Origin of the sequence: Pengzhenrongella phosphoraccumulans, from assembly GCF_045689905.1 — a bacterium.
Classification (GTDB): domain Bacteria; phylum Actinomycetota; class Actinomycetes; order Actinomycetales; family Cellulomonadaceae; genus Pengzhenrongella; species Pengzhenrongella phosphoraccumulans.
This window is the reverse complement of the sequence record NZ_CP144210.1, coordinates 2053516-2284201: the sequence shown is the minus strand read 5'-3', so window position 1 is coordinate 2284201 and position 230686 is coordinate 2053516. Positions and strand designations below refer to the sequence as shown.

The window sequence follows — 230686 nt, the reverse complement described above, 5'->3', positions numbered from 1 at the left end:
GAGAACTAGAGCCATGGTTCGCCAGTCTGCCGCAGCGGGGCGACGATCTTGACCAGACTTTGACCCCTTATCTCCCGAATCGTACGATAGGAGGACTCCCGGGCTCACCGGCGTGAACCCGCCAGTGGACCAGGCTCAGTGGATCGAGCGTGACGTCCGGACGTAAGTGAGCACCGATGCGCAGTTCCTTCGGCAGGTTGAGAGCACGGATCCGGAATCTGCCTCCCCGGGCGGCGTTCCTCGCCCGGATGTCCGCCACGCTGCTGGGGACCTTCGTGCTCCTCGGGGTCCTCGTCATCGTCGCGTTCTCGCTGGACTCGCGCGTTCTCACGCTCGGGGGCGACCAGGAGCCCCACAGCACGATCCTGCTGTGGGGCCTCGCCACCGGTCTGCTGCTCGCCCTCCCCGTGCACTATGTGCTGGGGGGGCGAAAGATGGCCGACCAGTTCGCCCGAGCGCGCGACCAGGCCACGCTGGACGGCCTCACGGGCCTGCGCAACCACTGGGCGTTCCAGGAGTCCCTGGACCACGAGGTCGCGACCTCCCAGCGATTCGGCGGGTCGTTCACCCTGATGCTCGCGGACGTCGACGACTTCAAGTTCGTCAACGACAGCCTCGGCCACCAGCGGGGCGACGAGCTCCTGGTCGAGCTCGCGGGCGCGCTGCGCACCGGCCGGATCGTCGACCGGGCCTACCGCATCGGCGGTGACGAGTTCGCGGTGATCATGACCCATACCGACCTGGTCGGCGCGATGCACGCCGTCGAACGGCTGCAGGCGACGGCCGTGCGCTGCATGGAGGGGACCACGATCAGCATCGGCCTGGCGGAGTTCGACCCGGCGAGCATCGACACCGACACCCGGACCGACGCCGCGGTGCTGCGCGACCGCGCCGACCTCGCGCTGTACGAGGCGAAGCGCCGCGGCCGCAACGAGATCGTGACCTTCCACGAGATCGCCCAGTCCGCCCGGATGCGCACCTCGGCCGCCACGATCACCGCGGTCCGTCACCTGCTCGCGACCCGCCAGATGGGCGCGGCATTCCAGCCGATCTGGAACCTCGACACGCATCGCGTGATCGGGTACGAGGGACTCGCCCGGCCGGCCGTCGAGTACGGCCTGGAGGGTCCCGAGGACGCTTTCTTGGGTGCGGCCCGACTCGGTCGCATCGACGAGCTCGACGCGCTGTGCCGAGAGTCGGTCCTCGCCGGCGTCGACGACTTCCCCGACGACACGCTGCTGTTCCTCAACCTCTCCCCGGAGGTCCTCGACCACGGCCTCGAGGCGGGTCACCGGCTCAGGAGCGAGGTCGAGGCCGCCGGGCTCGAGCCCCACCAGGTCGTCATCGAGCTGACGGAGAACGCCAGCGAGCGCATGGACCTCGTGTTCACACCCATCCAGCTCCTGCGCGACGCCGGTTTCCACCTCGCCCTGGACGACATGGGCTCCGGCGACACCGGGCTCGCGCTCCTCGGCCGTCTCCGGCCGGAGTACGTCAAGGTCGACCGGTCCGTGGTGTGCAGCGCGCGCGACGGCGGTCCCGGGCGGGCCGTGCTCGCGGCCATCGTCGCGTACGCCGCCGAGAGCGGCGCCGTCGTGATCGCGGAGGGCATCGAGACCGAGGAGATCCTCCATCACCTCGTGCGGTCGGCCAAGACGATCAGCCGGCGGGCGCGGTTCATCGGGGGTCAGGGCTACCTCCTCGGACGGCCCGCGGCGCAGCCGTGGCGCCGCGACGCCGACCTCGCGTGGCCGCTCCCCAGCCTGGTGTGACTGTCGCGCGGCTCGCCGTCCGGACGCCGTGCGGACGCCGTGCGCACGACCCCGCCGCGCCCTAGGCTGCGAGCACCAGATCCGTACGACAAACGGGGGCAAAACGTGAGCACCAACAAGGCTCCTGAGTCATCCCGCATCTCCGGACGCGCGATCGGCGGCCTCGTCATCGCCGCGGCCCTCGTGGTCTGGATCCTGTCGAACCGGGACCAGGTCGAGGTGTCCTTCATCGTCACCACGGCCGTCGTCCCGCTGTGGGTCGTCATGGCGATCGCGGCCGCGCTCGGGGTCGTGGCCGGGTTCCTCATCGGTCGCAGCCGGTACCGTTCGCGCTGAGTCCCGGCACCGGGCGCCCTACCCGGTGACCACCTGTTCGTCCCGTACCGAGAGGTCGTCATGGGTCTGCCCACCAGCCAGCTGGGACCGCAGGAGCGGATCGTCATCGAGACCCGCGAGCACGTCAAGCACCTGCTCGTGGCGGGCCTGATCTGCATCGCCGCCGTGATCGGCCTCGTGCTGGTGCTGCAGTACGCGCCGGACGACGGCTTCTTCCAGTGGCTGGACACGCTGGGTTGGGTGGCGTTCGCCGGCGTCGTGCTGATCTTCGGGGTATGGCCGTGGGCGAAGTGGTCCAAGCGCACGAGCACCCTGACGAACGAGCGGCTCGTGACCCGCGAGGGCGTGTTCCGGCGGACCGGACGAGACATCCCGCTCGAGCGGATCAACGACGTCAAGTTCGACCAGGGCATCCTCGACCGGTTGGCGCACTGCGGCACGCTGCGGGTGTCGGCCGCGAGCGAGCAGGGCACCGCGGTGCTGCGCGACATCCCGGACGTGCACGAGTTCTCCAAGACGATGAACGAGCTCGTCCGGGTGGCCCGCGGCGAGGGCACCCGGCGGGACTAGCCTCACCCCGCCAGCAGGCGCTGGCCGAGGTACTCCCCCTGGCGGCACCCGCCGGGCACGGCGAAGACCGCCGAGCCGATCGGCGTCGTCCACGTGTTGAGCAGGTCGACCTCGTCGAGGCGACGCGCGATGGGCACGAACTGCGTGATCACGTCCCGCTGAAAGGTGACGAACAGGAGCCCCGAGTTCGACAGCTTCCCGGCGGGCGGCGGGTCGTCGTAGTTGTAGCCGCGCCGCAGGAAGCGCTCCGAGGTGTTCGCCGAACGGGCCCGGCGGATGTGCGCGACCGTGTCGATCACCCCGAACCCGAGGTCGTTGACGGCGTCCAGGTCCGGCTGGTCGAGCTCGGCGGTCCCGGTCAGCGGCGAACCGTCGGACAGCCGCCGGCCGATGGTCGCCTCGCGGCCGGAGCGGTCCAGCACGTCCCAGGTGTCGAGGTCCATCGCGATGCGCCGCACGACCATCGACGTGCCGCCGACCAGCCATGCCGGGGCGGCGTCGTCGTGCCAGATCAGCGCGTCGTCGGTGCCCACCACAAGGTTGCGGGAGCCGTCGACCTGACCCATGAGGTTGCGCATCGACGTGCCCGGCGCGGTCGTGCCCGGGCTGCGGCGGAACCCGCGCTGGACCCAGCGCACCGTGGTGAACGTCCGGGCCTGCCGGGCGAGCACGCGAGCGGCGTGGGCCACGGTCAGGTCATCGTCGGCGCAGATCTGCACGAGCAGGTCGCCCCCCGTCCACGCCGGTTCGAGGCGGTCGATCCCGAGCGCGGGCAGGGGCGCGAGCCAGGACGGCCGCTCGGCCTCCAGGCCCGCCGCGGTGAACACGCCCGGCCCGTAGCCGACGGTCACCGTCAGGCTGGCGGGGACCATCGCCAGCTCGGGCTCGGTGTCGCCGAGACCGGGACGACCCGCCGTGAGCCGACTGAGGTCGTCGGTCCAGATCCGCATGAGGCGCACGAGCGCGTCCCGGTCCGTCCCGGCGATGAGGTCGAACGCGATGAAGGACGCGAACGCGGGCGGCGGGGTGCCCACGCCCGCCTGGCGGTCGCCGTACAGGGGCACCACCGCCCGGCCGACGGCGTCCGCCGCGACCGGCACCGTGGTCGACCCGGGCGACCCGGGCTCAGCCGAACCGGAACCGGAGCGTGCGGGCCCGGCCGGGGAGGCGTCCCACGCGGCGCGCCCGCCGAGCGCGAGAGCGGCGCCCCCCAGGACGGCGGCGCCGCCGCGCAGGAACGTCCGGCGATCCGGGCGTTCGGCGCTCACGAGCTGGCGGGGGTGGACATCGGCGTGGGCGACATCGGCGTGGGCGACATCGCGCCGGGCGCGTAGTTCTCCTTGGCTCCCGTGTACGTGCGGGCCGGAGCGGTGAACGTGACCTCGGTGCCGTCGTCGGCGGTGAGGGTCACGCTGACCTCGTCACCGGGCTTCACCGGGGCCGCGAGCTCCATGATCATCAGGTGGTCGCCCCCGGGCGCGAGCTCGTGCGTGCCGCCCGCGGCGAGCACGAAGCCGCCCTCCTTCGGGCGCATGACCATCTCGCCGGCGTCGTTCTTGGCCAACTCGTGCAGCTCGATCTTCGGGGACGCCGACGTGGCGGCTGAGACCAGCCGGACCTCGGAGTCCGACCCGTTCGTGAGCGTGGCGAACACCGCGGTCATCCCCGAATCGGCGGCCTTGATCCAGGGGTCGGTCACGGTGATGGCGGCGGCGCCCTTGGTCGAGCCGGTCGCCGCGCCGGTGGCGCTGGTCGCGTTGGCCTCCCCGACGGCGGGGCTCTCGGCCGCGCACGCCGTGAGGGAGAACGCCAGCGTGAGGCCGAGCGCACTCGCGCCCAGCAGTCGCGCGGCAGCCGCCGCCCGGCCGGTCGGTCGCTGCGTCGGGTGGACGGCGGGGCAGGACGAGCGGGTCAGGGAGGTCATGGCAGAACCTTTCGCGAGCAGGAGTGGACAGGCTGGAATGGCACGCTGGAATGGCAAGCCGGGGCCGGCGAGCCGGAGGTCGGTCAGGAAGCCGCGGTCGTCGGACGTCGACGCCGCAGCAGCACGGCGGTCACGGCCACGAGGGCGGCCAGGCCGCCCCCGACCGAGAGGGCGAGGGTGCCGCCCGACGCGCCGCCGCCGTCGTCGGACACTGCGACCGCGGCCGCCGAGGGCGAGTCGGTCGGCGAGGACTCGGAGGGGACGACCGCCGCCGGGAGCGGCCCGCTCGCGGCGCCGATCGAGAACTCGAAAGCGCCTTGGAGCGGGTGCCCGTCGCCCGCGACCACGCGCCAGGCGACCTGGTACGTCCCGTCGGCGAGGTCGGGCGGCAACGGCGCGCTGAGCGTCGTGGCCTCGACGACCCCGGGGACGTCGAGGACCACGTCCCCGGCGGGACCGCGCACGATCAGCTGGGACGAGAGGTTCAGGACGTCGTCGCGGAACCGCAGGCTGACGGTCGCGGGCGCGGTCGCGACGACCGACCCGGTCGCGGGCGTCGTCTCGATCAGCTGGTCGTGCGCGGACGCCGGCAGGGCACCGGCGAGAGTGAGCACCAGGGTCAGCAGCACAGTGAGCAGCAGGGCGAGCAACGGGGCGGTGAGCTGGGGGGCCAGGACGCGGGCGCGTCCGGGATCAACGGGTCGGGCAGCGGGCATGGACGTCGTCCTCGGCTTCGGCCCACGCGCCCCTCGGGACGGCGTGGGCGGGTCGGATGGCGCGCGGCCACCGAACCCGAGCGGGACGCAGCGCAGCGACGCCGACGACGCGGCGTGCAACGGAACAAGGCTCAGGCGGTGGCGAGGCCGAGCGGTGGGCCGCGACGGGGCCGGGAGGCCACCAGTCCGCGGGCGATCAGGACGAATCCGGGGGCCTGGGCCGCCACGGCGCGCGCGACGGCGGCGATCGGGGCGACCGATGGCGACACGATCAACGGCAGGACAGCCCGCAACCAGCAGACGGTACGCCGGGCAGCGTCGTCGGCCCCGACCAGGACGAGCGCGGTGACCACGGTCGCCGCGGCGTGCGCGAGCAGCATCGCGGGCATGGCGGCACTCATCACGGGCATGGCGGCCATCTCGTGACCGGGCAGCATCGGGCTGGACGAGACGAGCGCGAACGGGGCCTGGGCTGCGCCGTGCGCGTGCGTCCACGCCGGGTTCACCACAGCCGACGCCGTGCCCGGTGCGAGGAACGACAGCGCGCCGTGGAGCGCCGCCTGGAGACCGGCCAGCACGGGCAGCAGGGTCCACAGGCGCAGCTGCCAGCGCGCGAGCACCGTGACCGTGAGGAGCACGAGCGCCCCGAGGGCGGCGAGCACGGGCACGGACGGGAGCTGGCCTCCCCCGGCGGTGTGCGCGGCGGCGGCCAGGGCGGCGACGACGGCGGACGTCACGACGGCTCGCGCAGCGCGCATCGCCCTCGCCCCCTCGTGCATGGGCGTCAGGCTAGCCGGTCACCCCGGACATTGGTCCCGGTTCGACGCCCGCAGGGTGTGCAACCTCGCGGCACGTTCGGTCGACGCGGTCTCACCTCCCGGCGCGGTGCGCTGGCATCCCGGTGGTCCTTAGACGGCCACCAGCCTGACGGCCGCCAGGGCTACCAGGTCAGGAGGGTCCGGTTCTCCTTGTCCTTGAAGCTGCCGACCAGGATCAGGATGAAGTCGACCAGCACCCACACGCCGAGGCCGCCCGCGGTGAGCAGCTGCAGCACGCCGGTGCCGACCTTGCCCACGTAGAACCGGTGCACGCCGAGCACACCGAGGAAGAACGCGAGCACGGCGGCGATCGTGCGGCTCCGGGGGCTGATCGGGGTGCCGAAGGCGTCGTGGGTGGGCGGGCCGTAGTTGACGGTCATAGGTTTCTGCCTTGCTCTGGGTGTGGATAGGTGACGCCCCGCAACCTAGGGCAACGAGCCGTCAGAACGGACGAGAATCGACGGCGCACTCCCCGTGTCGTCCGCCGTTCCCCCGTGCGGCCGCCGCCAGGGGCCCAAGGTCGGAGCAACCGACGCGCTGCGGGCCCTACGGTGATCCCTGGGAAAACCGCGAGAAGGAGCCCTGTGACCATCACACCGATCGACGCCACGACCACCCCCGCCTGGACGGACCTGCTCGCCCACCAGACGACCCTCACCCCGGACCTGCGGTCCTGGTTCGCCGCCGACCCGCAGCGCGCCACGCGCCTCACGCGCACCGTCGGCGACCTGCACGTCGACCTGTCCAAGAACCTCGTGACCGACGAGACCCTCGCCCTGCTGGTGCGGCTCGCCGACGAGGTCGGCCTGTCCGGCCGGATCGAGGCGATGTTCACCGGCGAGCACATCAACGTCACCGAGGACCGCGCGGTGCTGCACACCGCCCTGCGTCGCCCGGCGGGGGCCAGCCCGGCGCTCGTCGTCGACGGCCAGGACGTCGACGCGGACGTGCAGGCCGTGCTCGCCCAGGTCGCAGCCTTTGCCGACAAGGTCCGCAGCGGCTCGTGGACCGGCGTGACCGGCGCCCGCGTCGCCACGGTCGTCAACATCGGCATCGGCGGCTCCGACCTCGGGCCCGTCATGGCCTACGAGGCGCTCAAGCCGTACGTCCAGGACGGTCTCACCGTCCGGTTCGTCTCCAACATCGACCCGGCCGACGTCGCCGAGACCGTCAAGGACCTCGACCCGACGACGACGCTGTTCATCGTCGCGTCCAAGACCTTCGGCACGCTCGAGACCCTGACGAACGCCCGCCTGGCGCGCGCGTGGCTCTGGGAGCGGCTCATCGCGACCGGCGCGATCGAGGACACCGAGGCCGCGCGCACGCACGCCGTCGCCCGGCACTTCGTCGCGGTGTCGACCGCGCTCGACAAGGTCGCGGAGTTCGGCATCGACCCCGCCAACGCGTTCGGCTTCTGGGACTGGGTCGGCGGACGCTACTCGGTCGACTCGGCCATCGGGACGTCACTGGCGATCGCCGTCGGCCCGGAGAACTTCCGCGCGTTCCTCGGCGGGTTCCACACCGTCGACGAGCACTTCCGCACGGCGCCGTTCGAGCAGAACGTGCCCGTGCTGATGGGCCTGCTCAACGTCTGGTACGTCAACTTCCTCGGGGCGCACACGCACGCGGTGCTCCCGTACGCGCAGTACCTGCACCGCTTCGCGGCGTACCTGCAGCAGCTGACGATGGAGTCCAACGGCAAGTCGGTCCGCTGGGACGGCACCCCGGTCACGACCCAGACCGGCGAGATCTTCTGGGGCGAGCCCGGCACCAATGGCCAGCACGCGTTCTACCAGCTGATCCACCAGGGCACGCGCCTGATCCCGGCGGACTTCATCGCCGTCGCCACCCCCGCGCACCCCCTGCGCGACGCCGGTTCGCCCGGCGGCGAGGCGGACGTCCACGAGCTGTTCCTCGCGAACTTCTTCGCCCAGACGAAGGCGCTCGCGTTCGGGATGACGGCCGACGAGGTGCGCGCCAGCGGCGCACCCGAGGAGATCGTCTCGGCGCGCGTGTTCGGCGGCAACCGGCCGACGACGTCGATCATGGCCCCGGCCCTGACCCCCGCCGTGCTCGGCCAGCTCATCGCGCTGTACGAGCACATCACGTTCGTGCAGGGCATCGTGTGGGGCCTGGACAGCTTCGACCAGTGGGGCGTCCAGCTCGGCAAGCTGCTCGCCGTGGAGATCGCCCCGGCCGTCGCCGGCGACGAGGTCGTGCTCGCGTCGCAGGACCCGTCCACGCGCAGCCTGATCGAGTACTACCGCGCGAACCGCGCGTAGCGCCTGATCGCGGGCCCGGTCACTCGGCCGGGCCCGCGAGCCATCGGCGGGAAGGCGCACGGCCGACGGCGCCTACGCTGGCGGACATGAGCACCACCGGCACTCCCGCCACGACCCGCGTCGACCGCTGGGTCTGGGTGGTCCGGCTGACCCGGACGCGCGCGGCGGCCGCGGCGGCGTGCCGCGCCGGGCACGTACGCATCAACGGCGACCACGCCAAACCCGCCAGCGCCGTGCACGTCGGGGACGAGATCCGGGTCCGGTTCGAGGGCGACGAGCGCATCGTCGAGGTCGCGCAGATCATCGAGAAACGGGTCGGGGCCCCGGCCGCGGCGCTGTGCTACATCGACCGCACCCCGCCCCCGGTCCCGCGCGAGCACGTGGCGATCGCCGCCCAGCGCGACCGCGGCGCAGGCCGCCCCACCAAACGCGAACGCCGCGAGATCGACAAGCTCCGCGGCAGAAGCCCGGACCCAACCCCACACGACTAACCCACCCGCGGCGTCGTCGTCCATCGAACCGCGAGTTGTGGTCGATCGATCGACACAGCGACGACCACAGCTCGGGGTTCGCGGCGCGATCGTGCGCCCGGGACGGGTCAGGCGGCCTGGGACGCCAGGAACGACTGCAGGAGCGGGCCCGCGGTGGTCGAGCCGAAGTCGCCGTCGGCCACGAAGACGGCGACCGCGAGGTCGTCCTGGATCGCGATCATCCACACGTGGTTGCGCAAGGCGCCCGTCTCGCCGTACTGGGCGGTGCCGGTCTTGGCGAACACCTCGCCGCCGGGCACGTCGCGCAGGAAGGTCGCCCCGCCCTCGGTGACCACGGCCCGCATCATCGTGCGCAGGGCCTCGGCCTCGGGCGCCGCCAGCGGGACCGCCGCCGCGGGGGCCGTGGGCGCGACCGGCCCTACGAGCCACGGCACCACGGTGGCGCCCTTCGCGACCGACGCCGCCACGGTGGCCATCCCGAGCGGTGAGACCTGGATCCGGCCCTGACCGATCATCGACGCGGCGTGGTCGGTCCCGTCCGAGTCGGTCGGCACGGACCCCATGAACTCGGGGTAGCCGATGTCGGTGTCGAGCCCCAGCCCGAGCGCCGCGGCCGCCTCGGCCAGCCCCGCCTGCCCGACGGCGTCCCGGGCGCCGATGAACGCGGTGTTGCACGAGTTCGCGACCGCCGTGGTGAGGCTGATCGAACCGTTCGCGGCCGCGGGGTACCCGGGGTAGTTCTCGAACGTCCGGCCGTCGACGTCGACGCTCGTCGGGCAGGTCACGGGACTGTCCGGCGTGAGCCCGGTGCGCAGCAGCGCAAGCGAGCTGACCACCTTGAACACCGAGCCCGGGGGGTACTTGCCCACGGTCGCGGTCGACTGCCCCTCGCTGCCCGAGCCGTTCGCGACCGCGAGCACCTCGCCGGTCGAGGGGCGGATCGCGACGATCGCGCTCGCCGGCACGACGTCGGCCAGAACCGTCTCGGCGGCCTCCTGCACCGCGGGGTCCAGCGTCGTGGCGAGGTCCTCACCGGGGGTGCCCGGCAGGCTGAAGACGTCCCGCCCGGTCGCGCCGTCGGCCGAGGTCACCACGACGGTCTGGCCCGGGAGCCCCGCGAGCTGCGCGTCGTACTGGCGCTGCAGGCCGGAGAGCCCGACGACGTCGCCGGCCACCACCCTGCCCTCGGAGGCATCCACGATCTCGGCCGTCGCCGGCCCGGCCGTGCCGAGGATCGCGCGGGCGAACAGCCTCGTGGGCGCGAGTGGCAGCGTGTCGGGCACGGCCAGCGCGCCCACCACGGCCTTGACGGCCGCCACGTCGACACCCGGGTTGTCCGTGCGGACGACGAGCCCCTCGACGAATGCCTTCGCGCCGGCCCCGGCCACGCGCACCGCGTACGCCTCCGGGTCGATGCCCAGCAGCGCGGCGACCTGACGGGCGGCGGCGTCCTGGCCGGCCGCGTCGGTCCTCGTCTTGTCGATCCCCAGGCGCAGCACCGCGCGGTCCTGGACCAGCGGCACGCCACCGGCGCCGAGCACACCGGCCCGCACCGCGGCGACGCGACGCACGCTCACCGTCTCGCCCGTCACGAGGTCCGGCACGAGCAGGAAGCTGGTCCACTGCGCCTGCCAGGCCTCCTCGACCAGGTCGAGCTTGGCGGTCGTCGTGTAGGTCCAGTCGGTGTCCCCGGCATCGAGGTCCCAGGTGAACCCGAGCGCGGCGGTCGCCGTCGCGCCGTCCTTCGCCAGGGTGACCTTGCCGACCTTGACCGCCGGGTGCAGCGGGTCCAGCCCGGCGAGTGCCGCGGTGAGCTGCGCAGTCGCCTCGATCGGGGTCGCACCCGAGAGCGCGACGTCGCTCAGGTCACCCGCCGCTATCCCGGCCGCGAGCGCCTGCGCGACGACGCCGGGCTTCGGCGGCTCGGGAGAGCACGCGGTCACCCCCGTGAGCACGAGTGCGCCGACCGCGAGCGCGGCCCCCGCTCCGGACCAGGTGGTTTCGTGCTTGCGCATGCTCTGTGCCCCCAGGGTGCCGGCCGCGCCACCGCGCGGATTCCCTCGTGGGAGACGGCGCGGGCCCGGCCGATCCCGAGACTATCGGCTCCCGCGCAGCCCAGGCCGCACGCGCGCACCGTCGAGCCACTACCGTCAATCCATGCCCAGCCCCGGTCCGGCTGCCACGGGCGCACGGTAGACCGCCGTGCTCGACCTGCTGGCCTCCTCCGCGCTCCTGACCGTGCTCGTCGTGCTCGCGCTCGGCACCCTGCTCGGTGCCGTGCCCTTCGGGCCCGTGCGCTTCGGCGCCGCGGGCGCGCTGTTCGTGGGCCTGGCCGTCGGCGCGCTCGACCCGCGGCTCGGGGTGGGCCTCGGCCTCGTGCAGAGCCTGGGGCTCGCGCTGTTCGTCTACACGGTGGGGCTGGCCGCGGGGAACGGGTTCTTCCGCGACCTGCACCGCCAGGTGCCGCTGATGGGCGCGGCGGTCGCCAGCCTCCTCGCCGCCGCGGCGATCACGGTCGGTCTCGGGCGGCTGCTGGGGATCTCGTCGGAGCTCACCGCCGGCGTCTTCGCCGGCGCGCTGACCAGCACCCCGGCCCTGGCCGCGGCGACGACGGCGTCCGGCGGGAGCCAGGAGCCGGCCGTCGGCTACGCGCTGACCTACCCGGTCGCCGTGACCGTCGCGATCCTCGTCGTCGCCCGCACGCTCAGCCGGACCTGGCCGGCGCGCCGCGACCCGCAGTCCGCCGCAGGCACCGGGCTCATCGACGTCAGCGTCGAGGTCGAGCGCGCCGGGCCGCTGCGCGACGTGCCCGGCTTCCGCGACGGCTCCGTGCGCTTCTCCTACCTGGCCCGCGACGGTCACACGCGCGTCGCGAGCGCCGACGAGGAGCTGCGGGTCGGCGACCGGGTCGTCGTCGTCGGCCCCCGCGAGGCGGTGCAGGCCGCGACGACGCACCTCGGCCACCGCGTGAGCGAGCACCTCGCGCACGACCGCAGCGCCGTGGACTACCGGCGCTTCCTCGTCTCCGACCCGCGCGTGGCCGGTCGCTCGGTCGGCGAGCTCGACATCCCGGGGCGCTTCGGCGGCGTCGTCACCCGCATCCGGCGCGGCGACCTCGACCTGCTCGCGGCCGACGACGTCGTCCTCGTGCTCGGCGACCGCGTCCGGGTCGTGGTGCCGCGCGGGCACATCCCGGACGTGTCGGCGGTGTTCGGCGACTCCGAGCGCAAGGTGAGCGAGGTCGACGCGCTCTCGCTCGGGGTCGGGATGGTGCTCGGCCTGCTGCTCGGGATGCTGCCGATCCCGCTGCCCGGCGGGATGAAGTTCGCGCTCGGTGCGGCGGCCGGACCGCTCGTCGTGGGCATGGTGCTCGGCAGGCTCGAGCGCACCGGTCCGCTGGTGTGGGGGCTGCCGCTGTCGGCGAACCTGACGATCCGCCAGCTCGGCCTGCTGCTCTTCCTCGCGGCGACCGGGCTCGCCTCCGGGCAGGCGTTCGCCGCGGAGGCGTTCACGCTGCTCGGCCTGCAGATCGCGAGCACGACAGCGCTCGTCGTCGCGGCCACGGCGGTCGGGTTCGTGCTGCTCGTGCGCCTGGCGGGGGTCAGCACCGCGCGGGGCGCGGGGGCGCTGTCCGGGCTGTTCGGTCAGCCCGCGATCCTCGCGTACGCGAACGCCCGCACCACCGACGAGCGCGTGGATGCCGGGTATGCTGCGCTGTTCGCGCTGGGGATCATCGTGAAGATCGTGCTGGTGCAGGTCGTCGTCGCGCTCTGACTCGTCGCGCTCTGACTAGTCCGGGAGCTCGACCAGCTCGCCCTCCCAGGCCTCGAGCCCCTCCTTGATCGCGAAGCCCGCGATGACGAACCCCGCGAGCGGGTCCAGCCACGCGGCCCCCGTGAGCGCGAACAGGCCGAGCCCGGCGAGCGTCGTGATGCTCAACGCCATGCAGAGCTGCGTCTCGGCGGCGTCGGCGAGGATCAGCCGGTCGCCGCCCAACGCGCGCCCGACGCGACGCTTGGCCCACGCGAGCAGCGGCATCGTGACCGCCGAGACGACGAGCAGGACGAGCCCGACCGCCGACGTCGTCGGCTTCTCGCCGCCGATGAGGTTGCGGGTGCCCTCGACGATCACGTAGGTCGCCAGGAGGAAGAACGTCACCGCCACGGCCTTGAGGGTCCACCGCTCCTTGGCCTCGTCCGGCTGGCCGTCTCGCAGCCGCGCGGCCAGCCGCAGGCCCACGAGCACGGCCGACGCCGACTCGATCGCGCTGTCCAGCCCGAACCCCACGAGCGAGACGAGACCGGCCGCGAGCCCGGCGGAGATGGCGATCGCGCCTTCGACGAGGTTGTAGCCCACGGTGAGCTGCGTCATCCGCAGCCCGCGCCGGGTCAACCGGTCGGTCGCCGCGACCTCGCCCGGGGTGCGGGCGTCAGGCATCGCGACCCGGGAACGCGGCCTCCATCGCCTGCTGCGCCTCGTCGACGATGGCGCGCATCGCGCGCTCGGCCCCGGCGGAGTCGCCGGCCGCGACAGCCTCCGCGATGTCGCCGTGCAGGCGGATGGCCGCCGGCTCGGGGTGCGCGGGCATGAGGTCGTGGTGGGTGCGCCCGGTCAGGACCTCACCCACGACCGACGCCAGCGCGGCGAACATGTCGTTCCCGGACGCCTCCAGCAGCGCGCAGTGGAAGGACCGGTCGTGCTCCAGGTAGGTCTCGAGATCGCCCTGCCGCCCGGTGATCGACATGCCGATGACGGCCGCCGTCAGCCGCCCGCACTGCTCGGGGTTGGCGTGTATTGCCGCGAGAGCGGCGGCGATCGGTTCGACGCCCGCGCGCAGCTCGCTCAGCGAGCGCAGCTGGCGCGCGCGATCGGGACCGGCCAGCTGCCAGCGGATCAGCCGGGGGTCGAACGCGTTCCACTCGGCACGCGGCCGGACGGTGACCCCGACCCGGCGACGCGTGGTGACGAGCTGCAGCGACTCGAGCACCTTGACGACGTCGCGCGCGACGGTCCGCGACACGCCGTGCTGGCGCGCGAGCTCGTCGATGGTCAGGACGGTCCCGGCCGGGAGCTCGCCGGACACCAGGGCGGGCCCGAGCCGGGACAGCACCTGCTCGTGCAGACCGCTCGTCGCGTCGGGCGCGTCCTCGTTGCTCACCGCCCCATTCTGGCCCACTCCGTGGGGGGATGAGCAGGGCTTCGGGCTGTTAAATCACACGATTGCTCGTCGCAACTTGCTTTCGTAGCATGAATGGCTCAAGGTGAGCCACGGCCACCGACGGCCGAATCCCCCTTTCGGGACCTCACTGCCGAGGAGCAGCGCGCATGAGCGAACACCCGACGACCACCCACCCGCTCGTGGTGGTGATGGGCGTCTCCGGATCGGGCAAGACCACGGTCGGCCAGGCGCTCGCCGACCGCCTCCGGCTCGAGTACGCCGACGCCGACGAGTTCCACAGCGCGGCCTCGGTCGCCAAGATGGCCTCGGGCCACCCCCTGGACGACGACGATCGCGCGCCCTGGCTGGTCGCGATCGGTGCCTGGCTCGCCGAGCGCGAGGCCGACGGCGCCGTCGTCGGCTGCTCCGCCCTGCGTCGCCGCTACCGCGACGTGCTGCGCGCGGCCGCTCCGGGGGTCGTGTTCCTGCACCTGACCGGCGACCCCGCCGTGCTGACCGAGCGGGTCGCGAACCGGCCCGGGCACTTCATGCCCGCCTCGCTCATCACCTCTCAGCTCGAGACCCTCGAGCCGCTCGAGGCCGACGAGCGCGGCGACGCGCTCGACCTCACCCACCCCGTCGACAGCATCGTCGACGAGTTCACCACCGCTCTGCAGCTCAACGAACTGCATCTCAACGCTCTGCACAACACCGCTCTGCATGACACCGCTCAGAACCTCAATGGAGACCGCTCATGAGCATGACCCTTCTCGCAGCCGGTGAGGCGTTGACCGACGCCGGCAGCACCCAGCTGGTGCTGGCGGCCCTGGCCGGCATCGCCGCCATCGTCCTGCTGATCACCGTTCTCAAGCTGCACCCGTTCCTGTCCCTGACGATCGGCTCGATCACGGTCGGCGTGCTCGCCGGGGTCCCGGTCAAGGACGCCCTGACCAGCTTCAGCACCGGCCTCGGCGCCACCGTGGGCGGCGTCGGCATCCTCATCGCCCTGGGCGCGATGTTCGGCCGGCTGCTCGCCGACTCGGGCGGCGCCGACCAGATCGTCGACACGATCCTGCGCAAGGCCACCACCCGGAGCCTGCCGTGGGCGATGGCCCTGGTGGGCGCGCTCATCGGCCTGCCGATGTTCTTCGAAATCGGCCTGGTGCTGCTCATCCCGGTGATCCTACTGGTCTCGCGCCGCTCGGGCCTGCCGCTGATGCGGATCGGGATCCCGGCGCTCGCCGGGCTCTCGGTCATGCACGGCCTGGTCCCCCCGCACCCCGGTCCGCTGGTCGCCGTCTCCGCGCTGAACGCCAACCTCGGCCTCACCCTGGTGCTCGGCCTGCTCGTCGCGATCCCGACCGTGGCGCTGGCCGGCCCGATGTTCGCCAAGTACGCGGCGCGCTGGGTGCCGAAGTCCGCCCCGATCCTGCCCGCCGCCGGCGGCACGTCGGCCGGCTCGCCCACCGCCCGCACGGGCACGGGAACCGCGACCGCCACGAGCACCGCGACCGCGATCCTCGACCCGGCCGCCCCGGTGGACGTCCGCCGCCCGACCTTCCGGGTGACGCTGTTCACCGTCCTGCTCCCGGTCGTGCTGATGATGGGCAAGGCAGTCGTCGACATCTTCGCGGCCGAGGGCACCACGGTCCGCGTCACGCTCGACCTCCTCGGCACCCCGCTCGTGGCCCTGCTGCTCGCGGTCTTCGTCGCGATGTGGACCTTCGGCCGCGGCTCGGGCATGAACCGCTCCCAGCTCGCCAGCTCGCTCGAGAAGTCGCTCCCCCCGATCGCGGGCATCCTGCTCATCGTCGGCGCCGGCGGCGGGTTCAAGCAGACCCTCGTCGACACCGGCATCGGCAACGTGCTCGCCGACGCCATCGCCGGCAGCAGCCTCTCGCCGCTCCTGCTCGCCTGGCTCGTGGCCGTGGCGATCCGCCTGGCCACGGGCTCCGCGACCGTCGCCACCGTGACGGCGTCGGGCATCCTCGCGCCGCTCGCCCTGACCATGTCGAGCGGCGAGACGTCGCTCCTCGTGCTCGCCATCGGCGCCGGCTCGCTGTTCTTCAGCCACGTGAACGACGCCGGGTTCTGGCTGGTCAAGGAGTACTTCGGCCTGACGGTCGGGGAGACCATCCGCACCTGGTCGCTGATGGAGACCGCCATCTCGGTCTCGGGGCTCGTGCTCGTGCTGCTGCTCGGCATCGTCATCTAGCCGTTCGTGCCCGACGGCGGCCGGAGTCAGTCTCCCGGCGCCGCGCGGCACGACAGCCATCAGCACCGCCTCGGCGTGGAGTCATCTTCACCGGGGCGGTGCTGCGTGGAGGGCCGGTTTGCGTCGTGGGTGGATGTCGGTGGCTCGTTCTAGAGTCATACACATGTTCGAACGACGTGGATCTCAGGGCATCGCGGCAGGTCAGCGGCCTGTGTGCGCCCCGGACGGGGACCCCTCCGCGCAGACGCTCGCGCGCGGCGGCGAACCCACTCCGTGGGACGCACCCGCGTCGTGGGTGGAGCCGTCGGCGGACATCGCAAGCCTGTGGGCGGCGATGGACGCCGCTCTCGGGGAGCCGGTCGATCCGCGGGACTACGCGCAGGTCGCCGCCCAGCGGTTGGACGACTTCCACCTCGTGGAGCTGATCGCCCGGCTGGAACGCGACGCGTCCACCGCGCGGGCCCACCAGCTCGCGGCGATCGAGGTGCTGTCGCGCCGGGAGTCGATGAACCCGTACTGGCCCGTGAAGGTCTCCCAGCCGAACGTGGCCGGGGAAGAGGTCGCCGCCGCCCTGGGGACCTCCCGGCAGGCCGGACGGAACCTGGTGGACACCGCCCGGCTGCTCACCGGCCCGCTGACCCTGACCGGGGTCGCGTTGGAGGCCGGTCACATCGACTGGGGCAAAGCGAAGATCTTCGCCGCCGTCCTGGGTGACGTCGCGGTCCAGGTCGCGGTGGACGTGCAGGCCCGGGTGCTGCCCGGCGCGGGCCGACGCACCCACGCCCAGCTACGCCGCGACCTGGCCAAAGCCCTGATCGTGGTGGACCCCACCGACGCCTAACAACGCACCATCCGCGCGGTCAAGGACCGCCGGGTGTGCCACCCCAAGGTCCTGCCCGACGGCATGGCCGGCATCTGGGCCGTCCTGCCCGGCGCCACCGCCGCCGCGATCGACACCGCCCTGTCCACCGCCGCCCGCACCACCAAGACCACCGGCGACCCCCGCACCCCCGACCAGCTCCGCGCCGACGCGTTCACCAACACCCTGCTCGGCCACCCGGGCACGCAGGCCGCGGGCCCCCCCACGCGACCTGGCGCCACGACCTGCCCGGCCGGTGCCGCGTTCCCGCCCGGTGCGGCGTTCGGGCTGCCCCGGGGCTCCGCACCCGTGCCGGCCGAATCCTCACCGACCGCGGCGAACCCGCCCGGGCTGGGGGTCGGGGGTTTCGGTGGGGTGCGGGTGGACGTGACCGTGTCCCTGGCGACCCTGCTCGGCCTGGACGACAACCCCGGGGAGCTGGCCGGGTACGGGCCCATCACCGCACAGACCGCCCGCCGACTCGCCACCGCCGGGACGTGGCGGCGGCTGGTGACCGACCCGGTCACCGGCACCGTCCTGGACGTCGGTCGGACCCGCTACCACCCACCGGCCGACCTCGCCCGGATCGTGCGCGCCCGCGACCGGCAATGCCTGTCCCCGATCTGCTCCATCCCCGCCCACCGCTGCGAGCTCGACCACCGCGAACCGTTCCACCCCGACGGCACCGGCGGAGCCACCTCCGCCGCCAACCTCGGCAACCTGTGCAAACGCGACCACCTGATCAAAACCCACGCCAACTGGCGCCTGACCACCCGACCCGACCAGCCCGGCACCGTCACCTGGACCACCCCCACCGGGCACACCTACACCCACCAACCCGAACCACCCCCCGGCCACGAACCACCACTCGACTGGGACCCCGAACCACCGTTCTGACCTCTACGTGTGACGTCCGGGTCAAGTGACCCAAAGGTCAAGTGACGCGATGGTCAGGTCACGCGGCAGCTCAGTGACGCAGCAGCTCAGTGACGCAGCAGCTCAGTGACGCAGCAGCCGGTCAGGCGGTCGGGACGGCGTCGTCCTCGTCCACCACGAGATCCGCGTACTCCTCGTGCTTCGCGATCCACCCCGCCACGAAGGTGCACTCCGGGATCACGCGCGCACCGCGGGCACGAAGGTCGTCGAGCGCGCCGCGGGCCAGGACCGACCCGACACCCTTGCCCCCGAACGCAGGGTCCACCTCGGTGTGGAACAGCACGACCTGCACGCCGGCGCCGCCGTGCTCGAAGCCGCGGTACTCGATGAACCCGGCCAGGTCGCCGTCGATCCGGGCCTCGTAGCGGTGCTGGTCGGGGACGTCCTGGACGTCGATCGTTGTCATGCGGGCCACTCAAGCACAGTCAGCCGGAACGCATCCCCGCGTCCGCCGGGGCTAGGGCGGCAACAGCCCCTGCTGCCGGGCGGTGGCGGTCGCCTCGGTGCGTGACTGCACCCCGAGCTTGTCGTAGGTGTGTGCGAGGTGTGACTTGACGGTGGCGCGAGAGAGGAACAGTTCGCGCGCAATGGCGTCGTTGGACCGCCCGAGCGCGACCAGGCTCAGCACCTCGAGCTCACGGCGCGTCAGCGAGACCGAAGGGTGGCGCAAACGGTTCAGGAGCCGGGCCTGGATCGCCGGACCGAGGGCGGTCGCCCCGGAGGCGGACGCCCTGATGGCGGCGGTGAGCTCGTCGGTGGGCGCGTCCTTGAGCAAGTACCCGGCCGCGCCGGCTTCGATCGCGGAGAGGATGTCGGAGTCGGAGCCGTACGTGGTGAGGATGAGCACGGGTGGGCCCCCGGCGGCCACGATCTGGCGGGTTGCGTCGGCGCCACCCAGCCGGCCGGGACCGAACTGCAGGTCCACGAGGAGCACGTCCGCGGTCTCCCCGCGTCGGACCCGAGCGACGAGCTCCTCGGCGGTTGCGAGCTCGGCGATGACGCGCATGTCCGGCTCGTTCTCGATCACGGCGCGCAGGCCGGCCCGCACGACGGGGTGGTCGTCGGTGAGCACGACGTCGATCACCGTGCCTCCTGGAGCTCGTCGTCGGTGGGGTGCACGGTGGGGTGCACGGTCGGCTCGATCCCGGCGGGGTCGCCCGTGGGTAGGCGGACCGCCACGGCGGTGCCGTCCCCGGGTGCGGTCTCCACCACCAGGGTCCCGCCGAGCTCGAGCGCGCGGGAGCTCATCGCGACAAGCCCGAAGCCGCCAGGACGCGTCCGGTCGGGCTGCCGGTCACCATCGAAGCCGCACCCGTCGTCGACGACGTCCAGAATCACCTCGCCCTCGAGAAACGTCAGCGTGACGGCCACGCTCCCGGCGCCGGAGTGCTGCACGACGTTGGCCAGCGCCGACTGGGCAACCCGAACCAGCGCCGCCTCCACGGCGATCGGCAGGGCGCGCCGTGGTCCCGAGGTCTCCACACTGATGACGAGCGCTTCGGGTGCGCCCTCGCTCGCCGCGGTGTCCTGCGCGCGTTGGGCGACCCGTTGGAGGGCCGCGACGAGGGTGGCACCGTCGAGGTCTGCGGGTGCCAGGGCCCGGACGAACCGGCGGGCCTCGCCGAGGTTGTCCAGCGCGGTCCTGCGCGCTTGGTCGACGTAGCCGCGTACACGCGCGTCGTCGACACCGATACCCGCGTCGGCGGCGCGCAGGAGCAGCTCGATCGCCGAGAAGCCCTGGGCGAGAGTGTCGTGGATCTCCCGGGCGAGCCGTTCCCGTTCACCGGCGATGGCGGCGTCCCGTTCGGCCGCGGCCAGGTGCTCGCGAGCCTCCGTGAGCTCCACCACGGTGCGCTGACGCTCCTCGGACTCGCGCGCCAGGGCCTCGAACCCGAGCATCACCGCGACCGCGACGGCGGCGCCCACCACCGGTCCGAGGATGAAACCGATCGACGCGTCGGTGCCGAGACGTTCGAGGGGGCCGGCACCCACGGCCAGAAAGGTGGTCACGCCGACGGCCAGGACGCCGCGATGAGGTCCGAGGACGTGCATCTGGAGCAGCATCATCGGGAACGCGATCCAGAGGGCGGCGGTGCTCGTGAGCAGCAGCGCCACCCAGAGCACGAGGAGGCCGAGCACCCAGGCCCCCGCCGGCCACCAGGCCCCGCGCGGCGCCGCGATCGGGGCCTCGTGGACGCGAATCGTCGAGCGGCCCCAGCCGTACCAGCCGCCGAACCCCAGCCCTGCGACGACAGTCACCCACGGGGCCACATCGGGGTCGACCTGCAGCACCGCGACGGTGACGAGTCCGGCCATGAGGATGTCCAGGCCGATCAGCAGCCCGCGGGTGACCGGGAACAGGGAATGTGCACGCACCCCGCAACGGTAGCCACTGCTCACGGCACTGCATCAGCCAAAGGATGGAGCTTGCGCGCCACCCTTCGACCCGTGCCGACCATCCGGCGGCCCGATGGGAACGGGCGCCCGCGCCGCGAGGCTGAGGAGGTCACCACCGACCCGGAGGTCCACCATGTTCGTCGCCTTGCGCGACCTGCGCCACGCCCGTGGCCGCTTCAGCCTCATGCTCGTCGTGATCGCGCTGATCACGTTCCTCGTCACCTTTCTCGCCGCCCTGACCGCCGGCCTCTCCCGCGAGTCGACGTCCGCCATCACCGATCTCTCGGCGGACCACCTCGCGTTCGCGATGTCCGACCCGGCCGACACGCCCGAGTTCACCGCCTCCAGCGTGACGGCCGAGCAGTGGCGGGCCTGGGCCGCGGTGCCGGGGGTGGTCAGCGCCGATCCGCTCGGGGTGGCGATGACCCGCGCGGAGTCGACTTCCACCACGGCGTCGGTCACCGCCCTCGGCGTTGCGCCCGCCTCAGCCCTGGTGCCGCGTGGTTCCGAGAACCTTGCCGAGGGCACGGTCGTCCTCTCCGCCGGCGCCGCCGAGGCGCTGTCCGTCGGCACGGGCGACACGGTCACCATCGCCGGCGAGGACCTCCGCGTCGGCGCCGTGCGGGCGGAGGAGCTGTCCTTCGCGCACACGCCGGTCATCTGGACCACCTTGGACGACTGGCAGGCCATCGGTGCCCGGGGCGCCGGTAAGACGGGCGACGTGGCGACCGTCATCGCCCTGACGTTCGACTCCCCGGACGCCAGCGTGATCACGACCGCCGACGCCGCCACGGGGACCACCACCGTCACGACGGCGCAGGCACGCAGCGCGATCGGCTCGTTCTCGGCCGAGAACGGATCCCTGACCACCATGCAGGTCTTCCTCATGGCGATCTCGGCGCTGGTCGTGGGCGCGTTCTTCACCGTGTGGACCATCGGGCGAGCCGGTGATGTCGCGGTGCTCAAGGCCCTGGGTGCGTCGACCGCGTACCTGCTGCGCGACGCCATCGGACAGGCCGTCGTCGTGCTCGTGCTGGGGGTGGGTGCCGGCACGGTGCTCGCGATCGCCAGCGCGGCGCTCCTGTCGGGCACCGTCCCGGTGGTGGTCAGCTCGGCCACCACTGCGCTGCCTGCGGTCGCCCTGGTCGTCATGGGCCTGGTCGGTGCCGCCCTCGCCATCATCCGGATCACCCGCGTGGATCCCCACGCCGCGCTCGCCGCCCACTGACCCGATCCCCCACCGATCTGATCCCCCGCCGATCTGATCCCCCACCGACCCGCCCACCAAGGAGCAAACCCGATGGACCTGCACCTGGACCACCTGACCCTCGTCTACCCCGACGGCGGCTCGACCCTCACGGCGGTCGACGACGTCAGCTTGACCATCCCGTCCGGCACCACCACGGCGTTGCTCGGCCCCTCCGGATCGGGCAAGTCCAGCCTCCTTGCGGTCGCCGGGGGCCTGACCCGGCCGACGTCCGGTGTCGTGCGCATCGGCGCAGACGTCGTGTTCACGCAGGTCAGCACGCTGGCGGTGGCAACCCGCACTCGGCTCGACCAGATCGGCATCGTGTTCCAGGCCCCGCAGCTCCTGGCATCGCTCACCGCGCTGGAGCAGCTCGAGCTGCACGCCCACCTCCGCGGCCGGCGGCCCGCCACCGTCCGCGCGCAGGCCATGGCGTTGCTCGCCGAAGTCGGGCTGACCGACCACGCCGGCAAACGCCCGGCACAGCTCTCCGGCGGCCAGCGCCAGCGGGTCGCCATCGCCCGCGCACTGATCGGCTCCCCGCGAGTGCTCCTCGTCGACGAGCCGACCTCCGCCCTGGACCACGCGCGCGGCACCCAGATCATCGACCTGATCACGCGACTCGCCCGCGAGCTCGACGCGGCGACCCTGATCGTGTCCCACGACGCGTCCACGCTGAGCTCGGTCGACCGCACCGTCCGGATGCTCGACGGGCGCCTCGAGACTGTCCCCGCGCTCGCGGTTGCTGCCGCGCGCTGACCGCCGGACGGTCGAAACACCCTGGAACGGCACGACGGCCCCCGTGGACGTGATCCACGGGGGCCGTCGTGCCGTTCTGTCGTGCTACCTGTCGTGCTACTTGTGGCCGTTCACCGTGCCGTTCACCGTGCCGGTCACACCGGCGGCCGCGTCCACAGCGGTGCCGACCGCAGCGTCCACGGCAGCGTCCGCGCCAGCCTCGTGGCCGACGGCGGCGTCGAGCCCGGCCTTCGCGCGGGCCTGGGCGGAGATCTCCGCACCGTCGACACCGTCGACGCGGGCGTCCGCGGCGACGCTCTGGCCGAAGGCGGCGGCGTCAGGCAGGTCGGCCGCGCCGGCACCGGTCACGCCGGCACCGACCTCGCCAGCACCGACCTCGGCACCCACGGTCGCGTCAGCGTCAGCGGCCTCGTTCTCGGTCGCGTCGGCGTCCGCGTCGGCGGAGACCTTCGCCTGGGCGGCGGCCGCGCGGTCGCCGTCGGTCGTCTCGAGCGTGGCGTCGGACTGCTCGACGACGGCGACGTGCGCGGTCTCGGGGGCCTCGAAGGCGTGGTCGGCCACGGCGGACGCGCCGCCGACACCGCCGACGGCACCAGCCGCCACGGCGAGGCCGGCGACGGCCTTGCCTGCGACGTTGAGGCTGGCGAACTTGGCCAGAACGGCCGCGAGTGCAGTGGTGCTCATGGTGACTCCTCCAACTTTGGCGCCCCGCCGATCAGGCGAAGCACCTCGGGGTGCGGCACGAGTGCCGCTCTCGAGAGGGTGATCGCCAGCCCTGTCCCTAGGGGTACGGGCCGTCCCGGACCAATCTCCGCGTCAGGGGACGGGCAGCACGTCGGGGTCGGATACCGGGGGGCCGACCCGAGCCGGCGGCACGACGGCGCTCGGCGGAGGGACCGGAGCCCGGAGGCCCCCGGACCGCAGGAGGCCGACGGCGTCGGGAACGACGGTCGGCAGGTCCGTCGGCCGGCCCGACCCGGGCAGTGGCGGCACGGTGATCTCGGGCCCGGTGATCTCGGGCAGAGGGACGGCGGGCAGGGGAACGGCAGGCACGGAGTTCCCCTCGCCCGGCGCGCCGTCGACGGCGTCGTCCGGGTCGGCGCCGGGGGGCACGGCGGTCGGGCTCGGGGTGGTCGAGGTCGTCCCGACCGGCGCAGGCGCGCCCGGGTCGCGGACCGCGGGGTCGGTCGAGAACAGGCCGGCGACACCGGTGACGACCGCGCGCGCGGGGCGCTGGACGGCGTCGGGCACCGCGTCGATCGTCGCTGCGCCACCCACGGACGCGACCGCGACTCCCGCGCCGAGCACGATCTTGGCCGCCAGCCCGAGGCCGGCGACGGACCGCCACGGGTGCCGCCAGGCCGAGGCGCGGATCGACCGTGCGCCGGCCGCGGACCGAGCCGCAGACCGAGCCGCAACGCGCGACGGCGGCAGACCGTCCCGCAGCAGCGCACCGAGCGCGGCGCTCGGCCGGGGCGCGGGCTCCTGCGCCGTCGCCCGCAGCTCGGCGACGAACCCGGCGAGTCCGTCGGATACGTCACGACCGGCAAGACCGGCCTCCGCCGGCGGCACGTCCTGACCGGTGAGCAGCAGCTCGTCGGTGTCGTCGAGGGCCCTCATGTCGTGGTCATCGTCGAAGGGGCTCATAGGGGTACTCCCTCGACGGACAGGTTTCGGCGCAGCGTGGCCAGCCCACGGCGCTGGAGGGCCTTGACCGCACCCGGCTTCTTGCCGACGACCTCGCCGACCTGCTCGACGGTCAGGTCGCCGACGATGCGCAGCACGAGCACGTCCCGCTGATCCGGCGACAGGTCGCCGAGCAGCTCCTGAACCCGCTCTTCACCGAGGGAGTCGAGCGCGTCGCTCTCGGCGCTTGACGCCGTGCGGGGGTCGTCCTGCGGCTCGTACGGCACCTGGGCGGGACGCCTGCCCGTACGCCGCCACCCGTCCACCACGCGCCGGTGCGCGATGGTGAACACCCACGACCGGAAGTGCGCCTGGTCGCCGTCGAACCCGCTCACCCCGGTGAGGACCGCCACGAAGACCTCGCTCGTCACGTCCTCGACGTCGCCCACCCCACGGCCGCGGAGGTACGCCGCGACTGGCCGCACCAGGTCCTCGTAGAGCAACGTGAACGCCTCCGCCGAGCCGACCCGGGCGCGCACGAGCACCTCGTCGAAGTCGTCAAGCATCGCCACAGCATGCACGCCCGTGACGATCGGGCCCGCCACGGGGCCGGATCACGCGGGTGCGTACCATCGGGCCACATGCCCGAGAACCCGCCCTCCCCCGCGCGCCCCTCACGTTGCATCTGGTGCGGCACGGGCGTACCGAGTACAACGTCGCCGGACGGCTGCAGGGCTGGTGCGACTCGCCGCTGACCGCCGAAGGCCTGGTCGGCGTGCAGACCACGGCCGAGCACCTGCGGACGCTGGACCTCGCCGGGGCGTACGCCAGCCCGGCCGGGCGCACGGTGGCCACGGCGTCGGCCATCCTGGCGCACCACCCCACGACCGCCCTCATGTGCGACCCCGGCCTGCGGGAGTTCAACTTCGGCGAGTTCGAGGCCCGCCCCGAGGCCGAGCTCTTCGGCCAGGTCGACCCCACCGTCCTGTTCCGCGGGATCCTCGACGGGACGTTCCCCGGGCTGCCCGGCGGCGAGCCCGTCGGGGTGTACCTCGCCCGGGTCGCCGGTGCGTTCGACGCGATCGTGCGGGCCCACCCGGACGGCGGGTCGGTGCTCGTCGTCAGCCACGGGGTGACCCTGCTGGCGTACCTCGCGATGGTGGCCCCCGAGCCCTTCGAACCCCTGGCCAACGCCAGCGTGACGACCGTGCAGATCGACCCGGACGGGACCCGCTCGGTGCGCTCCCGGGGCGTGGTCCCGTCCGGGGTGGTGCCCGCCCGGTAGCGTGAGCCGCGGCACGCGCCACGACGCGGTTTCGACGCGGTTTCGACTCCCGGGAATGGAAAGGGGGATGGTGTGGCGGGTCCCTTGATTGCCACGAAGCTGCACGTCCCGCAGCTGCGACGCGGCCTGGTGGCACGGCCCCGGCTCCTGGACCGGATGCGGCTCGGCGCGGGCTCGAGGCTCACGCTGGTGTCCGCCCCGGCGGGATTCGGCAAGACGACGCTCCTCGCGGACTGGCTGCACGAGTCCGCCGGCGTGGAACGTGCCGTGGCGTGGCTCTCGCTGGACCCGGCGGACAACGAGCCCGCGACCTTCTGGACCTACGTCGTGACCGCGCTCCAGGGCGCCGTGCCCGGCGTCGGCTCGACGGCGCTGGAGCTCCTGCTCACCACCCCCCTGCCGACCGAGCTCGTGCTCACCGCGCTGGTCAACGACCTGGCCGCCGCGCCGAACGAGGTGTGGCTGGTCCTCGACGACTACCACCTGGTGGACGACCACGACGTCGGCCAGGGCGTGGCCTTCCTGCTGCAGCACCTCCCGCCCCAGGTCCACGTCGTGCTCAGCACCCGCGCGGACCCGGACCTGCCCCTGGCTCGCTGGCGGGGGCGCGGCGAGCTGGTCGAGATCCGGGCGGCCGACCTGCGGTTCACCTCCGACGAGGCGGCGGCGTACCTCAACGAGGCCACCGAGCTGCACCTCACGGCCGGTGACGTGGAGGTGCTCGAGGAGCGCACCGAGGGGTGGATCGCCGCGCTGCAGCTCGCCGCTCTCTCGCTGCAGGGACGTGAGGACGTCAGCGGGTTCATCGCCCGGTTCGCCGGGAACGACCGCTACCTCGTCGACTACCTCGTCGAGGAGGTGCTCACGCACCAGAGCGAGCCCGTGCGCGAGTTCCTGCTGCGCTCCGCCGTGCTCGACCGGCTCACGGGGCCGCTCTGCGACGCCGTCGTCGGCCGCGACGACAGCACCCAGATGCTCCTGTCCCTGGAGCGGGCCAACCTCTTCCTCGTCACGCTGGACGACCAGCGGACCTGGTTCCGGTACCACCACCTGTTCGCCGACGTGCTCCGGGCGCGCCTGCTCGCGGAGCAGCCGGAGCTCGTGCCGCAGCTCCACCAGCGCGCGAGCCGCTGGTACGAGGAGCACGACTCGGTCGAGGAGGCGGTCCGGCACGCCCTGGCCGCGCGGGATGTCGACCGCGCGGTCTACCTCATGGAGCTGGCGGTGCCGGCGATCCGCCGCCACCGCCAGGAGGCGATGCTGCTTGCCTGGCTCAGGCTCCTGCCCGACGACGCCGTCCGTCGCAGCCCCGTGCTGAGCGTCTTCTACGGCTGGATGCTCCTGGTCTCCGGCGACGTCGACGCACTCGAGCCCCGGCTCGACGACGCCGAGCGCGCCCTGGCCGCCGCGCCGGACGGTTCGGCTCCCTGGGCGGACACCGACGAGCTGCGCAGGCTGCCGGCGACGATCGCCGTCTACCGTGCCTCGCTCGCGCAGGCCCAGGGCGATCTCGTTTCCACGGCGGAGCACGCCCGGAGAGCGCTCGGCCTGTCCGGCCCCGACGACCATCTCTCGCGCGGCAGCGCGGCCGGGTTCCTCGGCATGGTCGCGTGGGCGCAGGGCGACGTGTCGGGCGCCGTGGGGACCTTCAGCCAGGCGGTGACCAGCCTGCACGCGGCCGGCAACCTCGTCGACGAGCTGAGCAGCACCGTGGTGCTCGCGGACATGTGGCTCGCGGCGGGCCGCCCGAGCACGGCGCGCCGCCTCTATGAGCGCGTCCTGCGGACCGCGACGGAGCTGGGTGAGCGCGCCGCCAAGGCGACCCCCGACCTGCTCGTGGGCCTCAGCGAGCTGGACTACGAGATCGACGACCTCGAGGCCGCCACGCGACACCTCGACAGCGCCGCCGCGCTCGGTGAGGCCGCGGGGATGACCGAGAGCCGCTACCGGTGGTTCGTCGCCCGGGGCCGGGTCGCCTCCGCCGAGGGTGACCTGCCGGCGGCCATCGCCCACCTGGACACGGCGGAGGAGCTCTACCTGCCCGGGTTCTTCCCCGCGGTGCGCCCCATCGCGGCGATCAGGGCCCGCGTCTGGATCTCCCACGGTCACCTGGCCCAGGCGGCGCGCTGGGCCCGCGAACGCGGCGTGGCCGCCACCGACGAGGCCGAGTACCTGAGCGAGTTCGACCACCTCACGCTGATCCGGCTGATCCTCGCGCAGCACCGGGTCCACGCCGACCCCGCCACGCTCGACCAGGCGGCGGACCTGCTGGCGCGCCTGCACGCCGCCGCCGAGACCTCCGGGCGCGGCGGGAGCCTCGTCGAGATCCAGCTGCTCCTCGCCCTGGTGCAGGACGCGCAGGGTCATCGGGCGCAGGCCCGGCAGACCCTCGCGGACGCCCGGGCCCAGACGCCCGAGCCCGACGGCTACGTGCGCCTGTTCCTGGACGAGGGCGCACCGCTGGGCGAGCTGACGGGGCAGCCGACGTCGTCGTCGGCGGGGCGGTCGATCGAGCTGGCGAGCGAGCCGAGCGAGCCGTTGAACGAGCCGTTGAGCGAGCGGGAGCTGCAGGTGCTGAGGCTGCTCGACAGCGAGCTGACCGGGCCGGAGATCGCCCGCGAGCTGTTCGTCACGCTCAACACGCTGCGCAGCCACACCAAGCGGATCTTCACCAAGCTCGAGGTCACCAGCCGCCGGGCCGCGGTCGCCCGTGCCCGCGAGCGCGGGCTGCTGTAGCCGGACCGACGTCGGCTCTCACCGCGCTGCTCTCACCACACGGTTCTCACCACGGTTCTCACCAGACGGTTCACATCATGTGGTGATGTCTGGTCACCACCCCCGTCCTTACCGTCAAGGCATCCCGCGGCGCAGGCCGCACACCACCCAGACACCACGGAGCCGGACATGACCATCACGACCACCACCCTCACCCGGGCGGCCGGCGTTGCCGCCGTCGTCGGGGGCCTGCTGTACATCGGCGTCCAGATCAACCACCCCCACCTGGACCTCGACTTCATCTCCACGACCGAGTGGAAGGTCCGCCAGACGATGAAGATGTTCTTCGCGGTCTTCTCCCTCGCCGGGATCACCGGCATGTACCTGCGTCAGGTGACGCGGAGCGGCATCCTCGGCCTGATCGGGTACCTCGTGCTCGCCACCGGGTTCCTGGTCATGCTCAGCACCGAGATCATCGGTGCGGTCGTCATCCCCTCCATCGCCGCCACGTCCCCCGGCTACGTCACCGACGTCTTGGCGGTGGCCGTTCCGGGAGGCAAGGCCGTCGGCGACCTCGGCCTGTTCCAGCAGCTCAGCATGATCCAGGGCGTCTGCTACCTGGCCGGTGGCTTCCTCTTCGGCATCGCGATGTTCCGTGCCCGCGTCCTCGCCCGGTGGGCCGCCGCGCTCCTCTCGCTCGGTGCCGTCGCCACCGTCGCGATCTCCCTGCTGCCCGACGTCAACTTCCGGCTCTTCGCCATCCCCACCGGCGTCGCCCTGGTCGGCCTCGGCTACTCGTTGTGGCGCGACCAGCGCACCTCCGTCGCCGGCTCCCCGGTCGCCGGATCCCTGCCGGCCGCTGCGGGCTCGCGACTCAACCCGGCTGGCGCCAAGTGACCGTCCACCCGGCGGCTCGCCCCACCCGGTCGACTCGGTCGATCGGGTGGGTGCCGTTCGCGCTGGTCGCCCTCGTCCTGATCCCCTCCATCGCCGGCTCGCTGCGCCTGGTCGAGCTGTCCGGCGGCCCGCTCCTCCTGCCCGCCAACCTGCGCATGACGGAGTCACCCGTGCCCGTGTTCTTCCACGTCATCGGCGCCATCGGGTACGCCGTCCTCGGCGCCTTCCAGTTCTCCGCCGGGTTCCGACGTCGTCGGCCCGGCTGGCACCGGATGACCGGACGCGTCGTGGTGGTGCTGGGCCTGGCGGTCGCGCTCTCGGGGCTGTGGATGACCCTGTTCTACGACCGACAGCCCGGCACCGGCGAGCTGGCCTTCGTGTTCCGCCTCGCGTTCGGGTCCGCGATGGCGTCCTGCATCGTCCTCGGCTTCGCCGCGATCCGGCAGGGCGACGTCGCCCGCCACCAGGCGTGGATGATCCGCGCCTACGCCCTCGCCCTCGGCGCCGGAACCCAGACGTTCACCCTGGGCTTCGCGCACGCGCTCTTCGGCACGAGCGCGCTCAGCACCGACCTGGGCCTGGGCGCGGGCTGGATCATCAACCTCGCCGTCGCCGAGTACGTCATCCGGCGGCGCCGCAGCCCCCGAAGCCGAGGCGCCCGCACCGCCGGCGCCCGAGCCAGCAGCCGCACCGCCAGGGCGAGCGCGAAAGTCAGGTCCTCATGACCCGATCCCCCCATCGACCGGCACCCGCCGGCTACCGGCTGCAGGTCGCCGGGCACCTCGACCAGCACTGGTCGGCCTGGTTCGGCGACCTGACGCTCACCCATGACGACGACGGGACCACCAGCCTGTCCGGGCTCGTCGCCGACCAGGCCGAGCTGCACGGGCTGCTCACCAAGATCCGCGACCTGGGGGTCACCCTGATCTCGGTGGCGATCATCGACGCGGCACACGCCTCTGCGGCCGACGCCGACCACCAGACCGACCATCAGCCGGCCCGGTAGGACGGGGCGTCGTCGAACCGATTCGATCGTTCCTGGGTCCAACCAGGCTTGCGTGCGCGCCTGAGACAGGCGTAGCCTTCGAACCGGTTCGACGATGAACAGGAGCGGTGATGGCAACGATCGGTGATGTAGCCCGGGTCGCAGGCGTGTCGCGAAGCACGGCCTCGTACGCCCTGTCCGGCAAGCGCGCGATCTCGCTCGAGGTGCGCGCACGGGTGGACGAGGCGGTCCGCGAGCTCGGCTACACCCCCAACGCCGGGGCCCGCGCGCTCGCGACCTCGCAGACCCACGTCCTCGGTCTGCTCGTGCAGTTCCTCGAGGACGAGTTCGCCCCCGCGATGCTGCAGTACATGCTCGGCATCTCCAACGTCGCCCGCGAGCTCGGCTACGACATCCTCATGGTCACCGACCCGGACGGCGCCCGGGCTCTGGAGCGGATCACCGACTCCCGGATGGTCGACGGCGTCGTCCTGCTGAACGTCGCGGACAACGACCTCCGGCTCCCCGTCCTGCGCACCGCCGCCCAGCCGAGCGCGCTGGTGGGCCTGCCCGGGGACTGCACCGATCTCGACGTGTTCGACCTCGACTTCGCCGAGGCCGGGCGGGTGATGGTGGACCGCCTCGCCGATCTGGGGCATCGCGAGCTCGTCCTCGTCTCGCAGCCCGAGCACGTGGTCACGCGTGGCGGCGCGTACGTCTGGCGCCTGCGTGACGCGGCGCTCGCCCAGGCAGCGGTCCGCGGAGTCGCGCTGCACGCCGTGTACGGCGAGGCCCAGCAGCCCGCGGTCGGCCGATCGCTCAACGAGGTGCTCGACACCTTCCCCACGGCTACCGGGCTGCTCGTGCACAACGAGGCCGCCGCGGTCGCCCTGCCCGCCGTCCTGCAGGCCCGCGGGCTCTCGGTTCCGACCGACCTGTCGGTCATCGGCAGGTACTCCGACGAGTTCGCGCGCACGTTCTCGCTGCCGTACTCCTCGATCGACAGCGCACCGGATCGCCTGGGCCAGATGGCCGTGCGCCAGGTCGTGCGACGGATCGAGAACCCGAACCTGCGCGAACCGCATGTCGTGCGCTTCATCCCACCCGAGCTCGTCGAGCGCGGAAGCACCGCACCGGCCCGCTCGGCCTGACCCGCCCGCTCGCCGGCCGCGCCGCGCGAGAACCCCGCTCCACACCACAGGTCTGTCCTCATTCCTGTGCCGTTTCACCCACCGTATTCAAGGAGGAATTACGTGATGAACAAGTCGACGACCTTTCGTGCCATCGGCCTCTTCGGGGTGCTCTCCGTGGCGGCCGCTGGCCTGACCGGCTGCTCCTCGGAATCGTCCGGGACGACGGGGGGCGACGCGACCGCAGGGGGCGGGACCTACACCTGGTGGGACCCGTACCCCCAGCACGACGAGACCTCCGACTGGGGCAAGCGCGTCGCGGCCTGCGGCACCGACGCCGGCGTGACGGTCGAGCGCACCGCGTACGACACCACCGCCCTGACCAACCAGGCGCTGCTGTCCGCGCAGGAGGGGACCTCGCCGGACATCATCCTGCTGGACAACCCCGCGGTCTCGACCTTGTCGGACACCGGGATGCTGACCACGACCGACGAGCTCGGCCTCGACGTGTCGGGCATCGACGCCAACCTCATCGCTGCCGGTCAGCTCGACGGCAAGACGTACGGGGTCCCCATCGGCGCCAACACGCTCGCCATCTACTACAACAAGGACGTGCTCGACGCCGCCGGCGTCGACCCGGCCTCGATCTCCAACTGGGCCGACCTCACCGCCGCCCTGCAGAAGGTCACCGCGGCGGGCAAGAAGGGCATCACCTTCGCGGGCATCGGGACCGAGGAGGGCTCGTTCCAGTTCCTGCCCTGGTTCTGGGGCGCGGGCGCCGACCTGACCCAGCTCGACTCCCCCGAGGCCGTCTCCGCGCTGCAGCTGTGGACCGACTGGGTCAAGGCAGGCCTCGCGCCGAACTCGGTGATCAGCAACTCCCAGAACACCACCTGGGAGGAGTTCCTCACCGGCGACTTCGGCTTCGGAGTCAACGGCACGTGGCAGATCAACTCCGCCGCGAAGGCGGGCTTCGCCACCGGCGTCATCACGATCCCCGCCAAGGACGGCGGCGCGGCCCCCGCCCCGACCGGGGGCGAGTTCATCACCACGCCGGTCCAGAAGGACGACAGCCGGTACGCGACCACCACGAAGATCGTCGAGTGCATGACCACGACCGAGGGGTTCGTGGAGACGGGCAATACCTTCGCGTACTACATCCCGCCGACGGCGGCCGGTCAGGCACAGATCCTCGCCGAGCACCCCGAGCTCGCGACCTGGGTCGACGCCGTCGCGGCAGCGAAGGGTCGCACCTCCGACGACCTCGGCACGGACTACCCGAAGATCTCCGAGCAGCTCTGGACCGCGGTCCAGGAGGCCCTGAGCGGTTCGTCCTCCCCGGCCGACGCGCTGACGAAGGCCCAGAAGGCGGCCAAGAGCGCGCTCAGCTGACCCCAGCTCGACCCGCCTAAGACGAGGACATGCACTCATGAACACGACCCAGACCATGACGGTCGGGGACGCCTCGCACCTCGGGGGAGCGGCGGCCACGCCGTCCGCTCCCCCGAAGCGCGGCCTGCGCGCCGGGACCAGCTCCCGTCAGACGCGCAGGACGCGCTGGGCGGCCGTCGGCTTCGCCGCGCCGCTCCTGGCGTACCTCGTGGCCTTCTACGCCCTCCCGCTGTACCGCAACATCGAGCTCAGCCTGCACGACTACACCACGCGCGCGTTCGTCCAGGGCAACGCGGAGTTCGTGGGCCTCGCCAACTACGTGGACGTCGTGCATTCCGACACGTTCACCAAGGCGCTGGTCAACACGGCGCTGTTCGTGGCCGTCTCCATCGTGTTCCAGTACTCCATCGGCCTCGCGCTGGCGGTCTTCTTCCGGCAGAACTTCCGGCTCAACGGGCTGCTGCGCGGGATGTTCCTCGTGCCGTGGCTGCTGCCCATGATCGTGTCCGCCTCGACGTGGTCCTGGATGCTCAACAGCGACAGCGGCATCGTCAACTCGGTGCTGGGCGCCTTCCACATCGGGCAGATCAACTGGCTGACCTCGCCCGACACCGCACTGATGTCCGTGATCCTCGCCAACATCTGGCTCGGGATCCCGTTCAACCTCGTGATCCTCTACTCCGGGCTGCAGAACATCCCCGTGGACGTCTACGAGGCGGCCGCGCTGGACGGTGCGTCGGGGTGGCAGAAGTTCCGCCTCATCACCTTCCCGTTGCTCCGGCCCGTCTCGGGGATCACGATCCTGCTCGGCCTGATCTACACGCTGAAGGTCGTCGACGTCATCTGGATCATGACCACCGGTGGCCCCGGCGATGCCTCGACCACGTTGGCGATCTGGTCCTACCGCGAGGCCTTCGGCACCGGCCAACCCGACTTCTCGCCCGCCGCCGCGGTCGGCAACCTGCTGATCCTCATCGCCCTGGTGTTCGGATTCGTGTACCTGCGCATGCAGCGTCAGATGGAGGAGTCATGACCGGCCGCCGCGAGTGGTGGAAGACCGCGCTCGGCGTGCTGTTCACCGCGCTGATGCTGTTCCCCGTGTACTGGATGATCAACGTCTCGCTGACCAAGACGTCCGACATGCGCGCCGATCCCCCGCACTGGTTCCCGTGGGACGCCACGCTCGACGGCTACAGCGCCGTGTTCAGCCAGCAGCTCCCCAACCTCGCGACCAGCCTGCTGATCGCGCTGGGCACGGTCGCGCTGACCCTGGTCATCGCGGCCCCGGCGGCCTACGCGCTGTCCCAGCTGCACCTGCGCGGCGCCGGCACGTTGAACTTCATCCTGCTCGTCGCCCAGATGATCCCCGGCGTGATCATGGCCATGGGCTTCTACTCCATGTACATCAAGCTCGGCTGGCTCAACAGCATCGGTGGCCTGATCATCGCCGACTCGACGGTCGCGGTCCCGTTCGGCGTCCTGCTGCTCACGACCTTCATGGCGGGCATCCAGCGCGAGCTGCTGCAGGCCGCGACGATCGACGGCGCCGGACCGTGGCGCACCTTCCGGTCGATCGTGCTCCCCATCAGCCGCAACTCGCTCCTGACCGTCTCGCTTTTCGCGTTCCTGTGGGCGTGGTCGGACTTCATCTTCGCCTCGACGCTGAACCGGAACGGCGACCTGATCCCGATCACCCTGGGGATCTACAAGTACATCGGCAACAACACCACCGAGTGGAACTCGATCATGGCGACGGCGACGGTCGCGTCCGTCCCCGCCGCGGTCCTGCTCGTGATCGCGCAGCGCTACGTCGCCGCCGGGGTCACCGCCGGAGCCGTCAAGGACTGAGACAGCCCGACCGGCCATGTCGACCCGTCCGTCTTCTGGAGCAAGGAACGCCCATGACGATCACCCACACCGCCGCCGCCGCATCGCAGGCTCCCCCTGCTGCGGGCAGCGACCTGACCGGCGGGCGGCCCGTCGTCCCCACCCAGGGCCACCGCCGCGGCCTCGGCATCGCGGAGATCTCCCTGACGGGCGGCTTCTGGGCCCAGCGGCAGGAGACCAACACCGCCGCCACGCTCGCCCACTGCGAGCGCTGGATGGACGAGCTCGGCTGGTTGGCCAACTTCGATCGGGTCGCGGAGGGCACCACCGGATCCGGCCGGCCCGGCTGGCAGTTCTCCGACTCCGAGGTCTACAAGCTCATGGAGGCGCTGGCCTGGGACGTCGGCCGCACCCGCGACCCACGCACCGAGCAGCGGCTGCTCGCGCTCACCGCTCGCATCGCGCGCGCGCAGGACGCCGACGGGTACCTCAACACCTTCTTCGGTCACGTCGGCCAGAAGGGGCGGTACTCCGACCTCGAGATGGGGCACGAGCTCTACTGCGTGGGGCACCTGCTCCAGGCGGCGGTCGCTCGCCTGCGGACGACCGGGGTCGACGACCTGGTCGACGTCGCACGTCGCGCCGCGGACCACGTCTGCCGCGAGTTCGGGCCGTCCGGGCGGGTCGCGATCTGCGGGCATCCCGAGATCGAGCTCGGCCTGGCGGAGCTGGGCCGCGCCCTGGACGAGCCGCGGTACGGCGCCCAGGCCCGCCTGTTCGTCGAGCGCCGGGGCCGGGGTCTGCTCGACGCGCTCCCGCTCCTGTCCGCGTCCTACTTCCAGGACGACCTCCCCGTCCGGGAGGCCACGGTGTGGCGCGGCCACGCGGTGCGCGCGCTCTACCTGACTGCCGCCGCGGTCGACGTCGCGGTCGACGCCGACGACCGCGAACTCCTGGAGGTCCTCGAGAAACAGTGGACGGCGTCGGTGACGCGACGCACATACATCACCGGGGGCATGGGCTCGCGGCACCAGGACGAGGGGTTCGGCGAGGACTGGGAGCTGCCGCCCGACCGTGCCTACTGCGAGACCTGCGCCGGGATCGCGTCGAACATGGTGTCCTGGCGCCTGTATCTCGCCACCGGCGACGTGCGCTACGCGGACCTGATGGAGCGCACGTTCTTCAACGTCATCGCGACGTCGCCGAGCCCCGACGGGCAGGCCTTCTTCTACGCGAACCCGCTGCAGCAGCGCGTCGCCGGCGAGCCCACCGCCCAGGACGTCGTCAACCCCCGCGCCGAGGGCGCGGCGAGGGCTCCCTGGTTCGACGTCTCGTGCTGCCCGACGAACATCGCCCGCACCCTGGCGACCTGGCAGCTGTATGCCGGCGCCGTAGACGACGACGGCACGGTCAGCCTGCTGCAGTACGCCCCCAGCAGGCTGCGGCTGACCCTGCCCGACGGCGACCTGCTCGCCCTCGAGCTCGACACGGACTACCCGACGTCGGGCGTCGTCGTCGTCCGCGTCGTGGCGGCACCGAGCCGCCCCGTGCGACTGCGACTGCGCGTGCCGTCCTGGGCGACGGGGGCCGTGCTCGTCGAGAGCGGGCACCGCACGCCGGCCGCCCCCGGCTTCGTGGAGGTGCACCGTTCGCTCCGGCCCGGCGAGATGCTGCGGCTCGAGCTGCGGGTCGCGGCGCGGTTCACCTGGCCGGACGGGCGCATCGATGCGGTCCGCGGCTGCGTCGCCGTCGAACGCGGCCCGGTCGTGCTGTGCCTGGAGTCGACCGACCTGCCGGCTGACGTCTCCCTGGCGGACCTCCGCCTGGATCCCTCGATCCTCCCGACCGACGCCGACCCAGGCGCCGTCGTGCATGCGATCATCGTCCCGGGCGACGCCGAGGGCTCACCTGGCGCGCCCTACCGGACCGCCCCCTCCCCGGCCACGGGGACCGCCGCGATCGACGTGCGGCTCGTGCCGTACCACTCGTGGGCGGAGCGAGGACCCTCGACCATGCGTGTGTTTCTCCCGTGCACCCCCACCAACGGACAGGCAGCGGAATGACGACCGACATCTTCGAGATCGACGGCTCCCGGCTCCTCTGGCGCGGCGACGGCGAGACGGTGGTCGTCGAGCCGTGGGGCGCCCACAGCGTGCGCGTGCGGTCCGCCGTGATGGCTGACGTGCTGGGAACCGACTACGCCCTGCTGCCGCAGCCCGCCTGCCCGGTCACGATCGACGTCGACGGCGAGGTCGCCCGCCTGACCAACGGCCGGCTCACGGTCGTGCTGACCGCCCGGTCGTTCCACTCGGACCCGCTGGGATTCCAGGTCAACCGGTGCGCGCTGAGCTTCTTCGACCGCCACGGCACCCTGCTGCTCAAGGAGCTCGACGCCGGCGGCTCGCTCCACCTCAAGGCGCGCGACCTGCAGCCGCACCTCGGCGGCGACTTCCGGATCACCGCGGCGTTCGAATCCGACGCCACCGAGAAGCTCTACGGGATGGGCCAGTACCAGCAGCACATCCTCGACATCAAGGGCAGCACGTTCGAGCTCGCGCACCGCAACTCCCAGGCCAGCATCCCGTTCGTGATGTCCAGCGCGGGGTACGGGTTCCTGTGGCACAACCCGGCGATCGGGCGGGCCACCTTCTCGCTCAACCGCACCGAGTGGTTCGCCGAGTCGTCCAAGCAGCTCGACTACTGGGTGACCGCGGGCGACACCCCGGCCGAGATCGCGTCGTCGTACGCCGACGCGACCGGCCACGCGCCGATGATGCCGGAGCACGGCCTCGGCTTCTGGCAGTGCAAGCTGCGCTACTGGAACCAGGAGCAGCTGCTCGAGGTGGCCCGTGAGCACAAGCGCCGCGGCCTGCCGCTGGACGTGATCGTGGCGGACTTCTTCCACTGGCCCCAGATGGGCGACTTCCGCTTCGACTCCGAGTTCTGGCCCGACCCGCAGGCGATGACCGACGAGCTCCACGACCTCGGCGTCGAGCTCATGGTCTCGGTCTGGCCGCAGATCTCGACGAGGTCCGAGAACTTCGACGCCATGAAGAAGAACAACCTGCTCGTGCACTCCGAGCGCGGCATCGATGTGCAGATGCAGTTCGAGGGACCGAGCGTGTTCCTCGACCCGACCAACCCCGCCACCCGGGCGTTCGTCTGGGACCTGTGCCGCAAGAACTACCTCGCCTACGGGATCAAGACCTTCTGGCTCGACGAGGCCGAGCCCGAGTACGGCGTCTACGACTTCGACAACTTCCGCTACCACCTGGGCACCAACGCGCAGATCGGCAACCTCTACCCCCAGCTGTTCGCGCGCGCGTTCTACGACGGGCTGCGCGCGGCCGGCCAGGAGGAGATCGTCAACCTGGTCCGGTGCGCGTGGGCCGGGAGCCAGCGGTACGGCGCGCTCGTGTGGTCCGGCGACATCCACTCGACCTTCGAGGACTACCGCCGCCAGATCACCGCCGGCATCCACATGGGCGTGGCCGGGATCCCCTGGTTCACCACCGACATCGGCGGCTTCCACGACGGCGACCTCCGCGACCCGGCGTTCCACGAGCTGCTGGTGCGGTGGTTCCAGTTCGGCACGTTCTGCCCGGTGATGCGGCTGCACGGTGATCGCAAGCCGACCGAGCCCGTCAGCGCCCAGGACGGTTCGCCCCGGCTGGCGAGCGGCGGCGGCAACGAGCTGTGGAGCTTCGGCGAGGACGTCTACGAGATCCTGGCCGCGTACGTGCACCTGCGCGAGGCCATGCGCCCGTACACCCGCGAGCTGATGGTGCAGGCCCACGAGTCGGGACAGCCGATCATGCGCGGCATGTTCCACGAGTTCCCGGCGCAGGCCGCCTGCTGGGACCTCGCCGACCAGTACATGTATGGGCCCGACCTCCTCGTCGCCCCCGTCGTCGTCGCCGGGGCCACCTCGCGCGAGGTGTACCTGCCTGCCGGCGCCACCTGGACGCTCCTGCACACCGGGGAGGTCCTGGAGGGCGGGCGCGTCGTCGTCGTCGAGGCACCGCTCGCTGTGATCCCGGTGCTCGCCCGCGACGGGTCGCACGGCGAACTGGTCGGCCGGATCTGACCGATGCCCGGATCCGGGCGCGAGGGAGGATCGTCGGGGAGATGAGCGGATCGTCGTCGACTCGAACTCCGCAGGGACCGGGCACCACCGCGTGGGAGATCGCGCCGGACGTGTTCTGCCTCGGGCCGTGGGGCCGGGCGCAGACCTGCGTCTACCTCGTGCGCTCGGGCGCATCCTGGGTCCTGGTCGACACCGGCTGGGCGGCCGACGGCGCGCGGATCGAGCGTGCGGTCGACGTCCTGCTCGGCGCCGGGGCGAGCCCAGCCGCCATCGTGCTGACCCACTGCCATCCCGACCACGCCGGAGCGGCCCTGCACCTCGCGCGCGCCTGGGGCTGCGCGGTCTACCTGCACCCGGCCGAGCTGCCGATCGCCACCGGCGACTTCGCCGCGATGCAGGCCTGTGCCGGCCCGCTCGATCGGTTCGTCGTCCTGCCGCTGCTGCGCGCGCTGGGTGCACGACGGCGCGCGGCCGTGCTCGCCCGGGCCAGCCTGGGCGAGGTCGCGCGCACCTTCGACCCGGCCGACGGCGTCCCGGGTCTGCCGGACTGGGACTGCGTCCCCACCCCGGGCCACACCCCGGGGCACATCTCCGTCCTGCGGCGCCGAGATCGCGTCCTGATCACGGGTGACGCCCTGCTGACCTTGCGGGTCAACTCCTGGTCGGGCCTCCTGCTGCAGCGACCGGGCCTGTCCGGCCCGCCCTGGTACACGACGTGGAGCCGGCGCGCAGCCCGGGAGTCGATCGACGCCCTCGCCCGGCTCGAGCCGACCGTGCTGGCCGGCGGCCACGGGCGTCCGCTGACCGGGACGGCGGCTCACGTTCGAGCCTTCGCCGGCCTCTCCCGGGGGTAGGCGTTCCCGCGGGAACGTCCCTCGCTCGCCGGGCGAGCCCGCCGTCGACCACGAGTGCCGGCGCGTGCCATGGCGGCGACCTGCGGTCGAGGCCACGATGAGGGGCATGGAAACCTGGGACGCGCTGCGGGCGCGACGCAACGTACGGCAGTTCACGGACCAGCCGGTCCCGGCGGAGGCGCTCGACCGGATCCTCGAGGCGGGGCGCCGCGCGCCGTCGGCGAGCAACTGGCAGCCGTGGGACTTCGTCCTGGTGACCGACCGGGCCCAGCTGGTCGAGCTGGCGAAGGTGTGGCAGGGCGCCGGCCACGTCGCGCGGGCCGCGGCGGCGATCGCCGTCGTCGCGCCGCTACCCCAGGACGACCGGCAGTCGGCCCTGCTGCAGTTCGATCTGGGCCAGGCGACGTACGCGATGATGGTCGCCGCCGCCGACCTGGGGATCGGGACCGGGCACGCGGCGGCCGCCGATCAGGACCAGGCCAGGGCCGTCCTGGGTCTGCCCGAGGGACGGTTCCTCGCATACGTCCTGTCCGTCGGCTATCCGGCAGACAAGCCCTTGGCGGTCATCGATCGGCTGAACCGACGCCCGTTCGACGAGGTCGTGCACCGCGGCCACTGGTGACCCGGACCAGAGTCCCGCATTCACGGGACCTCGGTCCCTCGCCGCACCCGCCGGACCGTCCTACGTTTCAATCATGGTCGAAGCAATTGAGATTGAAGTGGGAAGCGATCGCGACGCCGACCGGGCGTTCCAACGGTCCGCGGCGAGCATCGCGCTGCTCCAGGCCGTGGCCGACCCGATCCGGTGGGGCGTGCTGGCGCGCCTCGCGGACGGCACGCACTGCGTCTGCGACCTGCAGTCCCACGTCCCGATCGCCGCGAACCTGCTGAGCTACCACCTGCGCGTGCTGCGCGAGGCCGGGCTCGTCGTGACCTCGCGCCGCGGGCGCTGGGTGGACTACGCGCTGGCCCCCGACGCGCGCGCCCGGATCTGCGCGGCCCTGCCCGTGCCCCTGCTCCTCCCCGTGCCCGACGGCGATCCCGCCCCCCGGCCATGAGCCTCGCCGAACGCCTCCGCCCGGCCACGCCGACGCGTCGCTGGGTGGCTCTCGGCGCCGCGGGCGCCGCCTGGTTCGCGCTCTACGCGGTCAACCTGCCGTTCTGGGACTGGGTGGTGTTCGACGTCGTCGGGCTGGATCCCGCCAGCCGGCTCGGCTCGGGTGTGCACTTCTTCGCCTACGACTCCGTCAAGATCCTGCTGCTCCTGGCCGGGATCATCTTCCTCGTCACCGTGCTCCGCTCGTTCATGAGCGTCGAGCGCACCCGCGCGCTGCTGGGCGGTCGGCGCGAGGGTGTCGGCAACCTCATGGCCGCCGGCCTCGGCGTCATCACCCCGTTCTGCTCGTGCAGCGCCGTGCCGGCGTTCATCGGGTTCGTCGCGGCCGGCGTGCCGGTCGGGGTGACGCTGAGCTTCCTCATCGCCAGCCCGCTGGTCAACGAGGTCGCGATCGCGCTGCTGTTCGGGCTGTTCGGGATCGGCCCGACGCTGCTGTACGTCGGGGCCGGGCTCGTCATCGCCGTGGTCGCCGGGTTCGTGCTGGGCAAGCTCAAGGTCGAGCGGTGGATCGAGCCGTTCGTGTTCGAGACCCGCCTGGGCGGTCAGGTGATCGACTCCACGGCCGGGCTCACCTGGGACGACCGGATCCAGGTGGGCATCGAGGAGGTGGGCGAGATCGTGCGCAAGATCTGGCCGTACCTCCTGGTCGGCATCGGCCTGGGCGCGGCCATCCACGGCTGGGCGCCCGAGGACTTCTTCACGCGGTACGCCGGGGCGGGCAACCCGTTCGCTGTGGTGATCGCGGTGCTCATCGGCATCCCGCTGTACTCCAACGCCGCCGGCATCCTGCCGCTCGTCGAGGCCCTGCACGACAAGGGCTTGCCGATGGGCACGCTGCTCGCGTTCATGATGGCCGTCGTCGCGCTGTCGTTGCCCGAGCTCATCCTGTTGCGGCGGGTGCTCAAGCCGCCGCTCATCGCGGCCTTCGTGGCCGTCACCGGGACCGGCATCATCGCCGTCGGCTACCTGTTCAACGCCGTCCTGGCCTGAGCCGGCCCCTTCCCCCGAACTGCCCGTCCACCCACCCGCACCGAACAGAGAGACGACCATGATCATCAAGATCCTCGGCCCCGGCTGCACCAACTGCGTCAACCTCGAACGCGTCACCCGCCAGGCCGTGGCCGACCTGGGCATCGACGCCAAGATCGAGAAGGTCACGGACTACGCCGCGATCCTGGGCTACGGCGTGATGTCCACGCCCGGACTCGTGGTGGACGACAAGGTGGTGCTGTCCGGTCGTGTCCCGACGGCCACCCAGGTGCGCGAGCTCCTCGCACCGCTCGCGCCGTGACGGACACCGCGCCGCCCGCGGCGGCTCCGGCTGCCCCCGCCCCGGCCCCCGCACCGGCCCCGGCCCCGGCCCCTTCCCGCAATCGGGTGCGTGACCTGCACCCGGGCTGGTTCGCGTCCGTGATGGGCACGGCCATCCTCGCGGTCGCCACGTACGACAACCCCGGGGACTGGGGCGCGCTGCGTAGCCTCGCGCACGGGCTCGGGTCGGCGCTCGCCGTGCTCGCCTACGCGCTCGGCGCCGTCCTGGCGGTCGCCTACGCGGCGCGCTGGCTGCGCTACCGCGACGCGGCGCTGGCCGACCTGCGCCACCCGGTGCTCGGCGCGATGCTCGCGACCGTCCCCGGTGGGCTGCTCGTGCTCGCCGTGATGACGGCCGTCGTCGGCCCCACGCTGCTGCCGGCCGGCGCGATCACCCCCGTCATCGCCGTCCTGGCGATCGTGGGCAGCGCCCTCGCGCTGGTCATCAGCGCGGCCTTCGCGATGACGCAGTTCGTCGGCACCTTGCCGGCCGCGTCGGTCAACGGCGGCTGGTTCATCCCGCCCGTCGTCACGATCATCGTCCCGATGGCCCTGGCGCCCCTGGTGCCCGACGTCGGTTCCGGTACCGCCCGCCTGCTCCTCGCCGTCGGCTACGCGGCCTACGGCCTGGGTCTGCTGCTGTTCCTGCTCGTCCTCGGGCTGCTGTACGACCGCCTCGTGCTGCACCCCCTGCCGCCCGCTCCCCTGGTGCCCACGCTCTGGATCGCACTGGGGCCGGTCGCCGTCGCGGCGCTCGCCCCTCTCGCCCTGGCCCGCGTCGGCCAGGCGACCTTCGGGGACACCGCGCCCACCGTGATGATGATCGCGCTGCTGCTCGGCACCGCACTGTGGGGCTTCGGCCTGTGGTGGCTGGCGATCGCGATCACCCTGCTCGTGCGCTACCTGCGCGCCGGGCCGGTGCCGTTCCACCTGGGCTGGTGGGCCTTCACCTTCCCGCTCGGTGCGTTCACCGTGGCCACGCTGACGATCGGCCGCACCTGGCAGCTGCCCGCGATCGAAGGCCTGGCGGTCGCGCTCTACCTGCTGCTGCTCGCGTTCTGGGGCGTCGTGGCGGCCCGGACCGTGGCCGCGACCCGCACCGGGCGCATCTGGCAGCGCTGAGGCTCACGCCCCGAGGGTCCCCCGCACGATCGAGTCCCCGGAGTGGGCCGGGACGCCGTCGAACGGCTCCTGGGACACGTCGACGATGGGGAAGTCGGTCAGGTCGAGCCCCGCGGGGACGGTGAACCGGCCGGCCGAACCCTCGAGGACCCCGAGGCTCACGAGGCGCTTGACGTCCCGGTCGATCAGCCAGACCTCACGGAAGTCACCGGCCTCGGCCCCGCCGTCGAGCGTGACGACGAGGACGCGGGCACCGTCGGGCTGCTTCTCCACGAGCGCTGTGCCGCTCGCGTCCCACCCGGGCAGCGGCTTGAGCGCGGCCTCGGCGACGACGGCGGGCGCCGTCGATCCCGTGCGCTCCCCGGCCCACCACGCGCCGCCGACCCCGCCGACGACCAGACCGGCGGCGGCCGCCGCGGCGAGCCAGGGCGCCCGCCGGCGGCGCAGCGGGACCACGGGGGCGGACGCCGTCGGCCCGGCCGGGGCGGACGCCGTCGGCCCGGCCGGGGCGAGCGACGTGGCGGCCGCTGCCGGCGCGGGGAGCGCCAGCTCGGCGCGAATGCGGTCCCAGACGGCCGGCGCCGGGGCGACGAGCGCGTCGCTCTCGGTCACGGACCGCCCGGTCGCGACGACGGCCGCGAGCGAGGACACCTCCGCCACGCACTCGGCGCACCCGTCGAGGTGCCGACGGTCGGCGTCGTCACCTGCGGTCTCGCCCAGCGCGATCAGCGCCAGGACCTCCGGGTCAACGTGCTCCACCATCCACCTCCAAGCGGTCGCGCAGTCGCAGCAGGCTACGTCTGATGTGGCTCTTCACCGTGCCGAGCGGCAGGTCGAGCCGCCGCGAGATCTGGTCATGCGTCAGGTCGTCGAAGAACGCGAGCGACAGGATCGTGCGCTGCGGCTCCCCCAGCCGGTTCAGCTCGTCGGCCACCGTGATCCGCTCGGCCAGCGCCGTCGTCTCGGGCTCCGGCGGCGGGCCGGTCGTGCGCACGACGGCGGCCTCGTTGCGCCGGTCCCGCGCCCGGCGGGCGTGCACGTCCGCGATCGCGTGCCGGGTGATCCCGGTGAGCCAGGCGGGCAGGGGCGACTGCCCGGGCTTGAACCCGGACCGCCCGCGCCAGGCGTTGACGAAGACCTGCTGCGTGACGTCCTCCGCGTCGGTGACGTCCCGCAGCGCCCGCAGCGCGAGCGTGTGCACGAACGCCGACCACCGGTGGTAGGCCTCGGCGAGCGCCAGCTCGTCGCCGGCAGCGAAGGCCGCGCCGAGGTCGTCGACGGTCCAGGTGGCATGCGTCCGCAGTGCGGTGACGCGGCCCGGGGTGGTCAGGGCGGTCCTCCTTCGGAGCGTCAGGACGGTCGACCCGCCGTGTGCCGCCATCATGACGCACCGACCGGGTCCGCGGTCACGATCACGTTATCCGCGTAGTGACCCACCGCGCGATGAAACACCCCTCCGCACGTGATGAGCACGAGGCGCGGGGCGCCGTCACGGACGAAGATGTCGCGCCACGGGACGTCCGGTTTGGCGACCTGGGACACCGTCGTGACGGTGTAGTCCTGGCGGCGGCCGTCCGCGAGCGTGACCTCGACGGCGTCGCCCGGCGCTAGGTCCTTCAGCCGGGCGAACGGACCGCTCCCGGCCGAGGCGACCGAGTCGACGTGCGCGGCGATGACGGCAGTGCCTGTGACCTGACCAGGTGCCGCGCCGAACCGGTACCACCCGCCGCGCTCCGCGAGCGGGGGGATCTCCATCTGCCCGTCGGCCTGCACCCCGACGGGGTCGACGGGCACCTCGATGTCGTGCGCCGGGATGCGAACGTTGACCGGGGGGACCACCGCCTCCGCCGTCTGATCGGCCAGGTCCGCGCTGCGCACGGGCACGCTCGGCACCGCCTCAGCGGGCGACGGGGAGGGCGACGACGGGGACGACGACGGAACGGGCGACGCTCTGAACGCCGTCGGCCCCTGCGCCGGTCCGCAGCCGGACACGATGCCCGACGCGACGCCGAGCGCGAGGACCGCGAGCGCGATCCGGGCGGCGCGGCGACGCGAGCTGGGCGTCATGGGGACTCCGGTCGAAGGCAGAAGGGACAGCAGGAACAAGCGCGGGAAAGGGGTGCGGCGCCTGCGCGGGAGGTGAAGGCGCCGCACCCCGGTCGAGCCGAGCTACCTAGTCGCGCGAGACGCGGACCGGCGTGCGCCGGGCCAGGAGCAGGGCGCCACCGGCCGCGACCAGGAGGGCCGCTCCGATCAGCCACGGGGCCGACGAGGACGACGAGTCGCTGGCGAGCCCGAGCTCACCGGACGGAACCCCGGCGGGCGCGGAGTCCATGCCGCCGATCGTCTGGACGGCGAGCTTGAGGTTGTTCGCCTCGAGGCTGCCCCACGCGTAGACGATGGTGCTCGTGCCCTCCGCCACCTTCACGTCGGCCGGACCGATGAGCGGCGCGGTGGTTCCGGTCGCGGCCACCGAGGCGGACACGGTGCCGGCCGGGAGGTTCAGGATCGACTCCTTCGGGTTCACCAGGCCGGTGATCACCGCGGTGCCGCCCGCGAGGACGTCGACCGCGGGTGCGGCCGCGACGTGCCGGACCGTCAGGCGACCCTGACCGGCAGCCATCGTCGACAGGTCGTTCGTGAACAGCGTCGCGGTCGGCGCGCCCGCGGCGTCGAGGTGCGCGACGGCGGTGTAGTTCGTGTCGGCCTTGAGCGGCAGGTCGATCGGACCGATGACGGGAGCGCTGGCGTCCGCGGCGTCCGCGGCCGTGATCGCCACGGTGTAGGTCCCCGGCGCGAGGTCGAGCGGGCCGGCCATGTCGCCCGGGGCGAAGTTGTCGAGGGTCAGCTTGTTGTTGACATACACGTCGACCGTGAGGTCGGGCACACCGTGCAGCACGGACAGCTGGGCGTTGCCGGGGGTCGCGGCGCCCGCAGGCAACGCTCCGACGAGGGCGAGCGACAGGCCGGCGACGGCGCCGGCGAGGAGTCTGGTACGCATGTGGACCTCCTGAGAGACCCCGCAGTGCGGGGGATGATCTGACACCCCCACTACGGCGCGGGACGGCTCCACGGATGCAGCGACTTCACCGCGAGGATGCGCGCGGGTTCGCGGGCGGGCCCACGCGTGACCTGGGCGACCGCCGCGCTCCAGTAATCTGGGGACCTATGAGCCATAACCAGTCCGACCTGAAAGCGCCGCCGCCGCTACCGAAGGGCGGCCTACGCATCGTCCCGCTCGGCGGCCTCGGTGAGATCGGCCGGAACATGACCGTGTTCGAGCACGAGGGACGCCTCCTCGTCATCGACTGCGGCGTGCTCTTCCCCGAGGAGCACCAGCCCGGGGTCGACGTGATCCTCCCCGACTTCACCTGGATCCGGGACCGCCTGGACAAGATCGAGGCGATCGTCCTCACGCACGGCCACGAGGACCACATCGGTGGCGTGCCGTACCTCCTGCGCGAGCGCGGTGACATCCCCGTCGTCGGCTCCGAGCTGACCCTGGCGTTCATCGAGGCCAAGCTCAAGGAGCACCGGATCCGCCCCTCGACCGTCCAGGTCAAGGAAGGCGACCGGCGCAAGTTCGGCCCGTTCGACCTCGAGTTCGTCGCCGTCAACCACTCCATCCCCGACGGCCTGGCGATCGCGGTCCGGACCAAGGCCGGCCTCGTGCTCAACACCGGCGACTTCAAGATGGACCAGTTCCCGCTCGACGGGCGCATCACCGACCTGCGCGCTTTCGCCCGCCTCGGCGAGGAGGGCGTCGACCTGTTCATGGCCGACTCCACCAACGCCGAGGTCCCCGGGTTCGTCGCCTCCGAGATGGACCTCGGCCCCGCGATCGAGGCCGTCTTCCGCACCGCCCCGCGCCGGATCATCGTGTCCAGCTTCGCGAGCCACGTGCACCGCATCCAGCAGGTCCTCGACGCGGCGCACGCCAGCGGCCGCAAGGTCGCCTTCGTCGGCCGCTCGATGGTCCGCAACATGGGCATCGCCCGCGACCTCGGCTACCTCAAGGTGCCGCGCGGCCTGGTCGTCGACTTCAAGGCGCTCGAGGGCATGCCCGACAAGAAGGTCACGCTCATCGCGACCGGTTCGCAGGGCGAGCCGATGGCCGCCCTGTCGCGCATGGCCACCGGTGACCACGTCATCCGCATCGGCGAGGGCGACACCGTCCTGCTGGCGAGCTCGCTCATCCCCGGCAACGAGAACGCGATCTACCGCGTGATCAACGGCCTCACGCGCCTCGGCGCGAACGTCGTGCACAAGGGCAACGCCAAGGTGCACGTCTCCGGGCACGCCGCCGCGGGCGAGCTCGTGTACTGCTACAACATCGTCAAGCCGCGCAACGTCATGCCGATCCACGGCGAGTGGCGCCACCTGCGGGCCAACGCCGACCTGGCGATCCAGACGGGCGTCGCGCCGGAGAACGCGGTGCTCGCCGAGGACGGCTTCGTCATCGACCTGGTCAACGGCAAGGTGTCCGTCACCGGACGCGTCCCGGCCGGCCTGATCTACGTCGACGGCATGACCGTCGGCACGGTCACCGAGGACTCGCTCAGCGACCGGCGCGCGCTCGCCGAGGACGGCGTGGTCACGATCATCGTGCTCATCGACCCCGACACCGGGGCCCTGAGCGAGGAGCCGGACTTCCTCACGCGCGGGTTCGTCCACGACGCCAAGTCGTTCGACGCGCTCGCTCCCGTCATCAAGGAGACGCTCGCCAAGGCGGCCAAGGACGGCGTGCGCGACTTCGGTGAGCTCGAGCGCCTGATCGACCGCTCGGTCAGCCGCTGGTTCCAGCGGACCAGCCGGCGCGGACCGGTCATCATCCCCGTCGTGATCGAGGCCTGACCGGCACTCCCCCGCACCACCATCACCGCCGACGGCTGGCGTCAGGTCCCTCCGAGGGCCCGACGCCAGCCGTTGCCGCATCTGCGGTGCTAAGTTCCCTGCTATGCCGCAATATCGGATCAATGAGGCTGCCCGGCTGCTGGGGGTCAGCGATGACACCGTCCGGCGCTGGGTCGAGCAGGGCGTCCTGACGACCCACCGGGACGACGCCGACCGCCTCGTCGTCGCCGGCGCCGACCTGGCCGCACGCGCCAAGGAGGTCGCCCACGTCCCGGACGACCCGTCGGGCGTCGGACGCAGCGCCCGCAACCGGTTCGTCGGCCTCGTCACCGCCATCACCGCCGACACCGTCATGGCCCAGGTCGAGATCCAGGCCGGGCCGCACCGGGTCGTGTCGCTGATGTCGAGCGAGGCCGTGCGCGAGCTCGGGCTCGAGATCGGCTCGCTCGCGGTCGCCGTGGTCAAGGCGACCACCGTGATCATCGAGACGCCGAACGGCTCGTCGTGACGACTCCGGCGAGCACGGCCCGCACCCGCCGCGCGCGGCTCGGCGTCGGCCTGGTGCTCGCGACCGCCGTGCTGGCGGGGTGCACGAGCGGGTCGAGCACCACGACCCCCAGCGCCACCGGCGCGACGTCCGGGCTCTCCGGCGAGCTGACGATCCTCGCCGCAGCCTCGCTTCAGCCCGCGTTCGACGAGCTCGCGGCCCGGTTCGCCGAGCTCCAGCCCGGCGTCGACCTTCGACCGATCACCTACGACGGCTCGTCGACCCTCGTGACCCAGCTGGTCGAGGGTGCCCCCGCGGATGTCTTCGCGGCGGCGGACGAGCGGACCATGACCACCGTGTCCGACGCCGACCTCGTCGCGGCGGGGACGCTCGCCGTCTTCACCACCAACACCCTGCGCATCGCGGTCGCACCAGGCAACCCGCTCGACGTCCGGACGCTGGCCGACCTGACGCGTCCCGGCCTGCAGGTCGTGCTCTGCGCGGTCGAGGTCCCGTGCGGCGCGGCGGCGCGGGCCGCGCTCGACGCGGCGGGCGTCTCGGTCAGCCCGGCGAGCGAGGAGCAGAACGTCACGGCCGTGGTCACGAAGGTCGCCGCCGGCGAGGCCGACGCCGGGCTCGTCTATGCCAGCAGCATCGCTGACTCCGCCGGCGCGCTCGACGGCGTGGACTTCGCGGGCTCCGACCAGGTGGTGAGCTCCTACCCGATCGCCGTCCTCGCGGGCGCCGCCAACCCGGCCGCCGCCCGCGCGTTCGTGGACCTGGTGCGCTCACCCGCCGGGCAGGACGTGCTCGCGGCCCACGGCTTCGGCGCAACCCCCGGCACACCGTGAGCGACCGGCGCCCCCGGCCCGCGGGCACTGCCGGGCGTCCCCGGCCCGCGGGTACCGTCCCGCGCGCGCTCGTCGTCCCCGCCGTGCTCGGGCTCGGGCTGCTCGTGCTCCCGCTAGTGGCGCTGCTCGTCCGCGCCGACTGGGCCACCGTGCCCGCGGCGATCACCTCCCCGGCGGCGCTCGACGCGCTCGCGCTGTCGCTGCGCACGGGACTCGCCGCCGTGGCGCTGTGCCTCGTCCTCGGCGTCCCGCTCGCGCTCGTGATGGCGCGCGCCCGCCCCCGCGTCGCGGACCTGCTCCGCGCGATCGTCACCCTGCCGCTGGTGCTGCCGCCGATGGTGGGCGGGGTCGCCCTGCTCTACCTGCTCGGCCGGAACGGGCTGATCGGGCGGTACCTCGACCTTGCGTTCGGCGTGCGGATCCCGTTCACGACGACGGCGGTCGTGCTCGCCCAGGCCTTCGTCGCCATGCCGTTCCTCATCATCTCGGTCGAAGGCGCGCTGCGGACCGCCGGGACCCGGTACGAGACCGTCGCCGCCACCCTCGGGGCGGGCCGCGCGCTGACGTTCCGCACGATCACGCTCCCCCTCGTGCTGCCGGGCCTGATCGCCGGCACCGTGCTGTGCTTCGCGCGGGCGCTCGGCGAGTTCGGCGCCACCGCGCTGTTCGCCGGCAACGCCGCCGGGGTCACCCGCACCATGCCGCTGGCGATCTACACCGCGTTCAACGGCGCCGGCGTCACGCAGGAGTCCGCCGTCGCGCTCTCGCTGCTGCTGGTCGTCGTCGCCGTCGTCATCCTGGTGCTGGTGCGCGGCTGGCGCCCCGAGGTCCCCCGATGACGGCGCACCTCGAGGCGCACGCCGTCGTGTCCCGGGGGACGTTCACGCTCGACGTCGAGATCGCCGTCGAGCCCGGCGAGGTGCTCGCCGTCCTCGGCCCGAACGGGTCGGGCAAGTCCACGCTGCTGGCCGTCCTGGCGGGGCTCCTCGTGCCCGACGGCGGCTTCGTGCGCGTCGGCGGTCGCACGCTGACGTCGGTCGGCGAGCCCGCTCCGGCGACGGGCGTCCTCGTCCCGCCGGCCGAACGCGCCGTCGGCCTGCTCGGCCAGGAACCGCTCCTCTTCCCGCACCTGACCGCCGCCGACAACATCGCGTTCGGGCCCGTCGCCGCCGGGGTCGGGCGCCGCGCCGCGCGCGCACAGGCGGCGCGCTGGCTCGCCGCCGTCGGCCTGGCGGACCTCGCCGACCGACGGCCCGCTTCCCTGTCCGGTGGCCAGCAGCAGCGCGTCGCGCTCGCGCGCGCGCTCGCGGCCCGACCTGACCTCCTGCTGCTCGACGAGCCGATGGCGTCGCTCGACGTGCGCACGGCCCCCGAGATGCGAGACCTGCTGCGGGACCAGCTCAGCGCGCACGGCACGACGGCGATCGTCGTCACGCACGACGTGCTCGACGCCGTCGTCCTCGCCGACCGGGTCGCGGTGCTCGTGGACGGCCGGCTGGTCGACGCGGGCCCGACGGCGGGCGTGCTCGCCGCACCGCGCAACCCGTTCACCGCGGACCTGGCGGGGGTGAACCTCGTGATGGGCGCGGCCGACGCCGGGGCGGTCCGCGCGCCGGACGGCCGCTCGTTCGTCGGCTCGCCCGACCTCGGGCCCGGCCTCACCGACGGGACGCCGCTCGCGGCCGTCTTTCGACCGTCCGCCGTCGTCGTGCACACGGACGAACCCCGCGGGGTGAGCGCCCGCAACGTCTGGCCGGCCCGGGTGCTCTCGTTGGAGGCCTCCCCGGCCGGGGTCCGTCTGCGCACGTCAGGGCGGCCCGAGGTGCTCGCCGACCTGACGCCGGCCTCTGTCGCCGCGCTCGGGATCGTCCCGGGCGCGGCCGTGTGGCTGTCCGTCAAGGCGACCGAGGTCGGCCTCCACCGACGGTGAGCGCCCACTACGCCGAACGGGTCTCTTTCGCTGGACGACTCCCGCGGGACACACCGGGTAACGCCGGACACTCCGGGCGGTTCGCGTGCGGTCACACCACCCAGTGACGACTGTCTCGCCTAGACTGACTTCGTGATCTTCAAGGCCGTGGGCGACGGGCGCCCCTACCCCGACCATGGGTTCGTGACGCCCAAGCAGTGGGCCGACGTCCCGCCGAGACAGGTGCGGCTCGACGAGCTGGTGACCACCAAGAAGACCCTCAGCCTCGACAACCTGCTCTCCGACGACTCGACCTTCTTCGGTGACCTCTTCGCCCACGTGGTGCAGTACCAGGGCGTGATGTACCTGGAGGACGGCCTGCATCGGGCGGTCCGTGCCGCGCTGCACCAGCGGCCGATCCTGCACGCGCGCGTACTAGTCCTGGCGTGACCACCAGAATGCCCTCACGGATCGGCTAGGTTCGGCAAGTGAACGCACCGCAGGGGCCAGAACGCGCACGGCAGCTTCGCCGTCGCCATCGCCACGAGCGCCAGGCCGCGCTCTTCGGCGTCCTGATCGCCGCCCTCGCCGTGGCCGCACTCGGTGCGTTCGCCGTGTTCACCGACGCGATCCCCGCGCCGTTCGCGCGTGACTTCACCACGGCGAGCCCTGAGCCCGGGTCCGTGAGCGCGCCGGCGCCCTGCCCGCCCGAGGGCACGCTGCCGGTCGCGTACCCGAGCGTGTCGGTGAACGTCCTCAACGCGACCCGACGGGGCGGTCTTGCCACCGAGACCGCCAACGCGCTCGCGACCCGCGGCTTCACGATCCTGTCGACCGGGAACGCGACCACGTCGATGACGGGCGTCGCCCGGATCGGCTTCGGCGCGGCCGGGGTCGGGGCGGCGTACACGCTGGCCGCGCAGATCGAGGGCGCCACACTGGTCCTCGACGCCCGCGCCGACGCCACGGTCGACCTTGTCGTGGGAACCAAGTTCGGCGCGCTGCTCGACGTGAGCGCGATCACGCTGGACCCCGCCGCCCCGCTGACCGGTTCGAAGGGGTGCGTGGCCCTCGCCGACGCCGAGGTGCAGGCGCTGCCCGCCGCGGTGGTGGCCACCACCGCGCCAGACGCCGCCGCGGGCTGACGCAGCCGTCAGCTCCCAGCGCTCACACGCTCAGCGCCGCAGGTCGGCGGCGCTCGGCACGGACGCCGGGCTGGCGATCTCCTGGCTGGTGCCGCGCCAGCGAGCCGTCGCCCGCATCACGTGGTAGATCCCGATCGCGGCCGCCGTCCCGAGCGCGATGCCGCCGAACTCCAGGTTGCCCGCCGACCAGGTGAAGTTCGCGATCCCGACGACGAGGGCGACCGCCGCGGTGGTGAGGTTCACCGGATCGGCGAAGTCGACCTTGTTCTGCACCCAGATCCGCGCACCGAGGATGCCGATCATCCCGTAGAGCATGGTCGTCGCCCCGCCGAGGACCCCCGAGGGGATCGTCGCGATCAGCGCGCCAAACTTCGGCGACATGCTCAGCAGCAGCGCGCCGAAGGCGGCGACCCAGTAGGCCGCCGTCGAGTACACGCGTGTGGCGGCCATGACGCCGATGTTCTCCGCGTACGTCGTCGTGCCGGACCCGCCTCCGAGGCCGGCGAGCGTCGTCGCGATCCCGTCCGCGAACAGCGCGCGGCCGATCACCGGGTCGAGGTCCTTGCCCGTCATCGCCGAGACGGACTTCACGTGCCCGACGTTCTCGGCGATCAGCACGAACACGACCGGGAGGAACAGGCCCAGCACGGAGGCGTCGAACGACGGCGTCACGAAGTCGGGGAGCCCGATCCAGCCGGCCGCGTTGAACTGGGTGAAGTCGACCTCGCCGCGCAGCATCGCCACGGCGTAGCCGATCAGCACGCCGACCAGGATCGACAGGCGGCCGAGCATCCCGCGGAACAGGACGCTGCCCATGATGATCGCGCCGAGGGTGATGAGCGCCGTGACGGGCGCCAGCTTCACGTTCGACCATGCGGTCGGCGCGAGGTTGAGGCCGATGAGCGCCACGATCGTCCCGGTCACGATCGGTGGCATCACGACGTCGATCCAGCGCGCGCCGGCGAAGTGGACCAGCAGCCCGATCACCGCGAGGAGCACGCCGGTCATCATCACGCCGCCCAGTGCGACGGACTCGCCGCCGGAGGCCATCGCCGCGGTGATCGGCGCGATGAACGCGAAGCTCGACCCGAGGTAGCTGGGCAGCTTGTTGCGCGTGATCAGCAGGAACAGGATGGTACCGAGCCCGCTGAAGAACATCGTGGTCGCGGGCGAGAAGCCCGTGATGATCGGGACCAGGAACGTCGCGCCGAACATCGCCACGATGTGCTGCAGACCGATCCCGATCGTGCGTGGCCAGCTGAGCCGCTCATCGGGTCCGACGACCTCGCCCACCCCGATGGTTCGGCCGTTCCCGTGCAGGCGCCAACCGATGCCGTTCATTGCCATGATTCCCCACTCGCCGCACGCCGGGCGCCCAGTGCGCACCGGCTGGGGCCGCCGCGTGCACCGGGTGCGGGCAGAAAGCGACCAGACGCAGGGTAGCGACCCCGGATGCGGGGCTGCGCACCTGTGTCATGCTCGAAGTGGCCGACGTCTTACGTTGCACAGGGGGCCCCACGATGACCGATCAGTTGCAGAGCGACCCCTTTTTCGGGTTCCAGCTCCCCCCCGTGAACGTGACGGCGACCGTCCCCAGCGTCAGCACGGCCGAGACCGCAGGGACGGCCGAGCCGATCGAGCCGGTCCGCCGATCCCGCGCGCTGGCGATCATCTCGCTGGTCGCCGGGCTGTGCGGGTTTAGCCTGGTGCCGCTGCTCGGCTCGATCGTCGCCGTGATCACCGGCCATCTGGCACTCGCCCAGATCGGGGAGACGGACGTCGACGCGTCGAACCTCGCGCGGGCCGGGCTCTGGCTCGGGTACCTCGCGATGGCCCTGATCGTCCTGGCGGGCGCGGCGTTCATGCTGGTCGTCGTCGTGAGGAGCAGTGCGCTGTAGGTGGAGACGCCCTTGACTCTCGAGCCACCCCGGACAGCCCCGGTGGCCCGGATCGCCGCTTCGCGCCGCGCCCTGTGGGTCGCCTTCGTCCTGGCGCACGCCTGGCTCGCGTTCATCGGGACGGTCTGGATCCCCCACCGGGCGTTCTACGACGTCGACCTCTACCGGTACTGGACCGCGCTCGGGCTCGAGAACAACGTGTGGCCCGTGTTCGACGGCCCGTGGGTCTACCCGGTCGGTGCGCTGCTCCCGATGCTCCTGCCCGCCGCGATCAGCACGACCTCGACGCTCGGCTACGCGCTGGCGTGGTCCGCCCTGGTCACCGCGGGCGACGCGGTCGCGGTCTGGGCGCTGAGCCGTAGCCGGCACGCGCCGGGTGCGTGGTGGTGGCTGGCGTTCCTCGTGCTGCTCGGGCCAGTGGCCATGGGGCGGATCGACGCGATCCTCGCCCCGATCGTCATCCTCGCGCTCCTGGTCGCGATGGAGCGACCCCGGGTGGCCGCCGCCCTGCTGACCGTCGGCGCCTGGATCAAGGTCGCTCCCGGGGTGCTCATCCTCCCGCTCCTGCTCATCGTGCGCCGGCCCGTGCGCGACGTCGTCGTGCCCGCCGCGCTGGTCTGCGCGGGGGTCGTGGGGGCGGTCGCCGTCGGCGGGGGGCTCGGGAACGTCGCGAGCTTCCTGAGCCAGCAGGATGCCCGTGGCCTGCAAGTCGAGGCCGTCGTGTCGACGCCGTGGGTCGTCGCGTCCCTCGTGCGCGACGACGTCGTCATCGGGCTGAATCACGAGCTGATCACGTGGGAGATCGTCGGGCCGGGCACGTCCGGCGCGGCCCGGCTGATGGACGTGCTGCTGCCGCTCGCCGTGGCCGCGCTCGCCGTGCTGCTGTGGCGGGCCCGCTCGCGTCCGCTCGACGTGCTCGTGTGGGGGTCGCTCGCGTTCGCGACGTTGCTGATCGTGGTCAACAAGGTCGGCTCGCCGCAGTACGTCGGCTGGCTCGCGCCGCCGGTCGCCGTCGCGCTCGCGCTGCGCTCCACCTGGCCCGACGACGCCGTGGGCGCCCGCTCGCGCGCGGCCGTGCCACGGGTCGCGGGCGCCGTCCTGCTGATCGCGGCGCTGACCCAGCTGATCTTCCCGCTCGCCTACAACTCGCTGCTGTCCGGCGGCGTCCTGATCTCCGGCGTCCTCGTCGTGCGCAACCTGCTGCTGCTCGCGCTGCTCGTGGCGATGGGGACGCTGCTCGCGACGGACGGCACGCGGCGTGGCGCGGACGTGCCCGACGGCGGCCTCGTCAGCTGAGCTGGGGCGCGACCTCGCGCGCCACGAGGTCGAGGTGGTCGAGGTCCTGCAGGTCGAGCACCTGCAGGTAGACGCGCGACACCCCGGCAGCCTTGAGCGCCTCGAGCGTGTCCACGACCTCGGCGGGCGTGCCGGCCACGCCGCTCGCCCGCAGCTCGGCCGGGTCGCGGCCGATGCGCGCCGCGCGACGCGACACCTCGGCGTCGTCGGCCCCCGCGCACAGGATGAGCGCGGCCGAGTAGACGAGGTCGTCGGGGTCGCGGCCGACGGCGGTGCACGCGGCACGCACGACAGCGAACTGGCCCGCGATCTCGGCCTTGGGGGTGAAGGCGGTGTTGAACTCGGCCGCGAACCGCGCCGCGAGCGCGGGCGTGCGGCGCGGGCCGTGACCGCCGATGATGATCGGCACGCCCGCGCGCGCCGGGTCGTGAGCCAGCCGCTGGACGGGTTTGGGGAGCGCGGGCGAGTCGGTCAGCGAGTAGTGCTCACCGACGTGGTTGAACCGCTCGCCGACCTCGGTGCCCCACAGGCCGGTGATGATCTCGAGCTGCTCGGTGAGCAGGCCGAACCGCTTCGGCGGGAACGGGATCCCGTACGCGGCGTGCTCGTCGGCGAACCACCCCGCGCCGAGGCCGAGCTCGACCCGGCCGCCGGACATCTGGTCGACCTGGGCCACCTGGATGGCGAGCACACCGGGGTGACGGAACGTGGCCGACGTGACGAGCGTGCCGAGCCGGATCCGGGACGTCTCCCGCGCGAGGCCCGCGAGCGTGGTCCAGGCGTCGGTCGGCCCGGGCAGCGGGTCGCCGTCGCCCATCCGCAGGTAGTGGTCGGAGCGGAAGAAGGCATCGAACCCGAGGGTCTCGGTGGCCTGGGCGACCGCGAGGAGGTCGTCGTAGCTGGCGCCCTGCTGCGGTTCGGTGAAGATGCGAAGGTCCATGCAGGTCACACTTCCACTCCCGGCCGTCGGCTAGCCCACCGGGGTGCACCGGTGCGGTCCCCGCGGGCGAAGCCTGGCAGGGTGGGGCGATGACCACGGCGCCGAACCCGCAGCTGCGCGATGCGCTCAGCGTGCTCGACTGGCGGCGGCGGACCGCGGCCACCTACCTCGAGGTCCGCCGGCTGGCCGCCACCGACCCGGCGGGTGCGCACGCCACCTGGGTGCGCCGCCGCGACGAGCTGTTCGCCGACCACCCCGCCTCCCCTCTGACCGCGGCGGACCGGGCGCAGTTCACCGGCCTGCCGGTCGCGCCGTACGACCCCGCCTACCGCTTCGAGGTCGCCGTCGAACCAGCGACCGATCCGGGCGGACCGGGCACGTTCGAGGCGACGACGGGGACGGACGGCGTCGTCGGGTTCACCCGGATCGGCCGGGTGCAGCTGGGCGGGCTCGGTCGGCTCGACGTCTGGCTGCTGCGCTCGTACGGCGGGGGCCTGTTCGTGCCGGTGAAGGATGCGCTCGCCGGGACCACGGGGGCACGTACGGCGGCGGCCGGTACGTCCTGGACACCATCAAGGGCGCCGATCTCGGCTCGTCGTCGCCCGGCGGCACCCCCGTGCTCGTGGTCGACCTGAACTTCGCGTACAACCCGTCGTGCGCCTACGACCCGGCCTGGGCATGCCCGCTGGCCCCGGTCGGCAACGTGCTCGCCGTCCCCGTGCCGGTCGGCGAACGGATCGGGCGCCCGCACGCGGCAGACTCGTCCACATGACCGCCCGTACCCCCCGCAGCGCGATCACCGCGATGTGGGCCTGGGACAACGACGTCAGCCCCCACGACGACGACGCCGGCCGCGGTTATGCACCAGCGGCACCGGCCCGCCTGGCGGCGTTCGCCACGGCCGGTGAACTGCGCGAGGTCTACCTCGCCGCGCCCTCGGCGGGCCACGACGCGCTCGCCACGTCGTTCGGCGAGGCCTGCCGCACGCTGCACGACGCCGGCATCGAGCTCAGCGCCCTCGGGGGCGAGCCCGCGTGGCTCGACGAGCAGTCGAGCGTCGAGGGGTGGCTCGCCGGCGCGCGGCAGGCAGGGTCCTTCGACCGGGTCCACCTCGCCGTCGACCCGTGGGACGCACCCGGGTGGGCGACGGACAGTGCGGGTGCGCTGCGCACCTTCCTCGACCTGCTGGACCGGGCGCGCGCGGTCGCGGCGCCGTTGCCGGTCGACGTCGCGGTGCCCTGGTGGTTCGCCCATGAGCCCTTCACCGGGGACGGTCCCGCGCTCGGGTCGTCGGACGGCGGTCCGGTCACCCCGGGCACCACGATGCTCGACGCCGTGCTCGCCAGGGTCGACCGCGTGGCGATCCTCGCGCTCGCCGACCACGCGGCGGGGCCGGAGGGGATCCTCGCGCTCACCGCGCGCGCGGTCCGGGCGACGGTGGCCGCCGGGCACGAGTTCACGATCGGGCTGGAGACGTGCACCCCCGAGCTCGCCGGTGGCACGCAGCACACGTTCTTCGACGAGGGCCCGGTCGCGCTGCTGCGTGAGGCGGCCCTGGTCCGGGCGCGCCTGCAGGACGTGCGCGGCTACCGCGGCGTAGCGGTCTCGGACCACCGCTCCTGGCGCCGCCTGCTAGGCGTCTGACCGCCCCCCCCGACCGCCCCCACCCGGCCCGCAACCGGTCCGCAACCGGTCCGCTTTCCAGAGGAATCTGCCCGTCCGGCGCGTCAGATCCTCTGGAAACCGAGGGGACGTTCCCGCGGGAACGTCCGGTCTCAGAAGCTGGGACGAGACCGTTCACCTGATGATCGTGCGGCCCCGTACCGCTCGCAGGTGGTGCCGGACCTGATGCGGCGTCGGCGCCGAACCCGGAGAAGTGGTTGCTCGCTCCCCCGGCGGATCGACCACTACTCCCGGTTCGTGCGCTGGCCGCGACGCGGCCCTTCGGACGACTCCACCCACGTGGTGTCGTACTGGTTCGCGGCGGGTGACGGGTTATTCGCAGCCGACGCCGTCGCCGTCGCGGTCGAGGTGCTTGGCGTAGCCGGGGTCGCCCAGGCGGACCGGGGCCGCGCCGGCCGCGCGCGCTGCGGCGCAGTTCGCGTAGGAGACGTCTGCCGGGGCCGGCACCGGGGCCGGCTGCGGTTCGGGCACGGCGACCGGGACCGGGGCCGGGGCTGGCGCCGGGGCGGCTACCGGGGCGGGCGCGACGCCGCCGGGGAGCGGCTGGTCCGGGCAGGTGGACAGCACGTCGACCATCGCGGTCTGCTCAGCCTGGGTCACCCACAACCCGTACGCGAGCTTGACCCCCACCTGCCGCGCGACGTACTCGCAGCGGAACGCCTTGTTCGGCGGTAGCCAGGTGGCCGTGTCGCCGTCGCTCTTCTGCCCGTTGAGCGGCCCGTCGACGGCGAGCAGGTTGCGGAAGTCGTTCGCGAACTGCTCGCGGGTGTCGGCGCTCCACTGGGCCGCGCCCTTCTGCCACGAGTCCGACAATGCGACGACGTGGTCGATCTGGACCGCGCTCGACGTCGTCTGCCCCCGTTGGAACGCGATGGTGCGGCCGCTGTACGGGTCCGCCAGGCTTCCGGACAGCACCACGCAGTCCCGCGTGCCGGGCTTGTGCACCACGCCGGTCAGGTCGCGGTCGAGGACGTCGTTGCGCTGGTCGCACCCGTTGCGGTCGGTGTCCGTCCAGCTGACCCCGAACTGGTCACGGCTGTACCCCGTCTTGGGTGCGCGCCCCTTCACCACGAGCAGCAGGGCGGTCGCGAGCGCTCCTTGCGCGGCTGGGTCGGGCGCCGTCACGACGGGCGCCGACGCCGGGGCCGACGACGGGGGTGACGACGGCGCGCCGTCGGGCCCGGGGGTGGAGGCCGCGCCGGTCGCGGACGAACTCGCACCGGCCGAGGGCGTGCCCGCCGGACCTTCGCCTGCGGCCGGGGCGCAGCCCGCGAGCGTGACGGCGAGCAACGCGGCCATCAGGCTCAGTCGGTAGCGGGACCTCGGGCTCGACAACTCAGGTCGACGAAGGGTGGGCACCAAAACAGCGTGCCGCGGCTCGGCCGGTTCCCGGTCGGGGCACGCCGAGGTTCACCCGTCCAGCGACAAAAGTGCCGTTTTCGTGCGGTTTTGTCCTCACGCCGGACCCGTGACGGTCACCCATCCGCCGGTAGGGTGACGACCCGACAACCCCAGGGGGCACCGTGAACCCGCTCGCGTGGATCGCGCCGGCCAGCTTCGTCCTGGCCGTGACGTGCTTCGTGATCGGGGGTCGGCTCGTGCACCGCGCCCGCCGGGTCGAGCGGATCCAGCTGCCCGCCCTGCTGCGGAGCCGGGTCTGGGTCGGCCCCGGGGACTCCCTCGTGCTCGAGTACCCCGGACCGGACGGACAGCCACGGATCGGCTCGACGTTCGCCTTCTACCGTCAGGGGCTCGGGGCGACCCCGACCTTTCGCGGCTGCGTCTGGGTCAACCGGGCGGATCCGACGGACGTGATGACACGCCCCGGCGGGCGCACCGCTCCGGGTGGGGCCGTCCTCATCGCGGGGCTCGTCTTCTTCTTCGGCAGTCTCGGCACCGGCATCGCCGCGGTAGTCGTGGCGACCACCCCCGCCGCCCTCGGCTGACCGGGACGAAGCAGGACGACCTGGGCGTTCGCCTTCACCCGGCCCCCGCGCAGGGCTGCGGTCCGCAGTCCGGCTGGCATGATGCCCGCCATGGCAACCCCTCGGAACACATTCGGCGCGCGCCTCGTGACGCTGACCTCGATCGCGATCGTGAGCGTTGGCCTGACAGGGTGCACGAGCTCCGAACCGGCTCCGATCCCCTCGGGCTCGGGCACGGCGTCCGCGTCGCCGGCTCCCGACGCGGCATCGACATCGGCGCCCCTCGCGGAGTCGGTCGCCACCCTGCCCGACGGCCGCGGGACCGTGGGCGTGGCGGTCCGCTCGTTGGTGGCCGACGACAACGGCACCACGATGACCTTGCGGGTCGACTTCACGCCGCACCTGGCGGCGCCGGACGACGCGATGACCCTCTCGATGGTCAACAACTTCTTCTTCATCTTCCCTGAGCTGCTGGACCGCGAGAACCTCAAGCGGTACTCCGTGATCACCGGGGAGGGGCCTCAAGACTGGCTGACCAACAAGGACGCGACGACCTCCGACGGCGAGCCGCTCGCGTCGTGGTTCGTGTTCGCGGCGCCGGAGGACGCCATCGACTCCTTCACCCTGACGATGGACGGCTGGGGCCTCGAGATCCCGGGCGTCGAGGTGGCCGCGTGAGCCTCGGGTCGATCGTCGTCGCGTCGGTGCTGCTGCTCCCCTGTGCCCTGCCGTTCTCCTACGTCGACCGGGACGACGTGCCCGAACCGCCGGTCGCGAAGATCGAGCGTTCGGTGAACACCTACTCGGTCGAAGGGAGCGTGGAGCGGATCGCGGCGCCCAAGACGACGTCCGCCGGCTCGACGCTCACCATCGGCTCCGACGTGCTGTTCGCCTACGCGAGCGCCGCGGTGGCCGACGCCGCCCAGACCGCGCTCGCGGCGCAGCTGAGCCAGATCCCCGCCGGAGCGCCGGTGACGGTCGAGGGACACACCGACTCGCGCGGCGGAGACGCGGTCAACCTCCCGCTCTCCACCGCCCGCGCGGAGTCCGTCGCCGCCGTGCTGCGCGCCGGCCGACCGGACCTGACCGTCGAGGTCACCGGGAAGGGCTCGAGCGAACCGGTGGCGTCCGAGACGGACGAGCAGGGCATGGCGAAGAACCGGCGCGTCGAGCTCTCCTGGACGAGCTAGCCGGAGCCGAGAGGGTCCCGCGGGCTCAGATCTCGCTCAGGACCTCTTCGTCGGCGCCCTCCACGGCGGCGGCCTTGCGGTTCCACTGCGACCACAGCACGCGCTCGCCGAGCACGGCGGCCATCGAGTGACCCTTCCAGGCGAACGCGACCACGCCGATCAGCATCACGCCGACGCCCACCCAGTACGGCGCGGCCGCGCCCACCGGGTGCAGCAGGCCGGCGATCACCGGTGCGGGGGCGGCGAAGCCCCACCGGACGAGGTTGAACGCCCCGGTGGTCACGCGCCGGTCCTCGGAGCCGAGCCCGAGCGCGAGGTCGGTGAGGTTCGCGTTCGCGATCCCCATGCACACGCCCGCGAGGACCAGCACGACGATCGACTCGACCGTGCTCCCCGACGTCGCGAGCCCCACGAGCGCGACCAGCAGGCCGGCGATGGCGAACCCCACGGTTTGGACCGCGCCGAACCGGTGCGCGAGCCGGTGGCCGACGACGAGGATCCCGACCGCGAGCCCGGTGCCCCACGCGGTGAAGACGAACCCGAGCGGGATGACCTTCAGGCCGAGGAACACGGGCGTGTACCCGAGCACGATGAAGAACACGAAGTTGTACGCCGCGGTGATCACGCACAGGGCCCGGAACGCGGGCTTGCGGAACGGCGTGAACACGTCGGCGAGCCGCAGCGGGGCCGGCGGGACGGCGGGATCGCGCAGCTGGGTCACCGAGACCGCGAGCGCGGCCACCATGAACAGCCCGCAGACCGCGAACGGCACGCGCCAGCTGATCCCGCCGAACAGCCCGCCGATGAGCGGCCCGACGGCGAAGCCGAGCCCGACGCAGGTCTCGAAGAGCTCCACGACCCACTCGCGGTCGTTCGCGAGCGAGACGAGCAGCACCATCGCGGTCGCGAAGAACATCGCGTTGCCCAGCCCCCACACCCCGCGCAGCACCGCGAGCTGGCCGATGGTCGAGCTGAAGGCCGCGAGCAGCGCGGCGATCCCCACCAGCGTCACGCCCGCGATGAGGATCTTCTTGTAGCCGAACCGGCCGGTCGCCAGCACGGCCGGGATCATCCCGACCGCCATCACCGCGATGTACGCGGTGAAGAGCAGCTCGATCTGCCACGTGCTCGCGCCGATCTCGGCGCCGATGATCGGCAGGATCGGGTCGACCACCGCGATCCCCGCGATCGCGAAGAACGCGGTGAGCGCGGTCGCGTAGATCGCGCTCTTGTGCGGTTCGGTGCGCGTGCTTGCCATGGGGGGTCCTCGGGGGTTGATCGGTGAGCCCAGGGGATCGTGATTTACCTGTATGACCCATGTATCTATCTGCACGATACACGCAGGTAAGGTGAGGCTCACGACGAACGGCCGACGAGACGAGGGGGCCATGGACGACACGATCGCCCGGATCGAGGCCGAGGTTGCCATGCTGCTGCGCCTCGCCGACCGCAACCGGCGCACCGGCGACGCCCTCGAGGGGACCCTGGACCGGTCGGCCTACCTCCTGCTCGGACGCCTCGCCACCGACGGCGCCACCAACGTCAACACGCTGGCCGGTCGGCTCTGCCTCGACCCGTCGACCGTGACGCGTCAGGTGCTGGCGATGGAGGCCGACGCGCTCGTGCTGCGCAGCCGGGACCCGCAGGACGGTCGCGCCACGCTCGTCACCGCGACCGACCGCGGCCGGGCAGAGCTCGCGGCCACGCGCGCCGCTCGCGCCGCCCTGTACGCGGAGATGCTCGCCGCCTGGTCTCCCGACGACCGCACGCGCATGGCCGAGCTGCTGGCCCGGCTGAACGCCGACCTGGACGCGCGGGTCCGCGGCGCGTGACCCCGGGCTGACGCCGCCGGAACGACGACGGCCCGCCTCGAGCAGAGGCGGGCCGTCGTGTGGTTCGACCGCGGGTCAGCGGCGCCCGAAGGCCACCGTGTAGGTCCGGACCTCGGTCTCGTCCTCACTGGTGATCGTCACCGTGGCCGACCGGGTCGAACCGCTCGCCTGCACGATCTCGACGCGTGCGTACGGGTCGGCGGTCTCGACGGCGACCTCCGGGTGTGAGGTCCGGGCCACCGTGTACCCGGTGGTCTCCGGGTCGAACCCCGCCACTGCGAGCCCGTCCACCGTGATCCCGCTGGCCCGGGCGTCGGACGACGCCCCGGGTGCCAGCGCCAGGACCTCGATCTCGCTGACCGTCATGTGCATCCCCGGCAGGGCCGTCAGGACGACCCGGACGGCGTCCGCCGGGATGGATGGCAGGTCGACGTGGATCACCGGAGCCCCCGCCGCAGGGATCGGCACGGCCGTCTCGGCGGACGCGTCGTTCCACGCCCCCGCGGCGTCCCGGACCTGCACGCGCAGGCTCGCGGCGTAGCTGTCCGAGCCGTCCCGGAAGAAGCGCGTGGTCACCCCGGTGAGGGTGCGCGCCGCCGGCAGGGCGAACGTGAGCGTGTCCGTGGGGTTCTTCGTGCCGGACCGCCAGTTGGACCAGCCCTTGTCGGTCAGGTCGCCGTTGCGCAGCCGGTCCGGGGAGTACCCGGGCTCGGCATAGGTGGCGCTCGCGACCGTCCCGGCGGCCAGCGCGGCGTTCTCCTCGGTGCCGGTCGTGACCTGGACCCGGACCGTGGCGGCCAGGGTCCGGCCGTCGGCCGCGTCCGCGAGGCCGGTCAGCGTGACGGTCCCGACCGACGCGAACGCGTCGGCCGCAGGCGCTCCCCAGACGACCGGGCGCTCGGTGGTGGTCCCGCGCTTGCCGACGGCGGTGACCGTCGCCGGCAGGTCGGCCGGGCCGCCCACGAGGGACTTGGCCCGGGCGGGGAGCGTCGCCACGAGCGTGTCGACCTCGACGGTCGCGGTGACGTCGTGCCGGGCGCCCGTCGCGTCGACGGCCACCCCGCGGACCCGCACGGTGCCCGGCTTCGCCCAGCGGCGCTCGGACGGCAGGGTCCAGGTGACCGGGAGCGTGCCCCGGGCGCCGGTCCGGAAGACCGGCACGACCGTCTGCGGCAGCGTCGGCGCGGTGCCCGGCACGGTGAACGCCTCGACGTCCTGGACCGAGAGCACCGTCTCGTCGACGACCGCCCAGCGCTGGTTCGCGTTGGAGTTCGCCGTCCAGAGCGTGACGGCGGCGCCGTCCGCGGTGGACTGCCCCCCGACCTCGAGGAGCCGACCGTTCGCGGCGTTCACCAGCGTGTACGTGCCGTCGCCGGTCGTGGAGGCGATCCACTGCGCGCCGAGCGCGGGTTCGCCGTCGGCCGCCACGAGGACGACCGCGCCGTCCGCCACGGAGATCCGGGTGTCACCCGCCTGCGTGGTCACGGTGTAGCGGGTTCGGTTGCCCTCGCCACCGACGGCGGCGAGCTGCCAGAGCTGGTCCGCCGCGGCGGTGTCGGTCGTGCGCACGACGACGCCCGTCCCGGCGGGAACGGCGGTGTCGGGTGACGTCAGCGAGTTGCCGCTCTGGACCCCCTGCAGCCGGTAGACGTGCCCCGGCTGGGCGAGCGCCGCGTCGCGGGCGACCCCGCGCACGCCGTCGACCACGAAGGTCGTGACGGACTCGGCCGGGACCTCGAGGGTCGCGGACGCGTCCTGCACGGTGACCGGTGCGCCCTGGCTGAGGGCACCGGACGCGTCGGTGGTCGTCGCGGTGACGGTCGCAGTGCGCGACACCTTCCCGAACGCGGACAGGTCGAGGGTGACCGCGCGCGCGGTGAGCCCCGAGTTGACGTGCACCACGGTCGCGGTGCCGTCGCCGACGGCGGCCACGGACGAGGTGTCGTTCACCTGCACGAGGTGGTCACCGGGACGGATGAAGTGCGTGAAGTTGCGCAGGGTGTCGTACTTCGTGTTCGTGTAGATCGGGCACGTCTCGAGCGTGTCGGCCGCGGTGCAGTCGAACGGGATCTGGATGCTGCCCCAGTTCGACCCGGTCGCGCTCTCGCCGCCGGGCGCCATGTTGTCGTAGTCCTCGACGGGCTGCCACAGCACCCACGCGGTGGGCTCGAGCTCACGCAGGTCGTCGACCACCCGCTGCGCCATCCCGAGGCCGGGGAGCATGCTCTCGAAGTTCTGCCCGTCGAGCCAGGACCCGCCGATCTCGCTCATCCACAGGGGCTTGTCCTCGCCCTTGGCGATGTCCCGCACGGCCGTGCGCTGGGCGGTCCCGTAGGTGTGCACGTTGAGCTGCGCGACGGCGTCCTGCACGTCCTGCGTGTAGGCGTTCCAGTTCGTGGTAAACGTGCTGGAGCCGGTCTCGTCCATCGCGGAGATGACGGCGTCGGTCTCGGAGCCGTCGAGCGCACCCGCGAGCGCGGTGATGACCTGCTGCTGCATCTGCGGCCCGACGTGTGCACCCTCCTGCCGACCGCTGGTCGGGTTGCCGTCGGCGCCGAGGTTGGTTCCCCAGTAGGACGTGTTGGGCTCGTTGACCGGGTCGATCGTGTCGACCTCGATGCCGTGCGCGTCCTCCAGCTGCTCGACGACGCCGACCAGGTAGGCCGCGAAGTCGTCGACGCGATCGGCGCGGATCTGCTCGGCACTCGAGTCGAACCCGCCCGAGACGTAGCCGCTGACCGTCTGGAAGTAGGGCGGGGAGTTGCTGAAGGCCTCCCAGTGGGTGACGTCGTCCTTAATCCGGTCGATCCACCACCGCTGGGTGGCGTCCGCCTCGAGGTTCCAGTCGGCCGGGTCGGCCGGGTCCCACCAGTCGACGTCGGTCCGGGTGGTGCCCGCGGGCGCGTTCCACCAACCCTCGACGGCGCCGCCCGGGCGCAGGTAGCTCGGGACGTCCGGGGCGTTCCCGCCGCCGATGTTGTAGCGCGCGATGTTGAGGTTGAGACCGTCCTCGCCGAAGAGCATGTCGGCCAGCGCGGTCCGGATCTCGTCGGGGTAGCCGCCGGTCGCGTTCGCGAACCAGACCAGGGAGGTCCCCCACCCCTCGAACTTCTGGCCCGGGGTGGAGGGGTCCGGGCGGACCGTCACCGCGGGGAGCGCCGAGGTCGGGAGAACGGCAGGGATCGGCACCGCGGCAACCGGTGCCGCGGGGAGCGGCGAGGTCGCTGCGGCGGGGGCGATCGCCCCCGCGCCGAGGACGAGTGCGCCGATCGTGGCGGCGAGCATCTGCACGTGCGTTCGTCTGGGCATGTCTTTCCCTTGTCGCGTCATTGCGAGCCGTGCGTCCGGCGACTGGTCGCCGTCGTGCAGGAGGTGGGGTGCTCAGACCTCCGTGTGGCCGAGGTCGGGAGCGGCGGCGAACGCCACCGTGTCGGAGGCCGAGCCGTGCAGCTCGAGCAGGACGAGCTCGTTGCCGGTGGCGCGCAGCAGGGGGCCGGGCACGTAGAGGGTCCGGGTGGGCCCGACGCTCCAGTAGCGGCCGAGCAGGAAGCCGTTCACCCAGGCCAGCCCCTTGCCCCACCCGTCGGTGCGCAAGAAGTGGTCGGCGCCGGCGACGGTGGCGAAGGTGCCGTGGCAGAAGACCGGCCCGGCGACGGGCGAGCCGGTCCCCGGCGACGTGCCGGCCGCGCGCAGGAGCTCGACCAGCTCGTCGATGGTCTGCAGCCGCAGGCCGAGGGTCTCCCAGTCCGTCAGCTCGCGCACCGCCGTGCGCGCCGGGCCGATCAGGCCCTTGGGTTCGCCCAGGCGCGGCCCATAGTTCACGCGACCCTGGTCCTCGAGCAGCACGTGCAGCACGCCCGAGCGCGGCGGGAGGGGCAGGACGGTCGCTTTCTCGGCGCGCGACAGCACGCCGACCGGCTCGCGATCCAGGTGGACGACGGCGCGGTCGCGGACCTCGGCGAACGCCACGACGCCGTCGTCGGGCCTGATCGCGGTGCGGTACAGGCTGAAGCCCGACCACTGGCCCTGCTCGTCGGTGGTCGGCAGGTGGCCCCAGCCCTTCCACTCGCCGAGCGCGGGCAGCACGTCCCACAGCGCGAGCCGGCGGTCGAGGCGCAGGTCGAACGCGGGCGCGAGCGGGGTGGGGGTCGGGAGCTCGGCCGGCACGGGGGCGTGCCGGGCGATCACGGCGCGCATCGCGGCGTACTTCGCCGTCGCGCCGCCGTGCTCGGCGAGCGGCGCGTCGTAGTCGTAGGACGTCGTGATCGGCGCGTAGGTGCCCTTGTCGTTCGCACCGTTGGTGAAGGCGAAGTTGGTTCCGCCGTGGAACATGTAGAGGTTGACGGACGCCCCGGCGGCGAGCAGGTCGTCCAGGTCCGCGGCGTTCGCCTCGACGGGCGCGAGATGGTGCGGCCCGCCCCAGCCGTCGAACCAGCCGTTCCAGAACTCGGTGCACATCAGCGGACCGGTGCTCTGGTGGGCGCGCAGGATCGCGAGCCGCTCCCGGCTGCGCGACCCGAAGGTGGCGGTGCTGTGCAGCTCGGGCAGGCTCCCCCGCGCGAGCATCTCGTCGTCGGCCTGGTCGCAGGTGAAGAGCGGGACGTCGATGCCCTGGGCGCGGATCAGGTCGACCAGCGCGCGCAGGTAGTCGTGGTCGTCGCCGTAGGCGCCGTACTCGTTCTCGACCTGGACGGCGAGCACGGTCCCATGGCGGGACACCTGCCGCGAGGCGACGAGGGGCAGCACGCTCGCGAAGTACGCGGCCACGGCGGCCATGAACACGGGCTCGTCTCGGCGTACGCCGACGCCCCGCTGGGCGAAGAGCCACGCCGGCAGGCCGCCGTTGTCCCACTCCGCGCAGATGTACGGGCCCGGACGCACGATCGCGTACATCCCCTCCGCCGCGATCAGGTCGAGGAAGCGGCCCAGGTCGCGCGGCCCGTCGGTGTCGAACCGGCCCTGCTCGGGGGCGTGGAAGTTCCACGCGACGTACGTCTCGATCGTGTTCAGGCCCATCAGCCGGGCCTTGTGGATCCGGTCGGCCCACTGGTCGGGGTGGACCCGGAAGTAGTGCAGCGCACCGGAGATGATCTGCAGCGGCCGACCGTCCAGCAGGAAGTCGCGCGGACCGATCTCGAACTGGGGCACAGCGATGTCCTTCGAGGGTGCTTCGAGGTGGTCAGGGGCAGCGCGGGGCGGGCGGGTGCTTGCCCGCCCCGCGGTCGAGCTCGCTACTTGATCGTGAAGCCCTGGTCCGTGCCATACGTGGCGGACGCCTTCTGCCACGCGGCCAGCCCGTCGGTCATGGTCGTGCTCGACACGTAGGCCTGGCCCACGGTGTCGTTGAAGATGCTGTTCGCGAACACCTGGAACGGCAGGTACTGCCACTCGGGAACGACGTTCTTCGCGGACTGGGCGAGCACCTCGTTGACCTTCTGGCCGCCGAAGTAGGCGAACTCCTTGTTCACGAACGCGTCGGACTCGAGCTCGGCCGTGGTGGCCGGGAACGCGCCGCCGTCGATCCGGGTCTGCACGCCGGCGCCGGCGTCGGCGTACTCGGCGAACGCGTACGCGAGCGCCTTGTTCTTGCTGGCCTCGGGGACGGCGAGCGAGCTGCCGCCGTTCTCGGACGTCGCGGTCTCGCCGGCCGCCCACTGCGGCATCTGCGCGACGCGCCACTTGCCCGCGCCGGCCTCGACGCCGGACTCCAGGTTCGCGGGCATCCAGGCGCCGATGTTCAGCGTGGCGATGGTGCCGTTGCCCAGGCCCTGGTACCACTCGTCGCTCCAGGAGCTGATGGGTGCCACCAGGTCCTCGTCGATGAGCTGCTGCCACATCTGCGCGAACTTGGCCGAGCCGTCGTCCGTGAAGTCGAGCGTGACGTCGGTGCCGTCGACGGTGTACGGGTGCCCGCCGGCCTGCCAGATCATGGACGTGGTGAAGCCGGCGTCGCCGGTGTCGTTGGTGATGTAGGCGTTCGGGTTGGCCGCATGGATGGCGCGGGCCGCCGTGAGGTACTCGTCCCAGGTCGTCGGCACCGCGAGGCCGAGCCCGTCGAAGACGGTCGTGTCGTAGAACAGGGCCATGGGGCCCGAGTCCATCGGCAGGCCGTAGATGCCGTCGCCGGACTTCACCGAGGCCCACGGTCCCGGCGTGAAGGTCCCGTCGAGGTCGCCCGCGCCGAACGCCGACAGGTCGGTCAGGGACTTGCCGATCGCGAACTGGGGCAGCGCGTAGTACTCGACCTGGGCGACGTCGGGCACGCCCGAGCCGGCGGCGATCGCGTTCTGCAGCGCGGTGTACTGGTCGTTCCCGGTACCGGCGTTCACGAGGTCCACCTGGACCTTGGGGTACTCGGCCTCGAAGTCCGCGACGACCTTCTCGAGCGTGGGCTCCCACGCCCAGACGGAGATCTTGCCGCCGGCGTCGAGCGCTGACTGCACGTCCCCGGCGGCGGCGGTCGTCTCGGCCGTCGTGGCCGAGCCGGAGCCGCAGGCGGCGAGCGCGAGCGTGAGGACGCCGGCGAGAGCGACGCCGCGCAGCGCTGGGCGGCGGTGGAGGGTGGTCATGGAACGGTCCTTCCGTTGGGTGGTGCCGGTGATCGAGAAGTGCGACGTGGGGTGGTCTCGCGTGGTCATTCCTTGACGCCGCCCGCGGCCAGCCCGGACTGCCAGTACCGCTGCAGCAGCAGGAACGCCGCGACCAGCGGCAGGATCGTGAGCAGCGAGCCGGTGATCACGAGGTCGAAGATCGCCTCGCCGCCCGCCGTGGCGGCCTGCGCGTTCCAGGCGTTGAGCCCGAGGGTGAGCGGGTACCAGCTCGGGTCCTTGAGCATGATCAGGGGCAGGAAGTAGTTGTTCCAGGTCGCGACCATCGTGAACAGCAGCACCGTGACGATGCCCGGGGCGAGCAGCGGCAGCGAGATCGTCACGAAGGTCCGCAGCTCGCTCGCGCCGTCCATCCGCGCGGCCTCGAGCAGCTCGGTCGGGACCGCCTCGGCGGCGAACGTCCACATGAGGTAGAGCCCGAACGGGGAGATCAGCGACGGGATGATCACCGCCCACGGGGTGTTGGTCAGCCCCATCTGGCTGAACATCAGGAACGTCGGCACGGCCAGCGCGGTCCCGGGCACGGCGACCGCCCCGATCACGACCGCGAACACCGCGCGCTTGCCGGGGAACGCGAACTTCGCCAGGCCGTACCCGCCGATCACGGCCAGCGCGGTCGCGCCGCCGGCCCCGAGCACGACGTACAGCAGCGTGTTGCCGAGCCAGCGCAGGAAGATCCCGTCGTCGTAGCTGAGCGTGCGTACGACGTTGTCCCACAGCGCGAAGTCGCCGCTGAACCACAGGCCGAACGAGCCGAACAGGCTGCCTTGCGTCTTGGTGGAGTTCACCACCAGCCAGAACAGCGGGATCAGGGAGTACAGGAGCACGACGGCGGTCGCCGCCGTCAGCAGGGCGCTGCGCCGGGGCTTGTCCGCGCTCCTTCGCCGGCCAGATCGCACCGAGGCGGCCGGGCCGCCACCACGCAAGGCCGGACGCAAAGTCGTCGTCGTCATCTCACGCCTCCTTGCGCATGCCGCGCAGCTGGACGACGTAGGCGACGATCATCGTGAGGACTCCCATGATGATCGCGACCGTCGCCGAGTAGTTGTACTGCTGACCCGAGAACGACAGCGAGTAGGCGTAGAGGTTCGGGGTGAAGCTGGTGGTGATGGCGTTCGGCGCCAGGCTCTGCAGGATGCTGGGCTCGTTGAACAGCTGGAAGCTGCCGATGATGGAGAAGATCGTCGCGATCACGAGCGCCCCGCGGATCGCCGGCAGCTTGATCGCCCGGACGATGCGGAACTGCCCGGCGCCGTCGATCTCGGCCGCCTCGTACAGCGACGTCGGGATGACCCGCAGCGCCGAGTAGAAGATCAGCATGTTGTAGCCGACGAACTCCCAGGTCACGATGTTGCCGATCGACGCGAGCACGAGGGCCGGGGCCAGCGGGTCGGGGAGCGAGATCCCCAGGGCGTCGTTGAGGTTGCCGACCAGGCCGAACCGCGTGCCGTACATGAAGCCCCACATCAGGGTCGCCACCACCGCGGGCACGGCGTACGGCATGAAGATCGAGATCCGGAAGAAGTTGGTGCCGTACAGGCGCCCGCTGTCGATCGCCAGCGCGACCAGCAGCGCGATGCCGAGCATGATCGGCACCTGCACCACGAGGAACAGCGACACCCGCGCGGCCGACGACCACAGCTGCGGGTCGGCGAACGCCCGCTCGTAGTTCGCCAGGCCGACGAACGCGTTGCCGCCCACCAGCTGGTTGCGGAACAGGCTCAGGTACAGCGAGTAGACGATCGGCGCGAGGAAGACCAGCGCGAACACGCCCATGAACGGACCCACGAAGCCCCAGCCGACCCAGGTCTGCTTCTGGTGCCGAGCTGCGGGCGCCGCGGCGCGGCGGGTGCTGACCGCGGCAGCGCCTGCGGTGGACCGTGTCGTCATTGGCTGCGTCCTTGCTCCGTTGGAAGACTGATGTTTGCGTAAACATCTTTGCGACCTGCGCGGAGTGTTTACGTAAACATCGGTGACGCGATAGTGTCACCAAAACGGGCGCCGGGTCAACAGGGCCCGGTCGAGCCGCCCTCCCGGGCGACCGGCACGCGAGCACTTTCAGCGATCAGGAAGCCAGTGACCAGCAAGCCAGCGATCGTGGACGCCAGCGGCGGCCGACGGGTCTCCATGGCCGACGTCGCCCACCGCGCCGGCGTGTCCACCCAGACGGTCTCCCGTGTGTCCAACGGCTACCCGGGCGTGGTCGACGCCACCCGAGAAACCGTCCTGACCGCGATGGAGGAGCTCGGCTACCGGCCCAACAGCGCCGCCCGCGCACTCAAGAGCGGCCACTTCCGCACCATCGGCGTGCTGCTGTTCACGCTCGCCACCACCGGCAACATGCGCACGCTCGAGGCCATCGCGACGTCGGCCGCGCGCGCCGGCTACGCCATCACCCTCATCCCGGTCCAGGCCCATACGCAGGACGAGGTGCACGGCGCCTTCACGCGGCTCGGGGAGCTCGCCGTCGACGCGATCGTCGTCGTGATGGAGGTGCACCTGCTCGACTCCGGGACCGTGCGGCTGCCGCCGGGGGTACCGGTCGTCGTCGTCGACTCCAACGCGGGCGAGCAGTACGCGGTGGTGGACACGGACCAGGCCAACGGCGCGCGGCAGGCGGTCGAGCACCTGCTCGAGCTCGGGCACCGGACCGTGTGGCACCTCGCCGGGCCGGAGGAGTCCTTCGCGGCCGGCGGGCGCGCCGCGGCGTGGGCGACGACCCTGCGCGAGCACGGCCGCGACGTCCCCGACGTGCTGCGCGGCGACTGGTCGGCCCACTCCGGCTACGTCGCGGGCCTGCGCCTCGCCGACGAGCCGACCTGCACCGCGGTGTTCTCGGCGAACGACCAGATGGCCCTCGGCCTCCTGCGCGCCTTCCACGAGCGCGGCCGGATCGTGCCCGACGACGTCAGCGTCGTCGGGTTCGACGATCTGCCGGACACCGACGCGTACACCCCGCCGCTGACGACCGTGCACCAGGACTTCGCCGAGGTCGGCCGCCGCTGCGTCGAGCTCGTCGTGCGCCAGATCAGCGCGCGGCGCAGCCTGCCGGGCCGGACGCTCGTCGGCTCGCGGCTCGTCGTGCGCCAGAGCACAGCCCCGCCACGGGTGAGGTCCTGACCGATCGGTTGACACCTGACCGATCGGTCGCGCACGCTGTACGCATGCTTCGACGGACCGGTGCGGACACCAAGCGCGAGATCCTGACCGCCGCGACCCGGCTGTTCAGCGACTACGGCTATCGAGGAACCTCGCTGGCGGACATCGCGCACGAGATCAACTTCTCCAAGGCCTCCGTCCTGTACCACTTCGCCAGCAAGGAAGCCCTGTTGGCGGAGCTGATCGCCCCGGCCGCCGCGGACCTGACGGCGCTGATCGAGCGGCTGGGCACCTTGCCGCCCGAGCAGTCCCGCCGGGCCGCCCTCGAGGGCTACACCCACCTGGCGGTCACCTACCGCGAAGCGGTCGCGATCCTGCAGACCGAGTGCCTGCTGCTGCAGGACCCGCACTTCCACACCATCGGCCTGCAGTACGAGCAGCTCGTGGAGGCGCTCGCAGGCGACGATCCCGACGCCGAGCGCCGGATCGCAGCCGTCATGGTCATCGTCGGAACCGCCGCGGCCTGCACCCAGCCCACCGGCCTGTCGCCCGAGCAGCTGCAGCCCACGCTCGTCACCGTCGCGCTGCGAACCCTGGGCCTGCCGGCGGACGCGCCCCCGGGCTGACCGCCCCCTCCTCCCTCTCCCCCGACCGACCGTCGGTCCTCACCTTCTTGGAGTTCACGTGGCAACCCTGCTCTATCGGCTCGGCCGGGGATCGTTCCGGCATCGCGGCATCGTGCTCACCGTCTGGATCGTCCTGCTGGCCGGGTTCGGACTCGGCGCGGCCCTGCTGTCCGGACCGTCGACATCCAGCGTGACGATTCCCGGCACCGAGGCGCAGCGCGCCCTGGACTCCTTGTCCACGCAGTTCCCGGGGGCCGCCGGGGGCAGCGGTAGCATCGTCGTCGCCGCTCCGGAGGGCGGCACGGTCACCGACCCGGCCGGCCAGACGGCGATCGCCGCGATCACGGCCGAGGCAGGCCTCCTGCCCGACGTCGCCGCGGTGCTCGACCCGGCGCAGACCGGCCAGATCTCGCCCGACGGCTCGGTCGCCGTCGTCCGGGTGCAGTTCACCAAGCCGATCGACGAGCTGGCCAAGAGCACCAAGGCCGACTTCAACGCGATCGGCGCCACCGTGGTGGACCAGGGCCTCACGGTCGCGCACGGTGGCGACATCGCCAGCGGCGAGCCCGCCGTCGGCGGCACCGAGGGCATCGGCGTGCTGATCGCCGCCCTCGTGCTCGTGCTGACGTTCGGCTCGCTCGTGGCGGCCGGCATGACCCTGCTCACCGCGCTGATCGGGCTGGGGGTCGGGGTCGCCGGCCTGTACTCGCTGTCGGGGATCATCTCGTTCAGCGCGATCACGCCGATCCTGGCGATCATGCTCGGGCTCGCGGTCGGGATCGACTACTCGTTGTTCATCGTCTCGCGCCACCGCCACAACCTGCTCGAGGGCATGGAGCCGGAGGAGGCCGCCGGGCGGGCGGTCGGCACCGCCGGCTCCGCCGTGGTGTTCGCCGGCGCCACGGTGATCATCGCGCTGGCCGCGCTCACCGTCGTCGGCATCGGGTTCCTCAGCAAGATGGGCCTGGCCGCCGCCGCGACCGTGCTGGTCGCCGTCCTGGTCGCGCTCACCCTCTCCCCCGCACTGCTGAGCTTCGCCGGCCGCCGCGTGCTGCCGCGCAAGCTGCGCGACCCCGACGCCGCCCGGGCCGCACTGGGTGCCGAGGAGTCGCCCAAGCTCCTGGGCCACCGCTGGGCCGAGCTCGTCACCCACCACCGCGTCGTCGTGCTCGTCGTCGGCGTGCTGGGCCTGAGCGCACTGGCGGTGCCGGTGCTGTCGATGCAGACCGCGCTGCCCGACGCCGGGCACGCACCCGCGCACACCACCGCGCGGGTCGCCTACGACCTCATCACCCGGGGCTTCGGCGAGGGCAGCAACGGGCCGCTGGTCGTCGTGATCGACGCCGCGAGCGCCGACACCCTGACCGCGGACGCGGCCGCGGTGACCGCCAAGCTCACCGCCACGCCCGGCGTCGTCATGGTCACGCCCCCCACGGTCAGCCCGAGCGGGACCACGGCCCTGCTGCAGGTGATTCCCTCCACCGGACCGTCCGACCCGAAGACCGCCGACCTGGTCAACGCCATCCGCGACCAGGTGGCCGGCTCGACCACCGCGACCGTGTCGGTCACCGGCTTCACGGCCGTCGGGGTCGACGTCTCCCAGAAGCTCGCGGACGCCCTGCCGATCTACCTGCTCGTGGTGATCGGGCTGTCCTTCGTGCTGCTCATGCTGATGTTCCGGTCGATCCTGGTGCCCCTGAAGGCCACGCTCGGCTTCCTGCTCACCGTTGGCGCCACCTTCGGCATCGCGGTGGCCGTGTTCCAGTGGGGCTGGCTGTCCAGCACCGTCGGCCTGGCGGTGCCCGGTCCGCTGCTCAGCTTCATGCCCATCCTGATCATCGGGATCCTGTTCGGGCTCGCCATGGACTACGAGGTGTTCCTCGTCTCGCGCATGCGTGAGGACTTCGTGCACGGCGCGTCGGCCCGGGACGCCACGGTCAGCGGGTTCAGCCACGGCGCCCGCGTGGTCGCCGCGGCCGCGGCCATCATGACCTCGATCTTTGCCGCGTTCGTGTTCAGCGACGACCCCGCGATCAAGCTGATGGGCTTCGGGCTGGCCACCGGGGTGGCGATCGACGCGTTCGTCGTCCGCATGACCCTGGTGCCGGCGGCGATGTCGCTGCTCGCCGAGCGGGCCTGGTGGCTGCCGGGCTGGCTCGCCCGCCTGCTGCCCGACCTGGACATGGAGGGCAAGAACCTGCGCACCGACGACGACGCCCCGACCCCGTCGGGCACCCCCGTCCCGAGCGAGGTCTGAGGCAGCCGCACCGCTCGGGTCTTGCCCTCACCACTCGTGAAGCGATATATATCGCACATGGGATTCAGGATCACCGAGCAGGCCTACCTCGTGCTGCTGTCGCTGGCCGAGCGGCCGCGGCACGGGTACGGCATCGTGCATGCGGTGCTGGACCTGTCCGACGGCGCGACCCGGATGGGTGCCGGCACGCTGTACGGCCTGCTGGACCGGATGGGTGCGGCCGGCCTCCTCGAGGCGTGCGGCGAGGAGGTGGTCGACGGGCGGCTGCGCCGGTACTACCGGCTCACCGACGCCGGGTCGGCCGCCGTCGTCGGCGAGACCGCCCGCCTGCGGGCCCTGAACCGGCGCGCCCGGTCCGTTCTCGGCGCCGGTCCCGCCCTCGGCGGCGCCTGATGTCGGCGCCGGGGGCGGCGTCGTCGGGCACGACCGAGCCGGTCGGGTCGTGCGACCCCGCGCTCGCGCGCAGCGTCGCGTTCTGGTTGCGGGCCTACCCGCGCCGCTGGCGTGCGCTGCGCGGTGCGGAGCTGTCCGGCCTCGTGATCGACCTCGCCGCACCCGACACGCACCGCCTGGGGTGGCGGGCCGCGCTCGACCTCGTACGCGGCGGGTGGGCGACACGGTGGCGCGAGCACCCTCCCCTGCCCGCGTGGCTGCTCTACCGGGTGTTCGACCGCCGGATCCCGGGGCCCTACCGCGCCTGGGCGCTCGACGACATCGACGGGCTCCTCTTCCCCCTGCGGCAGGGCCTGTTCAGCTGGGTGGTGCTCCTCAACGCCGTCTTGGTGATCCAGCGGACCGAGTCGGCCAGCACGCTGTGGTGGTTCGTCGGGCTCATCTGCTTCGCCCTGCTCGCGTCGTTGGTCTTGTGGCCGGAAGTGGTCCGGCAACGCGCTCGGCTCAAGCACATCGCCCCGCAGCCGGGTGAACGCCTGGTCGAGGGGGTGCTCGTCGAGCAGGACGTACCCCGACCACGCGCCACGGCCCGATCGGTGCTGCCCTGGGTGGTCGGGCTCCTGGCCGCGGCGACCACGACGTCGGCCCTGTCGGTCGCGCTCTCGCCGAAGGTGCTCACCGTTGTCTCCGACCACGTCGTCTCGGCGGACGGCGACGTGGTGCGCAACGTCGAATTCGTCGTCGCCCCGATAGGCGGTCATTGGCCCGTCGCGGCCTCGATCCTCGCGGTGGCGCTCGCGCTCGGGCTCCTCGGCGCCGTCGTGGCCCGACGTCGGCTCGACCGGCTTGCGGCATCGTGCCCCGGGCAGCCGCACCGGGTCCCGCACGCGCTGTCCCGCTCGGGCACGCTCAACTTCACCTTCTGGGCGACGACGATCATCGCGGTGGGCGGCCTCGAGATCAGCGGTCGACTCGTCCTCGGGCCGAGCGTGGCGCTCGGCGCCGCCGCGCTCGTGCTGCTGCCCGGCGCGCTGGTGGCGCTGGCCGTGTCCCGCGGCGTCGCGGCGTCCGACCTCGCGATCAGCGACGTGTGGCACATCGCCGCTCGCGGGCGGCTCCCCGCCGTCGACCGCCCGGCGTCCGCGCTCCGGCCACTTCTCGGTCCGGTGCCCGACGGCGTCACGGCAGGGTGGCCCGTCGAACCGCCCTACCCCGCGCTGCCCTGAGCCGCGCTGCGCCGCCGGTCTGCACTTCGGGGAACGACGAAACCCCTCGCTGGAAGCCTTTCGGACTTCCCGCGAGGGGTTCTGTCATGTCAAGACCCCGAGCTGTGTCAGGACCGTCTGGCGGTGGCGGTGGGATTTGAACCCACGGTGGAGTCTCCCCCACACACGCTTTCGAGGCGTGCTCCTTAGGCCGCTCGGACACGCCACCGCGGGGAACGATACCGGGTCCCTGCGGTTTGACCGAATCGGCCCTCCTGCTGGTCGGCGGAGGTCCGTCGTAGGCTCACCGAGTGACGCTCCCGGACCTGCAGCCCACAACAGCCACCCCCTCCAGCGCCGCGACCGCGGCCCCGATGGTCGCCGCAACCGTCACCGAGGCGATCGAGGTCCTGGCCGGTCTGCGCCTGGCCGTGCTGACCGGCGCGGGCCTGTCCACCGACTCCGGCATCCCGGACTACCGCGGCCCCGACTCGCCACCGCGCACCCCGATGACGTACCAGCAGTTCGTCGCCGACCCCGCGTTCCGCCGGCACTACTGGGCGCGCAACCACGTCGGCTGGGCGCACGTGCACCGCACCCGGCCCAACGCCGGTCACCGCGCGCTGACCTCGCTCGAGGAACGGGGCGTCGTCGTCGGCGTGATCACCCAGAACGTCGACCTCCTGCACGAGGAGGCGGGCACCCGCAACGTGATCGACCTGCACGGCCGGTACGACCGCGTCATCTGCCTGACCTGCGCCCAGGTCATCTCCCGCACCGCGCTGGCCGAGCGGCTCGAGGCGCTCAACCCGGGCTTCGCGGACTCGGTCGGCCGCGTCGCGGACATCGAGATCGCGCCCGACGCCGACGCCGTCATCTCCACGACGGCGCACTTCACCGTGGCCGACTGCGACGCCTGCGGCGGCCTGCTCAAGCCCGAGATCGTGTACTTCGGCGAGAGCGTGCCCAAGGAGCGCGTCGCCCGCGCCTACGCGCTGGTCGACAGCGCCGACGCGCTGCTCGTGGCCGGGTCGAGCCTGACCGTGATGTCGGGCCTCCGGTTCGTGAAGCACGCCGCGAAGGCCGGCCGACCGGTGGTGATCGTCAACCGAGGTGCCACCCGCGGCGACGAGCTGGCGACGTTGAAGCTCGAAGCCGGCACCTCGGAGACCCTGACCGCCCTGGCCGAGCGCCTCCCAACCCCCCGGATCCCCTGACCGCCAGCAACGAGAGCTAGCGGTGGTCGGCGAAGAAGGCGCGCAGGAGGTCCGCGCACTCCGGTTCGCGCACGCCGCCGACCACCTCGACCCGGTGGTTCAGGCGTCGGTCGCGCACCACGTCCCACTGCGACCCGCACGCCCCGGCCTTCGGGTCCCACGCGCCCAGGACCAGCCGCGGGACCCGCGCCAGCACCGTCGCGCCGGCGCACATCAGGCAGGGCTCGAGCGTGACGACCAGGGTGCAGTCGTCGAGCCGCCACCGGCCGAGGGCAGCCGCGGCCGCCCGCAGCGCGAGCACCTCCGCGTGCGCCGTCGGGTCGCCGTCGGCCTCGCGTGCGTTGTGGCCGCGCCCGAGCACCGCACCGTCGGGCCCGACGACGACGGCGCCGACCGGCACGTCCCCCGTCGCCAGCGCGAGCTGCGCCTGCGCCAAGGCCGCGCCCATCCACCGCGCATCACTCTCCGACCAGGTCACGGCACCATCCTTCCCCACGGACGCCGGTCAGCCATCTCCGCCGCGTCGAGGATGAATCTCCCGGCCGCCAACGACCGGTAAGTTGTGGGTCATGCGCCTGCACGTTGCGAATCACCCGCTCGTCGCCCACAAGCTCACCGTTCTGCGGGACAAGAACACGGCCTCGCCGACGTTCCGCCTGCTGGTCGACGAGCTCGTGACCCTGCTCGCCTACGAGGCGACCCGCGAGGTGCGCGTCGAGCCGCACGCGATCGACACGCCCGTCACCTCGACGATCGGCACCAAGCTCGCCGACCCGCGACCGATCGTGGTCCCGATCCTGCGCGCCGGGCTCGGCATGCTCGACGGCATGACCCGCCTGCTCCCCACGGCGGAGGTCGGCTTCCTCGGCATGCGGCGCGACGAGGAGACGCTCGAGGCGATCACGTACGCGAACCGGCTGCCCGACGACCTCTCCGGGCGCCAGTGCTTCCTGCTCGACCCGATGCTCGCGACCGGTGGCACGCTCGTGGCCGCGATCAACTACCTGTTCGAGCGCGGCGCGCGTGACGTCACCGCCGTGTGCCTGCTTGCCGCCCCCGAGGGCCTCAAGCTCATCGAGGACGCCATGGGCGACCGCCTCGACCTCAAGGTGGTCGTCGCCGCGGTGGACGAGCGCCTCAACGAGAAGTCGTACATCGTGCCCGGCCTCGGCGACGCCGGCGACCGGCTGTACGGCATCGTCTGACCGCCTCGCCTGCTGGCCTGTCGACCGCCTCGGGAGGGGCTCGGCGATCGGCTCGACGACGGTCGACCGTCGTCGGCGCCGGTTCCCAGTGGGTGAGACTCCCCGGTTTTTCCTTGGTCAGACGAACATGACCTGCGACGATGCAGGGGTGTTCACGCCCTTGCCCACGCCCGACGCCGCCCCGGCGTCCCTCGGCGTGCCCGCAGCCGCGTATCGAACGTGCTGTCAGTCCTGACTGTTCCCCGGTCCGACTGAACCCCGCCAGCAGCTCGCCCGCGAATCTTCGCGCCCGACGCCGGCCCCATCCGATGGAGACTTCCGTGAGCACCCACCTGCGCGCCAAGCGCCCGCACCCCGACCCGAGCGCCGTACCGAACCCGCGTGCCGCTGCGACCCCGATCTCCCTGCCGAAGGCCCGGCCGGCCACCCCGACGGAGGTCGCCGGCGCGCCGTCCGCGCCCGGGTTCGTCCTGCACGTCCGCGTCGACGAGTCGTTCGGTCACGGCCCGCAGGCGCTGCGCGACCTCATCGAGGCCGCCGAGACGCTGCAAGAGCTGGCCCGCGACCTCCTGCCGAAGGCGAACGCGTCCACCACGCTGTCCCTGACCCCGCCCCTGCCCGACTGAGCGCCCGACCCGCCGTCGGCCCTCTCCGCACAAAGAAGGGTGAGTTCGCCGATCCGGTGCGAGTTCGCCGATGGATACCGGCGTACTCAGACCAGAACGGCGAACTCACCCCTGGGTCGGGAGATCAGAACGCGGGGATGACCTCCCCGCCCGGCCAGCGGGTCGTGATGAAGTCCGCTACCTCCGGCGAGTGCAGCAGGGCGTCGAGCTTCACCAGCGCCTTGTTGTTCTTGTCCTCGGCGCGCACCGCGAGGAAGTTGGCGTACGGGCTGCCCTCGCCCGACTCGATGAGGATCGAGTCCTTGGCCGGGTCCAGACCCGCCTCGAGCGCGAAGTTGCCGTTGATGATGGCGACGTCGACGTCCTGCAGGGCACGGGCGAGCTGCTCGGGCGCGGTCTCGATGAACTCGAGGTGCAGCGGGTTGTCCTTGATGTCGAGCAGGGTCGGCAGCTCCTCGCCGGTGTCGTTGAGCGTGAGCAGGTCGTTCGCGACGAGCAGGTCGAGCGCGCGTCCCTGGTTGCCGGGGTCGTTCGTGATGCCGACCTTGGCGCCGTCCGGAATCGCCTTGACCGAGTCCACGGTGTCGGAGTAGATCGCGAGGGGCTCGATGTGGATGCCCTCGAAGTGGTCGAACTTGTAGCCCTGCGACTCGACCTGCGAGGTGTAGTAGTCGAGGTGCTGGAAGTAGTTCGCGTCGAGGTCGCCCTCGGCCAGCGCGGTGTTCGGCAGCACGTAGTCGTCGAACGTCTTGATCTGGAGGTCCAGGCCGGCGTCGGCCGCCAGGTTCTTCTGCACGAACTCGAGGATCTCGGCGTGCGGCGTCGGGCTCGCCCCGATGACGAGCGTGGTGACGCCGGCGGACGACGTCGACCCGGCGGAGGACTCGGCCGCGGCCGAGCCGCACCCCGCCAGCGCCATGCTCGCGACCGCGACGACGGCGGCGACCGTGGTGCTGCGCCAGGCGAACGAGTGCTTCTTCATGAGGAACCTTTCAGATCGAGAGTCAGAGCGGGCAAGAGTGGGGGGTCAGCGGTGGTCGAGCCGGCGCGCGAGCGCGTCGCCGAGCACCTGGACCAGCTGGACGATGGCGACCAGCACGATGACGCACGCGATCATGACCTGGACGTCGAACCGCTGATAGCCGTAGGAGATGGCCAGCGCGCCGAGCCCGCCCGCGCCGATCACCCCGGCCATCGCGGAGTAGCCGATCAGCGCGATGACCGTGACGGTCAGGCCGGCCACCAGGCCGGGCAACGCCTCGCGGACGAGCACGGCCCGAAGGATCTTGGTCCGGGTCGACCCCATCACGCGGGCAGCCTCGACCTTGCCCGGGCTGACCTCGCGCAGCGCGGTCTCGACCAGGCGGGCGAAGAACGGGACGGCCCCGAGCGTCAGGGGGACAACGGCGGCCTTCCACTCGAGGGAGGTCCCGACGACCAGCCGGGTGAACGGGATGACCGCGATCATGAGGATGACGAACGGCAGCGAGCGGCCGATGTTGACCACGACGCCGACGACGGAGCTGACTGCGCGCGACGGGGTGAGCCCGCCGGGAGCGGTCGAGTGCAGCAGCAGCCCGAGCGGAAGCCCCAGCAGCACGGTGAGCAACGACGAGACACCCACCATCTGGAGCGTCTCGAGGGTGGCCAACGGGAACTTCTGCTGGATCACCGGGTTGGCCAGGAAGTCGCTCAGCCAGGTCATGAGGCGACCTCCGCGTGGATCCCGGCCGCGCGCAGGTGCACGAGCGCCTCCTCGACGCGTCCGTCCGGCAGGTCGAGCTGCAGGCGCCCCACCCGGCGTGCGGCGAGCGTCTCGATGGTGCCGGCGGCGATCTCGACGTCCGTGCCCAGCCCGGCGACGGCCGCGAGAACGACGTGCGTCGGGATGTCATCGGTCGTGTACGACACCTCGACGAGCGAACGCTCGAAACCCGACGGCAGGTCGGGCACGGGGATCAGCTCGCGCGCCAGGCGGGAGCCGTACTCGCCGACCACCTCGCCGACCGCGCCGTGCTCCACGATCCGCCCGTGCTCGAGCAGCGTGACCGAGTCGCAGATCTCGCGCACCACGGCCATCTCGTGCGTGATGATCAGCACCGTGATCCCCAGCCGGTCCCGCAGATCGCGGATCAGGCCGAGGATCTGCCGGGTCGTGGCGGAGTCGAGGGCCGACGTCGGCTCGTCGCACAGCAGGACGGCGGGCTCGGTCGCGAGCGCCCGGGCGATGCCGACGCGCTGCATCTGACCGCCCGACAGCTCGCTGGGGTAGGCCTCGGCCCGTTCGGCCAGGCCGACGAGGCCGAGCAGCTCGGCCACCCGGGCCGCACGGTCGGCGCGCGGGACGCCGGCCACCTCGAGCGGGTAGGCCACGTTCTGGGCGATCGTGCGCGAGTCGAGCAGGTTGACGTGCTGGAAGACCATCCCGATCCGCCGGCGCGCAGCGCGCAGCTTTCCCTCCGGCAGCCCCGAGAGCTCCTCGCCGTCCACCGTCACGGTGCCCGAGGTCGGTCGTTCGAGCAGGGTCAGACAGCGGATCAGCGTCGACTTGCCCGCGCCGGACCGGCCCACGATGCCGTGGATCGCCCCCCGCGGCACGTCGAGGTCGATGCCGTCGAGCGCGACGACGTCGGCCCCCTTGGCGGGGTAGACCTTGCGCAGGGCCCGCAGCTGGATCTGGGGTTCGGTCATGACTCTCCTAGCAGTGCAGTCCACGAAAAGGGCCCGCCCCGACCCGTCGCGGACAGCGACGAGCAAGGCGGCCGACAGCCGGGGGCAAGGGTGGGACACGGGGGTGCGGCACGGGTGATCCGTCCGCAGGCGGCCGACGCCGGTCAGGGCGTCACCGTTCGCTCAGCTCAACAGCTGGAGCGCGAGTCCATGCCACACATTCGCCCGGCGGCGTGCGCCGAGGGCGAGCAGGTGATGCGGTGGCCAGACATAAGACCATTGGACCACAGGCTGAGACGAGGCCCGTCCACGTTTCACCTGCCGGACATGTCAGACCCCCGGTGCACGATGGCGACCTCGCCGCAGGCGGGCTGATCCGCCTCGCGCGGCCCGTCGGTTGTCCACAGAGATACGCACATCTGGGGGTAACTCGAGAAGGGACCACTACATCTAGCGGTCGCACCACCGCGCCCCGCACCCGTACCGTGGCGCCATGAAGATCGTGATTGCAGGCGGGCATGGACAGATCGCACTCCGGCTCACGCGGCTGCTGGCAGCGCGCGGCGACGACGTGGTCTCGTTGATCCGCAACCCTGTCCACGCGACCGACGTGACCGCCGCCGGGGGCACCGCGGCCGTGGTCGACCTGGAGAGCGTCGACGCCGCCGGGCTCTCGGCCCACCTGACCGGCGCCGAGGCTGTGGTCTTTGCCGCGGGCGCGGGCCCGGGGAGCAGCGCGGAGCGCAAGGACACGGTCGACCGAGCCGGCGCCGCCCTGCTCGCGGACGCCGCCGAGCTGCTCGGGATCCGCCGCTACGTGCTCGTCTCCTCGATGGGCGCCGGCGCCGAGCCGCCCACAGGCACGGACCCGACCTTCGTCGCGTACCTGCGCGCCAAGACCGCCGCCGAGGAGGACCTGCGCCGGCGCGACCTCGACTGGACGATCCTCCGGCCGGGCGCGCTGACCGACGCGACCGGCAGCGGCCGCGTCCGGCTGGACCCCGAGGTTCCCGGCGGCCGGATCCCCCGCGACGACGTCGCCGCCGTGCTCGCCGGCCTGCTCGCCGAGCCGGGGACGGCGGGCCGCACGCTCGAGCTCATCGAGGGTGACGTGCCGGTGGCTGCCGCGATCGATGCCGTGGCGGGAGACCCCGGAACGAACCCGGCCTGACCTCGGGCCGGACCTGCGTCCGAGCTCGCGACCTAACGGGTGGCCAGCACGATCGGGTCGACCCGGGTCGCGCCGACGCTGATCTGGACCGCGAGACTCGACGCGTCCTCGACGTGCACCCGCAGCACGACGGGCACCGTGGCGCCAGGCGCGAGGTCTCCCAGGGAGCGCACGAGGGTTCCGGACCCGTCGTGGCCCCCACCCTCGCCGTCGGGCACGAACGTGATGCCCGCCGGGAGCAGGACGGTGGTCACGACGTTGCGGGCGTCGGCCCCGCCGGTGTTCGCGACCGCGAAGGTCACCGTGCCGTCGTGCGGCCCGTCGGCCGGGTCGGGGTCGAGCACGACGGTGGCCAGGCTGTCCGGGGTGAACGCGAGCTTCGGTGCGACCACCGTGATCGGGACCTGGGAGACGAGCGGGGCGACGTCGGTCGCCGTCACCGTCACCGTCAGGCCGTCGACCAGATCGCCGACGACCGATCCGTCCGCCTGTGCCTCGAGCACGAGGACGCCCGACCGACCGACCGGGACCGCGCCGAGCGCGCACGTGATGTCTCCAGGACCTGCGCTGCACTGATCGCTCACCAGCGACAGACCAGCCGGAGCGGTCACCCCGACCACGACGTCCGCCGCGTCGGCCGCGCCCACGTTCGCGACGGTGAGCTCGATCCGCGAGTGCCCACCGACCGGGGCGACGACCCGTGCGGGCGCCGACACCGCGAGCTCGACGGGCACCGGCGAGACCGTGATCGGAACCTCGCCCCGCAACGCCTCGGTGACCCCGTCGCGGGTTGCGACGATGGCGAGCGTCGGCGCCTGGCCGAGGGCGCTGTCACCCGCACGCAGCCAGAGGGCGAGCGGCACGGCCGTCCGGGGCCCGACCGCTGCGGTCGTGCACACGAGATCGCGCGGCTCGGCACCCTCGACGCAGGTCCAGACCCCGGGTTCGGTGCCCTCCCAGTGGACGCCCGCAGGCAGCCGGAGGTCGACCCGGACCGCGCCGACGTCCATGCCGCCTGCGTTGCGGAGCGGAACCGTGACGGTCGAGGCGGTACCGACCACGAGGGCACCGGCCGGGCTCTGGTCGAGCGCCAGGCGGGCGGGCGAGGGCTGAACTGGGACCTGCAGGAACGTGCTGGCCTGCACTGCGCCGCTCCCGACGGTGAGGGCGAGGTCGGCCTGGACCGGCGCGAACCCCTCGGCGACGCGCAGCGTGACCGTGACGGTGCTCGTCGAGAGCCCGGCCAGCTCGGGCAGCGTGCATACGACGGTGCTCGCTCCCTCTGCAGCCCCGCAGGCCCAGGGCGCCGTCGATGCCGGCGACCCGGCGTAGGTGATGCCCGCAGGGAGCACGAGCTCGGCCCGCAGGTCGCGCGCGGCCGACTGCCCGGCGTTGTCGATCGTGAACGACACCGCTCCGTCGCTCCCGGCCGTCAGCACCACGGCGCTGACCTGGCCGACGACGCGAAGGTCGACGGGGGTGAGCGCCGGCGGCACGGGGGTCGGAGTGGGGGTCGGGGTCGGGACTACGGGCGGTGCCGGGGTCAGGGTCGTCCCGGTTGCCGACGGCTCCGCGGGTGTGACGACCACTGCGGGCACCACGACCAGTGGTGCGTCAGCCGGAGCGAGGATGTCGACCGGCACGTCGGCCGGGCCGGGTGGGACCGCGTCGCTCGGCGGCGTCTCCGCGCCGCCCGCGGCGAGGAGCTCGTCGGTCAGGGCGTCGGTCGTGCTGGCGCTGGGAGACGCCGTCGGGCCCGCGAGGACCTCGCCCGACACGCCGCTGCCGTCATCCCCGATGCCGTTGACGCCGGCGATCGCCAACGAGCCCGCGACCAGACCGGCAGCTACCGCGCCCACCACGGTCATCGGGATCGACGCGACGAACGCCGCGATCCCGCCCGTCGCGGCCGCGGCGCCCGCTGTCCCGACCGCGACGGCGGCGGTGCCCGCCATGGCCCCGGCCGCCATCGCGGCCGAACCGGCGACACTCCCCACGAACGTTCCTGCCACGGCAGCCGTGCCCGCGGTCGCTGCTGCGGCGCCCGCGGCGGCGGTTCCGGCCGCCGCACCGACCGTCGCGGCGGTCCCGGCGGTTGCCGCTGCGGCTCCAGCGGCTGCGGTGCCGGCGGCCGCGGTACTGGCTGCCGCGGTGCCGGCCGCTGCAGTTCCCACCGCCGCGGTACTGGCCGCCGCGGTACTGGCCGCGGCGGTGCCGGCGGCCGCAGTGCCGGCCGTTCCAGCAGCGGCACCTGCGGCGGCGCTGCCCGCAGTCGCAGCCGAACCCACAGTGGCCGCCGAACCCGCAGTCGCAGCCGAACCCACAGTGGCCGCCGAACCCACAGTCGCGCCAGCGCCAGCGCCCACCCCCAGACCGGCCGCCGCGCCACCCGAACCGGCCAGCACGCCCGTACCGATCCCGACGAGGCCACCGATCGGCAGCGGGCTCGCGAGCGCCCCGAGCCCGATAACGCCGAGGATCAGCGGGGCGACCACGATCCGCAGGCCATGGTTGACGTCGCCGAGCTCGAGCACGAGCGAGCGGCACTCGCCGCACGAGTCGAGGTGCGCCTCGACCTGCGCGGTCTCGCGCTTGGCCAGGCCGCCGCGCACGTACGCGCCGAACTTGTCGTTCACCGTGCGGCACAGGTCGCTCTGCGGCGCGGCGAGGTGCTGCTGGAGGTACGCCTGGCGCAGACCCTCCCGGGCGCGGTACGCGAGCGCGGCGACCCCGTTCGCGGTCAACCCGAGCAGGGGTGCGATCTGTGCGGCGCTGAGCTGTTCGATCTCGGTGTACCAGAGCGCTGCCTGCCACCGTTCCGGCAGGGAGGCGTACGCCTTGGCGACGACGCCCCGCTCGAACCCGGCGAGCGCGGGGTCCTCGGGCGAGCCGGCCGCGCCGAAGGCCGTCTCGAATACGGCCATGTCATCGGTCGGCTGGACGCGCCGACCACCCTGGGCGCCGGCGTAGGCCAACCGCCGCACGACGGTGAACAGGTACGCGCGGAAGGCGACGTCCGGTCCACCGCCGGCGCGAACGACGGCGAAGACCCGGATGAAGCCGTCGGACACGATGTCTTCGGCGTCCGCGGACGATCGGGTGTACTGCCGAGCGACGGCCCGTGCGGCGGGCGCGTGCCGCTCGTACAGCGTGCCGAACGCGGCCGAGTCCCCACCCCGGGCAGCCGTGATCAACTCAGCGTCGCTGGACAGCTCACTCCAGATCTCGGCCGAGCGTCGACTCTCTCCACCCTCGGCGGGACGGTCCGCTCCCATAAGGCCTTCAGAATGTCACGGATCACCCGTTCGCGATATGGACCAACCCGGCGACATTGTCGCGTCATGCCTGCGTGACTTTGCGCTCTCATCAGTTGTGACTTTCATCGACGCAGCGGCCACTGGCGTGCCTCCGGTGCTTCGCGAGCAGTGGCGCGCGATCAGCGCCGAGTCGGTCTGGCTGCGGCCGGCCGACTGGTACCACCCTGCTATCGATGCGGTGGTCGAGGCCGTCCTCAAGGGTGAGGACACGAGCCCCGCAGCAGCACGTCTCGGCGCCGTCCGCGGGGAGAGCGGGGTCGGGATCGTGGAGACGATCGACGACTTCGCGTGCCTGTACCGATCCCTCGGTACAGCTGTGCCCCGCTGGCGCCCATGCGGGCCCTGTGCGAGGGATGGGTCGCCGCCCAGGACGCCTCGATGGTGCAGGCGCAGTGCCTCGACCCCGAGACCGGCCTGCCGACCGCCGAGTACCTGCGGGTGAGGCTCGCCGAGACGTACGGCACGGCGGAACGCGCAGGTCAGCGGCCCAGTCGCACGCACGGCCTGCTCCTCGTCGACGTCGCCGTCGCCGAGCTCGACCCCTGGTCGCGGATCGCGCGGTCGGCCGTCGTCGGGCAGGTGCTGGTGGTCACCTATGGCAAGGGTCACCCGATGGCGTCCCTCGGTGAGGGCGCGTTCGCGGTGCTCGTCGAGCGCGGGCCGGAGCTCGGCAAGGACATCGCCGCGTTGCGCCAGGAGCTGGTGACCCACGCCGATCGGCTCGGCGTCGAGAGCCTGGTCCGGCAGCCGCCGCGCGTCTGGCTCGAGGCCTTGCCCGAGACTCATGCGGGCGCCCTGGACCTGCTCGCGCACGTCGGCCGCTGAGCCTGATCGGTCGCGGACGTTCCCCGGAAGCATCCGGTGGCGTTACGGTCTTGGGTATGACCACAGGGGGCGTAGCAGAGGACGAGGGCGGGTTCTTACCCCTCCTCGCTGTCGGGGCGACCGCAGACATCTTCATCGTCGACGACGATCGGGTGCTGCGGCGGTACCGGGACATGCACGATGCGTCGGCTGAAGCGGCGCTGCTGCAGCACGTCGTCGACCACGGGTTTCCGGCCCCGGCGGTGTTCTCCTGCGAGGGTTCGGACCTCGTGCTCGAACGCCTGCACGGCCCGACCCTGCTCCAGGCGCTCGCCGCGGGCGAGTTCAGCCTGCAAGACAGCGTCGACATCATGGCCGACCTGCACCACCGCCTGCACGCGATCCCGCCGCCCGCGGGGACGAGCGGGGACGACGTCGTCGTCCACCTCGATGTGCACCCCGGCAACATCGTGCTGAGCGAGACCCACGGTCCTGCCCTGGTGGACTGGGGCAACGCCACGGTCGGTTCCATCGACCTCGACATCGCGATGAGCGCGATCATCCTCGCCGAGGTCGCGGCCGACTCCGGCGGTGACTACTCGCGCGCGGCGCGTGCGATGCTCGCGGCGTTCCTCGCGGTCGCCGGCGGCAACCCGCTCGCGCAGCTGGACGCGGCCTCCCGGTCGCGGCTCGAGGACCCGTCCCTCCTGCCGAGCGAGCGATCTCTCGTCGCACCCGCAGCCGCGCTCGTGCGGCGGTATGCCCCCGGCGTGATCATCGGCGCCGGCACCGATTCCTGAGGCGCGACGCTCGCGGGGGTCCGACAACTCGGTCGATACCCTCACATGCCGCCGATGCGGGTCGATGAGAGGGTGAGCCTCGGCTACCGCTCGGGCGCGCACAGGCGAAGGCGAGCACCGTGGACGGGCAGAGGGCGTTCGACCACGGGCCCGACGGCGATAGGGACCGTCGGACCGACGTGCACGCCGGTGCGGCCGGCATCATCCCCACGCCTCGCCCCGGACCGGACGGCGCCGTCGAGCAGGCCCCGACCTCGGTCGGGGGTGCGCGCACCGTGCGCTCCGAGTGGTTTCAGCGAACCGTCGGCCTGGTCATTCTCGCGGTGGCCACCGGCGCGGCGGCGCTGCTCTGGTTCGCCGTCGCCGCGGGCGATTCCGCGATGGCCGAGGCGCCGACCGACGGCATCCTCTTCGGGGTCTGGGGCATCCTGTACGACACCGCCGCGCCGCGGCCCCAGGTCATCCTCATGGCCGTGGCCCTCGCCGGGCTGTTCGCCGTGGGTGTGGCGGTGCTCGAGCACCGGATCACGACCAGGTCGCGGCGCTCCGTCAACCACCACGGGAACCCGCTCGCGCCCAAGATCGTGATGGCGGCCACGCAGGGCGTCTACGCCGGCCCCGTCACGGTGACCGTGCTGATCCCCGCGCACAACGAAGAGGCCTCGCTCGCGGCGACGATCACGTCCCTGCTGGCGCAGTCCCACCGGCCCGAGCGCATCGTGGTCGTCGCCGACAACTGCACGGACTCGACCGTCGCGATCGCCCGCCGCGCCGGGGTCGAGGTCGTGGAGTCGGTCGACAACGTCCTGAAGAAGGCGGGCGCGCTCAACCAGGAGCTCCGGCAGCTGCTCCCCCGGCAGGGCGACAACGACCTGGTCATGGTGGTCGACGCCGACACCGTGCTCGACGACGGCTTCCTCGCCGCGGCAGTCACCCGGATGACCGACGACCGGGCACTGATGGCCATCGGCGGCCTGTTCTACGGGCAGGAGGGCGCCGGGCTGCTCGGGCAGTTCCAGCGCAACGAGTACATCCGGTACGCCCGGGAGATGCGCCGACGCCGCGGACGGGTGTTCGTGCTGACCGGGACGGCGGCGCTCTTTCGCCCGCGTGCCCTGCGCACGGTGGCGGAGAGCCGCGGCCGGCTGATCCCTGGTACCCGCGGCGACGTCTACGACACCGCGGCGCTCACCGAGGACAACGAGCTCACGATCGCGCTGAAGTCGCTCGGCGCCCTGATGATCTCCCCCGAGCAGTGCACCGTGGTCACCGAGGTGATGCCCACCTGGCGTGCCCTGTGGGCGCAGCGCCTGCGCTGGCAGCGCGGGGCGCTCGAGAACCTGGGCGCCTACGGCGTCACACCGACGACCACCCGGTACTGGGCGCAGCAGCTCGGGATCGGCTACGGCGTCATCGCGCTGACCTCGTACCTCGCCCTGATCTTCCTCATGGCCTTCTCGCTCGACAGCTGGGTCTGGTTCCCGTTCTGGGCCGGGCTCGGGGGGCTGTTCGCGGTGGAGCGCGTGGTCACCGCCTGGAAGGGCGGTTGGCGGGCGCGCCTCCTGGGTCTCGCCCTGGTGCCCGAGCTGGTCTTCGCTGTGTTCCTCAACCTGGTCTACGTCAAAGGGATCCTCGACATCTCCCTGGGCCGCAAGGCGAGCTGGAAGCACGTCCAGCACGCGCTGCCCGACGCCGAGAACCACACCGTCGAGGTGAACGCATGATGTCCTTCGTCGCGCACGCGCTCGTGCCCGCCGGGGTCCTCTTCCCCGCCTCGCTCGTGCAGTCCGCCACGTTCAGCGTCCTGGCCGCCCTCGTCGCGATCAACACGGTGATGTACGGCGCGCTGGCCGTGGCGAAGATGCTGCCGAAGATCTACCCGAGCAACTGGGTCAGCGGCCGGAGCCGCCGGTCCCAGAGTCGAAGCATCCACCCCGACACCGCCGACGACGGGCCGACGAGCGGTCGCTAGCGTTCCGTCCGGGCGCCCGCCGTCAGAACTCCCAGTCGTCGTCCTCGGTGTTGACGGCCTTGCCGATGACGTACGACGAGCCGGAGCCCGAGAAGAAGTCGTGGTTCTCGTCGCCGTTCGGGCTGAGCGCGGACAGGATCGCCGGGTTCACGTCGCACTCGTCCTTCGGGAACAGCGCCTCGTAGCCGAGATTCATCAGGGCTTTGTTGGCGTTGTAGCGCAGGAACTTGGTGACGTCCTCGGTGAGCCCGACGCCGTCGTACAGGTCGCGGGTGTACTCGACCTCGTTGTCGTACAGCTCGAAGAGCAGCTCGAAGGTGTACTCCTTCATCTCCACGCGCTCGGCCTCGGTGAGGCGTTCGAGCCCCTTCTGGAACTTGTAGCCGATGTAGTACCCGTGCACGGCCTCGTCCCGGATGATCAGGCGGATCAGGTCGGCCGTGTTGGTCAGCTTGGCGCGCGAGGACCAGTACATGGGCAGGTAGAACCCGGAGTAGAAAAGGAACGACTCGAGCAGCGTGCTGGCCACCTTGCGCTTGAGCGGGTCGTCGCCCCGGTAGTAGTCCATGACGATCTGCGCCTTGCGCTGCAGGTACACGTTCTCCTCGGACCAGCGGAACGCCTCGTCGATCTCCCGCGTGGAGCACAGGGTCGAGAAGATCGACGAGTACGACTTCGCGTGCACCGACTCCATGAACGCGATGTTCGTGTAGACGGCCTCCTCGTGCTGCGTGAGGGCGTCCGGGATCAGGCTGACGGCGCCGACCGTGCCCTGGATCGTGTCCAGCAGCGTCAGGCCGGTGAAGACCCGCATGGTGAGCTGCTGCTCGGCCGGGGTCAGGGTGTTCCACGACTGGATGTCGTTGGACACGGGGACCTTCTCGGGCAGCCAGAAGTTGCCGACGAGCCGGTCCCAGACCTCGGCGTCCTTCTCGTCCTCGACCCGGTTCCAGTTGATTGCCGAGACCCGCTGCAACAGGGGAATCTTCTCCACCACGACGTACCCGCTTCCGTTCATCAGTTCAGGGTTGGGGATTCAGAGCAACGGGGTGTCACAGCATGCAGCTGACGCAGCCCTCAACCTCGGTGCCCTCCAGGGCTTGCTGGCGCAGGCGGATGTAGTACAGCGTCTTGATGCCCTTGCGCCAGGCGTAGATCTGCGCCTTGTTGATGTCGCGCGTGGTGGCCGTGTCCTTGAAGAACAGCGTCAGCGACAGGCCCTGGTCGACGTGCTGGGTCGCCGCCGCGTAGGTGTCGATGATCTTCTCGTAGCCGATCTCGTACGCGTCGTCGTAGAACTCGAGGTTGTCGTTCGTCAGGAAGGGCGCCGGGTAGTAGACGCGCCCGATCTTGCCTTCCTTGCGGATCTCGATCTTCGAGGCCACCGGGTGGATCGACGACGTCGAGTTGTTGATATACGAGATCGACCCCGTCGGCGGCACGGCCTGCAGGTTCTGGTTGTACAGCCCGTGCGCCATGACCGACGACGCCAGCTCGCGCCAGTCGTCCTGGGTCGGGATCCGCACCCCCGCGACGTCAAACAGTTCACGCACCCGCGCGGTGGCCGGCTCCCAGGCCCGCTCGATGTACTTCGCGAAGTACTCGCCGCTCGCGTAGGTCGAGTCCGCGAAGCCGTCGAACGCCCGGTCCCGCTCGATCGCGAGCCGGTTCGACGCGCGGATCGCGTGGAACGCGACCGTGTAGAAGTAGATGTTCGTGAAGTCCAGGCCCTCGGCGGACCCGTAGTGGATGCGCTCGCGCGCCAGGTACCCGTGCAGGTTCATCTGGCCGAGCCCGATCGCATGCCCGCCGGCGTTCGCGAGCTTGACCGACGGGACGCTCTCGATGCTCGTCTGGTCGGAGACTGCCGTGAGCGCCCGGATCGCCGTCTCGACGGTCTGGGCGAAGTCCGGGGAGTCCATTGCGAGCGCGATGTTCAGCGAGCCGAGGTTGCAGGAGATGTCCTTGCCGACGTGGCTGTAGGACAGGTCCTCGTTGAACTCGGACGGCGTCGAGACCTGCAAGATCTCCGAGCACAGGTTCGAATGCGTGATCTTGCCCGCGATCGGGTTCGCGCGATTGACCGTGTCCTCGAACATCAGGTATGGGTAGCCGGACTCGAACTGGATCTCGGCGAGGATCTGGAAGAACTCGCGCGCCTTGATCTTCGACTTGCGGATGCGCGCGTCGTCGACCATCTCCGCGTACTTCTCGGTGACGTTGATGTCCGCGAACGCGACCCCGTAGACGCGCTCGACGTCGTAGGGCGAGAACAGGTACATGTCGTCGTTGTTCTTCGCGAGCTCGAACGTGATGTCCGGGATGACGACGCCGAGCGAGAGCGTCTTGATCCGGATCTTCTCGTCCGCGTTCTCCCGCTTGGTGTCGAGGAATCGCAGGATGTCCGGGTGATGCGCGTGCAGGTACACCGCGCCGGCGCCCTGACGTGCCCCGAGCTGGTTGGCATACGAGAACGAGTCTTCGAGCAGCTTCATCACGGGGATGACGCCGGACGACTGGTTCTCGATGTGCTTGATCGGCGCACCGTGCTCACGGATGTTGCTCAGCAGCAGGGCGACGCCACCGCCGCGCTTGGACAGCTGGAGCGAGGAGTTGATGCCGCGTGCGATCGACTCCATGTTGTCCTCGATGCGCAGCAGGAAGCACGAGACCGACTCGCCGCGCTGCGCCTTGCCGGCGTTGAGGAACGTCGGCGTGGCGGGCTGGAACCGGCCCGCGATGATCTCGTCGACCACGTTGAGAGCGAACGCCTGGTCGCCGTCGGCCAGGGTGAGGGCGACCATGGCGACGCGGTCCTCGAAGCGCTCGAGGTAACGCTTTCCGTCGAAGGTCTTCAGCGTGTACGACGTGTAGTACTTGAACGCCCCGAGAAAGGTCTGGAACCGGAACTTCGCGGCATAGGCGCGCTGGAACAGGGACTTGACGAAGGCGGGGTCGTACTTCGCGAGGATCTCGGGCTCGTAGTACTTGTTCTCCACGAGGTAGTCGAGCTTCTCGGTGAGGTCGTGGAAGAAGACCGTGTTCTGGTTGACGTGCTGCAGGAAGTACTGGTGCGCCGCCGCCCGGTCCTTGTCGAACTGGATCTCGCCGTCGGGCCCGTAGAGATTGAGCATGGCGTTGAGCGCGTGATAGTCGAGCGCCGCGTCTATGCCGGGAGAAGTCGTTGTTGTTGCCACCACAGGTCCAATCCATCGCGGACGCGGATCACGTCCTCGGGGGTGCCGAGAATCTCGAAGCCGTACAGGTAGGGCACCGCGCACTTGGCGGCGATGATCGGGCCGGCGAGGCAGTACGCCGTCCCGAAATTGGTGTTGCCCGCCGCGATGACGCCGCGGATCAACGACCGGTTGGTCACGTTGTTCAAGAACTTCACAACCTGGCGCGGGACGGCCCCGCCCTCGTTGCCGCCGCCGTAGGTGGGGACGATCAAGACGTAGGGCTCGTCGACCTCGAGCGGGGCGTCCGCCGGCCGCACCGGGATGCGCTGAGCAGGGATGCCGAGCCGCTGCACGAAGCGGTGCGTGTTCTCGGAGGTGCTCGAGAAGTAGACGAGCGAGGTCACGGCGACCCGACGCGCGTCAGGCGACCGCGGAGACGCGCTCCGCCAGGTCCGCGATCCGGCCCGGGCGGTAGCCCGACCAGTGCTCGTCGCCGACGACGACCACGGGGGCCTGCAGGTAGCCGAGCGACATTACGTACTCGCGGGCGGCCGGGTCGGCAGCGATGTCCACGGTCGTGTAGTCGAGCCCGAACTTGTCGAGCGAGCGGTAGGTCGCGGTGCACTGCACGCACGACGGTTTGCTGTACACGGTGATGCTCATCGGTCTCCCCGGGATCGGTGCGCGGTCCGCTCCACGCAAGCCACAGACACTACACCTAGGGGTCAGGTTCGATCTAGCCCCTAGATGTGGTGTTTACCTCACATGTTCGGGGAATTGACCGCCACCCCGGGGGAGCGCCCGGGCGTGTCGCTCGGGCGACGGCGGTCAGGTCCGCGGCGGCTCGCGCGTCGGTGCCCGACGGCGGCTCTCTCGCGTCAGGGGTGCATGTCAGTGGCTCGACCTAGAGTCATACACATGTAATGCCTCTCTGCTTGAGTCCAGTTGGACCTCAGAGTGGCTTGGCTCCCCCGACCAGCGAGGTCAGTGGGTGCGGGTCCGTCGCGACGGCCTGTTGCAGGAGTCGGTAGAACAGCAGTCCGCGAGAGCGCGACTTTCGCCGGTTGAACCGGAATGTGAATTCATCCAGATAGTAGACGAGTTGTCGCTTCGCTATTCCGTGGTGCATTGTTCCGGCGATCCAACGCTTGAGTAATGAGGCGACGAGGTGGACGCCGGGCAGGTGCTCGTGGGCGGGCTCGGCCGCGGACACCATGACATGGAATTCGTGGGTGAATCCTTCGTCGGCTAGCTTGCGAAGGGCTGGTGCGCCGTCGGATCGGATCGTTGAGCCCGGTGCGATGACCTTGTGCGCGAAATCGACGAGCTGGTCGCTGTTCTTCGCGGTCGCCAGACCCAACCGGATCCGTCCGATCTTGCGCCCGTCGGTCACCTCAACCGCGATCATCACGGGGACCTTCGTCGAGCCCGCGCCAGGCCTGCCCTTGCTTCGCCCCCCGATCATCGCCTCGTCGAGCTCGACGGTCCCGGAGAGTAGGTCTCGCTCGGGGCGGACCATGACGCGGCGCAATTTGTGCAGCCACGCCCATGCTGTCTCGTACGACCTGAACCCCAAGATCTGCTGCAACGTGGCCGCGGAGATCCCGTTCTTGGACGCACAGACGAACCAGATCGCAGCGAACCACGTCGAGAGCGGCGTGTGCGAGCGATGAAAGATTGTCCCGGCCGTCACCGACGTTTGTTTACTGCAATCGGCACACATCCACATTCCCCGACGCGCGGTGCGCCACGAATTTGTGCTGTGGCAGTGCGGACACTCGAAGCCGTTCGGCCACCGCAGCTTGGCGAGATAGTCCGCGCACGCGTCGTCGTCCGGAAACCACGACACCAACTGCTGGTGGGTGCTCGGGTAGCCCACGCCGGCGACCGGCGCGCTGGCCTCATCCATGAGATCGACTCTACTGGACTCAAGCAGAGAGGCATTACACATGTTCGAACGATCGCGTTCTCGGGGGGCCGTGGCTGGCCAGCGACCTGTGTCGTGGGTGGAGCCGTCGGCGGACCTGGCAGCTCTGTGGGCGGCGATGGACGCCGCGCTGGGTGAGCCGGTCGATCCGCGGGACTACGCGCAGGTCGCCGCCCAGCGGTTGGACGACTTCCACCTGGTGGAGCTGATCGCCCGGCTGGAACGCGACGCGTCGAGCGCGCGGGCCCACCAGCTCGCGGCGATCGAGGTGCTGTCGCGCCGGGAGTCGATGAACCCGTACTGGCCCGTGAAGGTCTCCCAGCCGAACGTGGCCGGGGAAGAGGTCGCCGCCGCCCTGGGGACCTCCCGGCAGGCCGGACGGACCCTGGTGGACACCGCCCACCTGCTGGCCGGCCCGCTGCTGCTCACCGGGGTCGCGTTGGAGGCCGGTCACATCGACTGGGGCAAAGCGAAGATCTTCGCCGCCGTCCTGGGTGACGTCGCGGTCCAGGTCGCGGTGGACGTGCAGGCCCGGGTGCTGCCCGGCGCGGGCCGGCGCACCCACGCCCAGCTACGCCGCGACCTGGCCAAAGCGTTGATCGTGGTGGACCCCACCGACGCCTAACAACGCACCATCCGCGCGGTCAAGGACCGCCGGGTGTGCCACCCCAAGGTCCTGCCCGACGGCATGGCCGGCATCTGGGCCGTCCTGCCCGGCGCCACCGCCGCCGCGATCGACACCGCCCTGTCCACCGCCGCCCGCACCACCAAGACCACCGGCGACCCCCGCACCCCCGACCAGCTCCGCGCCGACGCGTTCACCACCGCCCTGCTCGGCCACCCGGGCACGCAGGCCGCGGGCACGCCAGACGCGGGGTGCGGGTGGACGTGACGGTGTCCCTGGCCACGCTGCTCGGCCTGGACGACGCTCCTGGGGAGCTGGCCGGGTACGGGCCCATCACCGCACAGACCGCCCGCCGGCTCGCTACCGCCGGGACGTGGCGGCGGTTGGTGACCGACCCGGTCACCGGCACCGTCCTGGACGTCGGTCGGACCCGCTACCACCCACCGGCCGACCTGGCCCGGATCGTGCGCGCCCGCGACCGGCAATGCCTGTCCCCGATCTGCTCGATCCCCGCCCACCGCTGCGAGCTGGACCACCGCGAACCGTTCCACCCCGACGGCACCGGCGGAGCCACGTCCGCGGCCAACCTCGGCAACCTGTGCAAACGCGACCACCTGATCAAAACCCACGCCCGCTGGCGCCTGACCACCCGACCCGACCAGCCCGGCTCGTACACGTGGACCACCCCCACCGGGCACACCTACACCCACAAGCCCGAACCACCCCCCGGCCACGAACCACCACTCGACTGGGAGCCCGAACCACCGTTCTGACGCGTGCCTCGCGAGCGACTCGCGGGATCAGCGAACCGTGGGATCAGCGCTGCGACGGACGCCAGAGGACGAGCGCCCCGGGTGCCGGGGTCGTGCGACGGCCGCGCTGGCCGCGCGGTACGGCGACCACTTCTCCGCCGGGGCCGGCGGTGAACACCCGGTGACCGGGCTCGGCGAGGGCGCGCAGCACCTCGATCTGGTCGCGCAGGCGGTGAACCTCGGCCTCGAGCACGAGGATCCGCTTGATGCCTGCGAGGTTGATGCCCTCCTCGTGCGAGAGGCGCTGCACCTCGCGGAGGGTCGCGATGTCGCGCAGCGAGTAGCGCCGCCCACGCCCGCGGGCGCGGCCGGGTGAGACGAGTCCGAGCCGGTCGTACTGCCGCAAGGTCTGGGGGTGCATGCCGGCGAGCTCGGCGGCCACCGAGATCACGAAGACCTGCGCATCCTCCGGGACCATCTCATCCTCCGCTCACGCTGCTGCTCGTCGCTGAACTGCTGGCCGTCGAACTGCTCGTCGTCGAACTGACCTTCACCGTGGCCAACCGGGCCGATGGCCCGGCCGGTCCGGGATCACTCCGCGGCGCGAGCCGCCAGATCCGCGCGCGGGTCCTCGCTCGAGGTCGCCGCCGCGAAGGCCTCGACCGCCTCGCGCGCCGCCCCGGTGAGCTTCTGCGGCACGACGACCTGGACGGTCACCAGCAGGTCGCCGGTGCCCTTGGCCGTCGCGATGCCCTTGCCCCGCACGCGCAGCACGCGACCGGACGGGGTGCCCTCGGGCACGCGCAGCCGGACCGTGTCGCCGTCGAACGTCGGGGCCGTGACGGTGGCGCCGAGCGACGCCTCGTCGAACGTCACCGGCAGGTTGAGGCGCAGGTTGTTCCCCTCGAGGGTGAACACGGGGTGCGGGCTGACGTGCACCGTCACGACGAGGTCGCCGGCCGGACCGCCGGGTTCGCCGGAGCGCCCGCGTCCGCGCAGCCGGATCTTCTGCCCGTCGCGCACACCGGCCGGGATCCGGGCGGTCACGTTGCGCCCGTCCACGCCGAGCGTGACGGTCGATCCCTCGACCGCCTGCCGGAAGGGCAGGGTGGTCGTCGCGGCGAGGTCGACGCCGACCCGGGGGGCACGGAATCCCGCCCCGCCACCGGGGGCACCCTGGCCACCGCCACCGAAGAGCCCGCTGAACAGGTCCTCGAAGCCGCCGCCAGCGCCCTGCGGTGCGTACCGCGTGCGGCCGCCGCCACCGCCGCCGAACAGGCCGCCGAACTGGTCTTCGAAACCGCCCGAGCTGCCGCCGCGGCCGGAGCCGGCGTTGAACCGCGCCCCGCCCGCCATCGCGCGCAACTGGTCGTACTGCTGGCGCTGCTTGGGGTCGGAGAGCACCGCGTAGGCCTCGCCGACCTCCTTGAACTTCGCCTCAGCCTTGGCGTCACCGGGGTTGTGGTCCGGGTGCAGCTTGCGCGCGAGCTTGCGGAAGGACTTCTTGATCTCAGTCTCTTCGGCCGTCTTGGAGACGCCGAGCACCGAGTAGAAGTCCTTCTCCAACCAGTCCTGGCCGGTCATCGTGCCTCAATCTTTCGCCCATGGTTCCCGATGACTCGGCCGGGCACGTCCCGCGGGGCGACCCCGCGGAACGTGCCCGGCCGACCGTGCCGGCCCAGTGTCAGGCGTCCGGATCCGCGACCGCGACGCGCGCGGCTCGCACGACCCGGCCGCCGACCCGATGGCCCGGCTGCATCACGAGGGACACGGTCGGTTCGGTGACGTCGTCCGAGTGCTGGTGCATGAGCGCCTCGTGCACCTGCGGGTCGAACACCTCGCCGATCGCGCCGTACCGCTCCCAGCCGAACCGCGTGAGCGACGCCTCGAGCTTCTCGGCGATCGCCGCGAACGGCGTGCCCTCGAGCTCACCGTGCTGGCGGGCCAGCTCGATGTCGTCGAGGACCGGGATCATCGCCTCCAGGACCTGGCTCACGGCCTGGTCCCGGGCGACGCTGCGGTCCCGCTCGACGCGCCGACGGTAGTTCACGTACTCGGCCTGCACGCGCTGCAGGTCCCCGAGCCGCTCGTCCGCCAGCGCGACGGCGCCGATCAGCTCGGCGTCCGAGCCCGAGGGCTCGAAGTCGAGACCGGCGAGCGGGTCCCCCTGCTCACCGGCGAGCGCCTCGTCACCGGCCGGTGCGCTCTCGCGCACCGCGCCGGTCTCGGGGTCGATCCGCCGCTTGTCGGTCACCTTCGGGGGTTCGACGGGCCGACCGGGGTCGGGCTCGCCCTCCCCGGCCGCGCCCGTCACAGGGTGCTCAGTCACTTCGTCGGTTCCTCGTCGTCCACGATCTCGGCATCAACGATGTCGTCCTCGGGGTTGGCCGACGGCGCGTCGTCCGCCGGGGTCTCGCCCTCGGCCGGGGCCGCCGCGTTCGCGGCGTACAGGGCCTCGCCGATCTTCTGGCTGACGGTCACGAGCGTGGCGTGCTTGGCCTTGACCTCGGCGAGGTCGGTGCCGGCGAGCGCCGTCTTGAGCTCGGCGATAGCGGCCTTGACCTCGGTCGCGATCTCTTCGGGCACCTTCTCGGCGTTGTCCGCGAGGACCTTCTCGGTCGAGTAGACGACCTGCTCGGCGGAGTTGCGGGCGTCGGCCTCTTCACGCCGTTCCTTGTCCTCGGCGGCGTGCGCCTCGGCCTCCTTGACCATGCGGTCGATCTCGTCCTTCGGCAGCGCGGAGCCGCCGGTGATCGTCATCGACTGCTCCTTGTTCGTGCCGCGGTCCTTGGCGGACACGTGCACGATGCCGTTCGCGTCGATGTCGAAGGTGACCTCGATCTGCGGGACGCCGCGCGGGGCCGGCGCGATGCCGGTCAGCTCGAACGTGCCCAGCGGCTTGTTGTCCCGGGCGAACTCGCGCTCCCCCTGGAACACCTGGATGAGCACCGACGGCTGGTTGTCGTCCGCCGTCGAGAAGATCTCGCTCCGCTTCGTCGGGATGGCCGTGTTGCGCTCGATGAGCTTGGTCATGACCCCGCCCTTGGTCTCGATGCCGAGGCTCAGGGGGGTGACGTCGATGAGCAGCACGTCCTTGCGCTCACCCTTGATGACACCGGCCTGCAGCGCGGCGCCGACGGCGACGACCTCGTCCGGGTTGACGCCCTTGTTGGGCTCCTTGCCGCCCGTGAGCTCGCGCACGACGTCGGCGACGGCCGGCATCCGGGTGGAGCCACCGACCATGACGATGTGGTCGATGTCGCCGACCTTGACGCCCGCGTCGCGGATGACCGAGTTGAACGGCGCCTTGGTGCGCTCGAGGAGGTCGGCCGTCATCTGCTCGAACTGTGCCCGCGTGAGCTTCTCGTCCAGGTGGATCGGGCCGTTCTCGCTCATGGACAGGTACTGCATCGAGATGTTGGTGCTCGTCGCGGACGAGAGCTCCTTCTTGGCCTGCTCGGACGCCTCACGCAGCCGCTGCAGCGCGATCTTGTCCTTGGACAGGTCGACGCCGGTCGAGTTCTTCACCTGCTTGATCAAGTACTCGACGATGCGGTTGTCCCAGTCGTCGCCACCGAGCTTGTTGTCGCCGGAGGTCGAGCGGACCTGGATGGTCGAGAAGTCGTCCTCGTCCTTGCCCACCTCGAGCAGGGAGACGTCGAACGTGCCACCACCGAGGTCGAAGACCAGGATGAGCTCGTCTTCCTTGCCCTTGTCCAGGCCGTACGCGAGCGCGGCCGCGGTGGGCTCGTTGACGATCCGGAGCACGTTGAGGCCGGCGATCTGGCCGGCGTCCTTCGTGGCCTGACGCTGGGCGTCGTTGTAGTAGGCCGGCACGGTCACGACGGCGTCGGTGACGGGCTCGCCCAGGTACTCCTCGGCGTCACGCTTGAGCTTGCCGAGGATCCGTGCGGAGATCTCCTGCGCGGAGTACTTCTTGTCGTCGATGTCCACGGACCAGTCGGAGCCCATGTGACGCTTGACCGAGCTGATCGTGCGGTCGACGTTGGTGACCGCCTGACGCTTGGCGACCTCGCCGACGAGAACCTCGCCGGTCTTCGAGAACGCGACGACCGAGGGAGTCGTGCGAGCACCCTCCGCGTTCGCGATGACGGTGGGCTCACCACCCTCGAGAACAGAAACCACAGAGTTCGTGGTGCCGAGGTCGATTCCGACCGCTCGTGCCATGGTCATTTCCTCCACTGCGTGCTGGTGCCCGCGGCGACCTGCCCGGGCCTCTTGAGCCTGCTGCGCTCAAGTCTGCAGCTGCGTGCCGTTCAGTGCAAATCCGCGGCGCCAAACTTGAGTCTATCTGGCTCAACTATGCCCAGGGCACAAGCATTCCCGCTGATGGGCGCGGGGCCGGGTGAGATCCCGGCGCGGGTTCAGACGAGCAGCTGGTGCCCGGCGAGCTCGTGATAGAGGTCGCTGGTGGTCAACAGCTCGCTGTGGGTGCCGATCGCGACCACGCGGCCGACGTCGAGCACCACGATCTGGTCCGCCTTCGCGACGGTCGCGAGCCGGTGCGCCACGATCACCACCGTGCGCCCCACGGCGGCCGACGAGATCGCCGCCTGCATCGCCTGCTCGTTGCGCCCGTCGAGGCTCGAGGTCGGCTCGTCGAGCAGCAGCAGCGGCGCGTCGCCGATCAGCGCCCGGGCGATCCCGAGCCGCTGGCGCTCCCCGCCGGACAGGCCGGCACCGCCGTCGCCGACGACGGCGTCCAGGCCGTCCGGGTGCTGGTCGACCCGGGCGAGCAGGTTCACGGACGCGAGCACGCGCCGACACTCGTCGTCGGAGGTGTCGGGGGCAGCGAGGACGAGGTTGTCGCGGATCGTGCCGGCCAGCACCGGTGCGTCCTGCTCGACGTACCCGATCCGGGCCCGCAGCGCGGCGCGCTCCAGCAAGCGGATGTCCGCACCCTCAAACTGGATCGCGCCCCCGTCCACCTCGTAGAACCGTTCGACGAGCGCGAGCAGCGTCGACTTGCCGGCCCCCGACGGGCCGACGATCGCCGTCGTCGACCCGTACGGGACGGTGAACGTGACGTCGTCGAGCACGGCGTCGGCCCCGCGATAGCGGAACGAGACGCCCTTGAACGCGAGCATCGCGGGCATGGGCGCCAGCGCCGGAGAAACCGCCGGACCCGGCGACGTGGCCCGAGCCTCCGCGGCGACGTCGTCCTCGCTGGGGAGGTCGAGGATCTCCTGGATCCGGGCGAGCGAGCCGAGCGCGCCGCGCACCGTCGTGATCGCGCCGAACGACTGCGCGAGGGGCATCAGCATCATGGACAGGAACAGGATGAAGGTGATGAGGTCGGCCACCGACAGCGTCCCGGCGGCGACCCGGTAGCCGCCCACCCCGAGCACCGCCAGGAACGCACCCTGGACGGCCAGCCCGCTCACGGGCCACAGGATGGCGCCGAGGCGCGCGATCTGGACGCCGAGGTCGTACGCCGACTCGGCGTCGGCCTCGAGCCGGTCGCTCTCCCGCTCGGTCGCCCCGGTGGCGCGCACGGTGCGGATCGCCGAGAGCGCTCGCTCGACCCCGGCCGCGACCCGGCCGACGGCGGCCTGCGAGGCGCGGGTGAGCGTCTGGATCCGCGCGCTGGCGATCACGACGCTCAGGGCGGCGAGCGCGATCACCACCACGGTGATGCCCAGCAGCCCCGGGTCGATCACCGCCATCGCCACCAGGGAGCCGATGAAGACGACCGCGCCCCCGAGCGCGTCGACCAGCCCGCCGGTGAGGACCACCCGCAGCATCGTGGTGTCGGAGCCGACCCGGGAGACGAGGTCTCCGGTGCGACGCACGTCGTACTCGCGCACGGGCAGCCGCAGCAGGTGCCGGATCAGCTTGCGGCGGGCGCTGAGGACCACGCCCTCGGCGGTGCGATCCAGGAGGAAGTGCTGCACCGCGCCGAGGACTCCCGCGCCGAGCAGCAGCCCGACCAGGGCCAGGACCCAGGCGCCGTAGGGCTCGCCGGCCCCGACGGCCGTGATGACCCGGTTCACCGCGAGCGGCTGGGCCAGGCTGAACCCTGCGCTGAACACGGAGATGACCACGACCACGGTGATCACCCCGCGGTGCTCGGCGAGGTAGGCGAACAGGTCCCGCAGATGCGCCGGGGCCTCGTCCGCGGGGACCGACGGGCGTTCGGCACCGCCCTGCGTCTGGACGACCTGTGCTTCCGAGTCGCTCATGTGCACCCTCCCGGACGTCAGCCACCGACGGTGGCCCGCTCACGCTCGAACCGCCAGCGTAAGTCGGCGCACCCGAACAATTCGCGTGACCGGCTCGTCGGCCCGGGTCATCCTGAGGGGGTGCAGCCCGCCTGGCAGATCCTTCCCGTCCCCGTTCCCGCCTCGCTCGACGACGACGACGGCTGGGCGCTCCGCTCCCTGGCGGCCCTCGAGCGGGTCGTCTACGAGGCGACCTGGGGCAACCACGACCTCGCCTATCCGGCCCACGAGAGCCTCGTCAAGATGCGCGACCTGACCTATGTTCGGCGCGCGCACCTCGTCGCGGTCGCGCCCGATCGGCCGCGCGAGGTGCTCGGGGCAGCCCTGGTCCGACTCCCCCAGCAGGGCAACACCCACCTGCTCGAGGTCGACCTCCTGGTCCACCCGGAGCAGGAGCGGCGCGGGGTGGACGACGCGCTGCTCGCCGCCGTCCAGGCGCGCGCCCTCGCGGACGGGCGCCGGGTCGTGGTCCTGTCGAGCGAGCACACGCACGAGCCGGCGGCCGGCCACGCTGACACCCTCGAGGCGCCCACCGGGAGCGGCCGGATCTCGCGCGCCGACCCGGGGGCCGCGCTCGCGGAGCGGTTCGGGTTCACGCTCGAGCAGGCCGAGCGGTACAGCGTGCTCACGCTCCCGGTCGCCCCGGAGCGGCTGGCGACGCTGCGCGAGTCCGCCGCTGCCGCCGCCGGGCCGGACTACCGCGCGGTGACCTGGGAGAACCGCTGCCCGGACCGGTGGGTCGACGAGCTCGCCCGGCTCGAGACCCGCATGAGCACGGACGCCCCGTCGGCCGGGCTCGAGCTGGTCCAGGACCCGTGGGACGCGGCGCGGGTCCGCGTCGCCGAGGCGGAGATCGATGCGTCGGACCGCGACGTCCTCGTCACGGCGGTCGAGCACGTCCCGTCGGGCACGCTCGCCGGGTTCACCATGATCGAGTTCCCGCGGACCGACCCCGCGTTCGCCTTCCAGGAGGACACGCTCGTGGTGCGCGAGCACCGCGGCCGCAGGCTCGGCCAGCTCATCAAGGCGGTCAACCTCGAGCGCCTCGCGGAGCTCCGGCCGGGCGCGCGACGGCTGCACACCTGGAACGCCGAGGAGAACTCCTTCATGCTCGCGATCAACGTCGCGCTCGGTTTCGCGCCCACCGGCGTGTACGGGTTGTGGCAGAAGCACCTCGGCTGAGCGGCCGTCAGCCCTCATCCCGTGGCGATCGCCTGCGAAGAGGCGCCAAACCCACCGTTCCACACATCAGTTCCGGCCGCTCGGTTCCCCGCGGCACTAGCGTGAGCGGGTACCCCACCGAGGAGGTCCCCGTGGCCAACAGGCTCACCCAGTCCGCCAAGTCCAACCTGGTCGGCACCGTGCTCGCGCTGATCGGCGCCGTGCTCGCCCAGAAGGCCGTGTCCTTCGTCTGGAAGTCCGCGAGCGGCCATCAGCCACCCGACAGCGAGAGCGATGCCGGGCTCGGCGAGGTCGCCGCCGCCGCGATCGTCACCGGCGCGATGATGGCGCTCGTCCGGGTGCTGGCCGTCCGCGGCGCGCGGCGCGCGATTCTCGACGACTGACGCTCGGTCCCGAGCGCGACCGGGCCGGCTAGGTCCGGTCGCGCTCGGCAGCCTCGCGGGCGGCGGCGTCCTGGTCGGCCGTGAGCTCGTCGACGACGAGCAGCTCGCTGCGCACCTTGCCGGTCCGGTACCCCGCGCGTCCCACCATGTGCGACGCCACCGGTGAGGTGAGCAGCTGGAACGCCGCCACGAGCATGAGCATCCACACCGCGGGGCCGCTGCGCACCCGCAACGCAAGCCCGATCAGCACCAGGATCAGGCCGAGCACCTGGGGCTTCGTCGCGGAGTGCATGCGCGCGAGCAGGTCGGGGAACCGCACCAGGCCCACCCCCGCGGCGAACGCGAGCAGCGAGCCGCCGAGCAGGCAGGCCGCGGCCACGACGTCGCTCACCGTCGTCCAGCTCACCGTCGTCCAGCTCATCAGCGCACCTCCCCGGGGGCGAACCCGCCGTGGTGCTCGGAGTCGTCGCCGACGGCGTTCTCCTCGCGGTCGGCCTCGGCCCGCGCGGCCTCCTCGAGCGCGATCTCCTCGAGGGTGCGCACCTTGCCCTCCCCCTCGGGCTCGCGCGCGGCGAACCGGGCGATCGTCACCGAACCGACGAAGCCGACGAGCGACAGCACCACGAGCACCGGGATCGTGTCGGTCCGCCGGTTGAACGCGGCCTCGAGGCCGATGAACGCCACGAGCGTCGTCGTCACGACGTCGAGGGCGATGGTGCGGTCGAGCATGCTCGGACCACGTTCGGCGCGGAACACGGCCCCGGCGAGGGCGCCGGTGAGCAGCACGGCGCACACGATCACGACGATCGTCATGGGGTCCCTCCTGTCGATCGGTTCAGACCACGGGTCGAGGCCCGGACAGGGCCGAGGCCGGCGGCGGCGAGCTGCGTGTCGGACGCGATCGCCCGCAGCACCCGCTCCTCCTGGTCGAGCACCGACTGCCGCGCCGCCTCCACCCCGCCCGCGGTGTCGACGTCGAGCACGTGCAGGTACAGCGTGCGGGTCAGCCGGTGCGCCTCGACGACGATCGAGCCCGGCACGAGCGAGCACAGCTCCGCGGTCAGGGTGAGGTAGAGGTCGGACGAGCTGCGCAGCTGCACCCCGATCACCGCGCTCACCGGCGGCCCCGGCCGGAACGCCTGCACCCCGACCTGCACGCTCGCCACGACGAGGTCCCGCGCGAAGTGCGCGATCAGCCGGATCAGCCCGAGCGGTCGCAACCGGCCGCCCGAGGCGACCGCCGGCAGCGGCAGCAGGACGGTCACCGCGAACGCGACAGCGATCCCGGCGAGCACGTTGCCCAGCCGCAGGTCGCCCCACAGCAGGACCCAGACGATCGTGAGCCAGAGCATCGTCGGCCACTGGACGACGACGGCGCGGCGGCGCGGGTGCAGGCTCACGGGATCACCGTCCCGGTCGATGCGGGGTGGAGCGTCTCGGCCGCATCCGTCGCCGCCGCCGCGTCCCGGGCGACCTGGTTCGAGATGCCGGTGCCGCGACCGCCGTCGGGCAGCACGGCCGCGATGTAGCCGGCGCGGTCGCGCAGGTCGTGCGCGGCGCGCTCGGTGTAGGCGTACAGCGGGCCGGCCACGACCGTCAGGCCGATGCCGAACACGACGAGCGCAGCCGCGGAGCCGACCATGCCGCGCGGCAGGTGCACCGGCTCGACCGGGGCGGGCGCCGTCTGCCAGAACGCCTTGTTCCACGCCTTGACCAGCGCATACAGCGTGAGCAGCGACGTCACGACCCCGCCGGCCACGAGCGCGTACGTCATCGGCGTGCCCACGGCCACACCCGCCTGCAGCAGGCCGATCTTGCCGAGGAAGCCAGAGAACGGCGGGATCCCGGCCAGGTTCATCGCCGGGATGAAGAACAGCACCGCGAGCAGCGGCGCGATCTTGGCCAGCCCGCCGAGCTGGGCGAGCGACGTCGTGCCCCCGCGGCGTTCGATGAGTCCGGCCACGAGGAACAGCGTGGTCTGCACCGTGATGTGGTGCACCACGTAGAAGATCGCCGCGGCCATCCCGGCCTCGCTCGACAGCGAGATGCCGAAGATCATGAACCCGATGTGGCTCACCAGCGTGAACGAGAGCAGCCGCTTGATGTCGTTCTGCGCGACCGCGCCCAGGATCCCGACCAGCATCGTGGCCAGCGCCGCCCACATCAGCAGGTCGTCCGCACGGCCGCCCGGGAACAGCAGCGTCTGGATCCGGATGATCGCGTACACGCCGACCTTGGTCAGCAACCCGGCGAACACCGCCGTGACGGGCGCAGGCGCCGTCGGGTAGGAGTCGGGGAGCCAGGCCGACAGCGGGAAGATCGCCGCCTTGATCCCGAACGCGAGCAGCAGCAGCAGCTGCAGCGCGAGCGAGATGCCGGGGTCGATCTCGGGCAGCCGCTGCGCGAGCTGCGCCATGTTCACGGTGCCCGTCGCCGAGTAGGCCAGCCCGATCGCGAACAGGAAGATCACCGAGCTGAGCAGCGCCACGACGATGTAGATCGTGCCCGACCGGATCCGCTCGGCCGTCCCCGTGAGCGTGATCAGCACGTAGCTCGCAGCGAGCAGCACCTCGAACCCGACGTACAGGTTGAACAGGTCGCCGCTCAGGAAAGCGATCGCGATCCCGGCCGCGAGCACGAGGTAGGAGGGGTGGTAGATCGCGACCGGGGTCTCCTCGTCGCCGTCGGCCACGCCCTGCGCGAGCGAGTAGACCAGCACGCACAGCACGACCAGCGACGAGATCGCGAGCATGAGCGAGCTGAGCCGGTCCGCGACGAGGTTGATCCCGACCGGCGCCGACCAGCCGCCGACATCGACGATCAGCGGGCCCGAGCCCGACTGCGCGAACAGCAGCGCGACCGACGCGGCCAGCGTCAGAGACAGCACGACGAGGCTGATCACGCGCTGTGCGGACGCGTGCCGCCAGAGCGCGAGCGCGAGCCCGGCGCCGGTCAGCGGCAGCATCACGGGCAGCGGCACGAGCCAGGACAGGTCGCTCATCGCGGCACCTCCGGCGTCTCGGTGCCCGACGACGACCCGGTGCCCGACGACGGCTCGACCGCCGGCCCGGTCTCGTCGCGGGCCTCCGCGGCGTCGCGTTCGAGGTCCGCGCGCACGACGTCGGCGTCCGCATCGGCGAAGATCGGCTCGTCGCGCGCGGCGATCCGCGCGACGCGGAGGTCCTCGACGTCGTCCTGCACCTCGTCGTGGCGGTGCAGCTGCCAGGAGCGGTAGGCCAGCGCCATGAGGAACGCCGTCATGCCGAGCGTGATGACGATCGCCGTCAGCACCATGGCCTGCGGCAACGGGTCGCTCATCTCGTTGATCGGGGTCGAGCCGACGATCGGCGCGCCGCCCGCCGCGCCGCCGGCCACCAGGAAGCTGAGGTTCACGCCGTTGCCGAGCAGGATGATGCCGATCAGGACCCGGCTCAGGCTCCGCTCGAGCAGGAGGTAGACGCCGGTCGTCACGAGCACCGCGATGACGACGACGAGCAGCAGGTTCGGGCTCATGACATGGCTCATCGGGCGGTCCCCTCGGGGTCGCGGCCGGTCGGCGCGAGGGCGTCGTCGGCGCGGGCTGCCTCGCCCTGGCGGTCGATCTCGGCGCCCAGGCTGCGCAGCACATCGAGCACCAGGCCGACGACCACGAGGAACACGCCGAGGTCGAAGAACAGCGACGTGACCACGTGCACGGTCCCGATCAGCGGGATCTCGAGGTCGAGGATCACCGACTGCAGCGCCTGGCCGCCCGCGATGAGCGCGATCAGCCCGACCCCGGCCGAGAGGAACAGGCCCGAGCCGAGGAGCAGGCCCGGGTGCACCGGGGCGGCCTCGCCGAGCTCGTAGCGCCCGCCCGCGAGGTACCGCACGATCAGCGCGATGCCGACGACGAGGCCCGCCGCGAACCCGCCGCCGGGCGCGTTGTGCCCGGCGAACAGCAGGTACACCGCGAACACGATCAGCGTCGGAAACAGCAGCCGCGTAACCACCTCGAAGATGACCGACCGGCGCTGCGGGGCGAGCGTGCGCTCGGCGCGCAGCCAGGCGCGCGAACCGGTCCGGCGGGCGTCGTCGGGCGCGGGCGCGAGCACGCCGCGGCGGCGCAGCGCAGCCATCTCGTCGGGCTCACCGCCCCAGACCCGCGCGCCGGGCGCGTCCGCGTCGATCTCGCTCACCCGGTGGATGTCGCCGCTGCGCCGCTGCAGGAAGATCAGCGACGCGACGCCGGTCGCGGCCACCAGCAGCACGGCGATCTCGCCCATCGTGTCCCAGGCGCGGATGTCGACCAGCACGACGTTGACGATGTTCTCGCCGCCGCCGAACGAGTACGCCTCGTCGGGGAAGTCGACCGACTGGGGCAGGTGGATCCGCGCGCCGGGCGCCACGAGCGTCAGCCCGGCGACCGTGACGCCGACCGCCAGGGCGAGCGCGAGGCGCAGCCAGCGGCTCGCGGCCAGCGGGCGGTCCGAGAAGTACGCCGGCAGGCGGCGGAGCACGAGCACGAACACGACCACGGTGATCGTCTCCACGAGCACCTGCGTGAGCGCGAGGTCCGGGGCGCCGTGCAACAGGTACAGCACCGCGATGCCGTACCCGGAGATGCCCAGCAGCACGACGGCCTTCAGTCGCCGTCGGGCCCGCACGGTGAGGATCGCGGCGACGACGACGACGCCCCCGGCGAGCAGCTGGCCGGCCGAGTCCCACACCCGGACGTCGGTCGGCAGCGACGTGCCGGTGACCAGCGCGGTGCCGCCGAGCGCGACGAACACGACAAGGATGCCGGCGAGGTAGAACGGCAGCGAGCCGCGCTGGGTCAGCGCGGTGACGTCGGCCGAGAAGTCGTCGAGCCGGCGCATGAAGCGCCGGTAGACCAGGTCGGCCTCCGGACCGGTCCGCAGCGCGGCCTGGAACTTCTCGATCGGCCGGCGCCCCCAGAACGCGAACGCGCCGCCACCGAGGATCACCGCGGTGAGCGCGAGGGTGGGCGTGAGGCCTGCCCACAGGATCAGGTGCGACGGCTCGCCGAGCGGGTAGGTGTCGGCGTACGGCGCCAGCACGTTCTCACCGAGCCCGGGCAGCAGCGCCGCGACCAGGCCGAGGACCCCGAGCACGAGCGCGGGCCATACGAGCAGCCAGGACGGCCGGGAGATGCTCGGCGGGACGCCCGGCCCGGTGCGCTCCGGCTCCCCCGGCGCCGTCGCGGGGTGGGTCACGGACCGCTTGATGGCGAACGCGCCCCAGTAGAACCGCAACCCGTAGGCGACCGTGAATCCCGACCCGACCACGACGGCCCCGAGGACCACCCAGCCGACCCAGCCGTCGGCGTCGTGCTGGAGCGCCTCGAGCGCGGCCTCCTTGGCGACGTAGCCCGCGAAGGGCGGCAGCCCGATCATCGACGCCGTCGCGAGACCGGCCGCGAGCGCGGTGAACGGAAGGGCCCGCCCGACGCCGGACAGCCGGCGCAGGTCGCGGGTCCCGGTGGCGGTGTCGATCACGCCGACGGACAGGAACAGGGCGGCCTTGAACATCGCGTGCGCGCCGAGCATGGCCAGGCCCGCGAGCGCGGCCGCCTTGGTGCCCAGGCCCACGAGCAGCACGAGCAGCCCGAGCTGGCTCACGGTCCCGAACGCGAGGATCAGCTTGAGGTCGTGCTGGCGCAGCGCGCGGTAGCCGCCGAGCAGCAGCGTGCCGCAGCCGAGCACGGTGATCATCACCTGCCACACGGTCAGTTCCGCATAGGCCGGCGCGAACCGGGCCACGAGGTAGACACCGGCCTTGACCATCGCGGCGGCGTGCAGGTACGCGCTCACCGGGGTCGGGGCGGCCATCGCGGCCGGCAGCCAGAAGTGCAGCGGGATGAGCGCGGACTTGGTGGCCGCCCCGCACAGGATCAGGGCAGCAGCGACGGGGATCGCGGCACCGTGCGGGGGGTTCGCGATGACGGCGGACAGCTGGTAGGTCCCGGCGTCGGCCCCGATGAGGATCAGGCCGACGAGCATCGCGAGGCCGCCGGTCGTGGTGATGATGATCGCCTGCATCGCCGCGCGCCGGCTCGCCTTGCGGTCGGCGTAGTGGCCGATCAGCAGGTAGGAGAAGACGGTGGTCAGCTCCCAGAACGTGTACAGCAGCATGAGGTTGTCGGCGACGACGAGGCCGAGCATCGTGCCCGCGAACGCGACCAGCACCGCGCCGAACCGGCCCAGCCCGCCGGCGGTCGCCGCGAAGTACGCCGAGGAGTAGACCAGCACGAGCGCGCCGATCCCGCCGACCAGCACGACCATCAGCCACGACAGCGTGTCGAGCCGGAACGCGAGCTCGAGGTGCAGCCCGGGCACCCACTCGACGAGCTCGACGGGCCCGTCCCCGCGCATGACGGCACCGGTGTGCGCCAGGGCCCAGACCATGGCCGACGCCGGCGCGAGGGCCAGCACGAGGTAGGCGCGCCGCCCGAGCCAGGACACCAGCACCGGGGCGGCGAGCGCCATCACGAAGTGGGCGGCAAGCAGCAGCAGCACGTCCACTCCGTCCTCTTGGTGGGCGGTTGGTCAGTTGTCTCGCGTGAGGCGGTTTGGCAGGTGCGTGTAGACGCGCTCGGCGAGATCGCCGACCGGGGTGCCGAACAGGGTGTGGACCGAGGATAACAAAGCCGCTGCGCGGACGGCCTGCGCCGGGAGATGGGGCGCGGCATTACCGTGTCCGCGTGGACATCCTGCGAGCGGTTGCGGTCGGCCTCGTCGTCATCGGTTCGGTGGTCGGCGTCGCGATCTTCGCCCGCGGGGTGCGCGAGATCTTCCGGACGGTGCGGGTCGGGCGCCCCGCGCCGGAGCGCGCCCGGCCGATCGGCCGGCGCACCGGGGTGCTGGTGCGCGAGGTGCTCGGGCACGAACGGTTCAAGCACCGGCCCGAGATCAAGGTGGCGCACTGGGTCGTGATGGTGTCGTTCCCGGTGCTGTTCCTCACGCTGCTGACCGGGTACGGGCAGGTCGCGAACCCCACGTACTCGCTGCCGTTCATTGGCCACCTCATCCCGCTCGAGTGGGCCATCGAGGCGATCGGGTGGGCGTCGCTGCTCGGCATCCTCCTGCTGATCGTGGTCCGCCAGGTGAAGCACCCGCGACGCTCCGGCCGCTCGTCCCGGTTCTTCGGGTCGAACCAGGGCCAGGCGTACTTCGTCGAGGCGACCGTGCTCGCCGTCGTGCTCTGCGCGCTGACGCTGCGCGGCCTGGAGTACGCGCTGGCCGCCCAGGTGCCGGACACCGCGCACCTCGCGACCGCGTGGCACTTCCCGCTGACCGCGTGGTTCGGCGCCTCGTGGGTGCCGGTCGCGCGCGGGACGCTCGAGGCCGCCGTCATCGTCATCTCGTGCGTCAAGATCCTCGTGTCGATGTCGTGGTTCGTGGTGGTCGGCCTGCAGCCCGCGATGGGCGTCGCGTGGCACCGGTTCCTCGCCGTGGTGAACATCTACGCCCGGCGCGAGACCGACGGCGGCCCCGCGCTCGGACCGCTCCAGCCGCTGCGCGGCGCGGACGGCAAGCCGCTCGACCTCACCTCGCTCGAGGACCTGCCCGACGACGTCCGGCTCGGCGTCGGCGCGATCGAGGACTTCACGTGGAAGGGGCTCCTCGACTTCGCGACCTGCACCGAGTGCGGGCGCTGCCAGGACCAGTGCCCCGCCTGGAACACCGCCAAGCCGCTGTCGCCGAAGCTGCTGACGATCGCGCTGCGCGACCACGCGTACGCGACCGCGCCGTACCTGCAGGCGGCGGGCGCGGCGACCTCGGGTGGCGACGGGAAGACTTCGGGCATCGACCCGCACGCGATGCGCCTGATCGACAACGTGATCGATCCCGAGGTGCTGTGGGCCTGCACCACGTGCGGCGCGTGCGTCGAGCAGTGCCCGGTCGACATCGAGCACGTCGACGCGATCGTGGACATGCGGCGCTACGAGGTGCTGATGGAGTCCGCGTTCCCGTCCGAGCTCGGCGGCATGTTCACCAAGCTCGAGCGCAAGGGCAACCCGTGGGGCATGGCGCCCAAGGCCCGGCTGGACTGGGCGAAGGGTCTGCCGTTCGACGTCCCCGTCGTCGGGCGGGACGTCGAGGACGCGCGCGGCGTGGACTACCTGTTCTGGGTCGGGTGCGCGGGCGCGTACGAGGACCGCGCGAAGAAGACCTCGCGGGCCGTGGCCGAGCTGCTGCACACCGCGGGCGTGCGCTTCGCGGTGCTCGGTGACGGCGAGTCCTGCACGGGCGACCCGGCCCGGCGCGCGGGCAACGAGCTGCTGTTCCAGACCCTCGCGGCCGGGAACGTGGAGACGCTGAACGAGGTCGGGGCGCGTGCGATCGTCGTGACCTGCGCGCACTGCTTCAACACCCTCTCGCGCGAGTACCCGCAGCTCGGCGGCACCTACGAGGTGATCCACCACACCGAGCTGCTCAACCGCCTGGTCGCGGAGGGCCGGCTGACGCCGGTCCCGTTCGAGGCAGCCGACGTGGCGCAGGTGGTGAACCTCGCCGGGGCCGGTACGCCCGGGGCGCAGGTCGTCACCTATCACGACCCGTGCTACCTCGGGCGGCACAACAAGATCTACGCGCCGCCGCGCGACCTGCTCGGCGCGCTGCCCGGCGTCGAGCTCGCCGAGATGCCGCGCAACTCCGAGCGCTCGTTCTGCTGCGGCGCGGGCGGCGCGCGGATGTGGATGGAAGAGAAGACCGGCACGCGGATCAACTCCGCGCGCGCCGCGGAGGCGGTCGCCACCGGCGCCGAGACCATCGTCACCGCGTGCCCGTTCTGCACGGTCATGCTCGGCGACGGCGTCGCCGCGCAGGCCACGGCCGACGGCGGGCCGGCCCCGCGCGTGGTCGACGTCGCGCTGCTGCTGCTCGAGCGGATCAACCGCCCTGAAGCCGACGCAGCGAGCGGACGTACGCCCCCGGGGTGAGTCCGACCGCGGTGCGGAAGTCGTTCACGAGGTGCGCCTGATCGGTGTACCCGAGGCTCACGGCCACGGCGGCGACGTCGGGCGGGTCCGGGGCCGAGAGCAGCCTGGCGACCTCCTGCAGCCGCACCCACCGACCGACCCACTTGGGCCCCTGCCCGAGGGTGCCCCGCAGCGCCCGCTGGATCGTGCGCTCGCTGACCCCGAAACCGCGCGCGAGCGTGGGACCGTCGACGGGAGCGCCCCCGGGGGTGAGTGCGGCGACGACCGCGTTGGCGAGCCGATGCGGTGCCGGGACCGGCCGCTCGGCGAGCAGCTCGGGGAGGACGGCGTTCGCGGCGTCCGCGTGGGCGTGGGGCGTCGTCGCGACCGCGATCCGCCTGAGCAGCTCGAACAGCCGGGGGTCGAGGTCCGGGGTCACTGGGAGGGTGGCGTCGGCGATCCGCTCCGGCGAGAGGTCGCTGACCACCGCGAGCCCGGCGGGCCGCAGCCGGATCCCGAACACCGTGCCCGACCCGGTGATGTCGCGCTCCCACGCCCGACGGTGCACCCCCGTGACGATCAGCGGCCCCGGGACGTCGCCCGCCTCGATCGTCAGCGTGACGCCCGGGGTCGCGATGATGCGCTGCGTGATCGACTCCCCCGGGTTGAAGTTCCAGCGCACCGACCACAGGCTCTCGACCACCGCGGCCACCGCGGCGTCCGGCTCGAACCAGCGGGCCCCGTAGCGGGCGAGGTTCTCGGGGTAGAGCACGCCGGAGCGCTCGTCGGTGCGGATCTCGCGCTCCATGAGTCGAGTGTGCCCCCGTCGCCTTTTTCCAAGACCTGCACGCGCGGCCCGCGGCACGGTCGTGTTCGAGAGCGGTAGACACCGCCGGAAGAGACCCAGGACCAGGGAGGTTCCGCACATGGCGAAGATCCACACCACCAACTACCTCGACACGTTCATCGCCGTCGCCGACGACAGCGCCGCGATGGCCGGCACCGTACCGCCGTCGCGCACCGAGCCGAGCGTCGCGGAGCTGACCCACGCGATGATCGCGGCGAACCCGTACCGGTACACGTCCGACGACGTGATCTTCACGGTGTGGGCGGACCGTCGCGGTCTCGACCCTCAGGATCGCCCGGCTGCCCGCGCCCAGTTCTTCGCCAAGGGCCAGCCGTGCCTGCGATCCAGCGACCTGGGCAAGCGCTACGGCTGGGGCGTGCACTCCGACGCCGAGGGCCGGGTGGCGATCTACGCCGTCGAGTCGGCCCAGTACGCGCGACTCGTTGCCGGCGTCGATCCGTCCGGCGGCGCCGCGACCGTCACGCGCGCGATGCGCTCAGGCCGCACCTCTGCGTCGTCGTCGGGCAGGTGAGAGCCGAGGCGTGACGCGGGGCTAGAGGTCCGCGGGGTCCACGAGGAACTCAGCCGCGTCCACGACCTCGCCGCCGACCGCGACGTACACCTCGCGCGCCAGCGCGCTCACCAGCGGCTGGGCGCGGCCCCGCGCGACCCGGTGCGCGAGCGAGGGCCGCTCGAGCTCGAGCTCCTGGAAGTCATCCGCCTGCCAACGCACGTGATACGCGATCGTCCCGTTGGCCGCCCACGGCAACGAGGAGAGTACGAGCGGGACGACGTCCTCCCCCGCCACCTCCAGGACGAGCAGCCCGTCGATGCCCATGTCGGCCTCGATGCCGTAGCCGGTGAGCTCGTCCGGAGCCGACAGCGCCGCGACGTCGTAGGCGTCGGCCTCGGCGTGCAGGTTCTTGCGGAGCGCCTCGCTCAGCCCGGAGGCGCCGGGCACCTGACGCACGCCGGTGCCGGGCGGTGGCCCGGCCCACGGCACGGGGTCCATCGCCAGCTTCGCGCGGGGCATCACCCGCTGCATCACCGCGAGCGCGACCGGTGGCGCAAGCCAGACGTCGGAGAACACCGTCAGGTCGATGGTCGCGTCGGCGTGCGGGACCAGCACGACGCCGCTGTCGGCGATCCGGACCGCCCCACCCAGCCGCCGCGCTGCGGCCACCAGCCAGGAGGCCACCCGCTCCTCGTCCCGGATCGGGGTGCCTGCCGGGAACGCGCGCCCCAGCCCGTCCCGGTCGCCGCCGGGGTACGGCGGATCGCCCCGCTCGTGCGGGGTCTCGACGACGAAGACCGTCGTGCATGACACCGGCAGCCCGAACTGCGCCGCGTCGTTCGGGTCGAACGAGTACGGGCCGACCAGCCGGGAGTGCCGGGAGAGCCGCAGCACCCGCGGGCTCGGCCCGCCGCGGGACCAGCGCCCGCCGGGGTTCGCCCGGGCCGCCGTGGCGGCCAGGTCCCAGCCGGCGGCGAGGAACCGGCTGACGGCCAGGGCCTCGACCTCGTCCTCGCCGACCCCGTCGGGGAGCGCCAGGAGATGACACTCGAGCGCCTCCGGTCCGACCGACGAGAACGGCGGCAGCTCCTGCCCGACGGCCATGGGCGACTACACCTCGGTGCAGTGGAAGTTCTGGAACGACCGTGACGCCGTCGGCCCGCGCTGCCCCTGGTACCGCGACCCGGAGTGCGTGGAGCCGTACGGGAACTCGGCGGCCGACGAGAGCCGGAAGAAGCACAGCTGGCCGATCTTCATGCCCGGCCAGAGCGCGATCGGCAGCGTCGCCATGTTCGACAGCTCCAGGGTCACGTGCCCGGTGAACCCGGGGTCGATGAAGCCGGCGGTGGAGTGCGTGAGCAGGCCCAGTCGCCCGAGGGAGGACTTGCCCTCGAGCCGCGCGGCGATGTCGTCCGGCAGCGTGACGGCCTCGTAGGTCGAGCCGAGGATGAACTCGCCGGGGTGCAGGATCAGCGGCTCCCCCTTCTCGACCTCGACCAGGCGGGTGAGGTCGGGCTGGTCCAGCGACGGGTCGATGACCGCGTACTTGTGGTTGTCGAACAGGCGGAACAACCGGTCCAGCCGGATGTCGATGCTCGACGGCTGGATCATCGCCGGGTCGTAGGGGTCGAGCACGACGCGCCCGGAGTCGAGCTCGGCACGAATGTCACGGTCGGAGAGCAGCACCTGGCAACGGTAGCGCCCGGAAAGACCGGGTCCGTGCGCGGCCGTGTGAGCGTCCTGGCGCTGACGCGGCGGCTTCGGGTCCGCGCCACGGGTTCGGTTAGGTATGCTCGGTGCCGCGCACCCGCCATGGTGGGGCACGCGCGGGTGTAGTTCAGTGGCAGAACTTCAGCTTCCCAAGCTGATAGCGCGGGTTCGATTCCCGTCACCCGCTCCATGTTTGTACAGGTCAGGGGCTTGCGGCGGCTTCGTACGGCTCGCCGGATGACAGTTGAGGCCATTTCGCTCCATTACGTAATGGAGCGTAGAGGCACCGCGGCCCGGGACCCATGCGGTCGCGTACGCCCCGAACCGACTCAGGCTGGCGTTGCTGGCCATCGCTGACCTGCGACGATGCACCCGCGTGAGGAATGCAGGCATTCAGCTTTCAGGCTGATTGCCAGAGTTCTGTCTCGACGAGACCGATGCGCTCGTCCAGCCGGGACAGCCAGACCGGGTGGCCGGTACGAGCGAGTCGGCCGGGGCCTGTACCGGCTGCGCACTTCCCGAGCAGCGCGCACGAGCATGTTGTCAGTGCGCGGCTGGCCCTGCGCGGAGCGGGAGCGGTGGTCTCCCAGGACAGCGCCCTGGAGCTGTTGGACCTCGCGGACGTCATCCCGGACGTCGTGCACCTGTCGGTCCCCCGATCGCAGCGGGGCCAACGCCCACGCCCCGGCGTTCGGATGCACACCCTCCTCCGCCCGCTCGCCCCCCACGAGACCCGGCCCGTCGCCGGTGTCGTGGCCACGTCACCCGAGCGAACGCTCCTCGACTGCGCTGCCAGCGGCACCGCGCCGGAGCAGGTCGAGCGCGCCATCGCTCAGGCGATGGCGCGCGCGCTCACCACGCCCCGCCGTCCCACCCAAGCCGTTCGCACCCGGACCGAAAACGCTCCGGGACCTCATCGCCACCGCCCTGGGTGAGACCCGCCAATGACGTACGCAAGCGCGGTCACCTTCCGACGCGCCCTGGAAGACCGGCTCAACGTGCTTGCCATCGCCGACCCGTCACCGACCAGTCAGAACGGGTAGCGAGCCGAATCCAGAACGAGTCACACCCGCCAGGCGGAGCCGACAATACTGGCCATCACTTACAAGGAAGAAAGTGGTGTTCGGACGAGCCCAGTAAAGCGAGCAACTTCCGGTCGCTGCCGACGACCGACACTTGGACCGGACCACTTCATTTTCCACCACCTCCGTGGCGGTCGCAGCCCCCGATGTTGAGCACGGCCGACGTCTCCCGGACCCGAGCGCACGGTCAGGGCAAAACCACAGGGGGCATCTCTTTGATAATCGTGGGTGTGGCCCTAAAAGCATTGACGGCCTTGTTCATCACGACCTGGAAGTCGTCTCCCGAATCAAGGATTGTATTGTGGAGGGATGTCGCGTCAACTAAGACGGTGGTGACGGCGAGGTGACTCGAAAGTTCGGTCATCAAAAGAGCACTCACTTGCGCAGCGAACGCGGAATCGCCTGTCTTGGCGCGGACATCCATGGCTACCACATGGTTGTTGGCAACATAGTTGCCACGGCCTGAGACGAGACGCATAATGACCGGAGTTGCGCCCGATGGTTTGATCCTCCGAGAATCGATTACCTCAGAGAAGTGGTTGCCGATCACAGAATTGCCATCACCGCTGACTTGGATGAGGCCACACAAATCATCTTTGCCGTTATCTACGTCCAGGAAGGGTGCCCACGGCTCGTGGTCGCGCAGGAAGTGGTTTGAGGCCACTAGGTTCTCCGAACAGTTCGCTTTGAGCACCACCATCCCCGGGTAGAACGAGTGCAGCCGGTTATTGGTGATACTCGAACGCGTGACACCGTCGAGCATGAGACTGCTCGCGCCGCGCGGGAAGATGTTGTTTGCGGTAATCAGGAGCCCACCGTGATTCTCCGCAAAGATCGAGGACCCTTTGAATCCGGCTCCGATCAGATTGTCTGTGATCTTGGACGCCTGACCCCAGCCTCGTAACTCAATACAGTTGCCACATTCCGCGATGAAGTTGTCGTGAATAGACAATGCATCGGCGTGGCAGATCGTCATACCGTGCTCGAGGTAGATTAGGCCCATACCGGTGATGCGGAACGAGTCGTTGGCACTTGCCACATAGATGCCAGTCTTACCGTTGACATATGTGTTCTCGGGGTTCATTCCTGAACCGTCCGGGTTGAAGTGGAGCCCGTCGATGCAGAAGTTGGAGAACTCGACTGAACTGATCCGGGGACTTCCTGCCCTCTCGATGTAGAAGGCGGCACGCTTGGACTCGTCACTATTCGGTTCGAGCGGAATGTCGACGAGAATGCGACTTCCTCCTGGCCAAAGCTCGTGCAGGTCCGACCACTTGTTCTCGGGAACGTTGAATCGAATGCTCGACGAGGTGAAGCCGTGCCCAGAACCCTCGATCTTGAGATAGCTGATGTCGATCAGCACCTGCGTTCGAAGGCGGTAGTCCCCCGGGGGGATGTAGATCACGGCACCGGGTTTTCCGCCATCATTCACATTGGCGAACGTCTGCCTGCTCTTAATATCAGCAATGATACTGTTTATCACCTCGCCGATGTCCTCATAGGGATCTCCGGCAGGCCACGTCGTGACGTCGTAGCTATTGTTGCTAAGCATGAATTGCCCGTTCCCTCGTCTGCAGCATTGGCACGGTCGAACCGGTGTCAAAACGGTTACATTTGGGTGAGTTCTCGCCAGCGCAAGCGCGAAGGGAGGCCGTCGACGGGCGCAATGTCGCCGGTATTGACACCCGTCGCGCCGGACTTTGCGTACTCGATCCTGAATGCGTCCGGCGCGATCCTGTATGCGTGAGGATCGGGGATCCCGCTGTACCGGATCACCTTTCGGCGGTGTCTGTTCTCAGATGATGGCGAGCTCCGCGGCGGTTTGCTGTGCGCACAGCCGTCCATCGTCTGACCATCGCACGGCCATCGGGTCGGAGAGTTCGCCGATGAACGCACCGTTGGGACCCGAGTGGTGAAAGGCGAGCAAGAACCAGGAACCGGCGCGGTCCTGGACCAGGCGACCGGCGTAGAAGGCCTCGTCGGTGATCCGGTAGGCACGTGCCACGTCGTACGGGCCGAGGGGATCGTCGGTCTCGACAGCCCAGATCCCGCCAGTTTCGCCTAGGTCGCGGCGACTCTTCGACAGCTCGGTCGTGAGGCAGCAGAAGATCAGGACCGTGCGGCCTTCGACCGTCTCGACCTGCGTGACCTCAAGTTGGCCGAACCCGGCGCCTGCTCGTGTGTGGGGGGGCCGGACCGTCCAGGTTTCGAGGTCGGTCGACGTGGCGTGCCCGATCACTCCTCGCTCGTCCGGCGCGCCGGTGCGTGATCGGGCTGTGGTGAGCATGTGCCATCCGTCGCCTGCGGGGTCGCGCATGACCCATGGATCGCGCCAGGCCTCGTCGGGCCAGGATTGATCAGCCCGCTTCTCGTACCAGCGAGGGTCTGCTTCCAGCGGCGGTCGGTCGCTGCGTGTCCAGGTGTACAGGTCGGGGGAAGTCGCGGTCCCGATGCGTTGGGTCATTCCCGCGCCGGCGCGGTCGACCCCGGTGTAGAACATCCGCCACACACCGTCGTCCCCGCGCACGACCGACCCGGTCCAGGTCGCTAGGTCGTCGAACGCGGGGCCGTCAGCAGCGACAAGCGCGTCTGCGACCTCCGTCCAGGTCTTCAGATCAGTTGAGATCGCGTGCCCGACCGTGGCGCGCCAGTGGCGCCGGTTCGGATCGCCGAGCGCACGGGATGCCTTGAGGAAGAATAGGTGGAAGTACTCGCCGTCATCGGCGCACCAAAAATCCCAGGTCCAGGCGTAGGGCAGGCGGAGCATGTCGACCTTTCGGTTGTGCAGTCAGGCAGCGGAAGAGGGGCGCGCGACAGACGATCGGCGTACCAACGGGCAATCCATCTGGAGCGGATAGGGATTCTCAGGACGGCCGCCTTCACTTGTGAGCAGGGCGGAGAGGGTGTCAACGGCCCAGGCGCCCATGTCGTAGTGCGGTAGCGCGACGGTCGTTAGATCCGGATACAGGCCGACGGCGATGACCTCTTGGTTGTCGAAGCCAACGATAGAAATGTCGGTAGGGATCCTCAGGCCGAGCTCGGCGGCGGCACGGTACGCACCCATCGCCATGCGGTCGTTGTAGCAGAACAGCGCGGTGGGTCGGTCGGAATGGTCTAGAAGGGCGCGAGAGGTCCGGTACCCACCGACCGTTTCCGACTGGTCGGCCGCGACGAGGGCGGGGTCGAAAGCGATCCCTGCGTCGGCAAGCGCGGCTTTGTATCCCCGTAGGCGCCCGGAAGTTGCTGGCACGTCGTCCGTATTGGTTACGAACCCGATGCGGCGGTGGCCGTGCGCGAGCAGCTCGTCGACGGCGATTCGCGCGCCCGCGGCTTCGTTGGGGACGACCGCAGGCGCAGTGGGGTCAGCGGATTCACAGTCGAGAAGAACGGTCGGGACCCCGTGGAGCACCGGAGGCAACGTGACCACGCGGTGGTACATGGTGGCGTAAAGGATGCCGTCGACCTGGTATTGGAGCAACGTGCGGATGTCACGTTCCTCAACCGCGGGATCGCGCTCAGTGTTGAAAAGCACGAGCGTGAAGCCGTGCCGCAGCGCGGCTTCCTGAGCTCCGAGGATCATCTTCCCCGCGTGGGGCGTGGTGGCGATCTCGTCCCCGATGAGCCCGAGCGTTCCCGAGCGCTGCATTCGCAGTCCTCGCGCCATGCGGTTAGGCACGTAGCCCAACCGCATGGCGGTGGCGTGGACGCGGGCGCGAGTGTCGTCGCTGATCCTGGCGCCTTCGACGTCGTTCAGGACCTGCGACACGGTGGTCGCCGAGACTCCCGCCTCCGTTGCCACCTGCTTGATTCCCACTACTCGTGCGCGCATTTCTCCTGCTTCGTCGTCGAAGGTCTACTCAGGCGGTGCGGACGGTCACAAGCCCCCGAGGCAGAGGCCATGCTCGTGCCAGCGCCGCGGGAGGCGGTCGTCGACGCGCGCAGGGTCTGCGTGGGGCGTGTAGCCCTCACTCTGGTGCCAATAGGCGAATCTCGAGTAGTCATTGCAGTCCATGGTCCGTTCCGTTTGAGACGCGTCAGCCCTTGACGGCACCGAGCGTGAGGCCAGCGACGATGTGGCGCTGGAGGACGAGGGTCAAGAGAATCACCGGGATCGAATACAGGGCCGCCAGGGCTGTCATCGCCCCCCAGTCCAGGCCGAACTGGGTCTGGAAGTTCGCGATCACGATCGGGGTGGTTTGCGCGCGCACCGAGGTGAGGAGAAGCGCGAAAAGGAACTCATTCCACGAGGCGAGGAACGCGAAGATGGCCGTCACCGCGATGCCGCCGGAGATCACCGGCAAGATCACACGCCACAGCGCCCCCAGCCGGCTGCAACCATCCACCTTGGCCGCCTCATCGAGCTCACTGGGGACAGCTTCGAAGAAGCTGGCCATCAACCAGATCGACAGCGGCAGCGAGATAGTGGTGTGCGCGATCGCCAGACCGGTGGGGGTGTCGGTCAGGCCGAGGTAAGAGATCGTCGACAGCAACGGGATCCCTACCGCGACCGGTGGAACCATCCGGGTCACGAGCGCGACCATGATGAACACCCGACCAGCTCGCGTGCGGAACCGGGTGATCCCGTAGGCCGCGGGTACCGCGAGCACGAGGCTGAGCAGAGTACTGATGGTGGCCGTCGAGATGGAGTTGACGAACGAGGCGAGCACCCCTTCTCGAGAAAGGGCTGCGACGTAGTTGGCCGTTGTCCAGGTCGAAGGCAAGACCCTGGGTGGAACCGCGATCGTTTCGAGCGGGGACTTGAATGACGTGAGTAGCAGGTAGATGAACGGGAAGCCGTACAGCACCACGACAGCTGCCAGCAGCGCCCACAGCAGCCCCCTCGTCAGTGGTCGGCGGGCCTCCAAACCGGATATGGCCTGGCTCCCGGTCGAACGGCGGCGTGCACTGCTTGGGTGCCCGAAAAAAGCCCGACGGGCTGGAGCGATGGTCTCGTCGTTGTCAACGTGGGTCGAGCTCGAGATGTCGACGGTCATGACTCCGCTCCTGGTCGCCAGATGGTCCACACCGCGACAAACGCCACGGCGAGCATGACGAGCAGGTACATGGTTCCCATGGCGCTGGCCAGTCCCGGCTCTCCGAAGCGGATCATCGTGCGGTAGATGAGCAGGCTCAACGTTTCGGAGGCGTTCTGCGGGCCGCCGCCGGTCTGGATCAAGATGATGTCGAACGCCTTGGCTGCGTCGATCCCCCGGATGATGAGTGCGACCGCGATGACGGGTCGCAGCAGCGGGATGATGATGCGGAACAGCATGCTGAATGACCGCGCCCCGTCCAGTCGTGCCGCCTCGATGATGTCGCCGGGGATGTTTTGCAGACCAGCGAAGAGCACGAGGGTCATGAATGAGGTTGTCAGCCAGATATCAGGGATCGCGACCGCGAACAGCACGATCTTGGGGTCGCTGAGCCACCCAATGTCCGCCGGCGAGCTGAGCAGACCAGCCTTGTACAGGACCTGGTTGACGATGCCGAAGTTGTCGATGAGCAGAAATCGCCAGAGCAGACCGGCCACGACCGGGGCGATCATGAGCGGGTACAGAAAGATGGTGCGGAACACAGACGACCGATTCCCGAGTGCGGTGAAGATCAATGCCGCGCCCAGGCCGAGGATGAACTCGGCGGCCACGACCGTAACCGTGTAGACGAGAGTCCGGCCGGCAGCGCCCTGGAAGGCGCTCGAGGTGAGGGCATCGGCGTAGTTCGCGGCGCCCACGAAAGTGCGTGGCCCGTCTTTCATCGGGGAGATTTCGTAGAAGCTGTCGGTCACGAGCCTGACCAGCGGCCAAGCGACGAACGCCGCCAAGAACAGTGCCGCAGGCGCCATCATGAGCGTGGCGAATCTTCGGTCAGTGAGTCGCACGGTGAACCTTTCCCCAGGGCAGCGTTGGTGGGCGACGGTGGGTGGATGGACGGTTGGGACGGGTGGCCGGCGGTGGGGACGCCGGCCACCCGTGGCTTAGCCGAGGATTTCCTCGATCTGTTTCTTCGCGTCGTCAAGGAGCTGCTGGTTGTTGGAGCTGTCGGCGACCGATTTCTGAATCATGGGGATCAGCACGCTGTCCACGATCTGCTGCCATTTCGGTGTCGCCGGTCGCGCCGCGGTGGCCGGGGCCTCAAGGGTTGCGATCAGCGGCTTGAGGTTCTCGTGGCCCGGCTTGTCGGCGAAGCTTTGCAGCGCGGACTTGCGTGCCGCGAGCCCGAGGCTCGTGTCGAGTCCCAGCTCGTTGTGGTCGTACGCGAACTGGATGAACTCATTGGCGAGCTTGGAGTTCTTCGCGTTCTTCGGCACCGAGAGATACCAGGCGCCGGGCACCGCAGCCGAGCCGCCCGCACCCGCGGGGAGCACCGTCACACCAACCTTGCCCGCCACCGCGGCGTCGGTCGGGATCTGCGTGTAGGCGTGGGCCCAGAACCGGGTCATCGCGGTCTGTCCCTGGTTGAACAGGTTCTGGGCCGCGGCCCAGTCGATCTGAGCAGCACCCGCGGGGCTGACCTTGGCAACGGTGTTCAGCTCGGAGTAGTAGTCCAGCGCCGCCTTATGCTCAGCGTCGTTGATGATGACCTTGCCGTCGGCGTCCAGAACCATGCCCTTCGCGCCGGCCTGGAGCACGGTCGCGAGCCATTCGGTCTCTACCGCTCCCTTGACGTCCGTGCCATACAGGGTTGGGGCACGGGTGAAGAACTCGGCCGCATCCTGGAACTGCTGCCAGGTGGTTGGCGGCGTGAGGTCATAGCCGTACTTGGCTTTGAAGTTCGCCTGTTCGGTCGGGTCGCCGAACAGGTCGGTGCGGTAGTAGAGGATCTCGGCGTTGGTCCAGACGGGCATGCCCACGAAGTGGTCGCCGACCTTGGCCTCGGTCACCAGGGAGGGAAACAGGTCGCCCTTGACCGCGTCGGTAAACATCGAATCCAGCGGCTCGACGCCGTCAGCGAACGCCTTCAGCCAGATCGCGTCGAGCGCCGCAACATCGAAGGACACGTTGCCCGAAGCCAGTTCGGTCGAGATCCGGTCGTACAGCCCGGCGTAGGGCAACTCGACGAACGTCACCGTGTTGCCGGTGTCCTGCTTGTATAGGTCGGCGACCGGCTGAAGCTCAGCCTTGCCACCACCCTCAACGAGCACCGTCAGCGAACCGGGTCCGCTGGTTCCCGTGGACGAGACGCTCGAACCGCCGGCACCGCATGCGGCCGCCGCGAACAGGGTCGTCACCGCCAGACCAGCAGTGATGAGCCGCCCGCGTCGCCGCGAGCTCAGGGGTGTACTCCACAGCTTCATTGCCAGGACTCCAATTCGTCTTCCCCACATCGATGCCAGCTCCTCCACGAGGACTGGTAAAACGTTTAGCCGAAACGTTTTATCGGACGATAGCGCGAGCTGCGTGGAGTGTCAACCAGGTGCCTACGACCAATCCGGTCCGGGCAACGACACAGGATGACCACCCCCGAGCTCGCGATGGCTGGACACGTCGCGGTGGTCACGGCACGGACGGTGCACAGAACCTAGCTGTCGTCAAGCCGCACGTCCTCGGCGCGCATGTCAAAGGCCGTTAGGACGGGTCGTGGGCTGCGCTGGATCCGCGTCGTCGCGATCTACTGCTCGGAGTCAATGGCTCCCGGCTGCTGCGCCGGACGACGGCCAGGCCGATCCCCGGTGGGGAGTAGGCCGCGCGGAGCCTTTCTAGCCGCCGCAGTTCCCAGTTGTACGGGATCTTCGCGGCCTTCTGCTTGTTGTGCACCGCGCACAGCGCCTGACCGTTCCCCACGGTCGTACTTCCGCCACGAGAGTACGGGTGCACGTGGTCCGCCTGCAGATGGTCGGTCACTCTGCATCGACCACCCAGCCAACCGTCGTGCTCGCACCGCCCGCCAGCACGGAACAGGACGGCTGCCCGATCCGTGCCGGAGTACCGACGCATCGGGTCACGCGGTGCGGCGGTCAGCGGAATCCACCGGAACGCCCGGTAAACGCGAACCACAACCATCACCGCGAGCAGCACGAGGACAAGCCCCACTAGCGGCGACGACGACGCCGCCTGCCAGAACCCCTGACCGAACGACCGCGCGACCAGACCCACCAGATCCGGGGTGGGGTTCGGGGTCGGCGTCACCGCAAGTAGCTGAATCATCGTTTCGTCGCGCGGCCTACGCGACAGGCAGTTCAGCGAGAGCGGCCTGCAGACCTGGGTAGGTTGCGTCATCCGCGAGAACCTTCTCAAGGTCCTTGCGCGCCATGGCGGGCTTTCGCTCTGCCAGATAGGTGTACGCACGCTCAATAAGCGCGAGATGGCGAAGACCCGCAGGCCGTGAGCGAATCCGCAGCGCTTCCTTCAAAGCCTCGCGGGCAGCGCCCGGTGTGCCCGACTCACGAAGGGCGATCGCCCGCTGGACGAGCAGGAACACCGCCGCCTCGTCCTCGTTCGTCAAGCCGTTCGTTAGCTCGACGACGTCGTCCCACCGACTCTGTGCGATGTACAGCTCGGCGAGCGACACGGCGCTGATCGTGCTCGGGGCGACGCCCTCAACCGCTTCCACGGCCGCAGCCAGATTGCCGGCGCTCTGGTGCGCCTCAGCCAGCGCGAGCCCGATGGTGTCGCGGGTGAGCGGGAGCTCGACCGTGATCCCGGCCGCGACCTCAAGGCTCAGCGTCGCACCGCTGAAGTACTTGGTCATGAACGGGTCCGTTGCTGGGTCGAAGTCAGTCGACAGCAGCCAAGCAAGGTTGCGCTGCACTGTCGCGAAGTCACCCCTAGGGATGGCGCCCAGGAGTGACTCAAGCAGGGCTCCGGCAGTGTGCGCTTCCGCGTGGTCGGTGGCGACCTGGCGGACCGCGGCAGCATCATGACGTTTGACGGCGGCCTCGAACAGTTGCTTCTCCCATTTCGGGGCGAAGGCGCCAGGCTTCGGAGGTGCCGGAACTGGTGCAACCCTCTGTGTAGGCGCCCCGGCTCGAGTCGGAGCAGGCGAGGAATTACTGCGCGTCTTGGTCGTGGTGGTGTGCGACAGCCCGGACCCGGGGATCCCAACGGTGCGCGTGACCCGCCCGGACGAGTGCGCGGTGACACGTGCGCCGCGAACACCTACGGACGCCGAGACACCCCGTGGGGTGATGGTCATCCGCACGCCCGGCATGATCTTGATCGACTTACGCGCGCGAAAACCCACGATGCCTTGCTCCTTCGTTGGAAACGGCCGCTTGGACCGTACTGCGTTTGCGAGACCCCCTTCGAGCGTCCGCAAACCTCGGTGTCAGTTCTCGATCAGTACCCCCGCTGCGCGAGTGGAGGCACTCCATTACGCTCCATTACGAAGTGCATCTGGATGTCGTCTACTGTGCCCACCTGTCGTTCGCCAACTCTCTCACCTGCAACAACGCAGTTCAGCCGCTGTCCAGAAACCCCTCATCGTCAGCTTCCCAAGCTGATAGCGCGGGTTCGATTCCCGTCACCCGCTCCATGTTTGTGCAGGTCAGGGGCTTGCGGCGGTTTCGTACGGCTCGCCGGATGACAGTTGACGCCACTTCACTCCATTACGTAATGGAGCGAAATGGCGCCGCGGCCCGAGCCCATGCGGTCGCGTACGGCCCGAACCGACTCCTGCCGGCCTTGCTGACCTGCGACGACGCACCCGAGCGAGGAAGGCAGGCATTCAGCTTTCAGGCTGAATGCCAGCGTTTCCATTCCGCAAGGCGAGCTACGCCTTGCGAGAGTCGCCACCCATGGCCAGCCGTACGCCGTCGAGGAGAGACAGGCGGCCTCCGGCCTCCTACGCGCCGAAGGTGACCACAACAGGAACGGCGTCGCGACGCTCTGCCATCACGCCGACGCCCGGCCGCCGGGCCAACGAGCCCTTCGAGGCGATGCGACTTAGGTGGCACCAAGTGCCGGATCGGCACCCCACACCGCTTGGCGGTCGCCACGTGCCGGTACGGCCGGCGCCTTGCATCGCATCAAGCAGTGTTCGTCGATCGAGCGGCGCAGCCATCCGGACATGCCGTTGAGCGTGCACAGGATGACGGTGGCTGATGGGCACGACATGGGTCATCATCAGGATCGCTAGGACGGCTGGGCGTGCTCGGGTGGAGGTAGACGTATGGCGACCTATGTACTGATTCCCGGTGCCGGTGGCTCCGCCGAGTACTGGTCACGGGTGGTCCCGGTCCTGGAACGAGCTGGCCACCAGGCCCTGGCCGTCGATCTGCCCGGCCCCGACCGGACGGCGGGGTTGCCGGAGTACGTGGACCTGGTCGTCGCAGCGGCGCAGCAGTTCTCCGATGTCGTGCTCGTGGCCCAGTCTTTGGGCGGCTTCACCGCCCCGATGGCCGCTGAGCGTCTGCCGGTACGGGAAGTCGTGCTCGTGAACGCGATGGTTCCCGTGCCCGGCGAGACCCCCGGTCAGTGGTGGCGGGTGACCGGTGCCATCGAGGAGCGGGAGTCGGCGGCCCGGCGCGGGGGTTATGGCGACTTCGACGTCGCTACCTACTTTCTCCACGACGTCGACACGGCAGGACTCGAGGCCGACCCACGAGAGGAAAGCGATGCAGTTTTCGGCACACCAAGCAAGTTCACGTCCTGGCCGTGCCCGACCAGGGTGTTGACAGGGGCCGACGACCGATTCTTTCCACCCAAGTTCCAGGAGCGCGTCGCCCGCGAACGGCTTGGAACCAACGTCGCCCTACGGCCGGGCGGCCACCTCATCGCACTCGCCCAGCCTCAAGTCGTCGCTGACTTCCTGCTGCAGCGCACTGGCTGACAAGGTGCCGTGACGGATTCCGGTCCTCGGCAAGAGGGTTGCCGACGTCGTTTATCCGTGCCGAGATAGTCCATTGCAACCGACGATTTCGGCGGGGAAGGAATATCTCAGCCTGCGTTCGTTCAGCTTCACAAACGACGCCACTTGGTTGGCGCTAACGGCGGCGGGTTCCGATCTCGGCCCGTTGCTGGCAGCCTCGGCGCCGAATCGCGCTCGACGAACACAGTGTCGAACTTCGCACCAGCGGCCTGATCCGCCGCGGCGCCACCCGACATTCCCGGTGGGTCACGACTGCGGCACCCAGCTCACCTACCCGGCAATGGCCTGCGCACCGCACCGCTTCCGCCGAGCCGTGCTGCTGCCGGCGACGACCCCGCTTTCGTCCAGCGCAAAGCCCGACGCTCACCACGACAGCTCCGGATGAGCAGGTACATAGTCTTCCTTCAACTGGGACATCGGGCCAACAGGCGCGTCGCCGCCGATGACTTCGCATACAACGACCGGCTGTGGCGAGCCTGGTCTCCCAGGTTCCACGTCCCGGCACAGCACGGCGCACACGTGAAGAACACGCTTCGAGCGAGCACGCCAGGGCCCGTCGCCACGTACCGAGCTGGAGGCTTCTCCGTCCAGGCAGCACCGAGACCCGTCCCCACCCTGTACATCGCCGGCACCGACGACGGCCGCGCGTTGTCGTTCCTCGCTGATGGCCAGGACACTCTCTTAACCCAGGAATACAGGAGCGAGACGTGGGAAGGCACCGGTCACTTCCCTCACCTCGAGCGACCCAGACGCACCGGCGCTGCGGTCACGAGCTGGTTCGGGGCCTCGCTGACTTTTAGATGCCCGCGGGCGTATCCCAACGGCGCCGAGTTCGGCCCAGTCCGCCGACTTTGGTCCGGGACCGGGCACCCGGGTCACGGTTCTCGGTCAGAAAGCGTTCTGGCCGCCACCCCGCATATGGCTACCATTCCGGCGCCATCGGTCGATAAGGCTCATGCAGCACGCGGAGTGTCGCGCACAGCGCACCCAGTGCGCACTCAGCACATCTAGCCTGCGCACCTAGCCCGCGACCCGAGACCGGAGGCCACGTTGCTCCGTGCTCTTGCGCGCACCGGTCCGGCGACGAGCCTGAGCGATCACGTCTTCGCGCCGCGTCAGCTCGCCCGGCTCCTGGGCGGGCAGTACCTCGCCGGCGGCGTTCTCGCCCTGGTTCTTGCTCTGCTCCCGCCCACCAGTACCGCTCCTTGGCGTGGCACGATCGTCGTTCTCGCCGTCCTGGGGTGCGTCCTGGGCGCCGTGATGGGCGTGATCTCGGTCGCTCCGCTATCGGTCCGAAATCTCGACCTGGCCGCCCACCTGTGCATCATCTCGGCGCAGCTCGTCATCACCGTCGGCTACGCCACGACCCGCGACGCTAGTAACACATACGCAGTCTTCCTGCTTTGGACGACGGCGTACGCGGGGCTCTTCTCAGGCCGCGTGCGCTGGGCGCACGTCACCCTCACCGCGGTCCTGCTCGGCGCCGCGTCGCTCACCATGCCGAACAGAGCGCTCGCAGGCGTCGAGTACGTGTTCATGCTCGCCACGGTCGTGGTCGTCACCTTGCTCGTGTCGCGGATCGTCGACCAGCTCCGCCTCGCGGCGACCCACGACGCCCTGACCGGGCTGCCGAACCGGCGCTTGTTCCACACCGCCGCCACGGCGGCACTCGCGCGACGCGCGACCAAGGGCGGCTCCGTGCATGTGCTCATGCTCGACCTCGACCGGTTCAAGAACATCAACGACAGCTATGGGCACGGCGTCGGGGACGGGCTGCTCACCGAGCTCGCGGGGCGACTGACGAGCGCTCTGCGCGAGACCGACGTCGTGGCCCGCCTTGGCGGCGACGAGTTCGCCATCTTGTGCGAGGACCGCACCGGCCACCTCAAGGCCCAGCAGATTTGGGACAGACTCGAGGGGGCGTGGGCGGAGCCCGTGCAGATCGGGGACCAGCGCGTTTATGTGAACGGCTGCGTCGGAGTCGCGCTCGCGGGCGACGACGACACCCCCGAGACACTGCTGCGCGACGCCGACGCCGCGATGTACCACGCGAAGGCCGCCGGCAGCGGCCGATGGCGGCTCTACGACCCCCTCGCGAGCGGACGCGACCACCGCCGCATGGCGATCGAGAACGGGCTCCGCGAGGCCGTCGAGCGCGCCGAGCTGGCGGTGCATTACCAACCGGTCATCTCCCTGACCTCGGGCCGACCGATCGGCGCCGAGGGTCTGCTGCGCTGGACGAGCGGCGAGCTCGGGCCGGTCGGTCCCGATGAGTTCATCGAGATCGCCGAGACGTGCGGGCTTATGCCCAAGCTCGGGCTCTGGGTGCTCGACCACGCGTTGACCGACCTCGCGACGTGGCGAAGGGACGGCGTGGTGGGCGAGGAGTTCCAGGTCGCGGTCAACGTGAGCGCGCGGCAACTCACCGAGGAGTTGCCCGACGACGTCGCGGCGCTCCTCAGTCGGCACCGGATCCCGCCAGGCGCCCTGGGGCTCGAGGTCACCGAAAGCGCGCTGATGATCGGCGAGACGCCGACGGTCGTGCTCGGGCGCCTGCACGTCTTGGGTCTGACCCTCATGCTCGACGACTTCGGGACCGGTCACTCGTCGTTGTCCCACCTGCGGCGGTATCCGCTCGACGTGGTCAAGATCGATCGATCGTTCGTCAGCGGGATGTGTCAGTGCGCGGAGGACCGGGCCCTGGTCGTCGGCGTCATCTCGCTCGCCCACGCGCTGGGCAAGACCGTGGTCGCGGAGGGCATCGAGAGCTTCGACCAGCTCGAGGCACTGCGGGCTGCAGGGTGCGACGCCGGGCAGGGCTACCTGCTGGGCCGACCGGTCCCGGCCGGAGAGCTTCCCGCGAGTCTGGAGCCCGCCGACCACCGCGGCCCCGAAGATGCGCCCGTCTGGTCGAGGTAAACCCCTCCACTGGCGATCAGGACCGCGATTTGGGCACCTACCTGTCGTTACGTGGCGATCCCGCTCGAGCCGCGCTGTCTGAATGCCTGTTCGGGACCGCCGCTGAGCCCGTAGGCAAGGTACGAGTCCGATGCATGAACACCACCCTCAAAGGTCAGACCGGGCCGGTGGCGCCCGCCGCGCGCGAGGCGCCGCGGACCGCGTCGGGGGCGCCGGCCGGGCCGACGGCGTGCGGCACATCCGCAAGCAGACGTGCGCCGTCAAGTAGCGCACCGATCGGCCTAGGTGCCACCGCGGGCTCCTCGGCGTCGACCAGCGCCTCGGGCGGTCCGGGGCGACCAAAGAACCACCCCTGCGCGTAGTCCACCCCGATATCTCGCAGGACGTCGCCGTCCGCGGCGGTCTCTATCCCCTCGGCGACGACACGGCTGCCGTTGCCGTGGGCGAACTCCACGAGGGCCGTCACGAGCGTCGCCAGGACCGCGTCCGAGCTGATGCCGTCGATGATGCTGCGGTCCAGCTTGAGCACATCCGGCGCGCACAGCACGATGTGCCGCAGGGACGAGAACCCCGCCCCGACGTCGTCGATCGCCAGCCGCATTCCGGCCGCGCGCGGGCGCGCGAGAACCGCGTGCAGGGCGTCGTAGTCCTCAACCTGGTCGTGCTCCGAGAGCTCCAGAAGCACCCGGGTCAGCGGGAGCCGGTCCAGCAGCTCGGCGCAGGCCGGGGTCAGAAGCGTCTGCGGCGACACGTTCATCGCGATATAGCCGGTCACAACCGCCAAGTGGTCGGCCGCGCGCTCGAGCGCGAGCAACTCGAGCTGGTCCCCGAGGCCCACCGAGTGCGCCTCGGCAAAGACGACGTCGGGCGCCTTGTCCCAGTCCGCCGGGAACCGGCTGAGGGCCTCCGAGCCGATGCGCCGTCCGGTGGCGAGCTCGACGATCGGCTGGAGGAGCACCGTGGGCCCGCCAGCCGCGAGGACCGGCAGCAGGCGCGCGACGATCTCCTCCCGCCGCGCCTGCTCGACGACGCCGGGCTCGATGATCACGGCGGCCGCTGAGGCCAGAACCTCCATCAGGGCCTTGTCCCGCTTGGTCAAGCCCCGGTCCGTCGTCAGCCCGGTCGCGCAGAACGTCCCGTACAGGGAGCCGTCTGTGAGCCGCACGGGCACCGAGACGTAGCTGCGCAGTCGCGGAAACCGGGCCGCCGGCAACGCCATCGCCACGGGGTGCTCCCGGACGTCACCGATGACGGCGGGCAGGCGCCCGTCCAGGATCGCCTGGCAGAACGTGGTCTCTTGCGGCAGCTTGGCGCCCTCCCGAAAGACGAACGGGATGCTCGAATCGACGACCTCGAGGTGCTGCGTGGTCCCATCCATCCGGGTCAGGAACGCGACGCTCAGGCCGAGGGCATCCTTGGCCGTGCGCAGCAACTCGGCAACCTGCTGCTCCGCGCTCGAGCGCTTGTTCCCCATGGTGGACCGCTCCCGCGCCTCGTCGACCGAACGGGCTGCCGCCGTCCTTGTGAGAAACATCGACCGCGCGACCCACGGAGTGAAGGATCGCCGGCCCGGGGTCCGCCTCGAAGGCGCGGACGGACCCCCTGCAGGGCGCCACCCGGTTGCGAGACCCACAACCCCATGGACCTAAAACGGTAGCGAGGGGCCGCAGACCAGATCTTCGCCGCGCTCGCACCCCTCGTGTTCGGGCCAACGGGCGCCTAGATCGTGCTCACCAACAGCGGAAGAGTGCACTCCTCCGCTCAACAGTTGCGAAAGCGGGCGGATCCATCGTTCGTGCCAACCCCGTGATGCTGAGCGGGGCTCGATACCGCCGTCACCCCGACGGACGCGTGCCCAAGCCAGAGCAGCGGGGGTTCGCTCACGCGATTCGCCCTCAAGCTTGACCAAGCCGACCCGTCACCCGACCGCCGCCAGAGTCGGGCCGGCGGCAAAGACGGTCGCGCGCCATCGATGCATAGGTGGCACTACGTTGCGGGGCCACCTCGTGCTGTCGCCGCACCACGGACCCGACGAAGTTCGACTCTCACTCACATCTTGGCGAGTCGAACCGATGTGAATTTGGCCAGTCCCACGTGAAAGGGTCCCATGTTCCATCGCTTTCGAGCTCGCTCATCGTCGAAGTCGGCGTCCGCCACCCTGACGCCCCTCATTGCCCTCGGGGTGTTTGAACAGGCCCCCGTAGCGGTCTTGGTCGTCGACGCCGGCGGTTCCATTTTGCACCGCAACCATGCAGCGCAGGGTCTCGGCGCGAAGGTCCTCGCGGAGCGCGGCGGCGCCGTTCTCCAGGCACTCCAAGGTGAACTCGTTTCGGTCATCCGTGACGAGTCGACATACCCGGTGACACGCATCGTGAGTGTTGAGAAGGATGGTCGCCACGCGGAGGTGAAGGCCCTCATCAACCGGCTCGACGCTGGCTATGTCGTGGTGTGGAGTGATGACACCGCCGCTGCGGACACCGCTCGCGCCTCCAACGCTGTGGCGCGTGAGCTATCTTCCTCATCCGGGGCACTCACCGCCCTCAGCGATCAGATCGCCGCGGGTGCGGAGGACGTATCGGCACGAGCAGCGAGTGTCGCGGCTGGTTCGGAGCAGATGTCCGCGAGTATCCGAGAGATCGCCGTCAGTGCCGCAGCAGCAGCCACTGGCACCGCCGCCGCAGTCAGCCTCGCAACTCTCGCGAGCCAGCGCCTTGCGAAACTGGGCGAGTCAAGCACGAGAATCGGGGCCGTAAGCAAACTCATCTCGGCGATTGCCGAGCAAACGAACCTGTTGGCACTGAACGCGACTATAGAGGCCGCGCGCGCGGGTGAAGCCGGCAAAGGGTTTGCGGTCGTCGCGAACGAAGTCAAGGAGCTCGCGGGAAGCACACGGACAGCCACAGCCGAGATCACCGAAATGATCGGCGCGATTCAGGCGGACACGACCGACGCGGCGGGCGCGATCGGTGACATTGTTCACTTGATCGGCGAGATTGAGCTCCAGCAATCAAGCGTCGCTAGTGCAGTCGAGGAGCAAACGGCCGTAGCCAGTGAAATGAGCGCCAGCGTGACTGCAGTTGCCAGAGGAACAGAAGTCTCGGTCGGCGCTGTCGGTACGCTACGCCAATCGGCGGACTTTATTGCCAGCCGGGCAACGCACTTGATTGACCTCTTCACCGGCAGTTGACCCCGACAATTGAAGCGCGACATTGCGGGGTAGCAGTCGTTAAGCGAAATCCTCTGAATCACCGCCTACCTGTCGTCATGCTGCGAGTCCTCGGAACCGAACCGTCGCAGTTGGCCGCTGGCCACGGCGGTCACCTACCCTGGCGGAGTAGCGATGCGCCTGACGTGGAGGTCAGCCTTCCCGCGGACGAGGAGAACGCCGATGCGAAGATCCTGGCTGTTCCAGAGGTTGTTGGACATCTTTGCTCGGGGGGCGTGGAGGAACATCAGGTATACCCCGAGAAGCCGCGTTGACCCTGTGCATGGCGATCCGGTTCGGGGCTACTACTTCCCGGCGTTCGACGACCGACTCCCGAACGGCCACGGCACGTACGGCCCGGATACTCCCAAGCGAAGCAAGTAGACGTCGCCGCCACTACTTGGCTGTCGCAAAGCGGCGACGTACTCAGCCACGGTTCATCCGGGGTGTAGAAGCCCACCCGCGCCTGCGGCGCGCGATGCGATTGACCACCCGAGCACCGTAGGACCTCTAGGTCAGGCTATTAGACCGTTCTCGCCTTCCGCGGTAACGCGCCGGTTGTGCAACCAAACGATGATCAGTCCAGGGGCGATGAGTAGGACGCAGAACGCTGCGATCCAGGGCCATGAAGTGCCCTGCACCATGATCGAAACGACCGCTGCGGTCCAGAACCATCCGCCAGCCCATCCCGAGATTGTGCCCAACGGCGTGCGACGTGTGTCTCGGAAGGTCGCGTAACTGACGTGGCCGCCAGGCCAACTCCGGATTCTGGCCACGACGCCCACGACCACGAAGAGCGAGGCTGCGATGACGAGCGCTGCAGTGACGGGCGACAACGTTGTTCAACTCCCAGATTGGCCGACTAGAACAAGAACATATCCCCGATCAGTGACACCCATGAACAGGCCCGTAGGTACCCTTCGCGGCAGTACGAGGTGGACGGCACCACTGCCCAAGTGGTGCTAGTCGGCGTCGGCAAGACGCTCGTTTCCTGTCGCCAAGGATCGATCGCGTCGGCCCCCGCGTGGCAATGTGATTTTTGGCGGGCCGGCAGCGCAATCATCCGCAAATGCCGAGATCCAGATGGGTCGATGCAGGCCCGAGCTGGGGGTCTGGTTCGGTGGGAAGCATGTCGAGGACCGCAGCGGTCCGGGTCTCCGTCCTGCCCTCGGTGGCGTCAGGTCGAAAAGTCTGAGCCTCGTTGCGTTGTGCGGGGGTCCCCGCTGTGCGGGCGTGTGGAGTCGCTCAAGGAGTCTGCCGCGGAGCCGTGGTGCCGGCGACGGCGCCGCGCACCGCGCTGACTCTGAGGCGGTCGGACAGGGCAAGGACCTCGTCCCGCAGGGCGTCCGGGGTGATCACCTCGAAATCCCAGCCGAGCCCGGCCAGCATGCGGGCCATGCCGTCGAGGTGCTCGGCACGCGTCTCGAGGAGCACACCGTCGACATGCTCGCTGAGCCGTCCCGAGCTGCGGGGCAGTCGCTCGCCCGCATCCGCAAGGGTGGTCCGCAGCACGACGGAGACCTCGTGCGACCAGTGGACCGCCGCGATGCCCGACACGACCTGAGTGCTGGCGTCGAAGTCAGCGGGCACAATGTAGGAGGCGTCGTCCTGCTTGAGTGAGGTGATGCGGTCCAAGCGGAAGGTCCGCACGTCGTCGCGGCCGTGGTCGTGTCCGGTGACGTACCACCGGCCGGAGTGGAAGACCAAGCCGTACACATCGAGCCCACGCTGCGACTGTCGCCCGTCCCAGGCTGTGTACGCGATCACGACGGTGCGCCGTGCTTGCGCAGCCGAGGCCAGACCAAGCAGAGTGTCGGCGTCGGCGGGAACCGTGGCTCGCACCGGGGTCGTGAACTGTGCGGTTGACAGCAGGCTGTCGAGCCGCTGGCCCAGGGCACGCGGCAGTACACGCGACACCTTGGCCAGCGCGCTGGACGTCGCTGCGGGGTCGGTGGTGGCAAGCCCCGCGCGTTCGGCGGCCCGGAGGCCCAGGACGACGGCGACGGCCTCGTCGTCGGTGAGCATCAGCGGCGGCAGCTTGTAGCCCGGCGAGAGCCGGTAGCCGCCGTACCTGCCCCGCTGCGCCTGGACAGGGATGCCGAGGTCGGCGAGGTGCTCGGCATAGCGCCGGACCGTGCGCTCGTCGACCCCAAGCCGAGCAGCGAGATCGCCGACCGTGCGCTGCCCGCCCGTCTGGAGCAGCTCCAGCATGGCTAGCACACGAGCGGTCGGGCGCGTCACGGCCCTCCTCGGCGCTGCGGGAAAAGATACGGTGAGGCAGACTCTGCATACCGGGCGGATCCTGTCCACTATCCAGCCTAGCGTGGTCGCCATGAACCCCACCACCTACGTCCTGGTCCCCGGCTTCTGGCTCGGCGCCTGGGTCTGGCGCCACGTCGCAGACTCGCTGCGTGAGCGCGGCCACGTCGTGCACGCCGTCGACCTCTCCGGCATGGGCGAGCGCGCCCACCTCGCCTCGCCCGAGACCGACCTGACGACCCACATCGACGACGTCGTGCACCTGCTCGAGCAGCACAAACTGCACGACGTCGTGCTCGTCGGCCACAGCTACGGTGCCCTCGTGACGACCGGTGCGGCGGACCGCGTGCCTGAGCGCGTGGCGCGCCTGGTCTACGTCGACTCGGGACCCCTACCGGACGGCATGGCACAGGCCGACTTCGCGGGACCCGACGCGCGCGCTGCCAACGAGGACCTGGTCATGAAATCCGGCGAGGGCTGGAAGCTCCCGCCACCGCCCTGGGCTGTGCTCGCAGCCGAGGTGCCCGAGGTCGACGACACAGCCATCGCCGCGCTGGTCGAAGGCTCGCAGCCGCAGCCCTGGCGTACCGCCACCCAGCCGGTCGCACTCACCGGCGCCTGGGAGCGGCTGCCACGCACGGGCGTGCTGTGCAGCTTCACCCTTGAGCAACTCCAGCAGATGGCACCACAGGCACCGGTGTTCGCGCGCATGGTCGACGGCGACTGGACGTACGTCGAGCTTCCGACGTGGCACTGGCCGATGATGAGCCGGCCGGCGGATCTCGCCAAGGTCCTGGAGTCGGTCACCCGATAGCTGGTTACGTGACCGTCGCTAGCTGTCGATTGCGCCTATCGCGCGGGTGTCATGCCGCCGGCAGAGCATTCGCTCGGGCAACCTCGTCAGTCGACGTAGTCGGCGATAGCCATGATCGCGTCCAAACGCCAGCGCGGGTTGACCTCCGCGATCACCTGGGCGACGTCCACGAGCAGCTGTGCGCCCGGGCAACGCGGTGCGTGTCACCGCCTACCGGTCGCCTAGGTCTGGGGAGCATCAGCTGCTGTCATCGTCGTGCCGAACGAGGATGGCGAACGCTGGACACGCCGCAGTGGCGTCGGGGGCGGGCACGCTGCTCTAGAAGGCCGTTACGGCGGCGGGAGGGTGTCAGCGGAAGCGGTGTCCTTCATCGCGCCGGTAGGCCCAGATCGCGAGGGCGGCGAACGCCATCGTCCAGCCGAGCAGGACGGGGATCGCGAGGGCGTAGGCGGGCTCGCCCGTGAGCGCCTCGACCAGTAGGTCGCGTCCGGCTCGGCTCGGCAGCGCCTCGGAGAACGCGTTCAGCCAGGTGGGGAAGACCTCGGGCGGCATGAACAGCCCGCCGGCGAACGCGAGCGGGAACAGCACGACCTGCACGACCGGCAGCGCGGCCTTCGCCGAGTGCGAGTAGCCGATCGCCATCCCGAGCAGCAGGAACGGCAGCGCGACCGCCAGGATCGCGCCCGTGGCTGTGGCGTACTGCCCGGCGGTGACGGTGGCGTCGGTGAACAGCCAGCCGATCAGCACCAGCGGCGCGAGGCCGAGCAGCACGAAGACCCCCCGAGGCCCGCAGGCGATCACGCCCAACCGCGAACCGCAGACCACGACCCCGACCACAGCGCCGAGCCCCAGGTCATCGGTCGAGGCTTAGTCGTTGAGCGTCTCCCTCGCGGCTGGCAGCACAGCCATCCGTTCCATGACCCGGCCCATGATCCTCGAACGCCAGCGACGCGGAAGCGGGGCCAGCGACCACGTGAGCGTTTTCGAGAGGCGACCCGGTGCGACGCTCGAGCGCCGCCCGAGCGCACGGAGCGTCGCGGACGCGACCGCACTCGGCTCCAAGACCGCGCCCATGCTCATCCCTGCTCGATCAGCGAACCCGGAGCGCACCGGTCCGGGCGCGCTGGATAGTACGTCGACGCCTTGGGGTTTCAGTTCGAGGCTCAGGCCCTCGGCGAGGGTTTGGACGTAGGCCTTGGTGGCCGCGTAGTGCGCCGCCCAGGGAGCGCCCTGGAATCCGACCACCGACCCGAACAGCACGATCCCTCCGCGGCCGCGTTCGGCGAAGCGGCGGGCGAAGTGCAAACTCAGTAGCAGGACGGCCCGGCAGTTCACGTCGAGCATCGCCATTTCGGTGTCCCGGTCCGCGTCCATGAACCGTCCCGACGTTCCGAAGCCGGCCGCCGCCACGAACAAGCCGACGTCAAGGCGCTCTGTCGCGCGCTCCACCTCAACGACGCCCTCCGCCGTGCCGAGGTCGCACCGGACCACGAGCACGTCGATCGCGTGGTCCGCCCGCAGTTTCTCCGCGACCGCTTCCAGGGCCGCGCCGGTACGCGCGACGATCACGAGGTGCACCCCGGCGGCGGCGACCTCGGTGGCAATCGCCTGCCCGATACCCGACGACGCTCCAGTGACCACCGCCCACGGACCGTAGTCGGAACGAAAGGTCAAGCCGCGACGTGCGCTGGACAGGAACATGATGCCCTCCGGCCTCTCGTCCAGTTAGTAGCATGACGAGACTTAGCCTAGCGCGCGAAGGTATCGTGACGCTACTCGTTGGGCTATCGTGATCCTCATGCTCGGTTCGGACTACCCAGGCCAGGTGTGTTCCCTAGCTCGCTCGCTCGAAGTCATCGGCGAGCGGTGGACACTGCTCATCCTGCGAGACGTCTTCACCGGGATTCGCCGTTTCGATGAACTCGTGCACAGCCTCGGCATCGCGCGAACCGTGCTCACACGCAGGCTCGATGCCCTGGTCGCTGATGGCGTCCTGGAACGGCGCGCCTACCAAGCCCGACCCGTGCGATACGAGTTCGTGCCCACAGCGAAGGGCCAGGAACTCGTCGACGTCGTGGCACTGTTGATGCGCTGGGGAGACACCCACTACCCCCACCCGGCGGGACCACCTCGACAGCTCCTGCACCACGACTGCGGCGGGCACGCAGTGCCGCACCTGGCGTGCTCCGATTGTGGCCAGGAACTTGACCTCAACAACATCGAAGCTCGACTCAATCCCGCACTCGCATGATCGATCAACGCGTACTCCAGCCGTCCGGGGCATGAACCTCGACACGGCGAACTATCGGCGTCGGTGTGCTGATGCACGCAGGCCACGTCGCGTCCGGCCGTCGATCGCAGGCACCGCTCGCCTGGCTTCCACGTGCAGTGCTACTCACGCATGCCACCCGGGCAAGGCCGGCCGCACCTGGTGCAGAACGGATCGGATTCAGGGGCGCAGGCCCGCGAGGAGAACGCCCAACACCAACTCGGTGACCTCGTCGGGTGACTCCAGGTAGCCCTTGAGGCGCAACTGATCGTCGACGATCAGCAGCGTGCAGTACCCAGAGAAGGCCGCGACTGTGGTCGCCAAGCGAGCACAGCCAGAGGACAAACTATTCATTGCCCTGTAAATCATGATATTGCCACCGGTGCGGCGCAGGGGTTCCTCGGCGCAACTTCCGATCGCACTGGTGATTGGGTGGCAATTTCGGCGGATGTGGCCCACAGTAGGGTGCCACCCATCGAGGGACTGGCATTTGCGTATGGGGGAAACATCAATGACGGAAGAAGCTCTTGCGACAGGTTCGGGGACGGTGACCCCCGCTGACCCGGGCAGCCTCGAGGGTCAGCTCCACAGCGTCTACGCCGAGCGCGAGAAGCTCGCGAACGAGCTGGGCACCGCAGACGCCGACGAGCTGATCGCGATGTTCCGCGAGTTGCATGCCAACCAGCGTCCCGTCGTCGAGGAGGTAGCGCTGTGAACAGCACTCTTGCCGACAGCCTCTGGCAGCAGGGCGCCCGGATGGCCGCGACCAGTTTCGCCAAGCCGGACACGCTGGCCAGGCTCGACTCGCTCAGCCGTGTCGAGCTCGACCGGCTGCCGTTTGGCGCCGTGAAGGTCGACGACGCCGGTTTCATCCAGGAATACAACAAGTACGAGAGCGTGCTCGCCGGGGTGCCGCAGCCGACCGCGATGGGAAAGAACTTCTTCACCCGACTGGCCCCGTGCACAAACAATGCCGTGTTCTACGGGAACTTCAAGAGGGGCGTGGCCGCAAAGGCGTTCAACCTAGCCTTTGTGTACACGTTCAGCTACAACATGAACCCCACCCCGGTGCGGGTCCACCTGCACCGTACGGCTCGCGGCGGCAACTGGATCCTCGTCGAAAAGAAGTGACCCCCGGCCTGCGCCCCCGCCTCGTCGAGGCGCTGCGGGGGCGCGCGTGCCCGGTGATTTTCGCTGACGACGACGTCATCCCGGCAGCTTCGCTGTGGATCGGTTCTCGGCATTGGGTGAACGCATTCAGGGCGGCCGGTCTGCGCCCCGGCGACCGCTTGGTGCTGGCCCTGCCGGCGTCGGCGCCCTTCGTCCAGGTGCTCATCGCTGCGCTGTGGGAAGGGCTCACCGTCGCGCCGGTACCAGCGGGCGGCGACCCCGAGGCGATGCTCGACGAGCTGGACGCGCGGGTCGCTGTAGTGGCGCAGTCGTCCGGCGCACTCTCAGGCATTCTCGACGTGACGGGCCGGCCCGGCCCTGGATCCGGCCGACCAGGGGTCTGGACGGCTGACGGCGTCAGCGGACCCGCCCGCGATGTCGGCGTGGTCCGGCGGGCGACCCAGCCCCGGACCCCCGAAGCAGCTCTGCTCCTGAGCACATCGGGGACGACCGGTCGCCCTCGGTGGATCGCACTGTCGGACCGCAACGTGTGCGCGGTGCTCGACAGCCACCAGCCCCGCTTCGGGCTGTCGGGCGCCTATGTCGTCAGCGTGCTGCCATGGCACCACGCGTTTGGACTCATCCTGGACCTCCTTCCCGCCCTGCTCGCAGGCTCCTACATTGCGCGCGATCCCCAGTGCGGGCGGGATCCACTGGCGTTGGCCGCGCTGCTGCGCCGTGCCCCGGCCGTCCTGTCCGCGGTGCCCCACACGATCACGATGCTGGCCGCCCTGGACGACGGCGAGGCGCTACTCGCTGGGCTTGCGGGCGGCACGATCGGCGGGGCACAGGTGAGCAACGACCTCGCCGCCATGCTCGAGCGGACCGCCCTGCGCGCCGGCTACGGCCAGACCGAAGCCTCGCCCGGGATCGCGTTGGGCGAACCGGGCCGATGGAAGGCCGGACTTCTCGGCCGCCCTGTCGGCTGCGAGGTTCGCCTGGTCGACGGCGCACTGGAGTTTCGCGGCGAGAACGCATGCATCGGCGAGTGGGGCGCTGGCGGGTTCGTGCAGCTCGACCCCGGCCGGTGGGTCGCCACGGGCGACGCGGTCGAACAAATCGACGGTGAGCTCTTCTATCGCGGCCGCGTGGTGAACAACTTCAAGCTCGCGAACGGTCGCTGGATCGAGACCTCAACCCTCGAGCCAGCGATCCGCGAGGCACTGCAGCTCGCTACCGATGTCGTGCTGTTCACAGCGGCCGGCTCCACGCTCGACGTCGTCGTCGTCCTGCCGGCCGACCGCGCCTGGAACGCGGGAGCACAGCACGAGGCCATCCGCCGCGCCCTCGGGCACCTCGGCGATCTGCTCGGGCACGTGCACCTGATCGACCCTGCCGCAGTCGTCCGCGACACCAAGGGAGCGATCGATCGTCGAGCTACCGTCGAGCAGCTTCGGGGCTGAGGCCGGCGGAGAGGTCGCGAGCCGCAGCGCGGACAGCCTCGATCCCCGCGACCACGTCGTCGACACTCGCGCTGGTGCGCGCCGCCGACTCGGCGTTCGTGCCGAGGTTCATGGCGATGGCCATCGCTCCGGATACGGCCTCGCCCAGGCACTGGTCCAGCTCGCTGGACGCCGTGCGTCCCACCGCCTCGGCGATCGTGGCCTGCGCTTCGTTCACCTGCCCGATCACCGCTGAGATGTGCTCGATCGCCTCGACCACGCTCCCGCTGTCGGCCTGCATCCCGAGGACTCGTGACTCGATGTTCTTCGTCGCCTGGTCGGTCGCGCGAGAGAGGTCCTTGACCTCGGACGCCACGACCTTGAAGGCCTTACCTGCCTCGCCCGACCGCGCCGCCTCGATCGCCGCGTTGAGCGCGAGCAGGTTGGTCTGGCTGGCGATCTTGCCGATGACCGTGAGCACGGAGCCGATCTCCACCGAGGTGGTGCCGAGCCGGGACGCGAGCGAGGTGGTGGACTCGACCAACGCGGCGGCGGTCCCGCTCACGAGGGCAACCTCGGCGGCGTCGGCGGCGATGACCCGCATCGCCGCGGCGAGCTCCTCGCTCATCGACGACGCGAGCGAGACGTCGGCCAGGACGCTCTCCGCGGCCGCCGTGACGATCCGGCTCTGGATCCCGTCCGCCTCAGTGGCCTCGCGCAACTGCGTGCCAGCGCTGACGAGGGCGTCGGTCGACTCGTCGAGAGCGGCAAGCGCGGCGACGATCCTCGCGGTCGCCGTCGCGTGCGCGCCGTCGGCGACCGCAGTACTCGGGGCCTGTCCGCGCGGCGTCGCTGCGGCCGGCGCCCCGTTGGTCTGGCCGCCGGCACTCCGCAGCGCGGTCAAGCCAACTGCCGCGAGGCCGAGCAGGCCGACGACGCCCGTCTGCCAGCTGGTGCCCAACGTCGCGGCCACGCAGACGGCCGCGCCAGGAACCCCCACAGCGATCCCGATCGCCACGTTGAACCCAGTGCGGACCGTGGTGCGTGGGATGACCATGCCCTTGTCATCGGCCGACCCGGGCCCGATCTGAGCTGAACGCACGCCCAACTCCGCCACGTCCACACCCCGTGCTCACGTTCCGCAGCGCAGCGGCGGATCGTCTTGCCGCAGTGCGCGAAACGTCTGGCCACTCACCTCCGGGGGGTCAGAAGGCCCCGACACGGGAGCGCCGGCCCTTCCCGCTGGTGAACCTGCCAGCGAGCTTCCTGGCACCTCCGGAGGTGTCCTATGAAGGACTCCTCGAGTATCAGCGGTCGTTCACACGCGCCGAGCAGTCCGGGTCTTGCTGGCAGAGGAGGTGCGTTGAATGGGTAGGGGGTGGGGAGTCACGGTGGCGGGTGCGAGGCGGCCGATGAGGGAGTGCGCGGCTGCGGTGACCAGGGTCCGGTCGTAGCTGACGACGAACTCGAACTCGCGGTCGCCGTCGTCGCCGTCATGGCCAAGGTCCCGCGCGATCAGGGCTGCGGCTTTGTGCGCGCCGAGCACCACAACGGTCCACTCGGTGGCCAGCGGATCCTGCGGTGACAGGGCTGCGCCGCGCACGCCGGGGGCCGGCACCGCGGGCATGTCCCTGCCCAGTGCGCACACGAACGGCAGCCGCACTGCGAGCTCGGTGTACCGGCGGACGGTGGCAGGGGTGAAGAACTTCGCGTGCTCGAACCCGGCCAGCAGCACCGGGGGGACCCGCGCCTGCAACGCCATCTGTTCGAGCGACAGCGACAGCGGCAGGAGCAGGCTCTTGGGTGCGCGCCGCACCTGTCGGACCTTTTCGAGAAGCTGGCACGGGCTTGAGTGCAGCACCGCGCCTAGGGGTCGTGGGGTGAATCGTTCGGGGCGGAACGTCGTGGGACCGATCTCGCGGTTCCCGCGGCCCCAGAGCCAGCCCTGGCCAAGGGTCGCCCCGAGAACCCGGGCACGGGTCAGATCAGCGGCGCTCTCCACCCCCTCGGCCACCACTTCAGCACCGGACTCTTCGGCGTAGGCCCGCACCGCACCGGCCACCGTCAACGTGGCCACGTCGCTGACCGAGCGCAGCAGGGCGAGGTCGAGCTTGACGACCTCGGGCCGCAGTAGGGGGATGAACGCGAGTGACTCCGGCTCGACACCGACGTCGTCCAACGCGATCGCGCATCCAGCCGCGCGTAGGCGTTCGGCGCCGGCCAGGATCCCCGCGAGGTCGACCGCCAGGGCACGCTCGGTGATCTCCACGACCACCTGGACGTTCGCTGACCGGCTGGCGACCTCTTCCAGGATCACCTCGAGGTTGTCGGTCAACGTGGTGGGCTCGACGTTCACGAACAACGTCGTGGGCCGCCCCAGCGACATCCTCGACGCGTCCGCGATCGAGGTGCGCAGCGATGCCCGCTCGAGGTCAACCAGGCGGCCACTGGATCGTGCACTGCCGAGCAGCACGATCGGCGACTCCCACGGTGTACCGGCCGGTCCGCGCAGCAGCGCCTCGTGGGCGAGCACGGACCCGGTGTCCAGATCGACGAACGGCTGATAGACGCTATGCAGCCCGCCATCGCGCAAGAGCGCGTCGAGGGGGACATCGACGGCTCGATCGGCAGCAAGGACCGACAGGTCGCCCCAGCGAAAGACAGGACGGGCCGCGTGCAAATTTGACGAATCCGTGGCAGGCACTCTACGACTATCGACCCATTTCACGAGAATGTCAGCGCAATGAGCTGGCAAGAAGAGGCGGGCAGGCACGAGAATTCGCACAAGTAGTGACAATACCGACGGCAGCAACGTCGGGACCGTAAACGCATTCCATGGTTCCGGCAGTGAAATCTGATCATCTTGGGTTTGACGTTGACGTTTGCTTCATTGTGGGGCGGCGTCGCCGATGGGTCTGGCATGGTCCCCTCCCGGTTGGTGCGCGCGGCCCCGGACCGCTTGCTGGTGCTCGTGCGCAGTGCCAGCTCGCTGGTGCTGGTCGCTGTCGTCATCTGCGCGCTGGGGGTGGCGAGCACCCTGTACTTCTCCCGTGCACGAGAGGACGGGGTGACAGCCCAGTTGAATCTGCAGACCGCCGTGGTCGAGCTCCACACGCAAGATCGCCTGGTGGGGCAGGTCCTGGAGGGCCGGCGGACCCCGGGCGCGGCCAGCGCGGAGCTGACCACGTCGCGCGAGCGCGTCGCGACCCTGATCGCCAACACGGAAACAGGCTCCCTGTCGCTGCGAGAACGGCTCCAGCTCGGCGAGCTGCTCCAGCACTACTCGAGCGCGGTGGATGCGCAACTGCGTCTGGCTGACCACGGTGCGGACGACGCTGGCGCCTACCGTGCCGCCGAGGTCGATCCAGCGTTCACCGCCGTGCAGGGTGCGATGTCGGATCAGTTGAGCGAGGTGCGCGCGGGGGCCGACCGGGCCCAGCAGTTGGTCGACGTCGGCGTGGTACTCGCCGTGGCGCTGTTCATGGTCGCGTCCGCTGTCCAGGGCAGGCGCCGGTTGGCAGAGGTGCGCCGCCAGCAAGAGCGGCGCAGCGATGAGCGGTACCGGGTGCTGGTGGACCAGTCCACCGACATCGTCGTGGTCGCCGACCGCGACGGAACAGTTCACTACCTGAGCCCTTCGGCGAAGCGCCTGCTCGGCGCAGACACGACACGGGTGGACGGTCAGGAGCTGCTCACGAGCACGCATCCCGACGATCGCGCGACCCTGACAGCCGCCCTTGGCTCCGCGCGGAACGACCACGGCGCCACACCTGTCGAGCTGCGGTTCTCAGCGGACCCGCACGCCCACGGCTGGCAGGTGCTCGAGGTCACCATCCAGGACATGAGCAGCCATCCTGCGATCGGCGGACTCGTGCTGACCGGGCACGACATCACCAACCAGCAAGCTCTGCAGCAGGAACTGGAACACCGGGCGCTGCACGATCCGCTGACCGGGCTGCCCAACCGGGCACTGCTCGCTGACCGATTCGCGCAAGCACTGCGCACCGCACGACGCGGCCCAGACGTCGTGGGGCTGCTACTCATCGATCTCGACCGATTCAAAGAGATCAACGACACCCTGGGCCACCACTACGGCGATCAACTCCTCATCCAGGTGGGATCGCGATTCGGTGAGGTCCTGCGCGAATCCGACACGATCGCACGGCTCGGCGGCGACGAATTCGCCGTCCTGCTTCCCGAGCTCACCGGGATCGAGGACGCCACGGCCGTGGCGCACAAGCTGCAAGGGGCGCTGCGCCGGTCATTCAACGTAGAGGGGGTCGAACTCGATGTGGAGGCCAGCATCGGCGTGGTGGTCTCCGGCGAACACGGCGCCGATGCCACGATCTTGTTGCAGCACGCCGACATCGCGATGTACGCCGCCAAGGAGGGAAACCTCCGCGTGTCTACCTACGACCCCCAGATCGACGCCCACACCCCCCAGCGGCTCGCCCTACTCGGTGACCTGCGCCGGGCGCTGCGCATCGGTGAACTGCTCCTGCACTACCAGCCGAAGGTCAACCTTCGAACCCGTGCGATCAGTGGCGTCGAGGCACTAGTGCGCTGGCAGCACCCCGAACGGGGCCTTCTCCAACCCGGAGACTTCATCCCGATGGCCGAGAACACCGGACTGATCGGACCGCTGACCCACTACGTCCTTGACCTCGCCCTTGGCCAGGCGCGCCGATGGGCCGACAACGGCGCGCCCCTGCAGGTCGCGGTCAACCTGTCCGCCCGCAACCTCCTCGACGACCACCTCGACCAGAAAGTCGCCGACCTGCTCGCCGAGCACGGCGTGCCCGCACACCTGCTCAAGCTCGAAGTCACCGAGAGCGCGATCATGATCGATCCCACCCGAGCGAAAGACGTGCTGCACCGGCTCGTCGCGCAAGGCATCGAAGTCTCCATCGATGACTTCGGCGCCGGGTACACCAGCCTCGGCCAGCTGAAGAACCTGCCGATCACCGAACTCAAGATCGACCTGTCCTACGTCCGGACCATGGACCGCGACACCCGCAACAGCCTCATCGTCCAAAGCGTGATCGAACTGGGCCACAACCTCGGGCTCCGGGTCGTCGCCGAGGGCGTCGAAAACCCCGCGATCCTCGCCCGCCTCACCACATACGACTGCGACGTCGCACAGGGATACCACCTCTCGCGGCCACTGCCCGCAGACGCATTCAACTCCTGGCGCACCGCATGGCCCGAACAAGCCGAGGACGCATTGTTCAACTCCCCGATCAGAGCAACGACCGCCAGGTAGTTGGCGCGAAGTGCTGGGTAGGTCGGACGGACACCGCTTTCCTGTTGTCGCGAACGATCGCGAGAGGGTCCTCGTGACGTTGCTCTTGGGGATCTACTACGGGCAGGAAGTCAGGGGGCTGGGAAAGCGGTGGCCTTCGGCGCGGCCAGCGGGGAGTATGCGCAGATGGATGATGGCCAGCCAGTGCCCGCTCTGTTGACCCTCCGCCCTGCTGCCGGCGGGGACGTCGAGGAGATCGAGTACCTCGCCGTGATCAACGGGATGTTCGCAGCCGAGGATCTCAGTGGGTTCGATGAGATGTTGCGGGGCTGTCTGGATGGTTCCCTCGAAGGTCACCAGTGTGTCGTTGCCCAGGATGAGTCGGGCGGGTTGACCGGTGCGGCGTACTTCGCACCGGAGCCGTTCGCAGACCGGGTGTGGAACCTGTACTTCTTGGCGGTGATCCCGAGACTGCACGGCACCGGCATCGGCAGCGCGCTGATTGGGGAGGTTGAACGGACGCTGCGAGATGCGGGCGACGGCATTGCCCGGGTGTTGATCGTCGAGACGTCCAGCACTCAGAAGTATGAAGGGGCCCGGCGCTTCTACCTGCGTTCGGGGTACGACCGGGAGGCTCTCCTCCGAGAGTTCTACGGCCCTGGCGACGACAAGATCGTCTTCTGGAAGTCTCTGCGAGGGTAGGCGTGGGCCAGGGCGAGGCCTCCGTCGAGCGCGATGTCGGCCGGGTTCCGTTCTTCGGCGAAGAGCGCGCACTGGCTCTGTTGGCTGAGCCGACCGCACGTGTCCGGCAGGTCGTGCGCTACCTGACGGTCGTCATGCGATGGACCAAAGCGTCTCCCCATCGACGAGAACCGCGGTCGGCTTAAGACCCACACGCCGGGCGACTCCGACGGAGGCCTAGTGGTTCGGGCGGACGTGCGCGATCCCCGTCGATGCCAGCACCGTCACCGTGCGGCAACTGTGATCCCCTGAGCGGAAACCACGGTCGCCCGCGTTTCTTTCGCGAGCACGGCAACTTGGCCATGTGCCAATCCACCACGGGAACCGCAGTCCGACAGTTCGCGGCCGGCGTGATGCGCCGGTTCAGGGGTGCGATGGCGACGGCGGTGCGCCGTCGATCTCGAAGAGCACGTCGTCGGGGTAGCACCACCACCAGCTCTCGCCCGGTTCGTAGGAACGGATCAGCGGGTGATCGCCGTGCTCGCGCCAGTGGGCAGTGGCGTGCTGGTTTGGGGAGTTGTCGCAGCAGCCGACGTGCCCGCAGCGCATGCACAGCCGCAGGTGCACCCACTGGCCGCCGGTGCGCAGACAGTCCTCGCAGCCATCGCTGGAGGGCGTGACCTCGGCGACCGTGTCGAGGTGGGTGCAGGTCTCAGTCATGGTCGTGCCTTCCGCTCGGTCGATCGATGGTGTCCCGGTCCCACCGTGCCGTTGACGCCGTACCACCGCCTTGAAGTGAAACGGTCGAACGGCCCCGCCTCCCCTGGCGGGCTACTTGGCTGTCGCTACACGCTGGCCGGCCGGGCCTCTTCGTGGCGGCGGACGGACGTTCCCGCGGGAACGTCCGGCTCGAGCAGACGCCGCGTGGCGGTCGCCAACCACCGGCGCGCGACCTGATCATCCAGACATTCGAGTTCGACAGGGCCCGGACTCGTGAGCATCGAGTAGGACTGCTCGGCCGCCCTTTCCCGCCGCTGGGCGCTGGTCGAGCAACGCTAGGCCGGGGCGGTGAGGGCGGATCGGTGGTCGCGGAGGAAGGTTGCGAGCGTTCGGGGCTCCCGGCCGAGCACGTCGCGGACCGCGGACGTGACCGTCGAGGCGTACCCGGCGCGGAAGATCGCGAACAGCGCGACGATGTCGTCGACCTGCTCGGCCGGTAGGCCGAAGCCCAGCAGGTTGCCGCGCGTGACCTCCGGCGGGACGTCGACGTAGCGGACGTCGTGGCCGAGCTCGGCGGTAAGGGCGGCGGCGATGTCGGTGTAAGTCACGGCCGCGCCGCCGGTCAGGACCAGCACCTCGGCGACGTGCCTCTCGCCGACGAGCACGGCCGCGGCGACGTCGGCGATGTCGCGCGCATCGATCATCGCGACGGCCCCGTCGCCGGCCGAGGCGTAGATCGCGCCAGCCTTGATGGTCTCAGCGTTACTGAGCAGGTTCTGCATGAAGCCGTTGGGCTGCAGGATCGTCCAGCTGAGCGTCGATGCCTTCAGGTGCTCATCGAGGGCGAAGTGGCCGCGCCCGTAGCTCGGTGCGCTGTCGGGAGCCGCGCCGGCGACCGAAAGCCGCACGAGGTGGCCCACCCCGCCCGCGGCCGCCGCGTCGATCACGGTCCGCTGCAGGTCGACGAACCCGCTGAGCGAGGACGAGTTCAGGAAGACGCTCTCGACGCCGTCGACGGCGGCGGTCACCGCCGAGGCGTCGTGCAAGTCGCCGGCCACGAGCTCGGCCCGGTCGCCGAACACGGCGCGCGCCTTGTCTGCGTCGCGCACCAGAAGACGGACCGCCGCGCCGTGGTCGAGCAAGGTGGGCACGAGGGACCGACCGATGGTTCCAGTGGAACCAGTCACGAGAATCATGAGATGAACCTCCAAGATCGGGCGGAGAGCGTTCGCCTTACCAGCAGGACGAGAGTTACAGACCCAGCTGCATCCGCAACTTGAGGTCACCAGGAGCCTTGAGCGCCGACGGCCACCGACGATCTGTCCTCAGCGAGGCCCAGGCGATGCGAACGTGGATCCCCCTTTGGCAGATCGTGAATCTAATCGCGGGCACCTCCGCCTGCGGAGGTCCAGCGTGTGCCGCCCTACCCTGGATCCACCGACGGGGTTCGTTGCTGATGGGCGTTAGGCGTTTTACGGTCTTCACGGTGGGACGCCGACAGCAGGAAATCGAGCGGAAGAAGCATTGCTTACCTGTCGCTACGCACTGGGTGGTCTGCGCGTCGGCGTCCAGCCGCGCGAGAGGATCTGGAGGTCGACACCGAGTCTGGCTGGTCGAGCGGAGGCCAAAACGTTCAAGCCAAGCCGTCGATCACCCTCGACCTCACTGAGAGCAGCGACCGCCCATGACACCCGCGCGCCACACCCCCTTGAGCCGGCTCGTCATGGAGGGGCACCTCGAACAGGTCCCCGTCGATGCCACCACCTGTCGCGAGCTGGTCCACCAGGCCCAGAACCACGCGTTGACCGCGGCCGCTGGTCGCGGCATCGGGGACCTCGAGGGCGCATTCCAGATCGCGTACGACGGGTGCCGCAAGGTGTGCCTGGGCCTCGCCCTGGCCTACGGCGTCCGCGCCAAGGGCGACACCGGCCATCACGCCGCCACGTTCAGCGCGGCAGCCGCCGCGGTGAATGACGCCATCGACATCCTCAACGGCCTCCTGGCCGCGCTCCCTCCCGTCATGGAAGCGCGCCTGGCGAGCAGTGCCACTCCCTGAACCGCGCCAATCCGGTCCGCGGCGCGCAGCGAGCCGAGTCCAGAAACCGGACCTCCGGCGGGCCATTACGGGCCATTTACCGACCCGAAGTGGCGACCCACCCAAGAGGCCACCAAGGGATTGGGCGCCGTGGTGAGCGCCCGCCGAGCCGTCTCCCCTACCGCCGCTACTGAGCCCGGCCGTCAGACTCGAACCAGGGTGTCAACCATGCTTCCGGCGCGGTAGGTATAAGGCGGAGTCGCTTCACCCGGGCAACGGACCGTTCATAGAGGGGTTGCCCGGTTCGAAGGCGTTTCGTTCCTTGCCGCAGCGCCGACACTGGTCAAACTCCGCCCCGCGCCCAGCCACTTCCGGATTGCGTCGATGCTCCCACTTGTGGCGACCGAGGCGACATTTCAGGCTGGTCATGATGCTCCTCTCGGGTCAGGACAACGGGTCGGGACGAACGATCAATCGATCTTCATGGTGCTCCGCCGCAGAAGTCAGCGTCAATGCTCTCGGCCTTAGTTACGGCACAGCGGCCCTGGGAGCACCACCGCCGGACCAGGAGTGACCTCAACCGTGACGTCACCCGGCGTGCAGCCGTAGTCGCGAAGGACGAATCCGCCCGACTCAGGGACCACGACCTGCTCGTCCCTCGTCAAGACGGTCACCCCGGTGGGACTCTCGTTGCGAATACTCCCCGCATGACATCCCCAACATGCGTTTGACCGGCTCTACGAAGTTAACCGGGCAACGGTGGGGTGGGTCGTGGACGTAGTGGGCCCGTGACCTCGGTGATCATGGCTGTATCGAGCAGGACATGGTCATAGAGCGAGGTCACGGGCTTGGTTCAGGGTACGCATGTGCAGGGGGTCCCTCCGGTCGTGGTTTCGGGGGTGTCGCGGTTGTTGGACCTGGAGGGGTTGGCGGTCCGGGAGATCACGGCGGACGGGTGCGGTGGTCGGGTCGTGCACGTGGTCACGGCGGACCTGGCGGCGTCGGCGTGCCCGTCGTGCGGGGAGTTCTCCACCGCACTCAAGGGCCATGTGACCACGAGGCCGCGGGACATCCCGTATGGGACCAGGCCGCTGCGCCTGGTGTGGCACAAGCAGCGGTGGCGGTGCGTGGACCAGCGGTGCGCGCGGGGCTCGTTCACCGAACAGGTCCCCGCCGCGCGGCCCGGGGCGCGCCTGACGCGGCGGTTGCGGGCCGAGCTCGCCGACGCGGTCGCAGTCCAGCACCGGTGCGTGGCCGAGGCCGCGGAGTTCTACAAGGTGGGGTGGTCCACGGTCCACGACGCGTTCGTCGCCCGCGTCGACCCGGTCCTGGCGAAGCCCCTGCCCCTCGTGCGGGTACTGGGCATCGACGAGACCCGACGTGGCAGACCGGTCTGGGCCCACGACCCCGACACCGGCCGGTGGGTGCTGGCCTGCGACCGGTGGCATACCGGGTTCGTGGACGCGGACGGCACCGGCGGGCTCCTCGCGCAGGTCGAGGGCCGCTCAGCAGCCTGCGTGTCGGGGTGGTTGCTCGCTCAGCCGGCGTCGTGGCGGGCCGCGATCACGCACGTGACCATCGACTTGTCCGCGTCGTTCGCCAAGGGTGCCCGCGACGGCCTGCCGGGCGCCATCCAGGTCGCCGACAGGTATCACCTGGTCCAGCTCGCCAACGACACCACGACCGCGGTCCGTCAACGCACCGTGCGGGAGGCCACCGGGCGTCGGGGCCGCAAGATCGACCCGGCCTGGCAGGTCCGGCGCCAGCTGCTCACCGCACACGAGCGGCTGCGTCCGGCGAAGTTCGCCACGATGTGGAACGCGCTGCTCGACACCGGCGAGGCGGGCGTGGAGATCCTGGGCGCCTACATCGTCAAGGAGGACCTTCGTGCGTTGCTCGCTCTGGCCGGGACCCATCCCGAGCGGGCCGTGATCTGTCGGCGGCTGACCACGTTCTACGAGCACGCCGCCGCGTCGAGCGCACCCGAGGTCCACCGACTCGCCGCGACCGTCGACCGGTGGTGGCCGGCCGTGCTGGCGGGCCTCGAGACGGGGTACTCGAATTCACGGTCGGAGGGCTACAACCGCCTGGCCAAACACGTGGGAAGAGACGCTTTCGGGTTCAGAAACCCGGTCAACCAACGCCGCCGCATACGCTGGGCATGCACCCGTCAGCACCGACGGGCGGCAGCCGTGAAAACCCCGCTGCCCGGCTAACTTCGAAGAGCCGTTTGACCCCGGATCCAGCATCCAAAGCAGAACCGACGCGGCCCATCGACTGGGTGACCCCGAGCACCATCCCGGTCACGGCCTGGGTACCGCCGCGGACCGCCACAGTCACCGGCAACGCCGTGATCGCCAACTCCGTGTCGTGGTGCTCGCCGATCGCGAACCCGACGATCCGCCGAGAGGTCAGGTCCGGCACGGAGCCCAGGTAGAGCTTGCCTGACCAACTGGTCCCCAGATCCACAGTGAAGAGCCGCGAAGTCAGGCCGCAAGCGACCTCCCGGAATCCACCCGGGAGGTCGCTTCACCACGCCCTTTGACAGAAGCGCCTTGATTTCAGTTGATGGTGGTGTTGCGGAAGGTGGCTTTGCCGGTGGCGCTCCAGGTACGGAAGCCGACTTGCGAGCCGGTGGGCTCGGGCATGTTGCACTTGCTGTCCGCCAGGGCGCCCTTGAGGCTTGCGACGTCGAACATCTTGATGCCGTCGATGGTGGCGAAGAGGGTGTCGCCCCTGGTCACGACTGTCACCTGGTGGGTGGCGTTGACCTCGAGGCCGACGGGCCACTGCACCTTGGCGATCGGGTTGCCGCACTCGGCGCCGTTGCTCCAGACGCGGAGCAGGAGGGCTTTGCCGAAGCCGGGCTGGACGGCGGCGTAGCCGGGGTCGTACTGGAAGGTGTAGCCAGAGACGGAGGCGCCGGTGGAGACCGAGGCCCGGGTCCAGATGCCGTATCCCCCGCCCGACACGAGGGTGGCCTCGGTGGAGTAGACCATGTCGGGGGAGGTACGGGGCGTGATAGAGATCACGCGGGCTTCATTGCCGAAAGTGTTGTCCACGGCGTTCCCGGCGATGGTGGAGCGGCCGAAGATGAGTTTCCACTGGTTGGCGGGCACGAGGCCGACGCCGCAGCGGTTGATCATCTTGCGGCCGAATTCCTGCGAGCCAGTTGGGCCGAAGCCGGTGACAACAACGGTGAAGGCGCCGCAGGGGACCTTGTCGAAAATGAATGTTTGGGCGCGGTTGTAGGCGTTCTGCGACTCCTTGTACCCGTTGTCGGTGGTGGTGCCGGCGATCGACACGTTCATTCCGGGGTAGACGATGCTGGAGCCGACGGGGCTGTCGAAGGTGACCGTGATGACGCCACCGACCTCGTCGATGTGGACCTTGGGGTCCACCGCGGGCGTGCCGGGGGCGCCGGGCTTCTCCAGCATGTACTCCTGGGAGATCTCGCCGATCACGTTGCCGTTGACGGCGCGCACCCACACGGACCACTTGCTGCTGTTGGGCAGCGATACCTGGGCGCTGGTGGCGTCGGCCGGCAGGTCGATCCAGGTGGGGGTGGCCTGGGTCGGGTTGCGTACGCCGAGCTGCACTGTGGTGATGGGGCCGTAGCCGGTCCACGCCGGGGCCACCCAGGTGACGGTGGCGAGGTTCGCGTCGTTCTCGGTGCGGACCACCTTCAGAGACGTCGGGGAGGCTGGCTGCGGGCCGCGCACCAGCACCTTGGAGGGGGCGCAGGAGCCGTACTGGTTCGTCGGCACGATCTCCATCACGTAGGAGCGAAGGGGCTCCAGCCCGCTGACAACCTCGACGGCGTCCGGCGAGTTGCGCTGGACGAGCACGGTGCCGTCGGCGAGGGAGCGGAACAGCACCGCGTAGCTGGTGGCTTTGGCGGCGCTGGCCGGCGGCGTCCAGGCGGCGGTGACGGTGCCGCCGTCGTCCGAGCGGTCGATTTGCAGGCCGGTGATCCCGCCGGGAGAGAGCGGGTTGACGATGGTGTCCGGGGTGGCGGCGCGGGTGCCAGCGGCGTCGATCGAGGCGACGTTGACGCGGTAGCGGGTGCAGTTGCCGTTGCCCGTAAAGGTGAAGGTGGTCGCGGTGGCGGCCACGTCGTAGGCGAACTGGTTGACCCCGTCGAAGACTGTCACGGTGTAGCGGGTGGCGCCGGCCACGGCCTTCCAGTTCACGTCGAGCAGGTTGACGTCTGCAACCTGCCTGGTCACGGTGAAGCCGGTCGGGGCAACGGCGGCAGGGATGGCCGCAGCAGCCTGACCGGCGGTCAGGCCCGCGAGGGCAGAGACAGCGACGAACGCGGCTATGAACCTCGCGGCGATCTCGGTGGCCTTAACCACGATGGTTTCTCCTTGGATAGTTGGTGCGTTGGGTCATTTATGCCGCGCCAACATCAAGGCAATCTCAAGGAATAGGCAGGGAACCCTGTGACCTTCTGAAATGGGCAATACCGCCCTGAATTCGGCGCCGCGCCGCGGTCCCGGATCACCATCGACCTCACTGAAAGCAGCGACCGCCCATGACGGCCGCGCGCCACACCCCCGCGTCGACGACGCTACCTACCTCGGCTTCATCCGTGCCGGATCGGAGTACCGGGCCGAGAAGATCACGACTGCTGCAGTGAACGACGCCATCGACCTCTTCAACGGCCTCCTGGCCGCGCTCCCTCCCGTCTTCGCCAAGACCGGGGTCTCCTCCCGCGGGGAGCTCGCGCGGCTCGACCTGTCCTGAGCCCGCCACCCGATCCCGGTCCACTCGCCGGGGCGGGCGGCCGCCACTCACCGGCGAGGCCCAATTGCGGCCACGATCAGCGACCTACGATTGGCGGATGGCACAGAACTGCTCCTACCTCGCGGAGCTCGTGCGCATCAACGACACCCTGATCTGGTCGCACGACCGCGCCGACTCGTATCTCCGGGCGGTACGGATCATCAAAGACGCGATCGGCGCCAGGCTCGCGCCGTCGTTCCTGCTCGACGAGACCGGGACCCGCCTCGACCTGGTGACCGATGACGAGCAGCGGGCCATCCTGGGTGACGAGTTCGCGACGATGCCGGCCTCCGAGCACGTGCGCTCACCGTGGATCAATCCCGGGGAGTGGCCGGTCTCGGCGGCCGACCATCTCGACCACGAGGGGTGGGCGGTTCTCCCGCCCAACTTCAAGAAGTGGTTCGGCACCTCCGGTGTCGTGGTCTCCATTCACGCCGACGGCAAGCACCTCGGCGCGGTCGTCCTGAGCTTCGACGGCGAGTTCGTCCTCACGCAGACGAAGAAGGAGTTCCTGGCCGCCGCCGGCCGAATCCTCGGCAATGCGCTGTACCGCTGGCAGGTCGGCGCGCGCGAACGCGAGCTGGGGGCCCTCGAGGAGCGCCGCCGGCTCAGCGATGAGCTCCATGTCGACCTGTCGCAGCAGGTCGCCACCCTCGGCCTGCACGTGGGCGCGATGAAGCTCGACCTCGCCGAGGCGAACGTCGACCGCCTGACGGAGGACGTCCGGCGGCTCGACGACACCGTGACGGCACTCAAGCGCAGCCTGCGGCACCAGATGCTCGGACTTCGCTCGGACTGCGAGCTGATCGGCGGATCGTTCGTCGAGCGGATTCGTCGCCAGGTCGACGACTTCGAGCGTCAGCTCGCCATCCCCGTCGAGCTCGACTGCCCTCGCCCGGGCGATGCCGACAAGGTTCCCCTGGCGGTGGCGGCCCAGCTCGTCCGGGTGCTTCAAGAGGCGCTCTCCAACGCGAACATGCACTCCCGCGCATCGGGGGTCACGGTGCGCCTGCTGCCGGCGCACACGCGAATCCGCCTGGAGATCCAGGACAACGGCTGCGGGTTCGACCCCGACAGCGTCCCCGACTCCCGACTCGGCCTGCGCATCATGCTCGAGCGGATGCAGCAGATCGACGGATCGCTGTCGATCGAACCCGGGCCGCTCGGCGGCACGCTCGTGGTCGCTGAGGCACCCCTGAACGTGGCCGCGCGTATCGCGGCGATTCCCGCGGACACCAAGGCCTGACGTGGAGACCGCAAGCACGAGCGTCCTGGTCGTCGACGACCACGCCCTTTTCCGCGACGGACTGGCCTCGCTGATCAGCCGGTGGAGCGACTTCCACGTCGTGGGGAGCGCCGCGGACGGGGCCGAAGCCATCACGTCGGCGCGCCGACTGCAGCCCGACCTGATCCTCATGGACGTCCGGATGGCAGGCATGGGAGGGGTTGCGGCAACCCGCACCATCACCTTCGAGAACCCGCAGCTCCGAGTCGTCATGCTCACCATGTCGAGCCTGGGCGAGGACGTCTTCGAAGCACTGCGCAACGGCGCGCACGGCTATCTGAGCAAGGACGAGCCGGCTGACCGCCTGCACGACTACCTGGTCGCCGTCATGCGGGGCGAGGCCGCGCTGTCGAGCACGATCGCGGCCAAGGTGCTGGCCGAGTTCGGGAACCAGGGCGACGCACGCGCCCCCGGCGGGCCGCTCCGGGTCGAACAGCTGACCCACCGCGAGCGCGATGTGCTGCGGCTCCTGATCGACGGCCTGTCCAACGATGAGATCGCCCAGGAGCTACACCTCAGCGAGGCCACGGTGAAGAAGCATCTCGGTCGGGTCATGACCAAGCTGCACATGAAGAACCGGGTGCAGGTGGCCGTGTACAGCGTGCGCGAGGGCCTCTTCGACTAGGGCTCGACTCCCCCGCACGACCTCCCCCAGGTGGGGGTATCCGAAGGTCTACCCCGGTGTATCCAAAGGGTGCTGTTGGTGCGCACCAGACCATCACCAGACTGTTCGTAGAGCCACAGCGGCGCAATCCGCCGACCCGTAACCGGGCGTGGGTACGAGCGGCACAAAGGGGTCCCGGCAACCGATGAAGACAGTGATCGCCTACAAGTGGGCGCGGGACGGCGCGCACGCCGCGGTGCGGGAAGACGGCTCCGTCGACTGGCGCAGCGCGAAGATGACCGCGGGCGAGGATGATCCCGCGGCGTTGTCCACTGCCAAGGCCATCGCCGCCGCGACCGGGGGCGACCTGGTCGGGCTGACCCTCGGTGACGGGGACGCCAGCTGGGTGCTGGCCCGCGGAGTCGAGCAGTCCGTGTCGGTCACCGACGCACCGAATCTCGCCGACAACGCCCAGACGGCGGCAATCCTGGCCGCAGGGGTCCGCGCCATCGGCAACGTCGACGTCGTCGTCGTCGGCGACTGCGAGCAGTACCCCGGAGTGCCCGTCGCGCTCGCGGGCCTCCTGGGCTGGCCCGCCGTGGTCGGGATCGACTCAGCCACCGCGCGGGACGGGCGCCTCGAGATCGTCCGCAAGGTCGGCGACGACCACCAGATCCTGTCGCTCGCCACCCCGGCGGTCCTGGGCGTCGCCGCTCTGTCCGCCGAGGACGCCACACCCGGGATGAAGGAGCTTCTCGCGGCCCGCAAGCGCCCGCTCACCAAGCTGACCCTGGCGGATCTGGGGATCACCGTCGCCGACTCGGTGTCGAACCGTGGCTCCCACCTGCCCGCGACGAAACCGGTTCGCGTGTTCGAGGGCGACACCACCCTCGCGGCGCAGCAGCTGGTCGGCGCCCTGCGCGCGGACGGTGCCCTGTGAACGCCGCAGACCGCGCCTCGAGCCGGGTCGGCACCACGGAAGAACGGTCGCTATGAGCGTGGACACGTGGGTACTCGTGACCGACGCGAAGCTCGTGGGCGCCATGCTCGCGGCCGCTCGGGGCCTGGGCGCGCCGGTCACGGCGGCGGTGGTGGGCTCTCGCGAGCTGGCGGAACTCGTCTCGATCGCCGGCCCGGACACGCTGGTCTGGGTCGAGCCCGTTGCCCAGACGCCCGTGGAGGCCTACGCCGCCCAGCTGGCAGCGACGGTCGGGCAGGCAGCACCGCGGGTCCTGATCTCCAGCGCGGCCCCGGCCGCCCGCGTGCTGCTCGGTGCGGCCGCCGCCCAGCTCGGCGCGGTCGTGCTGCCGGCAGTCGTCGATCTCAGGGCCGACGGCGACCTCGTCGTCGCGCAGCGCTCGGCGATCGGCGGCGCAGTCATCGAGACGCTCGCCACCGCGTCGCCCGTCGCTGTCATCTTCACGGGTGAGGACGTCGAGACGTCGCCGGGCTCGCCGGCCACCATCGAGACCGCCCCCGCCGCTCAACCGGCCGCTGACCTTCGCCTCCTCCGCACCGAACCGGCCAGCGGAGGCTCGTCGGGCGTGCGCGACGCCGCCCGGGTCGTCTCGGTCGGTCGCGGCGTGAAGTCGAAGGCCGACCTCCCGCTCATCGAGGAGCTCGCCGCCGCACTGGGCGCCGAGCTCGGCTGCTCCATGCCCGTGGCGGACGACCTGGGCTGGATCAGCAAGGACCGCTACGTCGGCCGGTCCGGGCAGCACATCGCACCCCGGTTGTACGTGGCCGTCGGAATCTCGGGGGCACCGCAGCACATGGAGGGCATCCGCGACGCGAAGGTCGTCGTCGCGGTCAACAACGACAAGGACGCGCCGATCTTCCGTGCCGCCGACTTCGGCATCGTGGGCGACCTCTACGACGTCGTCCCCGCCCTCATCGCCGCTCTGGGCACCAAGTGACACAGCCGTCACCCCAACAGGAACGAACAGGAGAACCAGAAATGACCGAAGCATCGACCGAGGAATTCGACGTCGAGTACGACCTCGTGGTGGTCGGGGGCGGCGGGTCGGGCATGTCCTGCGCCGTCCAGGCCGGCCACAACGGTCTCACCGTGGCCGTGCTGGAGAAGATGCCGACCCTGGGCGGCAGCTCCTCGTTCGCCGAGGGTCACGCCGCATTCGAGTCCGACGAGCAGGAGAAGCGCGGCATCCACGTCTCCAAGGACGAGGCCTTCCAGGGCTACATCGACTACAGCCACTGGCGGGCCGACGCCTCCGTCGTGTCAAAGTTCGTCGACAACGCGAACAAGACCATCGTCAAGATGCGCAACGAGGGCGCCGTCTACGAGGAGGTCATCACCACGGCACCCGACCAGCCCGACGAGCTCGTCACCTGGCACATCCCGAAGGGCGAAGTGGCGCACGTCATCGACCTGCTCGAGGCGAGCGCCCGCTCCATGGGCGTCGAGATCTTCCTGCAGACCTCGGCCAAGCAGATGCTGACGAAGGACGGCAAGATCGTCGGAGTCCTCGCCGAAGACGCCGACGGACAGGCCGTGCGGATCGGCGCGAAGGCCGTCGTCGTCGGCACCGGTGGCTACGCCAGCAACCCGGAGATGCTCAACAAGTTCACGAAGTTCGGCTGCGGCGACCAGATCATCAACATCGGCAACCCCGGCAACACCGGCGACGGCCTGAACATGATGTTCGACATCGGCGCACAGCCCTTCGAGTCCATCGGGACCACGCTGCTCATGCCACTGATGCGGGGCAAGACCGTCACCTCCCACACGAACACCGCCGGCTTCCAGCCCTACCTCTGGGTCGACCGCGACGGCCGGCGGTGCACCAACGAGATCTGCGGGCTGAACTTCGGCAACGCCGGTGACGTCGTCGCCGGCCTGCCCGGCTCCTTCTACTGGTCGGTCATCGACCAGGCCCAGATCGACCACCTGGTCGACGACGGCTGCGAGGTGGGCCTGGGCATCTACGTGCGCACCGGCGAGAAGCTGGTGAACCTGCCGACCGAGCTGGAATCCGACGTCGAGGCCGGCTTGTCCGCCTTCAAGGGCGACACCATCGAAGACCTCGCCAAGGAAATCGGCGTCGACCCCGCGGTGCTCGCGGCGGAGATCGCCGACTACAACGCCCTGTGCCACGCGGGCAAGGACACCCGGTTCCACAAGGCGAAGTACCTCCTGGCCGTCGAGAAGGGCCCGTTCTACGCCATCAAGATGGAGCCGGGAATCATGGTCACCATGGGCGGCATCAAGATCAACGACAACATGCAGGTCATCGGTGCCGACGGCAAGCCGATCGAGGGCTTGTACTCCGTGGGCTGCGATGCTGGCGGGCTGTTCGGCGAGTCCTACATCCTGACCATCCCCGGCTCGGCGAACGGTTTCGCCCTCACCTCGGGGTGGCTCGCCGCCGACCATGCGACCGCGGCGATCCGCCAGAACGTGGACGCCTAGGGAATCGGTGGCGCTCGCAGACCGGAGGACGTGAACTGGCGCGCCGGAGGCCGTGAAAGGCCTCCGGCGCGCACCAGGCGCGCGGGCAGTTCAAGGTGAGTGCGCTGCGGCGCGTGGGTCGAGCAGTGGGTCGTAAACCGCGCCGAGAAGGAGCCGGTGGTGTCCGTCGAGGACCTTAGGCGTCTTGTCGCCCAGCGGCCGCGCCGAGACTGAAGCTTCTGGTCCCAGCCAATCTGTAGGCGCAGGAGAATCCGACGATCGCTCATTTGGGTGAGCCCGTACGCCGATGAGCTGGTGTGATCAACTCAATACGCTCCTGGGTAGAAGTACGGCGCAACCGACGGCGCGCCGGGGCGCGTGCTCGCCGCAAGTACACCGCACTAAGAAAGGCGTGGCTGCGGCGCAACCGAAAGGTCTGGCTGTTCGCGGTCGTCTTCTCGGTGTGCGCTGGAGCCTTCATCACGTGGCTCGTGAACCTTGCACCGGGAGATCAGCCCTGGGTAGCCCCTGCCATGGCAGGGGCGTTATTTGCGACATTGATAGCGATGCGCCAGTCGCCGCCGGTCTCGATCGCCAGTTGGCAAGAAGGAGCATTCGGCGAGGAGGAGACGGCCAAGCAGTTGCGAGCTCTCGAGAAGGAGGGCTGGGTCGTGCTGCACGACCTCGCCAACGGTTCGAAGAACTTCGACCACGTCGTGCTCGGTCCAACCGGTGTCTACTGCCTCAACTCCAAGTGGTCTGGGTACCGACTTGAATCCGGTGATGACGGCCGACTGGTCGGACGGCACAAGTACGATGACGACATCTACCTCAGCATCACCTCGGTCCTGAAGCGGTCCCGTGGCGAGGCCGCCGCCTTGAGCGAGCAGATCGAGAAGCGCTGTGGTCAGCGACTTTGGGTGCAGCCCGTCATCGTCTGGTGGGGCGATGTCGCGAACGGCGGACAGACGGTCGACGGCGTTGGAGTAGTCCAGGGAAAGGCGCTGGCCGACCGGCTCCGCGCTCAGAAGGGGCGCCGGGTCCCGCATTTCGACCGAGTCGTCGACGTCCTGCGGCCGGGTCGACACGCGCAACAGAAGTCCCTCTCACATGCGGCCGCCAAAGATTGAGGCCCAACATTCTCCACGCCGTTGGCCTGATCACAGACGTTCGCGAGTGCGTGTCTTCGCGAGGACCGGGGGTTCGGCTCGGAACCCTTCCTACGCGACCGCAGCACCAAATGCCTGGTAAAGATCTCCTGGAAGCGGTGTGTGAAGTTCCCAGGTGATCGCCATTGGACGCTCGCCTACATGACCCCGGTACGTCGCCGGGCCCAAAAACCAGAACGCGCGATCGTCAGCGCGAAGTCGGGCGAAGAGCAGTATCGACCGACCGTCCCGCACGTGATTCCGGTAGCGCAACCCCGTAGAGCCGTCGGCACGCGTCGTCGACTGGCTCTCCCAGTGCACAAGTGACCGATTGATCGCGTAGTCGCGATACCTCGTTGTTGGCGAGAACCCACCGGAGGTCTTGTCCAGGGTGAAGGCGAGTAGTTCAGCGTTGGCAGCCTTGGCCTGGAGGACGCCACTTTGCCAGGCAAATGCCTTTGCGCCGTCAACGAGACCGAGGGATGTCAAGACCTCAATCCGAGAGTAACGCGCGTGAATCTGCAACGGTGAATCCGGGTGAGTTGTCAGAGGCGTGTGAACGTGGTCCGTGCCGGACTTAAGCACCGCTAAAAGTTCCGAGATCTCAGCGAGAACCTGTGGATGCGCCCATACGAGGTCAACGGCTTCCTGGAGCGACGTTCCCTTGTGGATCGCCTGGTCTGCGAGACCTGCGACCAGCATGTGAAGCAGTCGCCTATCGCGTTCGGCCATCGAGGCGACCTGCGGGATACCCGTCTGCGAGGCAAATTTCTGGTACCCCAACATCCGAACACGATCATCGGTGTGGAGAGGACGACCGACGGCGCGGCGAAGAGTCGCCTCATTCGGGCCTTCGCGCAGAACAGGGGCATTTGCAGCCACCCGAAGGTCAGACCAGGATTTGCTGCCCTCGTAGACATCTGCGAGATCCAGCCCAGATTCCTCAAGAAACTGGCCCAGATTCAGGTCCCCGCGATCTCCGAGAAGCGCTCGGAGTTCCGCAACTTTCTGCGGCCACCGAGACGGAATCGCGTCACGGAGGCTGGTCAAGATGATCTCGGAAGACTTCTGATCGAGTTGCATGTGGCAACCAGCGGGAAGAAAAGGGAACCCAGTTTTGACGGCCCGCTCGATATCGCGGCGCGAACCGCCGAGAAGAGCGCGGTAGCGGCGGTCGAAGCGGAATTCTTTCCGGTGGGTACCGACGAAGTCAAGGACAGTACACGCGCCCTTGTTCCGAGCCTTCCGGAGCCCGCGCCCAAGTTGCTGGAGGAACAACGTCGGGCTCTCCGTTGGTCGGAGCATAAGGATCGTGTCAACATTGGGTACGTCAACCCCTTCGTTGAAGAGATCGACGGAGAAGACCACCCGAATACGTCCCTCCGCAAGCGCCCGCAAGGCACCTTCTCGCTCTTCTCGCGGACTATCGCCCCAGATCGCGATGGCCGGGATACCGTGCCGATTGAAATGCTTGGCCATAAACTGCGCATGTCTAATACTTACGCAGAATCCGAGGCCGCGCATCGATTGAATGTCCGCGTGCTCGACGACCTGTTGGACGACCGTTCTCGCCCACGCATCGGAACTAGTGTAGAGATTCGTCAGTTCAGCAATGTCGTAGCCCTGTCCCCGTCGCCAGGGGATCGCACGAAGGTCGAGCCCGTCGTGAATACCGAAGTAGACGAATGGAGCGAGGTGCTGTTGATCGATGGCATCCCAGAGTCGCAGTTCGGCGGCGATGCGGTCGTCAAACCAGTGCAGGATCGGAAGTCCGTCACTGCGCTCGGGCGTCGCAGTCAAGCCCAAGAGTTCCTTGGGGTTGAGGCGATCGAGAACACGCTTGTACGAGGCTGCGGCAGCGTGATGAAACTCGTCAACGATCACAACGTCAAAGTGCGAGGGATCGAGTGACGTGAGGCCGTTTGCACTCAGGCTTTGGATCGAAGCGAAAACGTGCTCGAAGCCGCGGGGCCGAGCTCTTCCCACCCACTTCTCGCCAAACTGCGTCTCCCGAAGTGTGTGGCGAAAGGTCGCGATACTTTGATCCAGAATCTCTTCGCGATGTGCGATGAAGAGCAGCCTGGACCTACCAATTTGGTCACGAAGCGCGGCGTAGTCGAGCGCCGCCATGACTGTCTTGCCCGTCCCGGTTGCGGACACCAGAAGATTGCGATGGTGACCGAGTTCCCGGGAAACCTCAAGAAGTTCTAGGAGGCGCGACTGGAACGGATGCGGCCGAACTTCCAGCGGGCTGAGCATAATCCTTGGTCCGGTGTCAGTTCGGCCGACTCGCAGTTGCTCGGCTTCGAACTCCTCCGCGGTGTAGGGGACAAAGTCACCAGAGGACCAGTAGCTCTCGAACACCGCGCTGAACTTGTCGATGACATCGGGGTTTCGAGCCCCAGAGACCCTGAGGTTCCACTCCAAGCCCGTGACCGTGGCAGATCGCGTCAGGTTCGAGGATCCGACGTAGGCAGTAGAGAATGGCCGGCGGTGGAAGACCCATGCTTTGGCATGTAGACGTGTTGATCCGATGTCATAGGAAACTCGGACCTCAGCTCCAAGTGCCGCAAGTTGCTCGAGCGCTTCGCGTTCCGTGGAGTCGGTATAGGTAGTCGTCAGCACCCGCAGCGTCCGGCCACTCTCGCAGTGTTTGCGGAGCGGGTCGAGGAGCGGTGCGATCCCGCTTCGCCGAATAAACGCCATGACGAGGTCGATCGACGATGCCGAGGCGATCTCCGAGCGCAGCTGGCTCCAGAGGGTTGGCTCGCCCGGCGCGTTGGTCAGCAATGTTGTATCCAGCAGGGGAATTACGGGAGCTTCCAGATGCTCAGGCTCACCATCCGGACGGCGCCGCAGGATTGCATGGAGTACCGAAGCGGGCTCGATAAGTTGAGCGCTTTCGTCGACGTGTGCGACTTCGCCAAGTCGATAGAGCAAGGCTTGCGCGACCTTCACCGCGACAGAGACCCGGTCCTCGTCGCTCACGTCCAAGAGGGCGCGCTCGACCTGTTTGCTGACGTGCCAAGCGATCCGGTCCGCAGCATCAGCACTGCTTAGGCTTCGATCACGCGGGACAAGAGCGCTGGACAGATTGTCGAGTTTTGCGCGAAGCCCACTCGTGATGAGCAACTCGTAAAGTCCTGGCTCAAGCTCAGTCACTCGCATGAGATTACACGCGGGTTACCGTTCGCCGCGAAGTGCCTTGCGCGCGAACTGACTCACGTTCCTCAGGCACGGACGCCTTGGCTTAAGGGACACCAGGGAGGAAGCTCAGACCCGTGACTGACAGCGTGGTCGAAACCGAGCTCGCCATTCGCCTTGCCGCGCTCGCGTGGCTCGATGGTCAGCGAGCGCACGGGGTCGAGTCCTGGACCCAGAAGCAGTTGGCGGAGTTCCAGTTCGCGGGCGCTCGGCTGCCCCTGATGGACGTGCAGCGGGGCATTCGCAAACCCGCCGGCATGGCTGCCGCGCTGTCGATCCGAACCGTCTATCGGCGCGAGGGAGCGGTCCGGCCCTACGAGGACGGCATCGGCATCGACAAGTTGCTCCGCTACAAGTGGCGGGGCGAGGACGCGAGCCACCCCGAGAACCGCGCCCTGCGCGCCGCGATGGACCGCCAGCTCCCGATGATCTGGTTCTACGGAATCGCCGACGGCGTCTACGCCGCGATCTACCCGGTGTACCTCCTGGCGGAGGAGCCCGCGGACCACCAGTTCGTCATGGCGCTGGGCGAAGACCAGCGGACGGTCGACGTCGGCCATGAGGCCGACCCGATCGTGCGGGCCTACATGGAACGCACGACCCGCCAGCGGCTTCACCAACCCGCGTTCCGGGCCGGGGTCATGCGCGCCTACGCCACGCGCTGCGCGGTCTGTTCGTTCCGGCACGGCAATCTCCTCGATGCGGCGCACATCACCGCGGACGCCAACGCGGACGGCGACCCGGTCATGTCGAACGGCCTCGCGCTGTGCAAGATGCATCACGCGGCGTACGACGCGAACATCCTGGGCATCCGTCCCGACCTGATCATCGAGATCCGACCAGACGTGCTCGAGGAGATCGACGGACCCATGCTGAGATACGGCATTCAGGCGCACCATCGAAAGCCCCTGATGGTGGTGCCCTCGGTGCGACGCGACAGGCCCAGCGCGGACCGGCTGGAAATGCGCTTCGGGGAGTTCCTCGCCTCGCAGTGAGTTACTACTAGGCCCGTTCCGGCGCGACCCCGTGCACGTCCCCCGCGACGAACCGCTCCCTGGACGCGGCCATCTTGCTCCGCGCCGCCGCGGCGACATCCACCCCGACCACGTCCGCGAGTCGCAATAGGTACAGCAGCACGTCGGCGATCTCCTCCCCCGCGCGCTGGCGGCGCTCCGGTTCGGCGAACCGCTCCACCGCGTCGTCGGCCCCCACCCACTGGAAGAGTTCGGCGAGCTCGCCGACCTCGCCCATCAGCGCCAGGATCAGCGACTTCGGGTCGTGGAACTTCTGCCAGTCGCGCTCGGCGCTGAACTCGCGCATCAACCGCGTCAGTTCCGCGAGCTCGGGCTCGCCAGTCACGTCACTCATGCGCGCCACCCTGGCACAGGCCCGACGGCGGTTCGGACGCCCGCAGCCCGGGCGCTAACCTCCTGGCAGCGGTTCGACGGACTTCTGTTCCCCGGATATGTCCCCTCCGCACGATCATTCGTGCTGCCTGGGGGACGTCGTCGTGGATTCAGTCCGATTGAGTGGGAACGCGCTCGCGTCGATGTCCGACGGCGATGTCAGTGAGGTCGAGCGGATCCTCGAGGACTACTTCGTGAGCCAGGGGCTGGGGCATCCAGGCAAGAGCGAGTCCCGTTCCTGGCGCAACAGCCTGCCCGTGCTCGCGCGCGATCTGCGCGACGCCGGCCTCGGGGCCGTCGAGGTGCTGGCCGAGCACCGGCTCCCGCTGAGCTCGAAACGAGCCGACGTGATCCTGGCCGGCACCCACCCGCGCACCGGGGCGCCGTCGTACGTGGTGGTCGAGCTCAAGCAGTGGAGCACCGCGCGACGCTGGCAGGACAGCGCCACCCTGGTCGACGTCGACGGCGCCCGGTACAGCCCCGTGCTGCACCCCGCGCTGCAGGTCGCCGGGTACGCGAGCTACCTCACGGACTTCGTCACCGTGCTCGCCGACCAACCCGATCCCCTCGCAAGCGTCGCCTACCTCCACAATGCGACCGACCGCTCCATCGCCGACCTGTGGTCCGGGCCAGCGGCGTCCGAGGCCCGCATGTTCACCGGTCAGCGCCGCGGCGAGTTTCACGAGTTCCTACGGTCCCGGCTCTCGCCGAACTCCGGTGTCGCGGCCGCCGACGAGCTGCTTGCCTCCTCCATCGCCCCGTCCAAGCAGCTGCTCCAGGTCGCCGCGAACGAGATCCGCGACCGCGAGCAGTTCGTGCTGCTCGACGAGCAGCGGGTCGCCTACGAGATCGTGATGCGCGCCGTCGAGCAGGCCCGCGCGTCGGACCTCAAGACAGTCGTGGTGGTGACCGGCGGGCCCGGCAGCGGCAAGAGCGTGATCGCGCTGTCGCTGCTCGGCGAGCTCGCCCGTCAGGGCCGCACGGTGCTGCACGCGACCGGCTCGAAGGCGTTCACGCACACGCTGCGCCAGGTCGCCGGCAAGGGCTCGAGCCGCACCAAGAGCCTGTTCATGTACTTCAACAGCTTCATGACCGCCGAGCGGAACGGCCTCGACGTGCTGATCCTCGACGAGGCGCACCGCATCCGCGCGCAGTCGGTCAACCGGTACACGCCCAAGGCGATCCGGGCCGTGGCGCGCCCGCAGATCGAGGAGCTGCTCGACGCCGCCCGCGTGCCGGTCTTCCTGCTCGACCAGCACCAGGTGGTGCGCCCCGGCGAGATGGGCACCGCCGCCGACATCAAGGCGCACGCCGCGGCGAAGGGCCTGACCGTCCACCAGATCGACCTGCAGGGGCAGTACCGGGCCGGCGGCTCCGACGCGTACAACGACTGGGTGCACCGTCTGCTCGGCCTGCTCGACGACGGCGGCCCGCTCGGCTGGGAGGACGAGTCCACCTTCGCGGTCGACGTCGTCGACTCCCCCGCCGAGCTGGAGTCTCGCCTGGCCGTCTACCGCGACAAGGGCCTGGGCGCGCGGATGACCGCCGGGTACTGCTGGCGGTGGAGCGATCCGACGCCCGACGGCCGACTCGTTGACGACGTGACGATCGGCGACTGGAGCCGGCCGTGGAACCTGAAGAGCGAACGAGCGGTCGGGGAGGCGCCGCCGTCGTCCCTGTGGGCCTCCGACCCCGGCGGGTTCGGACAGGTCGGGTGCGTCTACACCGCGCAGGGGTTCGAGTACCACTGGAACGGCGTGATCTTCGGACCCGACCTCGTGTGGCGCACCGACCGGTGGGTGTCGCGGCGGGAGTTCAACAAGGACCCCGACTTCAAGTCGGTGAAGACGGTCAGCAACGAGACGTTCGACCGGTTGGTGCGGCACGTCTACAAGGTGCTGCTCACCCGCGGGCTGACCGGGACGCTGGTGTACTCGGTCGACCCGGAGACCCAGGCGATGCTGCGGCGGGTGGTGAACCCGCGCTAGCTGAGAGTGCTCGGTCGGTGGCGCTTTCGAGCGAGGTGGGAGAGCAACAATTCGATTGCACGCTCGCGCCGCAAGTGGGTAGCGTCGCGCTGAAATGCGACCTCCCATGAACACCACGCCCCCTTCAACTCCGCAGGTCGACGCCAGCACGCGGGCGCGCGCCGCCGGTGAGCGAGCGTTGGTCCTCGGTGGCGGCGGCTCGACCGGCAATGCCTGGCTGATCGGCGTCGCCGCCGGCTTGTTCGATGCCGGGCTGGACGTGACCACCGCCGACCTGACCATCGGGACCTCCGCCGGCTCGACGGCCGCGGCCCAGCTGGCGGGCGCGACCCCGGCCGAGTTGCTCGCCGCCATCCTGACCGCGGCGCCCCCGCACCGGACCGGTCCGGCGGGATCCGACCGAGGACGCGTTCCGGCCAGGCCGGTGGCCGACCACCTAGAGAGGTTGAACAAGATCATCGCCTCCGCTGAGGACGCGGCTGACCTGCGCCGCAGTCTGGGCGCGGCGGCACTCGAGCGGGATGCGGCGTCGGACGGCACCTGGCAGGCGCAGTGGCGCGCCACCGTCGCGGCGCGGCTGCCGAGTCAGGTCTGGCCCGAGCGATCAGTGCTCATCACGGCGGTTGACGCCGAGACCGGTGAACCAGTCGTGTTCGACCGCGACAGTGGGGTCGACCTGGCGGACGCCGTCGCGGCCAGCTGCGCCAGTGGCCTCCCCTACCGGATCGGCGACCATCGCTACATCGACGGCGGCTACCGGTCCAATGCCGAGAACGCCGATCTGGCCGCCGGCTACGCGCGGGTGCTGGTGCTGTCACCGTTCAGCGGCAGATCGCTGCAACCCCTGGACTGGGGTATGCACCTCGCAACCCAGGTCGACGACCTCCGCGCGCGCGGCAGCAGGGTCGAGACGATCTTCCCGGAGGCCAGCTCCGAGCACCTGTTCGGCGCCAACGCGATGAATCCGTCGCTGCGTCCGCCCGCCGCTCAGGCCGGTTACGACCAGGGCAGAGCCCTTGCCGAGCAGCTCACCGGATTCTGGCGCTGACACACCGCCCCAGCCCTGCCGCCGGGAGTCGACCGCTCCAAAACTCGTCCCAGATCACCGCCTCCGCGGCAGCGCGATCGTGAGAGCCTCAACCATCGTGGTTTCAGCGAAACCACCTGCCGTGCAGCAACCACCGCAGCACCCCACCTGACGAGTGAGGAAGACCCGAATGAGCCACTACGCCGTCGTCAATCCGGCCACCGGAGCGACCGTCGCCGAGTACCCGACCATCACCGATGCCGAGCTGATCACGGCGATCGATACCGCGGCGGACGGCTACGCGTCCTGGGCGCGGCGGGTGTCCGTCGCCGACCGCACCACGCTCATCGGGCGCGTGGCCGAGCTGCACACCGAACGGCGCGAGCAGCTCGGCGAGATCGCGGTGCGCGAGATGGGCAAGACGCTCGAGCAGGCGCTCGGCGAGGTCGACTTCTCGGCCGCGATCTACCAGTACTACGCGGACAACGGCGCCGCGTTCCTCGCCGACGAGCCGATCGCGCTCGAGGGCGGCACGGGTTCGGCGTTCATCCGCCGCAGCGGCCTGGGCGTGCTGCTCGGGATCATGCCGTGGAACTTCCCGTACTACCAGGTCGCGCGGTTCGCGGGCCCGAACATCGTGGCCGGCAACGCCATCCTGCTCAAGCACGCGGGGCAGTGCCCGGAGTCGGCAGCGGCGATCGCGCAGATCTTCGACGACGCCGCGGCCGCACTGGGCGTGCGCGCCCACCCGTACGTGAACATCTACGCGTCGAACGAGCAGATCGAGACGGTGATCGCCGACCCGCGCGTGCAGGGCATCTCGATCACCGGCTCCGAGCGGGCCGGAGCCGCCGTCGCCCAGCTCGCGGGCAAGCACCTGAAGAAGGTCGTGCTCGAGCTGGGCGGCTCCGACCCCTTCATCCTGCTCTCGACCGACGACCTGGACACGGCGGTGCAGGATGCCGTGAACGCGCGCCTCGACAACAACGGGCAGTCCTGCAACGCGGCCAAGCGCTTCATCGTGATCGACTCGCTCTACGAGGAGTTCGCCGCGAAGTTCACCGCGCTGTTCACCGCGGCGCAGCCGGCCGACCCGATGGTTGACGGGACGTTGCTGGGTCCGCTCTCGTCCGCGGCCGCGACCTCGCGGCTCTCCGAACAGCTCGAGCGAGCCGTCGAGCAGGGCGCGACCGTGCTCGCATCGGGCACGCCGTCGGGCAACTTCTTCCCGCCGGCGGTCCTCGCCGAGGTCACCGCGGAGATGGACGCCTACTACGAGGAGTTCTTCGGGCCGGTCGCCGCGCTGTATCGCGTCTCGTCGGAGGCCGAGGCGGTGCGGGTGGCGAACGACTCCCCGTTCGGGCTCGGCTCGTACGTCTACACGACCGACCCCGAGCAGGCGCTCCGCGTCGCCGACGCGATCGACGCCGGCATGGTGTGGATCAACCTGGTGCTCGGCGACGCCGCGGAACTGCCGTTCGGCGGCGTGAAGCGCTCCGGTTCGGGCCGGGAGATGGGCCGCTTCGCGATGGAGGAGTTCGTCAACAAGAAGCTCATCCGCATCGCCTGAGGCCGACGGAGCTGTGTCTGGGCCCATGGGTCCGCTAGTCAGGCGCTCGCCTCTGCGCCTGCTGCGTGACGGGCCGTGGGGTCTGCTGGTCGCGGGCGCCTTCGTGCTGGTCTGCGCGGCCGCCGCGTCGGCGCCGATCTTCGCCGAGGCTTCGGGGAACGCCGCCTTCGCCGACCAGCTGACGGCGGTGCCGGTCACTGCGAACGCCGGGTCGGCCCCGGTCGTCCGCCTGGTCGGCGGCGCGGGGCTGGAGGGCCGCGAGCGCCTCGGCGGCATGCTCGATCGGATCCCCGGTCTCGGGCCGGCCACCGTGACCGCGACCTCCATCGGCGTCGAGCTCCACAGCCGGACGGTATTCACCCCCTTCGTGGCCGCGAACGGTCGAACCGAGCGGGCCCGGCTGTTCGGGGACGACGACGTCGAGCAGGCGCTGGTCCCCGACCCCGGCACGCCGGCGCACGTGCCCGCGGAGGCGACCGGTAAAGCGCTGTGGCTGCCCGCCCCGGTCGCCACGGCGCTGGGCGTCACGACCGGCGACACCGTCGAGGTCGGCATCGAGCGACGCGATTCCCGGGAGAGCACCCCGGTCGAGGTGGCGGGCGTCTACGCGGTGGGCGGCGCCGGGCGGCTGCCCGCGGACCCGCCGGGCACCGAGCGCTGGAGCCTGCGCCAGTCGTCCCTGCCCATGGACAGCGAGTTCACGTCGTCCCCCGCGTACCTCCTGGTGGGCGACGTCGCTGCCGTGACCCAGGTCGCGCAGACCGTGGACGATTCCCTGCTCTTCGCCGTGGAAGGTCAGCTGTCCCCACCGGTCCCGACCCTCGCGGACGCCTCGGCCACCGTCGCCGGGATCCGCCAGCTCCAGGCGGACGTCCGCGACCCCGCGCTCCTCGGCGACTCGCCGGACCGGGTGCAGCAGCAGGTCGCCTCGGGCCTGCCCGACCTGGTGCGCGCGGCGACCGCCGTGGCCGATCGGACCGTCGCCTGGACCTCGACGCTGAGCGCCGCGGGCGTGGGCCTCGGCCTGCTGTCGATCCTCGCGGTCGCCGCGCTCGGGACGGTGCGGCGTGCGATCGAGCTCAAGCACTCCGTCGGCGTCGGGCTGCGACCCGTCACGATCGGGACGCTCACCGCGCTCGAGGTGCTTCCCGTGGCGGTCGTGAGCTGGGCCGCCGGGTTCGGCCTCGCGGCGCTCGTGGTGGGGACGGTCGGCCCGCCCGGGGCGATCACGACGGCATCCATGTCCGACGGCGCCTGGCGCGCGGGGGTGGCCGCGCTCGCCGGGATCGCGCTCGTGGGCTGCGCCGCGACGGTCGCGGCGGCGCGCGCGGCCCGGCTCACTGCGAACAGCGGCGTCTCGCGGTCGGTCCCGTGGGAGGTCGTCCTGGGCGCGGTCGCGGCGACGGCCACGCTCGGCCTGCTGATTCGCCCGGCGGCGACCGGACCGCCGAGTGCGCTCGATCTGATCGTTCCGCTGCTCGTCCTGGCGGCCACGGGTGCGATCGGCACCCGGCTCGTCCTCGCCGCGGCCGGGGCGGCGGCGCGCCGTCCGGCCGGCGGTCGCGCCACCGACGCCTGGGCCCGGCGGCCGGCGCTCATGCTCGCGCTGCGCCGGGTGGTCGTCGGCGGGTCGCAGAAGGTTCTCGTCGTCACGATCCTGTCCACCGGGCTCGGCCTGCTGGCCTACTCGGTCGCCGCGGCGGTCTCGGTGAACCAGGTCACCGAGGACCGCGCCGCCGTCCTCGCCGGCGCCGGCGCCACCACCGAGATCGAGGTCTCCTGGCTGCTCGACGACGGGGCCGCGCAGGTGGACCCGGACGACCCAGCCACCATCCCCACCTCGGGCCCGGTGCCGGGCGTCCGCACCCCGCCGCTGCCCGCGGGCACCACGATCGTCTGGCGCGCCCGGGTGACGGTGCCGGGAGAACTGCAGAACATCGACCTGCTCGTGATCGACCCCGCCCGGTTCGCGGCCGTGGCCGCGTGGGGCCACGGGCCCGAGCTCGCCCGGTCGAGAGCCCTGCTGCCGGCGCTCACTCGCGCCGACGCGGCCCTGACGACCCGGCTGCAGGCGGGCGGGGCGGGGCAGATCCCCGCGATCGGCGTCGGCGGTCTCGTGGGCCAGCCCGGGGAGGGCTCGGCGGTCAGCACCGACTTCGGCGATTTCCCCATCACGCTCCTCGACGTCGTGCCCGCCTTCCCGGGCCACTCCGGCAACCTGCCGATGATCGTGGTGCCCGCGGACAGCTTCTTCGGCTCGCTCGGCGCAGCCGACCCGCGGGTACGCCCGGCGCCGATGGAGGGTCGCTTCGATCGGGCGCCACGGCAGTACTTCCCGTCGTTGTGGACGAGCGGCGGCCCGGACGCGCTGGTGGCCGTGCTCGAGCCGCGCGGGATCGAGCTGGGCGCGACCGAGACGCTCGCGCAGGTCGCCCAGTATCCGGACCTCGTCGCTGCCCGGCGCTCGATCGGTCTTCAGGTGGCCCTTGGGCTGTGCGTCGCCGGGATCGCGGTGCTGGCGCTGGCGATGTTCGCCGACCGGGCCACGACCCGGTCGCGGGCGTCCGACCTGATGCTGGCGCTGATGGGCATGGGCCGCGCGGGCGCGCGACGCGCCCGGTCCATCGAGCTCGCCCTGCTGGGCGGGCTCGGGCTCGCGCTGGCAGGCGTCGGGGTGCTGCTCATCGCACCGCTCGGGGCGCGGCTGCTCGATCCGGGCGGGGGGTCGCAGCCCGCGTTCGTGCTCCGGCTCGGCGGCGCCGCCTTGGCCGCCGCCGCGATCGCGGCGGTCGTGTGCCTCCTGGTCGCGATCGTGGTCGTGGCGACGCGATCGGGCCGGGCCGACGCCGGGAAGGTGCTGCGCGATGCCGACTGACACGAACGGGCCCGCGGCCCGGTGCGCACGCCTGATGAAGATCTATCCGAGCGCGAGCGGCGAGACGCACGCGCTGCGCGGGATCGAGGCCTCGTTCCCGCGCGGGGCGCTGACAGCCGTCACGGGCCCGTCCGGGAGCGGCAAGTCGAGCCTGCTGTCGGTACTGGCCCTGCGCGAGCGCCAGAGCGGAGGCGAGCTGTGGATCGCGGGCCGATCGGCGGAGAAGCTCAGCCGGCGCGCGCTGCGCCACCTGCGTCGGTACGACGTCGCCTGGGTCGCCCAGCGTCCCACGCACAGCCTGTTCGACGGCCTGGTCGCGCGCGAGCAGGTCGAGCAGGCCGCGCGCCTGCGGTCAGGCGACCTCGCCGAGTGCGCGCGGCTGCTCGACCGGCTCGACCTGACCGCGCGCGGTGGTGCCCGCAACCGCGAGCTCTCGGGTGGCGAGCAGCAGCGGCTGGCCGTGGCGGCCGCCGTCGTCGGCGCGCCCGGGCTGGTCATCGCGGACGAGCCGACGGCCGAGCTGGATGACGACACCTCCGGCCTGGTGCTCGCCGAGCTGCGCCGCTGCGCCCAGGGCGGCAGCGCCGTCGTGTTCGCGACGCACGACCAGCGAGCCATCGCCGCCGCCGACCGCGTGCTCCACCTGCGGTACGGCGTGGTCTCGACCGAGGCGGTGGCGGGTGCGCTGGCGATGGCGCAGATCGACTCGACCGGCCGTCTGCAGCTGCCGCCGGACGCGCTTGCGATGTTCCCGCAGGGGCGGGCGCGGGTGGTGCTGGACGGCCAGGGCGTGCGACTGCTCCCGGCCGACAGCAGCGAGGCGCCGTCCGTGCCGACGGGCGAGGAGGCAGACGATGACGAGCGCTGAGTCGATGAGCGCTGAGTCGATGAGCGCTGAGTCGATGAGCGCTGAGTCGATGAGCGCTGAGTGGACGAGCGCTGGGCCGACGAGCACTGAGCCGCTGCTTCGCGTCGAGGGTCTCACCCATCGGCTCGGGCCGACGAGCGCTCCCCCGGTGCTGCACGACATCGACCTCACGCTCGACGACGCGGAATTCGTCGCCCTGGCCGGCCGGTCGGGCTCGGGCAAGTCGACCCTGTGCCACCTCGTCGCCGGACTGGGCCGGCCGACGTCGGGCCGGGTCCTTCTGCTCGGGCGACCGGCCGATCAGGTCCACGACTGGGCAACCGTCGCGCTCCTGCCGCAGCGGCTCGCCCTCGTCGAGGAGCTCTCGGTGCTGGAGAACGCGATGCTGCCCGTCGGCCTGCACGCCGCGACCGGACCCGCACGCGCGGAGCGCCGCGAGCTGTGCGCGCTCCTGCTCGACACGCTCGACCTGACGCACCTGAGCGCCCGGCTCGCGTCGCAGACCTCGCTCGGCGAGCAGCAGCGCACCGCGCTGGCCCGAGCGCTCGTCCTGCAACCGCGCCTGGCCGTGCTCGACGAACCCACCGGGCACCAGGACGACGAGAACGTCGATCGCGTCCTCGCCGCGATCGTGCTGGCGCGCGCGCGCGGGACGGCGATCCTGGTCGCCTCGCACGACGAGCGCGTGCTCGAGGCCGCGGGCCGGGTCGTCCCCCTGCGCGACGGCCGCCTGGTGCCCTCCGCCTAGATCTCCCCGCGCCGCGCCGGCTAGAGCAGGAAGCCGTAGAGGATCGTCGCGACCACCGTCATGGTCCCGCCGACGAGCGCCTCGTACGGCACGAGGGCCAGGCGCTGACGGATCGACATCGTCATCGCGTCGGCCGTCACGTGGAAGTAGTTGCCGTGCGGCAGGGAGTCGATCACCGTCGCACCCGTGTGGACCATGACCGCGGCCGCCAGCGGAGCGGTGCCCATCTCGAGGATCGGGGCACTGAACGAGCTGGTGGCCAAGATGACCCCGGTCGAGGTGGACGCGACCGCGGCCCCCATGAGGATCCCCGAGATCGGGGCGAGGAGCGTGCCGGAGACCCCGCTGGCTTCGATGAGCGAGACCACCTGGTCGGAGAGGTCCGAGGCGGAGATGAGTCCGGCGATACCGCCTGCACCCAGCAGGATCATGGCGGTGGACGTCATCCGGTTCAGGCCCGCGGTGGTGTAGCGGACCGCGTGGCGGAACTGGCCCATGGCCGCCAGACCGACCAGACCCGCGAGCGGCAGGATGTACAGGGCATCCAGCTGAAGGTTCTGGAGGAGGCCGACGCCGGAGATCTGACCGAGCGGGTTCAGCATGAGCAGGAACACGGCGACGGCGGGGGCCACAAGGGCCCGGGCGAGAGTCGGCCGGGTCGCGGTCGCGGCCGACGTCGAGGTGGGGGCCAGAACCGGTGCCAAAGTCGCGGTTGCGGATCCTCCCGAACCCCCGACGACACCGCCGTCGTCGACGTTCTCGGCGACCGCCACATCGACGGTCTCGACCGGCAGTCCCTTGCGCTTCAGGGCGGAGGCGATCAGGACGGTCACCACGAGGCCGAAGAGGGCGGGTATCACCCCGGCGAGCATGACCCTGCTCAGCTCGACGTCGAATCCCTGCGCCGCTGCGATCGTGTTCGGGTTGGGAGACATGATGTTGCCCGCTTTGGCCCCACCGGACATCGCCAGCAACAAGGCGGGCTTGGAGATTCCCGCTTCTCGGCCGACGTCCAGAGCGATCGGAGCGACGATGAGCACCGCGACCGGGATGAACACGCCGACCGAGGTGATGATCATGGTGGCCAGGGCCAGCGCGAGGATCGCCCTGCCAGCCCCCAGCCTGTCCACGATCGCCTGAGCGATCGTCTCCGCCGCGCCGGTCTCCATCATGGCCCCGGCCAGGACGCCGGCAGCCAGCACCCGAAGCACGGTGCCCATGACGCTCTGCGTCCCTGAGACCAGCACGGTGATCGTCTCGGCCGGGCTTGCCCCGCCGACCAGTGCACCGACGATGGCGCCCAGAAACAGCGAGTAGACCGGATGGACCTTGCGCAGGATCAGCACGATGGCCAGAGCGAGACCGAACACCGCCCCGACCCAGTGGACGCCGATTTCTTCCATGGCCCGTTGATTCCTTCCAGACTTCGTTCTTGTTGACGCAGAAACCATCGGGTTTTCGCTGGGGGCACGCTGATCCAGGCCGCGCGATCCTCAGGCGCAGCGGCACCAGATGCACCGTGGGTGGTCCTTCACCTCGTCGAGCGCGACGGTCGGGCCTTCGTCGCGAAGACCAGTCAGGAGCCGACGGGATCGTACGTGCCCGCGGCCCGAGGTCACGCGGGAGGCTCTGGATTCGAACCGGGCAGGGATTAACCGGGCGTACGCATGCATTTAGCGTGACTTTGGTATTGCAAAAGTAATGAACGTGCCATGCTCTCTATGTATCGCTCGATCACCATCACGGTCGGTAGCGGGCTGACAGCCCGCTGACCGCACCGCTCGACCGGTGGCGGTCGGCGTGACCGAGGGCTCACGCCGACCACTGCCTCGACCGATCAGACTCGACGCATCGACCGCGAGATGTCGCGGAGCACCCCCACGTCGGCCAGGGTCGAGTCGTCGCCCGGCGGACGACCCGCTGCCAGGTCGCCGAGCAGGCGGCGCACGACCTTGCCCGACCGGGTGCGGGGGAACCGGGTCACCACCACGATCCGCTTCGGTTTCGCGATCGGGCCGATCTCCTGGCCGACATGGCGGCGCAGGACCTCGACGAGTTCAGCCCCGGCCTCGTTCCCGGCGGGCCCGGCTGTCGCTGGGGTCGTGAGGATCACGAACGCGGCGACCGAGTGACCCGTGGTCTGGTCCGGCGCACCGACGACGACGGCGTCCGCGACGGCGGGGTGCGACTCGAGCGCGGCCTCGATCTCCAATGCCGAGAGACGGTGACCCGCCACGTTCAGGACGTCGTCGACCCGGCCCAGCAGCCACAGGTCGCCGTCCTCGTCCCGCTTCGCGCCGTCCCCGGTAAAGAACAGGGAACCGAACCGGGACCAGTACGTCTGCTTGAACCGCTTGGGGTCTCCCCAGATGCCGCGCAGCATGGCCGGCCACGGCTCCCCGACCACGAGGAACCCCGCCGACCCGTTCGGCACGGAGTAGCCCCGGTCGTCGACGACGTCGACCGCGACGCCGGGCAGCGCGACCTGTGCCGACCCGGGCTTGGTCGCTGTGACCCCGGGCAGGGGCGTGATCATGTGCGCGCCGGTCTCCGTCTGCCACCAGGTGTCCACGATCGGCGCGCTGTTGCCGCCGATGACCTCCCGGTACCACCGCCACGCCTCCGGGTTGATCGACTCGCCGACCGAGCCCAGCACCCGGATCGAGGACAGGTCGTACTCGGCCGGGATGTCGCGGCCCCAGGTGCGGAAGGTCCGGATCGCCGTCGGCGCGGTGTACAGGATCGTCACCTTGTACTTCGCGACGAGCTCCCAGAACCTGCCCTGGTGCGGGGTGTCGGGCGTGCCCTCGTACATGAGCTGGGTCGCGCCGTTGATCAGGGGCGCGTAGGCGACGTAGCTGTGGCCGGTGATCCAGCCGACGTCGGCCGTGCACCAGTAGACGTCAGTCTCGGGGTGGAGGTCGAAGACGGCCCAGTGCGTGAAGGCCGTCTGGGTGAGGTACCCGCCCGTGGTGTGCAGGATGCCCTTCGGCTTCCCCGTGGTGCCCGACGTGTAGAGGATGAACAGCGGGTGCTCGGCACCATGCCCGACGGCGACATGCTCGGGGCGGCGGTCTCGACGACGTCGGACCACCACAGGTCCCGGCCCTCGACCCAGCCCACGGGCTGGCCCGTCCGCTTGACCACCACCACGCGCGCGACGCCGTGACCGCTCCGGGCGAGCGCCCCGTCGACCGCCGGCTTGAGCCCGCTCGGCTGGCCCCGCCGGAACGTGCCGTCCGCGGTGACCACGAGCTTCGCCTGCGCGTCGTCGATCCGGCTGCGCAGCGCCTCCGCGGAGAACCCGGCGAAGACCACGGTGTGCACGGCGCCGATCCGGGCGCAGGCGAGCATGGTGATCACGGCCTCGGGGATCATCGGCAGGTAGACCGCGACGCGGTCGCCCTTGCGCACCCCGAGGGACTCGAACGCGTTCGCGGCCTTCTTGACCTCCGCGGTGAGGTCGGCGTAGGTCAGGGTCCGGGTGTCGCCCGGCTCGCCCTCGAAGTAGATGGCGACGCGGTCGCCGTGCCCCGACTCGACGTGCCGGTCCAGGGCGTTGTAGGCGGCGTTGAGCTCGCCGTCGTCGAACCACTTCGCGACGGGTGCGCCCGACCAGTCCAGGGTCCGGGTGAAGTCCTTGCTCCAGGTCAGCAGGCTCCGTGCCTGACGCGCCCAGAACGCGGGTCGGTCGGCCTCGGCCTCGGCATACAGGTCGGCCTTGGCGACGGCATTGGCGACGAAGTGGTCCGACGGCGCGAACCGCTGGTCCTTCTGCTCGGCGTTCGCGACCGCTTTCGGAACGCGGAACGTGCTCTCGGGGGTGGTGGTGGGGTTCGCTTCCGCCCACCGCTGGTTCATGCCTGCCGCACGGTTCACCGTCTGGCCTCCTCAGTTCGTGACCATCGAACGGTCACGCGCCGACGGCTGACCCCAACGGCGTCGTCGGGGTATCGACCTGGCGGCACGCCCATAGTGGTGGCGCGCTGCACGGATGCGCAAGGTATGTGAACGGACGTGCACGGCCGGTAGCTCGAGCTCGCGTGACGTCCCGGACCTCAGACGGGGGCGGTCCCGACCCCCGTCGACCGGTGCGTCGGCAGGTCGAACCAGGCGTGGACGTCGTCGTCGAGCAGTCGCACGAGCGACGAGATCGCGGTGCCCTGCGGCTGGGCGGTCACGACCAGGAGGCCGCGCGCCCGGCCGGCCAGGTAGCAGCAGAACGCGGCGTGCCCGCCCGCCCGCACCGGCACCAGCTCGTATCGGTGCAGCCCGCGGCCCGCGGCGCTGGCGCTCAGGAAGGCTCCGACAGCGGCACGGCCGTCGTAGCGATGGGGCGCCGGCGGCATCGCGAGCCAGGCGGTGTCGGTGAGCAGCGCGAGGACGCCACCGACGTCGTCCCGGCAGTAGGCGTCGGCGAGGCGTCGAGCCACGGCGGCTTCCTGCTCGAACGGTGCGGTCGGTGTGCGGGCAGGCATCGCGGCCCGCGCGCGCTGGAGCAGCCCCTTCACGGCGGTCGGGCTGACGTCGAGCATCGTCGCGACCTCGCGGATGTCGAAGTCCAGGACGTCGCACAGCACGAGCGCGGCGGTCTGCCGGGGAGGCAGGGCCTGCAGCGCGGTGACGAACGCGAGCTCGATCCCGTCCCGGGCGGCCGCTCTCGCGGCGGGATCGCCGTCGGGCAGGAGATGCTCGGCATACGGCTGGACCCAGGTGACCTGCTCGCGCGAGGTCGGGCGTGGCGGGTCGAAGGGCGCCACCGGTGCGAGGGGAGGCCGACGAGCCCCGTCGCGGATGGCGTTGAGGCAGCGCGAGGTGGCGATCCGGTACAGCCAGGTGCGCACCGACGCCCTGCCCTCGAAGGTCGGGAGCGCACCCCAGGCGGCGATCAGGGTCTCCTGCAACGCGTCGTCAGCGGCGTGCATGGATCCCAGGATCCGGTAGCAGTGCACGCGCAGCTCGCGCTCGTGGGGCGCGACGAGCTCGGCGAACGCTCGGTGGTCGCCGCCACGAGCCGCCTGGAGCGTGCTCAGTCCCATTGCCTCCACGGACGTCATGCTCGCAGCGTTCCGATCCGACGGCCCGTGGTGTCTGTCCTTTCACCCACCACCGAACCGAAGGAGACCACCGTGACCCCCGCAGCCGAGACCGCGCTGGCGTGCCACCGTGCCTGGACCTCGGGAGACCTCGAGACCGCCTGGCGCCTGCTCGACGACGACATCGAGTGCCTCGGTCCGGCCGGGCGGCTGGTCGGGATCGAGGCGGTGAAGGGCTTCATGGGGCCGTTCGCGGCCAGCCTGACCAGCTCCGAGCTCCTCTCCGTCCACGGCGACGAGCACGAGGCCCTGCTGATGTACGACGCCGGGAACCCCGCGGTGGCCAGCGCCCCGGCCGCCGAGCTGTGCACCGTGCGCGACGGGAAGGTGGTGGCGATCCGGATCATCTTCGACCGCCTGCCGTTCGCGCTCGCGCGAGGCGAGGTGCTCACACCCTGAGCTCGGCGAGCTCGACCACGACGTCGACCAGGGCGCCGCGGCGGAAGACCGTGACCGGGAATCGGCTCCCCGCCGCGGTGCCGAGCATGAGCTTCTGCAGGTCCTGCGCGGTGGTCACCGGGACGGAACCCGCAGCGATGACGACGTCACCGAGGTACAGGCCGGCCGCGGCCGCGGGGCTCCCGGGCACGACCTCGGAGACGAGCAGGCCCCGGTCACGACCGAGCCGGTCCGCGAGCGCCCGAGGGATCGCCGCGGGCAACCCGCCGACCCCGAGCCAGCCGCGCCTGACCCGGCCCGCGGACGTGAGCTCGGCGAGGATCCGTCGAGTCGTGGCGTTGACGGGCACGGCCAGGCCGAGCCCGAACCCGGCGACCGCGGTGTTGATGCCGACGACGCGCGCCGACGCATCCCCGAGCGCGCCGCCGCTGTTCCCGGGGTTGAGCGCCGCGTCGGTCTGGATCACGTCGTCGATCGCGTGCCCGCCGTAGGCGGTCCGGACCGGCAGCGAGCGGCCGACGGCGCTGACGACCCCCGCGGTCACGGACCCCGCGAGGCCGAGCGGGTTGCCGACGGCGATGACGAGCTGGCCCACGCGCAGTCGGTCGGCGTCGCCGAGCTCGGCCGCGGGCGCCAGCCCGGCCCGGGTGCGCAGCACGGCGAGATCGGAGAGCCGGTCCGCGCCGACGACGTCGAACGGCGCCTCCTCGCCGTCGGCGGCGATGACCGCACCACCGCGCACCCCCTCGACCACATGCGCGCTGGTCACGACCAGCCCGTCGTCGTCCAGGACGACGGCGGACCCGGCGCCGGCGCCGCGACCGCTGCGAACGAGCACGGACAGGACACAGGGCTGCAGCGCGTCGGCGACCGAGGTCACGATCCGCGAGTAGGCATCGAGCGCGTCATCCATAGCAGGACAAACCACGTCGTCGGGCAGGCTCATCCCCACCCCCGTTCGCCGTCGGCGGACACCCCGCCACGGGCCCTCGGACGGCTACTGGCCGGTTCGGCCGTCGATGCACTCGCGCAGCAGATCGACGTGGCCGACGTGGCGGGCGTACTCCTCGATCAGGTGGACCACGATGTCGCGCGTCTCGGTCGGCTGGCCGTGGACGTCAACCCGCGCGTCCAGGTCCAGCTCGGCGTAGACGTCGCGAGCGTGCGCGACCTCCCGGCGCCAGGTGGCCCACGCGTCGGCGACGACGTCGTCGTCGGCCACGGCCTGGTTGAAGTCCAGGTCCGGGTCCGCCTCGCTGCGGTAGAGGCGGGGCAGGTCGATCTGTCCTTCGAAGACCCGGCGCGTCCAGGAGTGCTCCACCCGGGCGAGATGCCGGATCATGCCCAGCAGCGACAGGGTCGACGGCGGGACCGCGCGGCGGGCGAGCTGCTCGGCGGTGAGCCCCTCGCACTTGAGCTCGAAGGTCATCCGATAGCGGTCGAGGTACTCCGCCAGCACGGCCTTCTCCCCCCGACCGGGCGCGAGCGCCTCTCGCGGGTCGCTGGCCGGCTCCGCCCACATGCCATTGAAATTCATGTGACCAACCAACCAGCCGGACGGCCGACCCGCCAACCGGATCCGCGCGCCGCCACTAGCGTGGGCGCCATGATCGAGGCCCGGAAGGCGAGCATGTGGACGACCCGCTACGACCTTGTCGTCGACGGACTTCCGCTCGCGACCTGGGACGCGTCCTGGTGGAAGCCGGGCGGCGCGATCGAGATCGACGGGCGGCGCTACGAGGTGCGCACCAACCTGTGGGGCAGCACCTACGGGATGGCCGACCAGGACGGCGCCCGGATCGCCTCGGCGGACCGCGTGGGTCGCAAGAGCTGGCGCGTCGAGGCGGACGGGGTGACCTACGAGTTCCGCCGCCCCTCGGCCTGGCGCCAGGAGGAGGAGCTGCTCGCCGACGGGCAGCCCGTGGGCTCGGTCCGGCGCACGAGCGCCTGGCGGGGCGACGCCGTCGCGGATCTCCCCGGCCTGCCGCTGGCCGTGCAGGTCTTCGTCCTCGCCGTCGTGCTTGCCACGTGGGACACGGCCGGGGCGGCCGCGAACGCCTGAGCGCGAGGGCGCCGAGTCAGCTGCGGTGGATCAGGACCGGGGTGCCCACCGGCGCCCCGAACTGGTCCCAGATCCAGTTGATGGCGTCGTTGGAGACCCGGATGCAGCCGTGCGAGGCCGGGTAGGGCGGTATCGAGGGCGACCCGTGGATGGCCCAGCCGCCGCGGAAGTACTTCGGGCGATACATCTCGCCCAGCTCCATGCTCGAGTCGTGCATGCCGTTGATCTGGCGGACGACGGTGAAGTCGCCCGTCGGGGTGAAGGCCGTGTGCGTCTTGCCGAGCGCCTCGTACTTCCGACCGCTCCCGCTGGATGCGTTGATGATGGCCACGACCTGGCCGTCCTGGACTGCCAGCAAGAGCTGCGTGTCGAGGTCCACCTCGAGCACCTGCCCGGTGGTCGACCGCGGCGTCGGGCGGGCGCCCGCGTCCAGGGCGGCGAGGGTGGCCGGCCCGACCACGCCGTCCCGGCCGATCCCCGCGGCCTTCTGCAGCGCCCACACGGCCTGGCGCGTGCTCGACCCGAAGTCGCCGTCGGCCGTCGGCAGGAAGTAGCCGAGCTCCTGCAGGCGGCGCTGGACCTGGGCGACCGGCTCACCCTTGTCGCCCAGCCGGAGCTGGACGGGTTCGGGGGCCGGGGTGGGAGCAGGAGCAGGAGCAACAGTGGGCGTGGGCGTGGGGGTGGGGGTGGGGGTGGGCAAAAGCGTCGGGGTCGGCGTCGCGCTGGGTGACGGCGACGGGCTTGCCGACGCACTCATGGTCGGGGACGGGCTCGGCGACGAGTCCGAGCTGGGCCCGGCCGGGGAGGCGCCCGGGCCGACGAGGCCGGGGGTCGGCGTGCAGCCCGCCAGCAGCAGCGCAACCGCCAGAGCGACCGCCCCAGACGCGCGCCCCACACCTCGTCGATCCGACCGCACGTGACTCCCTCGCTGGCTCCGGCACTCTAGGTGCAGGGTAAGTGCCGTCGACGTCAGCGCGCCCGGCCCGGCAGACCCCTTCGCGTGTCGTAACCAAGTCGTGTCCAAGCGAGGCGGAGCTCGGACCTCGGGGAGTCGACGATCGCCGGGCAATCGCGAGAGCGCCAAGCCCTCGTACCAGCCCACGAGGGCCATGCCGGGTGTGCCGGAACGGCGCCGCATCGCCGAATGCGGAAGCTGCACCGGCCGCAGACTGACCCAGCTCGAGCGACTCAGGCCGGGGAAGCGTCCGGAACGCGTAGGTAGTCACGCCGCGCGTCCCGGTCCTGGGAGGTGAACTGCGCCACCGTGCACGCACGCCCATCGACGGACAGCACGAGAACGGGTCGATCCTTGCTGCCGGTGCCATCGCGGAAGGGGACCTGGGCAAACCAGATCTCACCCGTCCGCGGCCGACCGGCGCGACGCCTGATCGCCCCCACAAGGAGGAAGAAGGCGACCGCCGCGACCAGGAGCAGGGGCCACGGCACCCGGCCCGCGATGCCGCCGAGCTGGTCGACGAGATCGAGTCCCGCACTGGGCACCACTGCCAACTCCCTGTTCTGCCGGTCACGTGCCGCCGACACTACGGGGCAGGGCGCCGCCGGTGATGCACGCGGACGTTCCCGCGGGAACGCCGGTTCAGCTCGGCGACGTGGCCGGGTCGAGCTGCGCCTGCAGCGCCTGCAGGTCCGCGACGAGGCCCTCGACCCGCGTCCGCTCGGCAGCGGCGGAGCCCTCGTCGACCTCGATGACGGCGACCCGGGCGGGCAGCGCGACGTCGTCCCGGGCCAGCAGGGCGGCGGCGTCGGCGAGGGTGGTCTCCGCCGGGGCCATGGGCAGCTTCGTCCCGTCCCACCACTCCCACCCCAGCTGGAGCCGCCCGCGCAGGCCTGCTGACATCGAGGCGACCTCGGCCACCTTCGCCTGGTACTCCTGGCGGTAGTAGTCCACGGAGCTCACATCGGCGACGTACTGCGCCCGGCTCTGCGCATTGGTTGTCTCCCGCGTGACCAGGGCCTGCGACGCAGCGTCGATCTCGGCGCCCATCGCGGCGAGCAGGGCCTGCCCGTCGGTGTAGACCGCGACCAGCGCGGCCCGGTCCGCGACGAACCGCGCGTAGACCGCCTCGAGCTGCGGGGCCAGACCGCCGGCACGCCACACCGTCGTGCCGACGTACGCGAAGAGCTCGGTCGGGCGGCCCTCCGGATGCACCCCGACCGAAGCGGTGATCCGTTCGAGGATCGGATCGTCACCGGCGAGCGCGGCGACCTCGACCTCGAGGAGCGGGGTCAGCTGGCCTCGCTCGTCGGCGCTCAGACTCGCCCAGGCCGCGTGGAGGGTCTCGTGCGCGGCGGCCTCCACCACGGCCGGGTGCAGGCGGGGGTCCGCGGGCTCGTACAGGACGATCGAGTTCGCGCCCTCCTGGAAGCAGCCCACTGCACCGCCCGCGGACACGGCGCGCAGCGCTTGGCTGTCCGCGCAATGACCGGCGAACGCGGCCGCGCCCAGCACCTGCGGGCGCGTGCCGTAGAACAGCGTGCGGCCGTCGTCGGACAGGTGAGCCGCGTCCGCGAGCGCCACCACCCGGGCCGACGGGGCCGGAGCCAACCGAGCCTCGACCGCGGAGACGACGTCGTGGGGCAGCCCCGGGGCACCCGAGCTGAGCCAGGTCGCGCCGCCCAGCACCGCGACGAGGACGACGCCGACCGTCGTCGGGATCCTGCGCCGGCGGTGGCCGCGCGCAGCGGGGGCGGGGTCCGCCACCGGAGGTCTCCACCCGGACTGCGTGCTAGGCAGGCCCGCGTCCTGATCGACGACCCACTGGGGAACGCGCCCCGAGGGCGAGCGCGGGAGGTCGTCGCGGGAAGTGGGCACACGACATCATGCCAACGGCGCCCCGAGAACCGCTCCTGCTTGGGCGGTTGAAAACCCGAACGCCTCGGGTCAGGGCTCGCCCGTCGCGAGCCGGCGGGTCCGTCGTGCCCGCAGGTGACCGGGGACCGCCCACCGCGGCAGCGGCAGGTAGAACACGCCCCAGCCGATGCTGACGAAGCACAGCAGGACGGCGACCACCGCGCCCGGGCCGCGGACCGCGGCCGGCAGCCCGGCCAACAGGCCCCCGAGCATCAGGACCACCCCGAGGCATGGCAGCCCCACGATGACGAACCGCTCCTGGCCCTCGGTGCCGCCCCACTTCCCTGCGGACCTGCGACTCCGGGTGATCCCGGTCAGCGCCAGGGATCCGGCCCCGAGGAGGAGCATGGCGACGCGCGAGGTGTCCATGTCGGCTTTCGGTCCAGGGCAGCGAGATCGACCCCGGCATCTCCCGTGGCGTGTCGTTCACCCTAGCCGCCACCCGCGGCTCGACCCGATCCCTCGATCGGCGGATCAGCACCGACGCGCATTACCCAAGACTGCTCGGTCGCCCATAGGGTCGAGCGAACCTCCTGGCGGAGGACCATGACGGTGTCGTCGGAGGTCAGGTGCCCTGGTCCGTGCGGATCATGCTGCGGCGTGCCGTCGCGCAGCGCACCATCATCGCGACGGTCCTGGCCGTAGCCATCCTCGGCAGCACGCTGCTCGGAACCTTCGCCCTGCTCCTGACCTCGACGGAGCAGCGTGCGCTCGCCGTCACCCTGATCCGTTCGCCCCCGTCCGCCACCGACCTCGAGACCCAGCTCTCGATCGGTCGCAACGACGCGAACACGGCCCTCGCAGCGGCGCGCACCGCCCTGGCGGAGGTCACCGGCGACGTGCCGACGACGAGCAGCGAGTGGGTGGTCTCGCCGCCGTACCAGCTGCCGGGTGACAGCGGCTCGAGCGTCCCCCTCGGCTACCTCGCGGCGATGACGGATGTCGGGGAGCTCGCGACCCTACGATCGGGCGCGTGGCCCGAGGGCGCGACCGATGCGGCCGGCCGGGTCCAGGTCGCGGTGCCCAGCGTCGCGGCCCAGCACTTCGCGTGGTCGGTCGGGTCCGAGGTACCGCTCGTGAGCACGTCGACGCTCGCCGCGGCGCAGGCCGTCGTCGTCGGCGTCTATGACCTCACCGGTGACCGCGAGCGCTGGGCGCGGGACCTGCTGGCCGGCGCCGGCACCGATCCGGACTTCCCGGTCCCCGGCTCGTTCGGCTTCCTTTTGACCTCGGCGTACGGGCCGTTCGTCGCCGCCCCCGAGGCGCTGCTGGGCGGCGACGTCGAGGTGAGCAGCGCGGACGTCGTCGTGCACCCCCAGCTCGACGGTGCCTCCGGCGCGTCGCTCGACGACCTGCGGGCGCGGCTGGGCACGGCCGGTCGCGACGTCCAGGCCGCCGTCGGCCCCCACGTGACGAGCATGGCGTTCGCGTCCGAGCTGGCCGGGACCATCGACTCGGCCCAGGGCCAGCTCGCGGTCACGCGGGTCAGCGTGGTCGTCGTCGGGCTCATGCTCGCGGTCTTGGCCATCACCGTGCTGCTGCTCGCCGCGCGCCTGCTCGCGGAACGGCGTGCCGCCGAGCAGTCGCTGATGGCCTCGCGCGGTGCCACCGGTGGCCAGGTCCTCGCTCTCGCCGGGCTCGAGGCGCTGCTCGTCGCCGGGGTGACGGCGGCCGTCGCGCCCCTGCTCGCGCGACTGCTCTACCGGCTGACGACGGCGCAGGACGTCTTCCGGCGCGCCGGCCTGGATGTCGACCCGCACCTGCCGGTCGCCCTCTGGCTGACTTGCGCCGCCGCCTCGCTCGTCTTCGCGGGGGTGCTCCTCGGACCGCTCCTGCGCCGCGCGACGAGCATCGTGGACGCCGAGCAGCAGCAGGTGCGGCAGAGCCGGCGCGGCGCGCTGACCCGGTCCGGCCTGGACCTCGCCCTGGTCGTGCTCGCGGCGGTCGCGTACTGGCAGCTGCGCACGTACCAGTCCCCCGTGCTGGCGAGCGGCGGCATCGATGCGGTGCTCGTCGCCGGGCCCGCGCTCTTCCTACTCGCGGGTGCGGCCCTCACGCTGCGCACGCTGCCGCTCGTCGCGGCCCTCGCCGAGCGCGCGGCCGCCCGCAGCCGGCGGCTCGTCCTGCCGCTCGCGGCCTGGGAGGTCGGGCGCCGTCCGGGGCGCGCCGCCGGTGCCGTCCTGCTGCTCACCCTCGCCGTCGCGGTCGGGGTGTTCTCGCAGTCGTTCCTCGCGACGTGGCGCGGCTCGCAGCTCGACCAGGCGGACGTGCAGGTCGGCGCAGACCTGCGGATCGACCGGCTCGCCACCGCGCCGCTCGAGCAGTCCGCCGCGATCGCCGCCCTGCCCGGGGCCGCGGCGCTGTCACCCGTCGCGGTGCGCTCCGTCGGGCTCGGCACGGCCCCCACCGCCGGAATGCTTCCCAGCCTGTCGTCGCGCGTCGACATGGTGGCGCTCGACACCCAGCCGGATGCCGACCCGGCAAGTGGGAGCGCTTCCACTCGAACGGACCTCGCGACAGTGCTTGCCGCCGTCGCCCCGACCGACGTCGTCACCGGCGCGACCCTCCCCGGGACGCCCACCGCGCTGCGGCTGATGGTGACGGCCACCGTGGCGCCGGCCGCACCCACCCTGCGGCTGCTCGAGAGCGTCGTGGTGCAGGACGCCCGCGGGCTGCGCGTGACGTTCCGCCTCCCCGCCGTCGCGGCGGACGGGGCCGCGCACACCGTGACCGTCCCGCTCACGTCGACGCCGGACGCGCCGCTCCTCGGGCCGCTCGCCGTCATCGGGCTGGGGTCCCAGCTCATCGAGCCGCTCGACCCGGTCGCCGTGCCGGACCGGCTGCCCGAGCGCTTCGAGCTGCAGGTCGCGGTCGCGGAGCTGCGGGCCGTGCAGGACGGCGTCGACACCCCGGCAGAATTCGGGCCGACGACCTGGCTGGCGCGGTCCCTGCCCGATCAGCGGGGCGACGTCCGGCCGATCGGGGTCACGGCCGACGACGCCGGATCGCTCACCACCCGCGGCACCCTGAACGGCTCCGACGTCCTCGGCGGCACGGCGGGGTTCACGACGACGACGTTCGCCCCGGTCGACGTCGTGCCCGTCATCGCGAGCGCCGCGCTGCTGGACCAGCTCACCCTCCGGGTCGGCGACCGGATCCTGTTCGACGTCGACGGGAGCTCGGTCACCGCCGAGATCGCCGCGAGCACCGCGTACCTGCCGTCGATGCCGCGCGCGGCGGGGTTCCTCGTCGATCGCGACCTGCTCACCCGCACGCTCGTCGCCGCGGGGTGGACCGACCCGCTGCTCGACGAGTGGTGGGCGACCGCCGACGCCGAGGCCGCACCCGCGCTGGCGGCCGCCGCGCGCACCCGGCTGGCCGCGACCGTGACCAGCCGGTACGAGCTCGGTGCGGCGCTGACGGACGGCCCGCTGCCGATCGGGGTCCAGACCGCCCTCTGGACCGTCACGGCGGCGTCGCTGCTGCTCGCGGTGGCCGGGTTCGCCATGAGCGCGACGATCTCCGTGCGGCTGCGACGCCTCGAGTTCGCCCGGCTCGAGGCCCTCGGCGCGTCCCGGCCGGGACTCGTGCGCGCGGTGCTCGCGGAGCACACGCTGCTCGGCGCCCTCGGGCTGGGCGCGGGCGCCGTGCTCGGCGCGCTGCTCGGCCGCCTCGTCGTCCCGCTCCTGACGGTCGCGGCTGACGGCGCGCGACCCGTGCCGGCCGTCGTCGTGCACTGGCCGTGGGCCGCCGAAGGCGCCCTCCTGGCCGTCATGGTCACCCTGATCTACGTGGCGGTCACCGCCGCGAGCGTCGCCCTGCTGCGTCCCGCGACCTCCTCCCTCCTTCGCCTCGGAGACGACCGATGACGCCCCGCACCCTGTTCGCCGGATCGGCGCGCGTCGCGTGGCGTCGCTCGCTCACCGACCGTGGGCTGCTGCTCGGCGTCCTCCTGCTCGTCCTGGTCACCGCGTTCCTCGGGCTCACCGGTCCCCGCCTGGTCGCCGCCGCCGCGGACGACGCGGCGCGGGCGGCGGTGCGCGACGCCGGCGGTCGGGCCGACATCGTGGCCGACCTCGGCGCGACCATCGGCGGCGCCGCGGTCTCCACCCGCGACGACGCGGCGGCCACGAAGATCCAGAACGCCGCCGCCGACCTGCAACGAAGCCTGCCCCCGGCGGTCCAGGACGTCACCGGCGATCCGTCGGCCGCCCAGCTGAGCGGCCGGCTCACGCTCCGGTCCGGCGCGCAGGGCGCCGTCGGCCGGCTGGTCTGGCTGTGGCGTGCCAGCACCGTGGGGGTGACGTGGGTCGAGGGCGTCGCGCCGCAGGCGTCGGCACTGCCCGTCGAGACGCCGCTGGCGGAGACCTCCGCCGCGGGGCCGGGCCCCGCGGCGCCCGCGCACCTGGTCGAGGTCGGGCTCACGCGCGCCGGTGCCGACGCCATCGGCGCCCGGGTCGGCGACCACCTGGCGATCAGCGGGCCGACCCGCGGGCTCGTCGAGGCCGTCGTCAGCGGGGTCTACGCCCCGGTGGACGGCGCCGACCCGCTGTGGGCCACCGTGCCCGGTCTGGTCGAACCGATCCCCATCGGCGCGGCCGGCGCGACGGTCCCGACCCTCGGCCTGCTGCTCAGCGACGCTTCCCTGCCCGACGCCGCCCTGGCCCTGCAGCGCGCGGCCCTCACGACGCGCTACCGGTTCCCGGCCGAGGCGGGCTCGCTCGGGTCCGACGACGTCGACCTCGTCCGGGCGGGCGTCAGCGCCCTCGTCGCGAACCCCACGGTCCTGACGCTGGCCGGGGGCGCGACGCCGACGGTGACCACCGGCCTCGACGCCGTCCTGAGCGACTACACCGCGCGCCTGCGGGGGGCCCAGGCGCAGGCGTCCGTGCTGCTCGTCGGGCTCCTCACGGTCGGGGCGCTCGCACTGCTGCTCGCCGCCCGCCTCGTCGTCGGGCGACGGCACGCGCTGCTCGCGGCGGAGCGGGCCCGCGGCGCGTCCGTGGCGTCGGTCGCGCTGCGGCTCGCGCTCGAGTCGGTGCCGCTCGCGGTGGTCGGGGTCGCCCTCGGCGCCGGGGGGTCGTGGCTCGTGAACCGCACGGCCCCCTGGACCTGGTGGCCCGGGGTCGCCGTCGCGCTCGTGGCGGTGCTCGCCGTTCCGCTCGGGGGCGCGCGGGTCGCGTCGAGCTCCTGGACGGGTGAGCGGTCGCCCGCCAACCGCAAGGACCGGGACCGGCTCCGCGGTCATCGCCGCGCCCGTCGGACGGTCTTCGAGCTCGCGGTCGTCGCGCTCGCGCTCGCCGCCACGTCGGCGGCGCGCGGCCGCGGGCTGCAGCAGACCCAGACCCAGGGCGTCGACCTCCTGCTCGCCGCGGCGCCCGTGCTGCTCGCGTGCGCCGCCACCGTCGTCGTGCTGCGCGCGTTCCCGACCGTGCTGCGACTCCTGGCGCGCGCCGCCGCGCATCGTCGCGGGCTCGTCCCGCTCGTGTCGACGGCGCGCGCGACGCGCACCGGCGACCTCGGCCTGCCGCTGCTGACGCTGACCGTCGCGCTCGGTCTCCTCGTGTTCTCCGGGGTCACCGCCGCGAGCGCCCAGCGTGGCGAGGAGCGCGCCGCGACCGAGGTGGTCGGCGCCGAGGTCCGCCTGGACGGCGCCGTCGCGCCGGACGTCCTGGCGGACCTCCGGGCGGCCGACGGCGTGACCGCGCTCGCCGAGGGCACCCGCCTCACCGATCGGACGTTCAACGGCGACCCGGCGCTCGACGCCACGGTGCTGGCGGTCGACGCCGCGGCCTACGGCACCATCGCCGCCGCGCACGACTCGCGCTACGCCGGCGAGCTCGCCCGTCTCGCCGACGCGGCCGGGTCGGACCCCCGGCCCCGGGCGGTCGTCAGCGCGGCGCTCGCCGACGAGGTCGCGGCGCGCGGCGCGACGGTGTTCGTCGGCGGTGCGACCGTCGCGCTCGACGTCGTCGGCACCACCGACCTGGGCCGGCCCGGCGAGGCGCTGGTGATCGTGGACCGGACCGCGCTCGCGCCGTTCACACCCGACCCGGTGCTGCCGGACCAGACCTGGGTCGACGGCGTCGGCGCGGCGGCGGCCGTCGCGGCGGCCGACGACGACCTCGCCCTGACGGGGGTCACCGTGACGGTCCGGGCGGCATGGCTCGAGCACCTGCGCGAGTCGCCGCTCGTCCGGTCCGTCGTCGCGCTGCTCTCGGTCGCCGCTCTGGTGCTCGCCCTGTACGCCGCGGTGGCGCTCACCCTCACGGTCATCGCCACCTCGCCCGAGCGCGGCCGCACGCTCTCGTCGCTGCGGACCCTCGGGCTCGACCGGGGTGCCACCTGGCGCATCACCCTCGGCGAGCTGGCGCCGTTGACGATCGCCGGCGTCCTCGCGGGCGCCGCGATCGGTCTCGGGGTCCCGCTGCTGCTCACCGAGGCGCTCGGCCTCAACAAGCTGACCGGCGAGGCCGCCAGCACGAGCGTGGCGATCACCGCCGGACCGTTCCTGCTCGCCGTCGGCGCCAGCCTGACCGCGCTGGTCGTGAGCGTCGTCGTCGAGGCGACCGTGCGCCGGCGCGAGAACCTCGGCGCCGTCCTGCGGGTGGGCGACCGATGAACCGCCCCGAGCCCCCGGGACCGCCCGGACGCACGTCCCTCGCCCCGCCCCCGCGCCCCGCACGACCGGAAGGAGCCCGCCCGTGACCAGCACGATGACCGATCGCGAGGCACTCGACTCGCTCGAGAGCCGAGCCCGCCAACGCCGGGGCGAGTACGGCGAGGACGCCCTGATCGCGTGCGACAGCCTCGTGCGGATCTACCAGGCCGAGGGCATCGAGGTGCAGGCGCTGCAAGGCCTCGACCTGCTCATCGACCCGGGCGAGCTCGTGGCGATCGTCGGCGCCTCCGGCTCCGGGAAGTCCACGCTGCTGTCGTTGCTGTCCGGTCTCGACGTGCCCACGGCCGGCCGGGTCCGGGTCGGCGAGTGGGACCTCATGGCCATGACCGCGCGGGAGCGCGTCACCTACCGCCGCAGCATGGTCGGCTTCGTCTGGCAGCAGACGGCGCGCAACCTCATGCCGTACCTCTCGGCGGCGGAGAACATCGCGTTCCCGCAGGCCCTCGCCGGGGTCCGCCGGTCGGCCCGCAAGCGCCGCGCGACCGACCTGCTCGAGGCGCTCGGCATCGGCTACTGCGCCGACCGGCGTCCCGGGCAGATGTCCGGGGGCGAGCAGCAGCGCGTCGCGATCGGCGTCGCGCTCGCCAACTCGCCGCAGATCCTGTTCGCCGACGAACCGACCGGGGAGCTGGACACGGCGTCGTCGGACGAGGTGCTCGACGCACTGCGCGCGGCCAACCGCGAGCTGGGCGCGACCGTCGTCATCGTCACGCACGACTCGGGGGTGAGCGAGCACGTCGAGCGCACGGTGGCGATCCGGGACGGCCGCACGAGCTCGGAGGTCGTGCGCAGCACGCACACCGACGAGCACGGCGACGAGCGGGTCGTGGCCCAGGAGTTCGCGATGCTCGACCGCGCCGGGCGGGTCCAGCTGCCCCGGGAGTACCGCGAGGTCCTGGAGCTGTCCGGGCGCGTGCGGCTGGCCCTCGAGGCGAGCCACATCGCCGTCTGGCCCGATCGGGCGCCGGTCGATCCGACCCCCGTCGCCGGGGAGCCGTCATGAGCACCGGTGCGCGGCACCTGGCCGAGCCCCGCGCCGATCGCATCGAAGCGGGCGCCGCGCCGATCGTCGTCGTCGACCACGTCGGCAAGACGTACGGCGCCGGCGCGGCGGCCGTGCACGCCGTGCAGGACGTGTCGTTCACCATCCAGCCCGGCGAGCTCATCGCGCTCGTCGGCCGCTCCGGGTCGGGCAAGACCACGCTGCTCAACCTGATCGGCGGGCTGGACCGGCCCGACACCGGCACCGTGACCGTGGACGGACGCGAGGTCTCGGCGCTGTCCGAGCGCGGCCTCGTCGCGCTCCGGCGCGACGTCGTCTCGTTCGTGTTCCAGACCTTCGGGCTCGTGCCGGTGCTCTCGGCCGCCGAGAACGTCGGCATCCCGCTGCGGCTGCGCGCGCTGCCCACCGCCGTCCGCGAGGCACGCGTCGCGCTGCTGCTCGAGCTCGTCGGGCTGAGCGCGCACGCCCGGCAGCGTCCCGGGGAGATGTCAGGCGGTCAGCAGCAGCGCGTCGCGATCGCCCGCGCCCTGGCCAACTCGCCCCGGCTGCTCATCGCGGACGAGCCGACCGGCCAGCTCGACACCGAGACCGGCCTGGCGATCATGGCGCTGCTGCGGGCGGTCGTGCAGGCCGAGGGCATGACGGCGCTCGTCTCGACCCACGACCCGCTCATGATCCAGCTGGCCGACCGCGTGGTGCGCCTGGCGGACGGTCGCCTGGTCGAGGAATGACGGTCTGACTGACCGGCGTCGGCCCGACGTCAGCCCGCGGTGCTGGCGAGCGCGGCGCCGACCTGGTCGGCCAGCAGGACCACGACCCGGCGCTGCTCGACGGAGGGCCGGGCGACCCGGGTCGACGCCGTGAGCAGGAACCGGCCGTAGGTGACGCCGCCCTGCTGCGCGTAGAGCGCGATCACGTCGTCGGACGGCAGTCCGTCGCGGTCGACGTCGACGTGCTGCCCCCGGTGCAGCACCGAACCGTCGTTCTCGAGGATCGCGTTCGACCGGCCCGGCGCGCCACCGGGCTCGAACCGGCACGCGTCGACCTCCAGGATCTCCACCATCTGGTGGCACACACGATGGATGAGGGCGTCCGGCGACGACCGCTCGCCGGCGATGAGATCCGCCGTGCCGAGCACCCCGTCGAGGTAGCCCGCCCGGCGGCTCGACCGGGCCTCCTGGCGCCGCCCCCAGAGCGCGATCTCGGTCACGGCACCGCCCACCAGCAGGAGCAGCACGATCACCTCGAGGTCTTCGAGGTTGGAGATCTTGAGGCTTCCGTAGGGCTCGGTGAGGAAGAAGTCGAACCAGATGCCGCTCGAGAGCGCGGCGACGAACCCGGCCACCCGGACGCCCGTGGCCGCCGCGAGCACGACGACCAGCACCAGGACCAGGACGGCCGTGGCAGCCGCGACGCTGTCGCGGAACGGGGCGATGCCGGCGCAGATCACCAGGGGGGCGACCGCCGCCGCCGTGATCAGCGCGGCCCGGTGGTTCTGCACGATCGGCTCTGCCTTCACTCCTCCATCAAACCACCAGGGTCGGGCGAGATCGCGGTGGTTGAAACCGCGATCCGCGGCCGGTCAGGTGACCTGACCGAGCTGCCGCAGCTCCTCCTGGAGCTCGAGACGCTTCGTCATGCCCGGTGCCCGGTCAGGCTCCGACGTAGGCCGCAAGGTGCTCGCCCGTGAGTGTCGAGCGGGCGCCCACCAGGTCGGCGGGCGTGCCCTCGAAGACGATCCGGCCGCCGTCGTGCCCGGCGCCGGGGCCGAGGTCGATGATCCAGTCGGCGTGCGCCATGACCGCCTGGTGGTGCTCGATCACGATCACCGACTTGCCGGAGTCGACGAGCCGGTCGAGCAGGGCGAGCAACCGCTCGACGTCGGCGAGGTGCAGGCCGGCGGTCGGCTCGTCGAGCACGTACACGCCACCCTTCTCGCCCATGTGGGTGGCCAGCTTGAGCCGCTGCCGCTCGCCGCCGGACAGCGTCGGGAGCGGCTGGCCGAGCCGGAGGTAGCCCAGCCCGACGTCGGCCAACCGGGCGAGGATGGCATGCGCGGCAGGCGTGCGCGCGTCGCCGGCGCCGAAGAACTCCTCCGCCTCGGTCACGGGCATCGCGAGCACCTCGCTGATGTCGCGCCCGCCGAGCCGGTACTCGAGCACCGAGGCCTCGAACCGCTTGCCCTCGCACACCTCGCACACCGTGGCCACCCCGGCCATCATCGCCAGGTCGGTGTAGACGACGCCGGCGCCGTTGCAGTTGGGGCAGGCGCCCTCGGAGTTGGCGCTGAACAGCGCCGGCTTCACGCCGTTGGCCTTCGCGAAGGCCTTGCGGATCGGGTCGAGCAGCCCGGTGTAGGTGGCCGGGTTGCTGCGCCGCGAGCCCTTGATCGCGCCCTGGTCGACCGACACCACGCCGTCGCGGCCCGTCACCGACCCCTGGGTCAGGGAGCTCTTGCCCGAGCCGGCCACGCCGGTCAGCACCACGAGCACGCCCAGCGGGATGTCGACGTCGACGTCCTGCAGGTTGTGCGTGCTCGCGCCCCGCACCGCCAGCACGCCCGACGACGTCCGCACCGTCGCCTTCAGCCTGGCGCGGTCGTCCAGGTGCCGACCGGTGAGCGTGCCGCTGGCCCGCAGCCCGTCGACGGTTCCCTCGAACACCACCTCGCCGCCCGCGGTGCCGGCGCCGGGGCCGAGGTCGACGACGTGGTCGCCGATCACGATCATCTCCGGCTTGTGCTCCACGACGAGCACCGTGTTGCCCTTGTCGCGCAGCTGCAGCAGCAGGGTGTTCATCCGCTGGATGTCGTGGGGGTGCAGACCGATCGTCGGCTCGTCGAAGACGTAGGTGACGTCGGTGAGCGAGGAGCCCAGGTGCCGGATCATCTTGACCCGCTGCGCCTCGCCGCCGGAGAGCGTGCCCGCCGGCCGGTCGAGCGAGAGGTAGCCGAGCCCGATCTGGACGAACGAGTCCAGGGTGTGCCGCAGGGCCTTGAGCAGCGGCGCCACCGACGGGTCCGCCCGGCCCGCCACCCACGCGGCGAGGTCGCTGATCTGCATCGCGCAGGCGTCGGCGATGTTGAGGCCGTCGATCTTCGACGACCGGGCCGCCTCGGCAAGCCGGGTGCCGTCGCACGCGGGGCACGTCTGGAAGGTCACGGCCCGCTCCACGAAGGCGCGGATGTGCGGCTGCAGCGCGTCAACGTCCTTGGCAAGCATCGACTTCTGCAGCTTCGGTATCAACCCCTCATAGGTCAGGTTGATGCCGTCGATCTTGATCTTGGTCGGCTCTTTGTGCAGCAGGTCGTTGAGCTCTCGCTTGGTGAACTCGCGGATCGGCTTGTCCGGGTCGAAGAAGCCGCAGCCGCCGAAGATGCGGCCGTACCAGCCCTCCATGCTGTAGCCGGGGATCGTGAGCGCGCCGGCGTTGAGCGACAGGCTGTCGTCGTACAGCGCCGTCAGGTCGATGTCGCTCACGGAGCCCCGGCCCTCGCACCGAGGGCACATCCCGCCGGTGATGGTGAAGCTGCGACGCTCCTTGACGGTCCGCCCGGCGCGCTCCTGGGTGAACGCGCCCGCCCCGCTGATCGAGGCGACGTTGAAGGAGAACGCCTGCGGCGAGCCGATGTGCGGCTGCCCGAGCCGGCTGAACAGGATGCGCAGCATCGCGTTCGCGTCGGTCGCGGTGCCGACCGTGGACCGGACGTTCGCGCCCATCCGCTCCTGGTCGACGACGATCGCCGTCGTCAACCCGTCCAGGACGTCGACGTCCGGCCGGGCGAGCGTCGGCATGAACCCCTGCAGGAACGCGCTGTAGGTCTCGTTGATCAGTCGCTGCGACTCCGCGGCGATCGTGCCGAACACCAGGGAGCTCTTGCCCGAGCCGGAGACCCCGGTGAACACCGTCAGCCGGCGCTTCGGGATCTCGAGATCGATGTCCTTGAGGTTGTTGACGCGCGCGCCGTGCACGCGGATCAGGTCGTGGCTGTCGGCGACGTGCTGTGCGGTCGTCATAGCCGCGACTGTAGGCCGCAGTCCAAAAGATTGCGGGGTTGGGGCATCCGGTTGGCACACTGCGGTGGTGATCCCCCCGCTGAGCGATGTCCCGCACGTCCCTGCAGCTCGGGTGGCCGACTGGACCACCACCCCCCTCGACGAAAACCTCGTGCGTGGCGCGCTCGACCTGGAACGCACCACGCTGGGCGTGCTGCCGCACCGACTGCCCGCCTGGGCCCGCCGGCAGTTCCCCGACGAGTACCTGGCCATGGTCGAGTCCCAGCCGTCCGGGGTGCGGCTCGCGTTCCGCACCCGGGCCACCGCCATCGAGCTGGACACGCTGCGCACCCGGACCGTCTACCAGGGCGCCCCGCTCCCCCCGGACGGCGCCTACGACCTGGTGGCCGACGGCGTCCTGATCGCCCGGTCCAGCGTGACCGGCGGCAACCTCCGCACCGTCGACATGGCCACCGGGTCGGCTGAGTTCACGCCCGGCCCGCCCGGCACGGTCCGGTTCACCTCGCTCCCCGCGGGCCTCAAGGACGTCGAGATCTGGCTGCCGCACACCGAGGTCACCGTGCTGATCGCGCTCCGGACCGACGCGCCCGTCGAAGCGACCGGAGACCGCGGCCGCCGGGTGTGGCTGCACCACGGCAGCTCGATCAGCCACGGCACCAACGCGCCGGGCCCGACGGCGAGCTGGCCGGCGCTGGCCGCCGCCGCGGGCGACGTGGCGCTGATCAACCTGGGGTTCGGCGGCAACGCGCTGCTCGACCCCTTCGTCGCACGCACCATGCGCGACACCCCGGCGGACCTGATCAGCGTCAAGCTCGGCATCAACCTGACCAACCTCGACCTCATGCGGCTGCGCGGCTTCGCCCCCGCGGTGCACGGCTTCCTCGACACGATCCGCGACGGGCACCCCACCACCCCGCTGCTGGTGGTGTCGTCCGTCCTGTGCCCGATCCAGGAGGCCACCCCGGGCCCACTCCTGCCGGTGTTCACCGAGGGCAAGCTGAGCTTCCGCGCCACGGGCGATCCCGCGGACCCGAGCCGGCTGACCCTGGCCGTCATCCGGGACGAGCTCGCCCGCCTGACCGCCGCGCGGGCGGTCGACGACCCGAACCTGTACTACCTCGACGGCCTCGACCTGTACGGAGAGGTGGACTTCGCCGAGCTCCCGCTGCCCGACGACCTGCACCCGAGCGCCGCCGGACACGTCCGGATCGCCGAGCGGTTCGTCGAGCGGGCCTTCGGTGCCGGCGGCGCTTTCGCGGTCAACGGCGCGGCGGTCAACGACGCGACAGTCAGCGGCCAGTAGGCAGGGCGGACACCTCCGCGCGCCCCATCGCCCCCTGCCACAGGACCAGCTGCAGCAGCCCGAGAACCAGGACGTACGGCAGCAGCGTCCAGATGCCGACGCCCTGCCCGATCGCCCCGGCCAGCCACGGCAGGGCCGCGCCCCCGACGACCGAGACGGCATTGAGCGCCCCGATCGCCGTCGGGACCAGGGCGGGCGGGGCGAGGTCGGGGACCAGCGCCATCGCCGTCGGGAACAGCGGTCCGAGGAAGAACCCGACGAGCGCGAACCCGGCACCGACCAGCGGGCCGGGCACCGCCCAGGTGAGGGCCGTCGCGCCCACCACGCCGACCAGGCAGCCGAGCATCATGCGCCGGGGCGTCACACCCAGCCGACCCGCGAGCGGGCTGATGACGAACCGGCCCGCGGTCAGTCCGAGCCAGTAGGCGCTCACGGCGTACCCGGCCGCGAGCGCCAGCCGGCCCTGGTCCTCGACCAGGTACGTGTACGCCCAGTTGCCCAGGCTGACCTCGAGCCCGACGTACACGGAGAGGAAAGCCGCCGCGAGCATCACGGCCGGGCGGCGCAGCGCCTGCGCGAGCAGCCCGTCGCGCGGCGAGGAGCGCACCGCGGGTCGCGGCGCGGACTCGTGGCGCCCGGGCAGCGCCACGGCGAAGCCGACGAGCAGGGCCGCGGTGAGCGCCGCAAGCACGAGGTAGACGGCGGTCCACGGCACGGACCGCAGCATCCAGGCCGCGAGCAGCGGGCCGAGGAGCGCCCCGACGCCGAAGAAGGCGTGCAGCCGGTTGAGCAGCACGGTCGCCGAGGGCAGGCCCGAGAGGTACACGTTGAGCACCGACTCGAGCACCCCCATGCCGTACCCGGCCAGGACCTGCACGACGACCAGCACGACGAAGGACGGGCGCGCCGCCGTGATCAGCGCCGCCACGAGGTAGCCGGCACAGCCCAGGAGCAGCGCGAGCCGCGTGCCGAGTCGACCGATCAGCGCCCCCGTGCTCGCCCCCGCGAGGAAGAACCCGGCGGAGAACGTGAAGAAGGTGAGGCCGATCGTGGCCATGTCGATGTCGTAGTCACGGATCTGGGCGGGCAGCAGCACGCCACCGACCCCCGCGCTGAGGCCGACGAGGATGAAGGCGGCGTACGACAGGACGACCGGCAGCGGCCAGGCCCGACGTGACCACCGGACGCCGTCAGGCATGCGGAGACCCGGTGCCTCTCGCGCCGCCCGGAACCGTCAGGAGCGCCAGGGTCAAGGCGACGAGCTGAGCCTCGACGGCTGAGGGATCCTCGGCGATCGCCGTGCGGAAGGTTCGCGCGGACACCAACGAGAGCAGCCACCAGGCCCCGGCGACGGGGTCGACGTCGGCGCGGACCTCCGACGCCTCCTGACCGCGCGCCAAGAGCTCGGTGAGGGCCGTGGCCACGCGCCGGATCGTGCTCCGGGCAGCCTCGCCCACGCCGGGGTCGGAGGTGAGCGACCCCGCCTCCGCGAACAGCGCACCGAAGGCGCCCGGCGCGTGGATCTCGTCCAGGTGCCCCGGGGACAGGATCATCGCGAGCACCTCCGACACCGAGCCGCCGCGAACAGCCGACGACGACAGCGCGTCGCAGGCGGTCGTCGCGACCCGGTCCAGCACGGCCGCGAACAGTGCCGCCTTGGTGCCGAAGTTCTGGAAGACCACCGGTTCGCTGACCCCGATGCGCGCCGCGATCGTCGAGACCTTCCCGCGTCGGTAGCCGACCTCGGCGAAGACCTCCGTCGCCGCAGCCAGGATCGACTCGCGCCGCTGGCCGGCACTCATCCGCACGCGTGGGGAGACCACCTCAGACTCGGTCACGTGCTGCATCGTAGTTGCCCCTTGCGCACGCGGCTTAGTCGTGGGTAAGTTGTTCCTACTTAGTCGGCACTAAGAACGGAGCACCTCATGGGACTGGGAACCTTCCTGCACGGCGACCCGCAACCGAGCACTCCGGGAGTGACCGTCGGACCGGCCCGGACCTACGAGCTCTTCAGCACTGTCGCCTTCGGTGGTCGCCGGCGGAAGGTGTTCACGAGGCTCGTCGACCTCAGCGGCGCCGGCCCCGGCGACCGGGTGCTCGACGTCGGCTGCGGGCCGGGGTTCCTGACCAGATTGGCGGCCGACGCCGTCGGGCCCGGCGGCACCGCCCACGGGATCGACCCCTCGCCGAGCGTCATCGCCTACGCGCGTCAAGCGACCGTCGAGGCCAACTGCTCGTTCGATCTCGGAGTCGCCGAGAACCTGGACGCCCCGGACGGGACGTTCGACGTGGTGCTCTCGTGCCTGATGATCCACCACCTCCCGGCGGACCTCCGACCTCAGGCCCTCGCGGAGATCTTCCGGGTGCTCCGACCCGGCGGTCGACTCCTCGTCGCGGACTTCCGCCCACCGAGGTCCCGGGTGGGCCGGCATCTGGTGGGCGCCGGGACCGGCTCTCAGATGCAGCACAACCCGATCCATCTGCTCGAACCGTTGGCCCGTGACGCGGGCTTCGAGGTTGTCGGTCGCGGGGACCTGCGCCCCTACCTGAGCTTCGTGCAGGCCAGGCGACCGATCCCCGTCGCGGAGTAGCGCTTCTCTGCGTCGTCAGCCGAAGGCCTCGTTCAGCTGCCGCTCCTCCGTGGCACTGAGGTTCGAGGTGACGAGCGTGCTGTGCAGGCCGTGGAACCGTTCGGCGATGCGATCGAGGTCGCCGTCGGTGGTCACGACGAACAAAGCCGAGGTCCCGGGGACCACCTCTTTCTTGAGGGTGTCGAACTGCTCCTTGTTGATCCCGACGCCCTCCATCGACTTGTTCGCGGCGCCGAGCGCGGCGCCGGCGGCCGCGCCGAGCAGCGGCACGAAGAACAGGCTCCCGAGCAGCACGCCCCAGAAGGCTCCCCAGCCGGCGCCCCGCCGCTCGTCGTCGTGCGGCTGGTGCACCGTGGGCTTGTTCGCCCCGAGCGGCCAGCTCACGACGGCGTGGTCGACGATCTTGACCAGGCCCTGCGACGCCGCCGAGCGCAGGATGTCGGCCGCCTCCTGGGCGGCGTCGGGGGTCTCGTACTTCCAGACGGTGAACGTGGTCATGGCCGACTCCTTGGCTTCCGGGGACCTCCGAGGACCTACCCGCCGATTCTGCGCGGCAGGTCGGGGTGCCGCCTCACCCGCGGTGCGTGAGGTGCCGGAAACGTTCACGGAATCGTCGCGCGTCGCTCACCAGGTCCACCCACGCCGCGCCTACCCTGAGATCAGCGAAGGCCCCTCGGAACAACGGTCCGAGGGGCCTTGCTGTGATCGCTTGTCCAACAACCGGTCACCCGGCGCTTCTTGACTCCGCTTCGACGCTGCGGATTGGTGCGTCCCCCGGTCACCCGGGTTCTCGACCTCTCGCGATCAACCTTCCGGTCCGTGCAGACCCTGTGTCGTCATCCACAGCCTGCTGAGTTTCCCCACCAAGATGGCCCGCCGTTATCCGGTCAGCTCGGACGCTGGTTTTCCGTCGCATTCTTCGGGTTTCCCCGCTCTCCGCCTCGGTCCTGCGTGTCCGATCACCCCTGTCTAGCCCCGTCCGGGTGGCCCCGCAACCGCTTGGAGAGCCGACTTTTCGGACATCGTGGATCCACAGGTTCGTCCACACCTGTGTGTGCGCGAGTGGCGCTCTATCCACAGGCCTGTGGACGGATTTGGTGGACAGTTCACCGTGCATTCACCCTCTGACGGCTGCTGCGGTGAGACCGTGCCCGCGACACCGGTCACGCACCGACGTCGTGCAGGTGATGGACCACGTCGTGCAGGTAGTACTGACCGAGGGTCGCGACCGTGAACCGCGAGCCGTTCGAGCGGCGGCCGGACCGCGCGAGCTGGTCGGGGCGGACGGCGTCGAAGCGGTCCGCCAGCGCCGCGGCCTCGACCGCGAGCTCCGCCGCGACCGTCGACGGGACCTGCCGGTCGTAGCGGTCCGCGAGCGCGGTGGCGTCCTGGTCCCAGTTCGCGAACTCGGGGTCGTCCGCCTCGAGCATCGCGGCCAGGCGCGCGGCGAAGACGCGGTTCACGTCCCGCACGTGGGCCGCGTACTCGCACGTCGACCAGGTCGTCGGGTTCGGCCGCTCGGTCGAGTCGGGGCGGCTCAGCGCGGCCTGCCAGCGCGGGGTGAGGGCGCGTACGGTCGCGCCGAGCGTGGCCGGGTCGACCTCGGCCGCCACGAACCCGCACTCCGGGCACGGCCGATCGAGCACCCAGGTCCAGTCCTTGGTGTCGGGCTGCGCGGGCGCACGGGAATCGTCGTCGGCCATGCGTCGAAGGCTACCGACCCGCCCCGGCCGCGAGTGCGGAGCCGCAGCTCAGAGCGCGTCGGCGGCGTCGAGCACGAGCCACTCGTCGTCGGAGAACAGCCGGGACCGGATGAGGAAGCGCACGCCCTCGGGGGCCTCGAGCGAGAAGCCGGCGCCCCGGCCGGGCACGATGTCGATCGTCAGGTGGGTGTGCTTCCAGTAGCCGTACTGGGCGCGACTCATCCACACCGGCACGGTGAATGCTTCCCGGGTCGGTTCCCCCGGACCGGCCGGCTCGGCGGGGATCGCCAGGTCGCCCAGGTGCACGTCGGCGTCGCCCGTGAGGAACTCCCCCGCGGGGTAGCACATCGGCGACGAGCCGTCGCAGCAGCCGCCGGACTGGTGGAACATCAGCTCGCCGTGCTGGGCGCGCAGTTGGCGCAGCATGCCGGCCGCCGCCGGGGTCACCGCCACCCGCTCGGGCAGCGGCGACACGGCGGGGTCGACGTCGGTCGTCATCAGTACCGGACCACCACGCGTCCGTCGATGGCGCCGCGGCGCATCTCGGCGAACACGTCGTTGATTTCCTGCAGGTCACGCTCGTGCACGGTGGGGTGGATGAGTCCGCGGGCGTAGAAGTCGAGCGCCTCGTCCATGTCCTGGCGGGTACCCACGATCGACCCGCGCACGGTGAGCCCCTTGAGCACGATCTCGAAGATCGACGCCGGGAAGTCCCCCGGCGGCAGCCCGGTCAGCACGATCGTGCCGCCGCGCCGGGCCATGCCGATCGCCTGCGCGAACGCCGACGCGTGCACGGCAGTGACCAAGACGCCGTCGGCTCCCCCGGTCGCCATCTGGATCGCCGCCGCCGCATCGACCTCGAGCGCGTTCACGACCAGCTCGGCGCCGTGCTTCTTGGCCAGCGCGAGCTTGTCGTCCGCGATGTCCACCGCCGCCACCCGCAGGCCCATCGCCCGGGCGTACTGGACCGCGACGTGACCCAGACCGCCGATGCCGGAGATCACGACCCACTGGCCCGGCCGCGCCTCGGTCATCTTCAGGCCCTTGTAGACCGTGACCCCGGCGCACAGGATCGGCGCGACCTCGACCGGGTCCGCGCCCGCGGGGATCCGGACCGCGAACCGCGCGTCGACCACCATGTACTGGCCGAACGAGCCGTTGACCGAGTAGCCGGAGTTCTGCTGCTGCTCGCACAGGGTCTCCCAGCCGGTACGGCAGAACCGGCACGTGCCGCACGCGGACCAGACCCAGGCGTTGCCGACCATGTCGCCCACCGCGTGGTTCGTGACCCCGGCACCGAGCGCGACGATCTCGCCCACGCCCTCGTGGCCGGGGATGAACGGCGGTGACGGTTTGACCGGCCAGTCGCCCTCGGCCGCGTGCAGATCGGTGTGGCAGACCCCGCTGGCGATGAGCTTGACGAGCACCTCGCCGGGGCCCGGCTCGGGCATCGGGACCTCCTCGACACTGAGGTCGTGGCCGAGTGCAGTGACGAGAGCAGCCTTCATGGTCGACACAGTGATCACCTGTCCGTCGTTGACTTCCCCTGCGCTTCGATCGTGACGGCTGGAGCCGTCGGGCGCCTCCCGACGGCCCCAGCCGCACCCCCCAGCGGGCCGCACGGCCCGCTGGTCCCCGTACCGGGGCTAGAAGAAGCCGTCCGGCTTCTCCGTGTACGACACCAGCAGGTTCTTGGTCTGCTGGTAGTGGTCGAGCATCATCTTGTGGTTCTCGCGGCCGATGCCCGAGCCCTTGTACCCGCCGAACGCGGCCGCCGCCGGGTACGCGTGGTAGCAGTTGGTCCACACGCGACCGGCCTGGATCTCGCGGCCGGCCCGGTAGGCCAGGTTGGCCTCGCGGGTCCAGACGCCGGCCCCGAGCCCGTAGAGGGTGTCGTTCGCGATCGTGAGCGCGTCGGTGTAGTCGTCGAAGCTCGTGACTGCCAGGACGGGGCCGAAGATCTCCTCCTGGAAGATCCGCATCGAGTTCTTGCCCTCGAAGATCGTGGGCTGCATGTAGTAGCCGTCGGCCAGGTCGCCGTCCAGGTGGTTGCGCGCACCGCCCGTGACGAGCTTGGCGCCCTCGGCCTTGCCGATCTCGATGTAGCTGAGGATCTTCTCGAGCTGGTCGTTGGACGCCTGCGCGCCCATCATCGTGGTGGTGTCGAGCGGGTTGCCCTGCTTGATCGCCTGCGTGCGCTTGACGGCGTCGCCGAGGAACTGGTCGTAGATCGACTCCTGGATCAGCGCCCGGGACGGGGCCGTGCAGACCTCGCCCTGGTTGAAGGCGAACATCGTGAAGCCCTCGAGCGCCTTGCTGTAGTAGTCGTCCTGCTCGCGCGCGACGTCCTTGAAGAAGATGTTCGGGCTCTTGCCACCGAGCTCGAGGGTGACCGGGATGAGGTTCTGGCTCGCGTACTGCATGATCAGCCGGCCCGTGGTGGTCTCGCCGGTGAAGGCGATCTTGCGTATGCGCGGCGAGGACGCGAGCGGCTTGCCCGCCTCGACGCCGAAGCCATTGACCACGTTGAGCACGCCCGGGGGCAGCAGGTCGGCGATGAGCTCCATCAGCACCAGGATCGACACCGGCGTCTGCTCGGCCGGCTTGAGCACGATCGCGTTGCCGGCCGCGAGCGCCGGGGCGAGCTTCCAGACGGCCATGAGCAGCGGGAAGTTCCAGGGGATGATCTGCCCGACGACGCCGAGCGGCTCGTGGAAGTGGTACGCGACCGTGTCGTCGTCGATCTGCGAGATCGACCCCTCCTCGGCCCGGAGCGCGCCGGCGAAGTAGCGGAAGTGGTCGATGGCGAGCGGCAGGTCGGCGCCGAGCGTCTCGCGCACCGCCTTGCCGTTGTCCCAGGTCTCGGCGATCGCGAGCATCTCGAGGTTCTGCTCGATCCGGTCGGCGATCTTGTTGAGGATGACCGAGCGCGCGGCGGCGGTCGTCTTGCCCCAGGTGCGGGCGGCACCGTGCGCGGCGTCCAGCGCGCGGTCGATGTCCGCCGCGTCACCCCGGGCGACCTCGGTGAAGGTGCGGCCGGTCACGGGCGAGGGGTTCTCGAAGTACCGTCCCGAGATCGGCGCGACGTACTCGCCGCCGATCCAGTGGTCGTACCGCTGGCGGAAGGTGACAATGCTGCCGGGCGTGCCGGGCGCTGCGTAGATCGTCATGAATCTCCTCCATGCACGGGACTGGCGGCCGCCGAGGTGGCCGGCCGATCCAGGGGCGCCGCACCGTTGCGGCGCGCCACGAAGGGGAGGTTAGGACGGCATACGTTGCGCGGAGGTTGCACGCCGTAGACGGCGCCGGACCGGTCAGTTTGTCGCGGAACGCCTGGTACGCACCGGGACGTCACCGGCGGATCGGACCGGCGCGACCCCGAGCTCACGGTCGAGCACGTCGGCGTGCGCACGTGCGCGGATCCACCCCGGGGTCCCGACCGGATGCAGCGTGAGCAGTCGCTGCCACGCCGCCCAGTCGTCGGCGCCCGCCGGTCCCAGCGTCCACGCCTCGAGCGCGTCGACGTCGGCGGTCCGGGCCAGCGCCGCCCGCAGCTCGGCGTCCAGCTCGGCGCGCAGGGCCACCACCCCGGGCGCCTCCGAGCGGGGCAGGACCGGACCGCGGTAGGCCTCGACCGCGCCCGCGACATCCCCCACGGCCAGGCGCGCGCGCACGTCGTCGACGTCCGTGCGGAGCTGGTCACCGGGGCGGTCCGACAGCCGGTACGGCCGCGAGTCGCCGAGCAGCGGGCCGACCACGCGCCGCAGGCGCGACATCTCCGCCCGGACAGTGACGTCCGAGAGCGTGCCCGGGTGCAGCAGCGTCGCGAGCTCCTCCCCCGTGAGCCCGCTCGGGTGCCGGCGCAGCAGCACGAGCAGCTCGGCGTGCCGCAGCGTGAGCGACTGGCGCGTCTCGCCGCGCACCAGCAGGCCCGACGACGTCCCGAGCACCTCGAGCAGTCCCGTCGCTGCGGGCGCCGGCTCGACGGGTCCGAGCGCGCCGACGGCACGAAGCTCCCGCGCGACCGCGAGCACCCCACCTGCCCCGGACGTGCGCGCGCGGGCTCGCCGGACCGTGGCGTGCGGGTCGGCGTCGGCGTCGGCCAGGCGCGCCCGCAGGGCCCGGACTGCGAGCTCGGACTCCATCGCGGCGACCGTGGCGCGCACCAGCGACGCCATCTGCGGCGAGGCGGCCGGATCGCGCCCGGTGACGTCGAGGACTCCCAGCGTGCGGCCGGTGACGGGGTCGTGCACCGGGGCGGCCGAGCAGCTCCAGGGCTGCACCGCGCGGGTGAAGTGCTCCGCGGCGAAGATCTGGACCTCGTGATCGGTCGCCAGCGCCATGCCGGGCGCGTTGGTGCCGGCGTCCTGCTCGCGCCAGCGCGCACCCTCGACGAACCCGACCTGCTCGACGGCGCGCCGCACCGTGTGGTCCCCCTCGACCCAGAGCAGCCGGCCGGCGTCGTCGGCGAGCGCGATGAGCATGCCCTCGGATCCGGCGCCGTCGATCAGCAGGCGGCGCACGATCGGCATGAGCGGCGCGAGCGCGTGCCCCCGGCGGTACGCGGCGAGGTCCACCCCAGCGAGCTCGACCGGCGGGCTCGGCCGCTCCGGGTCGACACCGCTGCTGCGGCTGCGCAGCCAGGACTCCATCACGACGCGGCGCACCCACGAGCCGCGCTCGCGGGGTGACGCGGAGCCGTCGTCGGGCAGGCCACCGCCGGTGACGAAGAGCTCGTGGGCCGCGCGCAGGCGCGCGGCGAGCTCGGTGGGGTCGGCCCCGCTGGGCCAGGCGATCCATGGGCTCGTGGTCGTCACGCGGGAACTCCCCTCGACGTCGCAGTCGGGCGGTGCGGGCGGGTGCGGGCTGGTGCAACTCGGTACATCTGCGCACCGCACTGCCGTGGCGGTGTGGCGTGGGACACGTTCTGACAAGAACCGTAACCCGGCCGCGCCTCCCGCACACGGGCTCTGCACTTTCGGGGGCGCCGCACTTTCGGGGGCGCTGCACTTTCGGGTATGTGCTGACAGATCGTGAGAAGGTGTCAGATGCCCAAGATCATCGGCGGGTCGCTCGCCGAGCACCGCAGCCGCACGCGCGAGCGCCTGTTCGAGGCCCTGGCCGCACTGATGGCCGAGCGGGGTTTCGACGCCATCACCTTCGCCGAGATCGCCGCGAAGGCGGGGGTCGGCCGCACGGCGGTCTACAACCACTTCCCCGACAAGGAGGCGCTGCTCCTCGGGTACATCACGCACGAGACCGAGGAGTACCTGGCGTGCCTCGAGCGTGCGCTCGTGGGGGTCGACGACCCGGTCGAGCAGCTGCGCGCGTACGTGCGCCAGCAGGCCCAGCTCAAGCGCGTGTTCCACCTCGCGCACGGCCCGGACCTGCGCGAGGTGCTTTCGCACGGGACCCAGCAGCGGCTGCGCGAGCACGTGGTCGGCGTCGAGGAGATCCTGCGGCGCATCCTCACCGCCGGGATCGAGTCCGGCGCGCTGCCCGCGCAGGACCTCAGCACGACCATGCCACTGGTGCACGCGTGCCTGTCCGGCCGGGGCGTGCCGGTCTTCGGCCCGGCCCGCGAGCAGGCGATCGACGCGACCGAGACGTTCGTGCTCCGCGCCGTGGGCGCCCGCCTCCCGGCACTCGTCTGAGGTCTCACCTGAAGCCGCAGATCTGAAACCCTTCCGCCCAACCCGTACCCGACGACCCGACCCCCAGCACCAGCACCCGCACTTTTCGCGTCGTCGGCGCGCCCCCGCGGCGTCGAACCCGGGGAATTGGTCGGTTTCTCGCCTCAAACCCGACCATTTCCCCGGGTTCGTTTCGTCCGGTGCGCGGGTGGGTAGGCCGTGAGGCTCAGATTCGGGTCTGGGGTGTCGATGCGGGAAGAGTGGGTATCTCACTCTTCTGGCGGGGGCGGGCTGCGGCCCGGCGGACTCGCGTCCCCGTCGCCGTCGCCGCGGTGGCGCTCGTCTGGTTCGGTCCGGGCCAGCTCGCGCTCGCGGACGTCTCCACCGGCGCGCCGGCGAGCTCGACGACAGCGGCCGCCGCGGGGTTGAACCCCGGTTCGATCGCGGCGCTCGGTGCGGCTGCAGCCGATATGGCGGCAGGCAGCAGCGCGGCCGGCGAGCGCGCGGTGGCGCTCACTCTTCCGCGCGAGCTGCGGCTGGACTCCACGGCCGACGCGGCTGTCCAGGTGGCCGCGCTCGACGCACGACTGGCGGTCCTTGTCGCCACCCTGACCAGGGCCGACGCCGCCCTGTCGTCCTCGGTGGGCAAGGTCGACCCGTCCCTGCGCGACCCCCTGGCCGACGCCGCCGCCACGCTGCGGTCCCTGCGCGGGCAGCGCACCCAGCCCTCGATCCCCGCGGCGACTGCCGCCGTCGGTCGACTAACCGGGCCGGTCGTCGCGGCCGCGGCAGCCTTCGACGTCGAGCAGGCACGGCTCGCTGCCGTGGCGGCCGAGAAAAAGCGTCTTGCCGCCGAGGCCGCCCGCGCCGCCGAGCAGGCTGCGGCGGCGAGCCGCGCGGCCGCCGTCGTCGGCGCGGGGGCTGGAGCTGGAGCTGGCACGGCTGCAGGGACTGACCTGACCGCCGTCGGCGAGGCGACGCTCCGATCGCTGCCGGGGAACGCGGGGGTCCACCTGGCGTGGAACCACCCCGCGATCGGCTCGCACCTCGGCGGGGTGTTCCTCGATCAGGACGCCGAGATCATGATCAACGGACGGCAGCTGAGCGCGACGCCGGGCCGCACGGCGAGCGTCGTCATGCACGAGATCGGGCACATCTACCAGGCCCGGATCATCGCGGCGGACGCGCCGACCCGGGGCGGCTGGTCGGCGTCGTACGGGGTGCTCGTGTCGCGGCTGGACGCGATCTTCGGCGGCAACGGCGTGGAGCGCGCGGCGGACTGCGTCGCCCTGAGCTCGGGCGCAACCTGGACGGCCTACACATCCGACTGCGCCACCCCAGACCGCCAGGCAGCGGTCCAAGCCCTCAAACAAACCCGCATGCCCTAACCCCCTCCCACTACCAACCCCCGCCCGGTCCCGCCGGGTGCTGCCGGTGCTGCCCGCGAACTCGGAGGTTTCGTCCGAGCTAGGACACTGCAGTGTCCGAGTTCGAGGCAAACCTCCGAGTTCACGGGCTGGGGTCAGCCCAGGAGGGGGAGGGTCAGGGTGGTGGTGGTGCCGGTGGTTCTGATCGGGATGCCCCAGTCCTGGGTGTTCAGGTGGCACGCCGGGTAGGGGATCGACGGGTCGGCGTCGCAGCTCGCCGCGTGCGCGGTGACGTGCAGGACGCCGTCGGGCACGGCCGGGTTGAGGATGACGTCGCGCGCGAGGTCGACGCCGTCGCCGGCGCCCGCGAGCAGCAGCTCGGGCGGGGTCGAGGACACCTGCAGGCGCGTCGACGGGCCGTACCGGTCGTCGTACTTCTGGCCCGCGGCGGGGGTGAAGACGACCTCGACGCGAAACGGTCCGGGCGCGACGTCGGTCACCGGGCGCTGCGTGCGGTGGGCGCCGGCGTCGAGGATCTCGCCCGCCACCTCCCGCGGCAGGCGGATGCGGGTCAGGCGGTGGGCGGCCGACTCGACGACGACGAGCTCGACGTCGCCGTCGTCGCCCGGGGCCAGGACGACGACGCCGCTCGGCTCGGCCAGGTCGCGCGCGAGGGTGGTGACCGCTCCCGGTCGGCCGTCGGCGCCGGGCGCGTACCGGCGGATCGCGCCGTTGTAGGTGTCGGCGATTGCGATGGACCCGTCGGGCAGCACGGCGACGCCGAGCGGGTGCTGGAGCAATGCCTGGTCGGCTGGGCCGTCGCGGAAGCCGAAGTCGTACAGGCCGGCGCCGACGGCGGTCCCGACGGTGCCGCGGGGCGCGGCGTCGGCACCAGCATCCGCGGCCACATCGCGGGTGGCCTCGGTGTCAGCGTCGACCGCGAAGTCGAGGTAGCGCAGGGCCGAGACCTCCGAGTCCGCGAGCCAGACGCGCCCGCCGGCGTCGACCGCCAGCCCGGAGGTCTGCGCGAACCACGCCTGGGCGACGGGTCCGTCCTGGAGCCCCTCGTTCATCGTGCCGGCCAGGCGCCGGATCGTGCGGGACGCCGGATCCAGCGCCCAGAGGGTGTGGTTGCCCGCCATCGCGACCACGAATGCGCGGGCCCCGTCGGACCACACGACGTCCCACGGGGAGGACAGCCGGACCGCGAGCGGGTCGCCGGCGGCCTCGTCGCCGTTGTCCTGGCCGCCGACCATGTACTGCTCGCCGGTGCCGGCCACGGTGGTCACGTGCCCGTCGCGCAGGCGGACCCCACGCAGGGCGTGGTTGACCGTGTCGGCGACGAGCACGTCGAAGCCCAGGGCGGTACGCCACTGCGCCGGGACCTCGCACAGCCCGTTCGGCTCGCTGAAACGCGCGTCGGTCGGGTCGCCGTCGGCCAGGCCGCGAATGCCGGAGCCGATGCGGCGCACGAGCGTCTCGCCGTCGGCCGCGAGCTCGGCGAGGCTGTGATGACCGGCGTCGGCCACGAGGAAGGTCCCGCTCGTCAGCGCGATCGCCTTCGCGGGAAAGCGCAGCGTGCCCGACGACGGCGCGGGGGCGACGTACGGACCGTCGCCGCGGTGCAGGGTGCCTTTCGCCTCGTGCTCGCGCGCGAGGTCGGCGATCAGGATCGAGAGGTTGTGCGCGTGCCCCTCGCCCGCCATCTGGGCGACGATGTACCCCTCGGGATCGATCACGACGAGGGTCGGCCACGCCCGTGCGGTGTACGCGGACCAGGTGGTCAGCTGCGGGTCGTCGAGCACGGGGTGGTGCACCTCGTACCGTTCGACGGCGGCGGCGAGCGCGACCGGGTCGGCCTCGTGCGCGAACTTCGGCGAGTGCACCCCGACGATCACCAGCACGTCGGCGTACTGGCGCTCGAGCTCGCGCAGCTCGTCCAGGACGTGCAGGCAGTTGATGCAGCAGAACGTCCAGAAGTCGAGCACGACGATCTTGCCGCGCAGGTCCGCGAGGGAGACGTCGCGCCCCCCGGTGTTGAGCCACCCCCGCCCGACGAGCGGGGACGCACGAACCTTGGGAAGAAGAGAGGAAGCCACCCCCCATCCTCCCCCACCCCCGGCAACCCCCACCGGACCCACCGCGCCCACGGTGGCCGCCGAACTCGGAGGTTTCGTTCGAACTAGGACACTGCAATGTGCGAGTTCGACGCAAACCTCCGAGTTCGCGGGCCGGGGGTTAGCCCAGGAGGGGTGGGAGGGGGCGGGGTTCCTTGTTGACTTGCTCCGACAGGAAGGACGTCACCACCTGGTACCAGATGATCGCGTGCTGGGGGGCCAGGACCCAGTGGGTCTCGTCGGGGAAGTACAGGAAGCGGTGCGGGGTGATGCCGGCGTCGTCGGCGGCCAGCGCGGAGCGGGACAGCAGCTCGTACCAGAGGCGCAGGCCCTCGCCGATCGGCACGCGGTAGTCGTGGTCGCCGTGCACCACGAGCATCGGGGTGGCGATCTGCTCGACGAACCGGTGCGGGGAGTTCGCCAGCGCCATCTCGTCGGTCATCTCGCGGGCCCAGTAGTAGGCGGCGTCCGTCGTCGGGCCGAACTGGTCCAGGGCCCACAGGCTCGCGTGGGTGACGATCGCGTCGAACCGGTCGGTGTGGCCGGCGACCCAGTTGGCCATGTACCCGCCGAACGAGCCGCCCATCGCCGCGGTCCGGGTGGAGTCGATGTCCGCGCGCGCGCAGGCCTCGTCGGTGATCGCCATCAGGTCGGTGAACGGCGCGGCACCCCACGCGCCCCAGCCGCGCTGGATGAACGCCTGGCCGTACCCGGTGGACAGCGCGGGGTCGGGCAGCAGGACGGCGTAACCCTCGGCGACCAGCAGCCACGGGTTCCAGCGCCACGACCAGCCGTTCCACGACCCGAGCGGGCCGCCGTGGATCCACAGCAGCAGCGGCGCGGGGTTCGTGGGGCCGGTGCCGGCAGGCTGCGCGAGCCAGGCCCGCACGCGCACGCCGTCGGCCGTGGTCGTCTCGACCTCGGTGAGCGTGCCGGGCAGCTCGGGGGCGCGCGCCGGGGCGGGCAGCGCGACGGCCTTGACCGGGCCGTTCGCCGCGCGCGCGAGGTCGATCCGTACCGGGTGCGCCGGGGCGAGGTAGGACGTGCGCAGGGCATACGCGACGTCGCCCGTCGGGCTTATCTGGAGGTCGCTGAACGCGGCGTCGTCGATCGTCACGCGGGACACATCGCCGGTGTGGGCGTCGATGCGGAAAACCGGCGCGCGGCCGTCGTCGTCGGCCACCACCAGCACCGCGGACGAGTCCGGCAGCCACCGCACACCGTGCGGCCAGCGATCCCAGGTCTCCGCCAGCGGCCGCCACGACCCGCCGGCGATCGCCACGATCGCCAGGCTCACGCGGGGCGCGACCAGCGGCGTGCTGATCGTCTCGCGCGTGAACGCGACCCAGGCGCCGTCGGGCGAGATCACGGGGGCGCCGAGGTCCGCGTCGGCGTCGTCGACCAGCGTGCGCCGCTGGCCGGTCGCGGTGTCGATCGCGACGAGGATCGAGCGCTGGGCTCCGCGCGCGAGCGGGAGCTGCCAGGTCGTCACGACCGTCGCGCCGGCCGGGGAGATGTCCGCGGCGGTCTCGTGCAGCGCCGGGCCGACGGCGGGGGTCAGGTCGCGCAGGTCGAGGTGCGGGTCCGGCTCGCCGGCCCGCGGCGCGACCAGCTCGCCGGTGATCCGCGCGGTGAGCAGGTGCGGCGTGGCCGGGCCGAGGTCGTGGTCCCAGTAGCGCACCGGGTACCCCGAGTGCAGGATCGCGGAGACCTTCTTCTCCTTGCGCGCCGTGCGCAGCTGCTCGTCGTGCTCGGTGTCCCGCGCGCCGGGCAGCACGTCGGAGCTCACCACCACGACCCGCGCGCGCTTGGCGACCAGCGGGTGCCCGACGCCGCCGGAACGCGCGGCCACGACGCGCGCCTCGGCGCCGTCCGCGGGCAGCAGCCACAGGGCCGACGGCGGTTCCTCCTCGCCGTCCTTGCCGGTCGGGTCGGGGCGGGCGGAGGTGAACAGCAGGTCACCCGTGGAGGTGAACGCCGCACCCTGCTCGCCCTGGCGGGACCGGGTCAGGCGCCGCGCCGGGCGGTGCCCCGCCGGGTCGATCTCCCACAGCGCGGAGACGTACTTCACGCCCTTGTCGTCGAGGGTCGCGACCGAGGTGACCAGGCGCTTGCCGTCCGGGGACAGCGTGAGGCCGGACTCGCGGGGCAGCGCGACGTAGCGGGCCAGGTCGTGGAACGGGGTCGCGGGCTCGGCTGCGGGGGCGGGTTCGGGGGCGGCAGATTTGGGGGCGGTGTGCTCGGTGGTCACCCGACCGTCCTATCACGCCGTCCTGTCACGGCCGCCCGGGCGAACTGGCGCAGCCGGTAGCGTGACCGGCAGGGGGACCGATGCGCAGGAGGCTCCAGCACACGAAAATCGGCGCGGCCGCGACCGCGGCGATCCTCGGCGCGCTGACCGTGACCGCGCTGGGCGCGTGCGGGTCGTCGTCGGCCGCGCCGGTCAGCACCGAGCGGTTCACCGACGCGGTCGAATCCGCCGGTCTGACCCGCGAGCCCCTGACGATCGCTGACGTCATCGGCTCCGGGTGGGACCAGGGCGTGATGGTCTGCCCGTACGACCCCGTCGACGCCGTCGAGTCGGCCATCGGCACGCCGTGGACGCAGGCACCCTCCACCGCGAACGAGGACCTCGCGTACGTCGTGGTGGCCACCGGGGACACGGTGCTCGCCACGATCCGGCTCGACCGGTCTGTCGTCGACCCATGCTCGGGGACCACGTTGCTCTCGCAACGCTCCTTCGGGCCGACGATGGCGTTCCGCGTCGGCCGGGCGCCCTGGGGCAACGGCTGGATCCTCGGTCCGGACGGCTGAGGTCCTGAACGGCTGAGGTCGTGAACGGCTGAGGTCGTGAACGACAGAACGCAGCCGCCCGACCGAGCGCGCGGGCTACTGCGGGGCGGAGTCCCGGTCCGCGATGCGGGCGAGCATCGCGTTGTACTCGTCCATCTCCACGTCGCCGGCGCGCTCGACCTGGCGGTCCCGGCGGCGCGCGGCCCGCTCGTCGTCGCGCGACCACGAGAACGCCACGATGATCGCGAGCGCCAGCGTGGGCAGCTCGCCGATGCCCCAGGCGATCGAGCCGCCGATCTGCTGGTCGGCGATCGCCGTCGGGCCCCAGGGGCGCCCGAGCAGGCCGAACCAGTCCGCCACGAGCAGCGCCTCGGAGCTCACCAGCGTCACGCCGAAGAACGCGTGGAACCCCATCGTGGCGAACAGCAGCAGCAGCCGCTGCGTGTACGGCAGCCGGCGCGGGCCGGGGTCGACACCGATCAGCGCGTTGACGAACAGGTACCCCGCGAGCGTGAAGTGCACGACCATCGCAAGGTGGCCGACGTAGTACTCGAGGGAGTACCGGAACAGGTCGGTGTAGTAGAAGAGGATCATCGAGCCGGCGAAGTTCACCGCCGCCACGATCGGGTTGGCGAAGAACCGCGCGACGTGGCTGTCCACGATCGTGAGGATCCACTCGCGCGGGCCGCGGGAGTCGTCGGCGCGGGACGGTAGCGCGCGCAGCGCGAGGGTCACCGGCGCGGCGACCACGAGGAAGATCGGGATCACCATCACCAGCGTCATGTGCTGGACCATGTGCCCGCTGAACAGGATGTGGCCGTAGACCGCCGGTCCGCCCGACGTCGTCCAGCCGAAAATGACCATCCCGACCAGCCACGACGCCGTCCGCAGCCACGGCCACGCGTCGCCGCGGGCGTGCAGCCGGCGCACCCAGCGCAGGTAGACGACGATCCCCGCCACGGCGACCCCGGCGAGCAGGATGTCCCAGCGCCACTGCGTGAACCAGGCCGGGACCGTGCCCTCGGGCGGGAGCAGATGCCCGGTGACCAGCTCGGCGGCGGTGGGGTCGGTCGGGGGCGCGGGCACGACCGGCGGCGCGGTGGAGGCCAGCGCGACCGCGACCCCGGAGACCGCCCCCATCACCAGGAGCTCGACCGCGACCAGGCGCCAGAAGAGGCCGGTCGCGCGCGAGCTGCGGGCGCCGTCGGGCCCGGTGAGCTGCGGGATCACCGCGCGCCGGTAGGTCCAGCCGATCGCGCCGAGCGCGGCGAACAGGACGACCTTGCCGAGCACGAGGACGCCGTACCGGGTGCCGAGCCCGTCCAGGCCGCCGAGCCGGACGATCGCGTTCACCGCGCCGGAGACGGCGATCGCCACCAGGCACCACGCGGCGATCGGCGAGTAGCGTGCGACGGCGGGCCCGAGGTCGGCGCCCAGCCGCCCGTTGAGCACACCGAGGGCCGCGATCGCGCCGATCCAGACCGCCGCGCCGACCAGGTGCAGGAACATCGACGAGATCGCGAGCTCGTGGTTCGTGGTGCCCGCGGCGTGCCCGGTCTGGGACTGCAGCACCAGGGCGAGGACCGCGAACGCCGTCGTCCAGGCGGCCCCGGTCGGGGTCGCGACGGCGAGGGCGAGGACGCTCGTGAGGGCGGCGACGACGGTGACCCACAGCAGGGTGCGCCCGAGCGAGATGTCGCTGACGAAGACGCCGAGCTCGGCGCCGAAGGTGTCCCCGCCGATCGGGCGGCCGGCGACGCTCGCGTAGGTCAGGACGAGCTGGACCAGGCTCAGGCCGGTCCACGTCGCGGCCGCGACGCCGGCGAGGGTGAGGACGGCCGGGTAGGCGCGACCGTCGACCACGGTCCGCGCGCGGCGCTGCTGGCCGCGCTGGCCGGCGGCGGTCCGGGCGGCCGGGGCCCGGCGGGGCAGCACGCACACCGCGAGCACGAGCGAGCCGATGGTGAGCGCGGCGGCGAGCTCGACGAGCGTCTGGCTGAGCGGCAGGCCCCAGCGCACGACGGCGCCCGGGTCGCGCAGCAGGACCGGCGTCGCCCCGCCCGAGAAGGCGACCGCGCCGACGACGGCGATCACCGCGGCGCCGATCAGCGCCAGCAGCCGCCGCAGGTTCCACCGGTGCTCCACCCGCCCAGGGTAGGCGACCCGGGCCTGCCCGGTGGTCTGCGCGAGGGACGAGACCGGGGCTGTCGGAGGCTCGGAATAGTGTCGCCGATCAGGTCGTTCTTACGATTTGTCCCGCCGTCACCGGTCGGTTGGTCCGCCTTGGGGACCACCGCGCGGGGCCGACGACGCGTCCGACGAGTTCCCCGGCACCACCCGAGAGGCCCCCCGTGCGCAGAGCAACCAGTCAGGCCGGTCCGATGCGGACCGCGACACCGATCGGTGCGCCCACCCACCGCCAGATCCTCACGATCCTCGGCGGGTTGATGATCGGGATGTTCCTCGCCGCGCTCGACCAGACGATCGTCGCGACCTCGATCCGTACGATCGGCGACAGCCTGCACGGCCTGTCGCTGCAGGCCTGGGTCACCACGGCGTACCTCATCACCTCGACGATCGCGACGCCGCTGTACGGCAAGCTCTCCGACATCTACGGGCGCAAGCCGTTCTACCTGCTCGCGATCGTGCTCTTCCTCATCGGGTCGCTGCTGTCCGGCACCGCTGACTCGATGTACCAGCTCGCGATCTACCGCGGCGTGCAGGGGCTGGGCGCGGGCGGGCTGATGTCGCTGGCGATCACGATCCTCGGTGACCTCGTGCCGCCGCGCGAACGGGCCCGGTACCAGGGCATGTTCCTCGCCGTGTTCGGCACGTCCTCGGTGCTCGGACCGGTCATCGGCGGGTTCTTCGCGGGCGCGGAGACCATCCTCGGCATCGCCGGCTGGCGCTGGGTCTTCCTCATCAACATCCCGATCGGGATCATCGGGCTGGTCGTCATCACCCGGGTCCTGCACCTGCCGCCGCTTCCCAAGGTCAAGCGCCGGATCGACTGGCAGGGCGCGCTCGCCCTGGTCATCGGGCTGGTGCCGCTGCTGCTCGTGGCCGAGCAGGGGCGCGCGTGGGGCTGGGACTCGTCGCGGTCCTTCGCGTGCTACACGCTCGGCGTCGTCGGTATCGCACTCTTCCTGCTCGCGGAGCGCGCGGCGGGAGCCGACGCCCTGCTCCCTCTGTACCTGTTCCGCAACCGCACGTTCGCGATCGGCGCGGGCACCAACACGATCATCGGCCTGGGCATGTTCGGCGTGCTCGCGACGCTGCCGCTGTACCTGCAGATCGCCAAGAACATGTCCCCGACCGAGGCCGGCCTGACCCTGATCCCGCTCACCTTCGGGATCATGGGCGGATCGATCATCGCCGGGCAGCTCACGTCCAAGACCGGGCGGTACAAGATCTTCCCCGTCATCGGGACCGTGCTGCTCACCCTCGGTGCGCTGCTGCTGTCGCGGATGACGGTCGACACCTCGCTCGTGGTGATCGGCGTGTACTCGGCGATCTTCGGGTTCGGGCTGGGCCTGTGCATGCAGCCGCTCATCCTCGCCGTGCAGAACGCCGTCCCCGCGAAGGAGATGGGCGTGGCGACGTCGTCGTCCCTGTTCTTCCGGCAGGTCGGCGGGACGCTCGGGACGGCCGTGTTCCTGTCCATCCTGTTCTCGACCGTCGGGGACAACATCGCCGCCGCGTTCAAGACGATCGCCCCGACCGCCGACTTCCAGGCGGCGCTCGCCGACCCGGCGGTGCTGGCCAACCCGGCGAACAAGCCGGTCCTCGACATCCTGTCGAGCGGGTCGGGCTCGCCCAGCATGCTCAACGACTCGTCGTTCATCTCTGCGCTCGACCCGCGCCTGGCCCGGCCGTTCCAGGTCGGGTTCGCCGAGTCGATCGACCTCGTGCTGCTCATCGCCGCCGGGGTGATGGTGATCGCCATCGTGCTCGCGGCGCTCCTGCCCGAGCTGCCGCTGCGCAACGTGTCCGGGATCCAGGGCCGGGTGGACGCCGAGGCGGCCGCCGCGGCGCTGGACACCGAAGCGCAGACCGAACCGTCGGGGTCAGCCCCAGACGAGCGCCTGGGACGGGTCTTCGAGGACGGCAGCGACGTCGGCGAGGAACAGCGCGCCGAGCGCGCCGTCGACGAGCCGGTGGTCGAACGACAGCGCTAGCTGGGTCACCCACCGCTTCTTGATCCGGCCGTGGTGCACCCACGGCTGCTCGCGGATGGCGCCGAACGCCAGGATCGCGGCCTCGCCCGGGTTGAGGATCGGGGTGCCCGTGTCGATGCCGAACACGCCGACGTTGGTGATGGTGATCGTGCCGTCACTCATGTCGGCGGGCGTGGTCCGCCCCGCGCGGGCGGTCGCGGTCAGGGTCGCGATCTCCTGGGCGAGCTCCTTCAGGCCCAGGCGGTGCGCGTCCTTGATGTTCGGCACGACCAGGCCGCGCGGGGTCGAGGCGGCGATCCCCAGGTTCACGTAGTGCTTGTAGACGATCTCCTGCGCGCCGTCGTCCCAGCTCGCGTTGATGTCCGGGTGGCGGCGTACCGCGAGCAGCATCGCCTTGGCGGTGATCAGCAGCGGCGTGACCCGGACCCCGGTGAACTCCTTGTCCGTGCGCAGCCGCGCGACCAGCTTCATCATCTTGGTGACGTCGATCGTGTGGAAGCAGGTGACGTGCGGCGCGGTGAACGCGCTCGTGACCATCGCCTCGGCGGTGCGCTTGCGGACCGACTTCACCGGGACACGGGTCTGGCGGCCACCGGCGGACACCTTGCCCGACGCGAGCCACGGCTGGTCGTCGCCCGGGTAGGTCGACAGCGTGCGGGCCTCGCCCTCGGCCGACTTCGCCAGGACGTCCTCGCGGGTGACGATCCCGCCCGGTCCGGTCGGCGCGATCGACTCGAGGTCGACCCCGAGGTCCCGCGCGAGCTTGCGGACCGGCGGCTTCGCCAGGACGCGCGAGGCGGAGGATGACTCGGCCGGCGTCGCCGGCGTCGCCGACGAAGCGGGGGGTGCCGACGGCGCCGTCGTCGTCCCCGTGGGTGCGACGACGGCAGCCGACGAGACCCGGCGCGGGCGGCGAGTGGCGGCCGCGCCCGAGGTGCCGTAGCCGACGAGCACGGCTCCCCCGGCGGTGTCGGCGGGTGCGGTTGCGGCTGGAGCGGGGTCGGACGACGCGGTGTCGGACGACGCGGAGTTGGACGACGCAGGGTTGGACGACGCAGGGTTGGACGACGCAGGGTTGGACGACGACGTGTCCGGCGCCGGGACCGCTGCCGGGCCGGTGGGGTCGACGTCGATTGTGATGATCGGGACGCCGACCTCGACCGTCTCGCCCTCCGCGGCGTGCAGCGCCGTGACCACCCCGGTGTAGGGGCTCGGCAGGTCGACGATCGACTTGGCCGTCTCGATCTCGACGATCGTCTGGTTCACCACCACCGCGTCCCCGACGCCGACGTGCCAGGCAACGATCTCGGCCTCGGTCAGTCCCTCACCGGCGTCGGGCATCCGAAATGACTCAAAGGAAGGCACAGATCCTCCTGGTAGAAACCAGCCGCCGAACTCGGAGGTTTGACTCGAACTCGCACATCACAGTGTCCGAGTTCGACGCAAACCTCCGAGTTCGCGGGGCGGGGGTGGGGGTGGAGATGGGTGGGGAGTTAGTACGTAAGGGAGTGGGTTACTGCGTTGAGGATGCGGTCCAGGTTGGGGAGGTAGGACTGCTCCAGCTTGTTGACCGGGTAGGGGGTGTGGAAGCCGCCGACACGCAGGACCGGGGCCTCGAGCTCGTAGAAGCAGGCTTCCGTGACCCGGGCCGCGATCTCGCCGCCCGCGCCGTAGAACACCGGGGCCTCGTGCACGACGACGCACCGGTGGGTCTTGCGTACGGACGTCACCAGGGTCTCGGTGTCCAGCGGGGAGATCGAGCGCAGGTCGACGACCTCGATGCTGATGCCCTCGGCCGCGGCCGCCTCTGCGGCCTTGAGCGCGGTGGCCACCGTGGCGCCGTAGGCGGCGATCGTGACGTCCGTACCCTGGCGGGCGACCCTGGCGGAGTCCATCGCCAGGACCCCGCCGTGGGCCATAGTGCCGCCTGCGGACGACGCGCCGTCGGCCGCTGTGACATCGGCCGCTGTGACGGTCACCGAGACATCGACATCGCCCTTGTCCCAGTACCGGCCCTTGGGCTCGAAGAACATCACCGGGTCGGGTGAGGCGATGGCCTGCTGGATCATCACGAACGCGTCGTTCGGCGAGGCCGGCGTGATCACGCGCAGCCCCGGGGTGTGGGCGAACAGCGCCTCGGGCGACTCGCTGTGGTGCTCGACGGCGCCGATGCCACCGCCGAAGGGCACGCGGATGACCACCGGGACGTGCAGCCGGCCGCGCGAGCGGTAGCTCATCTTGGCGAGCTGGGTGGTGATCTGGTTGAACGCGGGGAAGATGAACCCGTCGAACTGGATCTCGAGGACGGGCCGGTAGCCGCGCAGCGCGAGCCCGATCGAGGTGCCGACGATCCCGGACTCGGCGAGCGGGGTGTCGACCACGCGGTCGGCGTCGAAGTCCTTCTGCAGCCCGTCGGTCACCCGGAACACACCGCCCAGGGTGCCGATGTCCTCCCCCATGAGCAGGACCTTCGGGTCCGTCTCGAGCGCACGGCGCAGCCCGGTGTTGATCGCCTTGGCGAAGGTCATGCGTTCGACGGCGGTCATCGGTGGGCCCCCGCGTCGGTCGTGCCGGTCGCGTCGTCCGCGAAGGACGCTTCGTACTGCGCGAACCACGCCCGCTCGTCATCGACGATCGCGTGCGGGCTGGCGTAGACGTGGTCGAACATCGTCGCGACGTCGGGCGCCTGCATGGCGCGCACGGCGGTGCGCAGGCGCTCGCCGAGGGTGGTGGCTTCCGCCTCGAGCGCGTCGACGAACGCGTCCGGGAGCTCGCCGTCGGCGACCAGCAGCAGCCGCAGCCGCTCGATCGGGTCGCGCTGACGCCAGTACTCCTCCTCGGCGGAGGACCGGTAGCGGGTCGGGTCGTCGGAGGTCGTGTGCGCGCCCATCCGATAGGTGAAGGCCTCGATGAAGGTCGGGCCACCGCCGGAACGCGCGCGCTCGAGCGCCTCGGCCGTCACGGCGTAGGTCGCGAGCACGTCGTTGCCGTCGACCCGCACGCTCGGGATGCCGAAGCCCTCGCCGCGGCGCACGAGCGGCACGCGCGACTGCTTGGTGGTCGGCTCGGAGATCGCCCACTGGTTGTTCTGGCAGAACAGCACGAGCGGGGCGTTGTTGACCGCCGCGAACACGAGCGACTCGTTGAGGTCACCCTGCGAGGTGGCACCGTCGCCGAAGTAGGTGATGACGGCGGTGTCGCGCGCCGGGTCACCGGTGCCGACCAGCCCGTCGCGCTGCACGCCCATCGCGTACCCGGTCGCGTGCAGGGTGTGCGCGGCGATGACCAGCGTGTACAGGTGGAAGCCGTGCTCAGTCGGGTCCCAGCCGCCGCCGTGGTCCACCCCGCGGAACAGCCGCAGGATGTCCGTCGGGTCGATGCCGCGCGTGAAGGCGACGCCGTGCTCACGGTAGGAGGGGAAGGCGTAGTCGTGCGGCGCGAGCGCCCGGCCGGAGCCGACCTGAGCGGCCTCCTGGCCGAGGCACTGGGCCCACAGGGCGAGCTCGCCCTGGCGCTGGAGCGAGGTCGCCTCGTTGTCCAGGCGCCGGACGAGCACCATGTCGCGATAGAGACCGCGCAGGGCGTCGGGCCCGAGGTGGGCGATGCGGGAGGAGTAGTCCGGGTGGTCCACGCGCTCCCCGGTCGGGGTGAGCAGCTGAACCGTGTCGACCTCCGGGTTGCCGGTAAGGCTCACGCGGGTCTCCTTCGCGGGTGGCGCCGAGGCGCGACATGCAGTCCGTTCGAACCTACGTCAGCGTAGGCTACGGAACCGTAACCTCGTGTTCCTAGGTCCTGTACAAGCCACTGGTCGGGCATGTGTACGGTACCGAACGCGAGCTCGAATCCGCGCAAAGCAGCACGGAGCGGGCCCGGATTGCACACGGGTGGACCGAGCTCGATGCCGGTCAGCGGTCGCCCGACAGCCAGTCCGCGGTGATCTGGAGCACGTCGTCGGTCGCCTCGGTCTCGCCGACGCTGACTCGAACACCATCCCCCGCGAACGGCCGCACCAGCACCCCGGAACGCGCCGACGCCGCGGCGAAGGCCGCCGCGCGATCGCCGAGCGGCAGCCAGACGAAGTTCGCGTCGCTGTCCGGGACCACCCACCCCTGGGCACGCAGCGCGAGGAGCATCCGCTCGCGCTCCGCGACGAGGGTGTCGACCCGCGCGAGGAGCTCGTCCTTCGCGCGCAACGAGGCGAGGGCCGCGAGCTGCGCGAGGTGCGACACCCCGAACGGCGTCGAGGCCGCCCGGATCCCGCGGGCGAGCCGGGGCCGAGCCACCGCGTAGCCGACGCGTAGCCCGGCGAGCCCGTACGCCTTGGAGAAGGTGCGCAGCAGCACCACGTTCGGGTGCGCACCGAACACCGTGAGGCCGTCGGCGGCGAGCGGGTCGCGCACGAACTCGACGTACGCCTCGTCGAGCACCACCAGCACGTCCCGCGGGACGGCGTCGAGGAACACCTCGAGCTCGGCGGCCCGCACGGCCGGGCCGGTGGGGTTGTTGGGGGTGCACACGAGCACCACGCGCGTCCGGGGCGTCACGGCCGCAGCCATCGCGACCAGGTCGAGACGGCCGCCGTCGGCCAGGGGCACGGCGGTCGCGGTCGCGCCCGCGAGCGCGACAAAGATCGGGTACGCCTCGAACGAGCGCCACGGGATGACGACGTCGTCGCCCGGCTCGCACACGGCCGCGAGCACGTGCCCGAGGACGGCGACCGAGCCGTTCCCGACGACGACCGCCGCGGGCTGGACCCCGAGCGAGGCACCGATCGCCTCGCTGAGCTCGGTCGCGTACATGTCCGGGTAGCGGTTCACGTCGGCGGCGCCATCGGCGATCGCGGCGATCACGGAGCCCAGCGGGGAGTACGGGTTCTCGTTGGACGAGAGCTTGAACGCCGAGGCTCCGACGGGGACCCGCCCCCCGGGCACGTAGACGGGAAGAGCACCGACGGCCGCGCGCAGCGGCACCTGAGGACGAGACACGGCCCTCAGCATGCCAGCCCCGCGCACCCGCCGGATGCACGGGTCACGGAGCGTGCGTCCCACCCGAGATGGCAGGATCGGGCCATGAGCTTCCTGGTGCGGGTAGTCATCAACGGCGTCGCAATCTGGTTCGCAGCACTGCTGCTGTCGGGGTTGGAGATCGTCGGCGGAACCACGACGCTGCAGCAGATCGGGATCATCGCTCTGATCGCGCTCGTGTTCGGGATCGTCAACGCGATCGTCAAGCCGGTCGCGCAGATCATCTCGCTGCCGTTGTTCATCCTGACTCTCGGGCTGTTCACGCTCGTGGTCAATGCGCTGATGCTCATGCTCACCGCGTGGCTCACCGAGTCGGCGAGCTGGGGCCTGCGGGTCGACAGCTTCGGCACCGCCGTGATCGGGGCCCTGATCATCTCTGTCGTCAGCTTCACCCTGAGCGTGCTCACCGGGACGCACGACCAGCGGCGGAACGACCGGCACTGAGCTCGACGCGCGTCCCGGTGAACTCCAGGCGCACGGCCGAGTGATCGGCGCCAGCAGGCACCGCCGAAGGGTCGGCGTCGCCCAGCACCGCGCCGGCGGCGGCCTCCCAGGCCCGCACCGACGGCGCCCCGGCGGACGAGACCGCGTCGGCCGTCCGCGCGTAGGTGTCGACGCCGTGGGCCGCACCCGGGTCGTGCCCCGCGAGCAGGTCCACCGGGTCCGACGACGCCCGCAGGTCGCGGACCGCGGTGGTCCGGTTCACGCCCGCCGGTGACGGGGCGCCGTCGAGCGCGGGCACGAGGTCCTGACGGTGCTCGAGGTGCAGCACCGGGATGGAGCCAGGCACCTCCTGGGCGGCGACCGGCGACCCGGCGGTGAGCACGGCGGCGACGGAGTATCGCGCGGTGAACGCCGCACTGCCCGCGAGCGCCATCGCGACCATGCCGCCCTGGCTGTGCCCCGCGAGCAGCACCGGCTCCCCCGGACGGACGCCCGCCTGCTCGAGCGCGCGCACCACGAGCTCGGTGCCGTCGTCGCGCGCGCCGGCCATCAGAGCCAGGTTGGTGCCCGAGTCCATCGGGTTGCGACCCCACCCCAGGCCGGTGGCGTCCTGCGTGCCGGGGATCGCGACCACCCAGGCGCGGGTCCCGTCCGGCCGCTCGAGCCGCTCGACCCCGACCGTGCCGGGCGCACCGCCCCGCGCCGGGTAGAGCGCCCCGATGTCGCGCAGCACGTCGCCGGCCGTCCGGGGCGCCGGACCCCGGGTTGCGCCGGGCCGCGCGGTGACCCGTAGCCGCCCGGGCCTCAGGTCGGGGACCACCACGGACGCCACTGCGGTCCCGGCGACGACGAGCCCGGCAGCGGCCGGGACGGGCAACGGGGCGACGAGCTGGCGCCCTGGCGCGAGCCCCCGCACGAACGACCCGAGCAGCGCCATCGCCGCTTCCGCGGGCACGGCCAGCACGAGATCCTTCGGGTTCGGCAGCCGCTGCCCGTGGATCGTCCGCCACCCGGCGGCCAGCGCCCCCGCGAGCACCGCGAACCGCGCCGCCACGAGGACCCCGATCCCGGTCGCCAGCGGCGCATCGCCGGCCGCCGAGCCGACGGCGACCAGGGTCGCCCGCACCGCGTCCTGCGCGCGGTCCTCCGCCACCCCGTACACATCGGCGGCGCCCTGCAGGGCCCGCGCGAGGTCACGGGTCCGGTCGGCCGCGGCAGACAGGGACGCCGACCCGACCAGGAGCGGGTGGAGAGCGGCCAGCGCGGCGCCGGCGGTGGCACGAGCCGTCACGAGCGCCTCGCTCACGACGCCTTCCGACAGGTCCCCGCCGAGCGATGCGGCGCCGGTGCGGACCTCGTCGGCCACGCCGTCGGCCACCTCGCGCCCGGCCCGGGCGACGTGCGCGGCGGCGTCGTCCAGGCGCTCGGCCGCGAGCCGGAGCGCGTGCGCGGCCTGGCGCAGCTCCGTGAGGTCCACGAACGTCGCCCCCACACCGCCCCGGATCGTGATCCCGCGCGCGACCCCGGGCGCCGGGAACGGGTCCGGCTCGATTCGCGCTCCGGCGGCGTCATTCACCATCGCCCGGTCACCACAGCGCGGTCACCACAGCCCGATCGCAGAGCCCGATCGCACAGCCCGGTCACCACAGCCCGCGCCCCGACCCGCCGGCGAGCAGGTCCGGCGCGGTCGGCCCGGGCTCCCCGGCTCCGAGCCCCGCGAGCAGCGCCCGACGCGCGAGGGACTCCAGGCGAGCCGCCCGAACCTGCCCGACGGCGGCGTCGTGCGCGGCCACCGCGACGGCGGCGTCGTCGAGCAGCGACCCGGCGACGCGCAACCCCGCGGTCCCCTGCGCGAGGACCGCGCGGTACCCGGTCGCCGCCGCGGAGGTCCAGGTGACGTCGTCGGCGGCGGCCAGGCCACGCACCGCGAGGTCGATCGAGTCGGCGGCCGCGGCGAGCTCACGCGCTGCCGCGCCGCCTGTTCCCCCCAGCTCGCCGAGCCAGCCGATCCTGCCCAGGCCGCCACGTCTGCCCAGGCCGGTCTGCCCCACCAGGTCTCCCGTCATGGCACCCGACGCTAGGCAGCCGAACCGCCTGCGCGAAGCCGGCCGACGGGTCCCGGTGGGGTCCGCGGTGCCGTCGGGGCCTGGGGGCGGGGCGGTCGTCCGCCGGCACGGCCGTCCAGCCCGTGAGTTTCGCCCCCCGGACACCCCTGGCCGCGGCTAATCTCGCCTGCGTGCCCAGGTCAGCCCCGTTCGGAGTGCTCGCGGTCGCCATCGCCTCGGTGCTGTTCGCCGTCAATGGCACCGTCGCCAAGCTCGCGATGCAGGCCGGGCTCAGCCCCACGCGCCTCGTCGAGCTGCGGTCGGTCGGGTCGGCCGTCGTCCTGGTGACCGTCGCGCTGCTCACGATCCGGCGGCAGATGCGGCTGCGCGCGAACGAGATCCTCGTGATGGCGGTGCTCGGCATCGTCGGCATGGCGCTGGTGCAGTGGTTCTACCTGGTGGCGATCTCGCGGCTGCCCGTCGGGCTCGCGCTGCTGATCGAGTACACCGCGCCGTTGCTGGTCGCGCTCTGGGCACGGTTCGTGCTCGGCGAACAGGTGCGCGCCCGCGTCTGGTGGGCGCTGGCCGCCTGCCTGGTCGGCCTCACGCTCGTGGCCCAGGTGCGACGCGGGATCGAGCTCGACGCGATCGGGCTCGCGGCCGCGGGCGGGGCCGCGCTGTGCCTGGCCACCTACTACCTCCTCGGCGAGCGGCTCGTCGCCCACCGCGACCCGCTCTCGACGCAGGCGTGGTCGCTCGCGTTCGCGGGGGCGTTCTGGTTGGTCGTGCAGCCGCTGTGGACGTTCCAGCCCGGGCTCCTGGCCGACGACGTCGCCCTGCCCGGCGCCCTGGCCGGCGCGACCGCACCGCTGTGGGTGCTGGTCACCTGGGTGATCGTGCTCGGGACCGTGGTGCCGTACACGCTCGTGCTCGCCGGGCTGAAGGTGATCGGCGCCGCGCGCGCCGGGCTCATCGGCATGATCGAGCCGGTCGTGGCGTCGGCCGCCGCGTGGGCCGTGCTCGGCGAGGCGATGACGGTGGTCCAGCTCGTGGGCGGCGTCGTCGTGCTCGGTGGGGTCGCGCTGGCCGAGACCTCCCGCCGCGCACCCCGGACCGCCACCCTGCCGGAGACCATCGCGGCGTAGCCAGCGGGTCAGCGGGTCAGCGGGTCAGCGGGTCAGCAGTCCAGCAGACCGGTCAGCGGGCCGCCGACGCGGCCTGCTCCACCCGAAACACCGGGTAGTCCGCGGCGATCGCCTCGAACGCCTCGACCGGCTCGCGCCGGTCGACCGGGATGTGCGGCCGACCTCCCGGGGCCTTCTCGACATACCGCTTGATCACCGCCGCGCGCTCGCTCACCGGCACCTCGACGAGCCGAACCGGGCGTGACCGACGCCGGTACAGCGTCGCGGCGCCGCCGGCGGCGCGCACGTTCGCCACCCAGTTGCACTCCCCTAGCATCGAGACGATGTACCACTGGCCCCGGACGTCCGCCATACCGACGGGGAACCGGGTCACCCGACCGCTCTTGCGACCGGTCACCTCGAGGCGGACCCAGCGTCGGGGCAGCAGCCCCAGGCCCATGGCCGTGCTCCAGAAGCGCGCATACCGGCGTGCGGTCACGTTGCCCTGACCGCCCACGTACATCGCGCGCAGCCTGTCGTCCTGACGCTTGCCCACCGTCGTCCTCCCCGAGCGCCGCTCGACCTCTCGCGCCCATGCTATTGACCCGCCCGACACCCGACCGCGGGATACGGTCAGCTCTCCCTGATGGCACCGGCGACGAAGGACCCCCGACGTGACACCGTCCGAAGTTCGGCGCGCACGGCGGGCGGACGCGTGACGTTCCTGCGGCCGGTGACCCTCGTCGGGGACCTGGTCCGGCTGGAACCCCTGTCCTCCGACCATCACGACGGCCTGGTCGAGGCGGTCCGCGACGGCGAGCTCTGGGACCTGCCGTACACCTCGGTCCCACGCCCGGACGGCATGCGCGCCGAGATCGACCGTCGGCTCGCCCTGCAGGACGCCGGCACGATGCTGCCGTTCACCGCCCGGCGGGCCGTGACCGGCCAGATCATCGGGATGACGACGTACATGAACGTCGACGCGGTCAACCGGCGCGTCGAGATCGGGTCCACCTGGAACGCCCGATTGGCCCAGCGCACGGGCACCAACACCGAGAGCAAGCTGCTGCTGCTGTCGCACGCCTTCGACGAGCTCGGCTGCATCGCCGTCGAGCTGCGCACCCACGTGCTGAACCTCCAGTCCCGCGCCGCCATCGCCCGCCTCGGCGCCCAGCAGGACGGCATCCTGCGCAACCACGCCGTGCTGGCGGACGGGTCGCTGCGGGACACGGTCGTCTTCTCAGTGATCCCGTCCGAGTGGCCGGACGTCCGGGCCGGGCTCCGGCGTCGCCTCGCCGCAGCCCGCTGAACCGCAGCCCGCTGAACCACAGCCCGCTGAACCACAGCCCGCTGAGCCACGGCGTGAGCCGGGCACGACCTCGTCACGCCCGCGTGGGACGATGTGCGCCGTGCCTGCCAACGCCTCGCCCGCCCAGCCCGCCCAGCCCGCCGCCCCCACCCGGGTGACGCTCGCCGACGTCGTGCCTGCGATCGCACTCGGGCCGCTCGACGGCCGGTACCGCGGCGCCGTCGCCCCGCTCGTCGACCACCTCAGCGAGGCCGCGCTCAACCGCGAGCGCGTGCACGTCGAGGTCGAGTGGCTGATCCACCTCACGTCCGGCCAGGTCGTGCCCGGTGC

Annotated in this window: 205 protein-coding genes, 2 tRNA genes and 5 pseudogenes (2 of these 212 running past the window's edge); 109 read left to right on the top strand and 103 right to left on the bottom strand. The window is 71.2% G+C overall.

Annotated elements, in window-relative coordinates:
* Positions 1-15 carry the beginning of a cryptochrome/photolyase family protein gene (locus VTA80_RS10575; RefSeq protein ID WP_407345459.1) on the bottom strand. It extends 1488 nt beyond the left edge of the window, so 15 of the gene's 1503 nt are visible here — the first part of the coding sequence; it begins with the start codon at positions 13-15; its stop codon lies beyond the left edge, outside the window.
* Between the two features lie 233 nt (positions 16-248).
* On the opposite strand from VTA80_RS10575, the gene VTA80_RS10570 reads away from it, so the two are divergent.
* From VTA80_RS10570 to VTA80_RS10560, 3 genes are all read left to right on the top strand, one after another.
* The gene (locus tag VTA80_RS10570; RefSeq protein ID WP_407345458.1) at positions 249-1772 is read left to right on the top strand and encodes an EAL domain-containing protein; all 1524 of its coding nucleotides are present in this window, start codon (positions 249-251) and stop codon (positions 1770-1772) included.
* A gap of 105 nt (positions 1773-1877) precedes the next feature.
* Entirely contained in the window at positions 1878-2108 is a 231-nt protein-coding gene (locus tag VTA80_RS10565; RefSeq protein WP_407345457.1) for a lipopolysaccharide assembly protein LapA domain-containing protein, read from the top strand.
* A gap of 60 nt (positions 2109-2168) precedes the next feature.
* Positions 2169-2678 (top strand): PH domain-containing protein, encoded by a 510-nt coding sequence (locus tag VTA80_RS10560; protein ID WP_407345456.1) that lies wholly within the window; start codon positions 2169-2171, stop codon positions 2676-2678.
* A 2-nt stretch (positions 2679-2680) separates the two neighbouring features.
* On the opposite strand, the gene VTA80_RS10555 is transcribed toward VTA80_RS10560, so the two are convergent.
* From VTA80_RS10555 to VTA80_RS10535, 5 genes are all read right to left on the bottom strand, one after another.
* A complete protein-coding gene (locus tag VTA80_RS10555; RefSeq protein WP_407345455.1) occupies positions 2681-3946 on the bottom strand; it encodes a Dyp-type peroxidase in 1266 nt (421 codons plus the stop codon).
* Positions 3943-4602, bottom strand: coding sequence for a copper chaperone PCu(A)C (locus VTA80_RS10550; RefSeq protein WP_407345454.1), 660 nt, complete (start codon positions 4600-4602; stop codon positions 3943-3945). The genes VTA80_RS10555 and VTA80_RS10550 overlap by 4 nt, the downstream gene beginning before the upstream one ends.
* An 83-nt stretch (positions 4603-4685) precedes the next feature.
* The gene (locus VTA80_RS10545; protein ID WP_407345453.1) at positions 4686-5318 is read right to left on the bottom strand and encodes a copper resistance protein CopC; all 633 of its coding nucleotides are present in this window, start codon (positions 5316-5318) and stop codon (positions 4686-4688) included.
* A gap of 131 nt (positions 5319-5449) precedes the next feature.
* Entirely contained in the window at positions 5450-6097 is a 648-nt protein-coding gene (locus VTA80_RS10540; RefSeq protein ID WP_407345452.1) for a hypothetical protein, read from the bottom strand.
* A 161-nt stretch (positions 6098-6258) separates the two neighbouring features.
* Entirely contained in the window at positions 6259-6516 is a 258-nt protein-coding gene (locus VTA80_RS10535; RefSeq protein ID WP_407345451.1) for a TM2 domain-containing protein, read from the bottom strand.
* 204 nt (positions 6517-6720) lie between these two features.
* On the opposite strand from VTA80_RS10535, the gene pgi reads away from it, so the two are divergent.
* Positions 6721-8418, top strand: a complete 1698-nt coding sequence (gene pgi / locus VTA80_RS10530; RefSeq protein ID WP_407345450.1) for a glucose-6-phosphate isomerase — start codon at positions 6721-6723, stop codon at positions 8416-8418.
* 86 nt (positions 8419-8504) lie between these two features.
* Positions 8505-8909, top strand: a complete 405-nt coding sequence (locus VTA80_RS10525) for an RNA-binding S4 domain-containing protein (protein ID WP_407345449.1) — start codon at positions 8505-8507, stop codon at positions 8907-8909.
* Between the two features lie 107 nt (positions 8910-9016).
* Here the strand turns inward: VTA80_RS10525 and VTA80_RS10520 are convergent, their stop codons facing one another.
* A complete protein-coding gene (locus tag VTA80_RS10520) occupies positions 9017-10924 on the bottom strand; it encodes a penicillin-binding transpeptidase domain-containing protein (RefSeq protein WP_407345448.1) in 1908 nt (635 codons plus the stop codon).
* Between the two features lie 187 nt (positions 10925-11111).
* Here VTA80_RS10520 and VTA80_RS10515 point away from each other — a divergent pair, with 187 nt between their 5' ends.
* On the top strand, positions 11112-12683 hold the full coding sequence (locus VTA80_RS10515) for a TrkA C-terminal domain-containing protein (RefSeq protein ID WP_407345447.1): 1572 nt from the start codon (positions 11112-11114) through the stop codon (positions 12681-12683).
* Positions 12684-12698: 15 nt separating this feature from the next.
* On the opposite strand, the gene VTA80_RS10510 is transcribed toward VTA80_RS10515, so the two are convergent.
* Both VTA80_RS10510 and VTA80_RS10505 read right to left on the bottom strand, forming a co-directional pair.
* Positions 12699-13346: a cation diffusion facilitator family transporter gene (locus tag VTA80_RS10510; RefSeq protein ID WP_407345446.1), complete on the bottom strand. Its 648-nt coding sequence runs from the start codon at positions 13344-13346 to the stop codon at positions 12699-12701.
* Positions 13339-14067, bottom strand: coding sequence for a FadR/GntR family transcriptional regulator (locus VTA80_RS10505; protein ID WP_407345445.1), 729 nt, complete (start codon positions 14065-14067; stop codon positions 13339-13341). Before VTA80_RS10505 ends, VTA80_RS10510 begins: the two co-directional genes overlap by 8 nt.
* A 167-nt stretch (positions 14068-14234) precedes the next feature.
* Here VTA80_RS10505 and VTA80_RS10500 point away from each other — a divergent pair, with 167 nt between their 5' ends.
* From VTA80_RS10500 to VTA80_RS10490, 3 genes and pseudogenes are all read left to right on the top strand, one after another.
* Positions 14235-14825: a gluconokinase gene (locus tag VTA80_RS10500; protein ID WP_407345444.1), complete on the top strand. Its 591-nt coding sequence runs from the start codon at positions 14235-14237 to the stop codon at positions 14823-14825.
* Entirely contained in the window at positions 14822-16282 is a 1461-nt protein-coding gene (locus tag VTA80_RS10495) for a gluconate:H+ symporter (protein ID WP_407345443.1), read from the top strand. The genes VTA80_RS10500 and VTA80_RS10495 overlap by 4 nt, the downstream gene beginning before the upstream one ends.
* 133 nt (positions 16283-16415) lie before the next feature.
* A pseudogene (locus tag VTA80_RS10490) lies at positions 16416-18038 on the top strand (DUF222 domain-containing protein).
* A 121-nt stretch (positions 18039-18159) separates the two neighbouring features.
* On the opposite strand, the gene VTA80_RS10485 reads toward VTA80_RS10490, so the two are convergent.
* The 3 genes from VTA80_RS10485 to VTA80_RS10475 are packed head-to-tail and all read right to left on the bottom strand — an operon-like array spanning position 18160 to position 20453.
* Positions 18160-18483, bottom strand: a complete 324-nt coding sequence (locus tag VTA80_RS10485) for a GNAT family N-acetyltransferase (RefSeq protein ID WP_407345442.1) — start codon at positions 18481-18483, stop codon at positions 18160-18162.
* A gap of 51 nt (positions 18484-18534) precedes the next feature.
* Positions 18535-19161, bottom strand: coding sequence for a LuxR C-terminal-related transcriptional regulator (locus VTA80_RS10480; RefSeq protein ID WP_407345441.1), 627 nt, complete (start codon positions 19159-19161; stop codon positions 18535-18537).
* A complete protein-coding gene (locus VTA80_RS10475) occupies positions 19158-20453 on the bottom strand; it encodes a sensor histidine kinase (protein WP_407345440.1) in 1296 nt (431 codons plus the stop codon). Before VTA80_RS10475 ends, VTA80_RS10480 begins: the two co-directional genes overlap by 4 nt.
* A gap of 154 nt (positions 20454-20607) precedes the next feature.
* Between VTA80_RS10475 and VTA80_RS10470 the strand changes: the two genes are divergently transcribed.
* Positions 20608-21702, top strand: a complete 1095-nt coding sequence (locus tag VTA80_RS10470; protein WP_407345439.1) for an ABC transporter permease — start codon at positions 20608-20610, stop codon at positions 21700-21702.
* A 72-nt stretch (positions 21703-21774) separates the two neighbouring features.
* Positions 21775-22479: an ABC transporter ATP-binding protein gene (locus VTA80_RS10465; protein WP_407345438.1), complete on the top strand. Its 705-nt coding sequence runs from the start codon at positions 21775-21777 to the stop codon at positions 22477-22479.
* 96 nt (positions 22480-22575) lie between these two features.
* On the opposite strand, the gene VTA80_RS10460 is transcribed toward VTA80_RS10465, so the two are convergent.
* From VTA80_RS10460 to VTA80_RS10450, 3 genes are all read right to left on the bottom strand, one after another.
* Positions 22576-23163: a hypothetical protein gene (locus VTA80_RS10460; protein ID WP_407345437.1), complete on the bottom strand. Its 588-nt coding sequence runs from the start codon at positions 23161-23163 to the stop codon at positions 22576-22578.
* Between the two features lie 132 nt (positions 23164-23295).
* Positions 23296-24126 (bottom strand): hypothetical protein, encoded by an 831-nt coding sequence (locus VTA80_RS10455; RefSeq protein ID WP_407345436.1) that lies wholly within the window; start codon positions 24124-24126, stop codon positions 23296-23298.
* A complete protein-coding gene (locus VTA80_RS10450) occupies positions 24123-24671 on the bottom strand; it encodes an RNA polymerase sigma factor (RefSeq protein WP_407345435.1) in 549 nt (182 codons plus the stop codon). Before VTA80_RS10450 ends, VTA80_RS10455 begins: the two co-directional genes overlap by 4 nt.
* A gap of 122 nt (positions 24672-24793) precedes the next feature.
* On the opposite strand from VTA80_RS10450, the gene VTA80_RS10445 reads away from it, so the two are divergent.
* The 17 genes from VTA80_RS10445 to VTA80_RS10365 all read left to right on the top strand — a co-directional run bounded on the left by VTA80_RS10445 (position 24794) and on the right by VTA80_RS10365 (position 42827).
* Positions 24794-25390, top strand: coding sequence for a histidine phosphatase family protein (locus VTA80_RS10445; protein WP_407345434.1), 597 nt, complete (start codon positions 24794-24796; stop codon positions 25388-25390).
* A gap of 84 nt (positions 25391-25474) precedes the next feature.
* Positions 25475-28126, top strand: a complete 2652-nt coding sequence (locus tag VTA80_RS10440) for a LuxR C-terminal-related transcriptional regulator (RefSeq protein WP_407345433.1) — start codon at positions 25475-25477, stop codon at positions 28124-28126.
* Between the two features lie 168 nt (positions 28127-28294).
* A complete protein-coding gene (locus VTA80_RS10435) occupies positions 28295-29002 on the top strand; it encodes a hypothetical protein (RefSeq protein WP_407345432.1) in 708 nt (235 codons plus the stop codon).
* A 50-nt stretch (positions 29003-29052) separates the two neighbouring features.
* A complete protein-coding gene (locus VTA80_RS10430) occupies positions 29053-29727 on the top strand; it encodes a DUF2306 domain-containing protein (RefSeq protein ID WP_407345431.1) in 675 nt (224 codons plus the stop codon).
* Complete coding sequence (locus tag VTA80_RS10425; protein ID WP_407345430.1) at positions 29724-30008, top strand: hypothetical protein; 285 nt, start codon at positions 29724-29726, stop codon at positions 30006-30008. Before VTA80_RS10430 ends, VTA80_RS10425 begins: the two co-directional genes overlap by 4 nt.
* Positions 30009-30118: 110 nt before the next feature.
* Positions 30119-31138 carry a LacI family DNA-binding transcriptional regulator gene (locus VTA80_RS10420; protein WP_407345429.1) on the top strand — a complete coding sequence of 340 codons (1020 nt, stop codon included), beginning with the start codon at positions 30119-30121 and terminating at the stop codon, positions 31136-31138.
* 105 nt (positions 31139-31243) lie between these two features.
* Positions 31244-32509, top strand: coding sequence for an extracellular solute-binding protein (locus VTA80_RS10415; protein ID WP_407345428.1), 1266 nt, complete (start codon positions 31244-31246; stop codon positions 32507-32509).
* A gap of 37 nt (positions 32510-32546) precedes the next feature.
* Positions 32547-33542 (top strand): carbohydrate ABC transporter permease, encoded by a 996-nt coding sequence (locus tag VTA80_RS10410; RefSeq protein ID WP_407345427.1) that lies wholly within the window; start codon positions 32547-32549, stop codon positions 33540-33542.
* Entirely contained in the window at positions 33539-34357 is an 819-nt protein-coding gene (locus VTA80_RS10405) for a carbohydrate ABC transporter permease (RefSeq protein WP_407345426.1), read from the top strand. The genes VTA80_RS10410 and VTA80_RS10405 overlap by 4 nt, the downstream gene beginning before the upstream one ends.
* 53 nt (positions 34358-34410) lie before the next feature.
* The gene (locus tag VTA80_RS10400) at positions 34411-36399 is read left to right on the top strand and encodes a glycoside hydrolase family 127 protein (protein WP_407345425.1); all 1989 of its coding nucleotides are present in this window, start codon (positions 34411-34413) and stop codon (positions 36397-36399) included.
* Positions 36396-38423: a TIM-barrel domain-containing protein gene (locus VTA80_RS10395; RefSeq protein ID WP_407345424.1), complete on the top strand. Its 2028-nt coding sequence runs from the start codon at positions 36396-36398 to the stop codon at positions 38421-38423. The genes VTA80_RS10400 and VTA80_RS10395 overlap by 4 nt, the downstream gene beginning before the upstream one ends.
* Positions 38424-38464: 41 nt before the next feature.
* Positions 38465-39277, top strand: coding sequence for an MBL fold metallo-hydrolase (locus VTA80_RS10390; protein WP_407345423.1), 813 nt, complete (start codon positions 38465-38467; stop codon positions 39275-39277).
* Positions 39278-39383: 106 nt separating this feature from the next.
* On the top strand, positions 39384-39899 hold the full coding sequence (locus VTA80_RS10385; protein ID WP_407345422.1) for a nitroreductase family protein: 516 nt from the start codon (positions 39384-39386) through the stop codon (positions 39897-39899).
* A 97-nt stretch (positions 39900-39996) separates the two neighbouring features.
* Positions 39997-40335: an ArsR/SmtB family transcription factor gene (locus VTA80_RS10380; protein ID WP_407345421.1), complete on the top strand. Its 339-nt coding sequence runs from the start codon at positions 39997-39999 to the stop codon at positions 40333-40335.
* Positions 40332-41384, top strand: a complete 1053-nt coding sequence (locus tag VTA80_RS10375; RefSeq protein WP_407345420.1) for a permease — start codon at positions 40332-40334, stop codon at positions 41382-41384. The genes VTA80_RS10380 and VTA80_RS10375 overlap by 4 nt, the downstream gene beginning before the upstream one ends.
* Before the next feature lie 58 nt (positions 41385-41442).
* Positions 41443-41685: a thioredoxin family protein gene (locus tag VTA80_RS10370; protein WP_407345419.1), complete on the top strand. Its 243-nt coding sequence runs from the start codon at positions 41443-41445 to the stop codon at positions 41683-41685.
* Positions 41682-42827, top strand: a complete 1146-nt coding sequence (locus VTA80_RS10365; protein ID WP_407345418.1) for a hypothetical protein — start codon at positions 41682-41684, stop codon at positions 42825-42827. Before VTA80_RS10370 ends, VTA80_RS10365 begins: the two co-directional genes overlap by 4 nt.
* A 3-nt stretch (positions 42828-42830) precedes the next feature.
* Here VTA80_RS10365 and VTA80_RS10360 read toward each other — a convergent pair whose 3' ends face one another.
* From VTA80_RS10360 to VTA80_RS10345, 4 genes are all read right to left on the bottom strand, one after another.
* On the bottom strand, positions 42831-43589 hold the full coding sequence (locus VTA80_RS10360; protein ID WP_407345417.1) for an anti-sigma factor: 759 nt from the start codon (positions 43587-43589) through the stop codon (positions 42831-42833).
* Entirely contained in the window at positions 43573-44211 is a 639-nt protein-coding gene (locus VTA80_RS10355) for an RNA polymerase sigma factor (protein ID WP_407345416.1), read from the bottom strand. The genes VTA80_RS10360 and VTA80_RS10355 overlap by 17 nt, the downstream gene beginning before the upstream one ends.
* A complete protein-coding gene (locus VTA80_RS10350; protein WP_407345415.1) occupies positions 44208-44894 on the bottom strand; it encodes a class F sortase in 687 nt (228 codons plus the stop codon). Before VTA80_RS10350 ends, VTA80_RS10355 begins: the two co-directional genes overlap by 4 nt.
* Positions 44895-45000: 106 nt before the next feature.
* Positions 45001-45828, bottom strand: coding sequence for a DUF4397 domain-containing protein (locus VTA80_RS10345; protein ID WP_407345414.1), 828 nt, complete (start codon positions 45826-45828; stop codon positions 45001-45003).
* Between the two features lie 167 nt (positions 45829-45995).
* Between VTA80_RS10345 and VTA80_RS10340 the strand changes: the two genes are divergently transcribed.
* The 8 genes and pseudogenes from VTA80_RS10340 to VTA80_RS10305 all read left to right on the top strand — a co-directional run bounded on the left by VTA80_RS10340 (position 45996) and on the right by VTA80_RS10305 (position 52073).
* Positions 45996-47681, top strand: coding sequence for a ribonuclease J (locus VTA80_RS10340; RefSeq protein ID WP_407345413.1), 1686 nt, complete (start codon positions 45996-45998; stop codon positions 47679-47681).
* Between the two features lie 103 nt (positions 47682-47784).
* Positions 47785-48189, top strand: coding sequence for a molybdopterin-binding protein (locus VTA80_RS10335; RefSeq protein ID WP_407345412.1), 405 nt, complete (start codon positions 47785-47787; stop codon positions 48187-48189).
* Positions 48186-49019: a molybdate ABC transporter substrate-binding protein gene (gene modA, locus VTA80_RS10330; RefSeq protein ID WP_407345411.1), complete on the top strand. Its 834-nt coding sequence runs from the start codon at positions 48186-48188 to the stop codon at positions 49017-49019. Before VTA80_RS10335 ends, modA begins: the two co-directional genes overlap by 4 nt.
* Positions 49016-49858 (top strand): ABC transporter permease, encoded by an 843-nt coding sequence (locus tag VTA80_RS10325; RefSeq protein WP_407345410.1) that lies wholly within the window; start codon positions 49016-49018, stop codon positions 49856-49858. Before modA ends, VTA80_RS10325 begins: the two co-directional genes overlap by 4 nt.
* Positions 49855-50355: pseudogene (locus VTA80_RS10320) on the top strand (ATP-binding cassette domain-containing protein); the annotation flags it as partial. The gene VTA80_RS10325 and the pseudogene VTA80_RS10320, both read left to right, overlap by 4 nt.
* A 6-nt stretch (positions 50356-50361) precedes the next feature.
* Positions 50362-50949, top strand: coding sequence for a TOBE domain-containing protein (locus VTA80_RS10315; RefSeq protein ID WP_407345748.1), 588 nt, complete (start codon positions 50362-50364; stop codon positions 50947-50949).
* A 132-nt stretch (positions 50950-51081) separates the two neighbouring features.
* Positions 51082-51378 carry a type II toxin-antitoxin system VapB family antitoxin gene (locus VTA80_RS10310; protein WP_407345409.1) on the top strand — a complete coding sequence of 99 codons (297 nt, stop codon included), beginning with the start codon at positions 51082-51084 and terminating at the stop codon, positions 51376-51378.
* 38 nt (positions 51379-51416) lie between these two features.
* On the top strand, positions 51417-52073 hold the full coding sequence (locus VTA80_RS10305; RefSeq protein WP_407345408.1) for a LytR C-terminal domain-containing protein: 657 nt from the start codon (positions 51417-51419) through the stop codon (positions 52071-52073).
* Positions 52074-52103: 30 nt separating this feature from the next.
* Here VTA80_RS10305 and VTA80_RS10300 read toward each other — a convergent pair whose 3' ends face one another.
* Positions 52104-53414, bottom strand: coding sequence for a uracil-xanthine permease family protein (locus tag VTA80_RS10300; RefSeq protein WP_407345407.1), 1311 nt, complete (start codon positions 53412-53414; stop codon positions 52104-52106).
* A 179-nt stretch (positions 53415-53593) separates the two neighbouring features.
* Here VTA80_RS10300 and VTA80_RS10295 point away from each other — a divergent pair, with 179 nt between their 5' ends.
* Entirely contained in the window at positions 53594-53971 is a 378-nt protein-coding gene (locus VTA80_RS10295) for a DUF4190 domain-containing protein (protein WP_407345406.1), read from the top strand.
* A 12-nt stretch (positions 53972-53983) separates the two neighbouring features.
* Positions 53984-55267, top strand: a complete 1284-nt coding sequence (locus tag VTA80_RS10290; RefSeq protein ID WP_407345405.1) for a glycosyltransferase 87 family protein — start codon at positions 53984-53986, stop codon at positions 55265-55267.
* On the opposite strand, the gene VTA80_RS10285 is transcribed toward VTA80_RS10290, so the two are convergent.
* Positions 55260-56207 carry an LLM class F420-dependent oxidoreductase gene (locus VTA80_RS10285; RefSeq protein WP_407345404.1) on the bottom strand — a complete coding sequence of 316 codons (948 nt, stop codon included), beginning with the start codon at positions 56205-56207 and terminating at the stop codon, positions 55260-55262. The genes VTA80_RS10290 and VTA80_RS10285 overlap by 8 nt on opposite strands.
* Before the next feature lie 89 nt (positions 56208-56296).
* Here VTA80_RS10285 and VTA80_RS10280 point away from each other — a divergent pair.
* Together VTA80_RS10280 and VTA80_RS10275 are read left to right on the top strand one after the other, a co-directional pair.
* Positions 56297-56979: pseudogene (locus VTA80_RS10280) on the top strand (DUF1684 domain-containing protein).
* A complete protein-coding gene (locus VTA80_RS10275) occupies positions 56976-57851 on the top strand; it encodes a hypothetical protein (RefSeq protein ID WP_407345403.1) in 876 nt (291 codons plus the stop codon). The pseudogene VTA80_RS10280 and the gene VTA80_RS10275 overlap by 4 nt, the downstream one beginning before the upstream one ends.
* Before the next feature lie 351 nt (positions 57852-58202).
* Here VTA80_RS10275 and VTA80_RS10270 read toward each other — a convergent pair whose 3' ends face one another.
* Entirely contained in the window at positions 58203-59189 is a 987-nt protein-coding gene (locus VTA80_RS10270) for a DUF1524 domain-containing protein (RefSeq protein ID WP_407345402.1), read from the bottom strand.
* Positions 59190-59413: 224 nt separating this feature from the next.
* Between VTA80_RS10270 and VTA80_RS10265 the strand changes: the two genes are divergently transcribed.
* The 3 genes from VTA80_RS10265 to VTA80_RS10255 all read left to right on the top strand — a co-directional run bounded on the left by VTA80_RS10265 (position 59414) and on the right by VTA80_RS10255 (position 61005).
* Positions 59414-59836 carry a hypothetical protein gene (locus VTA80_RS10265; protein ID WP_407345401.1) on the top strand — a complete coding sequence of 141 codons (423 nt, stop codon included), beginning with the start codon at positions 59414-59416 and terminating at the stop codon, positions 59834-59836.
* Between the two features lie 90 nt (positions 59837-59926).
* Complete coding sequence (locus tag VTA80_RS10260) at positions 59927-60493, top strand: hypothetical protein (RefSeq protein WP_407345400.1); 567 nt, start codon at positions 59927-59929, stop codon at positions 60491-60493.
* Complete coding sequence (locus tag VTA80_RS10255; RefSeq protein WP_407345399.1) at positions 60490-61005, top strand: OmpA family protein; 516 nt, start codon at positions 60490-60492, stop codon at positions 61003-61005. Before VTA80_RS10260 ends, VTA80_RS10255 begins: the two co-directional genes overlap by 4 nt.
* 25 nt (positions 61006-61030) lie before the next feature.
* Here VTA80_RS10255 and VTA80_RS10250 read toward each other — a convergent pair whose 3' ends face one another.
* A complete protein-coding gene (locus VTA80_RS10250) occupies positions 61031-62263 on the bottom strand; it encodes an MFS transporter (RefSeq protein ID WP_407345398.1) in 1233 nt (410 codons plus the stop codon).
* Positions 62264-62393: 130 nt separating this feature from the next.
* Between VTA80_RS10250 and VTA80_RS10245 the strand changes: the two genes are divergently transcribed.
* The gene (locus tag VTA80_RS10245) at positions 62394-62837 is read left to right on the top strand and encodes a MarR family winged helix-turn-helix transcriptional regulator (protein ID WP_407345397.1); all 444 of its coding nucleotides are present in this window, start codon (positions 62394-62396) and stop codon (positions 62835-62837) included.
* Positions 62838-62912: 75 nt separating this feature from the next.
* Here VTA80_RS10245 and VTA80_RS10240 read toward each other — a convergent pair whose 3' ends face one another.
* The 5 genes from VTA80_RS10240 to VTA80_RS10220 all read right to left on the bottom strand — a co-directional run bounded on the left by VTA80_RS10240 (position 62913) and on the right by VTA80_RS10220 (position 71335).
* Positions 62913-66146, bottom strand: coding sequence for a glycoside hydrolase (locus VTA80_RS10240; protein ID WP_407345396.1), 3234 nt, complete (start codon positions 66144-66146; stop codon positions 62913-62915).
* Positions 66147-66218: 72 nt separating this feature from the next.
* Positions 66219-67985, bottom strand: a complete 1767-nt coding sequence (locus tag VTA80_RS10235; RefSeq protein ID WP_407345395.1) for a glycoside hydrolase family 35 protein — start codon at positions 67983-67985, stop codon at positions 66219-66221.
* Between the two features lie 83 nt (positions 67986-68068).
* The gene (locus VTA80_RS10230) at positions 68069-69406 is read right to left on the bottom strand and encodes an ABC transporter substrate-binding protein (protein WP_407345394.1); all 1338 of its coding nucleotides are present in this window, start codon (positions 69404-69406) and stop codon (positions 68069-68071) included.
* Positions 69407-69471: 65 nt separating this feature from the next.
* A complete protein-coding gene (locus VTA80_RS10225) occupies positions 69472-70398 on the bottom strand; it encodes a carbohydrate ABC transporter permease (protein WP_407345393.1) in 927 nt (308 codons plus the stop codon).
* A 1-nt stretch (position 70399) separates the two neighbouring features.
* A complete protein-coding gene (locus tag VTA80_RS10220; protein WP_407345392.1) occupies positions 70400-71335 on the bottom strand; it encodes a carbohydrate ABC transporter permease in 936 nt (311 codons plus the stop codon).
* 186 nt (positions 71336-71521) lie between these two features.
* Here VTA80_RS10220 and VTA80_RS10215 point away from each other — a divergent pair, with 186 nt between their 5' ends.
* From VTA80_RS10215 to VTA80_RS10195, 5 genes are read left to right on the top strand one after another with little or no spacing between them, the layout of a single operon-like run.
* Positions 71522-72565, top strand: a complete 1044-nt coding sequence (locus VTA80_RS10215; protein WP_407345391.1) for a LacI family DNA-binding transcriptional regulator — start codon at positions 71522-71524, stop codon at positions 72563-72565.
* Positions 72566-72609: 44 nt separating this feature from the next.
* Positions 72610-73170: a TetR/AcrR family transcriptional regulator gene (locus VTA80_RS10210; RefSeq protein ID WP_407345390.1), complete on the top strand. Its 561-nt coding sequence runs from the start codon at positions 72610-72612 to the stop codon at positions 73168-73170.
* Between the two features lie 58 nt (positions 73171-73228).
* Positions 73229-75427, top strand: coding sequence for an MMPL family transporter (locus tag VTA80_RS10205; RefSeq protein ID WP_407345389.1), 2199 nt, complete (start codon positions 73229-73231; stop codon positions 75425-75427).
* A 57-nt stretch (positions 75428-75484) separates the two neighbouring features.
* A complete protein-coding gene (locus VTA80_RS10200) occupies positions 75485-75820 on the top strand; it encodes a PadR family transcriptional regulator (RefSeq protein ID WP_407345388.1) in 336 nt (111 codons plus the stop codon).
* Positions 75820-77046 (top strand): hypothetical protein, encoded by a 1227-nt coding sequence (locus VTA80_RS10195; RefSeq protein ID WP_407345387.1) that lies wholly within the window; start codon positions 75820-75822, stop codon positions 77044-77046. Before VTA80_RS10200 ends, VTA80_RS10195 begins: the two co-directional genes overlap by 1 nt.
* A gap of 118 nt (positions 77047-77164) precedes the next feature.
* Here VTA80_RS10195 and VTA80_RS10190 read toward each other — a convergent pair.
* A tRNA-Ser gene (locus VTA80_RS10190) sits at positions 77165-77254 on the bottom strand.
* A gap of 145 nt (positions 77255-77399) precedes the next feature.
* Here VTA80_RS10190 and VTA80_RS10185 point away from each other — a divergent pair.
* Positions 77400-78242, top strand: coding sequence for an NAD-dependent protein deacetylase (locus tag VTA80_RS10185; protein ID WP_407345747.1), 843 nt, complete (start codon positions 77400-77402; stop codon positions 78240-78242).
* A 16-nt stretch (positions 78243-78258) separates the two neighbouring features.
* Here VTA80_RS10185 and tadA read toward each other — a convergent pair whose 3' ends face one another.
* Positions 78259-78720, bottom strand: a complete 462-nt coding sequence (gene tadA, locus VTA80_RS10180) for a tRNA adenosine(34) deaminase TadA (protein ID WP_407345386.1) — start codon at positions 78718-78720, stop codon at positions 78259-78261.
* A gap of 91 nt (positions 78721-78811) precedes the next feature.
* On the opposite strand from tadA, the gene upp reads away from it, so the two are divergent.
* A complete protein-coding gene (gene upp, locus VTA80_RS10175; RefSeq protein ID WP_407345385.1) occupies positions 78812-79447 on the top strand; it encodes a uracil phosphoribosyltransferase in 636 nt (211 codons plus the stop codon).
* A 320-nt stretch (positions 79448-79767) separates the two neighbouring features.
* Entirely contained in the window at positions 79768-80073 is a 306-nt protein-coding gene (locus VTA80_RS10170) for a hypothetical protein (RefSeq protein ID WP_407345384.1), read from the top strand.
* 124 nt (positions 80074-80197) lie between these two features.
* Here VTA80_RS10170 and VTA80_RS10165 read toward each other — a convergent pair whose 3' ends face one another.
* The 3 genes from VTA80_RS10165 to VTA80_RS10155 are packed head-to-tail and all read right to left on the bottom strand — an operon-like array spanning position 80198 to position 82764.
* A complete protein-coding gene (locus VTA80_RS10165) occupies positions 80198-81055 on the bottom strand; it encodes a MetQ/NlpA family ABC transporter substrate-binding protein (protein WP_407345383.1) in 858 nt (285 codons plus the stop codon).
* A 45-nt stretch (positions 81056-81100) separates the two neighbouring features.
* Positions 81101-81778: a methionine ABC transporter permease gene (locus VTA80_RS10160; RefSeq protein WP_407345382.1), complete on the bottom strand. Its 678-nt coding sequence runs from the start codon at positions 81776-81778 to the stop codon at positions 81101-81103.
* Positions 81775-82764, bottom strand: a complete 990-nt coding sequence (locus tag VTA80_RS10155; RefSeq protein ID WP_407345381.1) for a methionine ABC transporter ATP-binding protein — start codon at positions 82762-82764, stop codon at positions 81775-81777. Before VTA80_RS10155 ends, VTA80_RS10160 begins: the two co-directional genes overlap by 4 nt.
* Positions 82765-83236: 472 nt before the next feature.
* Between VTA80_RS10155 and VTA80_RS10150 the strand changes: the two genes are divergently transcribed.
* Entirely contained in the window at positions 83237-83914 is a 678-nt protein-coding gene (locus VTA80_RS10150) for an SDR family oxidoreductase (RefSeq protein ID WP_407345380.1), read from the top strand.
* 32 nt (positions 83915-83946) lie between these two features.
* On the opposite strand, the gene VTA80_RS10145 is transcribed toward VTA80_RS10150, so the two are convergent.
* Positions 83947-87189, bottom strand: a complete 3243-nt coding sequence (locus VTA80_RS10145) for a sigma-70 family RNA polymerase sigma factor (protein WP_407345379.1) — start codon at positions 87187-87189, stop codon at positions 83947-83949.
* A 375-nt stretch (positions 87190-87564) separates the two neighbouring features.
* Here VTA80_RS10145 and VTA80_RS10140 point away from each other — a divergent pair, with 375 nt between their 5' ends.
* The 4 genes from VTA80_RS10140 to VTA80_RS10125 all read left to right on the top strand — a co-directional run bounded on the left by VTA80_RS10140 (position 87565) and on the right by VTA80_RS10125 (position 90807).
* Entirely contained in the window at positions 87565-88056 is a 492-nt protein-coding gene (locus VTA80_RS10140) for a hypothetical protein (RefSeq protein WP_407345378.1), read from the top strand.
* 56 nt (positions 88057-88112) lie between these two features.
* Positions 88113-88835, top strand: coding sequence for a phosphotransferase (locus VTA80_RS10135; RefSeq protein ID WP_407345377.1), 723 nt, complete (start codon positions 88113-88115; stop codon positions 88833-88835).
* Between the two features lie 119 nt (positions 88836-88954).
* On the top strand, positions 88955-90559 hold the full coding sequence (locus VTA80_RS10130) for a glycosyltransferase (RefSeq protein WP_407345376.1): 1605 nt from the start codon (positions 88955-88957) through the stop codon (positions 90557-90559).
* Positions 90556-90807, top strand: coding sequence for a hypothetical protein (locus tag VTA80_RS10125; protein WP_407345375.1), 252 nt, complete (start codon positions 90556-90558; stop codon positions 90805-90807). Before VTA80_RS10130 ends, VTA80_RS10125 begins: the two co-directional genes overlap by 4 nt.
* Before the next feature lie 22 nt (positions 90808-90829).
* Here VTA80_RS10125 and nrdF read toward each other — a convergent pair whose 3' ends face one another.
* The 5 genes from nrdF to VTA80_RS10100 form a co-directional block, all read right to left on the bottom strand.
* A complete protein-coding gene (gene nrdF / locus VTA80_RS10120; RefSeq protein ID WP_407345746.1) occupies positions 90830-91804 on the bottom strand; it encodes a class 1b ribonucleoside-diphosphate reductase subunit beta in 975 nt (324 codons plus the stop codon).
* Between the two features lie 55 nt (positions 91805-91859).
* On the bottom strand, positions 91860-94004 hold the full coding sequence (gene nrdE, locus VTA80_RS10115) for a class 1b ribonucleoside-diphosphate reductase subunit alpha (protein WP_407345374.1): 2145 nt from the start codon (positions 94002-94004) through the stop codon (positions 91860-91862).
* Entirely contained in the window at positions 93974-94390 is a 417-nt protein-coding gene (gene nrdI, locus VTA80_RS10110) for a class Ib ribonucleoside-diphosphate reductase assembly flavoprotein NrdI (RefSeq protein ID WP_407345373.1), read from the bottom strand. Before nrdI ends, nrdE begins: the two co-directional genes overlap by 31 nt.
* A 16-nt stretch (positions 94391-94406) precedes the next feature.
* A complete protein-coding gene (gene nrdH / locus VTA80_RS10105) occupies positions 94407-94649 on the bottom strand; it encodes a glutaredoxin-like protein NrdH (protein WP_407345372.1) in 243 nt (80 codons plus the stop codon).
* Positions 94650-94938: 289 nt separating this feature from the next.
* Positions 94939-95895, bottom strand: coding sequence for an IS1595 family transposase (locus tag VTA80_RS10100; RefSeq protein ID WP_407345371.1), 957 nt, complete (start codon positions 95893-95895; stop codon positions 94939-94941).
* An 88-nt stretch (positions 95896-95983) separates the two neighbouring features.
* Here VTA80_RS10100 and VTA80_RS10095 point away from each other — a divergent pair, with 88 nt between their 5' ends.
* Genes VTA80_RS10095 through VTA80_RS10085 form a run of 3 tightly spaced genes read left to right on the top strand, consistent with a single transcriptional unit; the run spans position 95984 to position 97311 of the window.
* Positions 95984-96538, top strand: coding sequence for a hypothetical protein (locus VTA80_RS10095; protein WP_407345370.1), 555 nt, complete (start codon positions 95984-95986; stop codon positions 96536-96538).
* Between the two features lie 9 nt (positions 96539-96547).
* Positions 96548-96805: a DUF222 domain-containing protein gene (locus VTA80_RS10090; RefSeq protein WP_407345745.1), complete on the top strand. Its 258-nt coding sequence runs from the start codon at positions 96548-96550 to the stop codon at positions 96803-96805.
* Positions 96802-97311, top strand: a complete 510-nt coding sequence (locus VTA80_RS10085; protein WP_407345369.1) for a DUF222 domain-containing protein — start codon at positions 96802-96804, stop codon at positions 97309-97311. Before VTA80_RS10090 ends, VTA80_RS10085 begins: the two co-directional genes overlap by 4 nt.
* 43 nt (positions 97312-97354) lie before the next feature.
* Here the strand turns inward: VTA80_RS10085 and VTA80_RS10080 are convergent, their stop codons facing one another.
* The 5 genes from VTA80_RS10080 to VTA80_RS10060 all read right to left on the bottom strand — a co-directional run bounded on the left by VTA80_RS10080 (position 97355) and on the right by VTA80_RS10060 (position 103493).
* Positions 97355-97768 (bottom strand): heat shock protein transcriptional repressor HspR, encoded by a 414-nt coding sequence (locus VTA80_RS10080; protein ID WP_407345368.1) that lies wholly within the window; start codon positions 97766-97768, stop codon positions 97355-97357.
* 113 nt (positions 97769-97881) lie between these two features.
* Entirely contained in the window at positions 97882-98874 is a 993-nt protein-coding gene (locus tag VTA80_RS10075) for a DnaJ C-terminal domain-containing protein (protein WP_407345367.1), read from the bottom strand.
* A 100-nt stretch (positions 98875-98974) separates the two neighbouring features.
* A complete protein-coding gene (gene grpE, locus VTA80_RS10070) occupies positions 98975-99619 on the bottom strand; it encodes a nucleotide exchange factor GrpE (RefSeq protein WP_407345366.1) in 645 nt (214 codons plus the stop codon).
* Positions 99616-101478: a molecular chaperone DnaK gene (dnaK, locus tag VTA80_RS10065; RefSeq protein ID WP_407345365.1), complete on the bottom strand. Its 1863-nt coding sequence runs from the start codon at positions 101476-101478 to the stop codon at positions 99616-99618. The genes grpE and dnaK overlap by 4 nt, the downstream gene beginning before the upstream one ends.
* 197 nt (positions 101479-101675) lie before the next feature.
* Positions 101676-103493 (bottom strand): ABC transporter ATP-binding protein, encoded by a 1818-nt coding sequence (locus tag VTA80_RS10060; RefSeq protein WP_407345364.1) that lies wholly within the window; start codon positions 103491-103493, stop codon positions 101676-101678.
* 120 nt (positions 103494-103613) lie between these two features.
* On the opposite strand from VTA80_RS10060, the gene VTA80_RS10055 reads away from it, so the two are divergent.
* Both VTA80_RS10055 and VTA80_RS10050 read left to right on the top strand, forming a co-directional pair.
* Positions 103614-104714 carry an N-acetyltransferase gene (locus VTA80_RS10055; RefSeq protein ID WP_407345363.1) on the top strand — a complete coding sequence of 367 codons (1101 nt, stop codon included), beginning with the start codon at positions 103614-103616 and terminating at the stop codon, positions 104712-104714.
* Positions 104715-104845: 131 nt separating this feature from the next.
* Positions 104846-105097 (top strand): DUF4235 domain-containing protein, encoded by a 252-nt coding sequence (locus VTA80_RS10050; protein WP_407345362.1) that lies wholly within the window; start codon positions 104846-104848, stop codon positions 105095-105097.
* A gap of 28 nt (positions 105098-105125) precedes the next feature.
* On the opposite strand, the gene mnhG is transcribed toward VTA80_RS10050, so the two are convergent.
* From mnhG to VTA80_RS10020, 6 genes are read right to left on the bottom strand one after another with little or no spacing between them, the layout of a single operon-like run.
* Positions 105126-105518 (bottom strand): monovalent cation/H(+) antiporter subunit G, encoded by a 393-nt coding sequence (mnhG, locus tag VTA80_RS10045; protein ID WP_407345361.1) that lies wholly within the window; start codon positions 105516-105518, stop codon positions 105126-105128.
* The gene (locus VTA80_RS10040; RefSeq protein WP_407345360.1) at positions 105518-105910 is read right to left on the bottom strand and encodes a monovalent cation/H+ antiporter complex subunit F; all 393 of its coding nucleotides are present in this window, start codon (positions 105908-105910) and stop codon (positions 105518-105520) included. The genes mnhG and VTA80_RS10040 overlap by 1 nt, the downstream gene beginning before the upstream one ends.
* A complete protein-coding gene (locus VTA80_RS10035) occupies positions 105907-106497 on the bottom strand; it encodes a Na+/H+ antiporter subunit E (protein WP_407345359.1) in 591 nt (196 codons plus the stop codon). The genes VTA80_RS10040 and VTA80_RS10035 overlap by 4 nt, the downstream gene beginning before the upstream one ends.
* Positions 106494-108098 (bottom strand): Na+/H+ antiporter subunit D, encoded by a 1605-nt coding sequence (locus tag VTA80_RS10030; RefSeq protein WP_407345358.1) that lies wholly within the window; start codon positions 108096-108098, stop codon positions 106494-106496. Before VTA80_RS10030 ends, VTA80_RS10035 begins: the two co-directional genes overlap by 4 nt.
* Positions 108095-108610 carry a Na(+)/H(+) antiporter subunit C gene (locus VTA80_RS10025; protein ID WP_407345357.1) on the bottom strand — a complete coding sequence of 172 codons (516 nt, stop codon included), beginning with the start codon at positions 108608-108610 and terminating at the stop codon, positions 108095-108097. The genes VTA80_RS10030 and VTA80_RS10025 overlap by 4 nt, the downstream gene beginning before the upstream one ends.
* 8 nt (positions 108611-108618) lie before the next feature.
* Entirely contained in the window at positions 108619-111615 is a 2997-nt protein-coding gene (locus VTA80_RS10020; RefSeq protein ID WP_407345356.1) for a Na+/H+ antiporter subunit A, read from the bottom strand.
* Between the two features lie 185 nt (positions 111616-111800).
* Between VTA80_RS10020 and VTA80_RS10015 the strand changes: the two genes are divergently transcribed.
* Entirely contained in the window at positions 111801-114041 is a 2241-nt protein-coding gene (locus VTA80_RS10015; protein WP_407345355.1) for a (Fe-S)-binding protein, read from the top strand.
* Here VTA80_RS10015 and VTA80_RS10010 read toward each other — a convergent pair.
* A complete protein-coding gene (locus tag VTA80_RS10010; protein WP_407345354.1) occupies positions 113992-114828 on the bottom strand; it encodes a helix-turn-helix domain-containing protein in 837 nt (278 codons plus the stop codon). The genes VTA80_RS10015 and VTA80_RS10010 overlap by 50 nt on opposite strands.
* 118 nt (positions 114829-114946) lie before the next feature.
* On the opposite strand from VTA80_RS10010, the gene VTA80_RS10005 reads away from it, so the two are divergent.
* Positions 114947-115399 carry a DUF6157 family protein gene (locus VTA80_RS10005; RefSeq protein WP_407345353.1) on the top strand — a complete coding sequence of 151 codons (453 nt, stop codon included), beginning with the start codon at positions 114947-114949 and terminating at the stop codon, positions 115397-115399.
* 21 nt (positions 115400-115420) lie between these two features.
* Here VTA80_RS10005 and VTA80_RS10000 read toward each other — a convergent pair whose 3' ends face one another.
* On the bottom strand, positions 115421-116485 hold the full coding sequence (locus VTA80_RS10000; RefSeq protein WP_407345352.1) for a hypothetical protein: 1065 nt from the start codon (positions 116483-116485) through the stop codon (positions 115421-115423).
* A gap of 6 nt (positions 116486-116491) precedes the next feature.
* The gene (dcd, locus tag VTA80_RS09995; protein ID WP_407345351.1) at positions 116492-117067 is read right to left on the bottom strand and encodes a dCTP deaminase; all 576 of its coding nucleotides are present in this window, start codon (positions 117065-117067) and stop codon (positions 116492-116494) included.
* 140 nt (positions 117068-117207) lie between these two features.
* On the opposite strand from dcd, the gene VTA80_RS09990 reads away from it, so the two are divergent.
* Both VTA80_RS09990 and VTA80_RS09985 read left to right on the top strand, forming a co-directional pair.
* A tRNA-Gly gene (locus tag VTA80_RS09990) sits at positions 117208-117281 on the top strand.
* Between the two features lie 388 nt (positions 117282-117669).
* Complete coding sequence (locus tag VTA80_RS09985) at positions 117670-118026, top strand: hypothetical protein (RefSeq protein WP_407345350.1); 357 nt, start codon at positions 117670-117672, stop codon at positions 118024-118026.
* Positions 118027-118360: 334 nt separating this feature from the next.
* On the opposite strand, the gene VTA80_RS09980 is transcribed toward VTA80_RS09985, so the two are convergent.
* The 9 genes and pseudogenes from VTA80_RS09980 to VTA80_RS09940 all read right to left on the bottom strand — a co-directional run.
* On the bottom strand, positions 118361-119725 hold the full coding sequence (locus VTA80_RS09980; protein WP_407345349.1) for a NosD domain-containing protein: 1365 nt from the start codon (positions 119723-119725) through the stop codon (positions 118361-118363).
* Between the two features lie 243 nt (positions 119726-119968).
* Positions 119969-120940, bottom strand: coding sequence for a glycosyl hydrolase family 32 (locus VTA80_RS09975; protein ID WP_407345348.1), 972 nt, complete (start codon positions 120938-120940; stop codon positions 119969-119971).
* A gap of 21 nt (positions 120941-120961) precedes the next feature.
* Positions 120962-122002 (bottom strand): LacI family DNA-binding transcriptional regulator, encoded by a 1041-nt coding sequence (locus VTA80_RS09970; RefSeq protein ID WP_407345347.1) that lies wholly within the window; start codon positions 122000-122002, stop codon positions 120962-120964.
* 205 nt (positions 122003-122207) lie between these two features.
* A complete protein-coding gene (locus tag VTA80_RS09965) occupies positions 122208-123167 on the bottom strand; it encodes a carbohydrate ABC transporter permease (RefSeq protein ID WP_407345346.1) in 960 nt (319 codons plus the stop codon).
* Positions 123164-124051, bottom strand: a complete 888-nt coding sequence (locus VTA80_RS09960) for a carbohydrate ABC transporter permease (RefSeq protein WP_407345345.1) — start codon at positions 124049-124051, stop codon at positions 123164-123166. Before VTA80_RS09960 ends, VTA80_RS09965 begins: the two co-directional genes overlap by 4 nt.
* Positions 124052-124147: 96 nt before the next feature.
* Positions 124148-125401 (bottom strand): ABC transporter substrate-binding protein, encoded by a 1254-nt coding sequence (locus VTA80_RS09955; protein ID WP_407345344.1) that lies wholly within the window; start codon positions 125399-125401, stop codon positions 124148-124150.
* A gap of 337 nt (positions 125402-125738) precedes the next feature.
* Positions 125739-126299: an HNH endonuclease gene (locus tag VTA80_RS09950; RefSeq protein ID WP_407345343.1), complete on the bottom strand. Its 561-nt coding sequence runs from the start codon at positions 126297-126299 to the stop codon at positions 125739-125741.
* A 34-nt stretch (positions 126300-126333) separates the two neighbouring features.
* Entirely contained in the window at positions 126334-126861 is a 528-nt protein-coding gene (locus tag VTA80_RS09945) for a tetratricopeptide repeat protein (RefSeq protein WP_407345856.1), read from the bottom strand.
* A 336-nt stretch (positions 126862-127197) separates the two neighbouring features.
* Positions 127198-127353 (bottom strand): annotated as a pseudogene (locus VTA80_RS09940) (DUF4236 domain-containing protein); the annotation flags it as partial.
* Positions 127354-128280: 927 nt separating this feature from the next.
* Here VTA80_RS09940 and VTA80_RS09935 point away from each other — a divergent pair.
* Both VTA80_RS09935 and VTA80_RS09930 read left to right on the top strand, forming a co-directional pair.
* Positions 128281-128940 (top strand): alpha/beta fold hydrolase, encoded by a 660-nt coding sequence (locus tag VTA80_RS09935; protein ID WP_407345342.1) that lies wholly within the window; start codon positions 128281-128283, stop codon positions 128938-128940.
* 1089 nt (positions 128941-130029) lie between these two features.
* Positions 130030-131898 carry a putative bifunctional diguanylate cyclase/phosphodiesterase gene (locus VTA80_RS09930; protein ID WP_407345341.1) on the top strand — a complete coding sequence of 623 codons (1869 nt, stop codon included), beginning with the start codon at positions 130030-130032 and terminating at the stop codon, positions 131896-131898.
* Between the two features lie 154 nt (positions 131899-132052).
* Here the strand turns inward: VTA80_RS09930 and VTA80_RS09925 are convergent, their stop codons facing one another.
* A complete protein-coding gene (locus tag VTA80_RS09925; RefSeq protein WP_407345340.1) occupies positions 132053-133432 on the bottom strand; it encodes an EAL domain-containing protein in 1380 nt (459 codons plus the stop codon).
* 648 nt (positions 133433-134080) lie between these two features.
* On the opposite strand from VTA80_RS09925, the gene VTA80_RS09920 reads away from it, so the two are divergent.
* Positions 134081-135085: a methyl-accepting chemotaxis protein gene (locus tag VTA80_RS09920; protein ID WP_407345339.1), complete on the top strand. Its 1005-nt coding sequence runs from the start codon at positions 134081-134083 to the stop codon at positions 135083-135085.
* A 1263-nt stretch (positions 135086-136348) separates the two neighbouring features.
* Here the strand turns inward: VTA80_RS09920 and VTA80_RS09915 are convergent.
* The gene (locus VTA80_RS09915) at positions 136349-137344 is read right to left on the bottom strand and encodes a helix-turn-helix transcriptional regulator (RefSeq protein ID WP_407345338.1); all 996 of its coding nucleotides are present in this window, start codon (positions 137342-137344) and stop codon (positions 136349-136351) included.
* Positions 137345-137435: 91 nt separating this feature from the next.
* Between VTA80_RS09915 and VTA80_RS09910 the strand changes: the two genes are divergently transcribed.
* Positions 137436-138176: an alpha/beta fold hydrolase gene (locus VTA80_RS09910; protein ID WP_407345337.1), complete on the top strand. Its 741-nt coding sequence runs from the start codon at positions 137436-137438 to the stop codon at positions 138174-138176.
* 348 nt (positions 138177-138524) lie between these two features.
* Here VTA80_RS09910 and VTA80_RS09905 read toward each other — a convergent pair whose 3' ends face one another.
* Both VTA80_RS09905 and VTA80_RS09900 read right to left on the bottom strand, forming a co-directional pair.
* On the bottom strand, positions 138525-138947 hold the full coding sequence (locus VTA80_RS09905; protein ID WP_407345336.1) for an ABC transporter permease: 423 nt from the start codon (positions 138945-138947) through the stop codon (positions 138525-138527).
* A gap of 96 nt (positions 138948-139043) precedes the next feature.
* A complete protein-coding gene (locus tag VTA80_RS09900) occupies positions 139044-139877 on the bottom strand; it encodes an SDR family NAD(P)-dependent oxidoreductase (RefSeq protein WP_407345335.1) in 834 nt (277 codons plus the stop codon).
* Positions 139878-140001: 124 nt separating this feature from the next.
* Here VTA80_RS09900 and VTA80_RS09895 point away from each other — a divergent pair, with 124 nt between their 5' ends.
* A complete protein-coding gene (locus VTA80_RS09895) occupies positions 140002-140427 on the top strand; it encodes a winged helix-turn-helix transcriptional regulator (protein WP_407345334.1) in 426 nt (141 codons plus the stop codon).
* A gap of 198 nt (positions 140428-140625) precedes the next feature.
* Here the strand turns inward: VTA80_RS09895 and VTA80_RS09890 are convergent, their stop codons facing one another.
* The gene (locus VTA80_RS09890) at positions 140626-140769 is read right to left on the bottom strand and encodes a hypothetical protein (RefSeq protein ID WP_407345333.1); all 144 of its coding nucleotides are present in this window, start codon (positions 140767-140769) and stop codon (positions 140626-140628) included.
* Positions 140770-140992: 223 nt separating this feature from the next.
* Between VTA80_RS09890 and VTA80_RS09885 the strand changes: the two genes are divergently transcribed.
* From VTA80_RS09885 to VTA80_RS09875, 3 genes are all read left to right on the top strand, one after another.
* Positions 140993-141160, top strand: a complete 168-nt coding sequence (locus VTA80_RS09885; RefSeq protein WP_407345332.1) for a hypothetical protein — start codon at positions 140993-140995, stop codon at positions 141158-141160.
* Entirely contained in the window at positions 141157-141576 is a 420-nt protein-coding gene (locus VTA80_RS09880) for a hypothetical protein (protein ID WP_407345331.1), read from the top strand. Before VTA80_RS09885 ends, VTA80_RS09880 begins: the two co-directional genes overlap by 4 nt.
* A gap of 116 nt (positions 141577-141692) precedes the next feature.
* Positions 141693-143018: an AMP-binding protein gene (locus VTA80_RS09875; RefSeq protein ID WP_407345330.1), complete on the top strand. Its 1326-nt coding sequence runs from the start codon at positions 141693-141695 to the stop codon at positions 143016-143018.
* Here VTA80_RS09875 and VTA80_RS09870 read toward each other — a convergent pair.
* Together VTA80_RS09870 and VTA80_RS09865 are read right to left on the bottom strand one after the other, a co-directional pair.
* Positions 142993-144114 carry a methyl-accepting chemotaxis protein gene (locus VTA80_RS09870; RefSeq protein ID WP_407345329.1) on the bottom strand — a complete coding sequence of 374 codons (1122 nt, stop codon included), beginning with the start codon at positions 144112-144114 and terminating at the stop codon, positions 142993-142995. The two genes, VTA80_RS09875 and VTA80_RS09870, sit on opposite strands and share 26 nt — an antisense overlap.
* 201 nt (positions 144115-144315) lie before the next feature.
* On the bottom strand, positions 144316-145701 hold the full coding sequence (locus VTA80_RS09865; protein WP_407345328.1) for an EAL domain-containing protein: 1386 nt from the start codon (positions 145699-145701) through the stop codon (positions 144316-144318).
* Between the two features lie 216 nt (positions 145702-145917).
* Here VTA80_RS09865 and VTA80_RS09860 point away from each other — a divergent pair, with 216 nt between their 5' ends.
* Together VTA80_RS09860 and VTA80_RS09855 are read left to right on the top strand one after the other, a co-directional pair.
* A complete protein-coding gene (locus VTA80_RS09860) occupies positions 145918-148260 on the top strand; it encodes a putative bifunctional diguanylate cyclase/phosphodiesterase (protein ID WP_407345327.1) in 2343 nt (780 codons plus the stop codon).
* 165 nt (positions 148261-148425) lie between these two features.
* The gene (locus VTA80_RS09855) at positions 148426-148941 is read left to right on the top strand and encodes a GNAT family N-acetyltransferase (protein ID WP_407345326.1); all 516 of its coding nucleotides are present in this window, start codon (positions 148426-148428) and stop codon (positions 148939-148941) included.
* 402 nt (positions 148942-149343) lie between these two features.
* On the opposite strand, the gene VTA80_RS09850 is transcribed toward VTA80_RS09855, so the two are convergent.
* On the bottom strand, positions 149344-149640 hold the full coding sequence (locus tag VTA80_RS09850) for a UBP-type zinc finger domain-containing protein (protein ID WP_407345325.1): 297 nt from the start codon (positions 149638-149640) through the stop codon (positions 149344-149346).
* A 335-nt stretch (positions 149641-149975) separates the two neighbouring features.
* Positions 149976-150836 (bottom strand): SDR family oxidoreductase, encoded by an 861-nt coding sequence (locus tag VTA80_RS09845; RefSeq protein WP_407345324.1) that lies wholly within the window; start codon positions 150834-150836, stop codon positions 149976-149978.
* A 488-nt stretch (positions 150837-151324) separates the two neighbouring features.
* On the opposite strand from VTA80_RS09845, the gene VTA80_RS09840 reads away from it, so the two are divergent.
* The 3 genes from VTA80_RS09840 (at position 151325) to VTA80_RS09830 (ending at position 154112) form a co-directional block, all read left to right on the top strand.
* Positions 151325-151696, top strand: a complete 372-nt coding sequence (locus VTA80_RS09840; protein ID WP_407345323.1) for a hypothetical protein — start codon at positions 151325-151327, stop codon at positions 151694-151696.
* Positions 151697-152523: 827 nt separating this feature from the next.
* The gene (locus VTA80_RS09835; protein ID WP_407341623.1) at positions 152524-153891 is read left to right on the top strand and encodes an ISL3 family transposase; all 1368 of its coding nucleotides are present in this window, start codon (positions 152524-152526) and stop codon (positions 153889-153891) included.
* Positions 153892-153956: 65 nt separating this feature from the next.
* Positions 153957-154112, top strand: a complete 156-nt coding sequence (locus VTA80_RS09830; protein WP_407345322.1) for a hypothetical protein — start codon at positions 153957-153959, stop codon at positions 154110-154112.
* 124 nt (positions 154113-154236) lie between these two features.
* Here the strand turns inward: VTA80_RS09830 and VTA80_RS09825 are convergent, their stop codons facing one another.
* Positions 154237-156033, bottom strand: coding sequence for a hypothetical protein (locus VTA80_RS09825; protein ID WP_407345321.1), 1797 nt, complete (start codon positions 156031-156033; stop codon positions 154237-154239).
* Between the two features lie 488 nt (positions 156034-156521).
* On the opposite strand from VTA80_RS09825, the gene VTA80_RS09820 reads away from it, so the two are divergent.
* The 6 genes from VTA80_RS09820 to VTA80_RS09795 all read left to right on the top strand — a co-directional run bounded on the left by VTA80_RS09820 (position 156522) and on the right by VTA80_RS09795 (position 162891).
* Positions 156522-157709 carry a sensor histidine kinase gene (locus VTA80_RS09820; protein ID WP_407345320.1) on the top strand — a complete coding sequence of 396 codons (1188 nt, stop codon included), beginning with the start codon at positions 156522-156524 and terminating at the stop codon, positions 157707-157709.
* A gap of 1 nt (position 157710) precedes the next feature.
* Positions 157711-158373 carry a response regulator gene (locus VTA80_RS09815; protein WP_407345319.1) on the top strand — a complete coding sequence of 221 codons (663 nt, stop codon included), beginning with the start codon at positions 157711-157713 and terminating at the stop codon, positions 158371-158373.
* 184 nt (positions 158374-158557) lie between these two features.
* Positions 158558-159292, top strand: coding sequence for an electron transfer flavoprotein subunit beta/FixA family protein (locus VTA80_RS09810; protein WP_407345318.1), 735 nt, complete (start codon positions 158558-158560; stop codon positions 159290-159292).
* A 52-nt stretch (positions 159293-159344) separates the two neighbouring features.
* Positions 159345-160268: an electron transfer flavoprotein subunit alpha/FixB family protein gene (locus VTA80_RS09805; protein ID WP_407345317.1), complete on the top strand. Its 924-nt coding sequence runs from the start codon at positions 159345-159347 to the stop codon at positions 160266-160268.
* Between the two features lie 41 nt (positions 160269-160309).
* Positions 160310-161782: an FAD-dependent oxidoreductase gene (locus tag VTA80_RS09800; RefSeq protein ID WP_407345316.1), complete on the top strand. Its 1473-nt coding sequence runs from the start codon at positions 160310-160312 to the stop codon at positions 161780-161782.
* Between the two features lie 296 nt (positions 161783-162078).
* Complete coding sequence (locus VTA80_RS09795; protein WP_407345315.1) at positions 162079-162891, top strand: NERD domain-containing protein; 813 nt, start codon at positions 162079-162081, stop codon at positions 162889-162891.
* A 90-nt stretch (positions 162892-162981) separates the two neighbouring features.
* On the opposite strand, the gene VTA80_RS09790 is transcribed toward VTA80_RS09795, so the two are convergent.
* Positions 162982-166077, bottom strand: a complete 3096-nt coding sequence (locus tag VTA80_RS09790; protein WP_407345314.1) for a DUF3427 domain-containing protein — start codon at positions 166075-166077, stop codon at positions 162982-162984.
* 113 nt (positions 166078-166190) lie between these two features.
* Here VTA80_RS09790 and VTA80_RS09785 point away from each other — a divergent pair, with 113 nt between their 5' ends.
* Positions 166191-167108 carry an HNH endonuclease gene (locus VTA80_RS09785; RefSeq protein WP_407345313.1) on the top strand — a complete coding sequence of 306 codons (918 nt, stop codon included), beginning with the start codon at positions 166191-166193 and terminating at the stop codon, positions 167106-167108.
* Positions 167109-167115: 7 nt separating this feature from the next.
* Here the strand turns inward: VTA80_RS09785 and VTA80_RS09780 are convergent, their stop codons facing one another.
* Complete coding sequence (locus VTA80_RS09780) at positions 167116-167481, bottom strand: nucleotide pyrophosphohydrolase (protein WP_407345312.1); 366 nt, start codon at positions 167479-167481, stop codon at positions 167116-167118.
* A gap of 181 nt (positions 167482-167662) precedes the next feature.
* Between VTA80_RS09780 and VTA80_RS09775 the strand changes: the two genes are divergently transcribed.
* The 6 genes from VTA80_RS09775 (at position 167663) to VTA80_RS09750 (ending at position 176595) form a co-directional block, all read left to right on the top strand.
* Positions 167663-169507, top strand: coding sequence for a DNA/RNA helicase domain-containing protein (locus VTA80_RS09775; RefSeq protein WP_407345311.1), 1845 nt, complete (start codon positions 167663-167665; stop codon positions 169505-169507).
* 106 nt (positions 169508-169613) lie between these two features.
* Positions 169614-170555 (top strand): patatin-like phospholipase family protein, encoded by a 942-nt coding sequence (locus VTA80_RS09770; protein ID WP_407345310.1) that lies wholly within the window; start codon positions 169614-169616, stop codon positions 170553-170555.
* Positions 170556-170724: 169 nt separating this feature from the next.
* Positions 170725-172104, top strand: coding sequence for an NAD-dependent succinate-semialdehyde dehydrogenase (locus VTA80_RS09765; RefSeq protein WP_407345309.1), 1380 nt, complete (start codon positions 170725-170727; stop codon positions 172102-172104).
* Positions 172105-172129: 25 nt separating this feature from the next.
* The gene (locus VTA80_RS09760; protein ID WP_407345308.1) at positions 172130-174979 is read left to right on the top strand and encodes a hypothetical protein; all 2850 of its coding nucleotides are present in this window, start codon (positions 172130-172132) and stop codon (positions 174977-174979) included.
* The gene (locus tag VTA80_RS09755; RefSeq protein WP_407345307.1) at positions 174969-175847 is read left to right on the top strand and encodes an ATP-binding cassette domain-containing protein; all 879 of its coding nucleotides are present in this window, start codon (positions 174969-174971) and stop codon (positions 175845-175847) included. The genes VTA80_RS09760 and VTA80_RS09755 overlap by 11 nt, the downstream gene beginning before the upstream one ends.
* Positions 175834-176595: an ATP-binding cassette domain-containing protein gene (locus tag VTA80_RS09750; RefSeq protein ID WP_407345306.1), complete on the top strand. Its 762-nt coding sequence runs from the start codon at positions 175834-175836 to the stop codon at positions 176593-176595. The genes VTA80_RS09755 and VTA80_RS09750 overlap by 14 nt, the downstream gene beginning before the upstream one ends.
* A gap of 20 nt (positions 176596-176615) precedes the next feature.
* On the opposite strand, the gene VTA80_RS09745 is transcribed toward VTA80_RS09750, so the two are convergent.
* The 3 genes and pseudogenes from VTA80_RS09745 to VTA80_RS09735 form a co-directional block, all read right to left on the bottom strand.
* Positions 176616-177998 carry a GntP family permease gene (locus VTA80_RS09745; protein ID WP_407345305.1) on the bottom strand — a complete coding sequence of 461 codons (1383 nt, stop codon included), beginning with the start codon at positions 177996-177998 and terminating at the stop codon, positions 176616-176618.
* 434 nt (positions 177999-178432) lie between these two features.
* Positions 178433-180456 (bottom strand): annotated as a pseudogene (gene acs / locus VTA80_RS09740) (acetate--CoA ligase).
* A 197-nt stretch (positions 180457-180653) separates the two neighbouring features.
* Positions 180654-181652 (bottom strand): RNA polymerase subunit sigma-70, encoded by a 999-nt coding sequence (locus VTA80_RS09735; protein WP_407345304.1) that lies wholly within the window; start codon positions 181650-181652, stop codon positions 180654-180656.
* Positions 181653-181724: 72 nt separating this feature from the next.
* Here VTA80_RS09735 and VTA80_RS09730 point away from each other — a divergent pair, with 72 nt between their 5' ends.
* Positions 181725-182090 (top strand): nuclear transport factor 2 family protein, encoded by a 366-nt coding sequence (locus VTA80_RS09730; RefSeq protein WP_407345303.1) that lies wholly within the window; start codon positions 181725-181727, stop codon positions 182088-182090.
* Here the strand turns inward: VTA80_RS09730 and VTA80_RS09725 are convergent.
* Positions 182080-183003, bottom strand: coding sequence for a S1C family serine protease (locus VTA80_RS09725; RefSeq protein WP_407345302.1), 924 nt, complete (start codon positions 183001-183003; stop codon positions 182080-182082). The two genes, VTA80_RS09730 and VTA80_RS09725, sit on opposite strands and share 11 nt — an antisense overlap.
* An 84-nt stretch (positions 183004-183087) precedes the next feature.
* Positions 183088-183627: a DinB family protein gene (locus VTA80_RS09720; protein WP_407345301.1), complete on the bottom strand. Its 540-nt coding sequence runs from the start codon at positions 183625-183627 to the stop codon at positions 183088-183090.
* A 69-nt stretch (positions 183628-183696) separates the two neighbouring features.
* Between VTA80_RS09720 and VTA80_RS09715 the strand changes: the two genes are divergently transcribed.
* A complete protein-coding gene (locus VTA80_RS09715) occupies positions 183697-184152 on the top strand; it encodes a hypothetical protein (RefSeq protein WP_407345300.1) in 456 nt (151 codons plus the stop codon).
* 16 nt (positions 184153-184168) lie between these two features.
* On the opposite strand, the gene VTA80_RS09710 is transcribed toward VTA80_RS09715, so the two are convergent.
* On the bottom strand, positions 184169-184852 hold the full coding sequence (locus VTA80_RS09710; RefSeq protein WP_407345299.1) for a L,D-transpeptidase family protein: 684 nt from the start codon (positions 184850-184852) through the stop codon (positions 184169-184171).
* On the opposite strand from VTA80_RS09710, the gene VTA80_RS09705 reads away from it, so the two are divergent.
* On the top strand, positions 184845-185072 hold the full coding sequence (locus VTA80_RS09705) for a hypothetical protein (RefSeq protein ID WP_407345297.1): 228 nt from the start codon (positions 184845-184847) through the stop codon (positions 185070-185072). The genes VTA80_RS09710 and VTA80_RS09705 overlap by 8 nt on opposite strands.
* A 268-nt stretch (positions 185073-185340) precedes the next feature.
* On the opposite strand, the gene VTA80_RS09700 is transcribed toward VTA80_RS09705, so the two are convergent.
* The 3 genes from VTA80_RS09700 to VTA80_RS09690 all read right to left on the bottom strand — a co-directional run bounded on the left by VTA80_RS09700 (position 185341) and on the right by VTA80_RS09690 (position 187393).
* Positions 185341-185652: a type II toxin-antitoxin system PemK/MazF family toxin gene (locus tag VTA80_RS09700; protein ID WP_407345295.1), complete on the bottom strand. Its 312-nt coding sequence runs from the start codon at positions 185650-185652 to the stop codon at positions 185341-185343.
* A 97-nt stretch (positions 185653-185749) separates the two neighbouring features.
* Positions 185750-186874 (bottom strand): hypothetical protein, encoded by a 1125-nt coding sequence (locus VTA80_RS09695; protein WP_407345293.1) that lies wholly within the window; start codon positions 186872-186874, stop codon positions 185750-185752.
* A gap of 180 nt (positions 186875-187054) precedes the next feature.
* A complete protein-coding gene (locus VTA80_RS09690) occupies positions 187055-187393 on the bottom strand; it encodes a hypothetical protein (protein WP_407345291.1) in 339 nt (112 codons plus the stop codon).
* Positions 187394-187593: 200 nt separating this feature from the next.
* On the opposite strand from VTA80_RS09690, the gene VTA80_RS09685 reads away from it, so the two are divergent.
* The 4 genes from VTA80_RS09685 to VTA80_RS09670 all read left to right on the top strand — a co-directional run bounded on the left by VTA80_RS09685 (position 187594) and on the right by VTA80_RS09670 (position 195440).
* On the top strand, positions 187594-190893 hold the full coding sequence (locus VTA80_RS09685; RefSeq protein WP_407345289.1) for an FtsX-like permease family protein: 3300 nt from the start codon (positions 187594-187596) through the stop codon (positions 190891-190893).
* A complete protein-coding gene (locus tag VTA80_RS09680; RefSeq protein ID WP_407345287.1) occupies positions 190890-193646 on the top strand; it encodes an FtsX-like permease family protein in 2757 nt (918 codons plus the stop codon). Before VTA80_RS09685 ends, VTA80_RS09680 begins: the two co-directional genes overlap by 4 nt.
* A gap of 82 nt (positions 193647-193728) precedes the next feature.
* On the top strand, positions 193729-194709 hold the full coding sequence (locus VTA80_RS09675) for an ABC transporter ATP-binding protein (protein ID WP_407345286.1): 981 nt from the start codon (positions 193729-193731) through the stop codon (positions 194707-194709).
* A complete protein-coding gene (locus tag VTA80_RS09670) occupies positions 194706-195440 on the top strand; it encodes an ABC transporter ATP-binding protein (RefSeq protein ID WP_407345284.1) in 735 nt (244 codons plus the stop codon). The genes VTA80_RS09675 and VTA80_RS09670 overlap by 4 nt, the downstream gene beginning before the upstream one ends.
* Before the next feature lie 29 nt (positions 195441-195469).
* Here VTA80_RS09670 and VTA80_RS09665 read toward each other — a convergent pair whose 3' ends face one another.
* Entirely contained in the window at positions 195470-196228 is a 759-nt protein-coding gene (locus tag VTA80_RS09665; protein ID WP_407345282.1) for a DUF4118 domain-containing protein, read from the bottom strand.
* Between the two features lie 133 nt (positions 196229-196361).
* Complete coding sequence (locus VTA80_RS09660; protein ID WP_407345280.1) at positions 196362-198725, bottom strand: ATP-binding cassette domain-containing protein; 2364 nt, start codon at positions 198723-198725, stop codon at positions 196362-196364.
* A gap of 67 nt (positions 198726-198792) precedes the next feature.
* On the opposite strand from VTA80_RS09660, the gene VTA80_RS09655 reads away from it, so the two are divergent.
* Complete coding sequence (locus VTA80_RS09655; protein ID WP_407345278.1) at positions 198793-200028, top strand: GDSL-type esterase/lipase family protein; 1236 nt, start codon at positions 198793-198795, stop codon at positions 200026-200028.
* Here the strand turns inward: VTA80_RS09655 and VTA80_RS09650 are convergent.
* Together VTA80_RS09650 and VTA80_RS09645 are read right to left on the bottom strand one after the other, a co-directional pair.
* Complete coding sequence (locus tag VTA80_RS09650) at positions 200015-201226, bottom strand: MFS transporter (protein ID WP_407345276.1); 1212 nt, start codon at positions 201224-201226, stop codon at positions 200015-200017. The genes VTA80_RS09655 and VTA80_RS09650 overlap by 14 nt on opposite strands.
* Complete coding sequence (locus VTA80_RS09645) at positions 201219-201866, bottom strand: TetR/AcrR family transcriptional regulator (RefSeq protein ID WP_407345275.1); 648 nt, start codon at positions 201864-201866, stop codon at positions 201219-201221. Before VTA80_RS09645 ends, VTA80_RS09650 begins: the two co-directional genes overlap by 8 nt.
* Before the next feature lie 87 nt (positions 201867-201953).
* Between VTA80_RS09645 and VTA80_RS09640 the strand changes: the two genes are divergently transcribed.
* Entirely contained in the window at positions 201954-202619 is a 666-nt protein-coding gene (locus VTA80_RS09640) for a methyltransferase domain-containing protein (protein WP_407345273.1), read from the top strand.
* 15 nt (positions 202620-202634) lie between these two features.
* Here the strand turns inward: VTA80_RS09640 and VTA80_RS09635 are convergent, their stop codons facing one another.
* The 6 genes from VTA80_RS09635 to VTA80_RS09610 form a co-directional block, all read right to left on the bottom strand.
* Entirely contained in the window at positions 202635-203117 is a 483-nt protein-coding gene (locus VTA80_RS09635) for a DUF1269 domain-containing protein (protein ID WP_407345271.1), read from the bottom strand.
* A gap of 665 nt (positions 203118-203782) precedes the next feature.
* A complete protein-coding gene (locus VTA80_RS09630; protein ID WP_407345269.1) occupies positions 203783-204322 on the bottom strand; it encodes a DinB family protein in 540 nt (179 codons plus the stop codon).
* Between the two features lie 48 nt (positions 204323-204370).
* On the bottom strand, positions 204371-204820 hold the full coding sequence (locus tag VTA80_RS09625) for a DUF779 domain-containing protein (protein ID WP_407345267.1): 450 nt from the start codon (positions 204818-204820) through the stop codon (positions 204371-204373).
* Positions 204820-205830: an alcohol dehydrogenase AdhP gene (gene adhP / locus VTA80_RS09620; RefSeq protein WP_407345265.1), complete on the bottom strand. Its 1011-nt coding sequence runs from the start codon at positions 205828-205830 to the stop codon at positions 204820-204822. Before adhP ends, VTA80_RS09625 begins: the two co-directional genes overlap by 1 nt.
* 138 nt (positions 205831-205968) lie before the next feature.
* Complete coding sequence (locus VTA80_RS09615) at positions 205969-207492, bottom strand: aldehyde dehydrogenase family protein (protein ID WP_407345263.1); 1524 nt, start codon at positions 207490-207492, stop codon at positions 205969-205971.
* Between the two features lie 144 nt (positions 207493-207636).
* Positions 207637-209139 (bottom strand): GAF domain-containing protein, encoded by a 1503-nt coding sequence (locus VTA80_RS09610; RefSeq protein ID WP_407345261.1) that lies wholly within the window; start codon positions 209137-209139, stop codon positions 207637-207639.
* Between the two features lie 231 nt (positions 209140-209370).
* Between VTA80_RS09610 and VTA80_RS09605 the strand changes: the two genes are divergently transcribed.
* Positions 209371-209976: a TetR/AcrR family transcriptional regulator gene (locus tag VTA80_RS09605; RefSeq protein ID WP_407345259.1), complete on the top strand. Its 606-nt coding sequence runs from the start codon at positions 209371-209373 to the stop codon at positions 209974-209976.
* Between the two features lie 239 nt (positions 209977-210215).
* Positions 210216-211343: a hypothetical protein gene (locus VTA80_RS09600; protein ID WP_407345257.1), complete on the top strand. Its 1128-nt coding sequence runs from the start codon at positions 210216-210218 to the stop codon at positions 211341-211343.
* Between the two features lie 134 nt (positions 211344-211477).
* Here the strand turns inward: VTA80_RS09600 and VTA80_RS09595 are convergent, their stop codons facing one another.
* Positions 211478-213421, bottom strand: a complete 1944-nt coding sequence (locus VTA80_RS09595; protein ID WP_407345255.1) for an NHL domain-containing thioredoxin family protein — start codon at positions 213419-213421, stop codon at positions 211478-211480.
* A 139-nt stretch (positions 213422-213560) separates the two neighbouring features.
* Positions 213561-215690: a prolyl oligopeptidase family serine peptidase gene (locus VTA80_RS09590; RefSeq protein WP_407345253.1), complete on the bottom strand. Its 2130-nt coding sequence runs from the start codon at positions 215688-215690 to the stop codon at positions 213561-213563.
* Between the two features lie 80 nt (positions 215691-215770).
* On the opposite strand from VTA80_RS09590, the gene VTA80_RS09585 reads away from it, so the two are divergent.
* On the top strand, positions 215771-216253 hold the full coding sequence (locus VTA80_RS09585) for a hypothetical protein (protein ID WP_407345251.1): 483 nt from the start codon (positions 215771-215773) through the stop codon (positions 216251-216253).
* A gap of 75 nt (positions 216254-216328) precedes the next feature.
* On the opposite strand, the gene VTA80_RS09580 is transcribed toward VTA80_RS09585, so the two are convergent.
* A complete protein-coding gene (locus VTA80_RS09580) occupies positions 216329-218377 on the bottom strand; it encodes a cytochrome c oxidase assembly protein (RefSeq protein WP_407345249.1) in 2049 nt (682 codons plus the stop codon).
* Between the two features lie 236 nt (positions 218378-218613).
* Between VTA80_RS09580 and VTA80_RS09575 the strand changes: the two genes are divergently transcribed.
* Positions 218614-220410: an MDR family MFS transporter gene (locus tag VTA80_RS09575; RefSeq protein ID WP_407345247.1), complete on the top strand. Its 1797-nt coding sequence runs from the start codon at positions 218614-218616 to the stop codon at positions 220408-220410.
* Here the strand turns inward: VTA80_RS09575 and VTA80_RS09570 are convergent.
* The 4 genes from VTA80_RS09570 to hisC all read right to left on the bottom strand — a co-directional run bounded on the left by VTA80_RS09570 (position 220300) and on the right by hisC (position 225407).
* Positions 220300-221751, bottom strand: coding sequence for a dihydrolipoamide acetyltransferase family protein (locus tag VTA80_RS09570; RefSeq protein ID WP_407345245.1), 1452 nt, complete (start codon positions 221749-221751; stop codon positions 220300-220302). The genes VTA80_RS09575 and VTA80_RS09570 overlap by 111 nt on opposite strands.
* Positions 221752-221903: 152 nt before the next feature.
* On the bottom strand, positions 221904-222956 hold the full coding sequence (locus tag VTA80_RS09565) for an alpha-ketoacid dehydrogenase subunit beta (RefSeq protein ID WP_407345243.1): 1053 nt from the start codon (positions 222954-222956) through the stop codon (positions 221904-221906).
* Entirely contained in the window at positions 222953-224104 is a 1152-nt protein-coding gene (gene pdhA / locus VTA80_RS09560; protein WP_407345241.1) for a pyruvate dehydrogenase (acetyl-transferring) E1 component subunit alpha, read from the bottom strand. Before pdhA ends, VTA80_RS09565 begins: the two co-directional genes overlap by 4 nt.
* Positions 224105-224315: 211 nt before the next feature.
* Positions 224316-225407 (bottom strand): histidinol-phosphate transaminase, encoded by a 1092-nt coding sequence (gene hisC / locus VTA80_RS09555; RefSeq protein WP_407345239.1) that lies wholly within the window; start codon positions 225405-225407, stop codon positions 224316-224318.
* A gap of 72 nt (positions 225408-225479) precedes the next feature.
* Here hisC and VTA80_RS09550 point away from each other — a divergent pair, with 72 nt between their 5' ends.
* Entirely contained in the window at positions 225480-225878 is a 399-nt protein-coding gene (locus tag VTA80_RS09550) for a phage holin family protein (RefSeq protein WP_407345237.1), read from the top strand.
* On the opposite strand, the gene VTA80_RS09545 is transcribed toward VTA80_RS09550, so the two are convergent.
* On the bottom strand, positions 225838-227457 hold the full coding sequence (locus VTA80_RS09545) for a hypothetical protein (RefSeq protein ID WP_407345235.1): 1620 nt from the start codon (positions 227455-227457) through the stop codon (positions 225838-225840). The two genes, VTA80_RS09550 and VTA80_RS09545, sit on opposite strands and share 41 nt — an antisense overlap.
* A gap of 61 nt (positions 227458-227518) precedes the next feature.
* Positions 227519-227944 carry a hypothetical protein gene (locus VTA80_RS09540; protein ID WP_407345234.1) on the bottom strand — a complete coding sequence of 142 codons (426 nt, stop codon included), beginning with the start codon at positions 227942-227944 and terminating at the stop codon, positions 227519-227521.
* Positions 227945-228114: 170 nt separating this feature from the next.
* Here VTA80_RS09540 and VTA80_RS09535 point away from each other — a divergent pair, with 170 nt between their 5' ends.
* Positions 228115-229068 (top strand): DMT family transporter, encoded by a 954-nt coding sequence (locus tag VTA80_RS09535; protein WP_407345232.1) that lies wholly within the window; start codon positions 228115-228117, stop codon positions 229066-229068.
* A 52-nt stretch (positions 229069-229120) separates the two neighbouring features.
* On the opposite strand, the gene VTA80_RS09530 is transcribed toward VTA80_RS09535, so the two are convergent.
* Positions 229121-229603, bottom strand: coding sequence for a nitroreductase/quinone reductase family protein (locus tag VTA80_RS09530; protein WP_407345231.1), 483 nt, complete (start codon positions 229601-229603; stop codon positions 229121-229123).
* A 159-nt stretch (positions 229604-229762) separates the two neighbouring features.
* Between VTA80_RS09530 and VTA80_RS09525 the strand changes: the two genes are divergently transcribed.
* Together VTA80_RS09525 and purB are read left to right on the top strand one after the other, a co-directional pair.
* Positions 229763-230356, top strand: a complete 594-nt coding sequence (locus tag VTA80_RS09525; RefSeq protein WP_407345229.1) for a GNAT family N-acetyltransferase — start codon at positions 229763-229765, stop codon at positions 230354-230356.
* A gap of 91 nt (positions 230357-230447) precedes the next feature.
* A protein-coding gene (gene purB, locus VTA80_RS09520) for an adenylosuccinate lyase (protein ID WP_407345227.1) crosses the window boundary here: on the top strand, positions 230448-230686 show its beginning. Its footprint extends 1246 nt past the window's final position; the window shows 239 of its 1485 coding nt (coding positions 1-239); its start codon is at positions 230448-230450; the stop codon falls past the right edge of the window.

Bases quoted from the DNA above. Each gene is read 5' to 3' on its own strand.
- VTA80_RS10570 (WP_407345458.1), top strand. From the start codon at position 249: ATGTCCGCCACGCTGCTGGGGACCTTCGTGCTCCTCGGGGTCCTCGTC.
- VTA80_RS10560 (WP_407345456.1), top strand. From the start codon at position 2,169: ATGGGTCTGCCCACCAGCCAGCTGGGACCGCAGGAGCGGATCGTCATC.
- VTA80_RS10550 (WP_407345454.1), bottom strand. From the start codon at position 4,602: ATGACCTCCCTGACCCGCTCGTCCTGCCCCGCCGTCCACCCGACGCAG.
- VTA80_RS10545 (WP_407345453.1), bottom strand. From the start codon at position 5,318: ATGCCCGCTGCCCGACCCGTTGATCCCGGACGCGCCCGCGTCCTGGCC.
- VTA80_RS10540 (WP_407345452.1), bottom strand. From the start codon at position 6,097: ATGCACGAGGGGGCGAGGGCGATGCGCGCTGCGCGAGCCGTCGTGACG.
- VTA80_RS10535 (WP_407345451.1), bottom strand. From the start codon at position 6,516: ATGACCGTCAACTACGGCCCGCCCACCCACGACGCCTTCGGCACCCCG.
- VTA80_RS10525 (WP_407345449.1), top strand. From the start codon at position 8,505: ATGAGCACCACCGGCACTCCCGCCACGACCCGCGTCGACCGCTGGGTC.
- VTA80_RS10520 (WP_407345448.1), bottom strand. From the start codon at position 10,924: ATGCGCAAGCACGAAACCACCTGGTCCGGAGCGGGGGCCGCGCTCGCG.
- VTA80_RS10510 (WP_407345446.1), bottom strand. From the start codon at position 13,346: ATGCCTGACGCCCGCACCCCGGGCGAGGTCGCGGCGACCGACCGGTTG.
- VTA80_RS10500 (WP_407345444.1), top strand. From the start codon at position 14,235: ATGAGCGAACACCCGACGACCACCCACCCGCTCGTGGTGGTGATGGGC.
- VTA80_RS10495 (WP_407345443.1), top strand. From the start codon at position 14,822: ATGAGCATGACCCTTCTCGCAGCCGGTGAGGCGTTGACCGACGCCGGC.
- VTA80_RS10485 (WP_407345442.1), bottom strand. From the start codon at position 18,483: ATGACAACGATCGACGTCCAGGACGTCCCCGACCAGCACCGCTACGAG.
- VTA80_RS10470 (WP_407345439.1), top strand. From the start codon at position 20,608: ATGTTCGTCGCCTTGCGCGACCTGCGCCACGCCCGTGGCCGCTTCAGC.
- VTA80_RS10465 (WP_407345438.1), top strand. From the start codon at position 21,775: ATGGACCTGCACCTGGACCACCTGACCCTCGTCTACCCCGACGGCGGC.
- VTA80_RS10460 (WP_407345437.1), bottom strand. From the start codon at position 23,163: ATGAGCACCACTGCACTCGCGGCCGTTCTGGCCAAGTTCGCCAGCCTC.
- VTA80_RS10455 (WP_407345436.1), bottom strand. From the start codon at position 24,126: ATGAGCCCCTTCGACGATGACCACGACATGAGGGCCCTCGACGACACC.
- VTA80_RS10450 (WP_407345435.1), bottom strand. From the start codon at position 24,671: ATGCTTGACGACTTCGACGAGGTGCTCGTGCGCGCCCGGGTCGGCTCG.
- VTA80_RS10435 (WP_407345432.1), top strand. From the start codon at position 28,295: ATGACCATCACGACCACCACCCTCACCCGGGCGGCCGGCGTTGCCGCC.
- VTA80_RS10425 (WP_407345430.1), top strand. From the start codon at position 29,724: ATGACCCGATCCCCCCATCGACCGGCACCCGCCGGCTACCGGCTGCAG.
- VTA80_RS10420 (WP_407345429.1), top strand. From the start codon at position 30,119: ATGGCAACGATCGGTGATGTAGCCCGGGTCGCAGGCGTGTCGCGAAGC.
- VTA80_RS10415 (WP_407345428.1), top strand. From the start codon at position 31,244: ATGAACAAGTCGACGACCTTTCGTGCCATCGGCCTCTTCGGGGTGCTC.
- VTA80_RS10410 (WP_407345427.1), top strand. From the start codon at position 32,547: ATGAACACGACCCAGACCATGACGGTCGGGGACGCCTCGCACCTCGGG.
- VTA80_RS10405 (WP_407345426.1), top strand. From the start codon at position 33,539: ATGACCGGCCGCCGCGAGTGGTGGAAGACCGCGCTCGGCGTGCTGTTC.
- VTA80_RS10400 (WP_407345425.1), top strand. From the start codon at position 34,411: ATGACGATCACCCACACCGCCGCCGCCGCATCGCAGGCTCCCCCTGCT.
- VTA80_RS10395 (WP_407345424.1), top strand. From the start codon at position 36,396: ATGACGACCGACATCTTCGAGATCGACGGCTCCCGGCTCCTCTGGCGC.
- VTA80_RS10390 (WP_407345423.1), top strand. From the start codon at position 38,465: ATGAGCGGATCGTCGTCGACTCGAACTCCGCAGGGACCGGGCACCACC.
- VTA80_RS10385 (WP_407345422.1), top strand. From the start codon at position 39,384: ATGGAAACCTGGGACGCGCTGCGGGCGCGACGCAACGTACGGCAGTTC.
- VTA80_RS10375 (WP_407345420.1), top strand. From the start codon at position 40,332: ATGAGCCTCGCCGAACGCCTCCGCCCGGCCACGCCGACGCGTCGCTGG.
- VTA80_RS10370 (WP_407345419.1), top strand. From the start codon at position 41,443: ATGATCATCAAGATCCTCGGCCCCGGCTGCACCAACTGCGTCAACCTC.
- VTA80_RS10360 (WP_407345417.1), bottom strand. From the start codon at position 43,589: ATGGTGGAGCACGTTGACCCGGAGGTCCTGGCGCTGATCGCGCTGGGC.
- VTA80_RS10355 (WP_407345416.1), bottom strand. From the start codon at position 44,211: ATGATGGCGGCACACGGCGGGTCGACCGTCCTGACGCTCCGAAGGAGG.
- VTA80_RS10350 (WP_407345415.1), bottom strand. From the start codon at position 44,894: ATGACGCCCAGCTCGCGTCGCCGCGCCGCCCGGATCGCGCTCGCGGTC.
- VTA80_RS10345 (WP_407345414.1), bottom strand. From the start codon at position 45,828: ATGCGTACCAGACTCCTCGCCGGCGCCGTCGCCGGCCTGTCGCTCGCC.
- VTA80_RS10340 (WP_407345413.1), top strand. From the start codon at position 45,996: ATGAGCCATAACCAGTCCGACCTGAAAGCGCCGCCGCCGCTACCGAAG.
- VTA80_RS10335 (WP_407345412.1), top strand. From the start codon at position 47,785: ATGCCGCAATATCGGATCAATGAGGCTGCCCGGCTGCTGGGGGTCAGC.
- VTA80_RS10315 (WP_407345748.1), top strand. From the start codon at position 50,362: ATGGCGTCGCTCGACGTGCGCACGGCCCCCGAGATGCGAGACCTGCTG.
- VTA80_RS10300 (WP_407345407.1), bottom strand. From the start codon at position 53,414: ATGAACGGCATCGGTTGGCGCCTGCACGGGAACGGCCGAACCATCGGG.
- VTA80_RS10295 (WP_407345406.1), top strand. From the start codon at position 53,594: ATGACCGATCAGTTGCAGAGCGACCCCTTTTTCGGGTTCCAGCTCCCC.
- VTA80_RS10285 (WP_407345404.1), bottom strand. From the start codon at position 56,207: ATGGACCTTCGCATCTTCACCGAACCGCAGCAGGGCGCCAGCTACGAC.
- VTA80_RS10275 (WP_407345403.1), top strand. From the start codon at position 56,976: ATGACCGCCCGTACCCCCCGCAGCGCGATCACCGCGATGTGGGCCTGG.
- VTA80_RS10270 (WP_407345402.1), bottom strand. From the start codon at position 59,189: ATGGCCGCGTTGCTCGCCGTCACGCTCGCGGGCTGCGCCCCGGCCGCA.
- VTA80_RS10260 (WP_407345400.1), top strand. From the start codon at position 59,927: ATGGCAACCCCTCGGAACACATTCGGCGCGCGCCTCGTGACGCTGACC.
- VTA80_RS10250 (WP_407345398.1), bottom strand. From the start codon at position 62,263: ATGGCAAGCACGCGCACCGAACCGCACAAGAGCGCGATCTACGCGACC.
- VTA80_RS10245 (WP_407345397.1), top strand. From the start codon at position 62,394: ATGGACGACACGATCGCCCGGATCGAGGCCGAGGTTGCCATGCTGCTG.
- VTA80_RS10240 (WP_407345396.1), bottom strand. From the start codon at position 66,146: ATGCCCAGACGAACGCACGTGCAGATGCTCGCCGCCACGATCGGCGCA.
- VTA80_RS10230 (WP_407345394.1), bottom strand. From the start codon at position 69,406: ATGACCACCCTCCACCGCCGCCCAGCGCTGCGCGGCGTCGCTCTCGCC.
- VTA80_RS10225 (WP_407345393.1), bottom strand. From the start codon at position 70,398: ATGACGACGACGACTTTGCGTCCGGCCTTGCGTGGTGGCGGCCCGGCC.
- VTA80_RS10220 (WP_407345392.1), bottom strand. From the start codon at position 71,335: ATGACGACACGGTCCACCGCAGGCGCTGCCGCGGTCAGCACCCGCCGC.
- VTA80_RS10210 (WP_407345390.1), top strand. From the start codon at position 72,610: ATGCTTCGACGGACCGGTGCGGACACCAAGCGCGAGATCCTGACCGCC.
- VTA80_RS10200 (WP_407345388.1), top strand. From the start codon at position 75,485: ATGGGATTCAGGATCACCGAGCAGGCCTACCTCGTGCTGCTGTCGCTG.
- VTA80_RS10195 (WP_407345387.1), top strand. From the start codon at position 75,820: ATGTCGGCGCCGGGGGCGGCGTCGTCGGGCACGACCGAGCCGGTCGGG.
- VTA80_RS10185 (WP_407345747.1), top strand. From the start codon at position 77,400: ATGGTCGCCGCAACCGTCACCGAGGCGATCGAGGTCCTGGCCGGTCTG.
- upp (WP_407345385.1), top strand. From the start codon at position 78,812: ATGCGCCTGCACGTTGCGAATCACCCGCTCGTCGCCCACAAGCTCACC.
- VTA80_RS10165 (WP_407345383.1), bottom strand. From the start codon at position 81,055: ATGAAGAAGCACTCGTTCGCCTGGCGCAGCACCACGGTCGCCGCCGTC.
- VTA80_RS10160 (WP_407345382.1), bottom strand. From the start codon at position 81,778: ATGACCTGGCTGAGCGACTTCCTGGCCAACCCGGTGATCCAGCAGAAG.
- VTA80_RS10155 (WP_407345381.1), bottom strand. From the start codon at position 82,764: ATGACCGAACCCCAGATCCAGCTGCGGGCCCTGCGCAAGGTCTACCCC.
- VTA80_RS10150 (WP_407345380.1), top strand. From the start codon at position 83,237: ATGAAGATCGTGATTGCAGGCGGGCATGGACAGATCGCACTCCGGCTC.
- VTA80_RS10145 (WP_407345379.1), bottom strand. From the start codon at position 87,189: ATGGGAGCGGACCGTCCCGCCGAGGGTGGAGAGAGTCGACGCTCGGCC.
- VTA80_RS10140 (WP_407345378.1), top strand. From the start codon at position 87,565: ATGCGGGCCCTGTGCGAGGGATGGGTCGCCGCCCAGGACGCCTCGATG.
- VTA80_RS10135 (WP_407345377.1), top strand. From the start codon at position 88,113: ATGACCACAGGGGGCGTAGCAGAGGACGAGGGCGGGTTCTTACCCCTC.
- VTA80_RS10125 (WP_407345375.1), top strand. From the start codon at position 90,556: ATGATGTCCTTCGTCGCGCACGCGCTCGTGCCCGCCGGGGTCCTCTTC.
- nrdH (WP_407345372.1), bottom strand. From the start codon at position 94,649: ATGAGCATCACCGTGTACAGCAAACCGTCGTGCGTGCAGTGCACCGCG.
- VTA80_RS10100 (WP_407345371.1), bottom strand. From the start codon at position 95,895: ATGGATGAGGCCAGCGCGCCGGTCGCCGGCGTGGGCTACCCGAGCACC.
- VTA80_RS10080 (WP_407345368.1), bottom strand. From the start codon at position 97,768: ATGGTCCCGGAGGATGCGCAGGTCTTCGTGATCTCGGTGGCCGCCGAG.
- VTA80_RS10075 (WP_407345367.1), bottom strand. From the start codon at position 98,874: ATGACCGGCCAGGACTGGTTGGAGAAGGACTTCTACTCGGTGCTCGGC.
- dnaK (WP_407345365.1), bottom strand. From the start codon at position 101,478: ATGGCACGAGCGGTCGGAATCGACCTCGGCACCACGAACTCTGTGGTT.
- VTA80_RS10060 (WP_407345364.1), bottom strand. From the start codon at position 103,493: ATGAGCGACTCGGAAGCACAGGTCGTCCAGACGCAGGGCGGTGCCGAA.
- mnhG (WP_407345361.1), bottom strand. From the start codon at position 105,518: ATGAGCTGGACGACGGTGAGCTGGACGACGGTGAGCGACGTCGTGGCC.
- VTA80_RS10040 (WP_407345360.1), bottom strand. From the start codon at position 105,910: ATGACGATCGTCGTGATCGTGTGCGCCGTGCTGCTCACCGGCGCCCTC.
- VTA80_RS10030 (WP_407345358.1), bottom strand. From the start codon at position 108,098: ATGAGCGACCTGTCCTGGCTCGTGCCGCTGCCCGTGATGCTGCCGCTG.
- VTA80_RS10025 (WP_407345357.1), bottom strand. From the start codon at position 108,610: ATGAGCCCGAACCTGCTGCTCGTCGTCGTCATCGCGGTGCTCGTGACG.
- VTA80_RS10010 (WP_407345354.1), bottom strand. From the start codon at position 114,828: ATGGAGCGCGAGATCCGCACCGACGAGCGCTCCGGCGTGCTCTACCCC.
- VTA80_RS10005 (WP_407345353.1), top strand. From the start codon at position 114,947: ATGGCGAAGATCCACACCACCAACTACCTCGACACGTTCATCGCCGTC.
- VTA80_RS10000 (WP_407345352.1), bottom strand. From the start codon at position 116,485: ATGGCCGTCGGGCAGGAGCTGCCGCCGTTCTCGTCGGTCGGACCGGAG.
- VTA80_RS09980 (WP_407345349.1), bottom strand. From the start codon at position 119,725: ATGCTTAGCAACAATAGCTACGACGTCACGACGTGGCCTGCCGGAGAT.
- VTA80_RS09975 (WP_407345348.1), bottom strand. From the start codon at position 120,940: ATGCTCCGCCTGCCCTACGCCTGGACCTGGGATTTTTGGTGCGCCGAT.
- VTA80_RS09970 (WP_407345347.1), bottom strand. From the start codon at position 122,002: ATGCGCGCACGAGTAGTGGGAATCAAGCAGGTGGCAACGGAGGCGGGA.
- VTA80_RS09965 (WP_407345346.1), bottom strand. From the start codon at position 123,167: ATGACCGTCGACATCTCGAGCTCGACCCACGTTGACAACGACGAGACC.
- VTA80_RS09945 (WP_407345856.1), bottom strand. From the start codon at position 126,861: ATGACCAAGTACTTCAGCGGTGCGACGCTGAGCCTTGAGGTCGCGGCC.
- VTA80_RS09935 (WP_407345342.1), top strand. From the start codon at position 128,281: ATGGCGACCTATGTACTGATTCCCGGTGCCGGTGGCTCCGCCGAGTAC.
- VTA80_RS09925 (WP_407345340.1), bottom strand. From the start codon at position 133,432: ATGTTTCTCACAAGGACGGCGGCAGCCCGTTCGGTCGACGAGGCGCGG.
- VTA80_RS09910 (WP_407345337.1), top strand. From the start codon at position 137,436: ATGAACCCCACCACCTACGTCCTGGTCCCCGGCTTCTGGCTCGGCGCC.
- VTA80_RS09900 (WP_407345335.1), bottom strand. From the start codon at position 139,877: ATGTTCCTGTCCAGCGCACGTCGCGGCTTGACCTTTCGTTCCGACTAC.
- VTA80_RS09860 (WP_407345327.1), top strand. From the start codon at position 145,918: ATGGTCCCCTCCCGGTTGGTGCGCGCGGCCCCGGACCGCTTGCTGGTG.
- VTA80_RS09855 (WP_407345326.1), top strand. From the start codon at position 148,426: ATGGATGATGGCCAGCCAGTGCCCGCTCTGTTGACCCTCCGCCCTGCT.
- VTA80_RS09850 (WP_407345325.1), bottom strand. From the start codon at position 149,640: ATGACTGAGACCTGCACCCACCTCGACACGGTCGCCGAGGTCACGCCC.
- VTA80_RS09845 (WP_407345324.1), bottom strand. From the start codon at position 150,836: ATGATTCTCGTGACTGGTTCCACTGGAACCATCGGTCGGTCCCTCGTG.
- VTA80_RS09840 (WP_407345323.1), top strand. From the start codon at position 151,325: ATGACACCCGCGCGCCACACCCCCTTGAGCCGGCTCGTCATGGAGGGG.
- VTA80_RS09820 (WP_407345320.1), top strand. From the start codon at position 156,522: ATGGCACAGAACTGCTCCTACCTCGCGGAGCTCGTGCGCATCAACGAC.
- VTA80_RS09810 (WP_407345318.1), top strand. From the start codon at position 158,558: ATGAAGACAGTGATCGCCTACAAGTGGGCGCGGGACGGCGCGCACGCC.
- VTA80_RS09805 (WP_407345317.1), top strand. From the start codon at position 159,345: ATGAGCGTGGACACGTGGGTACTCGTGACCGACGCGAAGCTCGTGGGC.
- VTA80_RS09800 (WP_407345316.1), top strand. From the start codon at position 160,310: ATGACCGAAGCATCGACCGAGGAATTCGACGTCGAGTACGACCTCGTG.
- VTA80_RS09790 (WP_407345314.1), bottom strand. From the start codon at position 166,077: ATGCGAGTGACTGAGCTTGAGCCAGGACTTTACGAGTTGCTCATCACG.
- VTA80_RS09780 (WP_407345312.1), bottom strand. From the start codon at position 167,481: ATGAGTGACGTGACTGGCGAGCCCGAGCTCGCGGAACTGACGCGGTTG.
- VTA80_RS09775 (WP_407345311.1), top strand. From the start codon at position 167,663: ATGTCCGACGGCGATGTCAGTGAGGTCGAGCGGATCCTCGAGGACTAC.
- VTA80_RS09770 (WP_407345310.1), top strand. From the start codon at position 169,614: ATGAACACCACGCCCCCTTCAACTCCGCAGGTCGACGCCAGCACGCGG.
- VTA80_RS09765 (WP_407345309.1), top strand. From the start codon at position 170,725: ATGAGCCACTACGCCGTCGTCAATCCGGCCACCGGAGCGACCGTCGCC.
- VTA80_RS09760 (WP_407345308.1), top strand. From the start codon at position 172,130: ATGGGTCCGCTAGTCAGGCGCTCGCCTCTGCGCCTGCTGCGTGACGGG.
- VTA80_RS09755 (WP_407345307.1), top strand. From the start codon at position 174,969: ATGCCGACTGACACGAACGGGCCCGCGGCCCGGTGCGCACGCCTGATG.
- VTA80_RS09750 (WP_407345306.1), top strand. From the start codon at position 175,834: ATGACGAGCGCTGAGTCGATGAGCGCTGAGTCGATGAGCGCTGAGTCG.
- VTA80_RS09745 (WP_407345305.1), bottom strand. From the start codon at position 177,998: ATGGAAGAAATCGGCGTCCACTGGGTCGGGGCGGTGTTCGGTCTCGCT.
- VTA80_RS09735 (WP_407345304.1), bottom strand. From the start codon at position 181,652: ATGACGTCCGTGGAGGCAATGGGACTGAGCACGCTCCAGGCGGCTCGT.
- VTA80_RS09725 (WP_407345302.1), bottom strand. From the start codon at position 183,003: ATGGATGACGCGCTCGATGCCTACTCGCGGATCGTGACCTCGGTCGCC.
- VTA80_RS09720 (WP_407345301.1), bottom strand. From the start codon at position 183,627: ATGAATTTCAATGGCATGTGGGCGGAGCCGGCCAGCGACCCGCGAGAG.
- VTA80_RS09715 (WP_407345300.1), top strand. From the start codon at position 183,697: ATGATCGAGGCCCGGAAGGCGAGCATGTGGACGACCCGCTACGACCTT.
- VTA80_RS09690 (WP_407345291.1), bottom strand. From the start codon at position 187,393: ATGGACACCTCGCGCGTCGCCATGCTCCTCCTCGGGGCCGGATCCCTG.
- VTA80_RS09680 (WP_407345287.1), top strand. From the start codon at position 190,890: ATGACGCCCCGCACCCTGTTCGCCGGATCGGCGCGCGTCGCGTGGCGT.
- VTA80_RS09670 (WP_407345284.1), top strand. From the start codon at position 194,706: ATGAGCACCGGTGCGCGGCACCTGGCCGAGCCCCGCGCCGATCGCATC.
- VTA80_RS09660 (WP_407345280.1), bottom strand. From the start codon at position 198,725: ATGACGACCGCACAGCACGTCGCCGACAGCCACGACCTGATCCGCGTG.
- VTA80_RS09650 (WP_407345276.1), bottom strand. From the start codon at position 201,226: ATGCCTGACGGCGTCCGGTGGTCACGTCGGGCCTGGCCGCTGCCGGTC.
- VTA80_RS09640 (WP_407345273.1), top strand. From the start codon at position 201,954: ATGGGACTGGGAACCTTCCTGCACGGCGACCCGCAACCGAGCACTCCG.
- VTA80_RS09635 (WP_407345271.1), bottom strand. From the start codon at position 203,117: ATGACCACGTTCACCGTCTGGAAGTACGAGACCCCCGACGCCGCCCAG.
- VTA80_RS09630 (WP_407345269.1), bottom strand. From the start codon at position 204,322: ATGGCCGACGACGATTCCCGTGCGCCCGCGCAGCCCGACACCAAGGAC.
- VTA80_RS09625 (WP_407345267.1), bottom strand. From the start codon at position 204,820: ATGACGACCGACGTCGACCCCGCCGTGTCGCCGCTGCCCGAGCGGGTG.
- adhP (WP_407345265.1), bottom strand. From the start codon at position 205,830: ATGAAGGCTGCTCTCGTCACTGCACTCGGCCACGACCTCAGTGTCGAG.
- VTA80_RS09615 (WP_407345263.1), bottom strand. From the start codon at position 207,492: ATGACGATCTACGCAGCGCCCGGCACGCCCGGCAGCATTGTCACCTTC.
- VTA80_RS09605 (WP_407345259.1), top strand. From the start codon at position 209,371: ATGCCCAAGATCATCGGCGGGTCGCTCGCCGAGCACCGCAGCCGCACG.
- VTA80_RS09585 (WP_407345251.1), top strand. From the start codon at position 215,771: ATGCGCAGGAGGCTCCAGCACACGAAAATCGGCGCGGCCGCGACCGCG.
- VTA80_RS09575 (WP_407345247.1), top strand. From the start codon at position 218,614: ATGCGGACCGCGACACCGATCGGTGCGCCCACCCACCGCCAGATCCTC.
- VTA80_RS09570 (WP_407345245.1), bottom strand. From the start codon at position 221,751: ATGCCCGACGCCGGTGAGGGACTGACCGAGGCCGAGATCGTTGCCTGG.
- VTA80_RS09565 (WP_407345243.1), bottom strand. From the start codon at position 222,956: ATGACCGCCGTCGAACGCATGACCTTCGCCAAGGCGATCAACACCGGG.
- hisC (WP_407345239.1), bottom strand. From the start codon at position 225,407: ATGCTGAGGGCCGTGTCTCGTCCTCAGGTGCCGCTGCGCGCGGCCGTC.
- VTA80_RS09550 (WP_407345237.1), top strand. From the start codon at position 225,480: ATGAGCTTCCTGGTGCGGGTAGTCATCAACGGCGTCGCAATCTGGTTC.
- VTA80_RS09545 (WP_407345235.1), bottom strand. From the start codon at position 227,457: ATGGTGAATGACGCCGCCGGAGCGCGAATCGAGCCGGACCCGTTCCCG.
- VTA80_RS09540 (WP_407345234.1), bottom strand. From the start codon at position 227,944: ATGACGGGAGACCTGGTGGGGCAGACCGGCCTGGGCAGACGTGGCGGC.